178 protein-coding genes and 1 tRNA gene (2 of these 179 running past the window's edge) are annotated in these 230,686 nt (G+C 41.6%); 99 read left to right on the forward strand and 80 right to left on the reverse strand.

Annotation, left to right across the window (positions count from 1 at the left end; all coding sequences use genetic code 11):
* The 3 genes from E0E36_RS17405 to xerD form a co-directional block, all read right to left on the reverse strand.
* Positions 1–128: the 5' end (the start) of a hypothetical protein gene (locus E0E36_RS17405; protein ID WP_130857053.1), read on the reverse strand. The gene continues 454 nt to the left of window position 1, outside the view; the window shows 128 of its 582 coding nt (coding positions 1–128); its start codon is at positions 126–128; its stop codon lies beyond the left edge, outside the window.
* 25 nt (positions 129–153) lie between these two features.
* Positions 154–2,472: a TonB-dependent receptor gene (locus E0E36_RS17410; protein WP_130857055.1), complete on the reverse strand. Its 2,319-nt coding sequence runs from the start codon at positions 2,470–2,472 to the stop codon at positions 154–156.
* 543 nt (positions 2,473–3,015) lie between these two features.
* On the reverse strand, positions 3,016–3,912 hold the full coding sequence (gene xerD / locus E0E36_RS17415; RefSeq protein WP_130857057.1) for a site-specific tyrosine recombinase XerD: 897 nt from the start codon (positions 3,910–3,912) through the stop codon (positions 3,016–3,018).
* A gap of 121 nt (positions 3,913–4,033) precedes the next feature.
* Here xerD and E0E36_RS17420 point away from each other — a divergent pair.
* The 5 genes from E0E36_RS17420 to E0E36_RS17440 all read left to right on the forward strand — a co-directional run bounded on the left by E0E36_RS17420 (position 4,034) and on the right by E0E36_RS17440 (position 10,261).
* Positions 4,034–4,109: transfer RNA gene (locus E0E36_RS17420), tRNA-His, on the forward strand.
* A gap of 381 nt (positions 4,110–4,490) precedes the next feature.
* Complete coding sequence (locus E0E36_RS17425) at positions 4,491–5,687, forward strand: acyltransferase family protein (RefSeq protein WP_130857059.1); 1,197 nt, start codon at positions 4,491–4,493, stop codon at positions 5,685–5,687.
* 266 nt (positions 5,688–5,953) lie between these two features.
* Positions 5,954–8,347 carry a TonB-dependent receptor gene (locus tag E0E36_RS17430; protein ID WP_130857061.1) on the forward strand — a complete coding sequence of 798 codons (2,394 nt, stop codon included), beginning with the start codon at positions 5,954–5,956 and terminating at the stop codon, positions 8,345–8,347.
* On the forward strand, positions 8,347–9,531 hold the full coding sequence (locus E0E36_RS17435) for a PepSY-associated TM helix domain-containing protein (RefSeq protein ID WP_130857062.1): 1,185 nt from the start codon (positions 8,347–8,349) through the stop codon (positions 9,529–9,531). The genes E0E36_RS17430 and E0E36_RS17435 overlap by 1 nt, the downstream gene beginning before the upstream one ends.
* A gap of 97 nt (positions 9,532–9,628) precedes the next feature.
* On the forward strand, positions 9,629–10,261 hold the full coding sequence (locus tag E0E36_RS17440; RefSeq protein WP_130857064.1) for a hypothetical protein: 633 nt from the start codon (positions 9,629–9,631) through the stop codon (positions 10,259–10,261).
* 313 nt (positions 10,262–10,574) lie between these two features.
* On the opposite strand, the gene E0E36_RS17445 is transcribed toward E0E36_RS17440, so the two are convergent.
* Positions 10,575–11,378 carry an AraC family ligand binding domain-containing protein gene (locus E0E36_RS17445; RefSeq protein ID WP_165447023.1) on the reverse strand — a complete coding sequence of 268 codons (804 nt, stop codon included), beginning with the start codon at positions 11,376–11,378 and terminating at the stop codon, positions 10,575–10,577.
* An 84-nt stretch (positions 11,379–11,462) separates the two neighbouring features.
* On the opposite strand from E0E36_RS17445, the gene E0E36_RS17450 reads away from it, so the two are divergent.
* The 11 genes from E0E36_RS17450 to E0E36_RS17500 all read left to right on the forward strand — a co-directional run bounded on the left by E0E36_RS17450 (position 11,463) and on the right by E0E36_RS17500 (position 21,720).
* The gene (locus E0E36_RS17450; RefSeq protein WP_130857068.1) at positions 11,463–12,533 is read left to right on the forward strand and encodes an SDR family oxidoreductase; all 1,071 of its coding nucleotides are present in this window, start codon (positions 11,463–11,465) and stop codon (positions 12,531–12,533) included.
* A 99-nt stretch (positions 12,534–12,632) separates the two neighbouring features.
* Positions 12,633–13,898, forward strand: a complete 1,266-nt coding sequence (locus tag E0E36_RS17455) for a hypothetical protein (protein WP_130857070.1) — start codon at positions 12,633–12,635, stop codon at positions 13,896–13,898.
* Between the two features lie 397 nt (positions 13,899–14,295).
* A complete protein-coding gene (locus E0E36_RS17460; protein WP_130857072.1) occupies positions 14,296–15,249 on the forward strand; it encodes a metallophosphoesterase family protein in 954 nt (317 codons plus the stop codon).
* A 245-nt stretch (positions 15,250–15,494) separates the two neighbouring features.
* Complete coding sequence (locus tag E0E36_RS17465; RefSeq protein WP_013665829.1) at positions 15,495–16,382, forward strand: dienelactone hydrolase family protein; 888 nt, start codon at positions 15,495–15,497, stop codon at positions 16,380–16,382.
* A gap of 158 nt (positions 16,383–16,540) precedes the next feature.
* Complete coding sequence (locus tag E0E36_RS17470; protein WP_130857074.1) at positions 16,541–17,218, forward strand: response regulator transcription factor; 678 nt, start codon at positions 16,541–16,543, stop codon at positions 17,216–17,218.
* Entirely contained in the window at positions 17,215–18,495 is a 1,281-nt protein-coding gene (locus E0E36_RS17475) for a sensor histidine kinase (protein ID WP_130857076.1), read from the forward strand. Before E0E36_RS17470 ends, E0E36_RS17475 begins: the two co-directional genes overlap by 4 nt.
* A 305-nt stretch (positions 18,496–18,800) precedes the next feature.
* Positions 18,801–19,250: a PepSY-like domain-containing protein gene (locus tag E0E36_RS17480; protein WP_013665832.1), complete on the forward strand. Its 450-nt coding sequence runs from the start codon at positions 18,801–18,803 to the stop codon at positions 19,248–19,250.
* Between the two features lies 1 nt (position 19,251).
* Positions 19,252–20,055, forward strand: a complete 804-nt coding sequence (locus E0E36_RS17485; protein ID WP_013665833.1) for a porin family protein — start codon at positions 19,252–19,254, stop codon at positions 20,053–20,055.
* A 207-nt stretch (positions 20,056–20,262) separates the two neighbouring features.
* Entirely contained in the window at positions 20,263–20,511 is a 249-nt protein-coding gene (locus E0E36_RS17490) for a hypothetical protein (RefSeq protein WP_130857078.1), read from the forward strand.
* Positions 20,512–20,696: 185 nt separating this feature from the next.
* Entirely contained in the window at positions 20,697–20,945 is a 249-nt protein-coding gene (locus E0E36_RS17495; RefSeq protein WP_242627290.1) for a TFIIB-type zinc ribbon-containing protein, read from the forward strand.
* A 13-nt stretch (positions 20,946–20,958) separates the two neighbouring features.
* Positions 20,959–21,720 (forward strand): TerC family protein, encoded by a 762-nt coding sequence (locus tag E0E36_RS17500; RefSeq protein WP_013665836.1) that lies wholly within the window; start codon positions 20,959–20,961, stop codon positions 21,718–21,720.
* Between the two features lie 87 nt (positions 21,721–21,807).
* Here E0E36_RS17500 and E0E36_RS17505 read toward each other — a convergent pair whose 3' ends face one another.
* Genes E0E36_RS17505 through E0E36_RS17525 form a run of 5 tightly spaced genes read right to left on the reverse strand, consistent with a single transcriptional unit; the run spans position 21,808 to position 27,896 of the window.
* Positions 21,808–22,803, reverse strand: a complete 996-nt coding sequence (locus tag E0E36_RS17505; RefSeq protein ID WP_013665837.1) for an L-histidine N(alpha)-methyltransferase — start codon at positions 22,801–22,803, stop codon at positions 21,808–21,810.
* Between the two features lie 12 nt (positions 22,804–22,815).
* Positions 22,816–23,967, reverse strand: coding sequence for an ergothioneine biosynthesis protein EgtB (gene egtB / locus E0E36_RS17510; RefSeq protein ID WP_130857080.1), 1,152 nt, complete (start codon positions 23,965–23,967; stop codon positions 22,816–22,818).
* A 4-nt stretch (positions 23,968–23,971) separates the two neighbouring features.
* Positions 23,972–25,543, reverse strand: a complete 1,572-nt coding sequence (locus tag E0E36_RS17515; protein WP_130857082.1) for an ABC transporter permease/substrate-binding protein — start codon at positions 25,541–25,543, stop codon at positions 23,972–23,974.
* Entirely contained in the window at positions 25,540–26,499 is a 960-nt protein-coding gene (locus E0E36_RS17520) for an ABC transporter ATP-binding protein (RefSeq protein WP_130857083.1), read from the reverse strand. Before E0E36_RS17520 ends, E0E36_RS17515 begins: the two co-directional genes overlap by 4 nt.
* A 5-nt stretch (positions 26,500–26,504) precedes the next feature.
* A complete protein-coding gene (locus E0E36_RS17525) occupies positions 26,505–27,896 on the reverse strand; it encodes a mercuric reductase (RefSeq protein ID WP_130857085.1) in 1,392 nt (463 codons plus the stop codon).
* A gap of 269 nt (positions 27,897–28,165) precedes the next feature.
* Between E0E36_RS17525 and E0E36_RS17530 the strand changes: the two genes are divergently transcribed.
* Positions 28,166–29,233: an NADH:flavin oxidoreductase/NADH oxidase gene (locus tag E0E36_RS17530; protein WP_130857087.1), complete on the forward strand. Its 1,068-nt coding sequence runs from the start codon at positions 28,166–28,168 to the stop codon at positions 29,231–29,233.
* 224 nt (positions 29,234–29,457) lie between these two features.
* On the opposite strand, the gene E0E36_RS17535 is transcribed toward E0E36_RS17530, so the two are convergent.
* From E0E36_RS17535 to E0E36_RS17545, 3 genes are all read right to left on the reverse strand, one after another.
* Positions 29,458–30,564 carry a PepSY-associated TM helix domain-containing protein gene (locus E0E36_RS17535; RefSeq protein ID WP_130857089.1) on the reverse strand — a complete coding sequence of 369 codons (1,107 nt, stop codon included), beginning with the start codon at positions 30,562–30,564 and terminating at the stop codon, positions 29,458–29,460.
* Positions 30,565–30,566: 2 nt separating this feature from the next.
* Entirely contained in the window at positions 30,567–32,705 is a 2,139-nt protein-coding gene (locus tag E0E36_RS17540) for a TonB-dependent siderophore receptor (protein WP_242627292.1), read from the reverse strand.
* An 86-nt stretch (positions 32,706–32,791) separates the two neighbouring features.
* Positions 32,792–32,995 carry a hypothetical protein gene (locus E0E36_RS17545; RefSeq protein ID WP_130857091.1) on the reverse strand — a complete coding sequence of 68 codons (204 nt, stop codon included), beginning with the start codon at positions 32,993–32,995 and terminating at the stop codon, positions 32,792–32,794.
* A 419-nt stretch (positions 32,996–33,414) separates the two neighbouring features.
* Between E0E36_RS17545 and E0E36_RS17550 the strand changes: the two genes are divergently transcribed.
* The gene (locus tag E0E36_RS17550) at positions 33,415–35,040 is read left to right on the forward strand and encodes a polysaccharide lyase (protein ID WP_130857240.1); all 1,626 of its coding nucleotides are present in this window, start codon (positions 33,415–33,417) and stop codon (positions 35,038–35,040) included.
* Positions 35,041–35,148: 108 nt separating this feature from the next.
* Here E0E36_RS17550 and E0E36_RS17555 read toward each other — a convergent pair whose 3' ends face one another.
* Both E0E36_RS17555 and E0E36_RS17560 read right to left on the reverse strand, forming a co-directional pair.
* Positions 35,149–36,732: a Na+/H+ antiporter gene (locus E0E36_RS17555; RefSeq protein ID WP_013665847.1), complete on the reverse strand. Its 1,584-nt coding sequence runs from the start codon at positions 36,730–36,732 to the stop codon at positions 35,149–35,151.
* A gap of 105 nt (positions 36,733–36,837) precedes the next feature.
* Complete coding sequence (locus E0E36_RS17560) at positions 36,838–37,500, reverse strand: LysE family translocator (RefSeq protein WP_242627294.1); 663 nt, start codon at positions 37,498–37,500, stop codon at positions 36,838–36,840.
* 248 nt (positions 37,501–37,748) lie between these two features.
* Between E0E36_RS17560 and E0E36_RS17565 the strand changes: the two genes are divergently transcribed.
* A complete protein-coding gene (locus E0E36_RS17565; protein ID WP_013665849.1) occupies positions 37,749–38,231 on the forward strand; it encodes a YdeI/OmpD-associated family protein in 483 nt (160 codons plus the stop codon).
* Positions 38,232–38,471: 240 nt separating this feature from the next.
* On the opposite strand, the gene ligD is transcribed toward E0E36_RS17565, so the two are convergent.
* Entirely contained in the window at positions 38,472–41,189 is a 2,718-nt protein-coding gene (gene ligD / locus E0E36_RS17570) for a DNA ligase D (RefSeq protein ID WP_130857093.1), read from the reverse strand.
* A gap of 277 nt (positions 41,190–41,466) precedes the next feature.
* Complete coding sequence (locus E0E36_RS17575; protein WP_130857095.1) at positions 41,467–42,132, reverse strand: 3-keto-alpha-glucoside-1,2-lyase-like domain-containing protein; 666 nt, start codon at positions 42,130–42,132, stop codon at positions 41,467–41,469.
* Positions 42,133–42,489: 357 nt separating this feature from the next.
* On the opposite strand from E0E36_RS17575, the gene E0E36_RS17580 reads away from it, so the two are divergent.
* Positions 42,490–43,008, forward strand: a complete 519-nt coding sequence (locus E0E36_RS17580) for a hypothetical protein (protein WP_130857096.1) — start codon at positions 42,490–42,492, stop codon at positions 43,006–43,008.
* Between the two features lie 70 nt (positions 43,009–43,078).
* Here the strand turns inward: E0E36_RS17580 and E0E36_RS17585 are convergent, their stop codons facing one another.
* Positions 43,079–44,011: an SRPBCC family protein gene (locus E0E36_RS17585; RefSeq protein WP_130857098.1), complete on the reverse strand. Its 933-nt coding sequence runs from the start codon at positions 44,009–44,011 to the stop codon at positions 43,079–43,081.
* 152 nt (positions 44,012–44,163) lie between these two features.
* On the opposite strand from E0E36_RS17585, the gene E0E36_RS17590 reads away from it, so the two are divergent.
* Positions 44,164–45,165, forward strand: a complete 1,002-nt coding sequence (locus E0E36_RS17590) for a GlxA family transcriptional regulator (protein WP_130857242.1) — start codon at positions 44,164–44,166, stop codon at positions 45,163–45,165.
* 66 nt (positions 45,166–45,231) lie between these two features.
* Here E0E36_RS17590 and E0E36_RS17595 read toward each other — a convergent pair whose 3' ends face one another.
* Positions 45,232–46,746: an FAD-dependent oxidoreductase gene (locus E0E36_RS17595; protein ID WP_130857099.1), complete on the reverse strand. Its 1,515-nt coding sequence runs from the start codon at positions 46,744–46,746 to the stop codon at positions 45,232–45,234.
* Between the two features lie 165 nt (positions 46,747–46,911).
* Between E0E36_RS17595 and E0E36_RS17600 the strand changes: the two genes are divergently transcribed.
* On the forward strand, positions 46,912–47,316 hold the full coding sequence (locus E0E36_RS17600) for a DUF1801 domain-containing protein (protein WP_013665857.1): 405 nt from the start codon (positions 46,912–46,914) through the stop codon (positions 47,314–47,316).
* Between the two features lie 65 nt (positions 47,317–47,381).
* Here E0E36_RS17600 and E0E36_RS17605 read toward each other — a convergent pair whose 3' ends face one another.
* The 3 genes from E0E36_RS17605 to E0E36_RS17615 all read right to left on the reverse strand — a co-directional run bounded on the left by E0E36_RS17605 (position 47,382) and on the right by E0E36_RS17615 (position 50,022).
* Positions 47,382–48,275 (reverse strand): bestrophin family protein, encoded by an 894-nt coding sequence (locus E0E36_RS17605; RefSeq protein WP_130857101.1) that lies wholly within the window; start codon positions 48,273–48,275, stop codon positions 47,382–47,384.
* 290 nt (positions 48,276–48,565) lie between these two features.
* Entirely contained in the window at positions 48,566–49,765 is a 1,200-nt protein-coding gene (locus tag E0E36_RS17610; RefSeq protein WP_013665858.1) for a GTP-binding protein, read from the reverse strand.
* 53 nt (positions 49,766–49,818) lie between these two features.
* Positions 49,819–50,022 (reverse strand): hypothetical protein, encoded by a 204-nt coding sequence (locus tag E0E36_RS17615; protein ID WP_041387347.1) that lies wholly within the window; start codon positions 50,020–50,022, stop codon positions 49,819–49,821.
* Positions 50,023–50,108: 86 nt separating this feature from the next.
* Here E0E36_RS17615 and E0E36_RS17620 point away from each other — a divergent pair, with 86 nt between their 5' ends.
* Genes E0E36_RS17620 through E0E36_RS17635 form a run of 4 tightly spaced genes read left to right on the forward strand, consistent with a single transcriptional unit; the run spans position 50,109 to position 52,852 of the window.
* Positions 50,109–50,525: a MerC domain-containing protein gene (locus E0E36_RS17620; protein WP_013665860.1), complete on the forward strand. Its 417-nt coding sequence runs from the start codon at positions 50,109–50,111 to the stop codon at positions 50,523–50,525.
* The gene (locus tag E0E36_RS17625) at positions 50,522–51,157 is read left to right on the forward strand and encodes an ABC transporter ATP-binding protein (protein WP_130857102.1); all 636 of its coding nucleotides are present in this window, start codon (positions 50,522–50,524) and stop codon (positions 51,155–51,157) included. The genes E0E36_RS17620 and E0E36_RS17625 overlap by 4 nt, the downstream gene beginning before the upstream one ends.
* Before the next feature lie 3 nt (positions 51,158–51,160).
* Positions 51,161–52,387 (forward strand): ABC transporter permease, encoded by a 1,227-nt coding sequence (locus tag E0E36_RS17630; RefSeq protein WP_130857104.1) that lies wholly within the window; start codon positions 51,161–51,163, stop codon positions 52,385–52,387.
* Between the two features lie 3 nt (positions 52,388–52,390).
* Entirely contained in the window at positions 52,391–52,852 is a 462-nt protein-coding gene (locus E0E36_RS17635; RefSeq protein ID WP_130857106.1) for a hypothetical protein, read from the forward strand.
* A 255-nt stretch (positions 52,853–53,107) separates the two neighbouring features.
* On the opposite strand, the gene E0E36_RS17640 is transcribed toward E0E36_RS17635, so the two are convergent.
* The 4 genes from E0E36_RS17640 to E0E36_RS17655 all read right to left on the reverse strand — a co-directional run bounded on the left by E0E36_RS17640 (position 53,108) and on the right by E0E36_RS17655 (position 58,943).
* Positions 53,108–53,800, reverse strand: coding sequence for an alpha/beta fold hydrolase (locus tag E0E36_RS17640; RefSeq protein ID WP_207303778.1), 693 nt, complete (start codon positions 53,798–53,800; stop codon positions 53,108–53,110).
* Between the two features lie 509 nt (positions 53,801–54,309).
* The gene (gene katG / locus E0E36_RS17645; RefSeq protein ID WP_130857108.1) at positions 54,310–56,583 is read right to left on the reverse strand and encodes a catalase/peroxidase HPI; all 2,274 of its coding nucleotides are present in this window, start codon (positions 56,581–56,583) and stop codon (positions 54,310–54,312) included.
* A gap of 525 nt (positions 56,584–57,108) precedes the next feature.
* Positions 57,109–58,035, reverse strand: a complete 927-nt coding sequence (locus E0E36_RS17650; protein ID WP_242627296.1) for a bifunctional helix-turn-helix transcriptional regulator/GNAT family N-acetyltransferase — start codon at positions 58,033–58,035, stop codon at positions 57,109–57,111.
* A gap of 113 nt (positions 58,036–58,148) precedes the next feature.
* A complete protein-coding gene (locus E0E36_RS17655; RefSeq protein WP_130857111.1) occupies positions 58,149–58,943 on the reverse strand; it encodes a nuclear transport factor 2 family protein in 795 nt (264 codons plus the stop codon).
* 218 nt (positions 58,944–59,161) lie between these two features.
* Between E0E36_RS17655 and E0E36_RS17660 the strand changes: the two genes are divergently transcribed.
* The 4 genes from E0E36_RS17660 to E0E36_RS17675 all read left to right on the forward strand — a co-directional run bounded on the left by E0E36_RS17660 (position 59,162) and on the right by E0E36_RS17675 (position 65,423).
* Positions 59,162–60,307 (forward strand): efflux RND transporter periplasmic adaptor subunit, encoded by a 1,146-nt coding sequence (locus E0E36_RS17660; protein ID WP_130857113.1) that lies wholly within the window; start codon positions 59,162–59,164, stop codon positions 60,305–60,307.
* Positions 60,308–60,383: 76 nt separating this feature from the next.
* Positions 60,384–63,563, forward strand: a complete 3,180-nt coding sequence (locus E0E36_RS17665; protein ID WP_130857115.1) for an efflux RND transporter permease subunit — start codon at positions 60,384–60,386, stop codon at positions 63,561–63,563.
* A 27-nt stretch (positions 63,564–63,590) separates the two neighbouring features.
* On the forward strand, positions 63,591–65,021 hold the full coding sequence (locus E0E36_RS17670) for an efflux transporter outer membrane subunit (protein WP_130857117.1): 1,431 nt from the start codon (positions 63,591–63,593) through the stop codon (positions 65,019–65,021).
* 9 nt (positions 65,022–65,030) lie between these two features.
* Entirely contained in the window at positions 65,031–65,423 is a 393-nt protein-coding gene (locus E0E36_RS17675; RefSeq protein WP_130857118.1) for a barstar family protein, read from the forward strand.
* A gap of 53 nt (positions 65,424–65,476) precedes the next feature.
* On the opposite strand, the gene ggpS is transcribed toward E0E36_RS17675, so the two are convergent.
* The 3 genes from ggpS to E0E36_RS17690 all read right to left on the reverse strand — a co-directional run bounded on the left by ggpS (position 65,477) and on the right by E0E36_RS17690 (position 70,696).
* Complete coding sequence (gene ggpS / locus E0E36_RS17680) at positions 65,477–67,711, reverse strand: glucosylglycerol-phosphate synthase (protein ID WP_130857120.1); 2,235 nt, start codon at positions 67,709–67,711, stop codon at positions 65,477–65,479.
* Between the two features lies 1 nt (position 67,712).
* The gene (locus tag E0E36_RS17685; RefSeq protein ID WP_130857122.1) at positions 67,713–68,699 is read right to left on the reverse strand and encodes an NAD(P)H-dependent glycerol-3-phosphate dehydrogenase; all 987 of its coding nucleotides are present in this window, start codon (positions 68,697–68,699) and stop codon (positions 67,713–67,715) included.
* A gap of 146 nt (positions 68,700–68,845) precedes the next feature.
* Positions 68,846–70,696 (reverse strand): helix-turn-helix transcriptional regulator, encoded by a 1,851-nt coding sequence (locus E0E36_RS17690; RefSeq protein ID WP_130857124.1) that lies wholly within the window; start codon positions 70,694–70,696, stop codon positions 68,846–68,848.
* 203 nt (positions 70,697–70,899) lie between these two features.
* Here E0E36_RS17690 and E0E36_RS17695 point away from each other — a divergent pair, with 203 nt between their 5' ends.
* Genes E0E36_RS17695 through E0E36_RS17710 form a run of 4 tightly spaced genes read left to right on the forward strand, consistent with a single transcriptional unit; the run spans position 70,900 to position 73,405 of the window.
* A complete protein-coding gene (locus E0E36_RS17695; protein WP_130857125.1) occupies positions 70,900–71,226 on the forward strand; it encodes a DUF4870 domain-containing protein in 327 nt (108 codons plus the stop codon).
* A gap of 55 nt (positions 71,227–71,281) precedes the next feature.
* A complete protein-coding gene (tssD, locus tag E0E36_RS17700; RefSeq protein WP_130857126.1) occupies positions 71,282–71,776 on the forward strand; it encodes a type VI secretion system tube protein TssD in 495 nt (164 codons plus the stop codon).
* Positions 71,777–71,793: 17 nt separating this feature from the next.
* Complete coding sequence (locus E0E36_RS17705) at positions 71,794–72,396, forward strand: hypothetical protein (protein WP_130857127.1); 603 nt, start codon at positions 71,794–71,796, stop codon at positions 72,394–72,396.
* Between the two features lie 28 nt (positions 72,397–72,424).
* On the forward strand, positions 72,425–73,405 hold the full coding sequence (locus E0E36_RS17710) for a YwqG family protein (protein ID WP_130857128.1): 981 nt from the start codon (positions 72,425–72,427) through the stop codon (positions 73,403–73,405).
* 94 nt (positions 73,406–73,499) lie between these two features.
* On the opposite strand, the gene E0E36_RS17715 is transcribed toward E0E36_RS17710, so the two are convergent.
* A complete protein-coding gene (locus E0E36_RS17715) occupies positions 73,500–73,748 on the reverse strand; it encodes a hypothetical protein (protein ID WP_013665879.1) in 249 nt (82 codons plus the stop codon).
* 408 nt (positions 73,749–74,156) lie between these two features.
* On the opposite strand from E0E36_RS17715, the gene E0E36_RS17720 reads away from it, so the two are divergent.
* Positions 74,157–76,409, forward strand: coding sequence for an ABC transporter permease (locus E0E36_RS17720; protein ID WP_423213033.1), 2,253 nt, complete (start codon positions 74,157–74,159; stop codon positions 76,407–76,409).
* A gap of 17 nt (positions 76,410–76,426) precedes the next feature.
* Here the strand turns inward: E0E36_RS17720 and E0E36_RS17725 are convergent, their stop codons facing one another.
* The 3 genes from E0E36_RS17725 to E0E36_RS17735 form a co-directional block, all read right to left on the reverse strand.
* Entirely contained in the window at positions 76,427–76,726 is a 300-nt protein-coding gene (locus E0E36_RS17725; protein ID WP_130857130.1) for a GNAT family N-acetyltransferase, read from the reverse strand.
* 158 nt (positions 76,727–76,884) lie between these two features.
* Complete coding sequence (locus tag E0E36_RS17730) at positions 76,885–77,754, reverse strand: pirin family protein (RefSeq protein WP_013665882.1); 870 nt, start codon at positions 77,752–77,754, stop codon at positions 76,885–76,887.
* Positions 77,755–77,832: 78 nt separating this feature from the next.
* Positions 77,833–78,420, reverse strand: a complete 588-nt coding sequence (locus E0E36_RS17735) for a Crp/Fnr family transcriptional regulator (RefSeq protein WP_013665883.1) — start codon at positions 78,418–78,420, stop codon at positions 77,833–77,835.
* Between the two features lie 39 nt (positions 78,421–78,459).
* Here E0E36_RS17735 and E0E36_RS17740 point away from each other — a divergent pair, with 39 nt between their 5' ends.
* From E0E36_RS17740 to E0E36_RS17790, 11 genes are all read left to right on the forward strand, one after another.
* Complete coding sequence (locus E0E36_RS17740) at positions 78,460–79,020, forward strand: NADPH-dependent FMN reductase (RefSeq protein WP_013665884.1); 561 nt, start codon at positions 78,460–78,462, stop codon at positions 79,018–79,020.
* A 264-nt stretch (positions 79,021–79,284) separates the two neighbouring features.
* Positions 79,285–80,058, forward strand: coding sequence for a DeoR/GlpR family DNA-binding transcription regulator (locus E0E36_RS17745; RefSeq protein ID WP_013665885.1), 774 nt, complete (start codon positions 79,285–79,287; stop codon positions 80,056–80,058).
* Between the two features lie 33 nt (positions 80,059–80,091).
* Positions 80,092–81,510 (forward strand): L-fucose/L-arabinose isomerase family protein, encoded by a 1,419-nt coding sequence (locus tag E0E36_RS17750; RefSeq protein ID WP_130857131.1) that lies wholly within the window; start codon positions 80,092–80,094, stop codon positions 81,508–81,510.
* An 11-nt stretch (positions 81,511–81,521) separates the two neighbouring features.
* Entirely contained in the window at positions 81,522–82,331 is an 810-nt protein-coding gene (locus E0E36_RS17755; protein ID WP_130857132.1) for a transketolase, read from the forward strand.
* A gap of 5 nt (positions 82,332–82,336) precedes the next feature.
* Positions 82,337–83,311 carry a transketolase family protein gene (locus tag E0E36_RS17760; protein WP_013665888.1) on the forward strand — a complete coding sequence of 325 codons (975 nt, stop codon included), beginning with the start codon at positions 82,337–82,339 and terminating at the stop codon, positions 83,309–83,311.
* Between the two features lie 46 nt (positions 83,312–83,357).
* Positions 83,358–84,299, forward strand: a complete 942-nt coding sequence (locus tag E0E36_RS17765) for a D-ribose ABC transporter substrate-binding protein (RefSeq protein WP_130857133.1) — start codon at positions 83,358–83,360, stop codon at positions 84,297–84,299.
* Positions 84,280–84,954: a DUF2291 family protein gene (locus E0E36_RS17770; RefSeq protein ID WP_130857134.1), complete on the forward strand. Its 675-nt coding sequence runs from the start codon at positions 84,280–84,282 to the stop codon at positions 84,952–84,954. The genes E0E36_RS17765 and E0E36_RS17770 overlap by 20 nt, the downstream gene beginning before the upstream one ends.
* Positions 84,938–86,443, forward strand: coding sequence for a sugar ABC transporter ATP-binding protein (locus E0E36_RS17775; RefSeq protein WP_130857135.1), 1,506 nt, complete (start codon positions 84,938–84,940; stop codon positions 86,441–86,443). Before E0E36_RS17770 ends, E0E36_RS17775 begins: the two co-directional genes overlap by 17 nt.
* A 15-nt stretch (positions 86,444–86,458) precedes the next feature.
* Positions 86,459–87,427, forward strand: coding sequence for an ABC transporter permease (locus E0E36_RS17780; RefSeq protein ID WP_013665892.1), 969 nt, complete (start codon positions 86,459–86,461; stop codon positions 87,425–87,427).
* A gap of 1 nt (position 87,428) precedes the next feature.
* Complete coding sequence (locus E0E36_RS17785) at positions 87,429–88,922, forward strand: FGGY family carbohydrate kinase (protein ID WP_130857136.1); 1,494 nt, start codon at positions 87,429–87,431, stop codon at positions 88,920–88,922.
* A gap of 100 nt (positions 88,923–89,022) precedes the next feature.
* Positions 89,023–89,808, forward strand: coding sequence for a DUF1223 domain-containing protein (locus E0E36_RS17790; RefSeq protein WP_130857137.1), 786 nt, complete (start codon positions 89,023–89,025; stop codon positions 89,806–89,808).
* A 103-nt stretch (positions 89,809–89,911) separates the two neighbouring features.
* On the opposite strand, the gene E0E36_RS17795 is transcribed toward E0E36_RS17790, so the two are convergent.
* Positions 89,912–90,508 (reverse strand): FMN-dependent NADH-azoreductase, encoded by a 597-nt coding sequence (locus E0E36_RS17795; RefSeq protein ID WP_130857138.1) that lies wholly within the window; start codon positions 90,506–90,508, stop codon positions 89,912–89,914.
* Positions 90,509–90,554: 46 nt separating this feature from the next.
* Between E0E36_RS17795 and E0E36_RS17800 the strand changes: the two genes are divergently transcribed.
* Positions 90,555–90,995: a winged helix-turn-helix transcriptional regulator gene (locus E0E36_RS17800; protein ID WP_130857139.1), complete on the forward strand. Its 441-nt coding sequence runs from the start codon at positions 90,555–90,557 to the stop codon at positions 90,993–90,995.
* Here the strand turns inward: E0E36_RS17800 and E0E36_RS17805 are convergent.
* The 10 genes from E0E36_RS17805 to E0E36_RS17850 all read right to left on the reverse strand — a co-directional run bounded on the left by E0E36_RS17805 (position 90,992) and on the right by E0E36_RS17850 (position 103,484).
* Positions 90,992–92,221, reverse strand: coding sequence for an MFS transporter (locus E0E36_RS17805; RefSeq protein WP_130857140.1), 1,230 nt, complete (start codon positions 92,219–92,221; stop codon positions 90,992–90,994). The genes E0E36_RS17800 and E0E36_RS17805 overlap by 4 nt on opposite strands.
* A 5-nt stretch (positions 92,222–92,226) precedes the next feature.
* Positions 92,227–92,466 (reverse strand): hypothetical protein, encoded by a 240-nt coding sequence (locus tag E0E36_RS17810; protein WP_130857141.1) that lies wholly within the window; start codon positions 92,464–92,466, stop codon positions 92,227–92,229.
* An 11-nt stretch (positions 92,467–92,477) separates the two neighbouring features.
* Positions 92,478–93,068 (reverse strand): TetR/AcrR family transcriptional regulator, encoded by a 591-nt coding sequence (locus tag E0E36_RS17815; protein WP_130857142.1) that lies wholly within the window; start codon positions 93,066–93,068, stop codon positions 92,478–92,480.
* Between the two features lie 152 nt (positions 93,069–93,220).
* Positions 93,221–94,897, reverse strand: coding sequence for a RagB/SusD family nutrient uptake outer membrane protein (locus E0E36_RS17820; protein ID WP_130857143.1), 1,677 nt, complete (start codon positions 94,895–94,897; stop codon positions 93,221–93,223).
* A gap of 4 nt (positions 94,898–94,901) precedes the next feature.
* A complete protein-coding gene (locus E0E36_RS17825; protein ID WP_130857144.1) occupies positions 94,902–98,000 on the reverse strand; it encodes a SusC/RagA family TonB-linked outer membrane protein in 3,099 nt (1,032 codons plus the stop codon).
* A 542-nt stretch (positions 98,001–98,542) separates the two neighbouring features.
* Complete coding sequence (locus E0E36_RS17830) at positions 98,543–99,316, reverse strand: DUF6620 family protein (protein ID WP_130857145.1); 774 nt, start codon at positions 99,314–99,316, stop codon at positions 98,543–98,545.
* Positions 99,317–99,360: 44 nt separating this feature from the next.
* Entirely contained in the window at positions 99,361–100,170 is an 810-nt protein-coding gene (locus E0E36_RS17835; protein WP_130857146.1) for a hypothetical protein, read from the reverse strand.
* A gap of 11 nt (positions 100,171–100,181) precedes the next feature.
* Entirely contained in the window at positions 100,182–100,412 is a 231-nt protein-coding gene (locus tag E0E36_RS17840; protein WP_130857147.1) for a hypothetical protein, read from the reverse strand.
* A gap of 13 nt (positions 100,413–100,425) precedes the next feature.
* A complete protein-coding gene (locus tag E0E36_RS17845; RefSeq protein WP_013665905.1) occupies positions 100,426–101,436 on the reverse strand; it encodes an SPFH domain-containing protein in 1,011 nt (336 codons plus the stop codon).
* A 230-nt stretch (positions 101,437–101,666) separates the two neighbouring features.
* On the reverse strand, positions 101,667–103,484 hold the full coding sequence (locus E0E36_RS17850; protein ID WP_130857148.1) for a helix-turn-helix transcriptional regulator: 1,818 nt from the start codon (positions 103,482–103,484) through the stop codon (positions 101,667–101,669).
* A gap of 352 nt (positions 103,485–103,836) precedes the next feature.
* Here E0E36_RS17850 and E0E36_RS17855 point away from each other — a divergent pair, with 352 nt between their 5' ends.
* From E0E36_RS17855 to E0E36_RS17890, 8 genes are all read left to right on the forward strand, one after another.
* Positions 103,837–104,739 (forward strand): alpha/beta hydrolase family protein, encoded by a 903-nt coding sequence (locus tag E0E36_RS17855; protein WP_130857149.1) that lies wholly within the window; start codon positions 103,837–103,839, stop codon positions 104,737–104,739.
* Positions 104,740–105,129: 390 nt separating this feature from the next.
* Positions 105,130–106,236: a bile acid:sodium symporter family protein gene (locus tag E0E36_RS17860; protein WP_130857150.1), complete on the forward strand. Its 1,107-nt coding sequence runs from the start codon at positions 105,130–105,132 to the stop codon at positions 106,234–106,236.
* 23 nt (positions 106,237–106,259) lie between these two features.
* Positions 106,260–107,213: an RraA family protein gene (locus tag E0E36_RS17865; protein WP_130857151.1), complete on the forward strand. Its 954-nt coding sequence runs from the start codon at positions 106,260–106,262 to the stop codon at positions 107,211–107,213.
* Positions 107,214–107,243: 30 nt separating this feature from the next.
* Positions 107,244–108,524: a mandelate racemase/muconate lactonizing enzyme family protein gene (locus E0E36_RS17870; RefSeq protein WP_041387356.1), complete on the forward strand. Its 1,281-nt coding sequence runs from the start codon at positions 107,244–107,246 to the stop codon at positions 108,522–108,524.
* A gap of 21 nt (positions 108,525–108,545) precedes the next feature.
* Positions 108,546–110,057: an aldehyde dehydrogenase (NADP(+)) gene (locus tag E0E36_RS17875; protein ID WP_130857152.1), complete on the forward strand. Its 1,512-nt coding sequence runs from the start codon at positions 108,546–108,548 to the stop codon at positions 110,055–110,057.
* A 129-nt stretch (positions 110,058–110,186) separates the two neighbouring features.
* The gene (locus E0E36_RS17880; protein ID WP_130857153.1) at positions 110,187–111,041 is read left to right on the forward strand and encodes a fumarylacetoacetate hydrolase family protein; all 855 of its coding nucleotides are present in this window, start codon (positions 110,187–110,189) and stop codon (positions 111,039–111,041) included.
* A 196-nt stretch (positions 111,042–111,237) separates the two neighbouring features.
* Positions 111,238–114,438 carry a SusC/RagA family TonB-linked outer membrane protein gene (locus tag E0E36_RS17885; RefSeq protein ID WP_013665913.1) on the forward strand — a complete coding sequence of 1,067 codons (3,201 nt, stop codon included), beginning with the start codon at positions 111,238–111,240 and terminating at the stop codon, positions 114,436–114,438.
* Positions 114,439–114,443: 5 nt separating this feature from the next.
* Positions 114,444–115,982, forward strand: coding sequence for a SusD/RagB family nutrient-binding outer membrane lipoprotein (locus E0E36_RS17890; protein ID WP_013665914.1), 1,539 nt, complete (start codon positions 114,444–114,446; stop codon positions 115,980–115,982).
* Positions 115,983–116,036: 54 nt separating this feature from the next.
* Here the strand turns inward: E0E36_RS17890 and E0E36_RS17895 are convergent, their stop codons facing one another.
* Positions 116,037–120,086, reverse strand: coding sequence for a hybrid sensor histidine kinase/response regulator transcription factor (locus E0E36_RS17895; RefSeq protein ID WP_130857154.1), 4,050 nt, complete (start codon positions 120,084–120,086; stop codon positions 116,037–116,039).
* Positions 120,087–120,582: 496 nt separating this feature from the next.
* On the opposite strand from E0E36_RS17895, the gene E0E36_RS28205 reads away from it, so the two are divergent.
* Both E0E36_RS28205 and E0E36_RS17900 read left to right on the forward strand, forming a co-directional pair.
* A complete protein-coding gene (locus E0E36_RS28205; protein WP_256377660.1) occupies positions 120,583–120,714 on the forward strand; it encodes a hypothetical protein in 132 nt (43 codons plus the stop codon).
* 34 nt (positions 120,715–120,748) lie between these two features.
* The gene (locus tag E0E36_RS17900) at positions 120,749–122,839 is read left to right on the forward strand and encodes a beta-galactosidase (RefSeq protein WP_130857155.1); all 2,091 of its coding nucleotides are present in this window, start codon (positions 120,749–120,751) and stop codon (positions 122,837–122,839) included.
* Here E0E36_RS17900 and E0E36_RS28390 read toward each other — a convergent pair.
* Positions 122,752–122,994 (reverse strand): hypothetical protein, encoded by a 243-nt coding sequence (locus tag E0E36_RS28390; protein WP_130857156.1) that lies wholly within the window; start codon positions 122,992–122,994, stop codon positions 122,752–122,754. The genes E0E36_RS17900 and E0E36_RS28390 overlap by 88 nt on opposite strands.
* Positions 122,995–123,325: 331 nt before the next feature.
* Here E0E36_RS28390 and E0E36_RS17910 point away from each other — a divergent pair, with 331 nt between their 5' ends.
* Entirely contained in the window at positions 123,326–124,921 is a 1,596-nt protein-coding gene (locus E0E36_RS17910; RefSeq protein WP_130857157.1) for a glycoside hydrolase family 43 protein, read from the forward strand.
* Positions 124,922–125,197: 276 nt separating this feature from the next.
* Complete coding sequence (locus E0E36_RS17915; RefSeq protein ID WP_207303779.1) at positions 125,198–127,288, forward strand: beta-galactosidase; 2,091 nt, start codon at positions 125,198–125,200, stop codon at positions 127,286–127,288.
* A gap of 200 nt (positions 127,289–127,488) precedes the next feature.
* Here E0E36_RS17915 and E0E36_RS17920 read toward each other — a convergent pair whose 3' ends face one another.
* The 5 genes from E0E36_RS17920 to E0E36_RS17940 form a co-directional block, all read right to left on the reverse strand.
* Positions 127,489–129,426, reverse strand: a complete 1,938-nt coding sequence (locus tag E0E36_RS17920) for a sialate O-acetylesterase (protein ID WP_130857158.1) — start codon at positions 129,424–129,426, stop codon at positions 127,489–127,491.
* Positions 129,427–129,683: 257 nt separating this feature from the next.
* Positions 129,684–131,135: a glycan-binding surface protein gene (locus E0E36_RS17925; RefSeq protein ID WP_130857159.1), complete on the reverse strand. Its 1,452-nt coding sequence runs from the start codon at positions 131,133–131,135 to the stop codon at positions 129,684–129,686.
* Between the two features lie 11 nt (positions 131,136–131,146).
* On the reverse strand, positions 131,147–132,736 hold the full coding sequence (locus E0E36_RS17930) for a RagB/SusD family nutrient uptake outer membrane protein (RefSeq protein ID WP_130857160.1): 1,590 nt from the start codon (positions 132,734–132,736) through the stop codon (positions 131,147–131,149).
* An 89-nt stretch (positions 132,737–132,825) separates the two neighbouring features.
* Positions 132,826–136,014, reverse strand: coding sequence for a SusC/RagA family TonB-linked outer membrane protein (locus E0E36_RS17935; RefSeq protein WP_130857161.1), 3,189 nt, complete (start codon positions 136,012–136,014; stop codon positions 132,826–132,828).
* Between the two features lie 284 nt (positions 136,015–136,298).
* On the reverse strand, positions 136,299–137,528 hold the full coding sequence (locus tag E0E36_RS17940; protein WP_130857162.1) for a glycoside hydrolase family 5 protein: 1,230 nt from the start codon (positions 137,526–137,528) through the stop codon (positions 136,299–136,301).
* A gap of 267 nt (positions 137,529–137,795) precedes the next feature.
* Between E0E36_RS17940 and E0E36_RS17945 the strand changes: the two genes are divergently transcribed.
* Entirely contained in the window at positions 137,796–141,920 is a 4,125-nt protein-coding gene (locus tag E0E36_RS17945) for a hybrid sensor histidine kinase/response regulator transcription factor (protein ID WP_130857163.1), read from the forward strand.
* Between the two features lie 102 nt (positions 141,921–142,022).
* Here the strand turns inward: E0E36_RS17945 and E0E36_RS17950 are convergent, their stop codons facing one another.
* On the reverse strand, positions 142,023–142,895 hold the full coding sequence (locus E0E36_RS17950) for a helix-turn-helix transcriptional regulator (protein ID WP_165447025.1): 873 nt from the start codon (positions 142,893–142,895) through the stop codon (positions 142,023–142,025).
* Between the two features lie 266 nt (positions 142,896–143,161).
* On the opposite strand from E0E36_RS17950, the gene E0E36_RS17955 reads away from it, so the two are divergent.
* The 9 genes from E0E36_RS17955 (at position 143,162) to E0E36_RS17995 (ending at position 163,481) form a co-directional block, all read left to right on the forward strand.
* The gene (locus E0E36_RS17955; protein ID WP_165447026.1) at positions 143,162–144,811 is read left to right on the forward strand and encodes an alpha-L-fucosidase; all 1,650 of its coding nucleotides are present in this window, start codon (positions 143,162–143,164) and stop codon (positions 144,809–144,811) included.
* 468 nt (positions 144,812–145,279) lie between these two features.
* Positions 145,280–148,381 carry a SusC/RagA family TonB-linked outer membrane protein gene (locus E0E36_RS17960; protein WP_130857165.1) on the forward strand — a complete coding sequence of 1,034 codons (3,102 nt, stop codon included), beginning with the start codon at positions 145,280–145,282 and terminating at the stop codon, positions 148,379–148,381.
* Positions 148,382–148,414: 33 nt separating this feature from the next.
* The gene (locus E0E36_RS17965) at positions 148,415–150,367 is read left to right on the forward strand and encodes a RagB/SusD family nutrient uptake outer membrane protein (protein WP_013665920.1); all 1,953 of its coding nucleotides are present in this window, start codon (positions 148,415–148,417) and stop codon (positions 150,365–150,367) included.
* Between the two features lie 51 nt (positions 150,368–150,418).
* A complete protein-coding gene (locus E0E36_RS17970) occupies positions 150,419–151,984 on the forward strand; it encodes a glycoside hydrolase family 43 protein (RefSeq protein ID WP_130857166.1) in 1,566 nt (521 codons plus the stop codon).
* A gap of 14 nt (positions 151,985–151,998) precedes the next feature.
* Positions 151,999–154,530, forward strand: coding sequence for a glycosyl hydrolase 115 family protein (locus tag E0E36_RS17975; RefSeq protein ID WP_130857167.1), 2,532 nt, complete (start codon positions 151,999–152,001; stop codon positions 154,528–154,530).
* Between the two features lie 66 nt (positions 154,531–154,596).
* The gene (locus E0E36_RS17980; RefSeq protein WP_130857168.1) at positions 154,597–156,363 is read left to right on the forward strand and encodes a glycoside hydrolase family 43 protein; all 1,767 of its coding nucleotides are present in this window, start codon (positions 154,597–154,599) and stop codon (positions 156,361–156,363) included.
* Positions 156,364–156,425: 62 nt separating this feature from the next.
* Positions 156,426–157,262 (forward strand): alpha/beta hydrolase, encoded by an 837-nt coding sequence (locus E0E36_RS17985; protein WP_013665924.1) that lies wholly within the window; start codon positions 156,426–156,428, stop codon positions 157,260–157,262.
* Between the two features lie 761 nt (positions 157,263–158,023).
* On the forward strand, positions 158,024–162,187 hold the full coding sequence (locus tag E0E36_RS17990; RefSeq protein ID WP_130857169.1) for a hybrid sensor histidine kinase/response regulator transcription factor: 4,164 nt from the start codon (positions 158,024–158,026) through the stop codon (positions 162,185–162,187).
* Between the two features lie 175 nt (positions 162,188–162,362).
* Positions 162,363–163,481, forward strand: coding sequence for an endo-1,4-beta-xylanase (locus E0E36_RS17995; RefSeq protein ID WP_130857170.1), 1,119 nt, complete (start codon positions 162,363–162,365; stop codon positions 163,479–163,481).
* Positions 163,482–163,590: 109 nt separating this feature from the next.
* On the opposite strand, the gene E0E36_RS18000 is transcribed toward E0E36_RS17995, so the two are convergent.
* From E0E36_RS18000 to E0E36_RS18060, 13 genes are all read right to left on the reverse strand, one after another.
* The gene (locus tag E0E36_RS18000; protein WP_207303780.1) at positions 163,591–165,567 is read right to left on the reverse strand and encodes a sialate O-acetylesterase; all 1,977 of its coding nucleotides are present in this window, start codon (positions 165,565–165,567) and stop codon (positions 163,591–163,593) included.
* A 9-nt stretch (positions 165,568–165,576) separates the two neighbouring features.
* Positions 165,577–166,686 carry a glycoside hydrolase family 43 protein gene (locus E0E36_RS18005; protein ID WP_242627298.1) on the reverse strand — a complete coding sequence of 370 codons (1,110 nt, stop codon included), beginning with the start codon at positions 166,684–166,686 and terminating at the stop codon, positions 165,577–165,579.
* Between the two features lie 34 nt (positions 166,687–166,720).
* Positions 166,721–168,277: a RagB/SusD family nutrient uptake outer membrane protein gene (locus E0E36_RS18010; protein ID WP_130857171.1), complete on the reverse strand. Its 1,557-nt coding sequence runs from the start codon at positions 168,275–168,277 to the stop codon at positions 166,721–166,723.
* A gap of 10 nt (positions 168,278–168,287) precedes the next feature.
* Positions 168,288–171,467, reverse strand: coding sequence for a SusC/RagA family TonB-linked outer membrane protein (locus tag E0E36_RS18015; RefSeq protein WP_130857172.1), 3,180 nt, complete (start codon positions 171,465–171,467; stop codon positions 168,288–168,290).
* 496 nt (positions 171,468–171,963) lie between these two features.
* A complete protein-coding gene (locus tag E0E36_RS18020) occupies positions 171,964–172,611 on the reverse strand; it encodes an O-methyltransferase (protein ID WP_130857173.1) in 648 nt (215 codons plus the stop codon).
* A gap of 62 nt (positions 172,612–172,673) precedes the next feature.
* Positions 172,674–173,189 carry a PPC domain-containing DNA-binding protein gene (locus E0E36_RS18025; RefSeq protein ID WP_130857174.1) on the reverse strand — a complete coding sequence of 172 codons (516 nt, stop codon included), beginning with the start codon at positions 173,187–173,189 and terminating at the stop codon, positions 172,674–172,676.
* A gap of 51 nt (positions 173,190–173,240) precedes the next feature.
* Entirely contained in the window at positions 173,241–174,224 is a 984-nt protein-coding gene (locus tag E0E36_RS18030) for an aldo/keto reductase (RefSeq protein WP_130857175.1), read from the reverse strand.
* 2 nt (positions 174,225–174,226) lie between these two features.
* Complete coding sequence (locus tag E0E36_RS18035; RefSeq protein WP_130857176.1) at positions 174,227–174,514, reverse strand: putative quinol monooxygenase; 288 nt, start codon at positions 174,512–174,514, stop codon at positions 174,227–174,229.
* 41 nt (positions 174,515–174,555) lie between these two features.
* Entirely contained in the window at positions 174,556–175,170 is a 615-nt protein-coding gene (locus tag E0E36_RS18040) for an NAD(P)H-dependent oxidoreductase (protein WP_130857177.1), read from the reverse strand.
* Between the two features lie 156 nt (positions 175,171–175,326).
* On the reverse strand, positions 175,327–176,769 hold the full coding sequence (locus tag E0E36_RS18045; protein ID WP_130857178.1) for a TolC family protein: 1,443 nt from the start codon (positions 176,767–176,769) through the stop codon (positions 175,327–175,329).
* 6 nt (positions 176,770–176,775) lie between these two features.
* Positions 176,776–178,131: an HlyD family secretion protein gene (locus E0E36_RS18050; RefSeq protein ID WP_130857179.1), complete on the reverse strand. Its 1,356-nt coding sequence runs from the start codon at positions 178,129–178,131 to the stop codon at positions 176,776–176,778.
* Positions 178,121–179,128 carry an ABC transporter transmembrane domain-containing protein gene (locus E0E36_RS18055; RefSeq protein WP_130857180.1) on the reverse strand — a complete coding sequence of 336 codons (1,008 nt, stop codon included), beginning with the start codon at positions 179,126–179,128 and terminating at the stop codon, positions 178,121–178,123. Before E0E36_RS18055 ends, E0E36_RS18050 begins: the two co-directional genes overlap by 11 nt.
* A gap of 50 nt (positions 179,129–179,178) precedes the next feature.
* Positions 179,179–179,445, reverse strand: a complete 267-nt coding sequence (locus tag E0E36_RS18060; protein ID WP_130857181.1) for a hypothetical protein — start codon at positions 179,443–179,445, stop codon at positions 179,179–179,181.
* Between the two features lie 235 nt (positions 179,446–179,680).
* Here E0E36_RS18060 and E0E36_RS18065 point away from each other — a divergent pair, with 235 nt between their 5' ends.
* The 6 genes from E0E36_RS18065 (at position 179,681) to E0E36_RS18090 (ending at position 186,580) form a co-directional block, all read left to right on the forward strand.
* A complete protein-coding gene (locus E0E36_RS18065) occupies positions 179,681–180,271 on the forward strand; it encodes a TlpA family protein disulfide reductase (RefSeq protein ID WP_207303781.1) in 591 nt (196 codons plus the stop codon).
* A gap of 24 nt (positions 180,272–180,295) precedes the next feature.
* Positions 180,296–182,497 carry a transferrin receptor-like dimerization domain-containing protein gene (locus E0E36_RS18070; RefSeq protein ID WP_130857182.1) on the forward strand — a complete coding sequence of 734 codons (2,202 nt, stop codon included), beginning with the start codon at positions 180,296–180,298 and terminating at the stop codon, positions 182,495–182,497.
* A 371-nt stretch (positions 182,498–182,868) separates the two neighbouring features.
* The gene (locus tag E0E36_RS18075; protein ID WP_013665941.1) at positions 182,869–183,786 is read left to right on the forward strand and encodes a helix-turn-helix domain-containing protein; all 918 of its coding nucleotides are present in this window, start codon (positions 182,869–182,871) and stop codon (positions 183,784–183,786) included.
* 81 nt (positions 183,787–183,867) lie between these two features.
* Positions 183,868–185,064 carry an MFS transporter gene (locus tag E0E36_RS18080; protein ID WP_130857183.1) on the forward strand — a complete coding sequence of 399 codons (1,197 nt, stop codon included), beginning with the start codon at positions 183,868–183,870 and terminating at the stop codon, positions 185,062–185,064.
* Between the two features lie 111 nt (positions 185,065–185,175).
* The gene (locus E0E36_RS18085) at positions 185,176–186,306 is read left to right on the forward strand and encodes an MBL fold metallo-hydrolase (RefSeq protein ID WP_130857184.1); all 1,131 of its coding nucleotides are present in this window, start codon (positions 185,176–185,178) and stop codon (positions 186,304–186,306) included.
* Between the two features lie 76 nt (positions 186,307–186,382).
* On the forward strand, positions 186,383–186,580 hold the full coding sequence (locus E0E36_RS18090; RefSeq protein ID WP_013665944.1) for a hypothetical protein: 198 nt from the start codon (positions 186,383–186,385) through the stop codon (positions 186,578–186,580).
* A 48-nt stretch (positions 186,581–186,628) separates the two neighbouring features.
* Here the strand turns inward: E0E36_RS18090 and E0E36_RS18095 are convergent, their stop codons facing one another.
* From E0E36_RS18095 to E0E36_RS18110, 4 genes are all read right to left on the reverse strand, one after another.
* Entirely contained in the window at positions 186,629–188,974 is a 2,346-nt protein-coding gene (locus E0E36_RS18095) for a TonB-dependent receptor (protein WP_130857185.1), read from the reverse strand.
* 107 nt (positions 188,975–189,081) lie between these two features.
* The gene (locus E0E36_RS18100) at positions 189,082–191,529 is read right to left on the reverse strand and encodes a TonB-dependent receptor (protein ID WP_130857186.1); all 2,448 of its coding nucleotides are present in this window, start codon (positions 191,527–191,529) and stop codon (positions 189,082–189,084) included.
* A 64-nt stretch (positions 191,530–191,593) separates the two neighbouring features.
* Entirely contained in the window at positions 191,594–192,412 is an 819-nt protein-coding gene (locus E0E36_RS18105) for a helix-turn-helix domain-containing protein (RefSeq protein ID WP_130857187.1), read from the reverse strand.
* A 428-nt stretch (positions 192,413–192,840) separates the two neighbouring features.
* A complete protein-coding gene (locus E0E36_RS18110; RefSeq protein ID WP_130857188.1) occupies positions 192,841–193,482 on the reverse strand; it encodes an FKBP-type peptidyl-prolyl cis-trans isomerase in 642 nt (213 codons plus the stop codon).
* Positions 193,483–193,725: 243 nt separating this feature from the next.
* Here E0E36_RS18110 and E0E36_RS18115 point away from each other — a divergent pair, with 243 nt between their 5' ends.
* Both E0E36_RS18115 and E0E36_RS18120 read left to right on the forward strand, forming a co-directional pair.
* On the forward strand, positions 193,726–194,157 hold the full coding sequence (locus E0E36_RS18115) for a hypothetical protein (protein WP_130857189.1): 432 nt from the start codon (positions 193,726–193,728) through the stop codon (positions 194,155–194,157).
* A 114-nt stretch (positions 194,158–194,271) separates the two neighbouring features.
* Entirely contained in the window at positions 194,272–196,725 is a 2,454-nt protein-coding gene (locus tag E0E36_RS18120; protein ID WP_130857190.1) for a TonB-dependent receptor, read from the forward strand.
* Between the two features lie 384 nt (positions 196,726–197,109).
* On the opposite strand, the gene E0E36_RS18125 is transcribed toward E0E36_RS18120, so the two are convergent.
* Positions 197,110–198,336, reverse strand: coding sequence for an MFS transporter (locus E0E36_RS18125; RefSeq protein WP_013665954.1), 1,227 nt, complete (start codon positions 198,334–198,336; stop codon positions 197,110–197,112).
* Between the two features lie 112 nt (positions 198,337–198,448).
* On the opposite strand from E0E36_RS18125, the gene mobA reads away from it, so the two are divergent.
* From mobA to E0E36_RS18185, 12 genes are all read left to right on the forward strand, one after another.
* The gene (gene mobA / locus E0E36_RS18130; RefSeq protein WP_130857191.1) at positions 198,449–199,069 is read left to right on the forward strand and encodes a molybdenum cofactor guanylyltransferase; all 621 of its coding nucleotides are present in this window, start codon (positions 198,449–198,451) and stop codon (positions 199,067–199,069) included.
* A gap of 295 nt (positions 199,070–199,364) precedes the next feature.
* The gene (locus tag E0E36_RS18135) at positions 199,365–200,069 is read left to right on the forward strand and encodes a nucleotidyltransferase family protein (protein WP_130857192.1); all 705 of its coding nucleotides are present in this window, start codon (positions 199,365–199,367) and stop codon (positions 200,067–200,069) included.
* Between the two features lie 21 nt (positions 200,070–200,090).
* Positions 200,091–200,987 (forward strand): RNA methyltransferase, encoded by an 897-nt coding sequence (locus E0E36_RS18140; RefSeq protein WP_013665957.1) that lies wholly within the window; start codon positions 200,091–200,093, stop codon positions 200,985–200,987.
* Positions 200,962–201,906: a CDP-alcohol phosphatidyltransferase family protein gene (locus E0E36_RS18145; protein ID WP_130857193.1), complete on the forward strand. Its 945-nt coding sequence runs from the start codon at positions 200,962–200,964 to the stop codon at positions 201,904–201,906. Before E0E36_RS18140 ends, E0E36_RS18145 begins: the two co-directional genes overlap by 26 nt.
* The gene (locus tag E0E36_RS18150; RefSeq protein ID WP_013665959.1) at positions 201,907–202,947 is read left to right on the forward strand and encodes a lysylphosphatidylglycerol synthase transmembrane domain-containing protein; all 1,041 of its coding nucleotides are present in this window, start codon (positions 201,907–201,909) and stop codon (positions 202,945–202,947) included. It abuts the gene before it with no gap.
* A gap of 2 nt (positions 202,948–202,949) precedes the next feature.
* The gene (locus E0E36_RS18155) at positions 202,950–203,669 is read left to right on the forward strand and encodes an HAD family hydrolase (protein ID WP_130857194.1); all 720 of its coding nucleotides are present in this window, start codon (positions 202,950–202,952) and stop codon (positions 203,667–203,669) included.
* 197 nt (positions 203,670–203,866) lie between these two features.
* Positions 203,867–204,928 carry a tellurite resistance/C4-dicarboxylate transporter family protein gene (locus E0E36_RS18160; RefSeq protein ID WP_130857195.1) on the forward strand — a complete coding sequence of 354 codons (1,062 nt, stop codon included), beginning with the start codon at positions 203,867–203,869 and terminating at the stop codon, positions 204,926–204,928.
* 100 nt (positions 204,929–205,028) lie between these two features.
* Entirely contained in the window at positions 205,029–206,084 is a 1,056-nt protein-coding gene (locus E0E36_RS18165) for an MFS transporter (RefSeq protein WP_130857196.1), read from the forward strand.
* 16 nt (positions 206,085–206,100) lie between these two features.
* Complete coding sequence (locus E0E36_RS18170; RefSeq protein WP_130857197.1) at positions 206,101–208,320, forward strand: molybdopterin oxidoreductase family protein; 2,220 nt, start codon at positions 206,101–206,103, stop codon at positions 208,318–208,320.
* 111 nt (positions 208,321–208,431) lie between these two features.
* A complete protein-coding gene (locus E0E36_RS18175; RefSeq protein WP_242627302.1) occupies positions 208,432–208,923 on the forward strand; it encodes a 4Fe-4S dicluster domain-containing protein in 492 nt (163 codons plus the stop codon).
* Between the two features lie 10 nt (positions 208,924–208,933).
* Complete coding sequence (locus tag E0E36_RS18180) at positions 208,934–209,452, forward strand: QcrA and Rieske domain-containing protein (RefSeq protein WP_130857199.1); 519 nt, start codon at positions 208,934–208,936, stop codon at positions 209,450–209,452.
* A gap of 10 nt (positions 209,453–209,462) precedes the next feature.
* On the forward strand, positions 209,463–209,732 hold the full coding sequence (locus tag E0E36_RS18185) for a hypothetical protein (RefSeq protein WP_130857200.1): 270 nt from the start codon (positions 209,463–209,465) through the stop codon (positions 209,730–209,732).
* A gap of 7 nt (positions 209,733–209,739) precedes the next feature.
* Here the strand turns inward: E0E36_RS18185 and E0E36_RS18190 are convergent, their stop codons facing one another.
* On the reverse strand, positions 209,740–210,051 hold the full coding sequence (locus tag E0E36_RS18190) for a GNAT family N-acetyltransferase (protein ID WP_013665967.1): 312 nt from the start codon (positions 210,049–210,051) through the stop codon (positions 209,740–209,742).
* A 300-nt stretch (positions 210,052–210,351) separates the two neighbouring features.
* Between E0E36_RS18190 and E0E36_RS18195 the strand changes: the two genes are divergently transcribed.
* The 4 genes from E0E36_RS18195 to E0E36_RS18210 all read left to right on the forward strand — a co-directional run bounded on the left by E0E36_RS18195 (position 210,352) and on the right by E0E36_RS18210 (position 214,309).
* The gene (locus E0E36_RS18195; RefSeq protein ID WP_130857201.1) at positions 210,352–211,440 is read left to right on the forward strand and encodes a glycoside hydrolase family 18 protein; all 1,089 of its coding nucleotides are present in this window, start codon (positions 210,352–210,354) and stop codon (positions 211,438–211,440) included.
* The gene (locus tag E0E36_RS18200) at positions 211,437–212,228 is read left to right on the forward strand and encodes a HipA family kinase (RefSeq protein WP_013665969.1); all 792 of its coding nucleotides are present in this window, start codon (positions 211,437–211,439) and stop codon (positions 212,226–212,228) included. Before E0E36_RS18195 ends, E0E36_RS18200 begins: the two co-directional genes overlap by 4 nt.
* Positions 212,194–212,589: a DUF3037 domain-containing protein gene (locus tag E0E36_RS18205; RefSeq protein ID WP_130857202.1), complete on the forward strand. Its 396-nt coding sequence runs from the start codon at positions 212,194–212,196 to the stop codon at positions 212,587–212,589. Before E0E36_RS18200 ends, E0E36_RS18205 begins: the two co-directional genes overlap by 35 nt.
* 187 nt (positions 212,590–212,776) lie before the next feature.
* Positions 212,777–214,309, forward strand: a complete 1,533-nt coding sequence (locus E0E36_RS18210) for a SulP family inorganic anion transporter (protein WP_130857203.1) — start codon at positions 212,777–212,779, stop codon at positions 214,307–214,309.
* Positions 214,310–214,413: 104 nt separating this feature from the next.
* Here E0E36_RS18210 and E0E36_RS18215 read toward each other — a convergent pair whose 3' ends face one another.
* A complete protein-coding gene (locus E0E36_RS18215; protein ID WP_130857204.1) occupies positions 214,414–215,199 on the reverse strand; it encodes an SDR family oxidoreductase in 786 nt (261 codons plus the stop codon).
* A gap of 11 nt (positions 215,200–215,210) precedes the next feature.
* Positions 215,211–216,026 carry a universal stress protein gene (locus tag E0E36_RS18220; RefSeq protein ID WP_130857205.1) on the reverse strand — a complete coding sequence of 272 codons (816 nt, stop codon included), beginning with the start codon at positions 216,024–216,026 and terminating at the stop codon, positions 215,211–215,213.
* Positions 216,027–216,243: 217 nt separating this feature from the next.
* On the opposite strand from E0E36_RS18220, the gene E0E36_RS18225 reads away from it, so the two are divergent.
* The 3 genes from E0E36_RS18225 to E0E36_RS18235 all read left to right on the forward strand — a co-directional run bounded on the left by E0E36_RS18225 (position 216,244) and on the right by E0E36_RS18235 (position 221,897).
* Positions 216,244–217,122: an AraC family transcriptional regulator gene (locus E0E36_RS18225; protein ID WP_130857206.1), complete on the forward strand. Its 879-nt coding sequence runs from the start codon at positions 216,244–216,246 to the stop codon at positions 217,120–217,122.
* Positions 217,123–217,277: 155 nt separating this feature from the next.
* A complete protein-coding gene (locus E0E36_RS18230) occupies positions 217,278–220,418 on the forward strand; it encodes a SusC/RagA family TonB-linked outer membrane protein (RefSeq protein ID WP_130857207.1) in 3,141 nt (1,046 codons plus the stop codon).
* Between the two features lie 12 nt (positions 220,419–220,430).
* On the forward strand, positions 220,431–221,897 hold the full coding sequence (locus E0E36_RS18235; RefSeq protein ID WP_130857208.1) for a RagB/SusD family nutrient uptake outer membrane protein: 1,467 nt from the start codon (positions 220,431–220,433) through the stop codon (positions 221,895–221,897).
* A gap of 67 nt (positions 221,898–221,964) precedes the next feature.
* On the opposite strand, the gene E0E36_RS18240 is transcribed toward E0E36_RS18235, so the two are convergent.
* On the reverse strand, positions 221,965–223,086 hold the full coding sequence (locus E0E36_RS18240; RefSeq protein ID WP_130857209.1) for a glycoside hydrolase family 88/105 protein: 1,122 nt from the start codon (positions 223,084–223,086) through the stop codon (positions 221,965–221,967).
* A 229-nt stretch (positions 223,087–223,315) separates the two neighbouring features.
* Between E0E36_RS18240 and E0E36_RS18245 the strand changes: the two genes are divergently transcribed.
* Positions 223,316–223,855, forward strand: a complete 540-nt coding sequence (locus tag E0E36_RS18245) for an SRPBCC family protein (protein WP_130857210.1) — start codon at positions 223,316–223,318, stop codon at positions 223,853–223,855.
* A gap of 2 nt (positions 223,856–223,857) precedes the next feature.
* On the opposite strand, the gene E0E36_RS18250 is transcribed toward E0E36_RS18245, so the two are convergent.
* From E0E36_RS18250 to pxpB, 7 genes are all read right to left on the reverse strand, one after another.
* Complete coding sequence (locus tag E0E36_RS18250; RefSeq protein WP_130857211.1) at positions 223,858–224,274, reverse strand: putative signal transducing protein; 417 nt, start codon at positions 224,272–224,274, stop codon at positions 223,858–223,860.
* Between the two features lie 154 nt (positions 224,275–224,428).
* Positions 224,429–224,911, reverse strand: coding sequence for a DUF551 domain-containing protein (locus tag E0E36_RS18255; RefSeq protein ID WP_130857212.1), 483 nt, complete (start codon positions 224,909–224,911; stop codon positions 224,429–224,431).
* 17 nt (positions 224,912–224,928) lie between these two features.
* Positions 224,929–225,423 carry a hypothetical protein gene (locus E0E36_RS18260; RefSeq protein WP_130857213.1) on the reverse strand — a complete coding sequence of 165 codons (495 nt, stop codon included), beginning with the start codon at positions 225,421–225,423 and terminating at the stop codon, positions 224,929–224,931.
* Positions 225,424–225,815: 392 nt separating this feature from the next.
* Positions 225,816–226,304 (reverse strand): hypothetical protein, encoded by a 489-nt coding sequence (locus tag E0E36_RS18265; RefSeq protein WP_130857214.1) that lies wholly within the window; start codon positions 226,302–226,304, stop codon positions 225,816–225,818.
* A gap of 200 nt (positions 226,305–226,504) precedes the next feature.
* Positions 226,505–227,260, reverse strand: coding sequence for a LamB/YcsF family protein (locus tag E0E36_RS18270; protein WP_130857215.1), 756 nt, complete (start codon positions 227,258–227,260; stop codon positions 226,505–226,507).
* Between the two features lie 78 nt (positions 227,261–227,338).
* Positions 227,339–228,328 (reverse strand): 5-oxoprolinase subunit C family protein, encoded by a 990-nt coding sequence (locus E0E36_RS18275; protein ID WP_130857216.1) that lies wholly within the window; start codon positions 228,326–228,328, stop codon positions 227,339–227,341.
* The gene (gene pxpB / locus E0E36_RS18280) at positions 228,318–229,076 is read right to left on the reverse strand and encodes a 5-oxoprolinase subunit PxpB (RefSeq protein WP_130857217.1); all 759 of its coding nucleotides are present in this window, start codon (positions 229,074–229,076) and stop codon (positions 228,318–228,320) included. Before pxpB ends, E0E36_RS18275 begins: the two co-directional genes overlap by 11 nt.
* Positions 229,077–229,218: 142 nt before the next feature.
* Here pxpB and ppk2 point away from each other — a divergent pair, with 142 nt between their 5' ends.
* Both ppk2 and E0E36_RS18290 read left to right on the forward strand, forming a co-directional pair.
* The gene (gene ppk2 / locus E0E36_RS18285) at positions 229,219–230,040 is read left to right on the forward strand and encodes a polyphosphate kinase 2 (RefSeq protein ID WP_130857218.1); all 822 of its coding nucleotides are present in this window, start codon (positions 229,219–229,221) and stop codon (positions 230,038–230,040) included.
* Between the two features lie 39 nt (positions 230,041–230,079).
* A protein-coding gene (locus E0E36_RS18290; protein ID WP_130857219.1) for an FAD-dependent monooxygenase crosses the window boundary here: on the forward strand, positions 230,080–230,686 show its 5' portion. It continues 539 nt past the right edge of the window; the window shows 607 of its 1,146 coding nt (coding positions 1–607); it begins with the start codon at positions 230,080–230,082; its stop codon lies off the right edge, out of view.

Raw genomic sequence — 230,686 nt, forward strand, 5'->3', positions numbered from 1 at the left:
GTTAAGATCGTGCCATCATATTCTTCCTGGTCTATTTCCGGAACAGGATCGTCTTTCGAACAGGAACTGAAAGAAACCGCTGCTAAACTTACAGCAGCAATCATAAAATAGTTACGTAAAATGTACATGTTTGTAGAGATTAAAAATTAAAAATTAAAAAATGTAGTTTAGCTTCAAGGTGACATTCCGTCCCATATCATGTGCGTAGTACCGAAATCGGTTCATGTATTCTTTGTATTCCTTATTGAGCAAATTGTTTATACCTAGTTGAAAATTCAAATCCTGTTGGTTGAAGCGAAAGCCAAGGCCTCCCATTACATTCAATAAACCATAAGCAGGAGGTGGCGGTGCAAAATCAGTATTTGGTTCGTACCGACTTTGCCGAGTCACAAATTGATGTTGCACTTGTATAAATGTATTATTGAGATGTCGCTTTTGGCGGGATTTCGTCCATCGCAGGGCATTTTCTACTCGGTCAGAAGGTATCCAGGGTAAATAGTTCTTCCGACGAGTGTCTTTTGCTCTGACAAGCGAGCCCTTGATTGTATAGCGGAAGTTTTCGGTCAACTGATAGCTGCCAGTTAAATCAAGCCCCCAAAAGAGGGCATTCGTTTGTTTGTAGTGAAAAACAGGGAAAGCCCCTCTTAAGCTCTCCCAAAATTCGCCGGTAGACTGTAAGTAGATGTAATTTTTTATATAATGGGCATAAGCGTCTAATTCAAGATCAAAGTCTGGTAATTGAAATTTTACGGCATTCATCCATTTTAAACCCTGTTCACTCTTGAATTGATCGTTGCCAATTTCAACCGCTGCAGTTCCATGATGTAATCCATAGCTAAACAGTTCACTTACCGATGGTGGCCGCCAGGCTAGGCCGATATTGGATTGTACATCTAAGCTCTTATGAACATGCCAGGTAGCTCCCAGTGAGCCTGAAAAATTATGGAAGGTTCGCGTACCGGCGTAGTAGATTGAGTCTAGACGATAACCCGCCGCATCGAAATATTTGTAATCATAGCGTATGCCCGCTTCTATTTCGTACGTTGGCTTTACCCACCTTTCTATTATAAATAGCCCTGCATTATAACTATCATAATTCGGAATCAAGGGGGTAGCGAAAGTGCCCGGGATGTTGTTATTTACTTGCATCGCCAGATTAACACCGATAATACTTCGTAAGCCGTTTTCTTTTAGGTGGTCGTAGGTGATATCCAAATTCTGAGAAGTAAGTTCCAGATCGAGCGACGGAATGCCCGTGCGTCCGCCTCGCCGAATGTCGTACTCTTTACGCAAGTTCCTTTGCAATCCATATTGGATGTCCATTTGGGCACCGTTTGTGAAATCCCGGTGGGCTTTTAGCTTCAGTAGGTCGTGCTTAATCTCTTGCCGCGGAGCCTCTATGGTGTGCGAGAAAGGATAGGTAATGAACGGTTTGCCATTTTCAATACGCGATTGCAGATCTTCCACGCTTCCTATATGTGAACCGTTGAAAATACCTAATTCTGTCTCGAAATGACTATAATAAGCCTCGAACTGTGTCGAACTTGTCTTATATCCTAGAGACGCTGAATAGTTAATTTCTTTAACACCGGTATTATTAAGATAATAATCAGCCGATTTGATGTCACCAAGTCTCTTAAAACTACCCTGTGCGCGCCAGCTAAAGCCCGGTATTTTTTTTAGACCACCATTTAACATAGCCGATGTGATGCCACCGCGACCGTTACTTTGTCCTACCACATCAATTTCTCCATGAATTTCCGGGTTTATCGGTAAGGTCGGAGGCTCAACAATGATAACGCCTCCAATAGCCTCTGCACCATAACGAACTGATTCGGCTCCCTTGATAACGCGGATATTCTTGGCAACGAAAGGATCTATTTCGGGTGCATGCTCATTTCCCCATTGCTGTCCCTCTTGCCTGATGCCGTTATTAAGCATCAGGATGCGGTTGCTGTGCATCCCATGGATAACGGGTTTCGCTATCGTAGCTCCGGTTTGCAACATAGTCACACCTGGGATCTCCTTGAGCACTTCCGCAAGCACACCGCCTTTGCTTTCCCTTAACTGCTGCTGAGTAAGCGAATTTACGACGGATGTAGTTTTCAGATTGTTTTGGTGCCCAACAACCTCGACGTCGTGGAGTACTATGTCACCATGCTTTAAGGCGATATGAAGGGTTTCATTCTTTGTTATGTTCAGCGTCCTACTTGTCTTTTCAAAGCCTAAGCTTTCGAAGCTAAGTGTATAGGTGCCTTCACAAAGCGAAGAAAGCCTATAAAAGCCATGGCCATCGGTCTTTACAGTTCTATTGGCCGGCATGATGCGAATCGTAGCGCCAGCAAGTGGTAATTGTGTGTCCGAATCGATGAGACGTCCGTTAATCATAAAATTGCAATCATTGTTTTGCGCGTAGCCTATATGACTACATAAAAGCAAAAGCAACCAGGTAAACTGCTTTTTAATAAACATGAATATGAAAGGTTTTAGCTTGTTTTGATGTGATCAAAAGCAAGAGACAAAGAATTGCTCCAATACATTTAGCTTATACAAACACATTTGCTTCTTTTTACAGGAAAAATCAGCATTATAATGGCTTTGCTTTTGCTAAGAGAAGAGCTGATTAGGCCAATGGTGGCCCTTTATTGAAATAGCTGGATAGGGGAATCTCAAATGGTATAGCTAGATCCAAACGTTGAATCAGTATAGGTTTGCTCCTATATACTTCACTTAACGTGAAAAGCTGACCTGGCAACTGTTGGCCTTGTTTGACATGTAGGTAATCACATATCTTACAATTGATTTCCTTTTTAACTTGAAAGGAGGTATGGCTTGTTTGCTTTGTATTGTCATTATGATGGTAAGCATGTATTAATTGCACGCCTTGTATGTAACCTATTGTTACAAGCAAGCAAAGCGCAATTAGCCTATAGATGCTTTTTAATGACAATCCTTCTACCATTTACTGCAAAAGTAGCATAAATGCAGCTATATTGCAAGTTCGAATAACATTATCTAGGCACGAGGGTGAAATTCGATCATTACCGAGCGAAGGTAGTCCCGATCTAAATGGGTGTAAATTTCCGTAGTACTGATGCTTTCATGTCCAAGCATATCCTGTACAGCACGTAAATCAGCTCCACCCTCTATGAGATGTGTTGCGAAAGAATGACGGAAGGTATGTGGGCTGATGGTTTTTTTCAAGCCAACTTTTATCGCCAATTCTTTGATAATAAGGAACACCATTACACGGGAAAGGGGAGAGCCTCTTCTGTTCAAAAACACATAATCTTCCATTCCTGGTTTTTGCGGCCCCTTTTTCCTTGTATGTTGCAGATAAATCTGTAAATGTTTGATAGCTGAATGTCCAATGGGGATGAGCCGTTCTTTGTTGCCTTTTCCGGTTACGCGAATAAACTCAATCTCCAAGAACAGATTAGAAATCTTTAAATTGACAAGCTCGCTAACCCGTAATCCGCAGCTGTAGAGCACCTCTAACATCGCCTTATTGCGTAGCCCTTCCGGTGTCGAAAGGTCGATAGCACCTATAAGCGCATCAATTTCCACAATACTCAACGTATCGGGCAGTTTCCTGCCCAAGCGTGGTGCTTCTATTAAGGCTGCGGGGTTGTGCTCCATAGCTCCTTCCAACGTTAAATAATGATAAAAGGTTTTGATGCCGGATAAGACCCGTGCCTGCGAGTGTGCAGACATTCCAAGCGAATAAATCCATTCCAGGAAATCACGAATATCTTGCGTGAGGATCGCATTGGGATCCTTTTTATGACTATAAAGTGCGTGCTGGCGTAACTTCTCTACATCATGCAAATAAGCTTCTATCGAATTTTTTGCGAGTGAACGCTCTAACCTTAGATATTGCTTAAAATCCTTAATTGCTGATTCCCAATCCATTTTGTTTTTCCTCTATTCAATAGAACGATTTCGGGCTAAGTTAAGAAAAACAAAAGCACAAAAAATGATAAAAATATTTGCGCTGTGTTGGTTTATTATATATCTTTGCCTCACTAAAAACGGTGGTTTTAGCTCAGTTGGTTAGAGCGCCTGATTGTGGTTCAGGAGGTCGTGGGTTCGAGCCCCATATTCCACCCTTCACAGGGCAAAAGATTTTTTGAAATCTTTTGCCCATTTTTTTTTGCTTTCCACACACTGATTTTATTTCTTTGAAGTCCCTACCGTCGATATCTCCCATTAGGAGTAATTCTCTCGCTCTCACCAATTTGTTGCTTTCTTCAGTCAGTTCTTTGGCTAAAACCGTTTTTCGTTCCTTGTTTTCTGCGGTATCAGTGGCGTAAGTATCCAAAATTACCATCCTGAACAATTCGGTTATCTTGTGATTCGGAACCAGCAGTTTCAGTTCAAATCTCAGCATTTTGGCATCAATGTGGACCTGATGCAACCTTTCACCTTTGCTGTTCGTCATATACTCACAAACTATTACTAATAGATTAAAAACATTATAACTTGAACCTATGCTTGTCACTACGTCCCTAAGCCCAACGCCTGAAAGAAGCTATTGGATTGACTACCTTCGGTCAACACTTACGTTACTGGTAGTAGCACACCATTCCGCCATAGCCTACGCTACATTCGGGTGGTTTAGTAGGGAAAGGTACATTGAGTCCACAAGCCCCATTGTTGATCTGCATAACAATATCGGCTTAGATATTTTCATAAATTTCAATGATATCTTCTTTATGTCACTGATGTTCCTCATTGGTGGTTTATTCCTGCCCGGGAGTCTGAAAAGAAAAAGCAGGGGTAAATTCATCAGCGATAGAACGCTCCGGCTTTTTTTGCCGTTTATATCCTTCGGCACATTGCTGATGTTGATTGCCTATTTCCCTTCCTATTATCTAGCCACCGGTGACACAGATCCCGCTAAATATATCAAAGATTTCTTTACCCATCAGGGTTGGCCGGCTGGTCCGACGTGGTTTATCTGGATGCTCTTTGCGTTTAACATTATTTTCCTATTTGTCTTCCCATGGTTCAAACGATGCAGGTTTCTTGCCGGTGAATATTTAGAAAGGATGGGCGGCAAACCCTTTTTGGTTTTTCTGATCCTCTTAGGTATTTCCTGGCTACTCTACGTTCCGATAGCATATTCTGTCGGTGCAGGTACTTGGAAGGGGTTGGGTCCGTTCGACTTTCAGTACTGCAGACCGTTGCTATACCTAGGATATTTCCTGATGGGAGTCGCACTGGGTTCGGGTAATTTTGAAAGGACCATATTGGCAAAAGACTCGATATTGGTAAAAAGGTGGCGGCTTTGGACCATAGCCTGCGTAGTTTCATTTGTTGTATTAACGCTCGTATCACCCTGCCTGACATCATTGGTCCGCAACGGATCTATTCGGGAATTGCCCGCCTGGATGATCTATTTTACGCTGTATCTCTGCTCCTGCACCGCCAGTATTCTGGCATTTGTGACCGTATTTCGCCGTTTTGCAACAAAGCATAACAGTGCCATGTCTTTCCTGTCCAAATACGCGTTCCTGGTCTATCTTACCCATTATGTTTTCGTAAACTGGATCCAGTTCCTACTATTGGAAATTGAGCTGAATGTATGGATCAAGTTTATATTGGTGTTTATGGGCTCGGTGTGTTGCAGTGTGGGAGCAAGCTATTTACTGAAAAGAGTCCCCCTTATTGCGAGATACTGGTAAAATACATTACGCGTTTCGATTGGGCCTATCCGTGAATCTCTTGATAGTTTTCCGTTAAGCTCGTTTTTTAAGTGTTGATTAATTTTATTTGTATTAATTCTAAATAGTATTACTTTTGTGCGGATCAATCCGCTTAATACAAAATTATGGGCTTCAGGAAAACTTAACTTGCTGCATGCTATAAAGAGAACCCGGCAGTCTATCGCCAAATTTTCCGCCGGGTTGAATTAATCAACAATTGTCTTATTAATTAACTTAACAAATGTATGGAAACGGGATCAACCTGCCTCAAAAATCTACAAAAATTTTGTGCCGCTCTATTTTTACCGTTAACGGCAGCCGTTTTATTTTTAAGTCCTTTTGGTGTAATACCCGCCCTGGGGCAGACATCCGATAACGACTATCCGTCGAAGCAGCCGATGGGCACCATAAAAGGGACCGTTGTAACCAGAGACGGACTGCCCGCAATAGCGGTAACCATCAGTGTTAGTGGTGGACACAGCACCAGATCGGATCGTGACGGGAATTTTACCATGGAAGGGGTGAAGGCGGGAAGACAAACGGTTATTGCCACTTTTGTGGGCCTTCGACCGAAGCAGCAGGAAGTTCTGGTTCCGATCGACGGCACCGTGGAGCTGCAGATAATTTTATCGGAGGACGCGCAGACCTTGCAGGAAGTTATCGTTACCGGCGCGGGCGAAGAAAAAATATTGGACAAAAGTACCGATTACGTGGCGCGGATGCCACTAAGCAACCTGGAAAACCCACAGGTGTACAGCGTGGTATCAAAAGAACTGATGAAAGAACAGGTTGCGGTGGATATCGGAGAGGTTGTGCGCAATGCGCCGGGCAGCGTGCCGCAGGTGTATGCTTCGGGCGGCTTCGGCATGATGATCCGTGGTTTCAGTACCGGAGTGAATGCCCGAAACGGCATGGAGACCGTGAGTGGGCGTTCGTCGCTCGATATCGCTAATATAGAGCGTATAGAGGTATTGAAGGGACCCTCGGGAACGTTGTTCGGTTCGGCTGTCTCGTCTTTCGGTGGTGTGGTGAACCTGGTCACCAAAAAACCTTTTGAAACAGCCCATACGGAGGTTTCCTATACAGGGGGCAGTTACAATCTGAACCGCCTGACAGTGGATCTGAACCGGCCATTGACGGAAGATAAAACTGCTTTATTCCGTTTGAATGCGGCCGTTAACAGACAGAAAAGCTTCCTGAATTATGGGTTTAACAATACATTTCTGATCGCGCCAAGCTTATCATTCCGGGTGAATGAACGCCTGACTTTTCTGCTGGACGCAGAATACTTTCATACCAACAATACACGGATGGTATACAATCGTTTTGATCGGGCTTCGGGTATTACAAGTGCGGAACAGATTCCATTGGCTTATAACCGTGTACTGTTTAAAGATGACGGGGATGCAAAAACGACAGTTACAAAGTTTTTCACGGAAGCGAAATATAAAATTTCGAAAAACTGGACTTCTTCTACCCTGTTCTCATTTGTGGGTGAAGAGGTGGATCACAGTTATCAATTTTATCAGACCTGGACAGCTCCCGACAGTGTAATACGTTCGGTGTTGGTATATGGTCCCATTTACAATAATTACTTAAATGTGCAGGAAAACGTCAATGGCCAATTTTATACAGGATTCCTAAAACATAATTTATTGATAGGCGTGAACTACCGCTATACCAAAGGTGGGTTTAATAACGCAAACACAGGTAACATAGACACAGTAGGTGTTTACGGTCCGGTTACGGACGTAAGCAAAAGAATGGTGGATGCACGGCTTGTTGAAACCATTTTCCCGCAGGCAAGTCAACAGACCATAAGCGCTTATGCTACCGATGTAATAAATTTCACAGATCGTTTCTCGGCTATGTTAAGTTTGCGCGTGGACCGTTTCGAGCGAAAAGAGATTGCTACGACACCGGGGTATAAGCAAACCGCGCTAGCTCCTAAATTGGGCTTGATTTATCAGGTGTGGAAAGATCGCCTTTCGGCCTTTGCGAATTACATGAGCGGTTTTCAGAATCTGGCTCCATCCAATCAACCGGACGGAACACTATTAGTTCTTGATCCCGTTAACGCCAATCAGTCGGAAGCAGGGGTGAAGCTGGAAACAGCGGCGAAAAAGGTGAGCTTAACTTTGAGCTATTATCGTATTGTGATTGATAATGCGACGAGGATAAATACAGATGGTTTTACCGTTCAGGATGGAAAGCAGGTGAGCAAAGGGGCGGAATTTGAGCTTCTCGCGAACCCAGTGCCCGGAATGCACCTGCTGGCGGGTTATGTATATAATGATAACCGTATTGTCCGTGCTTCCGACCCGACGATCGAAGGGAATAAAGCGATCAATGCACCGGAGAATGTGGCGAATTTATGGGTTTCGTATACCTTTCAGCACGCATTGAAAGGCCTTGGGTTGGGCTTTGGCGGTAACTATGTGGATAAGAGCTTCGGCTTTGCCGATAATGTGTTTTCCGTACCCTCTTATACGGTATTGAATGCAACGGCCTTTTATGACCAGCCGAAATGGCGATTGGGCTTTAAGTTGAATAACATCGGTAACGAGCGTTACTGGGATGCTTGGACAGCTCCACAGGCCCCCCGGAATTTCGCTGTAAACTTAACGCTTCGTTTCTGATGGGTCCAAAGAAAGCCAAATCACTTTTCAGGCGAATAAACGAGTGGCTGCATTTATGGTTGGGCTTGGCCTCGGGCCTAGTGGTCTTTATCGTTTGTCTAACGGCAGCAGTCTGGGTATTCCGTGATGAAATCACCGGTTTCACGGAAACAGAAGGCCGGGTGGCGGTACGTACAGGGGGGGCTTTCCTGGCCCCTTCTATCTTGCGGGAACAGGCAGACCGCTATCTTCTTTCAAATCGGGATTCCGCACTCAGCCTTTTATCGGTTGTTTATGAGAAGCCGGGAAAAGCCGCGGTATTGACCTATGGCAATCTGACAGATAAGGTTTATAAAAACATCTTTCTGGATCCTTATAATGCAAAGGTATTGCATGATGATGGAGGCGAGATGAGCGGAACCCAGAAATTCATGATCTTTCTACGGGCGGGACACCGTTTTCTATGGCTCAATCCGAAGATAGGGAGTCCGATCGTAGGTGCCTCATGCATTATCTTCGGTATCACATTGATTACCGGACTGATTTGGTGGTACCCGAATAAATGGAATAAATCCACGCGGGCGAAAAGCTTTAAAATCAAGTGGAACGCAAAATGGAAACGGCTCAATATAGATCTGCACAACGTGCTGGGCTTTTATGCTTTTTTAGTGGCTCTCATTCTTACCATTACGGGGATTTACTACACCTTCGACTGGTTTGAACGAGGCTATCATTGGCTTTTGACGGGAGGAAAACCCCGATTGGAAAGATTTCAACCTGGACATTCGCTACCGAGAAAGGATTTAAAACCCATGGCGCACGCAGACGACAGCCTGTGGCAGCGATATGTGAATAAGGGATACGAGCGGGTAACGATCTTGTATCCGAAGAATGCGCAGGATACCTATACTGTCTTTAAACAGCTGCGAGCCGGGGTGTGGTATAACGGCGGACGATACAGCTATGACCAGTATACCTTGGCCAAGGTCAAACAAACTCCCGACTTTGAGCGGCTTTCTCCCGGTGAAAAGATTTATCAAATGAATTTTGAACTGCATGTAGGCAATATCGGCGGCCTGATCACCAAAATAATGGCCTCGCTTGCTTCCCTGATCGGGGCTTCATTACCCGTTACAGGTTTTATCATCTGGTATAACCGCAAGTGGGGAAGGAAGAGCAAACGCGTGATAGGCAAGCCTGTGTAATCTTTCCCTCGATATGATTGAATTGGTCTGAATGGTGCAACTTTTGTATATTTCTTGCCGGTACTACTTATATTTGGGGATCGGAACGAGTTTAAAAATGACAAAAAAGCACGATATAGATACCTATTCCAAGCTTGAACTTGGTGCCACCTTCTTTCTTCAGGAGTCTTTTCGTTATATCCATACGGCCTTATCGTATCAATTGGCTTCGATCCTATTTGCAGAAAAACTGGAGAAGATCGAACCATCCAAAGCCGACAGGGAAATAGTGGAGGCGATGGATCTGCCCGATAATGCTGTTGGAATTTTACAGTCCACTATTCCTGACGCATTGACCGATGAGACTTTACGGTCAATGTCGATTGCCTGGAAACTATCTCAGATCGAAGCCAGTACACATAGCTACAAATTCGGGCTGAACCATCGGATCGATTCGATAGAAATACTGGGACATTTGAACAATTTCGGATTCTTTATTGAAACGTTGATTAACAGACATCTTCTGTTCTTAAGGCATACCGACGTGATAGATGAATTCAGTTATTCAAGGATATCCATAGCGAAAGTGATGGAACGCACTATTTATGTTTTCAAAGACGATCTGAATAATGGAAAAATTCATGTAAATGAAATAGTCAATTTATTTAGTTTAAGAAACAAAACGGTTCATTTTACGCCTAATAACGCAAGGATTCTTAAACCAAAGATTTCGGAATTAATCCAAATCTGAAACCAGAGTGTTAAGCTGGTGACCAGATTAGAAGATTGTGAAAAGTTCAACGAAGAGAAATTCTCTCTTAGACTATCTGATCATATCAAAAAAGTAAAGGAAAGGTGGAATTAAGGTCAACTAAAAACGATGCCTTTGAAAAGTGAAGCCCTTCAAAGTTACGTTACACCGATATGGGGACCTTTGCAAGGTCATCAATTTCAATCAATTCTTCAATAACTTGGTTCGAAATCAGTCCATTCATTGACCCGAATTAAAAAGCCTTAGATTACTAAGGCTTTTTTTGTTGATAGAATTTGCCTCAATCCTAAGCTTAAACCAGTCCCTCGTTTTCACTTCGTAAAAGCTTTAAAACATGACTTTCATCCACCAGCCCAAATTCTGCTGCAATTTCCTTTAGTCGATAACTGCCGCTCTCGATTCGTTTCTTAATCAGCTGATTCCGGTATTGCCGTATATAATCTCGCAAGGTAATTCCTACATGACGCTTAAAATACGGGCCAATATAATCGGGTGTCCTGTTAAAATGGTGGGCTATTTCGACTGCCTGGAGTTTAGCGGGACAATATATATGTTTATGGATATAACAGAAAAGAGCTTGCATATCCTGACTTCTGTTTGCCGTTACGCGCAACTCGGGCATATTACGTTGTAAAATGACGGCAATGGAAAACAGCTGTAACCTAATGACTTCTTCGTATAACATTACTTGATGCTGAATTAAAGAGAAGGTGTTGAAAACGTTTTGGATGAGCAGCTGTTCTTCTTCGCGAAGTAAAAAAACAGATAAATGGGTTTCTCTACTTTTAATTAAATACTCCAGTTTTTGCAGATACAAATGATCAGCCTGAACTCCTCGATATAAGTGGAGATCTGTGAACTTTACGTAAATAAATCGAGTAGCATTACGGATATCGAAATAGTGATCATCCTCCGGACCTAATAGAAATAGACTTCCACGGCAATACAGGGTACTCTTGTTTTGTATAAAGTGCAAGCCGTCGCCCTGTTTAATATAAATTAATTCATAATGATTGTGCTTGTGCAGAGCATGCTTCCAAGTATTCGCTTCAAATTCTTCGATAACAAAGGGTTGATACTGTACATAACGCTTCATATCGGAAAGGTACAATAAAATCGTAGAAATATACCAATAATAGTGAATCGATCTCTTGAACTTTGTGGAATCAAAGAATTTCATATGGAAACAAAATTGAAAGGTACGGCTTTGGTCGTAGGCGCCAGTGGCGTAATAGGAAAAAAGCTTATCGAATTTTTATTGGATAATGGCGCATGGAACGTGATTGGTCTTTCCCGTAAAGGTGGAGAAGGTGGTGGTCGATTAAAAAACTTGGCGATCGATTTGCTGGATCGTGAAGATACGGAAGAAAAACTGCGAAATTGCAATTTGGTTACTCATATTTTTTATGCGGCATATCAAGACAGACCAAGCTGGGAAGCGCTTGTACAACCGAATCTGGATATGCTTATTAATCTCATGGATGCGGTTGAGCCAGTGGCGACCAATTTACAGCATGTTAGTTTGATGCAGGGTTATAAGGTATACGGAGCTCATTTGGGGCCTTTTAAAACGCCTGCCAAAGAGGAAGACGCCGGGTTTATGCCACCTGAATTTAATCTGAGCCAACAGTACTTTCTTGAAGAAAGGCAGCGGGGCAAAAATTGGACCTGGTCCGCAATCCGTCCATCAGTGGTTGGAGGTGCAAGTTTAGGTAACCCAATGAACTTAGCCTTGCTCATTGCCATCTATGCATCTATTTCAAAGGAATTAAAACTGCCTCTTCGATTTCCCGGTAAGCCGGGAGCTTATCATTCCTTGATGGAAATGACCGATGCGGGATTGCTGGCAAAGGCAACTGTTTGGGCCGCAACGGAGCCCGCTAATGCAAATCAAGCCTTTAACATTGCTAATGGTGATCTTTTCCGATGGAAGGATTTATGGCCTAAAATAGCGCAATACTTTGAAATGCCGGTAGGAAGTCCGTTACATCTTCCGCTGCAGACGGTTATGCGTGATAAAGGAAGTCTTTGGGAAAAGATGCAAAGTAACTATAATTTGCCTCGACTCAAGTATGATCAATTGTCAAACTGGGCTTTCGGAGACTTTGTTTTTTCCTGGGATTATGATTTTTTTGCGGATAGTAGCAAATCAAGGAGATCTGGCTTCCATGAATATGTAGATACTGAAAAGATGTTTCTCAAACTTTTCGATGAATTTAGAGCCCAAGGGATTATACCGACTTATTCGTAGTGACAACTAAAAGATACCTGAAAAACGCTATTTGAATTCAATGATCTAATATTGATCTTTCCAAGCTCAAAGAGTTTTTTATTAATAAAGCAGCAATCGATGAAAACGCAATTTATCTTGTTTACTTTATCCGGCATTATGCGTTTCCGGAAAATAATCTTTCTTTTTTTTACCGTCACCCCGGGGTTTGTTTATGGACAGCTTGTTTCTACTGAACCTTACGCCTTGCAAGATAAAACGGTATCTTTTATGCATCGATTAGAGAAGGAGTTGATAACTTTCGTTGAGCAAGCCGATAGTGTTTCTAATGCTAGCATGGAGGAAAGAAATACATTATTGCAAAAGAGTGTTTTTTTTCGCGAGATAAGTAAATATTTGGATGAAAATCGGTTTGCTTATGAGAGCGTTCGTAGACAGAGCTTTGAAAAGTTAACGCCTCCGCCTATAGATTTGGAAAAAGCCTTACGCCTTACTCCAATAGTAGACTCATCACTTACTATTCTTTGGAAGGAGGCCGATTACGCCCGATTATTAACTTTTCAATCTTTTACTGCTGAGGCAATTATGGGATTAATCGCGAATACGATGCTACCGGTCATTGTAGAAACTTCGTCTAACATTTATGATGATTTGATGCTCGATTCACAAATTGGGCCTTTAATATACGGGCTACCGGTTTTGCGGGATAAATGGCAGCTTTTTATGATCACTCGCCATTATTGCATTGCCGTTGATTTTAATCTCACCACACAAGACGTAGATAATGTGCGATTTGCTACACTTTCAGATAGCAGTCCTGATTTATCCAATTTGGCTATATCGGGAAACCCGAAAACAACAGTCGATTCGCTAAGTCAAGGTCTTCAGAAAATAGGTTGGAGTATATTGGCTGATACAGCGTACCTTCGCGCATCTCATACCGAGATACTGCAGACCTTGGCGGTAAAAAAACAACAGTTCTTTTTGGAACACCTTGATCAGTATACACAAGTGAGAAAAACGCTATTGTCTAGATTTCCGGCAACAGGCGTGTTACCAACTGAATACAGGCTTAAAATATCGGGAGAAGAGCTTGGTGACACTTTTTTACAAAGTATTTCTTTCCTGAATCCAACTGTCTTTTCCGTCGAAACCATTACAACTCAGCTTGCTAATTCAATCGCAGGGCAATTAAGTTGGGGTGGACGCCCTGATTATAAAGCGCTTTCATTGAAGGCTATGATGGGGTATTTACACCGGGTAAGGCCCACAGCAAACCATTATATTTGGCAGGTACAGGCCTGCGGTTATCAAACGTTGATTGAATACCAATGGGATATAAGTACCGGAAAAATTACTGATCTAAAATACTACGAAAGAATATAAATCTGTTATGTCGCATCGTATTTAATATTTCATGATCGATATCCTATTAGGGGAAAAATGCTCGGCCGAATATGATGAAATCAACATACTAAGTTATGCACCACCACTATATGAAATTCGGCAGGCTAGCGCAGGGATTGGAAATTCCATAGACCTAAATCGGTTGGCTAAAACACATGTTCTTGTCGCGTTTTCGCTAATCATTTCGTTATATAGTCAGTTGGATTAAAAATAGCAAGGGCGTCGTATACTCAAATGCGGGGCCCTTACATCTTTTTAGCGTACTGTTTGTCCGGAATTTATACAATACAGATGATTATACAGTGCGTTAAAGACAACCATTTCTTAACACTAAGCTAATATTGTCGGTTTTACTTTTGCTGATAAAAAAACAACAATGAACCGTAGATCATTATTAAAGAGTTTGGGAATTGGCACGCTGTCCAGTTTAGTCTTGGGCAAATCTGTTTTTGCCGAAACACCAAGTACCCATTTGAGTAATGGAAAAATAGCCAAGCGTTCTTTGCGTTTTGCACATTTAACAGATGTTCACATGCAACCCGAATTAGATGCGCCTAAAGGTCTGGCTAGCTGTTTACACCACGTGCAGTCGCAAGCAGATAAGCCTACTTTAATCGTTAATACGGGCGATTGTATTATGGACGCCCTAAAGCAGCCGAAAGATCGGGTTGTTACACAGTGGAATCTTTGGCACCAGATAATGAAAGATGAAAACAGTTTACCTATCGCATACTGTATTGGGAACCACGACTGCTGGGGGGCCGCTGAAAAAAACGATCCACTTTATGGTAAGAATTATGCTTTAGAAATGATGCATCTAGAAAGGCCCTATCGTAGTTTCGATCAAGCTGGATGGCATTTTGTCGTATTGGATAGTATACAAGTTAGGGCAACGGACGGGCAATGGTATGCTTGCCAGCTAGATGATGAGCAGTTTGAATGGCTAGGGCGAGACCTCGAGGCGAATAAAGATAAACATACGGTGATCTTATCGCACGCACCTATCTTATCAGCAGCGCCTTTGGTTGTTGGTCATTTAGGCAAAGTGGATACCGGTTATCAGTTGGGTGGTGGTGCTATTTTAAATGATGCAGAGCGCGTTGTCACTTTGTTCACCAAGCATCCACAGGTTAAATTAGCTTTAAGTGGACATATTCACCTTAATGATGAAGTAAAGTACCAAGGTGTTACCTATATTAGTAATGGCGCGGTAAGTGGTAATTGGTGGAAAGGTGATCGCTACGCTACAAAAAACGGATATGCCATAGTCGATTTATACGAAGATGGTACTTTTGATAATGTGTACGTTCCTTACGGCTGGAAGGTATAAATTGGCGTCCCTAAACGTATTTCGTGTTGATGTTTTTATTTGACAAAACAAAATATTAAGAATGCTGTTAACTAGATAAGGTTTAGGTTGATTATAATATGCAAAGGCCATTGCTTCCCAGGCAAGGCCTTTGTCATTTCTTCTAAACATTAGCCAGCCGACGGCTATCGATAGTCATTTAAATTTTACATGACTAATCCGTGTATTTGTTCCGTTCATTCTTAATTTTATAAAAATTCATAATTATGAAAAGCCTAAAAAAAGAAGATGTAAAACAGGAAGTTTTTGATCTATATGATGATTATGCGCACAATCGTATCACTCGGCGCGATTTTATGCAAAAGCTTTCGGTTTATGCGGTTGGTGGAGTTACCGTTACGTCGCTAATGAGTTTTCTAATGCCTGATTATCAGGATGCTATTCAGGTGCGAGCCGATGATCCAAGAATCACTTCAAGCTACATCGATTACCCATCACCCAAGGGTGGCGGTACTATAAAAGCGCTTTTAAGCATGCCTAAAAACAATGCAGAAAAATTGGGCGGTATCGTTGTAGTGCATGAGAACAGAGGGCTTAACCCACACATAGAAGATGTTGCGAGACGTGCTGCATTAGCAGGCTTTGTAAGTTTGGCTCCTGATGCCCTAAGTCCGCTCGGTGGTTATCCAGGTAATGATGATGAAGGCCGCGAATTGCAGAGTAAACGGGATAGAAATGAAATGCTCGAAGATTTTATCGCAGCCTTTAATTATCTAGAAAAGGACAAGTTCTGCAACGGTAAGGTCGGGGTAGTTGGTTTTTGTTTTGGGGGCTGGATTGCCAACATGATGGCAGTCCGAATTCCAAACTTGGCTGCGGTGGTTCCTTTTTATGGTGGCCAAGCTCCTTTGGATGAAGTGCCGCAAATAAAAGCGCCTTTGCTGTTGCATTATGCAGCACTCGATACCCGCGTAAATGAAGGATGGCCAGCTTATGAAAAAGCATTAAAGGAAAATCATAAAGATTATAAGGCTTTTATATACGAGAATGCCAATCACGGGTTTCACAATGATACCACGCCCCGGTACGACAAAGAAGCTGCGCAGTTGGCATGGAAACGTACCATCGACTTCTTTTCTCAAAAGTTAAAGTAAGGTAAAAGTTTGTAAAAGGATACCTATAAATAAAAGCGGGTATTCCAACTTCTTTCCAGAATTTAACCCTATACTTGCCGTAATGAAAAATTACGTATAGGTGGGTAAGGACAGCTTTTCAGTGGTCCTGAAGTTGATGACGAACAAATGATAACTAGATGAAAATCTTGATTGTTGAGGACGAGGAAGATCTATTGGACGCTATTACTTCTTCGTTGCTTAAAGAATACTTTTTAATTGAGTCAGCTAGCGACTATCATACGGCCATGGACAAGATCCAGATGTATGACTATGATTGTATTCTGCTGGACATTATGCTGCCCGGTGGTAGCGGACTTCAATTGTTGGAACAGCTGAAACAATCCGAAAAGTCAGAGAACGTTATCATTATTTCGGCAAAAAATTCGTTGGATGATAAACTAAAAGGACTTGAACTGGGAGCGGACGATTATTTAACTAAACCTTTTCATATTGCGGAACTCAATGCACGTATCAAAGCAGTTTTAAGAAGAAAGAAGCTGGACGGCAAACATACGATCGAAACACGAAATGTTGTGTTAGACTTAAATGAGCGACAACTTTTAGTGAATGGGGAAGCGGTTGCACTCAATCGAAAGGAGTTTGACATACTCAATTATTTTTTACTAAATACCAATCGTCTGGTTACCAAATCGGCTTTGGCTGAACATGTTTGGGGTGATAACATTGATCAGGCAGATAACCTCGACTTCATTTACTATCAAATTAAAAACCTTCGAAAAAAATTACAGCAAGCTAATGCAGCGATTGAAATCGAATCGGTTTATGGGGTCGGTTATAAAATGGTAGAGAAATGAAGCTGCTCAATAAATCACTGAAATATCTTTCCGTTTCGATTTTACTCATTGTAACCATCTGGTCAATCATTTTTTACATCAATATGCTCGATGAAATTCATGATAGCATTGACGATGGCTTGGAAAATTATAAAGTGCTGATTCTTCAAAAAGCAGATACAGACTCTGCCATATTGAAGAAAAACTATTTTGATGAAAGTAACTATGCCATTCGGGAAGTGGGGGAAAAACTTGCGATTAAAATGAAAGATCGGTATTCGGACACGCTTATGTATATGCTGGATGAAGACGATTTAGAGCCCGTGCGCATGCTTACAACTGCATTCGAACACCAAGGACATTTTTATGAGCTGAGAGTCATCAATTCAATGGTAGAAGAAGATGATTTAATTGAAGATCTTTTTTGGTCGGTGTTCTGGCTCTATGTCATTTTGGTCGTGAGTATTATTCTTATCAACAACATTGTTTTACGAAAATTATGGCAGCCTTTCTATAACTTCTTAAACCAGGTTACTAGATTCAGGTTAGGACGTAGTAGGGAGCTACCTGATATAAATACCGATGTGAAAGAATTCAGTATGCTGAAGGATGCCGTTAATACGTTGCTGCAGCATAGTATGGAAACTTACCAACAGCAAAAACAATTCATTGAAAACGCTTCGCATGAGTTACAAACACCCTTAGCGATAGCTACGAGTAAATTGGAATTACTGCTTGAGAAGGGAAATATAGAAAATGAGCAAGCGGAAAATATTGCGCAAGTACTGCAAATAATCGAACGCTTAGTTCGTCTGAACAAATCCCTATTACTTTTAACAAAAATCGAAAACAAGCAATTTTTTGATCAGCAAAATATATCCTTGAATGAAGTGATAAAACAAACCTTACTAGATTTAGAGGAGTTTGCAACATTTAAAAATATAGCAATAGAAGTATATGAAGAGGCGGATTTAACCGTGGAAATGGACCCCGCATTGGCTAATATTATTGTTTCTAACCTCATTAGGAATGCGATTTTTCATAACATGCCACACGGGCAGGTTCGTGTTGAAATAAAGACTGATGCGCTAACCGTAAGCAATACAGCGAAAAGCGGGCCACTCGAAGCTGATAAAATATTTAATCGTTTTTATAAATCGACCGACAAAAAATCGGAAGGAACCGGCCTGGGCTTAGCCATTATGAAAGCTATCTGTAATCTGTATGATTTTAATGTTTCGTATTATTTTTTTGACAGCAAACATTGCTTCGAGATTCGATTTAATAATGTAAAGTGAAAATGCCGTCTATTCTGAGACAAGAACTAGTCTCAGGATCACACCAAACAAACGCTTATACTTGCAATACCTTTTCCTTACTGTTTCTATACCCTTCGTTTACCTTTTCTTTACCTCTGACTAAACCTTTTGTTTACCCTTTCTTTACCCCCTGTTTAGGGAAAGGGTAGAACTTTAGTATGATAAACGGATGAAGAAACTAATGCATAATAGGCGAATATTACATTTATGCCTTTGCGTTTTGTATTCCAGATTTTTTCCAGAATTGACCCATTTCTTTGTATTAAATCAATAATTAAAAGAACATGGAAAAGAGTATGTTAACCGGTTTTTTCGCATTGCTGATCAATGCCGGTGTTTCGCTTGGACAGGATATCCAACCAAGCCAGGTTCCGTCCGTCGTGGTAAACAGTTTCAATAAAGCATTTCCAAAAGCTTCGGACGTAGAATGGGAGATGCAGGGCGATCTATACAAGGTTGAGTTTGAGACAGGTCTCTTGTCTGTAGATCATGATGTATGGTACGATAAAGGAGGGAAGTTGATCGAACATAAAGAAGAAATTTCCAAAAAGGATTTGCCTTCAACGGTGTTAGCAACGATCAAAAAAGACTTTAGTAAATATCGTATAGAAGATGTGAAGAAGATTACGAAAGCGCAACAAGTTGTCTATACACTTGAACTGAAAAGTGCTGCCGAAGAACTAAAGGTGGCTTTTGATACGAATGGGAAGGTGTTGAGCAGCGCGTTGGATTAACATGAAAAAGCTCCTTTTGCTTCTTTGCTTTACCGCTTTTTGTTTATCAAGCGCAACTTATGCTCAGATTAGTCCCCCTGGCTTAGGGGAAGCAAACACCGCCGGTTGGTTTGCGTTTGGATTAAGGCAAGATTTAGGTGTCTCAAAAAAATGGCAATCGATGTCTTATATCGGTTTAGGGCGTAAAAGTAATCCGGACAATTACGCCCTATTTTTTAAGCCTGCTATTCTGGTGATAAATCAGGAATTTTATCATCGGTTTCACCCGCATTGGCAATACTCAATCGCTTTGAGTTATCGGAAGCAAGAGGAGTATAACGATTTTGCTCCTTATAGACGAACAGTTGCGGGTTTTGAACGGGAGTGGAGATTGTACGGACGAATGGCCTATACAATTAAAAATGAAAGGCTAAAATTCACCACTACTTTTCGGCAAGAGCTTCGAACTTTTGCTCAACCTTTTGAAGAAGCATCTTCGGAAGATCTTCAACTTCGGTCACGTTTAAAATTACAACTTGCAATCAATTTAGATAAACACAAAATTCATAAGCTTATTGGTGGATACGAATCCTTATTTTCAACAAGCAGAAGTGCCTTGTCTGAAAGGTGGTCGAGCTTCAAATATCGGGAAAGCAGATTCACTTTTTATTATTCGATATCACCACAGGAGTTACCGTTCACCATTGATCTTGGCTATATGAACAATTTGGTGGGATCCCAGTCGCCTTTTTCTGCACACTACTTAGCACTGGATGTAATCTATAATAATCCCTTTGGTTTGCTAAGACATAAGCAGGGGAACTAAATGAGTCAATACCTTTTCGTTTTTTGTAACTTTTCGCTGATATTGTCTGTTATAGTATCTAATGAAAGTCTATAATGTTTATTTTTGAATAAAAAGTAATAGTTTGTGTCTTCCCTCTTACGCGACAACATAATAATCAGAAAGCGTTTTTCTCTACTACTACTGTGGTTGAGCATACTCTTTCCTTTTTTTCTGCTTTATCAAAACTTGCTTTTAAATACAGGAAAGGAAGTGCAGAGCGTACTCGTCCAAGAGACGCTGTTGGACGATTTGGAAATTGGGCCGGGAAAATACATCCATGCTGAAAAAGAAAAGAAGGGACTCGAAAAGTACAAGCGAATTGATGCAGAGTCGGTAGTATCGGTTAATCAAAGCATTACGACCTTTTTCCTTATCCATGGGTGCTGGCTAAAGCCTTCCTATTATACTTTTTTACACATCTATACCTTGTTCTGACGGACCATATTTCATATAACTTCTAATTGTAGGTTCCCCGACAAGCGGGGGACGAATGAACATGGAAAAGCGAGTGTAGGTTTGCTATGTCGTTAAACCTGTTCAATTTTAATTAATAGATACTGAGTTGAATCCTAAAAAAAAGTAGTAAAATGAAATGTCCGAATTGTAATGAAACTTTACTGATGTCCGAAAGATACCAGGTGGAAATAGATTATTGTCCAAAATGTCGGGGGATTTGGCTCGACAAAGGAGAGCTTGACAAAATTATCAATTACGTTGATAATGGGCAAAACGATGAGCCTTCTGAATCATATAACAGCTCAAATCAGTGGAACGACTATAAAGACAAATCCGACTATCGTGATAAGCGTTATCAACAACGACCACATAAAAAGAAATCGTTTTTAGGTGATTTATTTGACTTCGATTAATCCCTGACGCCCTATGGAATTTGAAATCCCTAATTTTGCCGATCCCGGAGTTTGGATCAGCCTGATTACTTTATGCTTTCTTGAGATTGTATTAGGTATCGATAATATCATTTTCATCTCCATTGTTGCAGGAAAGTTGCCGGAGAAATTACAGCGCAAAGCACGTAATCTTGGCTTGACCTTGGCGATGGTTTTCCGAATTGCCTTATTGCTTTGCATAAACTGGATTATCGGACTGAAGGACCCGGTTATGACCTTAAGTTTATTTGGTAAGGAGGATATCCCGCTTAGCTACAAGGATCTCATTCTGATAGCTGGTGGACTCTTTCTGATTGTGAAAAGCACCTTAGAAATCCATCATAAATTGCAAGAACAGGATGAAGACCTACACCAGAAAAAAAGTCCGGTTGGCTTCGGTGCGGTCTTAGTACAAATAGTTTTGGTTGATGCTGTTTTTTCCTTCGATTCAATTTTAACCGCAGTAGGCTTAGTTGATTACGTACTGATCATGATTATAGCGGTTATTATATCCATCGGTGTAATGATGGCTTTTGCCGGCCCTGTATTACGGATTATTAACAAACAGCCTACCTTGCAGATGCTTGCTTTAACGTTTCTGGTTGTCATAGGCGTAGTGTTAATTGCCGGAGGTTTCCATCAGGAGGTAAGTAAAAGCATTATTTATTCTTGTTTGGGTTTTTCGTTGATTGTCGAATTATTGAATATCCGACTTCGAAAAAAACGAACCATTAAACTAAACGATACGCAGTTATAAAACGGGAAAATTGATCAAAATCCCGTGAGCCTGAAATGCCGCGGGATTTTGCTTTCCTATTTTTATGACGGGAGAAAATACCAAATATCATTCAGCTGACCAAATAACGTCAGTGAACCATTTTTTACTGTCAAACAGTTGATCAATAAATTTAAACCCGGATTTATCGGCTAAGTCTTGAATCTGCTCGAAGCTGAATTTTTGTGAGATCTCCATAAAAATCGGCTCATTCTCAGCGAAGTGAAAAACCTCTTCACCTATTTGTACGGTCTGATTGTCAAGGCTGATAAGATAACTTTTGCAAGCCCCGCTTTCCGGATCATAGGTAGCGTAATGGTCAAAACGGCTTATAATAAAATTGCTATTGAGCTCGCGATTAATTCGCTCAAGTAGGTTCAGGTTAAAACGTTTTGTGATACCGCTTTTATCATTATAAGCCGCCAAGATCGTCTTGGGATTTTTCTTTATATCCATCCCCATAAGTAGGCGGTCGCCCTTTGATAAATGCTTGCGGAGTTTTTTGCAAAATTCGGTCACCCTGTCTACAGGCATATTGCCGATATTTGATCCTAAGAATAAAACAACTTTAGGCCTATTTGATAACGAGGTCGCTTTTTCCAGCATCTCAAAATACTCACCGTTCAGACCCGTCAGTTTAAGTCGAGGTAGTACTTTAGGTAAACTTTCGTTAAGATTCTCAATTACATTTGCCGATATATCAATGGGGATGTAGCGAAAATCCATCTGCTGCCCTAACAATTCTTTTAGAAGGTAGGTCGATTTTGTTGCATCACCGGCACCTAATTCAATCAGATCAAAACTATCCCGGTCACGGCTAAGTGCCGCTGCAAGCTCGACAGTCTTCTCCGAAAAAATTTCGAGTTCGGCCCGGGTAAGATAATATTCAGGGCAGTTCATGATTTCGCGGAATAGCTTGTCGCCCGCCGCATCGTAGAAATATTTAGAATCCAAGTGCTTCGGGTTCTCCCGAAGGCCTTTTATAACATCGTTATAAAAAAGTGCTGTTTTTGTATTAGCGGCTTCGAATAGGTCATCCATTAAATCTGAAATATTTTTGTTCATGCTCTTTGTCAATTATTTTGCTAACCGAATGCCCGTAAACTGCCAGCGTAGATTGGTCTGGAAAAAATTTCGATACGTGAGACGACTGTGCCCGGGCGAGGTAACCACAGAAGCTCCACGTAATACCTTTTGGTTAACCATAAATTTACCATTGTATTCACCGATCGCGCCAGGGGCCTTTTTAAATCCAGGGTAAGGTAAGTAGGCACTTTCTGTCCATTCCCAGTTTTCTCCCCAGGTAAAACTTGGCGCAGCCACCTCCCATTCAAATTCAGTAGGCAATCTTAAACCCTTCCAAGCCGCATAAGCATAAGCCTCGAAGTAACTTACATGTCGTACAGAAGCTTCTAAATCAATAGGTTCCAGACCCCGAAACGTATAATGATACCAACTATTGTCAATGAAATGCCAATAGAGGGGTGCCGTTATTTTTTCGTTTCTGACCCAGTCCCAGCCCTCGGCATGCCAATGGCGAAAATCGCTGTAACCACCATCATTTATAAATTCAAGATATTCGGCATTACTTACTAAACGGTTACTTATTTCAAATTCGTTAAGATAAGCCTTATGTCTACCAAGTTCGTTATCAAAGCAAAAGCCATCCCCTTTAAACCCAATTTCGTAAAGTCCTTCCTTAATGCGAATAAAATCATTAGTTGATGTTGATTTCAAAGTAGGTGGTTGATACGTGACATCATAGGCTGGAAATAAGGGATTGTGGCCCAATATATACTTAATGTCCGTATATAAAAGTTCCTGATGTTGTTCCTCGTGATGAATGCCCAATACAATTAGATTGCTTACTTCCGGCTCAAGAGGAGCCGAAAGTATTTTTAATATGGCTTCATCTACATGTTGGCGGTAGCGATAGATATCATCAACGGTTGGTCTGCTAAGATTACCTCTATCTGTACGGATGACCCGATTGCCGATGGTTTCGTAGTAGCTGTTAAAAACGTAATTGTAATCCGGATTAAATGGCTGATATCCCTGAACATGAGGGGTTAAAATAAAGGTCTCAAAAAACCAGGTGGTATGTCCAAGATGCCATTTAGGTGGACTCACGTCTACGATCGGTTGGACGACATAATCTTCAATCGCTAGCGGACGGCAAATATCTTCTGTTCGTTGACGAAGACTTTTATAACGAGTGTATATATCCATATGACTATTGATTTTTTAAATACTCTTTGAGATTTGATATGGTTTCAATATGAAAGGTTTCTGCCTGCTGTTTCCGCATCATGAGTGCATAGGCGTTATTAAAGCCGATAGGCTTCAGCCAGCTAATTCCGTATTTTTTTTCGAATTGGTCCTTGACATAGGCGAAGGTTTTATCTTTATCGCCACCTAATGAATCAATCGTTTGTTGAGGTGGCTTCAGAATGGCTAGGAGGCCTGTTCCTGTATATTCCGGGTAAAGATCGATCTGATCATTCACCAACGCATCGAAACAAATTTTGGTGCCGCCTAGGCCGGTTTTGGCAACTACATCATAATCCGTGAAACCTTTTATTAACTGACTGTACAGGCTGGCCAAGATGTATTGTTCACCAAAGATTTTAGAACCCAAGCGTACTGTTCCCTTCTTTTTTCCGCCTCTTTCTCTCCACAGGCCGTGTGCTTTCAGAAAGTCATGTGCCACGCGCTCAGGTGATTGATGGAGATGATCAACGCGGTAATTTAGATCGGTCATCACGCTATCGTTTATTTTTCCGACCAGCAGATTCAATGTTTTTTCGAGCGAAGGGAATTTTTCCAGCGCTTGATTTCGAACAATGGGCGCTGCATAGTAAGGTGGGAAAATACCCTTATCATCCTTTAAAACAACCAGGTCATATGCTTTTAAACGACCATCTGTCGAATAGCCGCTAATGACGTCCAATTGCTTTTCATAGGCGGCTTTATACATGACCGCATCATTGATGACCACCGTATGAATTTTTAAGCCATAGATTCTTTCAAGCCCCACATTCCCATCCTGTCGTCCCATAAATTCCGGCGTAAAGCCGGCAACGAGCTTTGTTCCGTAGGCCGTGGGAACAAAATAAAGCAGACTTAATAAAATAAGTAATACCGGCATAGCAAGGGTAGTTCGGTTAAGCGTTTTAATATTCAATTTTTGTAAACGGGAAAGTAAAAAATCAAAGAGCAAAGCGAGTAATGCGGCCGGTATAGCGCCGCCAAGTATCATGTTTGTATTGTTTAAAGAAATTCCGCCGAAGATGAACTCGCCTAAGCCGCCGGCGGCAATATAAGAAGCCAAAGTAGCCACTCCGACGTTAATGACGGTAGCCGTGCGTATACCCGCTAATATTACGGGCATTGCGAGTGGTAATTCAACCTGTAGAAGTAGTTGTTGTTTGTTAAGACCAAGCGCAATAGCGGCTTCCTTGACAGTTGGGTTAATGCCCGTAATACCCGTATAGGTATTGCGGATGATCGGAAGAAGAGCATAGAGAAATAAGGCTACAATAGCTGGTTTAGCACCTATACCAAGTACGGGAATTAGAAATCCTAGTAGGGCGATGCTTGGTATAGTTTGCAAGATACCAACAGTACCTAAAACAATTCCGGATAAATTTCGATTTCGTGCAATTAAAATACCCAGCGGTAGTCCCAACAATACCGCTATCAACAAGGAAATGAAGGTCAGGCCTATATGCTGTAAGGTTTGGACCAACAGCTTATCTGCCTGTTGCCACATAAAGTGCCAGAGCGTTTGCTGTTGTTCGTTCATGTAACGATGGTTTTTTTATAGCGGTAAATAGCTGACATTAACTGCTCAAATCCTGCTGTTTTTGCTTCTTTTTTATGGTCGACGATTTGAAGTGTTTCGGTTTTATTCTGCTGAAGGCGTTCCAGTGCATCCCATAGTGTGGATTGGGACGAAAGAGTGATATGATCATTTGTTTGGTCCGCTGTGGGTAGCCAAGGCCATAACGCTGCCAATAGAATTGTCTTGAACTCGAGTTGTAAACGTTGCTCCTGTAGAAAGCTTGTTACCAGCGAATGGGACGGTTTAAATAATAGATCCCAAGGCTTGCCTATTTGGACAACTGCTCCCTTATCCATTAAGCAGATTTGGTTACCCAGTGTAAACGCTTCTTGGACATCATGCGTAACCATAACGATGGTCTTTCTTTTTAATTCATCTAAAGCTTTAAATTCTTCCTGTATTTTTGTCCGAGTAACGTTATCCAAGGCCCCAAAAGGTTCATCCATGAGCAAAATCGGAGGATGAGCTGCCAATGCTCTGGCAATTCCTACGCGTTGTTGTTGCCCACCGCTTAATTCGTGCGGATACCGGCTTCGATAGGAGTTGGGGAGGTGTAGTTTTTCCAATAGCTCATCTACCCTCGTTTCTATCCGTTTTTTATCCCATTTCAATAAGTGTGGAACGATAGCAATGTTTTGAGCGACTGAATAGTGGGGGAACAGGCCATTATTTTGTAAAACATAACCGATATTCCGTCGCAGGTCGATCGGAGACTGGTCCTGAATGTTCTTGCCATTAATGAAAATTTGTCCTTGATCTGGTTTAATCAGGCAGTTAATCATTTTAAGCGTTGTCGTTTTACCGCAACCACTCGCACCGAGAAGGATCAAATTTTCTTCTTCCTTTATTTCCAAAGACAGCTCATTCACTGCTTTAAGGCTATTGTACGATTTACTTACCCCTTGTACTTTGATCATAAATTTTAATCTTCCAATGTCATAAAAAGATTATTTAATGATTCGGCATAAAGCGGATGTGCAAACACGCCATAGCGAATGCGGTCGTAAGTGATTTTACCTTCCATAGCCATTTGTAAGATGGTCATGATTTCGCCGCCTTGCGCTGCAAGAATAGAAGCCCCTAGTATTCGTTTACTTTTGGCATCTACAATGGCTTTCATAAAACCACGGGTATCGCCTGTTTCAACTGCGCGGGCCACACCGGTCATCGGCAGCTTCGCTACCTTTATAGTTAAGCCCTGTTTTTTCGCTTCTGTCTCACTCAGGCCGATGCGTCCGAGCTGCGGGTCGGTAAATACACAATAGGGTATCGATCGGTTAGGTGTTGTATAATTCGTGTTTTCCAAAAGATTACGATAAACAATTGTATAATCATTATATGAAATATGGGTAAATGCAGGTCCGCCCTTCACATCACCTAAGGCATAAATGCCTTTTACATTGGTTTCGAGTTTGCTGTTTACCTTTATGTATCCTTTATTGTCGAGTTTTACACCGGTGTTGTTTAGCTTAAGCGGTCCAGTCTGTGGAACACGGCCTGTAGCGACCAACACGTGACTACAACTAATTTTTTGCTTTTTTCCGTTGGTATGGATGGTCGCTACAACTTTTTCAGGTCCCTGCTTGTCGAAAAAGGTGGTTTCCGCATTGAGCAGGATGTCGATTCCTTCCGGTTTCAGTAATTTGCGCATTTCTTCGGATACATCCGGATCCTCGCGAGCCATAATTCTTGGCGATTTTTCCACAATCGTGACTTTGCTGCCAAAGCGACGGAACATTTGGCCGTACTCCAGGCCAATATAATTGCCGCCTATAATTAGCAAATGCTCAGGCACTTGATCCAATTCGAGTATGCTGGTCGAAGTAAGGAAATTAATGGCGTTGAGGCCCTCAATTTCCGGGATAAATGGGACAGCACCTGTATTCAAGAAAAATAAATCTGCCTTCAGTATCTGTTGAGACCCGGTATCGGAAGTCACACTGATCGTTTTGAAATCCGTAAAAGCGGCTTCACCAAAGATGACATCTAAGTTTTTAGTACTCTCCAATGCTTTTTGATTTCCGCTCCGTGCATTTTCGACGATTTTGTCCTTACGCTTTTTTATAATGGTCATGTCAATTTTAGCGTCTTCTACAAAAACGCCGAGCTCAGTACTTTTGTGGACATCATAAGCTGCTTTTGCAGAAGCTATCCATGTTTTAGTAGGCGTGCAACCGTCGTTCACGCAAGTTCCGCCAATCCATCGCTTCTCAATGATGGCTACTTTTTTTCCATGGTTCGCAAGTTTTTTCGCTAAGGGAACGCCCGCCTGTCCGGAGCCAATAACAATGGCATCATATTGTCTAATCTTCATATATATTGGTTTCTAGGTGTTCGAAGGTCCGCAAGCACCTTAATTCCTAACAAGAAAGCACTTAAATGGTTTGTGAATGGAGTTCACTTTTAATTTTCTCTGACACCTATCTAACACAATTTCCCTACATTTGATGTAAAGGAGGTTTCTAAAAGGTGATGATCACCTAAAAAAACGCAGATTGCTTCGTCATTCTTCCTCGCAATGACAACGATGATGGGCATTTTAGATTCTTTCCTTAAACTTGTGTTTTAATTTATTTCTTTACTATGTCGAAGCTTTTCAGTCCACTCCCGTTGAATGGAATTACCTTAAAAAATAGAATAATAGTTTCTCCGATGTGTCAATATTCCGCCGTAGACGGATTTGCCAATGATTGGCATTTAGTGCATTTGGGAAGTAGGGCTATTGGGGGTGCTTCGCTAATCATCGCTGAAGCTACCGCTGTATCGCCCGACGGCAGAATCTCACCTGACGACTTAGGTATTTGGAATGATGCCCATATTGAGAAGCTATTGCAGATTACCCAATTTATTAAAAATCAACAATCCGTGCCTGGGATTCAGTTATCCCATGCGGGGCGTAAGGCCAGCACGGCTGCGCCTTGGAAGGGTAAAGGGAAAGTTAGTGTTGAAGATGGTGGCTGGGTGCCGGTGGCCCCTTCTCCAATTGCTTTCTCCGATAATTATGCCGTACCTGTCGAATTGAATATAGAGAGGATTCGTGCCATCGTAAGTAATTTTAAGTCAGCGGCCGAGCGTGCATTGCGTGCCGGATTCGAGCTTATCGAAATACATGCGGCACATGGGTACTTGTTGCACCAATTTCTATCGCCTTTGAGTAATCACAGGCAAGATGAATATGGAGGCAGTTTCGAGAATCGCATCCGGTTGTTACTGGAAGTTATTGATGCGGTGCGAAGCGTGGCACCGAAAGAATTGCCTTTATTTGTAAGAATTTCAGCTAGTGATTGGGCGGAAGGTGGATGGGATTTGGATCAATCAATCCAGTTAGCGTCCATTCTCAAAACCAGAGGTGTCGATCTACTGGATGTATCTAGTGGCGGACTTGTTCCTTATCAAAAAATCCCTGTAGGTCCTGCTTACCAATTGCCTTTTTCTTCAAAAATAAAGAAAGAAGCGGGTATTCTCACAGCAACCGTTGGGCTGATAACCAATGCTACGCAAGCCGAAACCATTCTTGTTAATGGCGATGCCGACTTAATTGCCATGGCGCGTGAACTTTTGCGCAATCCTTATTTTCCGCTACAGGCTGCTGATGAGTTGCGGGATTCGATTGAATGGCCGATTCAGTATGAAAGGGCCAAACCGAATTAATCGCTTGTATAGTAGGGATCCCATACACAGGGCTATATTTAAAGGCTAAAGCTAATACGTTCGGTTAAAAGTATGAACCGTTGGCTTTCGGAAATGTCGCCTAGGAAATTTGCTGTTTGCATGTTGATGCATACCATTATAGCAAGATTCCGGCGACGGGCTTTTTTGAATACTTTTTTTGCGGGAAAAAGTATTTGGCGGTGTAGTTGGATTTTTGTTGCTTACTAGCTTTTACGTTGTTTATTCGTTCTTTTTAGATATAATAAAAAACCGGTGATGCTTAATAAACCAGGCGTTAAACCAATGAATACATATAATATCCGAACGGGCAGACCACCAAAACTACCGGCATGAAGGGGTAGAACCAGTGTGCGCAGTTTTTCGGAGAAATCAAGTTTATCGGATTCTTTTATAGCTTCGACCGCTCCGCTTTTGACGTCTAACGTAACGCTACTTGCCTGTCCAAAAAATGGATTATCACCCGGTAAGCTACCGCGAATGGCGAAGCCGCGACCAGGTTGAGTGGGCATATATACGGAATGGACTTTAAGCTGCGGCAATGCATGGGAAGCTTTCTTATAAAGGCTGTCAATTGAGAGGACATCTGCTCGATTGGGCGGATTTACTTGCATTTTACTGTGCCATGCACTCGAGTCAAAGGCAAAAAGATTCAGCCAAAAGCCAGTGAAAAAGATAACCGCATTAAACAACAAAGACCAAATACCGACGATACGATGCAGATCGGAACTTAGCATCCTTCTATTGTGCCATCGAATCGGTTTTTTAAAGCACAAAACTTTCCATACCTGTTTTCGATAAATCAGCACGCCGGTAAGAATAGAAATAAGCATAGTTATTCCGAGTACAGCGGTTAATAAGGTACCCGGCATACCAAAATGAAAGGAGAAATGAAATTGAAATAACCACTGCATAAAGCCGGATTGCCATTGATCATAACGTCCTTCGCGTATAATACGACCCGTATAGGGATCAATGGTCAATACAGCTAGATCGTAGGTATGGATTTTACCATCATTTAGGTATAAACGATAATTGTAAGCTTCGGTGGGAGCTGCTTGCGGATTTAACCAGGCGATGCCGCTAAGCCGAGGATATTGAGCGGTAATGCGATGATAGATCGTATCAAGCGACATTTTGGCCGCGGTTTCTTTTACTTGAAAAAGGTGCTTATTGGTATAATGGTCCAACTCTTCCATAAAAACCAATGCTGATCCGCTCAATCCCAGTAAGATTAGAAAAATACCTGTTATCAGCCCTGTTACGCCGTGCATTCTAAATACCCAGCGTAGTAATCTGTTCTTTATTGACATCACTATCGAATCAGGTAATTAATGCCTATTCTAAAATTAAAAGGATTACCCAACGAGGCCGTAACCGTACGCGAATTGCCGCCTAAAAAATAGCGTTCATTCGTAATATTGTATACATTGAATTGAATGTTATAGCGGTTACGTTCATAATTAAGCATAGCGTCAAGTACAGTGGAAGCTGGTATCAAAAAATTTTGTGCACTTACAAAACCTACCTGGTTGCTGGTGTATCTGCCACCGATACCGATACCAAGCCCCTTTGCAAAACCAGTTGATAAATTGTATTTGATCCAGGCATTGGCCATATGCTTGGGAGCATTTGCAAAGCGACTACCTTTAGCTCCTAAGGTATTATCGGATAATAGTACATGATCGTTGTACGCATATCCAAGTATCAGATTGAAATGATGAATGTTCCCTTGGGTAGTGGCCTCAAAACCTTTGCTACGTGTTCCATCGATGGCGATTTGTCTATTTGGGTTTTCATCTGTTGGCGCGGCTGCCAGAATATTGGCGTAATCGATCTGATAAGCCGCCAATGTCAATGAAAATTGATTCTCGAACCAAGACGATTTGCTGCCTATTTCAACCTGCTTGGCTGTTCTTGGCGGGAATGGCCCTCCGTTTCGTACTGAATTGGAAGTTTGTGGATTGAAGGATGTGGTGTAGCTGCCGTAAAAGGAAAGCGCATCAATAGGCGAATAGACTAATCCTACTCGCGGAATCCAGGCCGAAGCATCCGATTCGTTTCCTTGCTCATTATCACGCGCTGATAAAGGGACGCGTCTCAAGCTGTAATCATCATAGCGCAAGGATAGCAACAAAATTAAATCTTTATATTTTATCTGATCCTGCACATAAGTGCCAATTAAATGAATACGCTCTTTATTGTCGTCGTAATAATCGACTTCCGGGTTGGGGGCTGGAGGGTCAAGGCTATAATCGGGATTAAAAATGCTAATGCGTTGCGCCGGTGAATTTCGGTAGTCATTTTTATGCCAACCATAATTATTATAATCGATACCGGTTAAGATATTATGAGTTAATGGCCCTGTTTTTAAAACATAGTTGAGAAAGGCCGTTGTTTGCCAGTTAAATTGGTCGTATAGCCAGTCTTGATACGATCTACTGATCGAGTCATGCTGAATCAAACCGGTTACAATATGGTCGGTATAATCGAAACGACTTCGCACATAACGTTGCACCAAGGTAAGTCGGAGCTTATTGCCCAATTGTTGATCGTAACGCAGATTGACGGATGTGTTATGCGTTTTTCCATAGTCACTCGGGCTCTGTGCCGTTAGGTTATTCGGATAATAATCAAAATCAAAGGTACCATCAGGGCGAGTGAAAACATAAGAACCTCGGTCATATTGCTGCACGGCTTTCTCGTAGGCGTAGTTTACCTCCAGCAGCAGTTTGCCGGTGCAATTAAATTCATAAGAAAGGGAAGGAGCAATTAACAAGTTACGAACATCCTGATAGTCGCGAAAACTATTTCCTTGGTCGTACCCGACAATACTACGATAAAGCAGTTTTTTATTCTTAGTTAAGGGGCCCGTAGCATCCAAAGAAAATCGTTTAGCATTCCAGCTGCCATAAAATGCACTTAGTTCCAGCTGCGGCAGCGATAATGGCTTTTTAGTGGTAAAATTTATGGTGCCCCCCGGTGCATTATTACTGAAAAGAACCGAAGAAGGTCCCCTTAATACTTCAACCTGTTCTATATTGTAAAGTAGCGGTTGTTGACTCCATAAATATAAATTTCCCCGTATGCCGTTGAAGGTGATGATGCCTGCGTCAAAAGGATTGTAAAAAGTAAAGCCTCTTAGGCTGTAATATCCCATACCGTTATTGGCCTTTACACCTGTTAAGGTATTCGTTAAATCGTTTAGCGTAAATGCCTGCTTGTCGCGAATGACCTGTTGGCTAATCACTTGTATGGATTGCGGTGTTTGCTGCAACGAACTGGGTGTGCGCGTAACATTGGTTACACTATCAACCTGATAGCGCTTTTGTCGTGCACTGATCAATACCTCGTCGAGTTTACGCGTGGTGTTCGTATCGAAAGAAATGGTTTGTCCTTGCGTTACTGCTATAGAAAGAAGCAATAACACAAAGAGACTACTTATGAATCTCATTGTTAAAGCATAATTTAAAATCAAAAAAGAATGCATACCGAATCTTGCTAAAACGGTTGATGCCTATGTCTAAAAAAGATTTTAAATTACACCTTGGGTGGTTTCAATAAAGAAGTATGGTAATTAGTTGGCCTTCCTTGGGTATAGGCAATCAGAAAAGATTGCTTAATGTTGTAAGTAGGAATTGTATTAAGTTGAGCAAGTTGGGGCGTTTGTAAATAGATGATTTCAGCCAGCTGCTTTATCATTTCCTGCTGCTGTTCATGTTCTCTTTTTTCGAGCTCTTTCATTTTTTTCATCAAAACACATTGCCCGTTACATTGTAATTCGGGCCGATCTCGATTAATACAGAGCTCCGTCGCTATATACTGCTGATTTAATTTAAAAGATACGAATAACCAAAATCTGCCGAAAGGCTGCATTAATACAACCAGTATCAAGAAGCAAACAGTAAGTTTTGATTTCATCGTACACATGGGTGCTGCAAAGCTAAAAAAAAGTGTAATGCAAAAGAAATTCTTCTTGTTTTTCTCTATAGATAAATTAGCCTTCCTAATTTTTTACAAGGATAGCTAAGATGTTATAGAAAGAAGATAATAAAGGTCAAAAAAAATGATGCGATTGCGTAGATATTTGTTTAACTAACCAATATTAGATGGGACAAGAGCGTAATACCTCTACATTAATTGCGAATCAATTTTAATTTATGATGAAAGCATCAATCACAGCAATCACACTGGGTATGTTGGCATGCTCAATAGGTGTCACAAAGGCGCAATATCCGGTTATACCGAAAGCAATAGAAGATTCCGCAAATGCGGAGATGGCCAAATTTCAAGCCCATGAGGAGGCAGCTTGGGCTAAAGCACTTCCGGTTATCGAGAAAGAAGCGAAAAATGGGAAGCCCTATATCCCTTGGGCAAGTAAACCCGAAGATCTTCCACAGGCAAAAATACCTGCCTTTCCCGGCGCTGAAGGTGGTGGTGCGTTTTCTTTTGGGGGGCGTGGTGGTAAAGTATATGTGGTTACGAGTTTAGCAGACAACGGCCCGGGGACCTTTCGCGAAGCCTGTGAACAAGGGGGGGCACGTATTGTCGTATTTAATGTAGCTGGTATTATTCATCTGAAAAGCCCCGTTAGTATCCGAGCGCCCTATATTACCATTGCCGGGCAAACTGCCCCTGGCGACGGTATTTGTATTGCGGGTGAATCGGTATGGATTGATACGCATGATGTCGTGATTCGCTACATGCGTTTCAGACGGGGAAGTACCGATGTTAACAGACGAGACGATGCCTTGGGAGGAAATGGTATCGGGAATATTATTATTGATCATGTATCAGCGAGCTGGGGCCTCGATGAGAATATGTCAATGTATCGTCACGTATATAATAGGGGAGATAGCACGAAACAGGAAAAACTGCCAACAGTCAATGTAACTATACAGAATTCAATCTTTTCAGAAGCCTTAGACCGTTATAACCACGCTTTTGGAAGTACCATTGGCGGACTCAACAGCACGTTTATGCGAAACCTTTGGGCGTCTAACATTAGTCGGAATCCTTCTATAGGTATGTACGGTGATTTTGGCTTTGTTAATAATGTTATCTTCAATTGGTGGAATCGAAGCGCTGATGGGGGCGATCATCGTTCGCTTTTCAATTTTATTAATAACTATTACAAACCGGGGCCGATCACGCCGATTGATAAACCTATTGGGCATCGTATACTGAAGCCGGAAGGAAATAGAGATCGCGGGCATGAAAATGAATATGGAAAAGCTTATGTCTCCGGTAATATCGTGGAAGGAAATGCAACAGTAACAGCGGATAATTGGGCCGGGGGTGTACAGATTGGAAACAAGCCCAATGCGGAGCCTTACACCGCACAGATTCGTGTCGACAAACCATTCCCGATGGCTAAAGTTACCTTGATGTCCGCAAAAGAAGCTTATGACCATGTATTAAAGAACGTCGGAGCAAACTTGCCGAAACGCGATGCAGTAGATGAACGGGTCATTAAACAGGTCGCAACGGGTAAGATTATTTATAACAAAAACAGTAAAGCTGACGTAAGCAGCCCTTATGTTAAACGCCGTCTACCCGCAGACTCCTATAAAATGGGCATAATCGCTGATCCGGAACAGGTTGGTGGCTACCCTACCTACAAGGGAACTCCTTATCAGGATGCAGATCAAGACGGTATGCCGGACGAGTGGGAAACTGCACATGGTTTGAATCCAAAAGATGCAGGCGATGCGAGCTTGGATCGGGACGGTGATGGATATACCAATATTGAAGAATTTATAAATAGTGTGGTTCCTAAAATATTATAAGAAACGATAATAGAAGGTTTGAACATGATGTAGAGCTCTACCTCCCGTTCCTTAAATTAACTAGGGACGGGAGGTGGTACGATGCATGTTTAACGACCGGGAGATCGATTAACCCTTCAGCAAGGCTAAACGTTCCTCCTCTAGGTCAAGGTAATAGAGATGTTTCCGCACAATCTCCTCGTCAAGATTTTGTTCTTTATTACTATGTATTAGCAGCCAGGTCCGTTGTTCTTGTATAATCGCTAAATAAATCTCTTTATGTCGGCCGCTTATATTTTCTTCCGGAGCATCTGTACGGGTCTTATGTTCCCATTTGTAAACGAGTTGCTTTAACATTCCATCACTTTCCAAATGATCTTTATAGGAGGTTTGTAGATGTCGCAGAGCCTGCGTTGCCAATTGCCGTTTAATCCATTTGTCGGCTTCCTCCTCCGGTAAGGTGTCGCCAAAGTTAGGAAAGCCTATCTTCTTAATTAAATAGGGAAGGGTTAATCCTTGCACCAGCAAGGTTACGAGAATGACTACAAACGTAATAAATAAGATAAGATTGCGTTGCGGAAATATTGTTCCATTATCAAGCTGCACCGGAATCGATAAGGCAGCAGCAAGTGATACTACACCCCGCATACCCGACCAACCGAGTAAAAAAGGCGTTCTTGCTCCAGGGTTTCTTTTGTCGGCTACGGTGATAAAGTTTCGGGCGATTAACGTAACGAGCACGGCTCCATAAGCTGCAAGTATCCGGCCGATAATAAGCACAGCACTTATTAGTAAGCCATAGCCTATAGCGGATGATAAGCTCATACCACCTAGCTCGGCAGTGATTTCGGGCAATTCCAAACCAATTAGCATAAATACCAGGCCATTTAGCACAAACACCAAGCTTTGCCATACGTTGAAACCTCTTAGTCGCGATTGGCTACTTAAAAAATTATGGCGCTTATTGGCTAATAACAGACCACCGCAAACTACCGCCAACACGCCTGAACAATGGGCTTCCTCTGCTGCAATATACATCACGTAGGGTGTTACAATGGTCAGTACAATATCGATCTGTGGATCGGTGGGTAGTAACTTATGAGCCTTCATAAAAATCCACCCAATGGCCAGGCCTATTCCTACGCCGCCAGTAACCATCCATCCAAAACTGAGCGCCGCTTCATGCCACACAAATTGCCCGGTAGCAACCGCAACGAGAGCAAATCGGAAGATGATCAACGAAGAGGCGTCGTTCATTAAACTTTCGCCCTCCAGAATGGAAACCATTCTACGTGGTACTTTTACAAATTTTAGGATTGCAGTGGCGCTAACTGCATCCGGTGGCGAAACAATACCACCTAGGACAAAACCTAGCGCCAGCGAGAATCCGGGTATAAAATGATTGGCTACCAAGGCTACCGAGAGGGCTGTTAGAAATACTACGACAAAAGCAAAGCTTACGATAATGCGCCGCCACCGCCAAAGTTCTTTCCAGGAAGTTGCCCATGCGGCTTCGTACAACAAAGGGGGAAGGAAAATCACAAAGATAAGCTCGGGCTCTATATGGACACGAGGTAGACCCGGAATAAAACTGATAAGCAGGCCGGCAATAACTAGTACAATTGGATAAGCAATACGCAATTTTTTTGCAAGCATGATCAGAAGCAAGATCACAATCAGTAAGCCTATGTAGAAAGGAAAGTGGTCGAACATCTTAAGGTTTTTTGGAGTACAAATATAGGATCAAATTTAATGCTAAATTAGCCGTACGGAGCATGCTCACCTGCTATTTATTTGGATACCGGATGGACGTGATCGTTATCTTTTTGTAAGGGCCATTTTAATGCCCATTAAAAGATACACACAGCCCGTTATTTTGTTGAGCCAGCTACTCAGTTTCAAATTTTTCTTTAATTTGGCAGAGAACAGTGAAGAACAATAAGCAATAAGTGAAAGCCAAATACTACCCAATAGCGCGAAACTTGCGCCAAGGGCTATAAAAGGACTAGGATCATCCATATACGCTTTGTTAATAAATTGGGGAAAAAAGGAAAGGAAGAACAATGCTACTTTTGGGTTGAGAATATTGGTAATAAAACCGGCATAAAAGTTCTGAAAGCCACTTTTACCTTTGGTTATTTCTATATCAAATTGCAATTCCTTTTTTGAGCGAAGTGAGGAAAGCCCAAGAAAGATTAAATACAGTGCACCTACGTATTTAACAACAGAGAACGCCATGGCCGACTGTGCAATAATCATGGAAAGGCCAAGCGAGGCAAACAAAGTGTGTGCTAATATTCCACAAGTAATACCTAACATCGAATGCACACCCGCCGCTCTTCCCTCCGCAATGGATTTGTTTAACACAAACACGGTGTCAATCCCGGGTGTCATAACAAAGATTATTGTGGTTGCTAAAAACAGGATATAATTTTCAATTCCAGCCATAAAAAGAATAATGATTACGAATATAACATTCATTTTTTAAAACGTACGCGATAAGTATTCTGTCGCTGATACTCGGTAGATTTCTTCTTGTAAACAAAAAAATAAAGCTAGCAAAACAAAAAAGCAAAATATGCGTTTATATTATAAGGTTTAGGTTGATTATAACATACAGAGGCCCATGCTACCCAAAGCAGGGCTTTTGTTGTTTTTGGCTATTTAAAAGAAAACCTATATTTTTAAGTAGATGGTTAAAAAATTAAGATGCCAAGCTGGAAAAGACGATGCATAAATTTGTTGCTGAAATAAATATCATTGGTATTAATCCTTTTGTATTTGTGCCTGAAAAAATCTTACAAGATATTTTTAAAGAAGCAGGAAAGGAAAAGGGAAAAATTCCGATTCGAGGATCGATAAATGGGAATCCTTATAAACAAACATTAGTGAAGTATCAGGGGGACTGGCGTCTGTACGTTAACACATTGATGCTTAAAAACTCTCCGAAAAGAATAGGAGAGGTCGTTGAATTGACGCTTGAATTCGACCCCGGTGATCGAACGATTAAACCCCACCAAAAGTTAGTGGCCGCACTTGGCGAAAACCAAGATGCCAAAGATGTCTTTGATAAACTAAGTCCGTCGCTACAGAATGAAATTATTCGATACATTGCCAATTTAAAAACGGAAACAAGCATCGATAAAAATGTAATAAGAGCGATCGACTTTTTGCTGGGAAAAAGTCGGTTTATCGGACGAGATAAGCCCTGAATTAGGGTCCGTTATGAATAGGTTAACTGCCATCGTCAGCTCAGTTGCATATTTCAATGCGCATTTTTGAGCCGGTTTGACTTTGATTGGTGTTCATATCTCAATATCTATTGTTATTTGTTCGCGCCAGACAATTAAGACGAAGTGGTCGTGTGTCAAAGGTACCTAATTGAATTAGAAGCAAGGCAAATTTGACACTTTCCTTGAGGATACCATCTAACAAAAGAATGGAATAAACGATTACAAATCGTTCTGCGCCTTTTTTATGATTTTATTAAGTTCTATTCCCTTTCCAAGTACTCCTTTGAAGAGATCACCAGTCTCTTTCAACCGATCATAAGCATTGTGAATAGTAAAGTCGCTCATTTTTAAACCACGTTTCACTTCGTCCCAGGCAAGTGGCATCGAGACGGTTGCTCCCGGCTTTGGTCGTAGGGAGTAGGGGCCAGCTATAGTAGCTCCGGGCCGGTTTTGCAAGAAGTCTAGATACATCTTTCCTTTTCGATCACTTACTTTTCGTTTTAAGGATGTGAAATCGGGTAGTTGCTCGTGTACCAGACTGACGATGACCTTTGCAAAAAGCTGCGATTGCTCATAAGAGTATTTCGCTCCCAATGGGATGTAAATATGAATACCGGTGGACCCTGATGTTTTAGGATAGCTCGGTACGCCTAAAGCGTCCAATACCTTCCTCACTTCCTGAGCGGCTTCGATGACCTGCTCGAAGGTGTTTTTATCAGGATCCAGATCGATCACGCAATAATCCGGATTATCGGGCGACTGCACTCTGCTAAACCAAGGATTCATCTCAATACAGCCTAATGACGCCATCCATAGCAAGGTTGCTTCATCGTCGCCAACCAGGTATTCTTTATGTTCACCCTCGCTGGTGGTGTATGGGTAAGTTTTGCTTACCCATTCCGGCACTTTTCCCTTCACATCTTTTTGATAAAAGCTTGGACCTTTAATGCCATTTGGGAAGCGGTTCAGAGACATCGGACGATCTTTCAAGTAGGGTAAGATAAATTCGGCTATTCTATAATAATAGTTGAACATGTCTCGTTTGGTAATGCCGTCATCCGGCCAATAGACCTTGCTGAGATGCGTAAATTTCAATTCTTTACCATTAACTTTACGTGTTTGCGTCTCTTCACGTGGGTTCAAGAGGGTACGCCTTTCGGTTTTAGCGGGCTTGATCGCATGTTTAGTCCCCTTGTCTTCTTCTTCCACCTCGGCCACGGTGGATTCTGTGTCAGCCGCTTTCTCCAATACGACATCATCGGCTTCTTTGTCCTCCCGCATACCTTTGAAAGATGCCTGCCGGAAAATTCCTTCGCTGGTAACTTCGGCGTAGTTCACTTCGCATACTAGTTCCGGTTTCAGCCATGTAGGTTTTGCGCCGAGTCGTTGTGGACGAAAACGGGATGGCTTGTCCACGTCAGGTTCTACATCGAAGGGACTTCTGTCGGTAATCAGCGGTTTGAATAGCTTCATCATTTCCTTCTGCTTGCTGTCCGAAAAACCGGTGCCCACTTTACCCGCATATCGAAGTTTCTTTCCGTCATACACCCCCATGACGAGGGCACTGAACGCTTTGGACGTTCCCTCATTACGCGTAAACCCAGCGATCACTACTTCTTGTCGCCGTTGCACTTTGATCTTAAGCCACTCTTTCGATCGAAGGTCAGAGGTGTACTTACTATCAGCTTTTTTTGCTATAATACCTTCAAGCCCGACCTGCTCTGCCGCGTCAAAAAAGTCGATCCCCCTTGCGGCGAAAACCTTACTTTGGCGGATACGGTCATCATCAGTAGGTAATATGTCCTGAAGGATTGCCTGCCGTTCTACCAATGGCAATCCCATCAGGTTTTTGCCCTCATACCATAAAATGTCAAAAACGTAATAAACCAAGTTGCCATCGGCTTCGCTTCGCCAATTCTGTAAGGCCCCAAAGTCGGACAGCCCTTTTTCATCTAGCACAACAATTTCTCCATCAATTACGGCATTGATACGCCATCCTTTCAAAAGGTCGACAAGCGGATAGTATTTATCGAAAGGAATATTATTCCGAGAAATTAGTTTAACATCTGTCTTACTGACCTTGGCAATGGCACGATAACCATCCCATTTTACTTCGTATAGCCAATCCGGATCATCAAAAGGTTCGTCAATAAGGGTAGCCTTCATCGGTTTGATTGATTTCGGAATAGTGGATTCCGGTGCTTTTTTTAGCAAGCTGGGTACATCCATCTTCTGCGGCTCTCCGGCTTCATTTACATCATCCGCCAAGTGTTCATCAGCATTTTTGCTTTTTTTTGCTTGTGTGGTCTTTCTAGACTTTTCAACGGTTTTCTCACGGCCGTTTTGCCATACCTTATTGCTGCTTTTTTCAATCTCTTCCAATGCTTTGTCAGAAAGCACCGACTTGTCTTTTTTAGTGATATCAGATTTACTGGCAAATTCGTCTTTATGTTTGATAAGGAGCCAGCCGTTTTCACCCATCCCTGGTGTTTTTACCAGCGCATATTCGCCTTTTAGTTTATGTCCATGTAGCCGGATTTTGAGTGACCCTTTATGAAGCTGCTCCAATAAATGTTTTTCTTGTGCCTTCTTACTCTTCAGTCCTTCTATTGGTTCATAGGTGCCTTCGTCCCAAACAATTACCGTACCGCCGCCATATTGTCCTTTAGGGATAATCCCCTCAAACTGCCGATAGTCCATGGGATGATCTTCCACCATCATCGCCAAACGCTTGTTCTGCGGATCAGTGGATGGGCCTTTAGGCACAGCCCAGCTTTTCAGCACCCCATCCATTTCTAAGCGAAAGTCGTAATGTAATCGCGATGCTTTGTGTTTTTGCACCACAAAAGTGAGTTGTTTCCGGTTCGGACTCTTACCTGACTTCGGTTCACTGGTCTTTTTAAAATCTCGTTTGTTACGGTATTGATCAAGCGGCATAGCTAACCTAGCCCTAAAGGGCCCTCCATTTTTACTGAAAAATATTGATTCTTCGTCCTTTCAACATGTTTTTGATTCCTTCTATCACTCGTTTCATTGCCTGGCCAGCCTCTGTAGCGCCATCGCATCCCTTGCATGTTTTTTATTAACAAAAGAAACATCGATCAGTTTTATATCCTGTATTTAATCCGCAAGAACACTGGCATAACAACCAAGTTTACATTGACAAGGCTAGGTCGATTCGCTATTTTAGCAATGTACTGCGAATTTCGGCTTCCTAGTTGTTTATTGACCTCAATTTTATATTCCTGAACCATCCATCAGAAGAATTTCCGGTCCAAAAGCCCACCCATCCGGTATCAGTTTTACTAAGTCTATCCACAGATAGTGTTGGCACGTTACTGTCATTAATATAAACATCAACCGTTGATTCTTTAACGTGTATCCGAACATGGAACCAGTCATCTGGTTTGATATCCATATTCAACGCTGCTTCATATTTTCCGGGACTGTCACTGCGGAGCTTATTCCATGTATAGGTAGGATGAGCAATGTATTGGACACTGTGCGATTTCCGTTCCTGATTTTCGAAATTAAAAGGACGAAAATAGACTGCCTCAAAGGTTTGATCATTACTTCCATGGAAGGCGATACCTACAAAGCTTCGCTGCGGGGTATTACTTCCTTTTATGTCAGCTTCTATGATCCCTTGCCGAAAGTTTACACCATTTATCCTTAAATAACCATCACCCTCTTTTGCTGTCAGATAAATATCGTTCCTTTCAAAAGTAACCGTTCGATTTATCGCCACTGACCGGGTTTGTATTACTTTAGCATCCAGCGTGATCGAATCCTGTGCATAGGCTATGGATAAGCCGAAAATGCTCATAAAAAGCGCGATAAGCTTGGTTACCTCCTTTTTGTTTTCTAAAATTGTTTTCATGCGATTTAAATGATTAGAGACGTATAACTGGGTTAACTTATTGAACAAATGAAAAAAATTCAGTCGGATCTAACAAATTCAATGCAGTTCAAAATCGTTCAATTGCGTTCCAAGCCCAGCCAATTTTTCGGATTTTCTCTCGGGTTGTAAATCAACCTTCATCGTCTTTAATCAACTTTTAGGATGTTTTCTAGGAAATTTCATACATTGAATGTGCTTATTCGAATAGTTTAGTCATTCATTAGCAGGCACTTTGTAGAAATTGGGCGGAATCGTCTAAGCTATTAGTCGATTTCTGAAACCATTTGATGAAGCGAACTGTTCTATCAGCAGATATCATTTTATGAATAGAAACCCATGAAAAAAGGCCTTGTCAGGAAATTTCCAATAATCATCATCCCATTCATGGCAATGAACATCATCGCATTTTTGTCCTGTAGTAATCAGCAAAAACGAATGAGTAGCGAAGACATGGTGAATGCCCATACCACAAATAGTGATGAGCTAGAAGTTCCTTATGTATTAGCTGAAAACTATTTTGTCCGAAACGATTTTGATGAAACCAGTTTATCAACACCTAAAATATCAAGTCGTGAAGAGTTTGATAAAATTTTTGGAATGGCCACAGTTATGGGGGATCAGGGGAAACCGACCCCGATTGATTTTACAAAGCAATTTGCTATTGCCGTTATTTCACCTGCAGATGAACTGGCCGTGAAGATGAAGGCGGTCTCCCTGCAAAAAAAGGAAGGTCATCTCCTCCTGCGTTATAAACAAGATATTGGTGCTAAACTAAGCATGAAGATACAGCCATTTTTATTATTGGTCGTTGATAAAAAGTTTGACGGGCAAGTCGCGGTAGAAGAGGAAAAGTGATCATTGCATTTTTATATATTCCCTAATCCCAAGAGCGTCCTCGGGACTAGGGAATACGTATTTTTACCACTTATTTATTGTAATCCGGATAGGGGGCGCCCTTACCGGTTTCGCAAAGGCGCTTCAGACTTCTGAAGAAAAGCGCCCAATCATAACTGCAAGAGGCAAACTCGGGCGTGTAGTCTTTCCATCCATCGTGATGGAAGAACAGTATACATCCTTTTTTATGCGGTTCGAGCTCAAAAGTAAGCCTTGTGCCTATCCATTCTTCATAAGCGCTAACACAAAGCCATTTTATCTTACTGTAGGGTTTAAGCTGCTCTACTTTCATTTCTTTGAAATAGTCAGGACCGAAAGAAAAGCGTAAGATACTTCCAATGGTTGGTTTTGCCAGGGTATCCGGCGTCCACCACCCCGCTAAACCTTCTTGGGTAGTTAGGGCCTCAAAAACTTTTTCAACAGGTGCTTCAATAAGCAATCGATGACGAATGCTTTTGTTTCTTGTTGTGTCGCTGTTATCCGGCGACTCTTTCTCCAAATCTTCGGTTTCATCATCTTTGGGTGTCGCACTCCCTTTTCCGGTTAAGATTAAATCCTTTAAGCTGTTCTGGATGTAATGTGTCCATGCGTCGTGGCAAATTTGGAAGCACTCATAGGCCGGAACCAAGCCCTGATGTGTAAATCTCAAAGTTGTTTTACCGTCTTTTTCGGATAACTCAAAAATCACATAGGTATCTTTCCATTCCGTTTTTTCTTGCGCGAACTTGAAATAATTATCAAGCACATGCCAAACTACTTTTTCATTCGGCACCATTTCAGTGATTTTCATTTTCGCCCGGTGCACATCTTGATAATGGTAAGAAAATTCACTATGGAGCTTGTCTGTATCGCCGTCAATATTTTCTGACCACCAACCACGAACGTTGTTAACCGCCTTAAAAACTTCCTGTGGTTTCGCGTTGACCACCAGCGTGGTGCTAAAACTCTTATTTTCACTTTTCATTTTATTTTGATTTTATTCTTTTTCGTACTGTCTTAAGTCAAAGTTAGCGATCCAAGTACATCAACCGGGGGTGTCAAATAGACTTTATGGCGGGTTGATTTGGACATATGAATTGGTTAACTTTGCATATAACCGTCGTAAATCCGAAGCAGATGAAACACCTTACCATATTAGTACCCAATATACAAACGGCCAACAGTACCATCGCTTGCATTGTTGGCGCGTACCAAATTTTTACCGGTGCCAACAGCTATTGGGAGAAAAAAGGGAATAAACCATTATTTAAAATCGAGACGGCGGGCGTAGCAGAAGAATCTGCATTTATCAATGGACTGCTGACTATAAAGCCACAGATCAATATATCGGCGTTAAAGAAGACCGATCTTGTGTTAATTCCTTCTTTAAACCCTGAATTCAAACAAGCAATGGAAGATAATATGGTGTTGATAAACTGGTTTCGCGAGCAATATAAAAATGGCGCAGAAGTGGCTAGTATGTGCACGGGTGCGTTTATGTTAGCCTCCTCGGGATTACTGGATAAAAGGAGTTGTTCTATTCATTGGAATTCAGCAGACAATTTTAGGTCCTTATTTCCGGAAGTACAGTTAAAAACCGAAAAATTAATTACGGATGAAAACGGTATTTACACTAATGGGGGTGGTTACTCATTTCTGAATCTACTTTTGTATTTGGTTGAGAAGTATTTTGATCGGGAAACGGCCATTTATTGTTCCAAAATCTTTCAAGTAGAGATTGACCGTCAAACGCAATCTGCTTTCACGATATTCACCGGACAAAAGTCGCATGGCGATGAAGTTATAATAAAAGCGCAGCAATATATAGAAGATAATTTCAATGAGAAAATTTCCGTAGAAGATCTTTCGAGAAAACTTGCTATAGGTAGGCGAAATTTTGACCGGCGATTTATAAAAGCGACCGGTAATACGCCTATTGAATATTTGCAGCGGGTAAAGATCGAATCGGCCAAAAAAGCGTTTGAAACAACGCGTAAGACCATCAATGAAGTGATGTACGAAGTAGGTTATTCAGATGTAAAAGCTTTCCGTGAAGTTTTTAGAAAGATAACGGGACTATCGCCTTTAGACTATAAAAATAAGTACAATAAAGATGCCGACAGCATGTTGTCGGATTAAATACTTGGTTCACGTCTTTAATAAAGATACGTTTATTATGTATCTTGCGCATACAAAAAGACAGTATTACGATTTAGACGGTTCATGATGAATGGGGGCTAAAGCGCTTATTGCAGGTCCCTCAATCACCTCCCCATCTGTCGTAAAGCGACTGCCATGGCAGGGGCAATCCCAAGACTGTTCACCACTATTCCAATGGACAATACAGCCCATATGGGGGCAGACCGCTGAGACAATGAATAGGTCTCCTGTTCGATTTCGGGATACGGCACATTTTTGCCCATTAATCTCCATAATCTTACCTTCCGTTGGCTTTATTTCGGAGAAGTGGTCCACATTTTCTTTAAATAAATAATCTTTAATTAACTCATAGGTAACAGAAGCGTTGGCTTTTATATAATTGGCGGCCGACGCAATGGGCGTAATGCGCGAAGCATCATACAGCTTATTCCATGGGTTAGGATTGCCGATGATTTCAGCACTGATAATGATAGCAGCGAGGGTCCCATAAACTAAGCCATCGGCCGAGAAGCCCGTAGCGATATAGGTTTTCTTACTACCGGAGCTCTTGCCAATGTACGGGATACCATCCGCCGGCTTATATTGTTGAGCGGCCCAACTGTAAACAACGGAATTAACATTAAAACGTTCGCGGAGGAAATTCTCTAGATTCCGGAAGCGCGACTCGTTGTGTTCCTCTGTACCAACCTTATGCTTCTCTCCCAATACCATCAGCACTTTGCCATGGGCCGTATCGTAGGTTCGTATAGAATAATGCTGTTTCGATATCATATCCCAATAAGTTCCATTAGGAGGGTAGTTGTCATTTAGTGTGGCTGCAACGGCATACTCCCTGTAAGGCTCCATAGAAGAATGGACGAAATAGAGGCCTTTGGGTGTGTGTGTTGCCATAATTACTTCTGTTGCCGTTATCTTACCTCGATCAGTTATGACGATACAGGGTTCACCTTCTTCATAACTCATCATTTTGGTGTGTTCAAAGATTAAACAAGAATCTGACTGAATATGTTGAGCTAGTGCAACCGTATATTGCAAAGGGTTAAATTGAGCTTGATTGGCGATGCTGAAACCGACACTTGGCTTTATATCAAATGGAATAAAATCCGATGTTGTTAGTCCAGCTCTTTCCACTGCTTCTCTTTCTTTTTGGATGTAAGAGGCACTTTCCCCTTGTTCGGAGAATAAACACCAAGGGACATGTACAAAGCCGCAATTGATATTGAACTCCTGTATAAGCGCTTCGATAAAATCAACGGCAGCTGCCCGCGACTCAACAATTTGCTTCGCATGCTCCTTCCCCCATTTTTTTTCAATGGTATGCAGTCCTTCACTACCCGGTATGGCATAAAGATTCCCGGTAGAAAATCCTGTGGAGCCTTCGCCAATAGCACGGGCTTCTAGTACGGTTACTTTTTTTCCTTGCTTTGCCAATAAATAGGCAGCGGTAATACCCGTAATTCCGCCGCCAATGATTGCAACGTCTACGGTAAGGTCCTGATCGAGAATAGGAAAGGAGCCTTGCTTCGAGTTATCTTTCCATACAGAAGTTATGTTTACCATAATCAGCAGATTTATCTTTTAAAAGCAACACAAGGCCCCCTTCATTTGTTTCAAAAGAAAGTGGGAAGGATCATACACTTAAAAATGCTTTGTACCTCGTAAGGAAAAAACGGATAGAAAAAAATGAAGTAAGAAAAATGTTTTATTTTTAAAGAAATTAAAAGAATGAAGAATATTATTGCTAAAGAAATTCTCGACTACAACAGTTTTCTTAAAGGTGAAGACCAAGCTATCTGTGAATTACTTGCCAAAGAAATCAGTAGCAACTTACCTGAAGCGGAGAATAAGATATGGCACCGTCATCCCGTTTGGTTTTTGGAAGGCAATCCTATTGCCGGCTATAATAAACTCAAAGCCGGTGTGCGACTCATGTTTTGGAGCGGGGCCGATTTCGGAGAAGAGGGGTTAAATCAACGAGGAGGTAAATTCAGAGACGCCTCTATCTTCTATCATTCAGTTGATGAAATTGATACAGACGATTTGCAACGCTGGCTCGCAAAATCAAGAGCCATTCAATGGGATTATAAAAATATTGTAAAACGTAAAGGCAAACTGGAAAGGCTAAAATGAAACATACAATACTTCATAGCTTCTTGCCGCAGCCTGTCCTAGTGTAATTCTTTTGAACCCGGAGGTTAGAGAATGTAAAAAGATTCCGGATTCAGCGGCGCCGGTGTTTTACTTTCTTTCAGTAAATTACAGGTATTAATATGGATGGTTCGTGCAACGGCAGTAACCGGTGTATCCGTTGGACGATTATCAAAAGGATCCTGGAGATGAGTGGCTGTTCTTTCGAGCAGTAGAAAACATCCGGATATGACCACCAGTAGCGGTATTTCATATATACTATCAATTTCACCCAGCGAAATGGATAAAGTAACTACAAAAACGTAAATCATAAAATGCAGAAACAAGCGATAAGTAACCGGGAAGACCGTGTTTTTTATACGCTCTGCCATGCCCATCGCATCCGAGAACTTAACTAAAGTTGTGTTTAATTGAACATGATAGAATTCGGTTAAATGTCCATCTTTCTTTAAACTCGCAATTTGTAACGCATTCATTTGCAACAGCGCTAGCGGTTTGTTACTATGGTTATCCATTTCTCGCATATCCTCTGTATTGATTAGATCCTCTATGTTTTTTTTCGGATCCAAACCCCGTAAATTCTGCCCTAAACTATAGCACCATGCAACATGCCGAAGCGCTATCTGCCGGATAATGGCTTGCTTTTCTTCGCTTACGAAGGATTGTAATTGAAGAACCAAACTTCGACTGTCGTTAACAATCGCGCCCCAAATTTTCCGGGCTTCCCACCAGCGGTCGTACGATTGGTTTAGATTAAAAGATAGTAGAACCGAAATCGCGGTGCCTATAAAGGCCGGTATAGCTATCGGCATTTGAGGAATGAAATCAATGAAATAAATAGCAATAGATTTCACAATCAGGCCGATGATAATAACATATACTATTTGTACGCGAATTTTTCTAAATATATATGCAATTGGAATCTTGGTATTCGTCAGCATTTTTCCGTTCTTATTATTTTGCCATAATCTGTTGCATAATAGGTGTTTTTCATTAAAATGGCATTAGAAAGGGACGGTTTCTGCAACACAATCTTCGGTTCAAAAGGTCTGTATGTAGGGGCCTCTTTCGGGGTATATTCGCCACATATCCACGGTATATCCACGGTATATTCGCCTTTAGGGTAGCAAACGTGAGCTTTTAGCGGTAAAGTAGCGAGTAGGTAGCGGTTAAAGAGAGGGTGAAGCAAAGAGCGCCGAACCGTAGCCCGGCACTCAAACCAAACACCATATTATATCGATTGTGGAAATACATCTTCCCATGATGTGTCTTGCCAATTTTGCGCTTCGGCATCTGTGAGCAGGCAACCTTCGATTTCTTTCAAACATTTTTCCTTATTAAGGTACTGGCCAATAAATACCAGCTCGTTCTGACGATCTCCCCACCTTATATTCCATCTCTTCTCAATTTCTCCTTTGTATTCATGATAGGCTGCGTATCGAATTCTTTCTTCATAGGGCATGCTGCACCACCAGTGGCCCGCACTTTCTATGCGAAGGCTGCCGCCGGCCTGACTGAAGTTAATCGCTTTGTCAGGTCTGGAAGCCAGCCAAAACAGTCCTTTAGCCCGGATGATCGAATTGGGGTAGTCTTGATTAAGATAGTTATACCATCTCATCGGATGAAAAGGCTTCGGCGATCTGAACACGAAGGAAGAAATGCCATATTCTTCCGTTTCCGGTATGTGTTCATCTTCCAGTTCTTTCTTCCAGCCAGCCGCATTTGAAGCTTCTTCAAAATTAAAGAGACCGGTATTTATAATAGTCGCCGGATCGACCCTGCCAAAAGCGGATCGAATGATGCGTGCATCGGGATTTAGTTGTTTGATTGCCGCTTCCAATGTACCTATTGTATTTTCTGAGACAAGATCCGTCTTGTTGAGGATGATGACGTTTGCGAATTCTAATTGATCTGTAAGTAGATTAACAATGGCACGGCTGTCATATACGTCGTCAGTGAGCGAGCGGTCAAGCAGTGTTTCCTGTGTGCTAAAATCCTGAAAGAAATTAAAACAGTCTACTACGGTTACCATGGTATCAATGTAACTGAACGAGCTGAGGTCGATACCTTGCTGTTGATCTACATAGCTCCAGGTTTGCGCTACGGGTATCGGCTCCGAAATACCTGTACTCTCGATAAGTAAATAATCGAATCGATTCTCTCTGGCAAGCTTTTCCACTTCGACAACCAAATCTTCCCGCAGTGTACAACAGATACAGCCGTTGCTCATCTCCACGAGTTTTTCCTCCGTTCGTGATAGTACATTTTCGCGACTTACCATTTGAGCATCGATATTGACTTCGCTCATATCGTTCACAATCACAGCAACTTTTAGGTTCTCCTTGTTGTGCAATACATGATTTAACAGGGTCGTTTTTCCGGCACCTAGGAAGCCGCTTAATACCGTTACAGGAAGTTTTTTTATTGCCATATCTAATTGTTCTTTACGTGTCCCAATTTGGGGTATACGCTTTGTTTAAAGGGTTACCGTTGTTTTTCGACTATTTCGAGCCAGGATACAATTTTTCGATAATGATCAAGACCATATAACCGGATAAATTCAATGGTTTCGGGATGCTTGTCTTGTTTGTAAATAGCCAACCGTCTTTTGGCAAAATCGGCGCAAAGAGGTATGCCGCACATTTTAGTGATACAGTAATGCCAGGCTTCGAAATCTTGTGGTATCATTTTGATGCAATTAAGTTGCAAATGTAAATACTGTTTTGTTATTTTGCAACTTAATTGCATTTGTTAATTATTAAATAATGAAAGTCATGAAAGTAACGTTACTGGGAAAAATGGACAGGGTTGGTATGACGGCTTCCGCTTTATGTGCTATCCACTGTGCATTGATGCCATTTGTAATAACCTTGCTGCCTCTAGTTGGGCTCGAATTTCTGTCCAATCCCTGGGTGGAAGTTGCTGTAATTGCTTTATCGGTGCTTGTCGGTATGGCTTCGTTGATTCCTTCTTATCTCAAGTATCACCGTAAGATGTTACCGCTTTTGATGTTAACCATAGGCTTTATACTGATTTTTGGAGCCCACTTACTTGGTTTTCACGAAATGGAACCGGTCCTTGTGCCCTTAGGAGGGTTCACCATCGCGGGTGCCCATTTTTTAAATTGGAAATTCAACAAGCCTTATCATTGCGCTGCTTGCATCGCCGAAAATAAAAATGAATCTAGATGAGTGTGCTTATATCTTATAGCGATCTCGAGGTGCGGTATAAGAATGGCATTGGTTTATCATTTCCGGGATTTGAAGTCGACAAAGGGACGCATTGCTTGATTCTTGGAGATTCGGGCACTGGAAAAACCACCTTGCTGCATGTCTTATGTGGTCTTATGAAGCCGTCGTCGGGCATTGTAACCGTAGCAGGTGTCGATATTTATGGATTATCTCCGAAGCGAATGGACCAATTCCGCGGACAGCATGTTGGGCTGATTTTTCAACAGGCCCATCTTATCAAAAGCCTAACGGTCCTTGAAAATCTCAAAATGGCGCGTTGGCTGTCCGGATTAGCAGAAAACACGAGTGAGTTATCTGCGATATTGGAGAGATTAAATATGGGCGACAAAATTAAAAGTTATCCCCATGAGCTAAGTCAGGGACAACTACAGCGTGCTGCTATTGCTAGGGCTCTCGTGAACCGACCTCGGCTGCTGATAGCCGACGAACCCACTTCTGCGCTGGACGACCATAATGCGGAGGCCGTGATTGCACTTTTATTAGAGCAGGCACAAAGTTACGGTGCAACTTTGCTGATTGCCACGCATGATAAAAGACTAAAGGACAAATTTTCTAGCACCTATATATTGTAAAGAATGAAGCTATTCCGCATTGTCTGGAAGACTATTATTTATAATTTTTCCTCGTCGGCACTTTGCATACTTCTGTCTGCATTGGGAACGGCGATTTTGTGTCTGGTTTTGCTGCTGTCGTCGCAGATCAATCGGCAGATCAGCTTGAATGGCAGCCACGTTGATCTGGTAGTTGGTGCTAAGGGAAGTCCTTTGCAGTTGATTTTAAGCAGTATTTTTCACGTCGATTATCCTACGGGAAATATTCTGCTAGATGATGCGCGCAAAATAGCGGCTCATCCATTGGTTAAGTTGGCCGTGCCACTATCTATAGGAGATAATTACCAAGGATTCCGGATTGTCGGGACTGACAGCCGCTTTCTCGATCTGTATGGTCTTCATTTAGTTTCGGGTAAATGGGGAACGAGCGACTTTGAAGCGGTGATAGGTCATGAAGTAGCCAAATCAGAAGGACTTAAATGTGGGGATAAAATTGTCGGAGCGCATGGTCTGGCCGATAGTGGAGATCTTCACGGTGATCATCCTTATACTATCGTAGGGATCTTGGAGGAGAGTCGTAGTATAGCGGATCGCTTGGTACTGACGAATTTGTCAAGCGTTTGGCATATGCATGAACATGAGCATCAGCATCAGGAACATCAGCGTCAACATCAAGAAAAGGAAGAGGTGCATGACTTGTTGAATATGAATGTACAAGGAAGAGAGATTACAAGTATGTTGATTCGTTATAAGAATCCTACGGCCGTCGCTATGTTCCCACGACTGGTTAATCAGACTACCAACATGCAGGCCGCTTCACCGGCAATAGAGAGTGCTCGCTTGTTTTCAATGATGGGAGTCGGTTTGGATGCGGCGAGCGTTTTAGCTGTGGTACTTATGCTAATGGCTGCTATAAGTGTCTTTGCCAGTCTTTATAACTCGTTTAAAAACAGGAAATATGAGCTGGCGATCATGCGGTCTATGGGTGCCGCTAAACGCGTCTTATTTAAGCTGATGCTACTAGAGGGGATGCTGATTACAGCAATGGGCGCTATATCCGGTGTTCTATTGGCTCACATTGCCGCCCTTGCCATCGCTGTAGAGGAAGGTGGACATTTTGTCGATGCCTATGGTTTCGGGATTGAAGAAATTTCCGTTGTGCTGGCGGCTTTATTGCTGGGATTCAGCGCGGCGTTGATACCTGCAGCAAAGGCCTATTCTACTCCAATTTCGGAAACCTTAGCTAAATAATATATGTTATTTCGACGACTGTTTGCATCGATTCTTTTGTTCACCTTTACAGCACAGGCTCAAACGCCCGATCATCAGCCGATGATGAATAAGGTTTGGGAGGCCTTTGATCAGTTGATGTACAAAGTTACAACAGAAGATGACGGTACTACCGTTTATACGCCTCACTTTCCCAAGGTATTGAAAGATTTGGATCATACGACGGTAACATTACCCGGTTATATGGTGCCTTTTGAATTGGGACGGGATCATCATATGTTTATGCTATCGGTTCTTCCCGTGATGCAGTGCATGTTTTGCGGTCAGAATGGGATCCCGCCACTGGTGCAGGTGACCATGAAAAGTGGAAAGGCAAGGTTTTCCAACAATCCGTTCAAAATAAGGGGAAAGGTGTATTTAAATACCAACCTCGAGAAAGGTGCGGAAATACAGATTTTGGATGCCGAAGTTGTTGAACAGGACTAAGCTTGAGGAACAATAACCAATCATTCGGAAGCCATTCAGCCGCTACTATTGTCATCCAAATGTCGAATCGACTTAATTGTTGGCAAAAATATTTTGAAGTGTGTACTTTTTACACTATCTTTGTGTCATCATAATTTAGGTTTATAATTGGTTAGTTAAAAGTCTTCAATCTCCCCGGTTGAAGACTTTTTTTATTTCATGTTTAGCAATATAGCGATACGTTAGCAAGTACAAATCAAGCTTCGATATTACCGACTATTCCATAAATACACCGGGTTCTTTTTTATTGTCTAAAAACTCTTCAGCCATAGGGATCCACCAGCTGGACCTTGCCATCATACCGATATGTGTAGTACCTGGTAAGATAGCCATGCGAGAAGTAGACATTTCGCCGAAGTCGCCCATTTTAGCACCACCCTTCATGCGCATCAGCTCATTGGCATGTTCATAGCGAATACCGTCCGCATCACCTAATAACATGAGGATAGGAATATCCATTTTACGAACGTCTTCTGTCCAATCGTAAGGTTTTAAATCAATGCTCATTGTCTTGGTGAAAAACTCATTAAATTTCTCTGGATGAGGAGAAAGGGCTTTATAAGCATCTTCTAATGGCGAGCCTTTAAACATATCTGCAGTCATCGTTGCGAACGTTTTTTCCGTTTCGGGCCACCAACCATCGTGTTTATACGCACCAGATACAATCACTAGTTTTTTCACTTGTTCCGGATGGCGGATACCCATTTGGAAAGCAACTCCGCCACCCATGCTATAACCGAGTATGTCAGCGCTATCGATGTGAAGGTGTTTAAGTAACTCGCTAATATCATCCGCCATATTTTCGTAACTGAGCGCACGGGGAATGTCAGCTGTACGGCCGTGCCCCTGCATCTCTGCTACCACAATTTTTCTGTTTTTGAAAAGAGGAATAATTTGTTCCCAGTTCATCGGAATGGTCATAAACGAACGTGAATCAGTACAAGCGGTGCTCCCTCGCCGTGCACTTCATAATACATCTTTAAACCATTTATTGGCGCATAACCCGTTTTGTTCTGAGATGGCTGGGCATAAAGTTTTACTTGGAATCCTTGTGAGACGACAATTAGTGCAAGGATGATACATGTTCTTAACGATTTCATATTCTTTGTTTTAGATAATAGTTGCAAATAGAAAAATAACTTGTTGTGTTTTATATAGCGCTTTATAAAACAAAGGTACGGGCCATTGCCTTATGAGATGAGGGGTAAAATTGGCAATGTGAAGGGGGGATTACGACAATGTGATGGTTGGGTCAACGAGTCAATTCATCGGTAGTTAGGTTATCAAGTTAAATGGTAGGTTTTAAGGAGAGAAACAGTGAATTTGCCGATGCGGTCATTCACTGGCCACGGTTGTTAGTTCGTGAAGCTGCAAAACAAAGCGATGAAACATCCATCGCTTTGTTTAAACTATAGTTATTACTTGAGATCAAAACGATCTGCATTCATCACTTTGGTCCAGGCGGCAACGAAATCTTTCACAAACTTGTCTTTTCCATCCGAACTTCCATAGACTTCGGCAATGGCTCTCAGTTCCGCGTTTGAACCAAATACCAGGTCGGCGCGCGTGGCAGTCCATTTGGGCTGCCGCGTTGTGCGGTCGTAGCCTTCATACAGTTCCTGGTCCGGTGATGACGCTTTCCATGCTGTACGCATATCGAGCAAATTTATAAAGAAATCGTTCGTTAATACACCGGGTGTTCTTGTAAAAACGCCGTGTGCGGATCCGTCGAAGTTTGTGTTCAGTACACGCATACCGCCCATCAGTACCGTTAGCTCCGGAGCCGTAAGTCCTAACAATTGTGCTTTATCGATTAGCAGCGCTTCGGTAGGTATGGAGGATTTATTCTTGCGATAATTACGGAATCCATCAGCGGCAGGTTCTAAAAAGGCAATGGATTCGACATCAGTTTGCTCTTGCGAAGCATCCATTCGCCCCGGGTTAAATGGAACCGTGATGGCATGCCCCCCATCCTTCGCTGCCTTTTCGATGGCGGCGCATCCTGCCAACACAATCAGGTCAGCGAGTGATACTCTTCTTCCTCCCGGTTGCACGTTGTTGAATTCCCTTTGAATATTTTCCAAAGCGTGTAATACCTTTGTGAGCTGAGGAGGATTATTTACCGGCCAATCTTTTTGTGGTGCTAGACGAATGCGAGCGCCGTTGGCACCCCCGCGTTTATCTGAATTGCGGAAAGTAGCGGCGGAAGCCCACGCAGTGGAAACTAACTCCGATACACTTAAGCCGTTATCAAGAATTTTTGCTTTTAACATAACGATATCATTGGCGTCTACCAACGGATGGTCAACAGCGGGGATCGGATCCTGCCAGATTAATTCTTCTTTAGGTACATCCGGGCCAAGGTAACGACTACGGGGTCCCATATCACGATGAGTCAATTTAAACCAGGCACGAGCGAAGGCATCTGCAAAAGCATCCGGATTTTCCAGAAAACGTCTTGATATCTTTTCAAAACCGGGATCAAGCCGTAGTGCAAGATCTGTGGTAAGCATGGTGGGCTTCCGCTTTTTTGTTGGATCAAAGGGGTCAGGAATAATGTCGCCCGCATCTTTCGCTACCCATTGATGCGCACCGGCCGGGCTTTTCGTTAATTCCCATTCAAAGGCAAAAAGATTTTCGAAAAAATTATTGCTCCACTGCGTTGGTGTGGTTGTCCATATCACTTCCAATCCACTGGTAATGGTGTCTGGCCCTTTACCGCTACCATAGCTGTTGTGCCAACCTAAACCTTGCGATTCCAATCCTGCAGCTTCGGGTTCTTTTCCTACATGGGTTGCAGGTGCTGCCCCGTGCGTTTTTCCAAAGCTGTGGCCTCCGGCAATCAGCGCAACAGTTTCTTCGTCATCCATGGCCATACGGCTAAAAGTGTCTCGTATGTCTTTTGCGGCGGCAATAGGATCCGGATTGCCATCTGGACCTTCAGGATTTACATAGATCAGTCCCATCTGTACCGCTGCCAGCGGTTTTTCTAAGTCACGCGAGTGGATGTCACCATCCGCATCATCATCTGAAACCAGTACGCCATGACCTTCCACGACACCTTCTGACCCGTGTGTATAACGTACGTCACCACCCAGCCACGTCGTTTCCGCTCCCCAATATACATCTTCTTCGGCTTCCCACATATCTTCGCGCCCACCCGCAAATCCAAAAGTTTTAAAACCCATTGATTCCAAGGCAATATTTCCGGCAAGGATCAATAAATCGGCCCATGAAATGTTACGACCATATTTTTGTTTAATTGGCCAAAGCAATCGACGGGCTTTATCCAAGCTCACATTATCAGGCCAACTATTCAGTGGCGCGAAGCGCTGTTGTCCACCCCCCGCGCCACCGCGGCCATCACCCACACGGTAAGTGCCGGCGCTGTGCCAAGCCATGCGAATAAATAAGGGCCCATAGTGGCCAAAATCAGCTGGCCACCAGTCCTGTGAGTCGGTCATGAGAGCATGTAAATCCTGCTTTACCGCTTCGAGGTCCAGACTTTTAAATGCTTCGGCATAATTGAAATCGGGATCCATCGGATCGGATAGGGAAGAGTGTTGACGTAGAATGTTTAGTTTTAATTGATTAGGCCACCAATCTTGATTTCTGGTGCCACCGCCACCAACTGCTTGTTTTAATAATTTTTCGCCGTGAAATGGACATTTACTGATGTCTTTTGATTCCATGTTAGAGATTTTGCGTTGAGAAAATAATTATTTATCACTTAAGTACTCGTACAAACGGACTACAGCTACTGGTTTCTTGTGGCTTGTTTATGTAATTGGCTAATAAAGTACGTGTCGTTTTCGCTGTAGACGCTAACAAAATTTTTAATTAAGTTGCGAATAAATATTTAAAGTAGCAAGTGTGTCTTTGGTTTTTTGAGTTGTTGAAACGTTGTGTGGTGACTAGTAGCCTCTGGTTTCTCAAATCACTTGTTGAGATGGAGATACGAATAGCCACATGCTGAAATCCAACTGCTAGTAGCAGCCAATATTGTCATGAAAATGTCGAATCGATTGCCGGGTCTAAAGTTTCGGTGAAAATAGTTTGTAATGTGTACTTTTTACACTATCTTTGTATCATCATAATTTAGGTTTATAATTGGTTAGTTAAAAGTCTTCAATCTCCCCGGTTGAAGACTTTTTTTGTAGTATCAATTTGCCCGAGTCACTATCGAAATAAGAATAATCTAGATAAAGTCCGACTAGCTAGGCACATATTAAGGACATCTGAATATTACAGCGCTTATAGGGTGAGACGTGACCGGTAATTTTTTGGAAACCTAACTTATAATATAGATTAATAGCAGGCTTAAGGATCGTATTGCTTTCTAAATAAAGAGCTTTTGCGCCTATTTTACGCGCTTCGTTTATTGCCGATTGGCCGAGTAGATAGCCAATGTTCTTCCCTTGGGCTTTGGGAGATACCGCCATTTTTGCGAGTTCATAATCATAGTCTGGATCGTTCATTTTAATCAGTGCGCAAACACCCACCGGCTCGCCACGATATAAAGCTACGAAAATCTTACCTCCCGGGTTCAGGATGTATTGATCCGGATTTTCCAGCGCTTGGCGATCCGCTTCTTCAAGTTCAAAATAAGTGGAAATCCACTCTTCATTGAGTGTTTTGAAGGCAGTATGATAAACGGCATTATATTTTACAATCGTTACATCTTTGCTTTCACGGATTTTTTTTTGCTCTATCACCCGTTTGTAGAGTGGCTGCTGATCTAGCAGAAATTCCCACTCTTCCATGGCTTCCCATAAATTATGCTGTGCAGTTGAAATCAGCGCGTCAATAGCAGCATTGACATCCGCATACTGATCTTTTATTTTGACGCCTAGCATTCTTCCTTTTTTTGTCAGCGCGACTACATTTCTTCTTTTGTCGTCTGTTTTACGGTTTTCCAATATCAAACCTGCAGCTGTCATCTCGCGGATAATTTTGCTGACCGATGGTTGAGAGTGGCCGATTTTGTTAGCGATCTCACTAATGGTATTTTCACCTTCTTCTGCTAAGATGAAAAATACCGGAAACCACTTCGGTGCCAAATCGACGTCATATAACTTATAAATGCGAGCGGCATCTTCAGTAACTTTTGCTGTTAATAATCGCAGACGGCTTCCTAGTGCCATCTTTCCCGTTTTTTCGAATAAATCCATTTTGAATAACTAATTACATAACCAGTTATGCAAATATAAAGAAAGATTTTTTAAAATTAATAATAGGCATGCTTTCCGATCTGAAACTACTGCTGAAAATGTGCTGCTTCTTCTACAATATCTCCGAATTCGCAAATGACGACTTTCTTACCAAGCTTATCATCGTTAATGAAACGAAATGTTAAGTCTCTTTCCTTCATAAAAAATACACCTTCAGTTTCTGGATAGATTTCGAAACTTTTCGAACCGATTGTTAAGCTCAAATGCTTGTCTTTCACACTAACTTTTATCTCGCCACTTTGCGGTCCTTTGTAAGTGCCTTCGTATGATTGAAGCATTTTGCGTGTTAATGTGATTTCTTTTCTCCTATTGATATATTTCGCTGGCCCGTGGTCATAACTTAAAACTCGACTCATAAGCCACTTCCCATTGCGTAATAACCATAAATTGGCAAAAAGGGCACGTCCGTCTAGGCGCTCATTTTTGTTTTCTTCTTTTAGATAAAAGATATGTTCTCCCGTAATCAACGCACCATATATCGAATCGACAGAACGTAACAGATGGATTTGTACGGTTCCGTCAATCGGCTCGCGCCGCAATCTAAAAGTTGAACTACAGAGGTTATTCTTTATGCTTGCGATCATGGCTGCTTTTCCCAGCGTAACGCCACCTTTATCATGATAAAACTCGATATCATCACTGATCAGTTGGCTTTGAAGTTTAATGTCACAGGTATTATATCCATGCCAGAAAAGACTATCTTGTTTAAGTATCTGTATTTCGATGTCTTTTGCCTGATTCTGAGCAATTGCTTCTTGAAACAAAAGGACAAGTAAAATAGGAAAAGATACAAGCGTGATGTTGTGTTTTAGGTATTCCATATTCTTGACTGAAGTATTGCTTATAGACTCCTGTATTATTGATTTGTTTCAATACCAGTACAGTTAGTAATCGGTTTTTATTTATATGTCATTAATTGCAATGGAGACTATCTAAAATGATTTTCATTTTACATAATAAACAAAGTATTTACTTTGTTTATTATTCTTTTGTCTATACCTTTGAGGTCATATTGAATAAGGGAAAAAAATGAAATAACATGGAGTACACTTACCATATTGGCATGGCTGGAATAGTGCTTGCCTTGCTAAGTGGCTGCGGGCAGGGCAGCCAATCTACTACCCCTGCCACATTACAGGAATTTGATGTGATGACCGTTGCACCGCGTGATGCTGAGTTGTATTTTGACCACCCGGCTACGGTGCGAGGCCAGCAAAATGTGGAGATTCGTCCTAAAATAGATGGTTATATTGCGGAGATACTGGTAGATGAGGGTGCGCAAGTAAAGAAAGGCCAGCTATTATTCCGTATTAGCAACCCGCAATATGAGCAGGAAGTGCTTACTGCCCAGGCCGCTGTTAAACGAGCCGACGCTGCCGTTAATACCGCGAAGATGCAGATTGCAAAAACGGAGCCTTTAGTGAAAAAGGAGATAATCAGCGAATACGAGCTGCAATCAGCTCACTTAGAATTGGAAGCGAGGCAGGCAGAATTGGCCCAAGCAAAAGCAGCGCTGCAAAATGCACAAACCAACCTCGGTTATACAATTATCCGCAGCCCTGCTGATGGTGTTATCGGCACACTTCCGTACAAAATCGGAAGTTTGGTAAGCAGTACCAGTGAAGAAGCGTTGACGGTACTGTCAGATATTTCCAATATTCATGTTTACTTTTCCTTCTCCGAAAAACAGTTTCTTGAACTAATCGATAATCCTAAAGATCAACCTATTATTCACGATGTGTTAAAACGAATACCTCCTGCGCAATTAATATTAGCAAACGGACGCGTTTACACAGAAAGGGGTAGTATAGAGACCACCGGCGGTTTGATCAATACGGGCACAGGTGCCATTGCCATGCGTGCACTTTTTCCCAATAAGGCCGGAATGATCCGCAGCGGGAGCAGCGCTACGCTTCGTATTGCCCGCCCAATAGAGGATGCACTTATTGTACCGGCAAAGGCCACCTTTGAGGTACAGGGGAAAAAGTTTGTAATGACCGTTGATAGCGCCAATACGGCACACTCGGTTGAAATCACCGTGAATGTACTGCCTGTTGGTGATGCTTTTGTTGTAAACAGTGGTTTGCATAGTGGAGACCGCATCGTAATGAAAGATGTAGGGGCAATTAAAGACGGTGATAAAATAAAACCTAGAAATCAAGTAGCTATTACAACCAAGCGATAAAAAATGTCGCTTTTTTGGGTAACGGCATCCTTAACAGCATGCCCTAGCCACTGCTTTACCTTTAAATTTTGAAATCATGTTAAAGAAATTTGTGGACAATCCGGTGCTATCGACCGTTATATCCATTATCATAGTTATACTCGGACTGTTGGGATTAACTACGCTTCCAATTTCACAATATCCTGAGATTGCGCCGCCAACGGTGCAGGTAACGGCTTCTTATCAGGGCGCCAATGCCGACGTGGTTATGAAAAGTGTTATCATTCCTTTGGAAGAACAGATCAATGGCGTAGAACATATGACCTATATGACTTCCAAAGCGAGTAACGATGGAACGGCCGTTATTACCGTTAATTTTGAACAGGGCACGGATCCCGACCTAGCGGCTGTGAATGTGCAGAATCGGGTGGCAAAGGCAACGGGTGTAATGCCGGCGGAGGTGATCAAAACGGGAATTACGACCACCAAAAAACTGAATGCGGAGATCTTCGGTTTCTTGATTTACAGCGAAAACAACTCGTACGATGTCAATTTTCTTGATAACTATATGCGTATCAATATTGTACCGGAGCTGAAACGTATACCGGGCGTCGCCGATGTGCAAGTATGGAGCGATCAAACTTACTCGATGCGTATTTGGTTAAAGCCGGATGTCATGGCTTCTTACGGATTGGTACCGGATGATGTATTAGCAGCCCTCGCTGAACAGAACCTAGAGGCAGCTCCCGGAAAGTTAGGTGAAAACAGTAGTAAAACCTTTGAATATGTACTCAAATATACCGGGCGATTGGAAAAACCGGAACAATTTGAAGATATTGTACTGCGAGCAACTCGGGATGGACAGCTGCTTCGCCTGAAAGATGTTGCTACCGTCGAGCTCGGTGCCTTTAGTTATAATACCGATCTTACTGCCCACGGTTTCCCTTCGTCAGGTGGAGCTATTAGCCAGTCTGCAGGTGCGAATGCGCACGAGATCAATGAGCGGATTGTTGAGATGCTCAAAAAAGCGGAAGCTGATTTCCCTTCGGGGGTTAAGTGGACGACTTTTATTAATGTGAACAGTTTTCTGGATGCCTCGATTGCTAAGTTGGTTCAAACACTCGTAGAAGCCTTTATCTTGGTGTTTATTATTGTTTTTATTTTTCTACAGGATTTTCGTTCAACATTGATCCCCGCAATTGCCGTGCCTGTAGCGATTATAGGAACGTTCTTTTTCTTAAAAATATTTGGCTTCACCCTGAACTTGCTTACTTTATTCGCATTGGTGTTAGCCATTGGTATTGTCGTGGATGATGCGATAGTTGTTGTGGAGGCGGTTCATGCCAAGATTAGTCAGGGAGCAAAGTCGGCACGAAAGGCCACCTTACATGCGATGAACGAAATTAGCTCGGCCATTATCTCCATTACACTGATTATGGCAGCCGTTTTTGTCCCGGTTACTTTCATTCAAGGATCTGCGGGCGTATTTTATAAACAATTTGGAATTACCTTGGCTGTCGCCATCATCATTTCCGCAGTGAATGCACTGACTTTAAGTCCGGCACTTTGTGCCTTGTTTCTAAAATCTCATGAAGTAACAGATGAAGCGCATACAAAAAAAAATTGGTTGCGGCGTTTCTTTATCATGTTCAATACTGCTTTTGCGGCGTTAAGCGATCGATATATTCGTTCTGTAAAGCTGCTTATCAAGCATAAGTGGCTTGCCATAGGCGGTATCGTGTTATTCTCTACGCTGCTCATCTTTTTTTTGAAAACCACGCCAACAGGATTTGTTCCTAACGAAGATTCGGGTGCAATCTACGGCGATATTATCTTACCGCCTGCATCGACACTGGAGCAGACAACTAGGATAGCCAACGAGGTCGATAGCATCGCACGAAGTATGCCCGAAGTGGAACTTAGCTCCCGTTTGGTAGGCATGAACCTAATAAGTGGGACTGGAGGCTCTTATGGTGCAATGTTTATCGCACTTAAACCTTGGAAAGAACGGACCGGTGAAGGCCAAGACATCAACAGCTTGGTAGAAAAGTTATTCGCTAAGACAAGGCATATTCGTGGAGCAAATATCATTTTCTTTGCGGCTCCCACCCTACAGGGTTTCGGTAATAATAGCGGTTTTGAAATTCAGTTACTGGATAAAACCGGCGGTACCTACGAACATTTTGGAGCTGCTGCTGGTAAATTTATGGCAGGCCTGAGCAAGCGCCCGGAGATTATGTATGCTGCCACACCCTTTAATACCAATTTACCGCAATATCAGGTGAAGGTTAATGTTCCTTTGGCTAAGGAGGCAGGGGTAGATGTTGGCGGTTTATTAAGGACTTTGCAGGGATATTTGGGCGGAATCTATGCATCCGATTTTAATCGTTTTGGTAAACAATACAAAGTACTCGTTCAATCCAACCCCAGTTACCGTGCAGAGGAAGCAGATCTGGAAAAAATCTACGTGCGAAATGATAACGGAGAAATGGCGCCTATTTCCACGTTTGTAACGCTAGAACGTACCAGTGGCCCGGAGTTCATTAATCGTTTCAACTTATACACTTCGGCTACCGTAAATGGAGCTCCCAATCCCGGTTATAGTTCAGGTGACGCTATTCGCGCCATACAAGAGGTCGCTCAGGAAACACTGCCGAGGGGGACTGATTTTGATTATAGTGCCTTGACGAGGGAAGAGATTAATAGTGGTAATCAGACACTGATGATATTTGGGCTTTGTCTCATTTTTGTCTACTTTCTGCTCAGCGCCCAGTACAAAAGCTATATCCTTCCATTTGCTGTACTGTTATCCCTACCAATAGGTCTGGCAGGAGCCTTTTTGTTTGCACGCCTAGGAGGGCTTGATAATAATATTTTTCTTCAGATCAGTCTAATTATGCTTATTGGATTGTTGGCTAAGAATGCCATTTTGATCGTGGAGTTTTCCGTCCAGCGTCGTAACAGTGGTTTAAGTTTAGTGCGTGCAGCGATATCGGGTGCTTCGGCTAGGCTACGGCCTATTCTGATGACGTCTTTTGCCTTTGTTTTTGGATTATTGCCTTTAATGCTGGCTTCGGGGGTGGGGGCTTTAAGCAATCGATCCATTGGCACTGCCGCGGTGGGAGGTATGTTGATAGGTACCGTGTTCGGTATTTTCGTGATCCCGGCACTGTTTGTTATGTTCCAGGCGTTGCATGAGCGCCTTAGCGGACGAACGATCAGGGAACAAAAAGAAGACAATTGGGAGAAAAAAGTGATGGAAGCGCCATCGTTATAAGTTTAGGGAATTGATAATAGGAAAATCATGAAATACAGAAATAAAGGGCTAATTGTTGTGATTTTGTCAATAGTAGCGTCTTGTAAGGTGACTCAAAAATATGATGCACCCGATGCGAAGATAATATCGAGCTACCGAAGCCAAACGCAAGCTGATAGCAATACGGTTGCTTCGAAAAATTGGTCGGATTTTTTTACAGATACTGCTCTTCGAAAAATAATAGCCGATGGGTTGGAAGAGAACTTAGACCTTAAAATGGGAATACAACGCATTGTTGCCGCTGAGGCAGCCTTTAGTCAAAGTCGACAAGCCTTTTTTCCCGAGATAAATGGTGCGGTGTCTATTAAACGGTCGAGATTGGCTTTTCCGCAGGGTTATGGTTTAATCAATAATGCTACCCAATATGACGCGGGCCTTACCATGGCATGGGAAGCAGATATCTGGGGACGTCTCAAGAGTAGTAAAAAAGCTGCACTAGCCAATCTGTTGGCCACGGAGGCAGCACAGCGGGCAATACGAAGTAAGTTGGTAGCTGACATTGCAGCTAATTATTATGCACTTCTTGCGTTAGACCAGAAACTGAAGGTGTTGGAATTGACTCTTGAAAACCGCAAGAAGGACGTCCTGACGATGCGGGAACTTAAAGCTTCGGCGGTGGTTAACGGCGCAGCAGTAGTGCAAAGCGAAGCGAATCAATATGCAGTAGAAGTGCTCATCCCAGATATTAAACGACAAATTAGGGAAACTGAAAATGTTCTATGTCTGCTCCTTGGTCGACCTTCCGGAGCTATTGAGCGAACGACTCTTTCAAATCAAAAGCTACCGCTTGACCTATCGGCCGGTATTCCCGTTCAATTATTACGTTTTCGTCCGGATGTTGCCGAGGCGGAGTTGGTATTCAGAACGGCCTTTGAACAGGTCAATGTTGCGAAAACCGCTTTTTATCCCGGTTTTAATATCACTGCCGCCGGAGGGTTTACCAGTTTTGACATTTCTGAATGGTTTACTAAAGCAGGTCTGTTTGCTAATATTATGGGCGGCTTAACACAGCCTGTCTTTAATCGTGGTGTAAATAAGGCCCGTCTAAAGACGGCCGAGGCTCAGCAGCAGGAGGCTTTTTACAACTTTAATAAAACATTGTTGACGGCGGGGAAGGAAGTTTCGGATGCCTTGTTTTCTTTGGAAAGCGCTTCGTTAAAAGAAACGAGCAGACGTAACGAATTAAGATCGCTCGAAAAAGCAGTTGATTTTACCAAAGAGTTGCTTCGGTATAGTTCTGCAACGAATTATACAGATGTGCTATTATCTGAACAGAACCTTTTGAATGCACAGATGGACAGAATTGATGATCAATTGCAACAATGGCAAGCAGTTATAGCACTTTATCGTGCAGTGGGGGGAGCTTCGCAGGAATATGATGATACCGAGCGCTTGGTAAATAATCAAAAAAATCATTAATTTACTTTGATGATCAAGGAAATAGCTATTGACGGTTTGCATATTCATGACATTGCTTCGTTTTATGAGGAAATCAATCGGGTCTTTATGTCGGATGAAGATTGGAAGATAGGGAACAGCCTTGATGCGTTTAACGATCTGTTATATGGTGGCTTTGGGGCTATGAAAGATTGCGGAAAAGTAAGGTTTGTGTGGAAAAACGTTGAACGAATGCAAGAAGCTTTAGGTTATAAGGCGACTAAGGCCTACTATGAAGATAAGCTTCAACAAGGTGCTCTCTTTAATAAAGAATATTTTAGGGAGAAATTAATAGCGCTTGAAAACGGCATCGGGGAAACCTATTTTGAGATGCTCAAATCCATTGTAGCTGCGCACAAAAATATTGATTTGGTACTTGTTTAAAATCCCCGCAACGTGCTTTGCGGGGATCTGTTGATTTATATAAACACTGTCTGTTACGACTTCTCGAGTTCTTGTACAAAATCCTTACCCCAGTATTCCACGTCGAAATGAGAAACCGCTTCAAAGGAGCGTTGAATACGGATCGCTTGTTCCTGTTCATCCATCATCAGTGCTTTTAGCAGCGATTCAATCATACTTTTCCGATCGTAAGGATTCGTTAAAATAGCATAAGGTAGCTCCACAGAAGCTCCTGCGAATTCAGATAACACCAATGCTCCACTGAAGTCGTTTAATAGTCCTTTCGTTGCAATATATTCTTTCGCAACTAGATTTAACCCATCTCGGAGCGGTGTAATCCAAGCTATATCACTTATACCATAATAAGTAACTACTTCATCAAAAGGTAGTGAACGGTAGAAATATTGGATTGGAAGCCAATCCATGGTAGCATATTTACCGTTAATCTCACCAATGGCTTGATTCAGTTCATCTCGAACTTGATCGTAAATCTTCATTCCCTGCGAAGGGGGCGTGCAGATATTGATCAACGCTACCTTTTCCCGGTATTCCGGGTAATCTTCCAGGAACTCACCAAAAGCTTTTATCTTTTCCAAGGGCCCTTTTACATAATCCAAACGCTCTATCGAAAGAATCGTTTTGATATCTTTCTTATGCTTCGCTACTTGCATGCGTTGAATATGCTGTTTTACTTTTGGAAAGGTTAGTGCGCGCTTGATGCTTGCCATGTTTACCCCAACCGGTTGGGCTCCTAAGCGAATTTTGCGACCTTCCACCTCGATAATTTTTGTCATGCTTTCCACACCCAAGGCACAGCTATAAGTAAGAAATTGTTTGGCAGCATTGATTGTTTTAACCACCCGAAACGGCACGTGACTTCGGAGTACGTCAACAAAATTTTCTACATAACGCGGGATATGAAAACTAATGAAATCGCACAACAGCAGCGAACCGATGATTTCCCTCCTCCAGGGAAGGATATTAAAAACATCAGCACCTGGGAAGGAGGTGTGATGAAAAAAGCCAATTTTCAAGTCAGGTCGTAAAGGCTTCAAATAGGCAGGTACCATCCAGAGATTGTATTCGTGAATCCAAACAAAAGCACCGTGATCGGCTTCTTTTGCTACACGATCGGCAAAAATTTTATTGATACGAAGGTAATGGTTCCAATCTTCGTGATTGAATCTTGCTTTATCTACAAAGGAAAAAATAGTTGGCCAAAAGGCCTCCTTGGAAAACACCCGATAAAACTGATCAATATCTTTTTTGGATAAAGAAATGGTAGAACTCCATAGCTTTGGATATTTCTGCGCGTCGATCAATTGATTACCTACTTCTTTTCCGTCTTTTTGTTGCGCTTCTTCGCCTATCCAGATACCGGCACGACCATTTTCAAAAAGTCCGAGCAAAGAGGGAATAATACCGTTGGGGCTTTTTGGTGCGTGACGTACGCTTTGGCCCTTGATCATTGATTTTTCATAAGGGAGTCGGTGATAGACAATAACCAATTGATTTTTAGTGGCTTTTCGCTTTACTTTTGCGGTCTTGTTTGCCGGGAATAGCTTACGAAAAGAGTCGAGTCGCTGCATGGCTTCCAAGATGCCTCCGGCCCCTGGCTGTTTGGCGTGGTAAACATCTTGGTTTTTAGCAGTGGTATCGAATAAAGCAGCCTCTGATGCTCCGACGACAACACCTTTACAACCAATTTGAAACATGGCGAGATCGTTCATTGTGTCGCCTGCCACGAGCACTCTTTCATCTGCTACACCTAACATATTAATAAGTTTGCGAAGTGTAGAACCTTTATTTACGCCTTTAGGAAGCAAATCCAAATATTTATCGACGGATGTAATGACGTCCAGATTTTTCTTTTCGGCTATATCCATCACTTTCGTTAGATCAACTCCGTTTGAATAATAAAAAGAGCTCCGTCGCTGCTGTGGTACTTCTTGCGGCTCAATGCCTTCAATTGTTGCAAGTGCTTGCCGTAAATCAAAGACTTCCGTCCAGTTACGTTCTATTTCCGATTGGATCGGTTCAATCTTATCCAACGTGTGTCCATTGACGATGGTAGCTCCTACATCGGCGATGATATAATCGGGTGTAGGAATTAGCGGGTCGTTTAATAGGGGAATGACTGTTTCGAGGCCTCGGCCTGTGACGAAAACCAGCGTAAAGTCTTTCACCTCTTTAATAAGGCGATAGAGCTCCATTCGCTGGTTCATTTCACCGCCTAAGAAAGTTCCGTCTAAGTCTGTTGCTAGTATCATGCTATGTTAATTTTTGTTCCAAAAGTTTAAACTCAGTTAATACAGGCATATACTTAAATAATACGCGATAAGCCGTTTGTAAGATCGGTAGCTTCAAGGGAAAATTCCGGGTAGTCTGATAGAGCCCGCGTGTTGCTCCATAACCTTCAGCTACCATGTTCATGGCATCTTTTGCTTTATCGACGCTATAGCCGCGGCCGATCATCTCACCAAAAAGACGGTTACGACTGTGAGTCGAATACGCGGTCACTAAAAGATCGCCTGCATAAGAAGAACTGAGGATTTCGGCATTACTGCCCATATGCCGGAGAACTTCTCTCAATTCCGCCAAAGCGTTGGCCACTAAAACAGCAATAAAATTATCACCGTAACGTAACCCCTTAGCCATTCCGGATACCAGACCAACTACATTCTTGTAGATCGCGGCCCATTCGATTCCCGTAATATCTGCATTTATACGAACGTCAAGATAATCTGCTGAAAAGCAGGTTTGTAACATTTGCTGCCAATGGGGATCAACCGCGCCGATTGTCAAGTAAGTTTTTTTTCTATGGCCGATTTCTTCAGCATGACAGGGGCCTGCCAAAATACCTTGAAGGTTATTCGGTATAATTAATTGCCTCGATATATAGGCGCTTGGTAGCTCGTGCTCTTCACCGACAGTTCCTTTGACGGCGCTCAATACAGCTTTGTTATGGATCCATTTTCTATCAAAACCAATCAATAAATCAGAGAGACCATCACTGGGAACGGCGAATAGAATAATAGTACTCTTTTGTGCTACAAACTGCTTCTGAGAGCTGCACTGTAAATATTCCGTATTTAAAGTAACAAAGTTTAGGTAATCAGGATTACTGCCTGCATTTTGTATTGCCTCTGCTTGCTCTGTCCGTCTTAAATACCAATTAACTATTAGTTTATTGTCTGTTAAAATTTTTACTAGAGCAGTAGCCCAGCTGCCACCGCCAAAAACACCAAATTCAATCAAAACAATTGATTTTTAGATTACAGAAAAAGTGGCTAAGTAGTCGTATAGCCAAATCGGAGCACAAACGTACAAATTTTTGGAAAAATAAACAACTATTGGTTAAGTTTTACTTTTGTTTTGGTTATAAGGTATTAAAATTAAGCTTCTTATGTTAGGCGTCCTACCTGTTGTATAAACTGGTCCAGCTGATCATTCTTGTCAAGGCCAAGTTTTTGTTTAAGGCGGTATCTTGCCATGCGGATGCTCTTTGGTTCGATACTTAAACGGGTCGATATTTCCTTATTCGAGAGCCCCATTAAAATATAAGAACAATATTTGAGGTCTAATCGGGTAAGGGTATGATTCGCTTTTTCCTGTAACTTCTCAAAGAACTGCGATTCGCTTTCAAAAAAATCGGTCTTATGACCTTCAAATTCCTTATCCATTCTTTTCTGCTGCTGGACGATTCGCTTAATCTGTTCATCAACAGAAAGATGACCTTTTTCCGCGATTTTATCAGATAGCATTTCCAGTAAACCATTTTTTTCTTCAATCTGCAGCGTTCCTGCAAGAATCTCTTTCTGTAAGCGCTCCTCGCGTTCTTTTAACAGCACTTGTTCGGCATGCAGTCTATTGGCCTCTGCCTCCTTTAATTGCGCTTTTAACTGAGCTTCTTCTTTTTCCCGATCAATAAGGGCTTGCTTTCTTGTTGAAGCTTTTAGTTTGTAATTATAAGAACTAAGTAGAAACAATAGTGTAAGGATACAGGATAGACCAATGATCAAGTATAGAAAGTTCCGCTTCTTTAGATAACTTATTTCCTGTTCTTTTTTGGCCATACTGTACCGGGCTTCCATTTTCTGGATATTGGTTATTTTTTCTTCGTCAAAAGCCTCTTGATTGTATGCAATATGCTGTTTTAGGTAGCTTAAGGCAGTCTTCTCTGAACCTTTTTTTTCGGCGATTCGGGACAAAGCAAGAAATATGCGTGCTTTCGTTACCGGCATTTTAAGGACATTACCTTCAAGTGCAGCTAAACCGTTAAGCAGCGTCTTCTCTGCTTCGTCGTACCTTCCCCCGCGCAGCGCGTACTCACTACGAATACCATAGCAATTCATAAGCACTTCATGTAAGTTTGTCCGCTTTGCGATTTCAATAGCGAAATCGATGTACTTGTCTGCACTGTCTTTATAAGTATTGGGAAAATGTTTGAAATAGCTATTTGCAATGTTCAACGCCGCTGCCGCGGTATTACTTTGTGCGATTAGACGTCCGCGTTGAATGGTAGACAGTCGAATAGACCGCTTGTTATAAATCAAGGCAGAGTCGAGCAGATCATGCTTGGTTGTATCCAGTTTAAAGCGGTCATAGAAACTATGTCCTACCGTGAAGTAAGCTGTGTTTAAGGCGTCCACTTGTCCACTTTTTTTAGCACTTTCAAAGCTAAGACGCGCATAGGCCAATTGTTTATTGACATCGTTGCCATACCCATAGATACTGGCGAGATAGTGATAAATAGTGGCTTCGTATTCATAAAAATTCACTGTTTTGAATAAATCGAGCGCCTTCAATAACTTAGTGATGGATTTGTCACTTTCCCCGTTCACTAAGTCAAGCCACCCATTTCTGAATTCAACAAAGCCTTTTGCGACCGGGTCACTCGTTCGTGAGGCATAATACAAAGCGCTATCGAGGCTCTCATAGGCTTGTTTTATATCGTTGGCTTGTATATAGAGATAAATGAGCGTCGCAAAACCAATGGCGGGCCCTTCATAAGTGTTTAGCTTATGTCCGATATGAATCGCTTCCCGCGCTTGTTTAAACGATTTTTTTAGATCCTTTTCGGTATTGGCTTTCGCCAGCTTACATAAAAGGAGCGGTTTTTCCTGCAGCGTCGTGCTTGGTTGCGCTAAAAGATGCGCTAATGAGTCGATATAAATTTCCTGCCCTTTTGAGTGATAAAGGATGGTAAAAAGCGAAATGCAGATAAGAAGTAGGGACTTGTTTAACCAATGCATGTTCAAAAATAGAAAAAAGATGGGGTTCAAAAAATGGGAATAATTGGCTAAAATATTGACAGGCAGTTTCTTTTGAGGTTTTTGTAGACGCTTTGTAGTCGAATGTTTTTTTCTTGTAGACGGTGTATAGGTCTCTGATTTCAGGCATTATTGTCAATTCAAGCTAGTTTTGCCCTGTTCATTTTTAAACAATTATTATTATCATGACGAACAAAAATATGTCAATTATAGCCTATCTGACAATCATCGGATGGGTTATTGCTTACCTGAATTATCAAAAATCGGAAGAAAAAAGCAGTTTGGTGGGCTATCATCTAAGTCAAGCGCTCGGTATATTTATTTTTCATATTATATTGAGCATACTCACCACAGCGGTGTTAACTCTCTTACCTAGCTTAGCTACCTTATGCTACCTGATCCTTTTGATTCCATTGATTTTATTACTGTTAGGTATCATTACGGCTTTTAATGAAGTAAAGAAGCCTGTGCCATTCATAGGAAAGCTGTTTGAAGGAAAATTTAATTTTTAAACAACGAAGATTATCCATCCTATGAATAGGATGTCGCTTTATAAAAAACAGAAAAATGAAACAAATTTTTTTTAATACTTTTTTTTGCCTTGTCTTAGTGCTTTCCGCATTTGGACAACAGGGAGATCGTACAATTCGACTGAAATTAACGGATTCGAAAAGCAAGAAATCTCAGAGTTATTTATTGAATAGTTTTGCTTACTCGTGTACGAAACCTAGGGGCGACGGCCCCTCAATGGGATATTCTGCTTATGATGCTTATATCGTGAGTATTGATTTTCAACAAAATACCGATGAATTTCTATTAAAATGGATCGGTGGACAAATGGATAAAGCGGATGGTGTGATCACTGTGGAGGCGACCGGGGAAAAGAAAACTTTAAGAACTATTGCTTTTAAAGATGCCTCGGTAGGAGCAACCTCGGAAAGTTTCGCATCTGGTGACGGCTATGGCTATGCCAGTACACAGGTTTCTGTATATATTGATAATCTAACAATCGATAATGTTCCGATACGTTATACGGCGACTAAAACAAATGGAAGTCGGTAGAAACTAATTTTTATGATATGATCATTTTTGGAACAGGGAAAAGATTAATACGGGCCGGTAAGCCTAAGTTCGATTGCACCTATTGCGGTTCTGAACAATCAGTAGGACTCCATTTTTATGTACGCTATTTTCATATTTTTTGGATACCGATGTTTAGTTATCGAACAGAGTCGCTTAGTCATTGCACACACTGCCGTCAAACCTTGAGCCGAAAGGAGATGCCGTTAAGTTTAGCACAATCTATCCCAGGCGAGAAGCCGAGTATACCCTGGAAATATTTTAGTGGACTTTTACTCGGTGTAATCCTGATATTGTTCATATCTATTGCCATTGTGAACGAAGATAGGCAGACAGCCAACTATTTGCAGCGACCACAAGTTGGTGATGTATACGGTATTAAACAATCAAATGGATTCTATACCTTGTATCTGCTTAGCCAATTTAAAGGAGACTCCCTTGGGTTTCGCGTCAATGATTATGAAGTGCCTGGTGCATCTAAATTGAGTGTCATTCGCCGACATCATGCGAAGGACTATGGCAAAAGTATCGTTTTCCTATCAAAAACAGACTTAAACGAATTAATGAAAAACAACCATATCATTAATATCCGTAGAGATTAATAATGATTTTTCAACCGATTAATAGGCTATGCAAACAATTAGGACAAGTTTATTTGAAATGACAGTGCCGGATATTTTCGAGAACCCTGGAGTTGTGCTGGAAAGTATTCGTGCAACGTATAACAAGGGTGATGAATGGGTGACGATCGGCGTGAGTCCGATTGAAAATTTTTCTGGCCTTTATGATACCGAGTTAGAAAAGCAGTTGAGCTACGCGCTCGTGGAGGAATATTGGGAGCCTTATAGGGAGGGGATCAGATCATTAGCCTTTGCATCTGTGGCATTAGAAACCACAGATCCGGATGATTATTCCGATCGAGGGAATACGAGATTTGGAGGATTGCCTGATTTGCCATGTGGCATTACCTATCCCGTTTTTACAACCTATGATAATCGTGTAATGGGATATCAGTTCATTGCACAAATAAATTGTGAAGAACTTGCCTCATATCAAAATTACCTTCCTCGGCAAGGGTTACTCTATTTCTTCATCACGGATCAGGAAGATTTTAACGCCAAAGTGATTTATGCTCAGGAAACGGATGTATTAATTTCGGCTGCCGAATTAGAGATAGAAGATGATTTTATTTATGATGACCACGGTGTTTTTGCTCCCTATCGTGTAAAGGTAGGTAAATATGTAAGTGTGCCTCATTTTTATAATGATGACAGTCTGTATAAAGGGAAAGCCGCCAGCTTATCGGCCCTGGAAGAAGAGTACGAACAAACAGAGAATTTGAGAAGACAATTGGAGGAGCACACCTTATCTGTAAAACCGGTACATAGCATGAATAGTTATGTATTCAAACAACATGATTCTCCGCAAATTGAGGCAGCCAATCAGCTACGAGGAAATGCTAACGACTTTACGGTGTTACTCAAGGTCAGCTCAGATAGATTACCTGGATTTTGTTTCTGGGATGCGGGTGAGATTTATTTCGTTATTCACAAAAGTGATTTAGCTAAAGCAGATTTTTCTAATGTTTATTGTGGCTTGGAGAGCAGTTAGGTAGTTGAATAGTTGAAACGTTGAGTAGGAAAGTGGTTAAGTTGTAAAATAGTGGCAGTTGCGATGATACTGTGTAACAAGCTCTCCACTGGTATTAAGCCCCTAAGTAAAAAGGCAATTGCTGTCGCAGTTCATCCTGACTGATTAATTCCGGATCCTGAAATTGCTTTCGAAGTAAATACATAGGAAATCTCAGCTGTAAATAACTAGTCTCAACAACAGCGTCTTCTGTTGAGAAGTAATGGCTTTTGTATTCGCCAACTAAAGGGTCGATTTCTTGCAGACGGATGATGAGCTCATGAATGACAAAAACCGGTATTTGTATATTGCTTATTTTCTTCATATTATTTAACAAAATAATGCTGTTAAATTAATACAAGTTTAACCATTTAATTTGGCTTTTCGAAATAAAATACCGGTCTGGATGTCACGATAGCGTCTTGTCATTATTTTATTATTACGAACTGAAGAGCGGACTAGCGAGTTTCCCTTCGACTATCGTCCGAATTGATCGTCCATTATCGGACAGGGTACTGTTCGATTCCGAACAGTACCCTTATTCCTATCGTATTATAATTACCCCTTTAACGCATCTGCTAACTTGGCAGATTTGTTGTTTGCCTAATTGTAAATCAATCTGAAGATGATTAAAAATTATATCAAAACAGCGTGGCGTAACTTGCTTCGGAGTAAAGGGTTTGCGTTCACCAATATGCTTGGACTGACCATTGGCATTACCTGTACGATTTTTATCTTACTTTGGGTACGGGATGAACTTAATTATGATAAGTTTCAAGTAAACTACGACAATACCTATGTAGTGATCGCTAACCGCGACTTTAATAACCGCATCTTTACTGATTATAATATGGTGTTGCCGCTTGCTTCCGCCTTGGAAAAGACAAGTCCGCAAATTAAGCATGCGGTAGTCACTACCCAAGGGTATGACTTGACCATGCGTCATGGCGACCGTATCTTACAGAAGAATGGTATGACCGTAAGTGAACATTTCTTTGATATGTTTTCCTGGAGATTTCTGCAAGGGAGCGCAGTCACGGCCATTCAAGACCCTTCTGCCATTGTGTTAACACAATCGGCCGCAACGGCTATTTTTGGAAAGCAAAACCCGATTAACCAAAGCCTCCGGATTGTAGAAGAAAATCGTGACTTAAAGGTTACAGCGGTAGTGGCTGACCCGCCGGGAAATTCCAGTTTTCAGTTCGATTTCATACGACCCTTTAATTATAATGACGAATATACGAAGCGGATGATGAATAACTGGAGTGGTTCTAGTTGGCGTGTTTATGTTCAGACGGTAGTCGGAGCAGACATAAAGCAGGTTGATAAAACGATTAACACCTTGAAAAAAACGCATGATCCAGGCGATCAAATCAGTACTTATTTCAGTTTTCCAATGAGCAAATGGCGTTTATACAGTGAATTTAAGGACGGAAAAAATGTTGGTGGCATGATTGAGTATGTAAAACTTTTTTCAATTATAGCAGTCATTATTTTGTTGATTGCCTGCGTAAACTTCATGAATCTTTCGACGGCCAGATCGGAGAAACGCTCCAAAGAAGTAGGTATACGTAAAACTTTGGGAAGTGGAAAGATGCAATTGGTTTTACAGTTTTTCAGCGAATCGACCATCTTGGTGCTCCTTGCTTTTTTATTGTCTATCGGTTTTGTCTTTCTCCTCTTGCCGGCATTTAATACCTTGGTAGCAAAAGAGCTATCACTTGAAATGAACCAGCCTTATTTTTGGCTTGGCTCTTTGGTTATCATACTTTTTACCGGCTTGCTTGCCGGAAGTTATCCCGCGTTGTACCTTTCTGCTTTTAATCCGATAAAAGTGTTGAAGGGTGTGTTTTTGCCGGGCAAAGCGGCTGCATTGCCTAGACATATACTGGTTGTCGGGCAATTTGTAATCTCTATTTTGCTGATTTCGGCAACTATTATTGTTTATCAGCAGATTCAATATGTGAAAAACCGAAATATGGGATATAAAGCGAATAATCTCCTTATGGTTACGGGTACAGAGGATACGGAAAAAAATTTCCGTGTTATTAAAGATGAGTTATTGGCTAGCCGATTGGTAGAATCAGTAACACGTTCCAGCTCACCCATTACGCAGGTATGGTGGAAATCGGGCGCCCCTGATTGGAACGGGAAACCGGCAAACTTGAATCTAGTTGTGTCGGGTATCCGCACGGATGTGGATTTTGCTAAAACTATGGGTATCAATTTACTGCAGGGGCACGATTTCTTGGGTATGCCTGCCGACTCGGCCTCTGTTCTACTAAATCGCGCCGCCGTGGAAGCAATGGGGCTAAAAGATCCTATTGGAATGGAAATGCGTTTTGGTGATGAAAAATATAATGTGATAGGTGTAACTGAAAATGTGGTGATGGAATCACCTTATCAGCCCGTTGATCCTATGCTTACTTTTTACAATCCGACCGCAACGGGCGTTATATCACTGCGATTGCGCGATGGCATATCGCCGCAAAAGGCGCTGCCTTTTATTGAAACGGTATTTAAGAAATACAACCCAGCCTTCCCCTTTACCTATCAATTTGCTGATGAGGAATTTGGTAGAAAGTTTATAAACGAAGAGCTGATCAGTAAAATCACGAATATCTTTGCCGGCTTAGCTATTTTTATATGCTGTATTGGTTTGGCCGGACTGGCTTCCTTTACAGTAGAAAAGCGTTTTCGGGAAATTGGAATCCGAAAGGTATTAGGGGCCACTATAAAACAGGTACTCTTTTTGATATCGAAACAGTTCTTAAAGCTGGTTACGATCTCTTTCTGTTTGGCCGTACCAATTACCTGGTGGTTAATGCATCAGTGGTTGGAAAAATATAGCTATCGAATTAATATCAGCGCCTGGACCTTTGTTGCGGTAGGTTGCTTAGTTTTTCTGTTAGCATTAGTAGTGGTGTGTTTAAATGCATTACGCGCGGCAATTACTAATCCGATAAAGAGTTTGCGGACAGAATAGTGCATGAGCAAGAGGCGTTAATCGTTTTTCTGTGTATACCAAATGTCTTGATAAAGCTCAGGATAACGTTTAAATTGGCCGTGCACATAGGGGCACAGAGGCACAATTTTTAAATTGTTCTCACGGGCGTACTCGACTAGCTTGCTTAACAGCAATTTTGCATAACCCTTGCCTTCATATGCGGGATTAACCTCCGTGTGATAGACCGTCAGTTGTCCGTTATGAACGGAAATTTCCATTTCACCTACCTGTTGGTCATCGACGAGGAGCTGGATTTGGCCCCGATTGTTTGCTAGTGCTACTTTTAACTGTTCCATAAGTTGCCTTTATTAGTTTAAGTACTTTCTATTGTATTTTTTGTTTATTTAGTCGCAAAATTACGGCGTATTTCCACTAGGGCTGTTAATCTAGACTAAGAAAAGTGACTGAAAGTGTGCTCTTGTCTGTAGCCAAATGCGGTGCATTGCGAAAAACCTTACTCAAGATAACCGAATTTACCCATATTAAAGTCCGTAATTGCCTGCCTGATTTCTGCGTCTGTATTCATAACAAAGGGGCCATAGCTGGCAATCGGTTCGTGGATGGGCTCACCGCTTAATAAAAGCGCGATGCTCTTTTCCGGCGCATGTATACTTATTTCTTCACCCTCATTTTTAAATAATACAAAGCCGTGTTCAGCCACTTTTTGACCATTTACTTCGATCTCCCCATTTATGGATAAGACAGCTGTGTTGTGTGAACTGGGCGTTGAGGTGTGAAAGGTTCCTCCACTGTTCAACCGTATGTCAAAAAGATTGAGCGGTGTGTAGGTCGACGCCGGCCCATGCACGCCCTGTGCGCTACCTGCAATGACGTTGACAATGCCCTGATTGTTTTCGAGCACGAGTTTACCCATATTTTCGGCAAGAAGAGCTTGGTAATGAGGTGTTGCGGATTTGTCTTTTTGGGGAAGGTTCACCCACAATTGTACCATTTCAAATAATCCTCCTTTTTTCGAAAATGCTTCTTCATGGAATTCTTTATGCAATATCCCGTCTCCGGCAGTCATCCACTGCACATCGCCCGGGTTAATAACGCCACTATTACCGGCACTATCATAATGGGCTACGCTACCTTTGTAAGCAATGGTAACCGTCTCAAATCCTTTGTGAGGATGTACGTCAACACCGCGCACATGATCGGAAGGGCCAAAATCATAAGCGGCATTAAAATCTAACATCAAAAAAGGACTCATTCGCCTTTGCGTAATAACACCCTTCGGAAAATAATTAAACACCCTAAAACCATCGCCCACCATTCCGGGTCTAGTTGGCTTAGACACAATGTTCTCAATTAGCTTTTTCATGATTTCTTTTCCTTTCTACAAAGGTACAGGTGTCTTGAGGCGAAAAAATTGACCTATGGTAAGAAAGATCGCTTTGGTTTAAACACGACTATTACGCCTGGCCAACTCTTTGCGTACCCGGCTTAATGATTCGGGTGTGATGCCAAGGTAGGAGGCAATCATGATTTGCGATATGCGCAAAGTCAATTTGGGATAGAGCCGTATAAAGTCCAGGTATCTTTCTTCGGCGGTTGCAGCTAAAAGCTGGTTGATGCGACGTTGCATATAACGAATGCTATTGTGCAGAAGATAAATATGATATTTTCCGAATTCGGGACAAATTTCAGTAGCATGCTCCATGAAATTTTTGGTAACAATCACTACCTGTGTCTCTTCCAACACATCAATGTTGAATGCTGCCGGCTCATGAAAATAAAAACTATTGCGATCACCAAGCCACCAATCTTCAGGAGCAAATTGGATCGTATGTTCCTTGCCCTGGCTGTCGAGCGTGTAGGCCCGAAGCAATCCACTGCATACAAAATAGCCAAGGCCTGTTGATTCCCCTTCCCTTAAAAGAATTTTTCCTTTTTGATAGGTTTTTTCTTTTAATTCCTGCTTCAAAACGCTAATTTGTTCTCCTGTTAGAGGCGTATGGCGTTTGAGATAATTTTCGAAAGCTTGCATGTGCCAATTTAGTAATTTTATACATCATCGAAAAAAGCCATGGCAAAAATTGTTCTCCTCTCAGCCAGTATCAGACAAGGTCGAAATAGTCACCGGGTTGCCCTCTATTTTAAAAATTATATCGAAAGCAATCAGTTGGCAGATGTAGAGATGGTCGATCTTGATATTTATGATTTTCCGCTGTTTGAAGAGCGTTTACGCTTCTTAAAGAATCCGTCCGAAAAGATTTTGGATTTTGCAGCAAAAATAAGGGAAGCAGAGGGCGTTTTGCTGGTTACTCCGGAGTATAATGGAGGATATCCGGCTAGTCTAAAGAACGTAATCGATCTGCTATATGATGAATGGCGTAAAAAACCTATTGCGCTAGCTACGGCATCGGCCGGTAATTTCGGCGGTGCACAGGTCATGACATCCCTGGTGTTCAGTCTATGGAAGATCGGCTCCATACTTGTACCAGCTATGTTTCCGGTTGCCAAAGTGCAGGAAGCTTTTAATGAACAGGGTGAACCGTTGGACAAAGCGCAAACAGATAAAAGAGCGCATACTTTCGTGAGCGAATTGCTGTGGTTTATCGAAGCAAAAAAAAGAATGCATAACTAAGGAAGCGGAAAACATAAATCGCTTATTACAAGGTAAGATAAACTTTGCTTGCTACAAGCAGGCAAGGTTTTATTGTTATTAATGAAGTGTAGTTGTCCAATTGCTGCACTAGTATTGGCCATGACCTATAACCTATAACTGAAAGCCTACAACTCAAGCAATCTTTCGTTTTCGAAAATAAAAGCCTTTCAATTTTTATTATGATTTTTTATAATCTTTGTTTATTTTTGATTTCGAAAATAAAACAAAAATAAACGAAAGCATATGTCAGAAACGGTAATGCCTAACCAACGAAGGGAAAAGATAATCGAGTTGCTTAAGGAAGACGGTTTTGCCAAAGTGATTAATCTGGCAAAAATCTTCAAAGTAACCGAAGTTACGATTCGGCAGGATTTGGAGAAGCTTGAAAAAGAGGGCGCTCTGGTTCGGGAACATGGAGGGGCTTATTTGAAAAATATAGAAGATAAAGTAAGAACCTTATCACTTAGTAACCAAGACAACCTAGATAAAAAGGAAAAGATAGCGAGTAAATGTATTGAATATATTGAGAGTGGTGACAGCATTATTCTTGATTCCGGTTCAACCACAACGGAAATTGCCAAGAAGTTGAAGGGTTTTAAGAACCTTACCGTTATTACCAATGCCCTGAACATAGCCATGATGCTCGGGACCGAACCGGGTATTGACTTAATTGTTACAGGAGGTGAATTTAAACCACCTACCTTGTCGCTTACCGGACAAAAGGCGGCTGATTTTTTTCAGGGTATTTATGTGCAGAAACTTTTTCTTGCTACAGCCGGACTCTCGTTGAAGGCTGGTTTGACCTATCCCAGTATCAGCGATATTGTAGTGAAAAAAGCAATGATTGATGCCGCGGAAATAACGTATTTGGTGGCAGATTCAACAAAAATCGGAAAAAGCTCTTTTGCCAGCCTTGGTGCATTATCCTTAGTGGATTATGTCATTACAGACTCTGATATCAATGAGCGTGACAAGAAGGTGTTTGAAGAAAATGATATCGAAATTCTACTTGCTTAAAGCATAAACTAAACTAACATATAAACATTCGATATGAATAATAAGGGGACTTTAGGCGTTATTATCGGAAACCGCGATTTTTTTCCGGATAAATTGGTTTCGGAAGCACGCCTTGAGATTATGGAACAGCTCGAAAGGTTGCACATAAATTACGTCGTGCTGGACGAATTTCAGACAAAATTAGGAGGCGTGGAAACTTTTAAAGATGCCCAACGATGCGCCGAACTGTTTAGGAGACATGCTTCGGAAATAGTGGGCATATTAATGGTATTGCCTAATTTTGGTGATGAACGTGGTGTGGCCGAAACCCTAAAATTGGCTGGTTTGGATGTCCCTGTTTTAGTACAGGCCTATCCGGATGAATTGAACAAATTGGACCTTGCCAGGCGACGTGATTCATGGTGTGGGAAGATTTCGGTATGCAATAATCTATATCAATATGGAATAAAATACACCCTTACGAATCAACATGTGTTGCATCCAAAGGATCCCGCTTTTGCTCAGGAAGTGCTTGATTTTTTAGCCGTCTGTCGTGTGGTAGGTGGATTGAAACGTTTAAGGATTGGTGCTGTGGGAGCTAGGCCTGGCGGGTTCAATACGGTTCGGTATAGCGAAAAGCTTTTACAGCGCCATGGTATTTCAGTCATTACCGTCGACTTATCCGAGATCTTAGGTAGAGCCAATCGTTTGACTAAAGAGGATGCATCGGTAAAAGAGCATCTCGACAGAATTAACGCTTACGCTTCACAAGGGAAAACCCCTGATGAAGCAATGATACAGATTGCCAAGCTGGATGTGGTATTAAATCAGTTTATGGTAGAACATGATTTGGACGCTACAGCAATCCAGTGTTGGACGTCGCTTCAAACAAACTATGGCTGTAATGTATGTACCAGCATGAGCATCATGAGTGAAAACATGCTACCAAGTGCCTGTGAGGTGGACGTGACGGGAACATTAAGCATGTATGCGATGCAGTTGGCTTCGAGCTCGCCGAGTGCTTTGGTCGACTGGAATAATAACTATGCCGATGATGCCAATAAATGTGTGCTTTTCCATTGTGGTAATTGGGCAAAGTCATTCCTGCCTGACGTTGAAATTAGCAATGCCCCCATTTTAGGTACTTCCGTTGGTGTCGAAAATACGTATGGAGCGCTCGACGGTCGCACGCCGGCTTCTCCTTTGACGTATGGACGTATTAGTACGGATGATCCTAAAGGCATCATCAAAGCATATATTGGAGAAGGAACGCTTACAGACGACCCTTTGAATACTTTTGGAAATCGTGCGGTAGCACAGATTCCGGACTTACAGCGTTTGATGCAATACGTGTGTCGTAACGGTTTTGAGCATCATGTGGTTATGAATGCCTCCAACACGGCGGGCATCTTGAAAGAAGCCTTGGGGAATTATATGGGCTGGGAAGTTTATCAACACTGTCCCGAAAATTAAATCGTAAAGTTATGATAGTAAGTGAATTAATTGCGAAGTCAAAGGAGTATCGTCAAAAGATTTTAAAATATATAGTGGGCGCAAATGCCGGTCATACGGGAGGGAGCCTATCATGCATTGATATTCTAAATGTACTGTATAACGTGGTGTTAAATGTTAGTCCGGACAACTTTGAATCGCCTGATCGAGATCGCTATATTCAGAGTAAAGGGCATTGTGTAGAAGCCCTATTTGTAGTATTGGCCGATAAAGGTTTTTTTTCGGAAGGCGATTTAAATACACTATGCCGTTACCAATCACACTATATAGGACATCCTACCCGTAAGGTAAATGGCGTAGAACAAAATACGGGGGCACTTGGACACGGTTTGCCGATTAGTGTCGGCACTGCATTGGCAGCAAAAATGGATGAAAAAAATTACCGGGTATTTACCTTATTGGGTGATGGCGAATTGCCTGAGGGATCCAATTGGGAAGCAGCCCTGACGGCAGCACACTATAAGCTTGATAATCTATGTGCCATTCTAGATAAGAATAATTTACAAATTACCGGATCGACAGCGGACGTTTGTAACACCGATCCCGTGGATCTGAAATTCGAAAGCTTCGGTTGGGCGGTTAAACATGTGGATGGCCACGATTTAGCGGCAATAAAAGATGCATTGGAAAGTGTACCTTTTGAGGTAGGAAAGCCTAGTATGCTTATCGCTCATACGGTGAAAGGCAAAGGTGTGAGTTTCATGGAGCATAATATTAGCTGGCATCATGGTGTTCCGAATGAGGAGCAATATGCGCAAGCAGTAGCGGAACTAAGTGCATAAACATTATGGGAAATGTATTAACAGACGATTTGCAGGTTACCAAACCGAATTTGGAAGTGTTTTCTGCGACTTTGCAGCATTTGGCAACGGGCGACCGCAATGTCGTAGTGATTACCAGCGATTCCAGGGGGTCAGGTAAGCTTGTGCCTTTCGGTAAAAAATATCCGACCCAAATGGTAGAGGTCGGCATTGCTGAACAGAATTTGGTTGGGGTAGCTGCAGGTTTGGCTTCTACGGGTAAAAAGGCTTTTGCGGTGTCTCCCGCTTGCTTTCTAACGGCAAGAGCCTTGGAACAGATTAAAAATGATGTCGCATATTCGGATAATCCGGTGCGCCTCATCGGTATCAGTGCGGGTGTCAGTTATGGAGCTTTGGGCTCCACTCACCACAGCTTACACGATTTTGCAGCACTTAGAGCCATTAACAACTTGAAAATTGTGGCACCGGCTGATAATTATGAAACGGAACAAGCTATTTTGCAAGCTTATCACCTGGATCAGCCCATCTATCTGCGTTTTGGAAAGAAACCTATGCCTTTGCTGACAGAGGATTCAACTGACAGCTTCACTTTAGGAAAGGGTAGGGTTGTTAGAAGGGGACAAGATTTGGCTTTTATCGCTACGGGGGAAACTGTTTATCCGGCTTTAATGGCCGCGCAAAAACTGAAGAGCGAGCGGAACTTGGATATTGCCGTGGTAAGTATGCATACCATAAAGCCATTAGATACCGAATTGCTGCAATACTTTGCAGCAAATGCAAAGGCGATTGTGACGGTAGAAGAGCATAGTATAAACGGAGGACTTGGGGAAGCCTGCGCATCTTTTCTTCTACAACACGATTATCGAAAACCTTTTAAAATTGTTGGGATACCGGATGAATATACCGTCACCGGATCACAAATTGAGATTTTTAATCATTACGGTATTTCGGAAGTAGGTTTAGCGGATGCCGCTTTAACCCTACTGAACACGATGACATAAGAAACACCTTATACATCGGCATTTATAAACTAACACAAACCATTTTATGAACCATCTAAAAGTATGGGCCTTATTGCTGCTGCTATGTTTTGGTTGCGGTGGTAGGAATAAAGATAACCAAAAGAAGCAAATCGCGATCGTAGTTTCTACGCTCAATAATCCATGGTTTGTCTTTTTGGCAGAATCTGCCGCGGAAAAAGCACAAGCTTTGGGTTATACCGCTAAGATTTTCGATTCTCAAAATAATACAGCTTTAGAAACGGATCATTTTGAAAATGCAATAGCCGCCGGCTTTGATGCTATTTTGTTTAATCCCACGGATGCGGAAGGCTCTGTCGTAAATGCAACAAAGGCAATGGAAGCCAGCATCCCGGTTTTTTGCATGGACCGGGAGATTAACTCGCGATCTGCAGCCACTTCACAGATCCTATCGGATAGCTATGCGGCCTGTGTACAATTGGGTGAATTATTTGCCAACGATTTGGAGCGACGGGGGAATTATGCGGAAATATTGGGTATTGTTTCGGATAACAATACCTGGAATCGCTCCAAAGGTTTCCATAGCGTAGTGGATAATTTCCCCAATTTGAAAATGGTAGCTCAACAGAGCGCTGATTTTGACCGCAATAAAGCCATGGAAGTAATGGAATCTATTTTACAGGGACATCCGGATATTAAGGGTGTTTTTTGTGGAAATGATGCCATGGCAATGGGCGCTTATCAAGCAACGGTCGCAGCGGGAAAGCAAGATCAGATAAAAATATATGGCTTCGACGGTGCCGAAGATGCCGTACATGCAGTTGCAGATGGCCGTATACAGGCTACCGCCATGCAATTTCCTAAAGTAATCGCTGAGAAAGCGGCTAAGTTTGCAGATGCTTACTTCAAAGGAGAGCGGACATTTCGTAAGAAGCTACCGATTGCAGTGGATGTTGTGACGCAGGAAAATATCAACCAATATATTGCTTATGGCAAAAAAACTAAGTAATATGATGAAGCGCGGACTTAAATATGTATTCATGGCCCTTATAGGTGCCACTTTGATTTACCATTCTGTTTACTTCAAAAGCCTTCAGAGGGTTAAGGCAAGTGTCAAGGATCTTAATATTGATAGTTATGCTAAGAATTACTTGTTTAAGCTTATTCCTAACGCCAAGTCTGAATTTGTGGATATTACTCTGCTTCGTAGGGCGCTGGTGGAAAATGCTTCGCAAGCCTTTGCAAGCTATTCTCATGCAGTAAGCGATGGAGACCTTCGCTATTTTATGGTGACAGGCGCCGGTGTGGTTGTGCAAACGGACTCCGATTATATATGGAGCCGAAGTGACACAAAGCCAGCCATTAAGCTAGCGACAAAATACATATACGGAACGGCAGCAAGAGACGCAGCTGGCTTGATAGCGGTAGACTCTTTTGATAATACGATGGTGTTCAATGAGCTCTCTGAAAAGATTAATGAGTTAGTTCGTAAGGAGATAGTGCCTATCTCGGAGAACTTCAAGCCCGGCGATAGCCTTCGATTTACAGGTGCCCTTGGTTTAAGCACAAAAGCTCCGCAACTAACAGAAGCAACTATTATTCCTCTACAGCTGGAACGATTGGAAACTAACGATAAAAAGGATCAAGATGTTAGAGACCGTTAATATTACCAAGAGATTTGCAGGAGTAACTGCGCTTAATAATGTTAACCTTCAGTTGATGCCGGGGAAAGTTACTGCACTTATCGGTGAAAATGGAGCTGGGAAGTCGACGCTTATGAAAATACTGTCAGGTGTATATACCTCCTACGAGGGGCAGGTTGTATACAAGGGGCGTGAAATGCATTTTGCAAATCCAAAGGAAGCGCAGAATAGCGGCATCGCTATCATTCATCAAGAACTTAATTTGATTCCGGACCTTTCGATTTTCGAAAATATTTATTTGGGAAGAGAGCTTATCGACACTTGGGGGTTTGTTGATCGGAAGACCATGCGTAAGCAAACCCAAAGTCTACTGCAAAGATTGAAACTTGATCTTAGTGTGGATTGCCTCATACGCGATTTGAAGGTTGGACAACAACAAGTGGTAGAAATTGCCAAAGCTTTACTGACAGATGCCGATGTCTTGATTATGGATGAACCAACCTCGGCTATCAGTGAACAGGAAGTGGACGTGCTTTTTGATATTATTGAAAGACTTCGAAGTGAAGGTAAAACGATTGTCTATATCTCTCATAAATTGGATGAATTGTTCAAAATAGCAGATGCTTACATCGTGTTACGTGACGGTTGTGTGGTTGAAAGTGGCGATATATGTAACGTGAATCATGATGTATTGATCAGTAAAATGGTGGGTAGGGATATTCAATTATTGAAAGTAGGAACCAGGGCCCTGGCTGAAGAGGTAGTGTTAAAAGTTGATAATCTGTGTTTGTATGATGTCCATTCGAAACAACGCCTCGTCGTCGATCATGCTTCTTTTCAAGTTCATCGGGGTGAAATATTAGGTCTGTTCGGTTTAATGGGAGCAGGTAGAACGGAACTGCTGGAAACTATCATCGGTATGCATGACACCCGTAAAAGCGGCGAGATTCTGATGGACGGGCAGACGCTTCGTTTAAAATCTCCTCAGCAAGCCATACAGGCAGGGATCGTTTTAGTACCCGAAGATCGGAAGAAAAATGGTTTGGTTTTAGGTCTTGACATTAAAACAAATGTCAGTCTCAGTCGACTGCAGGAAGTGAGCGAGTTCGGCTTTATCAATAAGAGAAAGGACTTAAGTCTGGCACAGCACTATGTCGATTCCTTAAAGATCAAGTGTTCTTCGCCCACCCAACAAACAAAAAATCTCAGCGGAGGGAATCAACAAAAAGTGGTGCTAGCCCGATGCCTTGTAACTAAACCCCGTGTATTGTTATTAGATGAGCCCACACGAGGTATTGACCCCCACGCTAAAAACGAAATATATAAACTGATCTTAAGTTTAGCCGAACAAGGGATGGCCATTGTGGTTGTCTCCTCTGAACTACCGGAAATTCTGTGTCTATCAGATCGAGTGATGGTAATGAGCGAAGGCCGATTAACTGCCACTTTTCAAGCCGCGGAAGCTAATGAAGATAATATATTAAAGGCAGCCATTCCGAAAACTATCTAATTTAAAAAGAGAAAAATGATTCACCAGCGTATCAAAATCGCCAAATTTCAATCGCTTATTGCACTGGTACTAATGTGTGTAATATTGTCTTTCCTCTCCGATAAATTTCTTACACCTGCCAATGGATGGAATGTGCTGCGACAAATTTCAGTTAATATTTGTATTTCTGTAGGAATGACCCTGATAATTTTAACAGCCGGTATTGATCTATCCGTGGGTTCAATTTTAGCTTTTAGCGGCGCAGTTGTAGCCGGTCTGTTGAAGTTTGGAATAGAAATGCCTTCTTATGATCTCTATGTGGGATTTACACTTTTAGGTGGCGTATTATCCGGGTTGTTGGTGGGAGCTGCCTTAGGGGCTTTTAACGGCTTGGTAATTACGAAATTCAAAGTACCACCTTTTGTAGCGACCTTGGCTATGTTAACTATTGCAAGGGGCTTTACCATGCTTTGGACCAAGGGGTATCCAATTTCTTCTTTGGGTAAGGAATTTGCCTATATCGGTACCGGTTGGTTTTTAGGTGTGCCCGTTCTTGTTTGGATTGCAGCACTGATTGTGATTGGAGCGATCATATTGACGAACCGAACGGCCTTTGGTAAATACATTTATGCCATTGGCGGTAATGAGAATGCTGCGAGGTTATCGGGAATTAATATCAACAGGGTGAAAATTTGGGTGTACACCTTGGCTGGAATTTTAGCAGCGATAGGAGGTATTATGGTGACGTCGCGTTTAAATTCGGCCCAACCGAATGCCGGCTTAAGTTATGAGCTGGATTCCATTGCAGCTGTAGTCATTGGTGGTACTTCGCTCGCCGGAGGAAGGGGCACGATCGCAGGGACGGTACTGGGAGCGATGATAATCGGTATATTGAATAATGGCTTGGTACTGATGGATGTTTCGCCCTTTTGGCAACAAGTCGTAAAAGGCGCAGTTATCCTCTTAGCAGTTATGATTGACAAAGCAAATCATAAAGAAGAATAACATGACAGCAAGTTCTTGTATTTTAGCGATCGATCAAGGCACTAGCGGTACGAAGTCGCTTGTTTTTGACAGTAAAGGGAACATTTGTGCAGAAGCAACAATCCCCTTAAAAACAAGTTATTTTGGCGAGGGCTTTGTAGAGCAGCATCCGGAAGATATTTATAAAAATGTTTTACAGTCTGTTCGTGCTTGTTTGCAGCAGTATCAATCTACCGGTGCCTCTTTGTCGGCGATCGTTTCCTGTGGCATTTCCAATCAACGCGAAACCTTTCTTCTTTGGGACGAATTTGGTTCACCTTTGTGCAACGCGGTGGTATGGCAATGTAAGCGATCGGTTGATGTTTGTTATGAGATGCAAAGTCTGGATTTAGGTAATGTTATACATGATAAAACGGGTTTATTCATTGATCCTTATTTTTCAGGCACTAAACTGATTTGGTTATACCGCAATAATCCCGAAATCCAAAAGGCTATTAAGGCGGGTAAAGCTTATTTTGGGACGGTTGATACATGGTTGCTCTATCGTTTAACTAAAGGAGAGGCTTATCTTACCGATTATACCAATGCTTCGCGTACCTTGTTATTTAACTTAAATACACTGAGCTGGGATCGGGAATTAATCGCTCTTTTTGGCTTGGAGGGCATCCGATTGCCAGAGGTTAAACCTTCGTCCTATGCATTCGGATCGAGTCATTTTGAAGGATTGTTCAAACGAGCACTTCCTGTCCAGGCAATGATTGGTGATTCGCATGCCGCCGCTTTTGGAGAGGCATGCATCTATCCGGGTACCGCCAAAGCCACTTTAGGTACAGGTTGTTCGATTCTATTCAACGTAGGAACCGAGCGCCGAAATTCTAATTCCGGAATGGTTTCAACCATCTGCTGGAGTACGGAGGATCGGGTGGACTATGCGTTGGAGGGTATTATCGTATCCTGCGCCTCACCTTTGGCATGGTTAAAAACGGAACTTGGGTTGCTTACTGATTTCGCGGAGGCGGAAAACATGGCAACATCGGTAACTGACAACAATGGCGTTTACCTAATACCCGCTTTTAGCGGTTTAGGCGCTCCTTTCTGGGATATGAACAGAAAAGCCTCTTTGGAAGGTTTAACGTTTTCGAGCAATAAGAACCATATCGTGCGTGCAGCGTTGGAGTCCATTGCCTACCAAATACAAGATGTGTTATCTGCCATGAAACAAGACACGGGTATTCCTATTCAAGAACTTATGGTGAACGGAGGTGCAAGTAGCAATAACTTCGTTGTGCAGTTTTTAAGTGATTTACTGGAGGCAAAAGTCATCAGGAACGAAAATAAAAATGTATCCGCTTTCGGTGCCGGTTTTCTGGCAGGCCTCAAGGCGAACATTTTTCCTGACCTGGATAGCGTTCAATCTCTTTATCATCGGCATCCTATTGCGAAGACTACGCAAGTAGCAAAGGTAGCCGAAGCTTATCGTGGATGGCAACGATTTATACATGCGACAAAGTCCTGATTTTGTCTAGTTCATCGTTGACTTTGTCCAATTCACGAGATTCGTTCTTATCTCAGTTGCTAACATTATCTACTTTTAACCTATATCAAAAATATAGGTTATGAACACATTAAAAATAATTGCTTCTGCCGCGGGCTTGGCAGTTTTATTGGTGACAACTGCCGCATTTATCGACTTCAGGTATGAAAAGGAAATAAAAAAAATACAATCGCCCAAAAATGAAGGAGGTTTTGCCGTTGTTGAGCTATTTACTTCTGAAGGTTGTTCAAGTTGCCCTCCCGCCGATGAATTGATGGAAAAAATCCAAGCGGAAAATGAAAACAAACAGCTATACATTTTAGCTTTTCATGTGGATTATTGGGATCATCAAGGTTGGAAAGACCGATTTAGCGATCATGAATTTTCACTTAGGCAAAAGCAATATGCCAATTGGATGAAGCTCCAAACTATTTATACCCCACAGGTGATTGTGAATGGCTCAGAGGAAATGATCGGCTCGGAAGCAGGTGCCGTATTCAATGCAATCAAACGGCAATTAGCACAAAAGGCTTCATCGTCCCTTCGTTTAAGTTGCAAAATACAAAATAAAAAGGCGGTAATACATTATCAAGGTGTCGCTGACCAAGAAGAGGCCGAATTGGTACTTACACTTGTTCAACAATCAACAGCCAGTAGTGTAAAAGCTGGCGAGAATGCAGGTCGAAACCTGACACATGTACAGGTAGTAAGGAAATTAGCACGTAAAAGCTTAAATGGAAAAAAAGAGATTGTATTTTATTTACCTGACGATTTCAATGAAAAAGGATGGGAACTGGTTGGATTTGTGCAAAACCTCCGGAACGGTCATATTTCACAAGCAGCGCGTTTTGATTTAGATGAGAAATGAAAAAATTGTCACACCATTAAAATAATGACAAAGTAAAGCCGGCCATTTCTTTGATGAAACAGCTGGCTTTGTTTTTTGGGTTTTTGAACCTCGAAAAAATAACTCAGATTGCTAATGTATCTACGGCCTTTTCAAAAGCATTTTCTTGTATACCAGGAATAGCAACACCCTCAACACGATAAGTGGTGATGTCATCTAGGCCAATAAAATTGAGCGCCTTCGTGAGGTAGGGCTCGGTAAAATCAAAAGACCGCATCGGTCCTTCAGCATATATGCCACCGGAAGAAATGGCTAAATAGACTTTTTTACCTATTAGCAATCCTTCAGGCCCTTCAGCTCCGTATTTGAAGGTAACACCTGCGCGCATAACATGGTCGAGCCAAGCTTTTAAAGTGGAATGTATACCAAAATTATACATAGGAGCGCCTATAACGATGATGTCGGCTTTTTGCAGCTCGGCAATGGCCTCATCCGAATGTTTGATTGCAGTGGCCTGTGCTTCGGTCCTTTTGGACGGCTCGGTCATGAAGGCATGGAGATGCGCCTCTTCTAAATGTGGAAAGTGCGTCTCTGTTAAGTTATGTACTTTTACATTGCTGCCCGGATACTTAGCAGAAAGCCTTGTCACAATTTCATTTCCAAGTTTGATACTGAAAGAGTCCTTGCCTCTAGGACTAGAGATAATATGTAATATATTCATCGTTTTAAATTTTTTCAAAAGTAAGCAGTGGTACTTTCAAAAAGATATGACTATACCAAAGGATAGTGCTATCCTTTGGTATAGTCGCAATTGCTATCTTTGTTTTATGGAAGATCACGTATACACTAAACAAACGTGCACTGAAAATATTCAGGCAGTTAGAGATGCTTTATATGTACTGAATGGAAAGTGGAAATTGTTGGTGATTATTGCGCTGACGGAGGGGGCTACACGCTTTACAGAAATCGAAAAGTCAATCGGTGAAATTACGCCAAAGGTACTTTCGAAAGAATTAAGAGAGCTGGAACTGAATGAGTTTATAGAAAGAAAGGTGCTGAATACCGTACCTGTGCAAATCCACTACGAGTTGACATCACACAGTGATTCATTGAAAGAAGTAATTAACTCCCTAGCTATTTGGGGTAAACAGCACAGGGAATACATACAAAATAAAAGAAAGCTCATGCAATCGAATAAGAGCGTCTAGCTGCTTTTACGCATCACGATGCGTTTAACTAGATAAAGCAATAGCAACGATATGCAACTAACACAGGCAACGACGATTCCTACATAATTGTATCCTGCCAATACACTATCTTTACCTGCCTGGCTTACCAACATGCCTGCGATGGTGGCGCCAACGCCACCTGCGATCTGCTGCAAGGAAGAGTTTATGCTCATAAAGGCACCGCGATCTTTCTGCTCAGGTACGGCACTAACAAGTGCGGTAGAGGGTACCATACGGCCTATTACGGTAGTAGTGATGAGCACGTTGAAGACAAGCACCACCCAAAATGGTGTGGGGCCAAGTTGCGTATAAAAGATACTCATGAACATCAGACCAATACTGGCGATCGCAAATAACTTGTATTTATCAATCCGGTCACTTAATTTTCCTAAAGCAGGCATCATCACCAGCGAAAAGCAGCCCGAAACCATGAAAAGGACAGGAAGTTGTTCGTGCGAAATACCTAGATTATTAACTGCAAAAACAGTGGCGTAGGGCATCAGCATAAAGCCACCTATCGACAGCAGTGCCGTAGCTGCCATGCCAATACGATAATCTCCATTGGCAATTGTTCGGTAAAGGTGCACGAGTGAGTTTTCCTTGCTCTGCAAGGCAAGGTGTTCAGTAACCGGCCGCAGCCAGCAGGCAATGGCAATAACGATAAGTATGGCCAATACGGAGATCATAAAGAAAGGCATTTCCCAGCCCCACCTATTTGCTATGAACAGGCCGATGGGAATACCCAACACTTGACTGGCACCGAAACCCATTTGTACAACTCCCATGACACGACCACGTTTCTCCAAGGTAAAAAGGTCCGTAATAATAGCCATGGAAATGGCACCAATAACACCGCCAAATAAACCGGTAATAACACGCGCGGCTACTAAGGTGAAGAGTGTATTGGCTAAACCACAAAGGAGTGTTCCGATGACAAAACCAATGTAGAAAAACAGCAGTAGCTTTTTACGATCGTATTTATCAGCAAATCCTGCCGTGAGAAGGCCTGATGCGCCTGCGCTAAAAGCATAGGCCGAGACAGCCAGTGCAAAGGAATTGGCTCTAATGTCCATGGCTTTGATCAACATATCGCCTAGAGGCGACATGACCATAAAATCGAGTATAATGGTGAACTGTGTAAAAGCCAGTATTAAGATTACCAATCGTTCGTAGGGTGTAAAGGGTGCTTTTTTTTCCGTTTGCATTTGTGCTAGCTTAGTATTTCGCATTCAAAACCACATCCATGTACCAACTCCATAATATCGTCGGAGGAAAGGGTAGGACTCACTACCCGTAAGACATAATCTTCGTCGCTTAAATCAACCGACCAAGTTTCTATGGTTCCTAGCTGATCAAGCACTCGAGCAACTTTATGCTTGCAGTTGCTATCTTCAATGCTTGTTTTGAATATAAGTACGTGTTCAAATTTTTGCATAATGATATCACTCATATTTGGGAAGTCTATTTTTTAAATGCCTTCACTACCAATTCAAAAGCTTGCCAGAGCATTTCCTCTTTTAAAGTAAAGGGACGACCGTTTAAACTTACACCATCATTATGGAATTTCACGAGCCCATATAAAGGACCAAAGGCGACCGACCAATAGACTTCCAGCGGAAGATTTGGAATGTCTCCTCGATCGACAGCATGCTGAACGAAGGCGCCCAAAATAGGCTCGGCTTTCTCTGTGAAAGCTCCCATGAAACGGTTATAATACAAAGTACTTCTAATTTGTTCGAAAAATAAGCTAAGGGTCTGATTATTGAGCATTTGCCAATAGCGATTCGCCCATTGTGTCCTCAAGCCTTGCTCAAAAGGAGCGTCCGGATCCAAGCCCCGTACAAGATCGTCGGCCATTGTCTCGCCCTGTTCCGCCGCTAGTCTGCTGATCAGATCATCTTTATCCTTATAGTAGATGTAAATAGTAGCGACAGAAATCTTACACTCCTTCGCCAGCTTATTTATACTAAAGTAATCCAATCCGCCCTTTCCGATCAGTTCTATTGCTTTTTGCTTTACCAGTTGCTCTTTTTCTATATCCCTATTTCTCATGTGGTATACATAATGGCTGCAAATATAAGTGAATATTCATTTATTTATAAATTTTATTTTGGTTGTTTTGAGATTAGGATAATGAAAGCAATAGACGGGATTGATGTAAAAAAGGGCAATACAGACCCATAAGGTCCGTATTGCCCTTTTTTTTAATTATAGCCGGGGTTTTGAGGAAAACTGGATGATCCACCTTCTGTTCGATCTATCTGATCTTGTGGAATGGGGCGTAAAACATGATAGTCCTTGATGTTTTTTCCGCCGTCGGGGTTGTAAGCTTGTACCCGTGTTACCAATTGATGCGTTCTTACCAAATCATACCAGCGAAGTTGCTCACCCAGCAATTCTCTGCCACGTTCTTCCAGTATGAAATCAATATTCAGGTCGGCGGCGGTAATTAGCATTGCTTGACGATGGGTTGCATCCTCGGCTTCATCCGTGCTATTGTACGCGGCCCTTGCTCGGACCATATTCATGTAAGTAACCGCCTTATCCATGTCTCCACTGTACATAAAAGCTTCCGCCGCGATCAAGCAGGTTTCAGCAAGCCGAAATGCTAGAAAGTCGCGAGAGCCGAACTCATAATTAATATCCGGGCGTTGTGGATCTAAAAATTTAGTTAATGTCGGGTATAGTTTCTTGGTATACGACTGTGGCTCGATAACCATGAAGTTTTTCGAGGCCTTTACCACAGGATCCAGCTGGTAGCCTGGTAGCCAGATAGCGGTATCTCCCAAGGCGTAAGTTACTTGTTTCCCGTTTACATTATAGGTGCCTGGTTTACTGCAATAGAATACATCCTTAAAGCTTTTTTTATAGCGTGTGTCATTCACGCGATCGGCAAACAAAACATCAAGTGTGTAATTAGTTGGCATAAAGCGTTTCCAAGGTTGCCCATCCTGTATATTCCTGTTCATTCCCGGTAAAACGTCATATTCCATGAGGAAATACCGGTGTGCGGAATTTCCTGTTCCGTCGGCGTCCGCATCTGCACCATTCGTGATGGCATTTTTAGTATATTGAACCGCCCATATGACTTCCTCATTTCGCTCGCCGGCTCCTTGCTCAAAAACAGCAGCAAAATCTTCCAGTAAGTGAAAATTATAGCCAGTAATTACTTGTTCAGCCAGGACGGCCGCATCTCGGTAATCACTGTCTTTTGCTGCTTCAGAGCTTGCTCGGGTAAGTAATACCCGAGCAAGCAAATGTTCGGCAGCGGGTTTTGTAGCTCGACCATAATCGGTTTGTTCGGCCGGCAGATTTTGAATAGCAGCTCTTAGATCATCTTCTATCAATTGATAAATATCAGTGAGCGGAGCACGTGATGCCGTTGTTGTTGCTTCTTTCGTTTCGCTGGTTGTAAGATGGACGGAACCGTACTGTTGCACCAATGTGAAATAATAGTAGGCCCTGAGAAATTGTGCTTCACTCCTGCGGATATTACGTTGTTCTTCCGGCATATCCGCAACATCGGGGGCGCGATCAATTACGGCATTACAGGTATTGATACCGACATATAAATTGTTCCATAAGTCGCGCACGTAGGTCGTACGGGGGTCAAATTGGGATGTATACTCATTGATGAATTTGTAAGAGCCGTCAGAACCCATCGTATAGGTATCCGTTCCGAAAACAGTCATTGTCATGCCCAGCTCATTAGCGTGGAAAGTCCGAAGGGTAGAATAAGCCGCTTTAACGCCGTCTTCAAGCCCTTCGGGTGTTGAAAGGTATTCATCGCTAACTTGCGAACGGATTTCCTCATCCAGCATGCGCTTGCAAGAGGTACATAGGGCAAGCGTCAATATAGATAGCATTAATATTGTTCTCATGTTGTTAAAATTTAACGTTTAAACCAAAAAGCCAAGTACGAGTAGGGGGGGTGTCAACAGGCAACTCTTCTTCATCTGAATTAAAATCGATTCCTTCCGGATCAACCCCTTGATGTTTATTGATATAAGAAGAGAAAATCAAAGGTTGCTGAGCACTTACATAAAGGCGAAGTGATTCGGCACCAATTTTAGACGCCCAGCTTTTTGGAAAGTTATAACCAAGATTGATATTCCTTATTTTAAGGAATGAACCACTAAAGTAGGCCATACTAGTATTATAAACGGGCCGCTCTTGGTTTTGGTTGGGCCTTGGATAAGCATTTGTCGGATTATTGGGCGTCCAATAATCTACGTTTAAGTTGTTATACCTGCCAAACAACGTGTTATGTACTTCATGAAAGGTACTATAGATCATATTACCTAAATTAAAATAAAGGAAGACGGATAGATCAAAACCGTGGTAGGCGAAACGATTGGTCAAACCGCCTGTAAGCGTGGGTCTATTATTCCCTAAGATAATACGGTCTGAATCATTGATCACGCCATCCCCATTTTGATCCTTGACTTTAATCTCTCCCGGTACCCTTCCGTATTGGGCGGCCTCATCCACTTCATTGCTTTGCCAAATGCCAATTTTTTCAAAATCATAATAAACTTGTATAGGATGGCCAATAAACCAACGGTTTCCAACATCATCTTGCTTCCCCCCGTACAGTTCGGTGATACTTTCTTTATTCGTAGCGAAGTTCAGGTCGGTGTTCCAGCTAAAACCTTTCTCATCCTTGGGTTTGATGTTCACGGAAGATATACTAAATTCGAAACCGGTGTTTTTTGTTGACCCGACATTTTCCATAATGGATCCATAGCCGGATGTAAAGGGAAGCTGTCTTTCCATCAATAGATCACGCGTCTGCTGCGTATAGAATTCAGCTGCTCCGGTGATACGGCCACCCAGCACGGCATAATCTAAACCAATATTGAACTGACGGGTGGTCTCCCATTTCAAGTTGTCATTTCTCAATTGGTTTGGTCTGAAACCAAAACCGGCCGTCTCATCAAAAGCGTAAGTCGTCCGTTGCAAGAGCCCTTGTGTTCCATACGGATCTATACCTGTATTACCTGTTTCGCCATAGGAAGTCCTAAGTTTTAGTAAATCGAAAACGTTATTACCTTCCATGAAGGACTCATTGCTTATTGTCCAACCCAAAGCGACAGAAGGGAAGAAACCGTAACGGTGATTTCTTCCGAAACGAGACGACCCATCTATACGAGCGGTTACAGTGGCCAAAAATCGATCATCGAATATATAATTGACGCGTCCCATGTAGGATACAATGTCCCAGCGTTGGAAATCACTTCCCGTACCCAAGATTTCTTCCGCTGCACCGAAATTAAAATATTGCATTTCCTCCACCGGAATACCTCTTACACTGATATCGGTTGCTTCGAATTGCCGATGTTGCAAGCCAAATAAGCCTGTAAGTTCCAGTGCGTGTTTTTCGGCAAATGTTTTATTGTATTTCAAAATGTTCTCCAGCGTATAGTTGAAAACCAGGTCCTCATTTCCTTGTGCGGCAGCAGTACCTCCCAGACGGGCATTCGTATACCTTCCTTGAAAATCGCCAACCCGATTTTGAATAAGATCCGGGCCAAAGTTCAAACGGAAAGTAAGTCCTTCAGCTAAGGTTGCTTCTCCGTAAATGCTGCTAAAAAGACGCATGCGTTTGTTTTTGTTGAGTAGGGCCCCCGGTACCAATTCACTCAAAGGATTACTCCGTAATCCATCTGTTGTTGGCCGAAAGATCAGGTTGCCTTGATCATCATAGGGAACACCTAAGGGGTTTTCCAGTAACGCATCGTCATACGGATTTAAATCTTGTCCGTTGGTAATACTGTAGTTACCGAGCATCGAAGTACCAATACGTATCCTATCACTGATCTGGTGATCTAAGTTCACCCGCATCGCATAGCGGTTAAAATCTTGTATAGGTATAATTCCCTTGTCTTTCATGTAATTGAAGCTGACATTGAAGCGCGTCTTCTCCGAGCCTCCTAGAATACTTAAGGAATGATTCATGCTATGGCCTGTCTGCAACATGAGATCTTGATAATCGGTGCTCCGTCCCTGTGCAATAGACGCCAGCTCCACGGCGTCGAATAAACCGGGCGTATTTTGATCGGCGTTTGGATCACTGTCATCGTAGTTACCTGTTGCCCGTCGTGATTCTCTTTTAAATTCAGCAAACTGTTCGCCGTTCATCATGTCGATCTGCTTATACGCACTGGAAAAGCCAAACCAATTATCGTAGCTTACTGTCGTTTTTCCCACTGTTCCCCGCTTTGTGGTTATAATTACCACACCATTGGCTCCCCGGGAACCGTAGATAGCAGTAGCAGAGGCATCCTTTAGCACTTCCATCGAAGCGATATCCTGGGGTGGAATATCCTCCAAACCTCCGGTAATGGGAATTCCATCGATGACATATAGCGGATCGTTACCGGCAGAAAATGAACGGTTTCCGCGGATACGAACCGTAGCAGCACCCCCAGGCTTATTGTTTGTATTGGTTACAAAAACACCTGCAGCCCTTCCTTGCAAAGCCTGTGACGGTTGTGTTACGGGCACTTCGGCAATGGACTGTGCACTGACTGAAGACACCGCTCCGGTTACGTCCTGTTTTCGTTGGCTACCATATCCAACTACGACCACTTCGTCCAAGGCTGTGTCGTCATCTGGCTTGAGTGTAATTATAATTTGTTCTGCTTGTCCCTCCCGAAGCATTTGTTCTGTCGGTTCATAACCTATAAAGGAGACCACCAATACATCAGACGCTGCACTGGATTGGATAACAAATGCACCGTTTTCATTCGTAGAGACTTTTTTGGTACTTCCTTTGATGGCAACAGTAGCGCCTGGAAGCGGTTTCTTGTTTTCATCGAGCACACGGCCCTTAATTTCCCGTTCTTGGAAGTCTTTCGAAAGGGCGAGTATTTCCGATGTTTTGGCTACTGTGATCGAACTTGGCAGTAACCACGGGGAATACAGCAGAGACATGAGTAAAACTCCCCGCCTCAGTTGTGTTTTAGCTAAACTGTTTTTCATTGAATCATTTGTTTTTGTTTATAATCGTTTGGCTTCTTCAGTTGCCTGACAGGCATAGCAATACAGCCAGGTGATCGAATAACCTTTACATGTGCACTATTTAGAGAATAAACTCCTCGGAAAGAAACTTAACTCTTCTGTGATCGGTTCTATAACAGGTAAGACCTGTTAGCGTGGTTCTTTGGAGTGATATCGAACAATACAGAGCAAGATACATCTTCAATAATCGATTCAACGACTTTACGGCTCATAATTAATCTATTTAAGTTACATTTAAGATTGGTAGTAATCAGTTATAATCCGAGCGAAGCCTGGCTTCATCAGAACTACTTATTGATAATCAACGGCAAAATACGGTGAATATGTTTTGAATGAAGGGCAAAACGGCCTGTTTTTTTACGATAACGTTATCGTAAAAAATAAGCAGATAAAAAGTAGCGGTTTAAATGAATGCCCTGGCAAGAAGTAAAAAACCAGGTAGGTTGAAGGCTATAATTTATCTTCCGGATCTAACAAAAAGTTAGATCCGGAAGATAGAAGTTCTAGAACTTAATGTCGTCTACAATGCCGTTTGCGCCTGATTCACTCGAAAATCGTTCACTGTATTCCTTCTTTTTTTGGTCTTGATAATCTATCATTTGAGCCATAATATTAAAATCGTTCATCCATTGTGTACCTGCACTGTTAACTTGTGATACCGTTAGACCGAGTTCATCAATGAGCCATTGGGCACCGTCTATTCCATTGTCGTAGGCTGCCTGCATAGCCCCTTGAATTTCAAAAAAATAATACTTGTCCGTTTCCAGACGTTGAAGATTAGCCTTCGCAGTTTCTGATTCCACTTGTGTAGCGGGCGCGTTATCAGGCTGAAGTACGCCAAGTTTCTCATGTTCTTTTACCATACCAAAATATTTGGAATAAACACTAACTACGTTAAAGGATTTGTCATCTCGCATCCGATTATTCCAAGTGACTTGTGCCTCATCCCACATGGGTCTTTCTATGCCAAGGGCACGACAAATCTGTTCTTCGGTACAACCCTCTCCGAGCTTTGCGGCACCTACGGCATAGTCGAATATCGTAACGCCATGCACGGGTTGTAGTTGCGGATCATTCGGGTCTTCTGTTGCGGTGTTCATGGTTGAATAACCCGCCGAAGCCGCGCCTGTGTCAAAAGCTTTCTGATAATTGCCTTGCATATACGCATCAAACAAGTCTTTGTTATTATTGGTGTTTGAATTTTGCTGTTCTGTCACCGCTTTCTTCGCCATATCTTCCAGATTGTCGGTGAGTCCTTTGAAAAGTTTCTTAAACATGGTTATTGAATTTTGATAATTAAAAATTGTTTGATTATCTACTGTTATCTAAATTGCTCGAAGCGCTCATAATCGCTTAATAGGCGATCATAAAAATTCTGATGTTGAGCAGTTAGGCCGGGTAGTATACGATTCATTTCATCTATAAGCGCCTGAAGATATAGTTGATACTTCTCTTTGGCGCTGTCTGTACCAAATGCACGACGATGCTCTTGATAACGCTCATAGAGCTCATTGCAACGCAGCTCAGCTAATGGGCGCGCTAAATGTTCCACCAAACGAACTTGGGTGCCTGGATCAAAGGTGTTTTGTGTTCGACAATAGGGGCAAGCGATATAGGTTGCTGTAAAATAGAATGTTGAAATTTCCAATTTACCTCCGCATTGTTTGCAATGAAAATGATCTTTATAATGTGTATATGTTTTCATGATATCAGCATACTCTTTTTCCAGATCGCGTTCGCTTATCTGGTCAAAGGCGGAAGTCATCATGTTCAGAACGCCAACGTGCCAGTCGTTAAAAATCTGGGAGATTTTGACCAATTCCATAGTTGACACTTTGGGTATAACCTCCTCTTGATAGGTATTAGACCCTTTTTGTATAATGGCGGTGAATTGGGCTATCATACCCGCCTTAAATTGTAAAAAGCTTCTTTTAAAAGGATCTTTGTCTGCATCAGCAATGCGTTGTCCGGATACCTGTATTTCCGAATGCATTTCTTCTGCTCTTTGGTATAGTTTACCCAAAAATGTTTGTAACCTTTGAACTAAGGATGTGTCGGCGTCAACGTCATTTGCGGTATTTGTGTTGGTAGTACTACTTTTGTTCTTTTTATAAAGATTGAAAAAGTTCATCACAGTCTTGTTTATTTTGAATTGTCGTGATCCTTTAGATGAATCCCATTACTTAGTTTTTGCGTTAAAAATTCAAATCCACAGTAGGCACATCGGGTAAGACCATCCTCTTTGGCCCTTCCGCTTCCACAATTCGGGCAGATAATAATTGTTACGCCTGCCTCTTTTTCAGTAAATTTTTCCCGTTTCTGTTGAAGGGCAAGTTGTTCCATGCGTTCAACAATTGATAGCGGTTTCTCCATATAGAATTGTTGTTTACAACTTGGATAGTATTTCTGCTTTTTTTGCTTTATACTCGTCTTCGTCAATTAAGCCACTTTCGAAAAGAGTTTTAATCTTTTTCAATTTCACGACCGATTCATCTTGCGTTTCGGAAGAGTTTACGGTGTTGTCTTGTGAGTTTATTTTCGAATTTGTTTGATTTTGCTGCGTTGCCTGCATTTGTCCCATTAATATGCCCATTGCAATTCCCTGTTGTGCCCCTTGCTGAGCAGGGCTGCTTTCTTGGCTAATAGCAATCGCGGTATTGAATTTTTGGAATCGATCTACGTCACCGCTTACCATATTCATACCCGTTACTTTATCATAATATTGGGTAACTTCATCGGGCAAGGTAGCGGACGTAACGGTAAATTGAGTGATTTCTATACCAAAAGTTTCAAAATATGGCTGAATCAGTGGGGCGATTTTTTTATTGAGTAAGGAAATATTGCCAGCAATGTCTAATACAGAAATATTAGAAAGTGCTAAAGCTTCACCAAACTGGGGAGCAATAAAATCACGGAGTTGTCGCTCAAACTCAAAGACCGTAAGCTGGTGATAAGTACCTGCATATTCTTTAAAGAATCTTGTAATGTCTGTAATACGTACATTATATGTGCCAAAGGCGCGAATTCGTACCTGCCCGAACTGCGCATCGCGTAGCATGATAGGCGCTGGAGTACCCCATTTTAGATTCACAAATTGTTTGACAGAGAAATAATAAACATCCGCTTTGAAGGGGCTCTCGAATCCATATTTCCACCCTTTAAGGCGTGATAACACAGGAACGTTTTGCGTATGGAGTGTATAAGTGCCCGGCATAAAAACATCAGCAATAGTTCCCTCGTTTATGAATAAAACTGACTGACTTTCGCGTACAAGTAGCTTAGCGCCATTTTTTATTTCTTTGTCTCCATCAGCAATCTTCCACATCATCATATTGGGATCCTGTTCGGCCCATTCAACGATTTCTAAGAAGGGTAATTTCGACGTTGGATTGCTCATTTTCTGTTTTATTTAAAAGGTCTATTGGTTTTCACCATTTTAATCCAGTGTTTTTTAACGGGGCGATACCAAAGCTACCGCTGACAACCCTATTTCAAAAGTTAAGAACGTTGCAAAGTAACTACATGTTGCAAAAGTAGCGACTACAAAGTGACTACAAGGTTAATTGTCTTTGCGTTAAATGATTGGTAATAAGGATGATGTGTTTGTTTCTTGCCAAACAATAGCACCTAGCTCAATTCTTGTAAGAAGCGATCTAGATCGGTGTCTTTGTCCAATCCGATTTTTTGTTTGATGCGGTATTTGCTCACGCGTACGCTTTTAGGTTCAATATAAAAAGCCGCGGCAATTTCTTTCGTGTTTATTTGGAGCCGTAAGTATGCGCAATGTTTCAGTTCAAGAGGGGTGAGCTTATCATTGGACATTTCTTTTAGTTTACTAAAAAACGCAGGGTTGATGCTTTCAAACTCTTTGGCAGATCGCTCAACAGTTTCCTCCAAGCGCATCTCTTCCTTGATGATTTTTTCTACATAACCCCTGTTTTGTTCCGTTTCCAGTTTTTGTAGCTTATCTTTCATTTGAAGGAGGAGGCGGTTTTTGCGCTCAATTTGCAATGCATCAGCCATGGCTTCTTTCTGCATCTGGTCTTTTTGTAATAATAAGAGTTGCTGTTCGGCTTGTAAACGCGCTTGCTCTTCTGCCTGCATTTTCAATCCGAGCTCGGCATTACGCTCGGCCTCCTGTTTTTCTTGTTGTAGACGTCGAGATTTTTCTTCCTGTAGTTTTGTTTTGCTTTTAAAGGAGTTTACCAATAAGCAGATACTAATCACTAAAAGAAGACAAATACCAGTTAATAAAAGGTTTTGTGTCCTCTGACTGTCCGCCTTCTGAGCGGCTATTTTTATATCCTCTGATAGTTTACTGTTCTCATACTGCGCCTCCAGTTTTTTTGCTTGGAGCATCTTTCGCTCATCAAAGATTTTGTTAGTAAAAACTTCTTTTTTCTTTTGATAGAATAAGGCTTTTTTGAAATCTCCTCTTTTAGCGTATAAATCACTGAGTCCTTGTGCTACATTGGAAAACGTATAATACGAAGGAGTTGCCGCTTTTGTGAGCTGGGTATAAGAATCCATTAAATAAGTCTCAGCGAGTCGGCTTTTACCTTGTAAACTGGCTATTTCTGCCAAAAGACCGTTTACATTGCCGGTAATCGTGTAGTTTTTATCAGAAGCTTTTGCAAGCTTTTTGGCAATATCTGCATAAAAAAGAATACTGTCCTGAGTAGATTGCTTATGGAGCGGCTGGTATTCAAAGAAATAATTAGCCAGATTAATATTAGCTATCGAATAAGTACGGACACCTACCTGCTCCGGCGATTTTTTATAAACGCTTGCCGATTTATGAAGATACAACTTCATGCTATCCAAATATTGGCGCTTCTTTGTCTTTTCATAATGAAATTGCATCGCTGTAGCATAGGCAGTATATGCATTGGCAAGCATCTCATTGTCGGCATTTTCCCTTGCCGTAAGAATGGTAAGTTGTGCATACTTTTTACTCAATACCTCATCATCCCAACTGGAATAAACACCATATAAGATGTAATAAGCTCGGGATTTTAGCGAGTAATCCCAATTTTTAGCTAGTTTTAGGGCTATTTGGGCATTACTTACGGCCAAGTCCCCGATGTCGAGGTAATTATAATAGGTTGCAATTGCAAGATACCCGTAAGCTTCTACCGTTCTATTCTTGATGCGTTGGCCGAGCTGTAAGCATTTATTTGCATACTCCTTAGCCTTACTATAGTCGGCATTCACAAGATATTGCTTGCTAAGTTCTGTATTAAGTTTAGCTAACAGAACCGGATCCTGTGGATGTCCTTTCAGTTGTTCGGCTTCTTTTAAGGTGCTAAGATTCAGATCGTAATTGGCCTTTAAACGAGCTGTATACGCTTTTTTTAAATACTCGGCGAGCGAATTTTCCTGCGCGGATAGACTAAGTAAAAAGCTGCAAAGCAATGTCCACAAAAAAATGCATCGTTTTATCATTTAGGGCTATCTTCTCTATTAGAATAACTGAGTTTTTGAAACAAATTGGCATTGCCATTAATTGAAATCGAGCTCTGCCGCGTTTAAATATAAACAAACTTAGATAAATTGCTCAAATATGCAATATAGCCTTGCATATTAAAGCGATTTGACAATTCGTTAAAAAAGACCGCTTATTGATCTTAAATTAAACATTTTTGCTAAAGGTTTAAACAATACTCGCCAAAGTGCTCAATCACCATTGTTATCTTTAGCTAGCTAATACGTGACCTTGATAAAGAGGCCTTTGTATAGGATGAAATTTTAAGTTGAGCAAGCAACAATTACCATTATAATATAAATAAACTAAAGTATGAAACAATTAAAAAAAATGTGGACAATGATCGTGGTGTTAGCCATCTTTAGCACGGCGAAAACATCTTTTTGTCAAGTAATCAATATAAGAACTGTCGAACAGGGGGGGACAGGAAGGTATAGCGCAGTGATGATTACAGAAGCGTCGTTGCCAACGCATACCATCTTTAGACCGAAAGATATGCGTATATTTAATGAAAGGAATAAATTGCCGATCATTGTTTGGGGTAACGGTGCCTGTTACGATTCTCCTTGGGAACATATAAACTTTTTAAATGAAATCGCTTCCCATGGCTTTTTAGTTATTGCCATTGGTACCATGCCCAAAGAAACAGGGGAACAGGTAAAGCGTAGTTCACAATCATCAAAACTATTGGATGCGATTGACTGGGCCATTACGCAAAACGATAAGGAGAAGAGCCCTTATTATAATAAATTGGATACAACCGAAATAGCTGTAAGTGGTATGTCGTGTGGAGGTCTGCAAGCATTAGAGGTTGCTGACGATCAGCGTGTTACTACACTAGTTGTCTGCAATAGCGGTATTTTTGACGATCCGAAGGAAGGGATGCCCGTGCTTCCGGTGTTAAGTAAAGATCAGCTTAAGAAAATACATACGCCCACTCTCTACTTGTTAGGTGGTGAATCAGACATCGCTTATCAGAACGGAATGGATGATTTTAAGCAAATCAATCATGTACCTGTTTTTGTTGCAAACATGGACGTCGGACATGGCGGAACGTATAGCCGACCTCATGGCGGCGAATTCGCATGGGTGGCAACCAATTGGTTCAAATGGCAGTTAAAAGACGACCGTGAAGCAGCCAGGTTATTTACGGGCAATCCATCAGGGCTTTCTAAATCACCTGCCTGGACAATAGACAAGAAGAATATGCCTTAATTGTTAAGGAATAATTTTGTTTCCTTCTTTTACAACAAAACAATTTCTTGCGATTTGAATACAATGGTTTTAATCGTGCCTTTTAAGCCTGTTTAAGCGATTCTTTTATTTTAATTGTTTGATTTACAATTATTTGATTTTTATGTAACATTTAAAGGCCTTTTTGTAACATAAATTTTCAGCCTTTTCTTTTTTCTTAAGTACAATTGCCTAACAATTATAGCTGAATGCCATAAATTACAGCAAGGGTATTCTTTTCCTAATTATAAACCAATATCAAGGAGGTACTATGGGACCATAAGTAACGCTTTCATTTAAGAAGGTGCACCGATATGAATAATGCTCGTGTGCCTTAACTAGCTATTTATCATGACAATCAATTAAAATCACATGACAAAAAAAGGCATACCCATCGTGTTCTTTATTATAGGATGTCTCTTCCTATCAGCATTTCTTATTGCAACCCTGAAAGGGTCTCATAGCTTCGGCGGCTGGCTGCTGATGGGTTTTTTTCTCTCAGTCGCTTTTGGACTGCGTTATTATTCCTTGTTAAAAGGCTATTCTTTTACCGTAATGATATTTGCTGCAGTGAGCGTATCGATGTATTATCCGCAATTTTTTATCCGTGTAGGAGATTTTCGTCTTTCAGCGCTTATCGTGCCGCTCATGCAGATTATTATGTTTGGAATGGGGACAGGGTTGAGTGTAAAAGACTTTGTCGGTGTTGTTAAAATGCCTAAAGGTGTAATTGTAGGAGTACTATGTCATTACATGGTAATGCCCCCGGTAGCTTTTGCCATTACCCGTATCTTCAATTTCCCCGCAGAAATAGCGGCCGGAATCATTTTGATTGGCAGCTGTCCAAACGGATTAGCTTCTAATGTGATGACCTATTTAGCGCGCGCAAACCTCGCGCTTTCCGTGACGCTCACCGCTGTCTCGACGCTGTTGGCGCCCCTAATGACACCCTTATTTATGCAGTTGCTTGCGGGGCAGTATGTATCGATTGATTTTTGGGATATGGCTTGGGATATTACCAAAATTGTCATCATACCTGTATTGGCTGGATTGTTATTTAATCGATTTCTACACGGGAAAGCGAAGTGGTTAGATGATATTATGCCTGTATTATCCATGGCTGGTATTGCACTGATCATCATTGTGATTACCGCTGCTGGCCAAAAGGACCTGTTGATTGTCGGGCCTGCCTTGGTGTTGGCGATGCTCTTGCATAACACGAGCGGGTATGTGCTTGGTTATTGGCTTGCGCGTTTGTTGCGGATGGATGAAAAGGACTGTCGCACAATTGCAATCGAAGTTGGTTTGCAAAATGCGGGCTTAGGGTCGAGTTTAGCCTTGGCAATGGGTAAGTTATCTACGGTTGGCTTAGCATCTGCCGTATTCTCACCAATTATGAATATTACGGGCTCGTCACTTGCCTTATGGTGGCGTTCACGCCCCCTGAAGAATCGGCGTACCGAAATTGACAATCAATAACAAACCTTTAAACAAAACAGTTTATGAAGCACTTTAGCATATTAATACTGACAGTTTGTGTGAGCATCTTTCAGGGACATTCCATCTTTGGACAGCAAATCAGCAAAGGGGAACTAATCTTTTTAACACCGGAATGGCAAGGCGAGCGTTTTGAGGACGGACGTCCAAAAGTTTCCGACGAACTTTTAGATCGCATGAAATTGGTTACCCTAGAAGAAGCTTGGGCTGTATTACGCAATGAAAACTATAACTACCAGTACGAGGACGGTTGGTTGAGCATCAATCCGGATAGCGTGTTGGTTGGTAGAGCGGTGACTGCCGTTTTTGTTCCGGGACGACCGGATATCCATCGTGCGATTGATGAACGTGGACATAATCAGGATGGTCGGATAAAATCGCAAAACTCCTGGACAATAGACCTACTTACTAAGCGAGATGTGTATGTGGTTGATCAATTTGGTGCCCATATTGATGGCCCAACAGTAGGAGACAACTTAGGTAACTCCATTTATGCAAAAACCGGAAATGGTGTAGTGTATGATGGCGCGCTACGTGATATCGGAGGTTTAAAAGAGATCGGTGCTTTTACCTCATTCTACCGATCATATCACCCTTCTCATCACCTTAATGATCCAAAGGGGCGATTAAATACCACCTTAGTGGGAATAAACATACCTACTCGGATTGGTAAAGCAACCGTTATGCCTGGAGATGTGGTGCTGGGTAGGGATGGAGGAGTTATATTTATTCCACCCCACTTGGCCGAGAAGGTTGTCCGTACTTCTGAAGTGGTTCGTTTACGTGATATGTTTGGTCATCAACGCTTACGCGAGCAGAAATATACCCCTGGTGAGATTGATACGCGTTGGTCGGACGAAATAGAAAAGGATTTTTGGCAGTGGCTTGATGCGAATGCTGATAAACTTCCCGTACCTAAAGAACAGATAAATGAACTACTCAAACAGCGCACTTGGTAGGCGCCTTATTCACCTTAATTTTAAATAACGATGTCAAATAAAACAAGAAGAGCTTTTTTTAAAAAAGCCATGGTAATGGGAGCTGCCTTAAGCCCTTTATCGGATACTTTCGGAAGTGCACTCCTGCAATCGGCGGAACGATCGTCAAGAGAATCGGCGCCCTCCTCCCTTAAAATTACCGGAGTAGCATGCGCCTTTATAAGGTATGGTTCCGGGCTTTTTGTCAAAATAAAGACGGATCAAGGTATTTATGGTTGCGGAGAAGGGGTTGATGCGGTGCCAGGGACCTATCATTTCGTAAAATTGCTCGAGCGCAGACTCGTTGGGAAAAACCCACTTAATGTACACAGGATTTTTGAGGATCTGCGGAAATCAGGCATCTTTCAGGGTGCTCAGGCAGGGATGTACATCGCTGTTTTATCTGCCATTGAAACGGCACTCTGGGACATTACTGGAAAGGCGCTCGGCGTGCCGGTATATCAATTGCTTGGTGGCAAATTCCGAGATAAAATACGTGTGTATTGCGATACGGCGCTTTACCAGCAAAATTTACCAACACCGCAAGATTTTGCGAACGCAGCTTCCAAAGCTAAAGAAATGGGTTTCACAGCGATTAAATTTGATCTTGATCAAGGAAATGATCCCAATAAATACGATCAGTATAACTGGACAGCTAGTCCTAAAGAGTTACAACGTATGGTCGATCAGGTGACCGCGGCTCGTGAAGCTGTTGGTCCGGATATTGATATCTGCTGTGATATGCATGGACGTTACGATTTGGTTACCGGGCAGCAAGTGGCAAAACGTTTGGAACATTTAAATCTCATGTGGCTGGAAGAGCCTATACCTGCCGAAAATGCGGAGGCTTATAAGCTTATTGCCGATAGTACATCGACTCCTATCTGTGCGGGTGAAAATCTCTATCTGGCTTATGGTTTTAGGCGCTTACTTGAGCTGGGTGCAGCGGATATCATTATGCCGGACCTTCAAAAAGCAGGGGGGCTTGGAGAAGGTCAACGAATTGCTAACTTGGCCAATCTTTATTACGTTCCATTTGCTCCGCATATGGTGGCGTCTTTCTTGGGGGCAATGGCCTCATGCCATGTCTGCGCATCGGTACCGAATTTTATGATTTTGGAATGGCAGAGCTACTTTCATACCGACCCAATGTTTAAGGATATTGTCACTTTTGACGGATCGATGGTAGAAGATGGCTTTATCAAACTTCGGGAGGTTCCCGGTATCGGTGTAGATATCAACGAGGAAGGGATGAAAAAATATGCCACGCCCGATTATCCCTTTTTTACTTAGTATAAAAAAACCGATTGTATTATGGATACATTAGATGCTGTTAATCATTACAGACCAAAGGACTGGGCAGCAGTAGAACAGGATATCGAAAAAGCGGCTTCCGCATTTGAGGTTTACCGATGTTTGTCAAATCAGTCGAGAGAGGGTTTCCTTCGACAGATCGCCATAGAACTTGCTAATGACCGCGAGAAGTTAATAGAAACCTGTAGTCGGGAATCTCATCTTCCTGAGGTTAGGCTCCACGGTGAATTGGATCGGACCTTATTTCAAATTCAGCTGTTTGCAGATCTGCTAAAAGAAGGATCTTGGGTCAATGCTATTATCGATACGGCTATTCCCGATAGGACGCCTGTTGCAAAACCGGATATTCGACAGATGCAGGTTCCGCTAGGACCGGTTTGCGTTTACGGGGCAAGTAATTTTCCTTTCGCATTCTCAGTAGCAGGTGGCGACACGATCTCGTCACTGGCTGCCGGTTGCCCGGTGCTCTATAAAGTTCATCCAAATCAACCGCAAACCGCGCAGCTAACCGCTGCATGTATCGCAAAAGCAGCACATAAGACAGGAATGCCTGACGGTGTTTTTGCCTCTTTATGGCTTACATCGCAAGCTATTGGAATAAAGATCGTGAGCCATCCTTCAGTCAAAGCAGTCGGTTTCACGGGTTCTTATACAGGTGGTATGGCTTTATACGAAGCTGCTACGCGCCGCGCTGCTCCGATCCCTGTTTACGCAGAAATGAGTAGTATTAATCCTGTGTTTCTATTACCGGGTCGATTAGCTGAACAGGGTGAAAAAACAGCGGCGATGCTGGCCGCATCCAATCTGCTTGGAGCTGGGCAATTTTGTACGAATCCCGGATTGCTCGTGTTGATTGATTCGGAAGATACGGCGAAATTTTTGAAATTTTATGCTGAGGAGCTTCAAGGACAATCGTTGCATCGTATGTTGAGTGCTGGCATTTATCAAGCTTATTGCGAGGGTATAGCACAGTTGAAAGCTGCAAAAGGAGCTTTTGTACTTGCTGGTGGAAACGCAGAAGTAACGGATACCGAACAACCGGTGCCAACTGCGGTCCAAGTCAGTGGTAGCAATTTCCTTTCGCAGGCTTTATTCAGCAAGGAGTACTTTGGCCCGGCATCCATATTGGTAATTGCAGCAAACGAAGAAGAATTTCTACAAATTGCCGCTTCGTTAAGCGGACAGCTAACAGTTAGCGTATGGTGCACGGAGGAGGATACCAAAAACTTTAATAGACTTTTTCAGGTGTTGGAACAAAAGGCTGGCCGACTGATTATCAATGGTGCTCCAACGGGTGTGGAAGTGTGCCATGCTATGGTACACGGGGGGCCATTTCCAGCCACCACGGACGGCCGGAGTACCTCGGTTGGCACACAGGCAATTTACCGGTTTACACGGCCTGTTTCCTATCAAAATTATCCGCAATCTTTGTTGCCGACAGCGTTGCAAAACAAAAACCTGGAGTCTATTTGGCGCCATGTAAACGGACAGCTAACGAAAGCCGACATTTAATGTTGATAACACGTATTGCTTATGAAATATCCATGTGGCACAGCTTACTCGAATACCGGCGAAAATAAAGTGGATATTCCACCTGCCTGCCGGTAGGCAGGTATGGCCTTTAAAGATAAATATTTACATATGAACCTCTATAAAACGAAAACAGAAAACATATTGAAGGTAGACAATAGTTATCATGTCATACCTGGCAACTGGGATCAGTTGATCAATAGACAGAATCTCTATGGCTATTTGAAATCACAGCTTAACACCGCACCCGCAATAGCAGAAGGAAAGGCTAAAAACTTATTGGAGGAAGGTGTTTTGCCGCCAATAGGTTCGCAGGAAGTCTGGGCAGCGGGTGTCACTTATTTAAGAAGTATGGAAGCAAGGATGGAAGAAGCGAAGGATTCCGGTGGGGCCGACCTGTATGATCGGGTATATCATGCCGAACGACCTGAGCTGTTTTTTAAAGCCTTCCCACACAAAGTCTCCGGACATAAGGGAGCTGTCAGTATCAGGAAGGACTCCGTATGGAACGTTCCCGAACCCGAACTGACCTTGTTCATTAATTCATATGGAACTATAGAAGGTTACACTGTTGGGAATGATATGAGCTCGCGTAGCATTGAGGGAGAAAATGCTCTGTACCTGCCACAGGCAAAGGTTTATGACCGAAGTGCTGCACTGGGGCCTTGTCTGTATATTCCTGCTTCACCGTTAGACCCTGGTACATTAATCGAAATGGATATCTTAAGGGAAGGAAAACTGATGTTCCGCGATTCGGTGGCAATAAGCCGAATAAAACGCCCCTTGACAGAGCTCGTGTCCTATCTTTACAGGGAATCTACATTCAAGGACGGCAGTTTTCTCATGACAGGTACCTGTTTAGTGCCCCCAAGTGATTTTACACTACTTCCGGAAGACGAAATTCTTATTACAATTGAACCGATTGGAACGTTGCGTAATACGGTTGCGTATAACCCATCCGTTTAGCACATAGTATCTTATTATTTTACTTAGGCAATTCGTGGTTTCTGATTTTATAAGTGTCAAAACGATACTTAATAAAACGACCACCTGCCTCCGTAATTAGCAAAGCATAAACCTCATTGAATCAATCTTAAAGGATCTCCTCTTTTTGTTTGTCCTTCTAGGTTAAACCTCCACAATATTATAAACCAATTTAAAAATGATGAATAACAGTAACATTAAACAAAGAAACCGACTTCCTATAGGGGATAGGGTGTCGGTTTTTCTCAAGGTGCTCACCATGGTGGGCATGATGGGAATTATTCCTGCCTTTTTGCAGGGACAAGAAAAACCGGTACGCGGTCAGGTAAGGGATTCTGAAAGTACACCCTTGGAAGGAGTTACCGTACAGGTTAAGGGCACCCGAACCGCAACGGCGACCAATGCAAATGGCAATTTCAGTATCAACGCATCCAATGGCGATATTTTGGTGTTTTCATTGATCGGATACCAGCCACGGGAATTAACGCTGCAGAACCAAATGGTAGTTAACATACAATTAACCGCCGAATCAAGGAGCATGGAGGAGGTTGTCGTTACAGCGCTTGGGATTAAGAAAGAATCAAAGAAACTAGGTTATTCGGCGGAGACGGTTAAACGCCAGGATTTGCTACAGAACAGAACAGTCAATGTAATGGAGTCTTTGGAAGGCAAGGTTGCTGGATTGGATATATCTCCGCCAGCTGCCGGTGCCGGATCCAGTACTAAAATACGCTTACGGGGGCAATCAGCGTTTGCGGGTGCTGCAAACTCTCCTCTCATTGTGATCAATGGACTACCGATGGATCAGGGAGCCCGTAGTTCGAACGGATGGCAACCAGCTTACGATCTCGGCGATAACATGCAGCAGATTAACCCGGACGATATTGAAAGTATGACTGTCTTGAAAGGTGCTACGGCTGCAGCGATATACGGCTCTCGAGCTGCTAACGGTGCAATTATTATTACCACGAAAAATGGTCAACGTGATCAAGGGATAGGTATCGAATATACGTCAAATTTCACGGTTAATAGCGTGTTGGACTTTACTGATTTTCAACAGGAATTCGGCCAGGGACAGGGTGGACAGCGACCTACGGATGTGGGTAGCGCTATTTCAACAGGTATGTTAGGCTGGGGGAGTAGGATGGACGGAGAGCCAATTGTCAATTTTGATGGGGTTATGCGTCCGTACGCACCAAACCCAAATCGCATCAAGGAGTTCTACAGGGATGGTACAGTGTTCACTAATACCGTTGCGTTGTCAGGGGGGAGTGATAAAGGTAATTTCAGAGCATCTTTTTCCAATTCAGGCGCAAAAGGCATTACCCCCGCACCCGATAATCGGTATACGAAACGCATCTTCAATTTGGGTCTAAATCACGATCTAACTAAAAAGCTGCATTTCTCCTTCAACGCGAATTACACAAAAGAGAATAATGAGAATCCACCACAAGTCGGGGCACAGGGGCCGGGAGCACCCAACTTTCTCACCCGAATGTCTACATCTATCCCGCTTGCAGCCTTTCGGGAGAGCGCAGTTGCCGAAAATGGAACCGAGCGACAGACGTCCGGATTTCAAGGCACCTTATTGAACCCCTATTTTGCCAAAGGCAGGGAGTTTATCCTAAACGATCGGGATCGCTTTCTCGGAACAGCAACCTTGCGATATGATGTTATGGATTGGTTATATGTGCAAGGAAGATATAATTACGATTATTCCGTTTCTAAGCTTGAATTTAATACGCCTACCGGAAGAGGAACTTCTACACCATTTAACAATAACGGGCAAGGACCAGGTTTTAATGGGATGTATCATATTGAGCAGGCGAAAGGTACCGAAATAAATACAGACTTTCTTGTAGGTGCAAGTAAGGAATTCGGCGATTTTTCAATTGATTTAAGCGTCGGGGGAAATATTTTTAAACGCGATGTCGGAACTTTTATTGATGAAGTAGAGGATTTTACGGTTAGGGACCTCTATTCTATTCAAAACGGCATTAATAAAACGATTAATAACTATACCATCTTTCGTGATCAAACCAATTCGCTCTACGCATTTGCAGAATTCGGGTATAAAGGCATGCTATACGTTAATTTGACAGGTCGGCAGGATTGGTTTTCCGTGTTGAACCCAGAGGCGAACAGCGAGTTTTATCCATCGGTATCCGGTAGTTTCATTTTTTCTGAACTAATGAAGGAGCAGTCGTGGCTTTCTTATGGTAAGCTAAGAGGATCATGGGCCCAAGTAGGTAGTGCTAATGGAATCCCTCCTTTTTCCAACCATCTTTTTTATGATATATTACCTAATCAGTTACATGGAAGGACATTGGGTACCATATTAGGTACGCGCTCGCCGAATGCGTTATTGAGACCTTTCAGTGTCGAAGAACGAGAACTTGGTCTTGAGTTGAGGTTCTTTGATAGCCGGTTAAGTTTTGATATCGCTGCTTATGAAAAAGTGACAACCGATCAGATTTTACCCGTACAAATTTCGAATGCCTCAGGTTATACAGATACGCAGCAAAATGTCGGTTCGCTGCAAAATCGGGGTATGGAGTTTATGTTAGAAGTAATCCCTGTGAAGCGGGATAATTTCCGATGGACAAGTTCCTTCAACGCATCATTAAATACTACGAAGGTGCTGTCTATCGCTCCCGGTACTGACCGATTTGTAGCTCAACGTTTCGAAGGAAATGAATTTATTGGAGCCTTGGTGTATGAGGTAGGATTACCCTTGAATCAGCTGTCAGCCAATACCTATCTAAGAAACGAAAATGGGGAAATACTTTTGAATGATAACGGACGTCTGCTTCAGGGACCGGTTGTAAATTTTGGAAGCGCCCTTCCAAAATGGGTTGGTGGTTGGACCAACACCTTTACCTATAAGAACCTGAGTCTTTCCATGCACTTCGATTTCAAAGCGGGAGGAAAGGTTTTGTCCTCAAGCGCCTTGAACGGCTTGCGACAAGGGCACACCAAGGCATCACTGATTGGTCGCCGCGAAGGCGAAAATGGTGTTGTATTTGATGGTGTGTACCGGAATGGCGAAAAAAATACAATTGCAGTTAACCCTCAAGACTTTTATACGGATTATCGCAACCTACAGATTGCAGATCCTTTTATTTTCAAATCTGACTTTATTAAGTTCAGAAACATTGCGCTAACCTATAACTTAAGTGACTATGTGAAAAATAAATTCGGTTTCATCAAAGGTCTTACGTTGACGGCTTCGTGTCGAAATGTCGCACTTTTATATAAGGACTTACCAGACTATGATCCCGAGGCGTTCGCCTCTTCGGGCGACAATCGAGTGGGGTATGAGCAAGCAACCGTGCCCACGACACGAAATTATGCTTTCAACTTAAACATTATATTCTAACCATCATGAAAAAGATAAAATATTTAACCCTTTTAGGAACGATATGTTGGGCGTTAAGCGGGTGCGATAAGAATTTTGAAACAGTAAATACCAACGAATATGGAGTAACCAATATCGATCCGGCCCTGTTGTTTTCCAATGCCGAAAGGTTAACTCATGTTGGCGCTTGGGAAGGCGAGCAAACCATTGTTCAACAGTTTGTGAATGCATATAACCTGGGCGCCACAGCAGGTTTCAATTTCAATGAAGACAATAACAATTTCAATATCCCAAAGTGGAATAGTTGTTATGAGAATGCGGTTAAATTGTTAGTTGAAGCCATTCAAATAGCGCAAGAGATGCCAGCGCGAGTCAATTTGATGAGCATGATGCGCATATGGAAAGCTTATGTATTTATGACCTTGGTGGATACTTATGGGGATGTACCATATAGCGAGGCCGGAAAAGCCTATCAGCAGATTATTTTTTACCCAATTTACGATGACGACAGGGCAATCTATGAAGACCTTTATAATGAATTGAAATCCGCTATTGCGAGTATGGACCCGGCAGCTGATTACGTTACTGAAGATTTTTTCTATGGAGCCACGGGCTCAGCTGCAGCACAAGTTGCAAAATGGCAACGTTTGGGAAACTCGTTATTGTTGCGACTTGGAATGCGCTATACAAAAGTTGATCCGGAAAAAGCCCGCTCAATCGTGCAAGAGGCGGTTGATGGTGGTGTGATGCAATCGAATGAGGATGATGCCTATATGGTCTTTACAAATGCCTACAACAGTACACTTAACGATGGGCCGGTTGTGAATGCCTACTATTATTACTTGGCGGAACCCTTCGTCAATCAATTAAAGTCCACCGAAGATCCCCGCGCTAAGTATATTGCGGGTAAATATGCGGACCCGAATGCCGTACTTAGTTCGGTACCCGACGTAACGCTTGCTAACCAGTTCGGATTTCCTGTCGGTTATGATCAAAATAACGTGGCTCAACATCCAAATTTCCGTGGTCGGGCAGGTACAGGCTTTAATTATTCACAGCTTAATTATGCTATTATCGGCAATCCATTCGCGCCTCTTTTTTATATCACGCATTCGCAAACAAAATTGTTGATGGCCGAAGCGGCCCATCGTAATTGGATAAATGGTTCGGCACAAGCCTATTATGAAGAAGGGATTCGTGCCAGCATGGATCAGTGGTCGCTCTATCCAAACACACCTGATAACGCGATTAGCGAGCAGGAAAAGGAGAGCTATATTAATCATCCGCAAGTTGTATTTAACACAGCTAATGCATTGGAACTTATCAATACGCAATATTGGATCTCCAATATAGGAAATGGAACCGAATCCTTTGCAAACTTTCGAAGGAGTGGTTTTCCAGCATTGACACCTAATCGATATAATAATAACCTTAACGGTGGTTTTGTAAGGCGCATGGCTTATCCAGACGATGAAATGTCAGAGAATCCAACGAATTATCAAGCTGCGGTTGCTGCCATGGGAGGCGATAATTTATCGGTTCGCGTATTCTGGGACATCGAATAAAAATATACGTCATCAGACTTGCAGCGTTTATGCGAAGTCTGATGACGTTACATATTACGTATTTTTCTGCATGGCAAACTCCTTGGGTACGAGGCCATAAAGCGTCTTAAAGGCAAGCGAGAAACTATTAACATCGTTGTATCCAACGGCATAGGCTACTTCAGATACCGTTAGTTTTTTAGAGCTTAGTAAAGCGGCTGCCTGTTTCAGACGGATGCTTTTTATCAGGTCTTTGGTTGTTAAATGTGTAAGTTCTTTCAATTTTCGATGTAGGTGCACTCGGCTAATGCCAATTTCAGATGCAATCATTTCCACACTTAAAGAAGGATTAGCGATGTGCTCTTCAATTAGTTGGTGCACTTTCTCTAATAATTTCTCATCCGAGCTCTTCAGATTGACTTTTGAAATATAGGTGCCTTGCAAATGTGCCTCACGTTCATTAACACGAACAATCTCCCGGTTTCTAAGTAAACTCTTAATGTTTTCAGTCAGAACATCCATATTAAATGGTTTAACGATATAGAGGTCTGCCCCCAGTCCCAAACCCTGTAATTGGTGATTGTCTTCGCCTTTTGCTGTCAGAAGTACAATCGGTACATGATGCGTCAGCGGATTTTCACGTATTTTTTTGCAAAGGATCATTCCATCCATAATAGGCATCATAACATCGCTGATTACCAAGTCAGGAACCGCATTTAACATACTTTTATAAGCGTCTTCGCCATTGGCATAGGTGTTAACCAAATAAGCCGGAGAAAGCTCTCGTCTCAAAAACTCACGGATATCAATATCATCATCTACAACAAGGATCCGTTTAGCAGTTTTAGCTATCTTTCTTCTTTTTCCGAAGGGCGAAGTTAATACAAATGGTTGTGGGCGATTGCCAGGCGTATGTTCTTTAATATGTACGGTACTTTCTTGATCCGAATCGAGTGGGATTTCAATGACAAAGGCATAACCCCAATCCGCGATGTTTTCTACACGGATACTCCCTTTATGCATTTCCACCAGCTGCCGTGTTAAGTGCAATCCGATGCCCGTACTATATCCCTGATAAGTTTTTGAATTTTCCGCTTGATAGAAGCAGTTGAAGATACGTTCAAATTCATCATCGTTTAATAGCTGACCTGAGTCAGCGATCTCAATGCGAAGCATTGATGGTATATCCGGCACAGCGCTATGTTTTTTTGTTATAGTCATTCGGATTTTGCCATCATTCGGTGTAAATTTACAAGCATTTGATAGGAGGTTAATCAACACTTTATCAAAATTGCGCGTGTCAACTTGCGCATATATCTTATTAGACTGATTGAATACTTGAAATTTTATCCCTTTAATTGTAAATTCCTCATTGAATAAGGAAGATACAGATTTAACAAAACCGACCATTTCCACACGGGTAATGTTTAAATTCATTTGACCGTTTTCAATTTTTCGAATATCCATTAGTTGGTTGACCAGGTCCAACATCCTTTGAATATTATGGTCGATAATCCGATACAGACCATCATGATTGCTCACCTCTGTTCGGGCTAAAAGTTTCTTTAGCGGGTTTATAACTAATGTTAAAGGAGTTCTGATTTCGTGTGCAATATGTATGAAAAACTGAAGTTTTGCCTCATTGATTTCTTCGGCATGACGATGGGCCAACATTTGTTTTTTAAACCGTTGCCGATTTTGCAACGTTTTAAAAATCCACAAGGCACTAAGTATGGTGAACAATGCGTACAGGATTTTAGCAGGAAAAGATAGAAACCACACTGGATTTATTATAATTTGAGCTTGCTGTATAGGTGAATAAGTTTCATTAACTTTTGCTCGATAGCGCAAGAGATGTTTACCTGTTTCTAAGTGGTCAAAAGTAACACGATTCAAGCCTGGTCTCAGTGTGATCCAATCATTATCATTTATCTGATATTCAAATTGTACGCGTTCGGACTGGCTGAAATCCATGGTTGAAAACTCAACGGTGAAAGAGTTGTCGTTATGTGCTAAATTAAATACCGTAGCCTTTGTAATCACTGTATCAATTATTTGGTATCTACCCGATTTCATCCCTTTTTTTACTGCTTTGTCATGGATGTAAAAATCTACAATATTGACAGACAGTGATTTTGGGCGCACCTCAATTTCCAACGGATTGAAATAAGATATACCGTTTATTCCACCAAAATATAACTCTCCAGCTGTAGAACGTAAGGAGGCCCCTCTTGTAAATTCATTGCCTTGCAGCCCGTCATCTGAATAGAAATTGATGAAACGGTTATCGTGGATGTCCATTTTGGCTAATCCACGATTTGTGCTTAACCAGAGATTACCTTGTGAGTCTATTTCAATCGCATAAACGGTATTACTAGGGAGTCCATGGTCAATCTGATAGTGGCGAGTTTTTCCGGTCTCCATATCTAAACGCATTAGGCCCTTTGAAGTTCCGACCCATAAATTACCTCGTTGATCATCCAACAATGAATATACGACACTACCGGCAAAGAGCTTGTCGGTGCCGAAAGTGGAAATAAAGCTTTCATCACTGAGATCTAAACAGGCCAATCCGTCATAGGTACCAATATATAACTTGTCTGATGGCGCAATAAGTAAGCAATTGATCCAGTTGTTGGGCAGATAACCTTTTCCTAGATAGGGAGTTTTAGACTTGACGAAGCAGAGGTTTTTTATAGCACCGGATTTTTTTTCCAGGCAAAACAATCCTGCACCCATACTTCCGATCCACAATCGGCGCCGTTTATCTTCACAAATGCTGTGAATCAGCTCCACATGATCCCCATTTTTATCCGTTAATCCGGGTATCGCTCGGCAAATACCGGTTCGGCGATTTAAATTGATAAGCCCTTCCTTACTTCCACCTAACCAAAAATCGCCGTCGCTGTCTTCAAATATCGCCATAATAGACGAAGGAGGTTGGCACTGGCTGATGGCTTTATACCGTGTACTTTTCGTACGGTTGCGGTCTAATAGATATAAACCATCGCGATCGGTTCCTACCCATAATCGTCCTGATCGTTCCTCAAGCATGGATGTGACCGCATGATCGCCAATGAAATCTTGTTTGCTGGAACGGCTTCCTATGTAGCTGAATCGGTTTTTATATCTATGTAAAAAAAACACACCTTTCTGAGAGACGCCTATCCATAGATTGCCTGCTTGGTCTTCCAAGATAGCATTCGTCTTAGTAGTAGAAAGACTAAACGTTGTGAACGCCGGATTTAGATCAATCAAGGTATTTGTTTCCGGATGATAGATTTTCATTCCATAGCCCTCTGTTCCTACATAGATGTGATTATCTGCTCCCACATAAAGATCTAAAACGGTCGAGTTTGATAGGTCGGATGAAGGAATCTGATCAAATGTATTGGTTGACTCATTGTAGCGGTGTAGACCACCATTTAATTTACCCACCAATAGTGTACCGTATTTATCCTCACAAATGCTCATAACTACATTTTTTTGACCTTTTTTGTTGGCGAAATAACATTGTCTTTCGTGACCGGAAAATTTGAATAGTCCACGATTTTCCGTTGCAATCCAAAGCTCTTGTCGGTTGTTTTCAAAAAGACGGACAATGAAATTGCTGGGTTCAAAATTTATCAATCGTAAACCATAGGGTTGACCGTTTTTACTACGATGTATTTCAAAGATTCCGTAACCAGAGGTACCAACCAATAATTGTCCGTTTTTCCGTTGCAAAATACATGTTACATGAGGCTCCGAAAGTTTCCCTTTATCGGTCCAAAGTGGTACAGTAAAGAAAGAATCACTTGCTTCATGATAGTACTGCAGTCCGTTCAAGTATCCCACATACATAACACCCGTTGCGTCTGCTCCTAATGTCGTTACCATATCACTTAAGACCGAACCGGGTACGTTTTTGTCGACCCTGTACAACGTGTTCTTAGCACCATCGAAACGATTTAATCCATCCTCTGTAGCTACCCACACAAATCCATTACGGGATTGATGGATGTCAGTTACCATGCTGCTGGATAAACCGGATTCAACTGTAAATAATTTGCCCGATTGCGCTCCAACATTGTTTATCGCTGTAATCAGTATATATATAAGCAGAATTAAATTTTTGATTTTCATCACAATAAAGGGTTATTAGCACTTCCCGGAAAGCTGTCGCCAACGGTCAGCAAGGTGTGATCCGAAAATTTATATAATTGGTTATTTATTCGCTAGTTTGTGGGAAGGTAGTTTCTCCGGTTTGTTTTCTATTCTTCCTATTATCGTACTAACAAAGCTAATAAAGATAGATTTAAAGGGCGAGTAAATTTGTTTAAAATGATAGTAAGTATGTTGAATAGGAATGGTGATCTATTATAGGGGGTGTTGCATATACGTACTAGCCTTTGGAATATTTGTGCAGCATAACCCATGTTAAGTAAAATAAATTCCGTTTAATCCTTCTTTCATTCAGATAGTTTCCTTTTTAAGTAAACGGCCAAGGAAATGTCGATAAAGTGCAATTTTTTATCGAAAATGAACACACATTGCCTACTATCCAATGAGTACATTTGTTTTCACGTAAGTTAAACCATCTAATAAACCATGGAAATACAGAGAAATCGGCAAAACAGGTATGAAAGCATCTAACCTAAGTTATGGTGCGTCTTCTTTAGGGAGGCATTCTTTAAAAGAAAAAAAGGAGATCAATTCAGTAATATTGCCCATCACGGGTTATAAAATTGAATGGTGCGGCCGCGTGGTTTAATAATAAGGATTTCAAAACAAAAAACAAACTTACTATGGTAAAGAAGACTATAGCACTAGTCATATTAACAATATTTGTATCGACATTAAATGTAAAATCGCAGGTAGTCAATCGTTTTTTTCCTGAAAAGGATTTGATCACCACTGGAATATACTACTATCCCGAACACTGGAAGGAAAGCCAATGGGAACGAGATATCAAGAAGATTGCTGATATGGGGTATGAGTTTGTTCATCTGGCTGAATTTGCCTGGTTTAAGATGGAGCCAGAAGAAGGGAAATTTGATTTTGCCTGGCTTGACAAGGTGGTGGCTCTTTGCGTTAAACACAAACTTAAAGTGCTTATGTGCACACCTTCGGCAACTACACCTGCCTGGATGCGGGTAAATTATTCCGAGACCTTTATAATGGATGGGCATTATATCCGTGCCGAACACGGAACACGGGGGCTCGGTTCAATCGTTAATTCCAAATATCGCCTGTTCGTTGAAAAGATTGTAACCGAAATGGCCAGGCGCTATGGGCAAAATAAAAATGTGATTGGATGGCAGCTAGATAATGAGCCCGATGCTAAACCCGATTATAGTCCATCCTCTCAAGATGCCTTCAGGCAATGGCTAAAAAACAAATACAAAACGGTTGAAGCGTTAAATGAGGCCTGGGGTACTGCTTTCTGGAGCCAATGGTATAACGATTTCAACCAGATTACGATCCATAACACCAATCTGGTAGGTTGGTGGGGAAATAATCCACATGCTTTGCTTGATTTTAAACGCTATTGTGCAGATGCGCAGGCAGAATTCCTTGACTTTCAGGCCGGCATTTTGCGGAGTCATATTTCAAAGGATCAATATATCACCACGAATTATACAGCTGTTTCTCCCGGGGCTGACCCGCAGCGAACCCAAAAACTCGATTTTGCGGCTTATACGGCCTATCCTAATGGCGGTAGCGATAATATTGGCGAACTTGGATTCAGGTTGGGCGATAGCAGAGTAATCCTTTTTGCGTCAGCATATTTTAAACATTTGGGAGGCGTATCTGGCGTAATGGAAATTCAGCCAGGACCTGTAAACTGGGGCAGCTACAACCCACTTCTATTACCAGGAACAGTGCGCATGTGGTTGTACCATACATTTGCTGCGGGCGGAAAATTGGCCTGTTCTTATCGGTTCAGGCAAATTATATATAGCTCAGAACAGTACCATGCGGGCATTATACAAACAGATGGAATAACACCTTCGCCCGGTGGTGAAGACTATACGCAGTTCATGAAAGAAATAAAGGAGCTGCGGAAGCAGTATAAACAGGGCGTTAAGATGCCGGAAAAATTGGCGGCGCGTTCAACGGCCATTCTCTGGAACCTCGAAAATTACTGGACGATAGACAGGCAAAAGCAGACCGCCCAATGGGAAACATGGAATTACCCGGTTAAGTTCATGGAGACGGCCAAGTCTTTAGGAGCCCCGGTTGATGTGATACCGGAGACCAGCGATTTGTCGAAATATAAGGTGGTCATTATTCCTGCATACGAAATGGTGGATTCGGCTTTAGTAAAGAAATGGAATAATTATGTAACCAATGGCGGACAGTTGATTATTACCTGCCGTACAGCAACTAAAAATCGAATGGGACACTTCTGGGAGGGTAAGTTGGCAGCGCCTATTTCGGGTCTTATAGGAGCGCAGGTTACGGCAACAGACATGCTTTCGGCTTATGGCAAAGGAGACGTTCAAATGGGATCCACCCACTATGCTTGGAATAACTGGGCGGATCTGCTAAAGCCCTATCAAAATACGGAAGTGCTTGCAAGCTATGAAAACCAGTTTTATAAGGGAGCAGCGGCTGTTGTAAAACAGAAAATTGGTAAAGGATCTGTTACTTACATAGGTGTAGCTACGGACGATTTTAAGCTCGAAAAGGATTTGTTGCGTAACATTTATACGCAGGCAGGAGCAACTACTGAAGATTATCCTCCCGGTGTGTATGTCTATTGGAGAGATGGTTTTTATTTGGCTGTAAATTATTCTTCTACCGATTATACCATGCCTATTCCGGAAACCTCTACCGTTTTTGTTGGCGAGAAAACATTGAAACCTGCAGAGGTATTGGTTTGGAATGAGTAAAGGGCTTTTCTAGCTGAATCGGATTTTATGTTCATGTAAAATACAGCTTTCTGAGAGACCCCTATCCATAGATTGCCGGCCTGGTCTTCCAAGATAGCGGTTGTTTTTGTAGTAGAAAGACTAAACGTCGTGAACGCCGGATTTAGATCAATCAAGGTGTTTGTTTCCGGCTGATGATTTTTATTCCATAGCCTTCCGTTCCCGCATAGATGTGATTATCTGCTCTTACATAAAGGCCTAAGACGGTTAAATTGGTAGGTCAGGAGAGGGAATCAGTTCATGTCGAATGTATTAAACAACAGCTTATTGCCATATAGCCATCTTTCGAACACTATTTGTAATAGTTAACAAAATAGGCCTAAAATATTAACAAAAGCGTTCCCTGCTTATAGAGGCTTTCTGCTAGCTTTGTGTCACTTGCTACTTTATAAATCACCCGTTACAACATGTAATTTATTTTCAACGTAAATAATAGACCAAATCACTATGACCCGAAAATTCAGTTTCTATTTTGTCTGCACACTTCTTTTCGTTTTGCCCAAAGCCCTTATTGCCCAGTTCGGTTATAAAAACCCGATATTACGTGGCTTTAATCCAGATCCAAGCATTTGCCGGGTTAATGATGATTTCTATTTGGTTACGTCATCATTCGAATATTTTCCCGGATTACCGATCTATCACAGCAAGGATTTAATAAACTGGCAGCAGATAGGACACTGTCTAACACGCGAATCTCAGCTTCCCTTACATAAGGCATTTTCTTCCGGTGGGCTTTTCGCTCCATCTTTAAGGTACCATAATGGCAAATTTTATGTAATCTGCACCAATGTATCAGGTGGTGGCAATTTTTATTGCACAGCTGATAATCCTGCCGGTCCTTGGAGCGACCCGATATGGGTGGATATAAAGAGTATTGATCCGGATATTTTTTGGGATGATGATGGCAAAACATACTTTGTGACGCAGGGTAATGAGGGAATACGGATTACGGAAATCGATATTCAGACCGGGAAAACGCTTTCACCCGAACACTTAGTTTGGGGTGGTACAGGGGGACGTTTCCCTGAGGCCCCCCACGTCTATAAAAAAGATGGTTATTATTACCTGTTACTTGGCGAGGGTGGGACAGAGTACGCTCACAGCGCAACCATAGGGCGCAGTAAATATCTCTTTGGTCCTTACGAAAACTGCCCGTTAAATCCTATCTTATCGCATAGCAATCGACTGGGACAAGGTAACCAAATACAAGGAGTAGGGCATGCTGATCTTATTCAGGCAGCCGACAGTTCATGGTGGGCAGTTTTTTTGGGCTTTAGGGTTACGCAACCTTATTCATATTATCATATATTGGGTAGAGAAACATTTCTTGCTCCGGTAGACTGGCCTAAAAACGGATGGCCACAGGTTAATGGAAACGGCACCATAAATATTGATATGCAAGTGCCAACTTTGCCGCTCCAACCGTTTGAAGAACCGGTAAGTCGAACCGAATTTGACGAACCTAAATTAGGCTACGAATGGCAATACCTTAGAAACCCTGTTTCAGCAAATTATTCACTCACCGAACGAAAAGGATTTTTACGGATAAATGCTTCGCCTTTTAAGCTTAATGAGCTGGAGTCGGTTAGTTTTATTGGCCGACGACAAACTGAACACGATTTTACGGCAGAAACTAGTTTGGAAATAGTGTCCACCAAAGAAGAAGAGGAGGCCGGTTTAACCCTTATACAAAACAATACGCATCATTACGATCTTCTGCTTAAACGTAAAGGAAAAAGATTTGCTGTACAGCTTCGCGTTGTAGTTGGCTCGCTTTCCTATCTCGCCGCAGAAGAGTTGATCGATGAACCGACGGTTCGTCTTCAAGTAGTAGGAAAACCTTTGAATTATACCTTTAGCTACTTCAATACAAAGGCCGGTAAGTTTGTGGAATTAAAAAAATTGGATACGAGGTATTTAAGTACGGAAGTGGCAGGTGGCTTTACGGGTGTTATGATCGGACTTTACGCGTCCGCTAATGGACAGAAAACTTCATCAAAGGCTTATTTTGATTATTTTGATTACCGTGTTTCAAAACCGTGAAATGATCAAAAAATCAGTTATTAGATAATCCTTTGCTCGCAATTTATGATTAAATTAACCATTCCATAAACACGGTTATGAACCGTCCATGTTTAAAATTCATTTTTATCACACAGGGAAATGTAAATTTATTCACGGATTTTAAATATTCAATTGTGTTCATAAGCCCGTCGGGGTTTTAACATGATAAGCTCCATCTGACCGATGGATAAAAAAAACCGCTTTGCGGTTCATGAGTACCTTAAATGTAAAACACAAACGAGTAATTATTTACAGATGAAACAAAAATTAGTAAACTACCGTACTGTAGTATTTAATCTCAGCAAATGCGGTCTACCGGCAATACTGATCTGTCTGCTCATTTTTCAGGCGAAAGCACAATATCGTTTTGATAATGTACTTTATGGTGCCGCTTATTATCACGAATATATGCCGTTTGCCCGTTTGGATGAAGACATACGCTTGATGAAGGAAGCCGATTTAACAGTCGTGCGGGTAGGTGAATCGACTTGGTCGTTGTTTGAACCGCAGGAAGGTATTTTTGAGTTCGCCTGGATGGATACCATCCTCAATAAAATGCATGCTGCCGGTATCAAGGTTATTCTAGGCACACCCACTTATTCCATTCCGGCGTGGATGGCCCATAAATACCCCGAGGTGTTAGCAGCACATACCGGGGGAAGAAAGGCCTATTACGGTATCCGCCAAAACATGGATATTACCAATCCCATATATCGCAAATTATCTGAAAGAGTGATCCGTAAAATGATGGAACATTTTGCCAAACATCCGGCTGTTATCGGCTTTCAGGTAGACAATGAAGTAGAAGCAAGAGGAATTAACAACCCCGGGTATTTTCAGGGTTTTGTTGATTATATAAAAAAGAAATTCAACGGAGACCTTAAATTGCTGAACAAGGAATGGGGATTGAATTACTGGGGAATGAACATCAATACCTGGGACGAATTTTACCCACGTGATGGGGCGACCAACCCGTCGTATAAAAACGAATGGGAACGATACAATCGGTATCGCGTTGCGGAGTTTCTGAACTGGCAGGTTGATATCGTAAACGAGTATAAAAGAAAAGATCAATTTGTTACCCATTGTTTTATGCCGTCTTTCCAAAACATAGATCAACCGGAGAGCTTCAGGCAAATGCAATATCCAGCAATCAATGTTTACCACGACGTACAAGATGGACAAAATGGGCAATTCATTGCCTATTCAGGCGATTACATGCGTACGGTTGCGAAAGGGAATTATCTAATAACTGAAACCAATGCACAGGCTACGGGATGGGATGCCAAAAACCAAAAACCTCCATATGACGGACAACTAAGGCAAAACGTATTTGCCCATCTGGCCTCAGGTGCCAACATGGTTGAATACTGGCATTGGCATACCCTGCATTATGGACAGGAAACTTATTGGCGCGGAATATTAGGGCAAGACCTACAGCCTAATCGAATTTATAAGGAGTTCGCTGCTACGGCCAAAGAACTCAAGCATATTGGTAAAGACCTGGTCAATCTGAAAAAGGAAAACAAGGTAGCCATTCTGTTCAGTCATGATTCTTATCACGCGTTGAGTTTTATGCCCTACACCGATAAGGACCATTATCCGTCAGGATTCGTTCATCGTGCATTATACAATCAGAATATTGAATCGGATATTGTTCCCTGTGATGAGCAGGCGGATTTTAGCAAATACAAAATGCTGGTTATTCCTCCATTGTATGTAGCGAGCGATCGTTTATTGGAGAAAATCGATGAATTTGTAAAAAATGGCGGCTATGTGGTTATGCTCTATAAAAGCGGATACACCAACACGCACTCCGCAGTTCGGGCCACTTTAGCACCTGGACCATTGCGAAAAGCCGCAGGCTTCTATTACCAAGAATATGCTAATATTCCTGCATTACCTTTAAAAGATCACGCTTTCGGATTAAGTGGAAAGGAGATAAGCGAATGGTATGAGTTTTTAATACCCGAAACAGCAAAACCCTTGGCCTATGCCGATCATCCTTTCTATGGCAAATGGCCTGTTATTACCGAAAACAATTACGGAAAAGGAAAATTGGTATATATCGGCACCTATCCTTCACAGGAACTGCTGGAAAAAATTGTCTTACAAACGGCAAAGGATGCAGGCGTCACCACGGTCGCAAATAATTACCGCTTTCCCATTATTGTCCGTTCCGGGAAAAATCAATCAGGCAAAACGATTCATTATCTATTCAATTACAGCAATAAAAGTCAAATGGTCAATAATCCTTATCCCGGTGGAAGCGAGCTCCTTTCTGGCCATCAAACCGGTAAGGAAATTGCACTCGATGCATGGGATGTGAAAGTTATCAGTGAGTAAACGGAACATTATACGAAAAAAATAGTTCGTTACAAGCTTCCGGCGATAAACTATTGGATAGGGTTAACCCGTTACCCTATCCATAGTTCTTCTCAGATATTCCTGCGCACCTCCTGAGTTTGTCTCAACGGCTCATATTAAGAGGATCATTACCATTTAAGGGAGCGCTTCATTTTTACTGATATGATTGTTTAAAGTCATTATTTTTCTGTGATCCATTTCCAATCATCTGTTTTGAAGGGCACCGCAGGAAGCCCCTCTTTATTAAATAGGTTTACATCCGGGTTATCGCTCCAAGAATAACGAACCGCTGTAGGATTTGACACTTTATCGGAGTAAACAACTATTGTATTCCCATCCACATAAGCTTTAGCCCATTCAAATTGCTTATCCGCCCCGGCAATGGTAAATCCTTCAACATATCCGTATTTATTATGCAATAATAAGCCGTTCGCTGCATTTTTATAATAGATAATCGCCTTATTCCCTTCAATTTGCATTGATTTGAACACTGGGCCGGTGTATACGATTTCTTTCTTTCCATAATCTTTATTCAACGTTATTAAGGCCAGCCGCATTCCTACATCTTGTTTATTTCGCGGATGGATGTCGTCCGCATCGCCTATATCCGTAATTACTGCTTGTCCGGTTTTTGGTAGGGCTAAGGTTCTGCTTTGTGCCTCTCGGAGTTCCGCCCATGTACTTTCTTGTGGTTTTTCGTCTTTTGCCATAAAGTTTGCCAGTTGTACCCAATAAAAAGGGAATTCGTAACCCCATTTAGCACGCCAGTCGTTAATCATAGTTGGAAATAAGGTGCAATAGTCATAGGCCCGTATGGCATTGTTTTCACCTTGGTACCATATTACGCCTTTAATTGGAAATGGTATAATTGGATTTATCATCGCATTAAAGAGTAATGATGGCTGAACATTCGGGGAGATGTAGGTAAAACCAAACTGTTTGTTTGTTACTGACTCCTTGTAATACCATTCTCCATTTAAGGGATACGCATTACCATCAATTTCTAAATACATATTATCGGCGTTGCCGTAAAATCCTCCACCTCCATAGTTATCAGTTATCCTTACCGTGACTGTATTTATGCCTTCTTTTAATGTGTTTTCAGGAATAACGTAATCTCTGTTAATTGCATGTCCATTGGTAGCGCCGATTTGAACACCATTTAACCAGGTAATGTCAGCATCGTCGATTGTACCAAGATGAATGCTTGCCTGTTTCTTGATCACTTCTTTAGAGAGTTTGATATTATATTTGAACCAGATCACCCCATCAACTTCTCCTAGAACCTCTTCCCATAACTGCGGAACCCGCATCATTTTCCAGGAAGATAAATCGACAGGCAGGGTTTCCCATTTTTCTATTGTTCCTGTTTCTTTGTTCAATGCTTGATAATAGGCGGTTTTCTTTTTTTCATTCTCCTTTGTGAATTCTTCCAGGTTACGGGTTCTAAAATCTCCATAGCGTTCTTTAAAATGTTCAGGTAATACGTTGAAAGCACTCGAACTGGTCCAGGTTTCTATATCCGTTCCTCCCCATGAGGAATTGATAATGCCGACAGGAATATCAAGTTCAACATATAATTTACGGGCAAAAAAATAAGCGACGGCTGAAAAATTGCCAACTGTGGCAGGAGAACAGCTCTGCCACATACCATTCAAGTCTGATTTCGGTTCCGGACTTAGGGCCTTTTCAACATTGAAAGCACGTATTTGTGGATAATCGGCTTTACGTATTTCCGTTGGTGCATCTTTAACATCTTTTACCGTCCATTCCATGTTAGATTGCCCTGATGCAAGCCATACCTCTCCAATAAGTATATTCTTGAGGGTGATATTACTATCTCGCCCTTTGATATGCATTAAGTACGGGCCACCATAAGACATGGGGTCAAGTTGAAGAGACCATTCGCCTCTTTTATTGGCTTTCACCTTTTTAACCTGATTGATAAAATGAACTTCTATCTCCTCGTTATTGTCGGTCCATCCCCAAATTTTTATAGGAACATCTCTTTGCAACACCATATTTTCTGAAAATATGGCCGGTAGTCTGATTTCTGCTTTAAGAACGGATAATAAAAAAAATAAGTAACAAAAAATGAGGCTGTGTTTCTTAGACATGTGTTTTTACTTTTAGTTTGTTTTACTTTTAACTCGATGGTGTAATCAATCCGTCAAACTTTGACTTCGTTTAATTTTTTCGATTCGAAGACGTATTTCGTGGTTTCTGTCGTTATCCATTTCGGATAACGACATTTTTGAGGGAACTTCCTGACTACAGGCATATAAAGTGCACAATATAAATACGTCTATTAGCGGTTGTTTCATAATTTCTTCTTGAGTCTAAAGTGTTTTATCTAAGGTTATCAACTAATTTTTTATTTGGTGATATCAACAATTCTAAAATTATCAAAGTACACATCAACATTTACATCGGCATTGTCCGACTTATTTTTGGTGAAAATGCCTAGGCCGGTATTAGTAATTGCTGCAAAACCCGCATAGTCTGTTGCTGCTGTGAATTTTGATAAAGCGATATCACAGGTTATCCATTTACCCGTTACTGCTTTGTTTGAATTTTTATCTCTGGGTAGGTAATCCACTACCATCTGATCCCCGTTGCCTTTCAATTGAATTTCGAATGAGGCGGGAGCTAAAGGTTCACTCATATAACATTCAAAACGAAGGACAAGATTCTCTATGGGTGTGTTGGCAGGTATTATATTGGTTGTTGGATATACGGCATCATTGGAAAGGTTGCCCCACCAATATTGCCAAGCGCCGGGCTTACCGAATATCCGGTAGCAGGTCCCGGTTGAAACGTAGGGGATCTTAGACCCGTCGGCAACTACCGCTTCATTATTGTCGCCCCAGCTATACGCACCTATATTGTCCCAGTTGAGCACCACATTTTCAACGGGATAAAATGCTTTGGGTGAATTCGAATTTCCTCCAGCAGCTGTTATCGTAACGACACCTCCTTTGCTAGGTGCTTTAGGTAATCGGAAATATAGTGTATCATTACTATTTGAAACTAGGAGATCAGATGCCGGTATTGTAAATTCACCATTGATATTGAGACTTGTTACTTCAATGAAGTAATCCCCTGTAATATAAGCGAGATCGCCTATGATGGGCATATCGCTACTAAATGTTTTAATCGTCGGGGGAGCAACATTGGTTGAAAACGGAATACTCACCGAGTCGGTATAGCAATATACCACTAAGCGGCCGTCCTGCACCCCTGGCGGTATGGTCAAATCAATGATATTATAATCGTTGCTAACGGTGTAATCCAATACCCCAACACTGGTTCCCGTTGTACTTTCGAAAACTACTTTCTGTATTTCATAAAAATTAGCTCCGAAAATTTTTAAATTTTCGCCAGGTGTTGCCGGATATTTCAACGTTATGCGATGAATTTCGGGTGCCGGTGAATATATATGAAACGCATACTTAGCTACACCCCGATTGGTTTCGATACGGATTTCATTGGAAAGTTCCGGATTGGTGCCTGTCAATATTAAATCGCCAGGAATGGTAAAGATTGCACTGGTAGCGGTACAATAGTTAGTATTGAAACTAACTTCTTGGTCATTAATATATATCTTTTGTATACCTCCCAAGTTGTTTCCGATAACGGCGATCATTTTTCCCGGGAAAGCGCCCGTAAATGTGCTGTCTGCTTTTGTTGGATCAGTAAGCCTTACGCTATAAATTTCAGGCGTTCCACCTGGGGCGTCTTTTTTACTGCAAGCTATAAATGCCGCTATCCCAATCAAAGCGATCCATAGTAATATATGTTGATGGAAAAAATTGAACGTTTTCATCTTTTAGCATTTTATTCGTTAAAGGTATAAGGTTGAGGTTCTTCTTTTAATCGTGGGTTCTGTATCAGATCATTCTCCGGGTAGGGAAAGAAAATATTATCTTTGGTAACGACTACCGGAGTAGCAGGGGGTGTTGGTTCTTCAAAAACAAGGTTCCCGTCTTCATCCTTTGTTATAGAAGTCGTGGTCCACCCTCGTTGCTGATTGTTAAAATATTTCAGCATTTTTTCCGGTTTGTAACAATACCAGCTCACCATGTCGTACCAATTGTTATATTCCATCGCGAATTCAATGCGTCTTTCGGTTATGATATCGTCCAACGTAATAGCAGTCTTTCGTCCGATTTTAGCGCGCTCGCGTACTTTGTTGAAGTATGTTAAACCCTCCCCGCCGTCCAGGCTATTATTATTGCCGAGACTTGCCTCGGCAAACGTTAAGTATACATCTGCTAAGCGCAGTATATACGTGTTAAGAGGGGAGTTCATCGATTGAACATATCCATCATTATCGTCATTAGGACCTCCCACGACACCTTTCTTAATAGACGATCCTGTTCCCGTGTAGGTGTAGCCCCCCTTGTCGATACTTATGTATGGATAATGAGCGTACTGTGTGAAATAGGTGGCATTTCTCCGCAAAGAATCAGAACGTTCGTATAATTTCAACATATCAACGGTTCCATTTAATCCCCCTCCCCAAACATTTACGCCCCCGGTTACATCTGATGAAAAGGCTAAATCGGCCAAGAGCGTATTACATACGCCCCAGTCTCCTAATGGTACCCATTGCATAGCAATTAATGATTCGGGATTGTTATTGTGTTTGTATTTAAACAAATCTTCATATTTCGGATACAAGACCAACCCGCTATTCATGCATACATCACCTGCGTATTCGCGTGCCTTTGCCAGATCTGCTTCGTCTCGTGTTCCTCCTTTTTTCCAACCGGAACGGGCTAAGTATACTTTTGCTAACATTCCTTTAGCTCCCCAGCTGTTCGCACGCCCTTTATCCCATGTCGGTGGCAGGTTCTCCACGGCATATGAGAGGTCATTAATGATAAATTGGAAGACATCCTCTTCACGATGGCGGGGCAATAAGGGGTTCTTGATCACTTCTTCATTGCTTTCAATCAGAATAACCGGCCCCCAAGTACGAAGTAAATAGAAATAAGAGATACCTCTCATCAGACGAGCTTCTGCTATTGCTAGATTTTTTTGAGCGTCCGTGACATTCTTGGCCTTATTGTTAATGGCTTCGATGGTTGCATTGGCCATCGTAATGACTCCGTAGAAAGATTTCCACGAGTCGGACAGCCCATCATCTAAGGATGTTACAGTAAACAACGTATAGGAAGGATTCATCCAAGGGTTATAAGCATCGTTTGCCCGTAGGCTGCCAATAGCAACGGCAGGCCGTTTATTATAATCAAACCAGGCCCGATTGTATAAAGGGGCGGTTGCAGCTTTGAGGGCTTCAGGCGATGTGTAAAAAGTTGCGTCAACGTAAGAACCTTCCGGTTCCCGATCAAGAAAGCTTTTACTGCATGAGACAATTAACAGCGCTGACATAAACGTTGTAAGTACATATAATCTTTTCATCTCTTTATTTTTTTATGACTGAGGAGTATTCGGTATAAATAATTATCCTATTATTACGTCGCTCGATTTTGTGATACTAAGTGTATTTGCTAGAAGGTTAGGTTCAATCCAAATGTGTAAATTCTTTGAGCGGGGTAACGTGCATAATCAATACCACTGAGTAATACACTTTGGTTATACGATCCGATTTCCGGATCATATCCTTTATACTTGGTAAAAGTGTATAGGTTTTGGATATTCATGTATACTCTTAGATTTTCAACCTGTAACTTAGATAGTAGTTTATTCGGTATTGTATAACCCAAAGAGACATTTCTAATTCGTAGATAGGAACCATCCTCAACAAAACGATCACTCATGCGACTGTTGTCATTTGCGTCACTCACTGTTATGCGTTGTATCGTAGCATCTGGATTTGCAATTCTGACATTTGCGATATCCTGATCAGATCCGTCCGGATTTATTCGTTCAATAATCGCTATGCCCGTCGTTTCTTTCAGCATGCCCGAATTATTCATTGGATTGGTGAAATCTTTACGAAGTTGATTGTATATTTTATTTCCAAATACACCGTTAATAAAGATGTTTAGATCAAACCCTTTATAAGAGAAGTAATTATTGACGCCGAATAAAAATTTAGGCTGGGGGTTTCCAATAAAATCGCGGTCTTGCTCATCAATCTTCCCATCTCCGTTCAGGTCTTCGAAGATGAAGTCGCCTACCCAAATACCGTTTACATCGATGTTTTTGTCTTTAGGGAGTGCGATAGGTATTCTGTTGCCACTTTCATCTAACACAAAATTGTTGTATTGATCTTTCTTATAAAAATCGCTTTCGTCCTGAAACATGCCGATTACCTTGTAGCCATAAAACTGACCAACAGGGCCACCCACCTTGGTATAGGTAAAAGTTTCAGCACCAATCTTTCCCAATATGGTCGCAGTTTCCGTATATAAATCGGTTACTTTATTTCTATTCAGTGAGAAGTTAAGTCCCGATTTCCAGAAGAAGCCTTTTTTATTGATATTGATGGTATTCAACGTAAATTCCAACCCCTTGTTGGTCATTGATCCTGCATTCACCCAAGGGGCAGCAATCAGCCCGCTGATGTAATCGGGAAGGACTGCTTGCATAAGTAAGTTATCGATCTTCTTCAAATAACCATCGGCAATGAATTCGATCCTGTTTTTGAAAAGATTAAGATCTAAACCGATGTTATAAGCGTTAGTTTTTTCCCATTTTAAGTCAGGATTAGCAAAGTTTCCCGGATAAAAACCCGTTCCCCATATAGACGCCGCAGTCGCCATCGTTACACCATAGGCATAGGCGCTTGCCGCTTGATTTCCCACTAAACCCCAACCGAGCCTTAATTTTAAGTTATCAACCGCATTGGCATTCTTTAAAAATGATTCATTTTTCATTTTCCAAGCAGCGGCTAGAGAAGGAAAAGTCCCCCATCGGTTGTTCCGGCCAAATTTATCGGATCCGTCTCTACGGACGGTAGCGGTTACTAAGTAACGATCGCGGAATCCGTAGTTTAACCTTCCAAAATAGGATTCAATGGCTCCAGACGATCGCGAACTGCTATTTCTAGCCGTTTTTGCATCCCCCGCGTCTAACTCATGCACAGAGTTTAGAAAGTAATTGACGCGGCTCCCGGATAGCGACTCCCATCTGTTCTCTTGTGTTTCATGCCCCGCCATTATTGAAAGGTTATGCCAGTCATTGAAATTTTTCGAGTAGGTTAAATAGGTTTTGAGGTTGGTAAAGGACGAGTTACTAGCAGACCGGGAACCTGAAGATTGCTGCTTAAAAGTCCCATAGTCATACGAAGGTGTAAATTGATAGGAATTATTGTAATTGAAGCTAGTATTTCCTTCTATTCTAAGAACTAAATCTTTCAATGGGGTAATATCAGCAAAAGCGCTTATATTGGTCTGTGTACCCTTCGTGTAGTTTTCTCGTGTAAGGGCTTCTTCTACCGGATTTGCAAAATAAGTTCCATACATGTTCTCTTGTTGCGAACCCCAACTCCCGTCCGGATTTCTGGCAGGTACTTCAGGTAGTTGTCTAATAGCCAATGATATAATTCCCCAGTTGTCAATCGTATTTACATTTTCAAGTCGAGCAGTATAGGCACTCACGCCGGTGCTCAACCATTTGTTTATCTTGGAGTCGAAGTTCATCCTTAGCGAATAGCGTGTGAAATTTGATCCTAATGCAATACCTTCTTGATTGAAGTATCCTCCGGTAATAGCAAAGCGATTATTTTCTGTGCCACCGCTAGTGCTTAATTGATGGTTGTGCATCAGTGAAGTACGGAAAATTTCTTTTTGCCAATTCGTCCCTTCTCCCAAAAGAGAGGGATCCATGAACTCTTCCCTTTCGCCAAATCCGATGACGCTGCTGCGCAAATTCTGATAGGTGGCGTATTCCCTTAAGTTTAATACGTCTAAGGTCTTTGGTAATTGTTGTAATCCCAGGTATCCTTCATAAGCAACTTTTGTTTTTCCTGCTTGCCCGCGTTTGGTCGTTATCATCACAACACCGTTTGCAGCCCTTGTTCCATAAATGGCTGTAGCTGAAGCGTCTTTGAGAATTTCCATTGACATGATATCTGCGGGGTTAATTGAAGATAATGCGCTGGAATTGTCGCGCGTGTTACCATCAATAAGCACACCATCAATGACGTATAAGGGTTCATTGCCACTAAATGAGTTTGTTCCGCGAATGCTTACCGATATACCTCCGCCCGGAGCACCCGAATTTTGTGTAACGGCAACTCCGGCAACTCTTCCCTGCAAGGCCTGGTCTAAGGAAGTATTGACGGATTTGCTTATATCGTCGGCAGTAACGGTAATCACAGATCCAGTGAGATCGCTACGTTTCATCGTTCCGTATCCGACAACAACAACCTCACTTAATGCTTGTGTGTTCTCTTCTAAAGACACATCAAGAACAGGGTTCGTTACCACTAATTCTTGTGTAACATAACCTAAATAAGAAAATACCATTGTTTTACCTTGAGTGATTTCAATAGCATATTTGCCATTTTCATCGGAACGTGCACTATTAGTAGTACCCTTAACAAGCACGGATACACCAGCAAGTTTCGCTCCATTGCTTCGATTGGTTACAATTCCTGTGACACGCAGGTTGTTTGTATTTTGCGCTAACAGGGGCGTTAGGCTCAAATAAAAAAACAGATACAGGATCGTCTGTTTCCAATGCCTGATTACAGGCAAAAGACCTTTTTCAGGTAATTTGTTTAAGTTCATGGTTAATTAAGTTTATAACAGTTTTGGTTTTATTGTTACCCAAGTTGGGTCGGTAAAGTTAAATACAGGATCAAATACAGAAGGGTATAGAATGTTATAGATATGATGCGGAAATGTTAATTTTAAATTTTATCAGCTCTTGCATACACTGGTTGGATGCCAAATTTTCAAATCGGGTTCAGTACAATAAGCGTGTACTATTAATCAATTTTCTAAAGTCCTTTAAGCGCATAACGCCCAAGGTTTTTCCTTGGGCGCTGATAAATTTTAACATTTAATGGATGTTAAAATGGATATTTACCCATATTGGCACCCCACATCAAACCATAGAAGATATACGGATCAATTACCGCCATATTGTTGCGACGATCTAAAACTCCCCCTACATCCCACAAGAACGGTGTAAATCCGGCATTTTTCGCCTCTTGAGCCACGCACGCATGAAAACGGTTTCTGGATTCATCGTGCGCTTTCTGGATAGTCGGATCGCTAAAGGTCCTTCTAACAGAACAAAATTCGCCAACAATTCCCGGGATGCCCTGATCGGTAAATCTGCGCTTCATTTTACTGAATTGTTCGCGTACATAATCTTCTCCGCCCCAGTTTGCCCAACGGCCCTCATACTCACCCACCGCGTAATTTTTAAATTCCTCGCCCCAGAAATAGAACATTTTACCCCAATCTTCATCCTTCGGCATCAGACAGAAATTATAAGGAGCATAATAATGTACTTCCATGATCATTCTACCTGCTCCTGTTGGATCATGTGGCAAAGTCATCAGTTCGTCCGATAAATCAATGTTTGTGGCAGGGCCTTGGACAATTAAATTTCTATAGGTATTTCGGCCTCCGCTATTGCGTACCGCGTCAACAAATGTTTGATAATAGGAATGAAGGACGGCCATCTCTTGACTGTTTTTTACATCGGGCTCGTTACTGCTTGCAAATAGTAAATGCTCATCATAATCACGGAAATAAACGGCAATCTGCTCCCATAAGGCTTTTTGTTTTTTATTGACCGATTCTTGCATTTCGGGCGTACAATTTTTTTCTAACCATCCCTCATCCCAATGGATGTTTAATATGGCATACATATCGTTGTTTACACAATAATCGACTACCTCCTTTACACGCGCTAACCAACTTTCTTTTATTTTATAAGTTGTTTGATCCTCTAAGTATTGATTCCAGGAACAGGGAAGGCGGACAGCGTTAATTCCCGCACTTTTAACGGCCCTAATCATGGCTTCCGTAGTGAGTGGATTTCCCCAATAGGTTTCTCCGCCAATCGCTTCCAATGTATTACCGAGATTCCATCCCACATGCATCTTGGAAACTAGTTGAAAGGCATTACTACTCATTCCGCTCATATCTGGCGGTATTTGCTGCTGACGCGTTGACGCAAGTTTAGATCCTATCGCCGCTTTATTGCTTGGAGAAGCGGTTTCATGAATTTTGGCGCAAGAAAGCATTAAGAATACCGGAATAATTCCGCATAGAATTTTTCTCTTCATAAGTTAAGAAATTAGATTAAAGAATGTTTATAATTGGGAGCTTCACGATACTGTGTATAGCAATCGCTTTAAAACCATCAAGGCTCCTTTGAAACAAAAATAGTGGGAGATAACCACGAGCAGATGATGAAATGTATGCAATAGGGGATCAGTATTTCTCTGCAAGGGGATCATATGTTTCTAATTACAGGATAAAATGATTAGCTGCCGATTTACTTGATACTATTTGTTTATTTTGCGTACGCTATTTACCGAATCAGCTAACCGATGAGGAAACCGACATTTTTTTTAATAATATTTTTATTTGGATTTGTACTCACCTATGCTCAACCTTATGAGTTCGCTCACTTTGATAACAGAAATGGGCTGTCTGGTAACGAAGTGCTTAGTATATTTAAAGATAGTAGAGGCTTCGTTTGGTTCGGCACAAGTACCGGTTTAAATCGCTTTGACGGTATCGCATTTAAGACGTTTAATAGTGATGTAAACGGCACTAATAGCTATCTATATGAGAATCTGAGAAAGATTGTCGAAGACGCGAATGGCAATTTATGGCTACAGGGCAACACTTTCCTATTCTATAATTGGCGTACGGAATCATTTACGAGCAATATCGATTCTGTTTTAAACAAGATGGGATTACCTCCATATCCTATTTCCGTACAAGTGGATAAAGACAAAAATTTTTATGTAGCCTACTTCGGAAAAGGAATTTACAAATATGACGTAGGAGCAAAGAAGATATCGCTTTTTAAACAATCACCCTATGCAAAAGATCTTGTTCCATCTCCCATTACTGATATGAAAATTCAAGATTATTTTATGTGGGTATTGCACAGGGATGGTGTCTTAGAGCGGGTCAACACAAAGACGGCGGCAGTTGAGATCCGAAATACCTATATAAAAGAAAAGTTAAAAAGTTCTATCATACCCAAAAATATTTTCATAGACGCAGATAAAGACATTTGGGTATACCCTGGAATTAATGATAAAGGAGCCCTATTCTTCAATTTGAAACAAAATAATTGGACATTATTAGGCGTGGACACCAACCCTGCACTCTCTCATAGCTTCACAAGATGTATTATACAAGACTCGAAGGGTATGATTTGGATAGGCACTGATCATGGGGGGATAAATATTTATGATAAAAAACGTAAGACAATCCGTATCGTTGAAAATAATGTTTATAATAAATATTCGCTGAGTCAAAATTCGATTATCAGTCTTTATTGTGATAATGACGGTATCGTATGGGCAGGCACCTACAAAAATGGTGTGTCTTACTATCATCCCAGCATGTTTAAATTTTGGAAATCGCCTTTATATTACCTATTTATTCGAAATGCGGAAGTTTTTGATTGTAGCAGCCTTTATAAAGATCAGCAAGACAATTTATGGGTTGGTACCAATGGTAAAGGCTTGATAAAATATAACGAACAATCCGGAAGTATGCAACGTTTTCGTGCCAACTCGAACGATGAACAAAGTATATCGTCTGACATTATCACCTCGATTTTCGAGGACAGTCAAAGAACAATTTGGATTGGTACATTTTTAGGCGGCTTAAACGCATATAAGAATCGAGGTTTTAAACAATACCGATTTGATAAAAACAATCCCAATTCTTTATCCAACCAAAGTGTGTATGGTATAGCGGAAGACCATGATCATAATTTATGGATAGCTACACTTGGCGGGGGAATCAATCGTTTGAATCCTGAGCGAAAGGTGTTCACACATTATAATAGGGAGAATAGCCCACTACGTTCAGATTTCATCCTGTCAACTTTTACCGACGCTTCTAAAAAGATTTACTTCTGTTCAGACATAGGCATCTATCGGATTTACAAGAAAAATGAAATTGTTCCTTTTTTTGCCGATTCTAAGCTTCAAGACTCGGTTTCGAGAACGCCTGTACCTCAATTAATGACTGATTCCGAGGGGTTGATATGGACGGCAACTAAAAATGGAATTAACATTTATGATCCCAAGGTAAAGACGTTTCATCGCATAACCACTAACAATGGTTTGTCAAGCAACGATGTGCGATCCTTGGTGGAAGATGGTGATGGAAATATTTGGGCCGGAACAAGTAATGGACTGAATCGTATCTATTTCAACCGTAAAATGCCGGAGCTTAAACCAGCTATTATTTCTTTTGACATCAATGATGGGTTGCCAAGCTCTAGTTTTAATCCCAGTGCTGTCTTTAAAGATAAGAAGGGCATAATTTACATGGGTACTACCCAGGGCTATATAGCATTTAACCCACAAGATATCCCGGTAAACAATTTTGTTCCTACACCTAGATTCACGGATCTTTTAATAGCCGGTCAAGTGATCAAGCCCCATGTGAATTATAACGGGCGCATCATTATTAATAAATCAATAGTCGATCTAGATGAGATCATTCTTAAACATGATGAAACCAATTTCACTGTTCAGTTCTCCGGCCTCAGCTTTATCCATCCTGAAAAAAATAAATATAAATACATGTTGGAGGGCTTAGAAAAGCAATGGAGAGAGATAACGAATGGTGTTGGCGTAGCGTCATACTCCAATCTCAATGCAGGTACCTATAAGCTTAAAGTATACGCAGGTAACGAAGACAATATTTGGTCAGAAAAACCAATAATCCTAAAGATCATTGTTAGACCGCCCTTTTGGTTTTCCTGGTGGGCGTGGACTATTTATGTCGCTACCGCCGGCCTTTTAATTACATTATTCATAAAACATAAGCTGAACAAGCAAAAAGAAAAATTCGAGCACGCACAAAGGCTGTTGGAAGCAGAAAAATTACATGAGGTCGATCAACTGAAACTTAAATTTTTTACAAACATTAGCCATGAGTTTAAAACACCGCTTTCATTAATAATCAGCCCGTTGGAAAAGCTCCTAACGTCTCCTATAAGTCCAGATGAAAAGTCGACATTAAACATGATGTATAAGAATGCGCGAAGGCTTTTAGATATGGTAAATGAAATACTTGATTTTAGAAAGCTTGATCAAAATCAATTGGCCTTGAATTTATCTAAAGGAAATATTATAGAATTTGCTAAAGATATTTGCGCGTCTTTTTCTCCACTGGCTGCCGAAAAATCTATTAAACTCACCTTTACAACTTTTCAGAAAGATTTGTCGATGCAGTTTGATAGGGAAAAAATGTATATGATCATTGTAAACCTAATTTCCAATGCGTTTAAATATACACGTGAAGGACATATCGATGTCAGCATTTTTCTTTCCGAAAAAGTTAGTAATAAAGCGATAGAAAAGCAGCTCTGCTTTCAGGTGTCAGATACTGGGACGGGCATCAAACCGGAATATCTCGGTAAAATTTTTGAGCGTTTTTTTCGTATCGAGAGTGCTGAGGTACATGGTATTCCGGGTACGGGAGTAGGATTGCATCTCGTTAGCGAATTCGTAAAGCTTCATGACGGTGAAATATATGTTGAAAGCGTTGTAGGAAAAGGGTCCGTATTTACGGTATTAATTCCTATGACAAATACCACATTGGACATCTTGAAAAACCAAGATGTCATCTATCCCGGAAGCGTAAAAAATGAAATATCCTTGGATGCTATGGCTGATTTGAATAAATTGCCACAAAATAACGGCTTGCCATTACTTTTGATTATTGACGATAATCAGGATTTCTGTAGCTTCTTAACCGGTCTGTTTTGTAACGATTATCGTATTGTTACAGCTAACGATGGGGAAGAAGGCTATGGTATAGTGCTTGATCAATGGCCTGAAATGATTCTATGTGACCTAATGATGCCGAAAATGGACGGATATGAGTTTTGCAAAAAAATAAAAGAGGATATGCGTACTTCACACATCCCCGTTATATTGCTTACCGCAAAATCATCCGACGAAAACAGATATTCCGGCATTGAAGCGGGGGCAGACGACTATATTTCTAAACCATTCAACATTGAGATTCTTAAACTGAAGATCGTAAAGATTATTGAGAAGCAAAAACTATTGCAAAGCAGGTTCAAAGCAAAGGTTGATATATCCCCCGGCAAAATCGAAATTGTCTCAATGGATGAGAAATTCGTAAAGAAGGCTGTATCTATAGCGGAAGAGAATATAGGAAATCCCAACTTTTTAGTGGAGGATTTATGCAAAGAAATGGGAATGAGTAGGGTTAATTTCTATAAAAAGATAGTGGCATTGACCGATAAGACCCCATCCGAATTTATTCGATTTATTCGCTTAAAACGAGCCGCAGATTTACTCGCAAAAAGCCAGCTATATGTAAGCGAAATTTCCCTTTTGGTAGGATTTAATGAAGCCAAATATTTTAGAAAATATTTTAAGGATGAATTTGGTGTTACACCCAATGAGTATAAAAAGAATGTCTCGAAGTTGCATGGCGATTGACCATAACGGAAATACAAAATAGAGGTTTTGATACCGCTCCGTACCGTTAGATTACTAGATTATAGCCTACAATTATCTTTTCAATAGCACACCATTTAACGCTTATTTTAACCGTAAGGGGGATCTATTATGTTGCATTTTTCCCGGGTTTTCACCCGCTATTTTTTTGAAGAGGCGGTTAAAATAGGATATGTTTTCAAAGCCCAGTTGATAAGCAAGTTCTTTAATGCTAATGTGCTTCACCAGCAGCATCAGTTGTGCTTGTTCTATTTTTTTTTGATTAATATATTTTCTAGGAGTACAATGCATTTGTTTTCTGAAAAGGCGAATAAAGTGATCTGTCGTTAAACAGGAGGCCTGTGCAAGCTCCTCGATTTTTATTGGTTTATCCATGTTACTATGAATGTAGTGAATAGCTTTCAAAATGCGTTCGTCCAGATCTAAGTTCCTATCGGCGGCCCCTGTTAAAAAGCGTGATAGGATTTGTTTTAAGATGCCTTCGGTTTCCATCTCTAAGGCAGGGGGTGTATGCGTTTGTTGGCTAATATTCTTTATCAACATTGGCGAATTATCATAATCTTTCGGATCATAAGCTTGTAGTTCAAGCTTGGGATTGATAGCTGCTAAACGTTTGATAAGGAAAATAATTAACTCATCAGCTTTGATTTCGACAGGAAAATCGAGGATGTCGAAAATACTCAGCTGTTTACCTAAAGTTTCATAGATGTGAATGTAATAAAGTGACAGCTTACCGGTGCAGCTATAACTATGTTTGGTATGAGGTGGTGTTAGGTACAAATGTCCTTCTTTTAGTGTATATGAATGATCTTCACGTACGATTTTGGCTGACCCGCTTTCGATGAAATGAATACGGGTAAAAGGACTATGTATATTTTTCCAGTTCCAATCCGCATGATGGACGGCCCGCCCGACATTCAATAAGATAAATTCTCGTTTAATCTTCTTTTCATCCATACGATCCTTATGTTTTCTAAATATAATAAGAAAAGTCGATAAAGTACAGCTTCCAATATGAATAAAGGATAAAATATGGGAACTAGGGCAAAGCTTAACGTAAAGCAAAAATCGATAAAGTGAAATAATTTGTCGATAATAGACATTGTGGATAGCCTCGATATCCTTAACTTTGAAAAGCATTGTGACACCATATTGTAAAACCATCGAAACAAATTTTTAACATTCACCTTCATACCAATAAAAATACTTAAGACAAGAAATTAATGGAAAGAAGAACCGTAATAAAAGCCCTTGGAATGGCCATTCCCTCGCTTTGGTTGAGTAAATCAATTGCTAGGTCGACCTTTAACACCTTGCATCCCCATGCACCGATTGCGAAAGTCGATTTTAAACCGGAATGGAAGTCGTTGGAACAGTATCAGGTTCCCGATTGGTTCCGTGACGCGAAATTCGGTATTTGGGCACATTGGGGCCCTCAATGTCAACCCGAAAGAGGCGACTGGTATGCAAGAGGTATGTATCAGGAAGGGAGTGATCAATATAACTACCATGTGGAGAAGTACGGTCATCCTTCTAAGTTCGGCTTTAAAGATGTAATAAACGAATGGAAAGCGGATAAATGGGATCCTGAAATGTTATTGGACCTATATAAACGTGCCGGAGCACAATATTTTGTGGCGCTAGCTAATCACCATGATAATATGGACCTTTATGATAGCAGCCATCAGCCGTGGAATTCTACCAAAATTGGTCCAAAAAAAGATTTGGTTGCGGGTTGGGCTAAGGCTGCCAAAAAACGTGGATTGCGCTTCGGCGTAAGTGTGCATGCCGCGCATGCCTGGACCTGGTATGAAACTTCCCAAAGAGCCGATAAAAATGGCCCGCTCAAAGACATCCCTTATGATGGAAAACTCACGAAGTCTGACGGAAACGGAAAATGGTGGGATGGTCTTGATCCGCAAGAGCTGTATGCGCAGAACCACCCTTTGAGCGAAAACAGCGAAGACCACAACATGATCCACCGCCAATGGAGCTGGGACGTGAGCTCGGGAGTGAGTGTTCCTTCCAAAGCTTATTGTGAAAACTTTCATGATCGGACGGTTGAGCTAATCGATAATTATGACCCTGATCTGGTTTATTTTGATGATACGGTACTTCCGCTCTGGCCAATTGATGATGCCGGACTGCGTATTGCAGCTCATTACTACAATGTCGATCAGCAAAAAAATAAAGGAAAGCTGGAGGCGGTTATCAATGGTAAAATCTTGAATGAACAGCAACGGAAATGTATGGTATGGGATATTGAGCGAGGACAAAGCGACAAAATCGAAAAAGAGCCCTGGCAAACCTGCACCTGTATAGGTGCTTGGCATTATGATAGACGAATCTATGATAATAAAAGCTATAAAAGTGCCAAAACGGTAATCCATATGCTGGCAGATGTCGTTAGTAAGAACGGTAATCTCTTGCTGAGTGTGCCGCTTCGTGGTGATGGTTCCATCGATTCGGAGGCACGGAACACAGTGGAAGGAATTGCTTCCTGGATGGGCGTTAACAGTGAGGCTATCATTGGGACAAGGCCTTGGAAGGTTTTCGGGGAAGGCCCGGCCATGGAAGGCGTTGCTCCACTGTCCGGCCCTGGTTTCAATGAGGATAAGAACAAACCGTTAACCGCCGCCGATATCCGCTTCACAACGAAGAACGGGGTAATATATGCCATTTTAATGGGATGGTCTGAAACCGGCAACGTTTTGATTAACAATTTGAGGGCAGATAGCCATAAGGTAAAGAAAGTAACCCTTCTAGGTAGAAGCAATGAACTAAAATTCGAACAAACCATAGCTGGGCTAGCAGTGACATTGCCTGAGATCGCCGAAAAGGACGAACCGGCTTATGTACTTAAGATCACTTAATATATCGTAAAAAGTTCTATATAAATTATTGGTTATTGGTGAAAGTGTGCCCCGTAAGGGGCATCTTTTGTTTTAAGATAATCAAAATCGATGCCTGTATTATAAAGCGCTCTCGTTTGTTCTGTGTGAAAAGGAGTCCGTCAAATGATCAGACCTATTCCCGTCAAGAAAACGCATTAATGCTAACGTTGGCGTTAAATAATGCCTGAATCGACTGCTTTTGTTGAAAAATGATGTTTTTTGACATCTGATTAAACATTTTTGCTAGGAATGTCAACATTTTTATAGGTTGTTCCTGAGCCTGTATAAATATTTTTGTCTTGCTGTGATCATCAAATTTAGTATAAGTCAGCCTAATAAGTCGTCGATTTTTTTGCAGAATATTTTTACCGATCGTTGAATTTTATTAGTCGGGCTTTAAAAACGCTGTTCACAATTTAACCTATGTTATAAGCTAACAATTATTTTATGGAACATCCAATTTTACAAACTTATGTTATGGGGCAATGGCGCGGACTGAAGCATTACGGTCTTGCTTTTATAGTCGCCCTTTGTATGCTACCAATCATGAATGCACAAGCGCAGCATGCGATAAAAGGAAGGGTAGTTGATGAATCCGGAAAAGGCTTTCCCGGTGCTAGTATTCAAGTAAAAGGCACTTCTATCGGAACTAAAACCAACGAAGATGGGTATTATTCCCTGAATGTACCCGATATAAATGCCGTTTTGGTTTTCTCTTATATCGGTTATGTGTCGAAAGAAGTAAAAGCAGCTGGACAAAGCTCACTAAACGTAGACCTTGCTCCAAATGCCGAAGCGCTTTCTGAAGTCGTAGTGGTAGGCTATGGTACGCAACGAAAAGAGTCAGTGACAGGTTCCGTGGCATCAATTAGCGGAAGCGATCTAAACCAGGTACCTACGCCGAATATTTCACAAGCCTTGCAAGGCCGTTTGCCAGGCGTCCAATTAGCACAAACATCCACCCGGCCAGGGGCAACAATGCAGATCCGTATCCGCGGTACCCGTTCTTTGACAGCAGATAATAATCCACTGGTTGTTTTGGATGGTATCCCGTTTCCGGGCTCACTTGGAGATATTAATCCAAATGATATTAAAAGTATAGACGTGTTAAAAGATGCCTCTGCGACGGCTATATATGGTTCGCGAGGTGCAAATGGGGTGATTTTGGTTACCACCAATAAAGGGCAGCAAGGTGAGCAGGCAAAGTTTAGCTATAACGCTTACTATGGCGCGCAAACCTTATTTGCCAGATACCCCATGATGAATGGGGAAGAATTTGTAGCCTTACGTAAAGCTGCCGGTATCTTTTCAAATGGTGTAGATGAGGCCGATAACGTGAACACCGATTGGCAGGATCTGAATTACCGGACCGGAGCAGTAAATAGCCACGATATCGGAATTTCCGGTGGTACGGAAAAGGGGAGCTATAATGTTGGGGCTGCATTTTATCAGAACCAAGGCTTGATTCCTACGCAACAATATAAAAGATATTCGTTACGTAGCTCAATTGACCAAGGGATTGGTAAACATTTTCGCGTGGGATTCACAACGAATAGCAATTATAACATCAGCGCTGGTAATCAACTTGGCTTATTTGGTGTATTGGCTGCCTCGCCGATCCTCAACCCTTATAATGAAGATGGCACGCTAAAAAGAACCGTGAACGCCTCTTTAGGTGATAATTATGTGTTGACCAGAAAGGTGGTAGAGGGGCTACATGACGACGGAATGTGGATCAACGAAACCAGAGGCTTTGCAACCTATAATTCGATGTATGGTGAGGTGAATATCCCTTGGGTGGAGGGATTGAAATACCGTGTTAACCTTGGTCTGGATTTTATTCAAAGTAATAATGGTAATTACACGGGGGAAGGAGTCAATAACGTAAATCCGCAAACAATATCTACTGCGGGAATCAGTAACGCGCATACTTATCATTGGACCGTGGAAAACCTGATTACTTACGATAAAACAATAGCAGAAAAACATCATTTGAATTTCACCGGACTTTATTCTGCGGAACGGCAAAAGTATAATTCTTCGGCAATGTCCGCGAGGGATATTCCTTCTGAAGCTTTCCAGTTTTATAATTTGGGGCACGCCACCGGAGAAATTACCATCAATCCGGATCAACAGAATTATACCTTATGGGGCTTGATGTCCTGGATGGGAAGAGTCATGTATGACTATGATAATCGCTATATGCTATCAGCTACCCTGCGCTCGGATGCTTCTTCAAGGTTAGCCCCCGAACATCGCTGGCATACATATCCGGCGGTATCTGCTGGATGGAATGTTGCCAATGAATCGTTTATGAAAGGGATTGATTGGATAAATATGTTGAAGTTACGGGTGGGCTATGGACAAACATCCAACCAAGCCATTGCTCCTTATGCTACATTGGGGCGTCTAAGTACGCGGCCTTACAATTTCGGTGAGGAAAATTATGCCGTTGGATATTATGTGACTCAATTGCCGAATAGCAACTTGGGCTGGGAATTTTCGGAAACGTGGAACTACGGACTTGATTTTTCGCTGCTGAGTAACCGTTTATCAGGAACAATTGAATATTATACAACGCATACGAAAGACTTACTGCTTGGTGTCGGTTTACCGCCAACATCCGGCGTGCAGAGTTATACGGCTAACATCGGACAGACACAGAATAAAGGGATCGAGTTGACATTGAATGGGACTATCTTAGCCGGCGGACGAGATGGTTTAACTTGGGATCTTGGGGTCAACCTTTATGCGAACCGAAATAAATTGACCGCGCTTGCATCAGGTGCCACACAGGATGTGGGCAACTCCTGGTTTGTTGGCTATAACATCAATGCAATCTATGATTATGAAAAAATAGGTCTGTGGCAAGAGGGCGATCCTCACTTGGATATTTTGGAACCGGGTGGTAAGGTCGGGATGATTAAGGTGAAGTATACCGGCGGCTACAATGATGATGGTACGCCTGTCAGGCCTATTAATGCGGACGATCGACAAGTGATGAATGTTGATCCGGATTTTGAAGGGGGTTTTAATACACGATTGGCGTACAAAGGATTCGATTTAAGTGTGGTGGGCTTTTTCAAAAGCGGCGGACTACTGGTGAGTACTTTATATGGGTCAGGAGGGTATTTGAATACACTTACTACGCGTAATAATAATGTGAAAGTCGACTATTGGACTCCGGAGAATACGGATGCGAAATATCCTAATCCAGCTGGACCGCTTAGCGGCGATAATCCGAAGTATGGTAGCACATTGGGTTATTTTGACGCTTCATTTTTGAAGCTACGTACTATTTCTTTGGGGTACGACTTTAATCGAAGTTTAATTAAAAGCCCGAACATGCGCTTACGTGGATACTTTACCGTTCAAAATCCCTTTGTTATGTTTTCACCTTATCATCGTGAATCAGGCATGGATCCGGAAACGAACTCATTCGGTGACGAAAATTCAGCTGTATCGTCTTATCCGAACCGGATTTTGACAATTGGAACGAATGCACCTGCAACCCGCAATTATGTGGTAGGGCTCAATCTTGTTTTTTAATGCCTTGACGGTTAACCATTAAAGAAATAAAAAATGAAAGCGATTATAAATATAAAAAGTTTTCTCGGTACTGCCTTGGCGGTATTATTAATGACTGGTTGCTCAAAAATTTTAGACGAGCAGCCGCGCAGTATTTTTACTCCCGATTACTTTTCTACCGAAAAAGGTGTTTTGGGTGGCATAACGTCTATGTATGCACATTTACGCTATTTATATGGCGAGGCCTACTATTATAACTCTTGTATTACCGGTACGGATGAAGCGACCTATGCGCAGAGTGCAGATGGGAACTTTAGAGATATGGACCTGTCGGGTGTCGGTCAGATTAGTGCCACAAGCCATCCTACGAGTTTTGTTTGGAATGTAAGCTTTCCAAATATAAACACGGCAAGTGGAATTATTGAAAATGCAGCTAATGTAGGGGTGGCTGAATCAATTGTGGCAGAGGCTCGGTTCTTTCGTGCATTTGATTATTTCTTGCTGGTGCAAACCTATGGGGGAGTGCCGTTAGACTTAGGAGCCGGTGAATTGAAATTTAATACCAATCCCGTTCGTTTTTCGGTTCGTAATACCGTGCCGGAAGTGTATACGAAAGCGATTTTTCCCGATTTACTCTTAGCGGTGGAAAATCTACCGAATGCCGGACGGGTAACGGGTGGTGTAACGAAAACGCTTGCTCGACTTTATTTAGCGAAAGCCTACCTTACCTATGCGTGGTGGCTCGAAAACCCAAATAATATCCCTACATATCCCGAAGTTGGTAGGACAGACCCCGATGGACACGACGCTCAATGGTATTTTCAGCAGGCTTATAATATAGCCGTAGAAGCAATTGACAACCCGGGACCCTTTAGTTTACAACCAAGCTATTATGACATACATATCGGATCAAACGATCGCAATAGTGAAATTTTATTGTATGCGGATCATACGGAGAAGAGTGCATTTTACAATGGAGGAAGCTTAGAATATGGAAGCGGCGGTGCACCTGATAATTTCGCTGTTTGGATGTTTACCTGGAATTATACCCTCCTTAGAAGTGGTAGCGATGCTTCGTGGTCGAATGCCGTGAGCTCCGTGCAACGCGAGGCCGTGCAGTCGTTGGGCCGCCCATGGACGCGGATGGCGCCAACCATTGACGTCATAAAAAATACCTTTGCGGATAAAACCAATGATTCGCGGTATGATGGTACTTTCGTGACCGTTTATCGTGGGAACTGGCCAAAGGCCGGTGTTTCCCAAGCGGTGTTATACAATGCAAATAACTTGCCTGTTAATCCGGGGGATCCGATATTGACTTTTTTGACGGAAGAACCTGAAACGCCAATTGATTATGCTAACTGGGCCTCAAAAAGTAATGTAGGAGCCGGTGCATTACCGGGACGGGCAGATTTCGTTATTTCTCCCGAAGGGGTCAGTAGGCTAAGGTATCCGGGCCTTTGGAAGTTAGGAACCTACCGCACAGATAACGGCGACGGTTTAGGTCAACCTAATGCGGGAAGTACTCGGCCTTTTAATATCGCTAAATTTTCTGAACTTTACTTTATTGCTGCTGAGGCAGCTGTTAAGGGGGCTGCCGTACAGGGTGGTAAATCGGCCAGAGAACTGATTAACGTAATACGGGCGCGTGCAGGAAAATGGACATTCGATAATGCGGGAAATATGGAAAAGATAGCCGATTACAGTGCGCAGATGACTGCAGCTACGCCTACTACGATTGATATTAACTATATTTTGGCCGAACGTTCCCGGGAGTACTATGGAGAAGGTTACCGTTGGTACGATTTGGTGCGGACTCAGAAATGGGCTGAATTGTCGGCTAACTATCGTATAGGAGGCAATGGTATTGGCGATCATACGCCGATGACCGTGACACGGAGCATCCAGCCTTTCCATTATTTGCGTCCTATACCGCAAGGTCAATTAGATGGTATGCAAATGACGGAAGCGGAAAAAGCTGCGTATCAAAATCCGGGATATAACTAGGAGTAGAATAATGAGAGACAGCTCATGGTGGGCTGTCAATTAAAATAGACCATGAAAAGATTGTTCCTTTTAAGTGGGGCGGTATTGATGATATTGATGCCTTTAAGTAGCATAGCCCAAAATGCAAAAGCTCGAAATCCTGTTATTTTTTCGGATGTGCCGGATATGTCAATGATTCGTGTTGAAGATACTTATTATATGAGTAGTACTACCATGCACATGAATCCCGGGCTACCTTTGATGAAATCCAAAGACCTCATCAATTGGGAGCTGATTGGCTATGCTCATAAGGCTTTGGCCGATATGGATGAACTCAATCTGAATCATGGTAAAAATACTTATGGTAGAGGTTCTTGGGCCAGTAGTCTTCGATACCACAAGGGGGTTTATTATGTAAGTACATTCGCGCAGACTACCGGTAAAACCTATATCTATATGACTAAAGATATAGAAAAAGGTCCTTGGGAGGTAAAAGAGTTCAAGCCGATGATGCACGATCATACCCTCTTTTTTGAAGATGATAAGGCTTATATGATTTGGGGCAGTGGCCAACTGCATATTGTTGAGTTATTGCCGGATTTTTCCGGCATAAAGCCTGAAACCCAACATGTGTTGATCGACAATGCAACGTTGCCAAGTACACCGAATGGAACGCGGGGCGGATTGCCGGCAGAAGGTTCTCAGCTATTTAAGGTAAACGGGAAATACTATCTTTTTAATATATCCTGGCCTCCGGGAGGCATGCGTACGGTCATTGTTCATCGCGCTGATCAGTTGATGGGACCTTATGAAGGGCGGGTGATGTTGCAAGATAAAGGCGTAGCACAAGGGGGCTTGATTGAGAGCACTCATGGCGAATGGTACGCTTATCTGTTTCAAGATCATGGTGCGGTTGGTCGTATTCCGTTTTTAGTACCCGTTCAATGGAAAGATGATTGGCCAATATTGGGCATTGATGGTAAGGTACCCCAAGAGCTAAATTTACCTGCAAGTAAAGGCTTGGTTCCAGGCATCGTTAATTCGGACAATTTCAGTCGCAAAAAAGGAGAAATAAAATTACCTCTAGTATGGCAGTGGAATCATAACCCGGTGGATACGCTTTGGTCCGTGACCGAGCGTGAGGGATACCTCCGGTTGAAAACCGGTCGCATTGATACCAACTTCTTACAAGCAAGAAATACATTAACACAGCGGACAATAGGTCCTGCTTGTAGTGCGAGCATTGCCATAGAAGTGGCCAAAATGAAAGATGGCGATTTTGCCGGCTTATCTCTTTTACAAAAAAATTATGGAATAGTTGGCGTCCAATCAGTGGGTAATCAAAAATATTTGGTCATGGTTAATGCTTCGACCGGTAGTCTTAAGGAGTTTGCAAAAATTCCCTTGGATCAACAACGCGTATATCTGAAAGCTGCATGCGATTTCAGGGATAAGAGGGACGTTGCCAATTTCTTTTTTAGTCTAGACGGGGAAAAATGGATATCGATTGGAACACCTTTGAAAATGTCTTATACCTTGCCCCACTTTATGGGTTATCGGTTTGGATTGTTCAATTACGCAACTAAAAATACCGGAGGATATGTAGACATTGATTTTTTTGACTATAAGGATAAATGATAAAGACAAATAACATGATAGCGATTCGGTCTATTTTTAGAGCTTTGTTACTTACGATTTTAGCACTGCAGATAAGTTTTTCGTTGATTGCTGCAAGCGTTGATATACCTGCATATATTGACTTCACTGAACAACCGGGCTACTTGCCTCTGGTAAAAGGCGGCAACGCAATTCCCATTATAGGGGGAGGAAACGAAGACGACGCGGTTGTCCGGGCAATAGATCAGTTGCGGCAAGATTTTGAAAAGGTAACCGGTGTTGAACCCATAGTTACACCCGATCACGTGTCGGCAGGGAGTAAAACGCTGCTTTTAATAGGTACCTTGGGCCGGAATCCATTGATCGATCAATTAGTAAAACAGAAGAAGCTTGATGTATCTGCAATCCGTGGGCAGTGGGAAGCATCGCTGACACAAACGATAGACAATCCATTACCTGGTGTAGAAAAAGCATTACTTATTGTGGGAAGTGATCGGCGTGGAACGATCTATGGCATTTATGAGTTATCTAAACAGATGGGCGTATCGCCTTGGTATTGGTGGGCGGATGTTCCTATTCAGCGGCATTCCGCGGTGTATGCCCGCTCGATAAAGACAATCAGCCAACCGAAGGTTAAGTACCGTGGTATTTTTTTAAATGACGAAGCTCCTGCATTATCCGGTTGGGCTAAAGAAAAGTTTGGTGGCTTTAACCATGAATTTTATGAGCATGTTTTTGAGCTTATTCTGCGTCTAAAAGGCAATTACCTCTGGCCGGCTATGTGGGGAAGCGCTTTCTATGATGATGACCCCGAAAATGCAATTTGGGCCGACAGAATGGGAATAGTTATGGGAACATCGCATCATGAACCACTGACCCGAGCTCATGATGAATGGCGCCGTTATGGTAAAGGACCTTGGGATTATCAGCAGAATGCCGAGAACCTTCGGGATTTCTGGCGAAGTGGCATTCGTAGGATGGGAGCTAGAGAAAGTGTTGTCACCATCGGTATGCGTGGCGACGGTGATGAGCCGATGAGCGAGGAGAGTAACATCCAGCTGCTGGAGCAAATTGTGAACGACCAGCGCAAAATTATTGCCGATGAGACCGGCAAAGCTGCGAAAGAAACACCTCAACTTTGGGCCTTATATAAGGAGGTGCAGGATTATTATGATAAAGGAATGCGCGTACCCGATGATGTAACCCTATTGCTTTGCGACGACAACTGGGGAAATATACGGAAGCTACCGGATCCGGCTGCAAAAAAAAGGAGCGGCGGTTATGGGATTTACTATCATTTCGATTACGTGGGCGGTCCCCGCAATTCCAAGTGGATTAATGTCAGTCAGGTGCAACGCGTTTGGGAACAGATGAACCTGGCTTATCAATATGGAGTGGACCAGATATGGATTGTGAATGTAGGTGATTTAAAACCGATGGAATACCCGATTTCATTTTTCCTGGACATGGCATGGAACCCAAATCAGTTTAACGCATCCAATTTGCTACAGCATACTGAAAGCTGGTGTGCACAACAATTCGGTGAAAAGTATGCAAAAGAATCGGCCCGTTTGATCAATACTTATACAAAATATAATCATCGGATTACACCTGAATTGTTGGACGAAAACACCTACAGTTTGGAAAACTATGGTGAGTTTGAACGCGTGGTTGAAGACTATCGTAATTTATTGATCGATGCCATGCGACTTTACTACATATTGCCTCAACAGTATCGGTACGCTTTTGACGAATTGGTCCTGTTTCCTATCAATGCATGTTCTAATTTATACGAAATGTATTATGCAGTAGCCAAAAACCGATTTTTCGCGAACAAAAATAATGAGCGAGCTAATTATTGGGCCGATCAGGTTAAGCGCTGTTTCGAACGCGATTCAATATTAACCGTACATTATAATAAAGATATAGCGAATGGCAAGTGGTCGCATATGATGGATCAGATTCGGATTGGCTATAAGATTTGGCAAGAGCCTCACAAAAGCACGATGCCTGATGTAAGTTATTTGCCTATGACGAAGCCGAAACATAAAATTTTTATAGAGGCCGACGGTTATGTATCGATGGAGGCTGAAAATTACCATATCGCTAGTGGGAGCGACAAGGTTGCATGGACGATCATACCGGATCTAGGAAAAACGCTTTCCGGTGTAACAACCGCTCCGGTGACCAATACCCCCAATGAACAGGTATACCTTGAGTATAAGATAGATCTCCGGGCGACAGGAAAAGCAAAATTGATTGTTTTAACTTCGCCAACTTTAAATTTCAATGCGAATAAAGGTTTACGTTATGCCGTGTCTATGGACGGAGGGGCTGAGCAGGAGGTGAATATCAATGGGCATTATCGGGGAGAGCTCGGTGAATGGCAGGCGAAACGGATCATAGAAACCGCTACTACACACCTTATCGAAAAGGCGGGGCTTCATACGATTCGCATCCGTCCGTTGGAACCAGGTATTGTGTTTCAGAAGATTATTTTGGATGTAGGGGGATTAAAACCATCATATTTAGGTCCCCCACAAAGTGAGTACAAAAGAGATGATTAACGCTTAGCACCTGAAGATGAGAACAAACGATCATACAGACAGAAGACGAAACAATAATAGAATTATATGATGAAGAAAATTAAAGGCACACCGTTACGCTTTCCGATCAGTCCTATTTTTTTAATAGTATTTTTTGCGCTTTTACCTTGGCCTTCACAAGCACAGGTAACCGATAGTTCAGCGGATCCGTTCGATTCCGCTCCGCTTTTCACCTATTTTAAGTATGAGGGAAAGGATGAAGTTTATCAAAAAAATCCGCTGAAGGCAAATGAATTCTATACACCAATATTACAGGGGTGTTATCCAGATCCGAGCATTACGCGTAAAGGTGATGATTATTACTTAGTGAATTCGTCTTTCGCATTTTTTCCGGGTGTTCCTATTTTTCATTCCAAGGATTTGGTTAACTGGAAACAAATTGGGTACGTTCTTGATCGGCCTTCGCAGCTGAAGGTAACAAATGCGGGTATGAGCGAGGGAATATATGCGCCGGATATTAGCTACAATCCTCATAACGAGACCTTTTATATGATAACAACTCAGTTTGCGGGAGGGATAGGAAACATGGTGGTAAAAACGAAAGATCCTCTGAAAGGGTGGAGCGATCCTATTAAACTCAACTTTGATGGTATTGATCCGGCACTTTTTTTTGACGACAACGGAAAAGCTTATGTTGTGCATAACGATGCACCCGAGAAGGGTAAGGAGCAATATAATGGTCATCGGGTTATAAAAATATGGGATTATGATCTGGAACGTGATCAGATCATACCGGGTTCAGATAAGGTGATTGTTGACGGAGGTGTAGATATCAGTAAGAAGCCGATCTGGATAGAAGGCCCGCATCTCTATAAAAGAAATGGGCGGTATTATTTGATGTGTGCAGAAGGTGGTACCGGTGATCAACACAGTGAAGTTGTTTTTGTTAGCGATAACCCTAAAGGACCTTTCGAACCAGCACCTAAAAATCCGATTCTGAGTCAACGGCATCTGCCAAAGGATAGGAAAAATAAGGTCGACTGGGCTGGACATGCCGATTTGGTGGAGGGTCCTGATGGGAAATATTACGGCGTTTTTTTGGGTGTTAGGCCTAATGAGGCAAACCGTGTGAATACGGGACGTGAGACTTTTATATTGCCGGTAGATTGGTCAGGTGTGTTCCCGGTGTTTGAAGGGGGGCTCGAACCGATGCCTGTGAAATTGAAAATGCCATCAGGTGTGGTCAACAAGACCGGAAAAAATGGCTTTCTACCTAATGGGAATTTCGCGTTCATTGATGATTTTAAGGGAAAGACCTTGGATATGCGATGGATCGGCGTAAGAGGCCCTCGGGAAAACTTCGTCCAAACGGGTAAGGAAGGACTACGAATAACGCCTTTGGAAACCAACATTAATGAAATAAAGCCCACATCGGCCTTGTTTTATAGACAACAACATAAGGATTTTTCGGCAACAGTTCGTATGACCTATCAACCGATGTCCGAAAAGCATTTGGCAGGGATTACTTGTTTACAAAAGGAAACGTTTCATTATGTTTTTGGTATTACGAAAAAAGGACAACAACATTACCTGGTTTTACAGCGTACAAGGAATGGCCAGTCCGAGCTTATCGCGCAAGAACGAATTGACATAAGTAAACCAATTGAACTGCAAGTTTCGGCGCAAGGAGATCGCTACCAATTCAGCTATGCTTTTGATGGAAAGAATTTTAAAAATTTGGGTGGAGCTGTTTCGGGGGATATCCTGTCAACAGATGTAGCCGGTGGTTTTACCGGTGCACTCATCGGACTATATGCGACGAAGGCAAATGATATAAGCCCTAAGAGCGATTGACCGCTGAAGGCGGCATGATGCTTATAAAAGCAAGCAAAAAATGAATAAAAGAAAATAATTGGATGAAAACAACAAGTTGTACTCTTTTAATTGGGCTAATTGCATTGACATGCAGTTGTTTAGCACAGGATAAGCTTGGAGCTGCCCCAGTGGACTTCGATAAACCGCAGACCAATATTCCACATGGTAAAATTGATACCTTATCTTATCCGTCTGCCGTGGTTGGTAAAGATCGCAAAGCACTCGTATATACGCCCCCCGGCTTTTCAGCTAACAAAAAGTATCCGGTTTTATATCTTTTGCATGGCATTGGTGGTGATGAAAAAGAATGGTTTGTTAATGGGCAACCGCATATCATCTTGGATAATCTATACGCAGAGGGGAAAATAGAGCCAATGTTGGTTGTACTTCCGAACGGTAGAGCTATGGAAGATGATCGTGCTATTGGCAACGTTTTCGATAGTGTAAAGGTACAGGCATTTGCTCGATTTGAACAAGACTTGCTCCAGGATTTGATTCCTTTTATCGAGCAGAATTATCCGGTGTATACCGATCGGGAGCATCGTGCATTAGCAGGGCTTTCAATGGGAGGCGGGCAGTCTTTAAATTTCGGCCTTGGCAATCTCGAAAGCTTTGCTTGGATAGGTGGTTTTTCGTCGGCTCCTAATACTAAAACACCTGAAGAGCTGGTTCCTGATGCCGCTTACGCTAAAAGCAAACTGAAACTTTTGTGGATTTCCTGTGGAGATGAAGATCGCTTAATCACCTTTAGTCGCCGACTGCACGATTACTTAAAAAAACACCAAGTGCCCCATCTTTATTATGTTGAATCCGGTGGGCACGATTTTAACGTATGGAAGAACGATCTCTATTGGTTCAGTCAAAAAATATTTAAATGACCATTGTGTCTCGCAGAAAGTTGTTGAGTTTAAATAAAAATGATTATCGGAAAGCTATCGGGGATATAGCTTTTAAAAAGAAACATTTTCTTTAGTCACTTTTTTCCGCAAAAAGTGACGCAAAAACTCGTCGCTTTAAAATTTACAGGAACGACAGTGCCTCCCAGTACTACTTGTAAATTTTAGAGGCGACATATTGCAGAACGGTGGGTTTTTACTTTTAACCGAACGTATTATCTTTAGTCTTAAATACAGTCCCGCGCTAGGAAAAACGGCCTTGGAGGATATCGACGCAACGAGCAGTAAAGCATTTGCACCCTCGCTCATATTGCAATCCCCAAGCGGATTGAGGAAGTGAAACGGCTCCAATACGCGCCAGTGATGCTTTGCCATCGGTTGCAAGGTAGCCTACACATGCCTTGACTTTTTTGGTTCTTTTTGTGTTAAGACAAAAAGAACACGATAGATTTGATTAAGAAAACCTTCTTTTAATATAAACACCTTCTTCTGTATATTGAAGCGAAACCCTTGTTTAAGTGCAAAAAGCCGATGGTCACATATATAAATTATAATACTTATCTCTTGTGAATACCTGTTAAAATTGCCAACGTTGGTTATTTTTGTAATCTATTAGTAATGAAACAGTTATTTTTAGTGTCGCTAAAACGTTTATCGCATATTTTTATGTGAAAATCCAATTCTATTTGCTTACTTTAGCATCAACTAACTAATTAATTCAGTTTTTCTGAAAGGAGCCTGTTATGATGCGAAGTATTACTGGTCATTACGTTATACTGGTCTTTTTTTGCCTATGTTGTTTTTGTGTTGTAGGCGGTCATGAACTACCTACAGGGTTTAAAAGCTACTCCACCAAAGACGGTCTTTCATCTAATACGGTATATGGTATTTGGAAGGATAGTTTTGGTTTGTTATGGCTGGCTACCGAAGATGGTCTCAATCGCTTTGATGGAACAAATTTCAAAGTATATCGACATAACCCACAGGAAGAAGAAAGCCTTCGAGCAAACCACATTACGGCTTTATACGAAGCTTCGAATGGATGTCTTTGGATTGGAACCAATGGCGGGGCATTAAGCTTTTACGATCGTAGCAAAGACGCCATCATTAACTATAGGGGACAACCGCTCCGTAAAAAATTCAGTACAGCTATTACGAGTATCGGAGACGATAGTCGAGGGAATATTTGGGTTGCTTCGTATGGGGCTTTATATATCTTTAATCCCCATACGAAACACCTCGTTGATCATGACGACTATGCTAAATTGATGGACACTTTTTCGGGAAAGAATACATTGGTGATTTTTAGAGATAAAAAGCAACAAATGTGGATTGGCACCGATAGTGGTCTGTACGTTTATAACCATAAACTCGAATTATTAGCGACTTTTAAACATCGGGAATCCGACAAGGGAAGCCTGGCAGACGATTATGTAACTGCCATAACAGAGGATGGGATGGGACAACTCTGGGTTGGAACAATGGGAGGGCTCGGTATGCTAGAGAAAGGAAAATGGACGTTCAGAAATTATTATTCAACCTCGGCTCCATTGAAAATCAGTAGCGATAAAGTATACGCTTTAGCGCCTGACGGCGTAAATGGTCTTTGGGTAGGTACGGATGAAGGTTTAGATGTATTAGATGTGGCGTCTTTAAAAATCCGGAGCTTTAGACCGGATAAACGGAATATGCAGAGTTTAAGCAGCCGATCAATCCGTTCCATCCTTATTGATAAAGCAGGAATATATTGGGTGGGCACTTATCAAGGCGGACTCAATAAATATGACAAAAACCTGAGTCAATTTAATTTAAAGGAGTGCAATATCTTCGACCCTTATGGATTACGTTCGCCGATTGTAACGGCTTTTGCTGAATATGGCCAAAATGTATTTGTAGGCACCGATGGAGGTGGTCTGCATCTATATGACCGTTCCTCGAATTTGTTGCAACATATAGAAATACCCAAGCCAAAACGTGATTGTGCGCACGATCTGAGTGTCCTGGCCATGGAAATGGGACATAACAATCGTTTGTGGTTGGGAACCTATATGGATGGCTTATTTTCATACGACCCCGAGAGTAAACGCAGCAAGCAATACATAAAGGGCAAGGGAGCGAAGCATTTAAACCATGCCGATATTTTTTGTTTAAAGGAAGACAGAAAAGGCAATCTCTGGATTGGAACAAATGGAGGAGGGCTTAATTTGCTACATGTCGACGAGGAGCGTATTGAGAAATTCGTCCACACAGCTATACGCGAAGATGACCCGACACAGCCTGCCAGTAATTACATTCGATCCATTGAAGAGGATCGAGGTGGTCGCATTTGGATCGGTACCTTTGGCTCCGGCATCTCCATCTTTAATCCTGAAAATAAGAGGTTTTCATTTTATAATAAAGCCAATAGTGGGTTGCCGAGTAATTACGTGTTAACCATTAAGGAGGATCGAGAAGGAAATATTTGGGTTGGTACAGCGGGCAACGGGATCGGATATCTAAAGAAAGGAACCGGGAAATTTATCACCTTGTCAGAAAATGATGGCTTGATCAATGGCGTGGTTCAGAAAATTCTTGAGGACCACTCGGGTAAATTGTGGTTCAGTACCAACAAAGGATTAAGTTCATACGATATAAAAGAAAATAGTTTCAAAAATTATTCTTATCATGCTGGTTTACAGACGGGATCTTTTGTATTGGGCTCCGGTTTGTGTCTTAGTGATGGTGAAATTTTCTTTGGCGGACAAAAAGGATTCAACCACTTTAATCCTTCCCAACTAAAGATAAATAAGAATGTGCCACCGGTAATTTTAACAGACTTAAAGATCGATAACCAGCGCATTTCACCTTCAAAGGAGGGCCCCATTCGCAGTTCCTTATTAATGGCGAAAGAAATTCAATTAAAATACAAACAGAACTTTTTGATCTCCTTTGAAGCATTGAATTTTACAGTAGCAGAAGAGAATCGATATCGATACAAACTGGAAGGATTTGACAAAAATTGGATTATTGCGGGTAGGGAACATAGTGCTTACTATACAAATTTGGATCCGGGAGCGTATACATTTCATGTGCAAGCAAGTAATAACGATGGGGTTTGGAATAAAGAAGGTAGGTCCATACGCGTGACTGTCGCACCACCTTTCTGGCGTACTATATATGCTTATATGGTGTATATGATAGTGATTGGAGGTGTTTTATTGTATATACGTCATCGGGGCATTAAAAAACTGGAGGCAAAATTTGCCTTGGAGCAGGAGCGTCTGCAGGCTAAACAGCTATTAGAACAAGAGCGTAAGGAAGCTGAGCATCTACATCAATTGGATCGGATGAAGATTAAATTTTTGACCAATCTGAGCCACGAATTTCGCACGCCAATTTCGCTCATCATGGGGCCCGTTGATAATTTGATAGCACAGACACAGGAACCAGGGCAATCTAGCCAGTTGAATTTGATTAAGCGAAATGCTCGTCGATTACTGAATCTGGTGAATCAACTGCTTGATTTCAGAAAAATGGAAGAGAAGGAATTACGGCTGCAATGTACACCGGGCAATTTCGTTTCTTTTATAGAGGAGATTAGTGATTCTTTTAACGATCTGGCCAGTCGAAAAAAAATCGATTACGCATTTTATACCTCCTTATCGTCGGTTTCCGCTTGGTTCGACCATGATAAGATTGAGCGGATCTTATTCAATTTACTATCCAATGCTTTCAAGTTTACACCAGAGGGAGGGGCCATATCTTTAAATTTAGAAAAAATTGAAAGTGGTGCGAACAATGAATTCGTATCATTACATGTTGCCGTGAAAGATTCCGGCATTGGTATTCCCAAAGAAGCTCAGCAACGGATATTTGATAGTTTTTTTCAATATGATTCAGGTGCAATGATACTGAATCAAGGTACCGGTATTGGCTTATCTATCGCGCGGACTTTTGTAGATATGCATGGTGGTAAATTGCAAGTAATAAGCGAGCCTGGTAAGGGAAGCATTTTTTCTTTTGATGTAAACCTTAAACGCGTAACGTCAGATTTAGACGAAACAGTGTCGGCAGCATATGAAACAAAGCCAACCACACCTTATGACAAGACGCCCATGGAAAGTGAGCTGCTTACGTCGCATGCTTCCGTTTTGATTATAGAGGATGACGATGATTTCCGCTTTTATATTAAAGATAACTTAAAATCCTACTATAGAGTGTTTGAAGCCGCAGATGGAAAGGAAGGATGGCAACGGGCTCTTTTTCACCACCCGGATATTATCGTTTGTGACATTCAAATGCCGGTGATGAATGGGCTGGATTTAGTTCGGAAATTGAAGTCAGATAAGCGAACGAAACATATTCCGGTTGTTTTGCTAACGGCATCAAATGAAGAAAAAGGATTGTTGCTTGGTTTGGAATCCGGAGCGACCGATTACATGACTAAACCTTTTGACTTTGCTGTCTTGCAGACTAAGATAGCTAATTTGTTGTCTTTAAACCAGGCATTTAAAGATGCCTATTCTAAACAAATCAGTATAACGGTTCCTGAAGACGAAGTGGTATCCGAAAGAGAAAAATTCTTGCAGAAAGTGGTTGCCTATATCCACGAAAATATGGGCAATAGCCAATTATCAGTCGAAAGTGTGAGCGCACACCTTTTTATTAGCCGAGCATCTCTATACAATCGATTATTGGAGTTTACCGGTATGACCCCTGTAGAATTTATACGTGCCGCAAAACTAGAAAGAGCAGCCTATTTACTGGAGAAAAGCGATATGAACGTTGCTGAAGTTGCTTATGAAACGGGCTTTGCCAATCCCAATTATTTTACCAAAGTTTTTAAAGCAAAGTATCAGTTGACACCTTCAGAATTTATTCAGGCAGTTTCAAAGGGCAGGAATGTGATGATGCAGGAGGAGAAATAAAGGAAGGGGACGCTCCCTATTTTCGTCTTTTCAAGGAGGGACGACGAAGCGATCGCTGGATTTAAACATTTTTATCCCTTTTTTCTCGATTAGCATCGGCGTAATCATTCGGTTAACGGATATTTTTGATAAATACTTCTTGTCAATAGATCCATAACTGAAATATTATAGCCATATGTTATATCGGAAAAAAAAAACAAACGCAATCAATTCATCTCCTACAAACGCCATTTGTTTATTCTTATTCGTGCTTTTATGTGTGCAGTCGCTGATGGCACAAGATAATACAAAAGGATTGAAAGACTATTATCAAGAATTTTTTCCTATAGGCGTAGCGGTCAATGGGCGGTCGCTTGCAGGACAAGAGGCCCATTTATTACTACAGGAGTTTAATAGTATTACGCCGGAGAATGCCATGAAAATGGAAGTGATACACCCCCGAAAACTGGAATATAATTGGGCTCTTGCTGATAGTATCGTTGCCTTTGCGCAGAAAAATCGATTGCGTGTTAGAGGACATACACTGCTTTGGCATGAGCAGGTCCCTGATTGGTTTTTCCTTGATGATCAAGGAGCTCCTGTGACAAAAGATACTTTATTAAAAAGGCTGAAAGATCATATTACTACGGTGGTTGGGCGTTACAAAGGGAAAGTTTATGCTTGGGATGTGCTGAATGAAGTTATCGATGACAATCCGAAGCAGTTTCTGCGTCAGTCTAAGTGGTTGGAGATTGCCGGTGAAGAGATACTGGCGAAGGCGTTTGAGTATGCGCATGAAGTTGATCCGGATGCGCTCTTATTTTATAACGATTATAACAGCGAACGTCCGGAGAAGAGAGAGCGGATATATCGTTTGGTGAAAAAACTAGTGGATGACGGTGTCCCTATTCATGGGATCGGGTTACAGGGGCATTGGTCAATTTTCGAGCCTTCTACTTCTGATCTGGAACAAGCCATTGAACGTTACGCTTCACTTGGTTTGCAGCTGCATTTTACCGAACTGGATGTGTCCGTGTATCCTTGGGAAAAAGAAAGAAGAAGGAAGCGCCCGGGTGAGATCGATGCTTTAACCCCAGCGCTTGAAGAAAAGCAAATAGCACAGTATGAAATGATCTTTTCCGTTTTCAGAAAATATAAAAGTCATATTACCAGTGTGACCTTCTGGAATTTATCGGACCGTTATTCGTGGTTAGATCATTATCCTGTACAGGGTAGGAAGAATTATCCCTTGCTATTTGATCGCAATCTTGAACGTAAAAAAGCTTACTATAAAGTAGTTGATTTCAAAAACTAGTTTGTAAATCGATATTTATCATACGCATTTAAACCATATGCGAAGCTATCGTCAAGGATCAATTGTATTCATTGTATACCTTCATTGTGATAGAAATGGCTAAACCCTGTCAAGGAGCTTGTTTACTTAAATCGATCTCAAATGGCGAAGCAGGTAAACCAGCAGTATTGTAAAGTCCCGCGATGGGATTGTCTGCCCAAGCATATCGAACTTTTGCTGGTTGTTGTATCGCTGGAGCGGAAAGAATGATTGTGTTGCCACGAACTTCCGTTTTAGCCCAAACAAATTTGCCATCCGTACCGGCTAATGTAAAACCTAATAGATTGTTTTCAGGTCGCAAATCCAAGGCAGCTCCTTGGTCATCAAAGTTAAGTTCGACTCGATTGCCCTTTACTTTCCATGATTTTAGTATAGGGCCTGAAGCCACCATTCCTTTCTGATGATATACATTTTTCAAGGCTAATAAGGCCAGCCGCTTCCCTATATTTTTCTTGTCCAGAGGATGTATGTCATTCCATTCTCCCAAATCAATGGCCACAGCCATGTTGGTATGAGCAGTTTTTAAGCCAAGTCGTTGCGCTTCGCGTAAATTTGCCCAAGCGCTCTCGGTAGGTTGTTGCTGTTTGGGATTATAGTTTGGTAGTTGCACATATAGAAAAGGCAAGTTCTGATCGTTCCATTTTTTTCTCCACTCATTGATTAAATCCCTAAGCAAAGCAGTATAACTTTGATAAGTTGCGATATTCGATTCACCCTGGTACCATAATATGCCTTTGATGCTATACGGAAAAAGAGGGGCTGCCATTGCATTAGATAGCCCGGTTGGTTGGTATTGAAAGGTGACAAGATCTGTTGGGAAGGCTTGTGTAAGGGCACCGACTTGAAAGCTCCAATCTCCTTTTAGGCTGATGGTGTCAGAATAGGTTGTTAGCGCATAATCTTTATCCGGTATAAATTCACCATGCTTGCTTTGAGTTACTACACGAACCACCAAGGTGTTTTTTCCCGGCTTTAAAAGCCCGGGCGGGATCTTATAGCGCCGTGGTGGGTATTGATATCCGGTAGAGCCAACTAAAACACCATTGATATAAGCTTGGTCGCTATCTACAATTCTTCCTAAGTGGAGCATTGCTTCTTTCGTAAGAAGAGAAGATGGCACGCTAAAATCTTTTTTCAACCAAACGCTTCCACACTCATCCCATTTCCCTGGTATTTGAATAACCTGATCTGTTTGAAACGTATAGGAACTTTCATACCATTTTGGAACTCCCGTTAATCCTTTATCTTTTGCATCCAAAGTCGCATGCCAAATTTCGGTTTTTCGTTTATCGATTTTTTTTATACTATCGACTAATAAGCTGTCTTGATATCGTTGTGTTTTGGCCAATAAATCAGGATATTTCTGTATAGCCTCTTCCGATAACCAAGCCTCAATCGGAGAGCCTCCCACAGCACAGTGAATGATGCCAATGGGAACTCGTAGTTTTTCTTGCAAATGTTTAGCAAAGAAGTAGCCAACAGCTGAGAAGTTGAGTACTTCATCCGGCGTAACTGATTTCCAGTTCCCTGACGCAACGTCAGTTGCGGTAATATTAAAATCATAACGTAAAGGCACTTTGAACTGGCGAATAGTAAATGACTCGGCCGTATCGATTTCCCGCTGATATTTTGGCGCTACCCTTGAAATCGGTAGTTCCATATTCGACTGGCCAGAGCAGAACCATACGTCGCCCAATAAGATGTTTTTCAATCGGATGGTATTCTTGCCCTGAATAACCATGTCATAAGGTCCACCTGCCGGCATTGCGGGTAGGTAGACCTGCCAATCACCCATTGAGTTGGCTTTTGTTGTGCGTTGATGACCTCGGAAGTTTATTTCTATCAATTCTCCAGGATCCGCCCATCCCCAAAGATGAATGGGATGATCGCGCTGAAGCACCATGCTATTACCAATGAGCCTCGGTAGTTTAATTGCCGCCTCTGATGTTAAGGATATGAACGTCAAGAAGCTAAATAAGCTAAAAAGGAGCTGGTATTTGCCTGATATACGGCGGTTGTGCGCTTCATGTACTAAGATGTGATTCACGATATGTTTTTATTGATTCAGGGCTGTATTGGCTTTAAATGGATCGATCATTCCCAATGTTCCGTCTGGATTGTGCTTAAGCTCCGTTACTTTTATATTCCGTAAATGTGTTTTTCCCGACAACTCCGTGTCATGATAAAATATATACCATTTTCCTTTGAATTCTATAATGGAGTGGTGCGTCGTCCAACCTTGAACAGGCTTCATAAAATGACCGGCATAAGTAAAAGGGCCCATAGGAGAATCGCCTATCGCATAGGCTAAAAAATGGGTGTCGCCGGTAGAATAAGTGAAGTAATATCGACCTTTATATTTATGCATCCAGGCACCTTCGAAGAAACGTCGATCATGATCGCCTCCTAAAATAGGCTTCCCGGCACTGTCGATAAGCATTGCTTTCCCAACGGGGCCGTCAAATTCTGTCATATTTGATTTCAGTTTTGCTACGCGGCAGCTAATAGCGGGTGCATCATCCTGCTTTAAGTCGGTCAATGAGCCGTTTGCTTGGTAGGTGCCGGTTTCCCAACGCTGCAGTTGTCCTCCCCAAATACCGCCAAAGTACATATAGGCGGTGCCGTCATCGTCTACAAATACGGCTGGATCGATACTACAACTTCCTGCTATCGGTTCTTTGAAAGCTTTGAAAGGGCCCGTCGGCTTGATGGCTGTTGCTACACCGATCCGGAAAATATCTTCTTTATCCTTTGCGGGGAAATATAGGTAATAGGTGCCGTCTTTATAAGCGGCATCCGGAGCCCACAGCTGTCGCTTTGCCCAGGGAATATCTTCAACCGATAGGGCAACACCATGATCGGTTACCGATCCATTGATACTATCCATCGATAAGATATGATAATCACGCATGGCAAAGTGGTCTCCATTATCATTTTCAGTCGTTCCCGCATCAATATCATGTGAAGGATAAATATAAATTTTACCATCAAAAACATGGGCAGATGGATCGGCCGTGTAAATAGAATGAATCAACGGTGGGGATAAGAAGCTTTGCTTCTTCTGTTCTGCTTCGTCGCTTTGTTGTGATTGCTGTTGTTGATGATTTCCGGAGCAAGCATAGATAAATGGAACGGCTAGTAGCCAAACGGACATCTTTTTTCTCATATTTATTGATTTCTTATTTTTGTTTAAACGGATATTAGTAACCTGGGTTTTGATTTCCACTGATTTGTGGGTTGTTGTCAAGCTCGGCTTGAGGGATGGGCAATAACTCATCTCTGCCTGGACGGAAATAAGTGATGGGCTCGACACTAAAGTATCCCTTTGGCCGCCAACGTAAGATATCGATATTGCGTAACGATTCGTTTGATACTTCAACGGACTTTTCGTGTATAATGGCTTTGATTACATCCTCCTTGGTAGCGACCGGGAATTGAGCGGTAGGGTAGGGAGGCATTGCAACACTTGCTCTGGCGCGCACTTGATTTAAATAGCTCACTGCTGCAGTCAAGTTGCCCAGTTCTGCTTCGCATTCTGCTAAATTGATCAATACTTCGGCGTAGCGAATAATTCGCTGGTTATTGCCGCCCGGATGATAACTAGCTCTGCTTTTACTTTCCTTGTAGATAATCATGAACTTTCGAAAGCTAACCTTTTTCCGGACGCCGTTTACAATGGACGAATTGTTGTTTTGATCGGCATCGGTAAGTATATCGGCTCCGTTATTATATCGATCACCTGTTTGATAGAAGCTGTAAGAGAATCGCGGATCCGTTTTTTCGGCACCAGTTTCCGCATTTTCAAATTCATTTAACAGCTTGTTCGAAGGAATTAAGTTGCGCCACGCAACGGGGTTATACTCTTGATTCCGTATGGTTGATTGAGCCGCATTTGGTGTGTCATCAGTACTCCAATTAAAATCATTGTCGCCTTTATCGACATAAACAATTTCGAAAATCGATTCACTGTTAAATTCCGTTTCCTCTTCAAAATTATCTAGATAACGATCGGTTAAACGATAACCATCTGCACCGGCAGTTGGAATTTTGAGAAGAGCTTCTTTAGCACCGGTATAGTCGCCCTGTTGCATCAGCACGCGTCCGAGTAAGGCATTGGCTGCTGCATGGGTTATTCTGCCGTTTTCTGTACCGGATTTACCTGGTAATATATTCGCAGCCTCTTGTAGGTCCTGCACGATAAATTGATACACGGCGCCAACTTCCGCTCGTGGTTGATAATCCGAAGGCAACTTAACGGTTTCGGTGTACATAGGCACAGCCCCCCACTTCGATACTAGTTCAAAATAGGCCCAGGCGCGTAAAAATTTAGCTTCTGCTAAACAGCGATCGCGCATTGCCGGATCATCGCTTACATTAGGTCCGTTTTCAATAACGGTATTGGCTCGATGAATAACGGTATAAAGTCCATTCCAAACAGCATTCATCACACTATTGGTGGGGTCGACGTTTCCGTTTAGTATCTGCGCTCTGGGAACTTCAAGTTGACTGCCGCCGGCAGCAACGTCATCACTACGTAGATCATGAAGAAAATACCATTCGCGGGCAACCAAATTGATACCTCTTACGGTGGCATAGATCGCATTGGTGCCTGCTTGCAACTCGCCGGCTGTTTTAAAGTATTGATCGGTTGATACCACATTTTCATTGTTAGTGTTCAATGCGTCTTTTTTACACGCATATAAACTGAACCCTATTGAAATTGCAAGGAATTGTATGATTCGTTTTTTCGTCTTCATCGGATTATAATTAAAATGATGCCTGAATGCCTAATTGAAATGAGCGCGGACTTGGATATTGTCCATAGTCGACACCGTTGGTCAGCGTGCCGTTTTTGGAACCGATTTCCGGATCCAAGCCGGTATAGTCTGTTATCGTGAACAGGTTTTGGGCGGATACGTAAAAACGAAGTTGGCTGATGCTTGTCCAACCGAGTCCTTTTATCCATTGTTCAGGTGCAGTGTAACCAAGCATAATATTCTTTAATCGCAAATAAGATCCATCTTCAATCCAGCGGGTAGAAGGCCGTACGTTTTGATTAGGATCTCCGTTTACGGCACGCGGAATGGAAGTGTTGGTGTTTTGCGGAGTCCAAGCGTTCAAGACCGATTGATCTGCGTTGAAAAGTCGCGGCATACCTTCACGAATAATGCGGGCGGCATTAAAAATGTCGTTGCCTTGTACACCTTGAAAAAATAAGGCAAGATCAAATTGTTTATAGTTGGCCGAAAAATTCAATGAATAACTGAATTTAGGCATAAAGCTGCCAATAAAGGTTCGGTCTCCATCATTGATAACGCCATTGCCGTCTAAATCTCTGAACTTCAGGTCGCCAGGTGCCGCCCCATTCTGCCTGGCATGTGCTTCAATTTCTGCTTCGTTTTGAAAGATACCGTCTACAATATATCCGTAAAATGATTGGACAGGCTGGCCAACAACGGTATTGGTAAGCGGACCACCCCCTCCAAAGTCGGCATCCCCACCTGCTGTGATCGACGCATTTTCGCTATTTAGCCGTAGAACTTTATTACGGATGATGCTCATTAAGCCGGTTATATTCCAGGTGAAATCACCGCTGGTTTTATGGTATCCCAATTGAAATTCAAATCCTTGATTTTGCATGGCCGCTACATTTGCTAAGGTGCCTGTACCGTTAAAACCAAAGCTAGTGGGGGTGGGCACGGTCAGAATCAGGTTGTCCGTTTTCCGTTTAAAATACTCGGCTACTAAGGTGATTTTGTTGTCTAAGAAACCTAAATCTAAGCCAATATTGGTTTGTTTTGTTTTTTCCCAAGCTAAATCCGGATTACTCAAACCGTTATAGAATGATCCATTGCCATTTACAATGGTTCCATTGAACGGATAAGTAGCCTGATTGCGTTGAATAGGTTGTAAGTAAGGGTAATTGCCGAGTAAGACGCCGTTGATGCCGGTGATACCATAACCTCCGCGCACTTTAAATTCGGAAATCCAAGGTGTGTTCTCCATGAAGGATTCGCGATCTACCTTCCAGCCGGCGGAAACGGCCGGGAAGTTTTCATATTTGTTGCCGGGAGCGAAAACAGATAGTCCATCCCGTCGGATGGAAGCGGTGAATAGGTATCTTCCATCATAGTCGTAAGTTACGCGGGCCAACATAGAGCGGATCAAATTGGTTTCGTATAAACTATTTGCCGTAACATTGGTAGCTCCGTTAAGTGTTTTGACGAGATTGGTGCTTTGGTTGCCGCTGGCCGTTTCGTTGCGATAACGTTGTCCTTGGCTTTCGTAAACAAGAGTAGCACCTAGGTTATGGTTATTGAAAGATTTGTCGAAACTCAGCTGTTGAGTGAAGAGATGCGTAGTATATAATTGTCGTTGATTTTCAATCGTAGCGATATTGACAATGGAGGTACCTCCGTCGTTATGTATAGGGGTGTAATTTTGTATAGCAATGTTAGAATGATCCACGCCATAAGTAGACGTAAATTTCAACCAAGGTGTGAGCGTCAATCTTATATAAGCCGTTCCCAGGATACGAGTGGTATTGTTGATGTTTTCAACCAGATTGGCTATTTCTACGGGATTGATCGGATCGGATGCATCGAAGCTGTTTTGGGGGCCCATGAAACCGCCGAGATTGTGGGGATTATACACCGGTAGGTACGGTTGCATACGGATCATATTCACGATGGGTGTACGATTGCCGGCAGGTACATCAAAACGTTGCTTGGATTGACTCACATAGAAGTTCTCACCAAAAGAGAAAAACTTGCTGATCACATGTTCGGAATTAAGCCGATAATTAAGCCGTTTATAATAGAGGCCTTCCGCAATACCCTGTTGATCGAAATAACCCGCACCTGTGTAGAAATGCGACTGCTCATTCCCACCATTCAGTGAAAGGTTATACTGCTGAAGCGGTTGATTGTTGCGGAAATAAGCATCCTGCCAATCCGTATTTGTTTGCGCAAAAGTTTGTGTAGCGCCATCATAGATTGGTTGATTAAAATTTTCGGGTTCCAAACGGGGGGGAAGTGGTGCATCGGCTCCGTTCAACGCCCGTTCATATTGTAAATACTGTGCGGTATTTAATAAGTTGAATTTTTTATTGGGACTTTGTATACCGAAATACGAGTCGAAGTTTACCTGTAATCGATCGCGTGCTGCGCCTTTTTTGGTTGTAATCATCACCACACCATTGGTTGCACGAGAACCATATATTGCAGCGGAACTAGCGTCCTTAAGGACGTCAACTGATTCGATATCCCGGGCGTCGATGTTGGAGATAGCAGTGGGAAAACCATCCACTACGTAAAGTGGATCGGAAGCAAAACTAATTGAACTAATACCTCTTATCGCAACAATAGGAGAGGTTCCGGGCGAACCATTATTGGTGACCGTTAAACCGGCAACCCGTCCTTGTAAAGCCTGGTCTGTGCTGGCTACCGGTAACTCGGTGAGTGTTTTGGCACTTACAGAAGATACCGCACCGGTAATGCTTGATCGCCGTTGGGTACCGTAACCAACCACGACAACTTCACTTAAGGCCTGTGAGTCACTCGTTAGTACAACCTCTAGACTTGTTTTTCCTGCTATCTGCACCTCCTGAGTTAAAAAACCTACATAGCTAAATATCAAAACGGCCTGATCATTGGATGCGCTGATACTGAAAGATCCATTTTGATCGGTGCTTGTACTGTTGTTAGTTCCTTTCAGTGTAACACTAACACCGGCAAGCGCTTGTCCGTTTTCATCACTTACCTTTCCTGTGATTGTTTTTTGGACGGATTGCGCTACGGTCGCAGCTGAGGATAAAAATTGACTCGACGTCGAGCTAACGGTCATTGCTTCCCCTGTTATCGAGGCAATTGTTTTTACCGGCAACCCAATACCAAGCGCATAAACTGCGACGGTATAATGCACTATTTGTACAATGTGTTTCTTCATCTGCGTGAATTTTAGTTTATTATATGGTTTTTGTGGTTTTGATTTGCTTAAGGACGGTTGGGATCGTTTCGATAAATCATTCACCCGATATAAAGTCACTTATGTCAAAGCTAAGTCTGGAATGATTTATAGGGGTAGTAAGAATGTTGAAAATGTTAGCAATAATGTCTATAGGCAACACGACTTATGATGTGGCGGTCGGTTTAAACATATTTGTTGTTTTTTTTGCGATTATGACATCATAACGTTTGATGTACTACGGTAAATTTGTGCTCATTCACTTGAAGGAAATTGATGAAAGCGCATAATATGGCATTCCGTCTAGAGAGTTTAGATCGATATTGTTATTCTTGGATTGTTGCTGATTCTGATAAAGGTTACTTCCATATCGTAGTACATGTGAGTTGTCCTAGCTTCATTTAGTACGCGAGGTTGGTTGTTGGTTTATATTGGTTATACTCCCGGTTTGGTCTCCGGGAGTTTTTTTATGGACTGTTTATTGTTTTTTGCGACTGACAGCAATACCCGAGCTGCTCGTTTTGTCGATAGTTGTTTCATAACCGGGTTGCTTTTCGAGAAAATCTAAGTATTCACTGATACCGGACATATCTTGAAGTACATTATGGGCCGTAAAGGTTCCTCCTTTTTTAAGTTTAGGATCTATATCCTTAAAATACTGAATGTACCAATCTTTGTCGGCATCGGAGAAAACAAAGTCAAAGGGGCCTTTCAACTCCTTGACAAGTTGATGGGCATTACCAAGTTTAAAATCAACGATATGAGATAGGCCTACTGTCTTTAGGTTTTCGATGGCTTCCTTTTGGCGTTCCTTATTTAGCTCGATCGTTGTCAGTTTACCGCCGGTTTTGCTAAGCGCCCATGCAATCCAAATAGTAGAATGCCCTGTGGACGTACCGATTTCCAAGGCAGACTGATAATTGTTTTTTATAATGAGATCATGCAATATTTGGCCGTCTTCATACGGTACGTTTAGATTATGCCATTGCTGCTGTTTCTTTTTTAGAAATTGCTGTACTTGCTTATCTAGTTCTTCTTGCTTTGTGGTTTGTGCATTCGCTTTCGTGAACAAACTGAATAACAAGATATAAAGCAGCATCGTTTTAAATAGGACGATCGTTTTCATAATATGGGTATTAGTCCTATGATAAACAGCTGAAAGTACTATTTGTTATAATATAAGTCTGTTCAGCGTTTTAAATGAAGCACATTTGCTCCTAAATCTTTCTCAAATACCCGTTCCAATACTTTATCGTGTGGAATGATCATGATTTCTAAGGACCCTGTACCCACGGTACCATCAAGGATGTGTCCGCCATAAGCCACAAAATCTTTCCCGGCTACTACACCATGTAAGTGTATGCTAGGTTTATCATCTTGCCAAGCTATGCTTCCATGCATGCTGGCCAATTCGACATCTTTAAAGTGCTTCGGATTAAACTTCTTTTTGGCTGAATCGAAAAAACCAAAAGTCACATTGACGAAGCCCATACCGGTAAAATTGGCGGAAGGAATTTGTTCAGCAAGCGCAAAATGCTCAAGCTGGGGGATGATCTCGTCTCCTTGGCGTAATACCATTAAATAACCATTGGATACCCTGGTGTACCTTATAGTGGAATCTTTTTCTTGTGCCGGTAATCGATTGCTGATAATGGTTAAGCAGCCAATCAGCGGAAGTATGATGAGTAATTTAATGGTATTCATAGCTAAAAATTTTAATCAGCTGTCTGACTTTGGAGCAGCTGATTATTATTGCTACAATTTTTCCAGCGCTTTGTTTATCGTTTCTAAATCTTCTGCAGATAAACTGACTTGTGCAGATTGCGCATTTTCCTTTGCTTGTTGTGCATTGCGAGCACCGGCCAATACTGCGGTAATACCTGGTTGCAAACTAGTCCACCGTAAAACCAGCTGAGATAGGGTCACTTGTTTATCAATTGCAATAGGCTCAAGTGTTTGAATTAAATCCTGAACCTTGTCTAAATTGAATTGCGTAAAGTAACCCTGTCGATGATCATTTTCTTTTAGCTTACCACCACGAAAATACTTGCCACTTAGTAATCCTCGTTCCATCGGACTGTAAGCGATGATGCCGATGTTGTTTGCAAGCGTATAGGGAACTAATTCTTCTTCAATTTCGCGATTCAGCATACTATACGAAACCTGGTTACTGGCAGGTAATAAGGTTTCTGACGCTTCCTTTAATTGCGCAGTGTTGTAGTTACTTACGCCAGCTGCACGGATTTTGCCTTGTTTTATCAATATTTCCAAGGTTTCCATTGTTTCTTCGATGGGCGTCGTTTGATCTGGCCAATGTAGCTGGAGAAGGTCAATGTAATCGGTAGCCAACCTTTTTAAACTTTCTTCAACTTCTTTAATAATATTCTCTTTTCCAGCGTATCTGTAAACCGGAATTTTTTTCCCGCTTTCCTCTGCATCGAAAAAGAAGACACCTTTTCCCTTATTGCTACCATCCCATACCAAACCAAATTTGCTTAACAGTTGAATGCTTGTACGGTCTCGTCCCTTGATCGCTTCTCCTACTAATTCTTCGCTCAAACCAAAGCCGTAAAAAGGGGCGGTATCAATAGCGCTTACACCATGATCAAGTGATGCTAAAATCGAACTGATTGAGTCTTGCTTATCATTCCCACCCCACATATTTCCACCAATAGCGAAGGCACCATGTGTTATAACGGGTAATTTTAAATCGGTATTTCCTAATTTACGATATTCCATTCTTATATTAATTTTGTTTTATAAATGAGTGGTGTCTCTTGAAGCGCTTTTTCTGCCAGCAGTTGAAAGTCCTGAATATAAGGCTGCTCGTTGTGCAAATCCAAGCCGCTTTCATCTTGCCAGATTTCATAAAAAATAAACTGCGATGGATCTTCAAGATCTTGATGTAAATCATATTGAAGGCAAGCTTTTTCCTCACGTGTACGGACAACCATGGTTTGCAATTGTTTTTTTACCTCATCTATATGTGCAGGCTTGCTTCTGATAATAGCTATTAAATGAATTTTCATTGGGATAAATAGTTTTTTAATGATCTGTCAAATTAATAAAATTAGGAAGCCTTTAACTCGCACGTAGCTGATCCAAACACGTCCTGAAGATGAGAGCGATAGCGCGCCATGTCGCGATCAATTTGTGCATTCTTTTCCACGTCATGAAAATGAAAACTTTTTAGAGGCTCCATACCGGTGAAAGCATTCATACGATGAAAACCAAAGAGTGGGCCATCGTCGACACTATGTTGTTTAAAGAATTCGTTAGGAAGTGTAAACGCCGTTTCCGGTGCATTCCAGCTGGTAGTTAGCATGTACTTTCTGCCATGAAGCGTTCCACCTGTACCATAATTGATTTGGGGATTGTCTGCCTTACGACCATCACTGCGGTAGATTCCACGCTGATGCCCTTGAGTGAAGACTTCATCTATATATCTCTTAAATCCGAAAGGTACCTGGAACCACCAAATCGGCGTGTGATAAACAACAAGATCTGCCCATACATATTTATCCACTTCTTCTTGAAGATTATAGCCATCTGCGATGTTGGTAAGTTGTACCTCTGCGCCACGATTACGGAAAAATTCGACGGTTTCTGACGCAAGGGTGTTATTAAAACGTCCACCGGAGTGGCCAAAATGTTGTGCTGCATTAATGATGAATATTTTTTTCATGTTCGCTTTCTTTATTAACAGCACAAAAGTAGGGTTCAATTATTCATTATAAAAATAATATAAGTTTTGTTTACCTATAATAAAAATGATGATATTCGATGGTTTTATTGTAAGCGATCTTTATTAGCGATCACGTTTAAGTAGTAACGAATAAACTTAATTGGCTAAAAGCCTCGCACCTGCTTTATAATACAATTCAGCCAATGCCTTATTATAGGTTGTAATCAGATCCTCTTTTTTTATTTTCATGTCAATCAGTTTACTCTCCCGACTATTAATAATGAACAGCGTGCTTTCGCCCAGATCGAATTTTTGTAATTCCCCGGATAAGAGCACTTCCTGATTGTCAATACTCGCTACTTGTAACTTAAGTTGAGCGCTATAGGCAGTAAGATCGTTGTACTTAGTAGTAATGTCGTTTTTAATATTACGACCGGTTATGAGCAAATCATATTGTAGCTGTTCTTGTTTCAACTTCACTTCCTTCAGTCTCCCTCGTTCCGCGCGAAGGAAGAGGGGAAAGGCAAATTCAAGTCCGAACTTGTAGTTGCTCCAATTGAAGTCATAATAGTGCGGGATATATTCATTGAAGTTTCTGCGACTGGATATCAACGTACCTGAAATGTTTAATTTCGGTTTCAACATTTCTTTTCGATAGCGTTCCTCGATGCGTAGTTGCTGCTCTTTGCTCCAAAGTTTCGATAGTTCAGGATGTATATCACTCGCTTGCTCTAATAGATTTCCGAGCATCGTTGGGGATGGTGACAGCTTTACGCTGTCTATAGTCGTAGGTACTGCATTATCGGGTAATTCCATTGGCTGCTCATATTCATTCCATAAGTGGTTAGACAAAATCAACCGACTGTTTTTTAAGGCGATTTCATATTTGGCCAATTGCATTTTTCTTTCCTGGACAGTAATGGCCGCTTCCACAGAATCAATGGGCGGCTTGTCGCCCAGACGCGTTTGCATACTAATCGCTTTAAATCGCTCTTCAGCAAGTTGGACACCCTCTTTCAGTAGTGTATACTGCCGAAAGGCATAATACCAATCCCAATAATCTTTTACGGCCGTGAACCAGATAGCATTTATTTGTTTCAACTGTTCAGCTTCCGCGTAGGCAACCATTACCTTGGCTTGTTGTAGTGTACTGCGTCTGTTATCAATGATGAGGCCTTGACCAAGGGGAATGCTGATGCCTAGCCCCGACAAACCCGCTGTAGACGTGGTAGTTTCCGGATTCGTATAGGTTCCGACGTTCCGATCATAAGCTAGTTTTAAATCAGCTCCTGCTAACCATAAGGGTATTTTCAGCTCGCTGTTCCAGTGATTATAATAATCGGTATTACCGAAATATTTGTTATTGAAAGCCGCTTTCAAGGCCGGGTCAAATTTTCCGCGCGCCTGTGCAACCTGGGCTTTTGCTGTTTCACTTAAGAGTTTGGCTTGTTTCACTACCGGATGATGAGCCATTAAAAGGTCTTCTAAGTCCTCCAATGTAAATTCCTTCAGTTCAGAACCACTCCTGTTCTCCTGTGCTCGGCTTATTGACAATCCGAAGCAGATGGCCAGTAAAACGAATATCTTTTTACTTGTCATAAATCACTACTTTCCTTCGGTTTTTGGTTCTTTTTCTAAACTCGGCGGGAAACCGTTAAGTTGGCGCCATATTTCATACCAGAGTGGTACCGCATTTAAAATAACACGTCCGAATGCTCCTGAGCCTAAACGCAATTGTTCCGGCCATGGTTCGTCCTTATCAGGAACGGGTGTAGTGGGTTTTATGAGTAAGCGGTATTTGCCATCGGCACTGCTAACCTTGTCGATGACCGCTACCTTACCGGCAAAGGTACCAACAGCTACCGAAGGCCATCCCGAGAACTGTACAGACGGCCAGCCTTCAAATTGCAGACGTGTATCGCTTTCACTAAGAATCAAAGGTACATCCATGGCATCTACATACAATTCAACAGCCATCACCGTTACCTTGGGCTGTAACGTAGCGATCGATTCGCCCTCTTTAATATTCTCACCTATGCCGGCCTTCAGTGTCTTTACGATATATCCACTTTGGGGAGCCCTGACAACGTAGTGATCTCGACGTACCTCAATATTGGCAATTTCATTTCTTAACTTGGCGATGTCCCCCTGTGCCGAGGCTTTGCTGGAAAGCGCTGAACCTAGATCGGACTGTGCTTTGGCTAACGATTCATTGTACTTAGCTTGGATATTGTCGAGATCAATAGTTGCATTGATCAATGTTTGCCGTGCGTTAGTCAATTTATTTTGAGCACTTACTACCTTTGCCTCGTCATTTTGCAGATTTAAGCGGCGAGTTTCAATATCAGTAAGCGAAAAAAGTCCGTTTTTGTATCCCTGCTCGTAACGCAGCAATCGTGCCTTGCTGGTTTCGTAGAAGCTTTGCATCGCAACCAGATCGGCACTGTCTATTTTTACTACGTTTCTAGCTTGTACAACCTTATTGCGTGCGGCCTCCAGCTGATAACGTAAACCGGCAGTCAGCGCGTCAATTTGGGCTTTTGTTGCAAGCATTTTCTGATCGGCAGCCTGCTCGCTACTCTTTTTTGCAGTTAATTGCTCGTTTAACCGTTGGGGCAATTCGGGATCAAAGTAGGAGGGGGCTGTTTCGGAAATCACCAAAATAGTGTCGCCTGCCTGAACTTCATCGCCATCTTGTACTGCCCAGTGTTCAATACGGCCACCTATTTGATTTTGAATGGTTTGTGGGCGTTCTTCCGGTTTTAAGGCAGTGACGGTTCCGCGGCCGGGGATAGTTTGCCGCCAAGGTAAAAATAAAATTACAATAAATAGGATGGCAGCAAAAAGCAATATCCTACCTAGGGCCATCACACCTCGCTTTTTTAACAATTGATCACGACCTGCGACGGAAAGGTCTTCCCATTTGATCGTTGACAACAAACTATGTGCTTTATTTCCCATAATCAATGGCCTCCTCCTCCAATTCAAGGTCTGTTACACTGGCTAACTTAACACTACCCGTTAACATATCGAAAATGGTATCCAGATTTGTCAGTAACTTTTCTACAGCATAGCCAATCTGGACAATTACAACCTCTGCTGCTACGAACTGACCGAAAGTCATCTCCCGTTCAACTACAAAATAAGAGCCGAGTAATAGCATGGCACCGAAAAGAATTGTTCGGATTAATACAGAGCCTGCAAAAAAGCGTTTTAACACTTTGAAATGCTCATTCCGGGAAGCAAGGTATTTGCTTGTAATGTAATCTGTGTCAGCAATTACTTTTTTCATCATTTCCCGATTGCCTCGGTATTCATCGATATGATTCGCCACATCTTCCAAATAGGCGACGGTTTCATATTTGTGAGCAGATTCTTCAATACTCGTGTTAAGTCCACGTTTGTAGTAGATAGCGAGAACAACCGCTACCGCCACTATTACCACGAGACCGAAACTTAAGAAGACCGGATGGTAGAACGATAAAAGTATAACACTAAAGAAAATGGTAACAACAGCTGCCATAATATCGATCAGTAATTTTATAATACCTTTTTGAATAATGATGACATCAAAAAAGCGATTTACAAGTTCAGGCAGATTCTCGCCATCCAGTTCCGAGCGCTTGATTCGTGGAAGACGGTATGCAAACTCGAGTGACGACTTTAGAAAGATTTTCTGTTCAAGGTATTCTACCAAGCTCAATTGGCCTATGAGTAAAGTGCCTCCAAGTACAACGCCTGCAATAACTGCGGTAATAAGAATATAGGTAGAGCTGTACATGGCTCCATTACTGAGCAAATTGAAAATGGCTGTAATGCCTATCGGAATACTAAGACTAAAGATTCCGATGATAATAGCGTATAAAAATATGTAGTTTATGGTTTTACGTTCCGGATGCAGCATGCCGACAAGCCGCTGCAAGGGCGTTGGCGCCGAACCTGCGTGTTTTTTTTTCATAAGAAGTAATTAAAATAAAATGTTAGGGTGATTTTCTCTGTGAAATGGCATTAATAGATGCGGTCCGGAGGGGGGGATGGAACCGTACCGAAATGCGGAATACAGTAAGCAAAGCGGTGAGCACCTTCTGCATTTCCGTCTCTCTTTTTTAAGATTCGGGAATCGCACTCATCGTTCTTCGCAAAGAATTCAACGTTTTTTTTCTGCTGTTTTTCAGGATCTTTCTTTTCTTCTTTTTCCGACTTCTCTGAATCGTTGCAAATCTTAAAGTTTGAAAGATGTTTATCTTTTACAATCGCAGTGACGGTCCCAGCCATTTTTAGCGTAAATAAGCTAATTAAGAAGAATCCGATAGTATAACGTAAAAAGGCACTTCTAAGGTGTTGCAACATGTTACAAAATTAGCGGCACTATTATACGAAGATGTCAGCAAATTGTTAACCTTTCGCAACTAACGTGATGTAATTTTAATGGTATTCTAATGAATAAAGCGATTTTCTTTAGGTTTTGTGTGTAATCTATAAAAATGGTAGATTTTATATATATTTGCCTATGATTGATTTAGTAAAAGAAAATAACTGGATGAAAACAATACGATTGACGTTAATTGGGTTTTTAATAGGCTTCACATTTAACGTGGCTGCCAGGAGCGAACAAGATACATCTCAAACTAAAGATGCTGATCGCGGCTATATTGTTCAGGTAGGAGATCAGGCACCGGATAATTTTGAGTTGGTGTTGCATGACGGCAGTAAGACTTCTTTAAAAGAATTACGGGGAAAAATTGTTCTTTTGCAATTTACGGCCTCCTGGTGTGTTGTTTGCCGAAAAGAAATGCCTTATCTCGAACGCGATATTTGGCAAGCTTATAAGGATAAAGATGTGGTATTGATTGGCGTGGATCGCGACGAGCCCTTAGAAACGGTGCTAAAGTTTCATCGGGATATGAACATTACCTATCCTTTAGCACTAGATCCTGGAGCTGGTATTTTTCAACAATTTGCTGATAAAAAGGCAGGCGTGACCCGTAACGTTCTTATTGATCGTACCGGAAAAATACGGTTTTTAACACGTTTATACGATGAGGCCGAGTTTGCTCAACTGGTTCAGGCAGTGGATAATTTAACAAAAGAACAACATTAATCAGAAACCGTTACCGAGTCAGCTATGCAAGTACACTTCAACAAAGTATTGCCTATTCTCATCCTTTCTCTTACTTTCGGATTTACCATACTTAAAGCGCAACAGGAAGAACTACTGGAAAATCGCTTTGACGCTCTTTTGCAGAAAGAGAGTATTGGACGGAATATCAAGAATTTGTCGGCGTATCCCCATCATCTTGGTTCCCCAAGAGGGAAAGAGGTTGCCAACGAAATTTTAAATTGGTTTAAACAATATGGATGGGATGCTCAACTGGAAGTTTATCACGTATTATTTCCTACGCCGATTGAGCGACAGCTTGAACTATTGGCGCCAAGCCATTATCAAGCCATATTAAAAGAAATGCCGGTAGAAGGTGATCCAGTAGCGCATCAAGAGGGGCAGCTGCCAACCTATAATGCGTGGGGTGCGGATGGAGATGTGACCGCACCGCTGGTTTTTGTCAACTATGGCTTACCAGCCGATTATGAACAACTGGAACGATTAGGGGTGGATGTAAAAGGAAAAATCGTGATAGCAAAATATGGTAATAGCTGGCGTGGAATAAAACCCAAGATTGCTTATGAGCACGGTGCTGTTGGTTGCATTATTTACTCCGACCCGAAAGAGGACGGCTATTTTCAAGGCGCGGTTTATCCTGAAGGGCCTTTCAAGAACGAGTATATGGTGCAACGGGGTTCGGTAATGGATATGGTGGTTTATCCAGGGGATCCTTTAACTCCCTGGATTGGTGCAACGAAGGATGCAAAGCGCTTGACGAAAGAAGAAGCTGCTACCATTTTAAAGATACCGGTGTTACCGATCAGTTATCACGATGCGAAGCCTTTATTGGAAGTCCTCGACGGTCCGGTAGCTCCAAACGCTTGGCGAGGTGCACTTCCTATAACTTATCGGATCGGCGGTGGGAATCAGAGCAAAGTGCATTTAAAAATTAAGCAAAACTGGGATATTGTGCCTGCTTATAATGTAATCGCCAAGATCAAAGGCAATGAATTTCCTGACGAGTGGATTATTCGAGGAAATCATCATGATGCTTGGGTCAATGGAGCCGATGATCCGGTAGCGGGACTATCCGTTTTATTAGAGGAGGCAAAAGCAATTGGAACCATGGTTAAAAACGGCTTCAAACCGAAACGAACCTTGGTTTACTGTGCTTGGGATGGAGAAGAACAGTCGCTGCTCGGCTCAACCGAATGGGTAGAACATCATGCAAAAGAATTGAAACAAAAGGCGGTAACCTATATTAATACGGATGGAAACGGGCGGGGTTTTTTGAGTGCCGGCGGATCACACGCATTAAAGGATTTGGTAACCGACATAGCAGGTGATGTACAGGATCCATTAACAGGTAAGTCGATACTCGATCGAAAATTGGCCAACACCGTTATATCGGCGACCTCTCCGCAGCAGAAGCAAAAGTTGCTCGCAAAAAAAGAGTTTGCTTTACAAGCGTTGGGAACAGGTTCTGATTATTCGGCCTTCTTACAGCATTTAGGAATACCTAGTCTTAATTTTTCTTTTGGAGGAGAAAGTGAAGGGGGGGATTATCATAGTATTTATGATTCGTATAATCATTATGTCCGATTCAAAGACCCCGATTTCAGTTATGGGCTTGCGCTGGCACAAGTTGCCGGTAGAGCTGTTTTACGATTATCCGAGGCTGAGATTTTACCTTTTAGCTTTGATGGCCTGCAAGAAGCAATCAATACGTACGCAAATGAGGTGCAAAAGCTTGGTGAGGATCTTCGTCTGTTCCATGCTGTTGAAAACCAACTGATAAAAGATTCTTTATATGCCTTGGCAGCCGATCCGAAAGAGCCCTATGTACAACCGATACCAAAAAAATCAGTACCCAATTTTTCATTTGCGGGATTGCAAGAAGGTGTTGATAGCTTAAGCAAATCCATTCAAGCGCTTAAAGAGCGGCGGCAAACATTTAAGGGAAACAAAAAAGCTTTAGCATTGGTAAACAAGCAGCTTTTTCAAGCGGAGAAATCGTTGTTACTGGAAAAGGGATTACCTAGGCGTCCATGGTATAAGCATAGTATTTATGCACCGGGATTTTATACCGGTTATGGAGTCAAAACATTGCCCGGCATCCGAGAAGCCCTGGAAGAAGGGCATTATCAAGAGTTTGAAGAGCAGCTACAATTACTGATCGGTACGATCCGAAAACTTAAAACCGCGCTTGATCGTATTTTCATATAATGAAACTATTGATATTAAAGAGGGATGTCTAGTCAATTTTTATTACACTTGTAAACTACTTTTGTAAGACTTCATTGTTTTTTAATTTTACCATTACCCGCATAACATCATCTTTGGACCAGATTCGTAGCATCTTTGCTGTGTAAGCATTCAACAAGTAGGTTGTCTCCAGGGTGAGTCCAGGTTTTTCCTTAAAAACCTGGACTCACCCTGGACTCACCTCGAAGAAAGACCCTGTCAAAACGCTACTTTGTCTTATCCACCTATCCAGTCGTACCTTCCTTTTTCGAATACGTTTGTTCCATTGTCGAGCAAAATGATTAAATCGAAATTCATAATTTTGTATCTTTGAATTAATTAACTTATATGCAATGGAGAAAGCGGAGACTTTACAGGAATACTATAGAAGAACGTGTAGAAAAATGCCGCCGGATTTGATAGAAGGTGGTGGTAATAATGCCCACTTCAATGTCTTAAAACGAAACAATTGTTATGCAAGCTTACATTTTTCCCGCAAGGATTATTACAAAATCTGTTTAACGCTGGGAAGCGCCATATTGCATACTGATAAAGGCACAATTTCCATTGATAAACCGGCGATTTTCTTTTCTAATACCAATGTGAGATTTGGTTGGGAAAACACATCCCCGGCTCAGAAAGGCTATGTTTGCTTGTTTAACGATTTGTTTATTGGTAATGAATTGCGGAAGGCCCTGTCTAATCTATTTAACCTGTTTCGAAATGACGTATACTCCTTTATCTTTCTGAGTGAAGAGCAATACGATTTACTATCTCAATATTTTGAATGGATGCTTAAGGAGTATAATAGTGAATTTGTTTACAAAAAGCAGATCATTGAAGACTTTTTACGATTGATTACTTATACGACAGTTAAATTACGGATGGAACGGGGTGCGTCAGAGAAGCGAATTCCGGATAGCGACCTAGTAAATCGATTTTGTGATCTACTGGAAAAGCAATTCCCTATCGAGTCTCCCGATAATGCGCTGGTTCTTAAAAGCCCGGCTGATTATGCACTACAGCTGCAGGTTCACGTGAATCACTTAAACTACAGTTTGCGTTCCTATTTTGGTAAAACTACCAGCGATCTTATTCAAGAACGAATCTTACAAGAAGCGCTCGATTTGTTACAATACAGTCATTGGCGTATTACCGAAATCGCATTCAGCCTAGGTTTTGAGTATCCTCAGCATTTTAATAATTTCTTTAAACGGAAAACCGGTAAAAGTCCAAGAGAATATCGGAGTCTGCTGTTAAGTGATATTTGATTTCATTAACTAATATTTGATTTGCTTATTTTTCGATAGCGAATAGTCCGCTAGTTTTGTAATGCTAAAAAACAGGGTATTATGAAGCTATACAATAGCAAATTTGAGAAGATCAGTACGATTTCTACCTTTATTTTAATTCCTCTATCAGGACTTGTAACCGATGTTTATATTCCATCTTTCCCAGAGATGCAATCGGTTTTTCAAACAAGCGCGGCAGGTATTCAGTTGACGCTTTCTTGCTTTTTGATCAGTTACGGGATTACCATGTTTGTGGCCGGGAGTGTAGTTGATAGTTTTGGAAGATATCGAATTATATTAGGCGCCTTATTGTTATTTGCATTGAGTAATTTTTCGATTGCTTATGTGCATAATCTTTACTTCCTTTATGCTATACGCGTTTTACAGGGAATATTGACCGCGCTGATCGTGGTGGCCAAGCGTGCCTTTTTAGTTGATATCTATACCGGCGAAAAGCTCAAACATTATATGGGGTTGCTGTCGGTGGTCTGGTCGCTCGGCCCCATTACAGCTCCCTTCTTGGGTGGGTACCTGCAATCTTATTGGGGTTGGACATCTAATTTTATTTTCCTAGGTGTTTATGCTTTGTTTTCTTTTACCTTGGAATATATATTCTGTGGGGAAGCAATGCGTCAGGCCCAGGCCTTCCGTATGCCTACTATTATTGCAAGTTATCGCAAGGTGTTGGGAACGAAGGAGTTTTCACTAGGGCTCTTCGTGTTGGCAGCAAGTTATTCGATGGTCCTGATTTTTGGTATGACGGCTCCTTTTATTATCGAAGAACAATTCCATTTATCATCGGTGGTAACCGGTTATTGTGCGCTCATTTCCGGTTTAGGCCTTTTTGTAGGAGGTATGTTGGCTAAGCAATTAACCAGTCGTCCGCTGCTAATGAAGTTACGAATCGCTAATTTTTCTGAATGCATGATTGCGCTATTGATGTTTTTCGTTGGTACGTTGTTTACGAACCTATACGTATTAATGTTATTTGTATTCAGTATGCATGTTTGTGCGGGCTTTATGTACAACGTCTATTTCACTTTTTGTTTAACACGTTTTCCGCAAAACGCGGGTATATCCAGTGGTATTACCAGCGGAGGTTCTTATCTCATAACCTCGGTGCTAAGCTATAGCACGATTAGTCTGGTAAAAGTGAGTAGCCAAAGTACGCTTGCCATCTGTTATTTTGCAATGGCCGTTGTGACATTTTCACTATTGCAAGTATTGAAAAAGATTCGGATGAGTGGGGTAGACTAAGCATTCAAAGAGATTAATTGCTATCTTGCCATGCTTTTTATCCGCCCATCTAGATGAAGTAGTGTCGGAAAAATGCAGCGTACTCTCCGGTTGCAAGTAGAAAATCATGCAATGAAGAAGCTATTAAGGATATTAAAATATATGATGGTCGTTATTCTCAGTGTAGCCGTTTTGTTAGCGATTACGGTTTTTTTTTATATTCGACAAGATAAATTTGGTCAAGCACCTTCGGGTAAGCGACTAGAGCGGATAAAGCAATCACCCAACTACCGAGATGGACAGTTTCAGAATCTACATTTTACACCAACGATCACCGAAGGATACTCTTTTATCGGTGTACTTTATAAGTTCTTTTTCGGTAAGGATCCGAGAAACCGACCGACTGATCCACTTCCTACTGTTAAAACAAACTTACAGCAACTGGACCCGAATGCTAATCTTCTGGTTTGGTTTGGGCATTCTTCCTATTTATTACAGCTAGACGGCGTACGCTATTTGGTGGATCCGGTATTTTGTGGGAATGCATCACCCGTTCCGGGATCGAATAGAAGTTTTAAAGGAACCGATATCTATACCGCAGCGGATATGCCATCGGTTGACTATCTCTTGATTACACACGATCACTATGATCATCTTGACTATGAAACGATTGTGGCGTTGAAGGATAAGGTGACTCGGATAATTTGTGGTTTAGGGGTAGGTGCCCATTTTGAACATTGGGGATATGAAGCCGATAACATTATTGAAAAAGATTGGAATGAAAAGGTTGTCGTTAATACCCAAACAACCTTGCATACCTTGCCTACCCGCCATTTCGCAGGTAGAAGTTTCAGCAGAAACAATACACTTTGGCTCTCATTTTTGTTGGAAACCCCAACCAAAAAAATCTATTTGGGCGGTGATAGCGGTTATGATACCCATTTTGCGACGATAGGCAAGCAATTTGGTCCGATTGATTTGGCGATTCTTGACAATGGACAATACAACCCCGCCTGGCAAGCGATTCATATGCTTCCGGAAGAAGTTATAAACGCTTCGAAAGACTTAGGAACCAAACGTCTTTTTCCGGTACACTCATCAAAATTTGCGCTTTCTCTGCATGCCTGGGACGAACCCTTAAAAAGAATAAGCATACTCGCTGCATCGGAGAAGTTGCCTTTTATTACGCCCATGATAGGGGAGGTAGTCCGCCTCGATGATCCTGCCCAGACCTTTACAGCATGGTGGAAAGGTGTAAAATAACCATATTTTATTTTCGCTGAAACATTTCAGTAGGCGGTTTGTTAAAAGGTAGTTACATTAGTAAAATCACTGAAAAATGGGATTATTTAGAACAATACTACTAGGCGCAGCCGCTTATGGTGCCTATAAATATGCGACGAAGAAAGATGCAAATGGCCGATCGATGGTGGATGATATTAAAGAGAAGGCACCGGCATGGAAAGAGAAAATAATGCGTTTCAAAGACGATATGGAACGGGAACTTAAACATCGAACATCCGGTGAGTATAAGTAACCTTCGTTTAAAAACCGAAGATTACTTATACTGAAAGACAAGCTGCTTTTAAAAGTTGTAAGAGAGATTCATCGTTAGGGTGGCCCCGTTTCCACGAACGTATTCGGCATCAATTGCGCGATATTGGCTAACCACTGGATAGTAGGAGCTGTTTAACAGATTCTCTACGCCCATCCCTAGGGAAAACTTGTTGTTGATTCGGTATAAAGCAGAGAGATTAAGCAAGCTGACAGCGTCTACCGGTCCTTCACTGTTAGCATATAACCCGTTTGAGCGTGGCTCAAAGCGATTTCTATCGCCCGTATATACCCAATTTAGCTTAAGATCGAACTCAGAGGAAGGACAGAAAGCAATATAAGCCGTCGCTTTAGGCGGGGCGATGCGAATACCATTCATATATACTTTTGTACCGTCTTCCTGCTCTGATTTGCCTTCTACAAAGGAGTAACTTGCTCCAACCGTCCATTGCGGACTAAGAAAAGCGTCAGCTGTTACTTCATAACCATATACGCGTTCCGGCTCACGCTGCGGTACCAGGTATCCGCCAACATCAACTAAGTTCGCGCCAAACTTGGAAGTGCTAATATAGTAAGCAGCCGTAAGGTGAAAAATATCGAAACGACTGCTGATACCCAGCTCATAATTGTTCGTAATAATCGGATCCGTCTCGATACTTTCAAGCGTACTTTGCGTAGCCCTACGTAGAATACGTCCCAACTCATTGATGGCGAAGCCCTGCGAAAAGCTAATGAATGGATTTAAGAAATCGTATTTGTTATAGCGCAAACCAACATTGAACATGGTGGCGTGATACGGGATTTTACCCCCCGATACGGCTATGCTTCCCTCACCATTAGGACCTGTCGCGATGGTATTGAAATCCTTTACTTTTACATTGGCATTCTCGTAACGCACACCTCCTTTCAGCACCAAATGATTCCATAGGTCTAACTTAAGCTGTGCATAAGGTGCCAGATTAACCATGTCCATATCCGGGATGTAAACACGGCCATCGGTTAGAATTTGATTTGTTCGGTCGTTTAGCAGATCGAGCCCATAGGTAAGCTCTGCTTGGAGGTCGTCATGTATAGCCCAAGGTGTATTGAGGTTTAAACGCAAACCCTTTTTAAAAGATTGAATTTTTGTTTGTCCGGGCCCGTACCACGCGGTTCCTTGTTCAACATAACGATTCATGGAAACGAAGCGATTATAATAAGCCGTTATATCGAGTGATGTACGGTATGGCAATGCATCGTGGTGATAAGAAAGGAAAACGTTATGGTTATAAGGTGTACCCGCCGGTTCACCTGGATCATCTCCTTTGACCCCAATGGAAGGCCTCTCACGGTATTTTCCAACAACATTGACATAATCACTGTGCTGAACACTTCTAAACAGATTGTAGGATGCTGTAAGGGCGCTATGCTCATTCGGCTTATAAGCAAGCTTAATAAAGGTGTTGTAGAGATTATTTTCCCCAAGACCGTCAGCCTGTGCGTTCACTTCGCCTTTAGCATCTTTTAATACACCGGTGTAATTGTATGTTCCACTTACAACATAAGAGAATTTATCAATCGAGCCTTCGAAGAGCTGTGAAATCCGATAGCCAATCGTATTGGATGGGTGCACTAGATTTCCGCTCGTTCCGATACTGGTCGTTCCTCCAAAACGTTTTCCCACTGCCGGTGTTTTGGTAATGAAGTTAATGATACCTCCCCCGGAGCCATTGCCGTAAATTGAAGTTGCTCCCTTGATCACTTCCACACGTTCGATGACAGCTGGGTCAAGCGTACGTATATCCCGGGCCCCATTCATCAAGGGTGTCGATTGTGGAATCCCATCGATAAGCACCAATACCTGCCGACCACGTAGGGTTTGTCCGCTATTGGTGGCCTTGTTTGTTCCTGTACCTAGTCCCGGAATCGTATTTCCTAAAATAGTAGCTATAGAGGGGTTGACGTTGGTTTGTTCTTTAACCTCTTGAGCATTGAGAATACTAATAGATGAGGGTACTTCGTCGATACTCTCCGGCTTGCGGCCAGCGGTAATAACCACCTCATTAAGGGCGATATCCTGACTGAGTATAAACTCAATCTGTGTCGCGGTGTTCGTTGTGAGCTGGACTTCTTTGGTTGTTTCTTTATAGCCTATGTAGCTGGCTATCAGCTTGTAATTTCCTTCTGGTAGCGTATTTGTAACAAACTGGCCCCGTTGATCCGTTTTTAAGATGGTTTTTCGAACACCAATGCTGTCAAGGACCTTAATGGTTACATCTTGTAGCGGCGCACCTTTATCATCAATAATTAATCCTTTTAATATGACCTTTTGCGATTGTGCAAAAGAGAGGGATAGAGTAAGTAGGCATAAGCTTGCGAAAAGTAGAAGTTGCTTCATTGACGTCTTTTGTAAGATGGCTGAATTTAATCGGCACAAATGTATAGTTATTTAGACCTATTAAAAATAGCAAATTACGGGATGACAATAATATGACAGAATCGGGGCTAAAATTCTTTGTTCCCAAATTCGCTCTCCGGAAGTTTGAGTTTATTCTTCAATTTATTTAGCTGAAAACTGAGGTTTAAGAGTAGGATATCTTTTTCGTAAATATAGTTTGTAGTGGTATAGAAATCGGAACCAAAGGTTGTAATCCGTTGCTCATTAGCCTGGATGAATCCCAGATCGATATTTTGCCACTGTAGTTGCGCACTGAACCGGCCGTTCATGAAAGTTTTTTTCAGTGCGAGGTTAGGTGATATAAAACGAGAATCTCTTCCTTGAGCTGTTGGACGAGCCGACAAATAGTTAAGATTTCCTTGAACGTTAAGTGTGGAATTTATTTTATAGTCTGTGTTAAAATTTATGGCATAGACCCAATCGCTATTGGCTACATCGATCTGTTCATCGAATAACGTCCCTTTTATATGGTACTTATATAGATTGGCGCCTAAATAAATTTGCCATTGCTTGGTTATCTGTGTATTGATACCCGTTTCCAGACCATAGCTATAGGCCTTGCCCGCATTCGTATAGATACGATTTAAAATCGTATCCGTATATACGCTATTTACCCGTTGAATGGGGTTTTTAATATCTTGATAGTATAAGGTGGAGAAAAATGACCCCTTTTTGAAAGTTTTGATAAGCCCTAGCTCTGCCAGGTATATAAACTCGGGTAATAAATCAGCATCTCCCTGCTCCAAGGTTTCTGAATGTTCACGCTCAGGTATAGGGTTCAATTCAAAATTATTGGTTCGCTGCACTCTTCTACTGACGCCGGCTTTTGTTTGCCACCCGCTGCTAAGTGTATAAAGTATATTGGCTGAAGGGAATAAATTGTCCAAAGTAAGTACATGAGGTGCCTCTTCCCCTCGCAAGTTTACATTACGATTTGCATGTTCGTAGCGTAAGCCTCCCGTATATTCGAACTTTTTATGCTTACCGGCGTATTGGCTATAAAGCGAATGAATGGAATTCCGAGCGTCTATTAGACCAGAAAATTCCGGATCAACGACGAAAGTATCTCCCTGTTTTGTTGAGTAAATAAAATCTCCGTTTTGCTTGTCTTCCCTGAATTGATAGCCACTTTCCCAGCTTCCTTCGCCAATTTTTACCGAATAATCCAATTTAGCTCGTAATCCTTTGAGCGGGTTTTTATAAGTGTTAAGAGTATGTTGAACGGTCGTATTCCCTTCTATATTTTTATTATCTGTAGAACCGTATAAGTCGGCATATTCGTAGAGTAGCGAAAGAGACAGGTTGGATCGATCATTAAATTGATGGGTATAACCAAAATTTCCGAGTACAAAGTTACCTTGTTTTGTTTGGAGATTAGCATTAAAATAGGAAGTCCTTCCTATAACTTGCTGATTTTCCAAATCTATTTTGGTATTGTTATAGTAAATATCAGCCACACGATCCTGAAATTTGTGTCCTGCAAAAAATCCGATTGAGAACGTGTTCTTCTCATCTGCTTTAAATTCGATATTAAAGCGTCCGCCGTAATTGTACTTATCAAAGCTGCGCTCACCATTCGACGGAAAGGTAGTTTTAATTTGATTGATAATCGTATAAACGTCGCCCTCTCTGAACCCGGCGTTATCATTGCGAAGGTAGTTAGCACTTGCCGTTAAATCCCATCGGTTATTTTTATAGTTGAAGGAAATATCAGTGCCATAACGTTTTTGACTTTCTTTATTATTGTAATCGTTAAAACTGGGAAAGCCAGTTTGTAGGTTTATCGCAAGAAAAGAACCGTTATCCACTCCTGTTTTTGTAGTGATATTGATAATACCACCTTTACCATCCGGATCGTATTTTGCTGATGGGGCGGTAATCAGTTCAATATTTTCCACGACATTAGCGGGAAGTTGACTTAATATCGTCTGCACATCCGTTTGTACTGCTTTACCGTTTATCAATACCAAAAAGCCACTAGACCCTCGTAATGTAATTTCTCCCTGCCCATTGATCGCTATTGATGGCATATTTTTGATAATATCGATAGCAGTTCCACCCTTTGCCGTCTCAAACTGGTTTGCTTTGTACACTTGCTTATCTATCTTATGATAATTTAGATTGGGTTGAGCTGAAACAACCACCTCGTTTAAAAAGGTAGCGGATGGTTTCAATTCTATTGCTTTTATAGCTAAATGTTCGCCTGCATGGAGCGGTGTCAGTTTGATTACCTGCGTTTCATAACCTAAAAATCGTATTTTAAGCAGGTATTGTCCTGCTTTTAATTTTGCGAGTGAGAAAGCGCCGCTTTCATTTGTCATAACGCCATCTACAAAAGCTGAATCATGATTGTTTTGATGTATGCTTACACTTGCGTAGCTTATTGGGCTATGGCTTAACGAATCATATACTTGGCCGGAAACTTGAGCTTCTTGAGCCAAAGCGGAAGATGAAAGAAAAAATAATAAAAAAGAAAGTACGTACAGATTTTTCATACTTGCGCTAAGCTAGGATAGTTATCGCGATAAAAATGGTGAAAATCGATCTATCTTTGGTAATTTATGATAAAGCACGAAACTGATGCGGTGTTATGTTCGTGTGCTTTTTGAAAAACTTTACAAAATAGGACGGATCGTTGAATTGCAGTCGGAAAGCAATTTCGCTAATGGTAAGGTTGCTGAACTGTAAATAACGTTTGGCTTCAGAAAGGGTAAAGGCTTCGACAATCTTCTTTGCTGATGTTCCAGCCACCTTATAACAAATGTCATTAAGCACTTTCGACGGAATGTTTAGCTTTTCAGCATAAAAGCTTAGATTTCTATTGGTTCCCTCGGTTGTCGAAATCAGATCAATAAATAATGCATATAGGTCTAGGTATCTATTGTCAATATCCTGCTTGAGCCCCTCTTGTAGTAGGGTGCCTAAAATACTCTTCAATAATCCCTCGATAATTAAATCCTGAAAATGCTGCTCTTGCGAATATACATGGTAGAGGCTTTCGAAAAGGTTTCGAATCGGTTGAATATCGTGCTGGAGGGGCAGATGTTCAATTCTCCAGAACAAATGAAACAGGGCTTTTAGTTCGGTGTCTTTACTATGGTTTATAAATTCATCCTTTATAATCAGAACAAAGCCTTCGGGTTCGCTGACGATATCCCAAGCGTGGATTTGGTTCTTTTTTAGGATGAAGATAGCGGGTGCAGCGATAGGATAGGCGGTACTATCTATCAGATGCACACCGTCACCCTTCCATAGAAAGATGACTTCGAAATAGTTTTTATGCTTGTGGGGTTCGGTATTCCGTATATGCTTTCGAAAAGGTGCTATTTTAAATGTTTTGTCTAAACCTATTTTCTCTTTTATCTTAAATGCCTGCATTCTTCATCGCTATATGATTCGTCTATAAAAATAAGAAGGGTCCACTTAATTTCTGCAATTATTCTCTATAAAAATAGTAGATTATTTAGTGCCAATTTTAAGTGACAGACGAGAAATGATGAGATATAGTTTTGCACGACAGATAAAAGATAGATAAAGCACCTATGTTCGTACAAGCTTCGTACGTTGTTCGCGTAGATAAGGATCTATTGGGAATCAACAGCGAATCACCTAGGAGTTTAAAGGGTTCGCGGTCGGATAGAAGTCCCATCTGATTCGCTGTTGATACGGTTTGAGCCCCAGATGGATGGGGCTAAACACCTACAAATTAAAATACGATTGCGAGGCAGAAAGGCTTAGTAATGACAGGGCCTGAAATTTATGTTCTAAATTCCAGGCCCTGCGAATTGTTGTTGTGTGACGAAATGCTATAGATTGTCGTTAATGTCAACAACTTCTATTTCAAATACTAGTGGAGAGTTGGCGGGTATTTTTTCATTAGCTTTATCATCGTAGCCCCAAGGTGATGGGGTTACAAAACGGATCTTAGATCCTTTTTTCAATCCTGAGCTTGTCAATCCAAAGGTCGGCATGTTCTGACCATTATAAGTAAATGAGCTTGGTATGAAAGCATATACCCAGGCAGGGATAATGTTAGAACCTAAATTGGTTTTAAACGTTTTTTTGTTGGCTAAAGAATCACTTGTTTGATCAAATACAGTTCCATTCAGTAACTGCCCTTTGTACTTTACTTCAATAGTAGGCGCTACAATTTGACCTATTGAATTCAATTTGTAGGTATAAGAATCAGATTGACCTGGCTCCAATACCTCGTACCAAATACCCGTACTATCACTACGCCTTGGATTGGTCCATCCATTGTCAGGGTCTTGAACATAGGCTCTCAAGATCGGTTCTTGTTCGGCAAGTACTTTCCGTATGCGTGCTTGTCGGATGGAATCCTGTCTTTCCTGTTCCCTTCTTATTTCATCGAAATCAGTTTTATTACAGGCTGAAAAAGCAATTAGCACCCCAAAAAGTAGAAATAGAATTTTGTTTGTGTGTTTCATTTGTATATACGTTAATTTTTTCCTTGGTATTGTTCAGGTTGATTGATAACATCTGAATAATCCTTGTCGACCTTTTAACGTTTATATACTGACTTTCGCTACAATAAATTGTTTTAGCGGAAAATTGATATTGATAGCGTCGGATAAATCTAACCTGCCTGATTAAAAATTAATGGTTTTCTGCGATTGAAAAACAACGGATAAGATTTTAGCTTAGCGAAAACTCTATCAATAATAAAACATATGAAATTAATATTAAGCAGTTTGTGTTTTCTGCTCATTGCGGGATTCTTATTTGCACAAGGAAATGAAGTGCAGGAACAAAAAGAAAACATGTTCATTGAAGTAAATTCCAAAAATGAGCAAGTTCTAAAAACAGCCGACGAATTGTCGGAGCGATTGAAAGAATGGAATTACTGGCATCTGGTCTCTGCACCGGAACAGTCGGATTTGCAGATGCGCGTTCATATAGAAGCTTCTAAGGGAATCACAGCAACTTCATGGGGAGGTACATCATACGCATTGAGTGCAAAAATAATTGACCAAAAAGGAGAGGTACTTTGGGAATCCACTACCTATAAAGCCAGTCCTAATGGAATGAATGGCTTCAATGCAGGAAAGGCTGTGGTGAAGAAACTGATGCGTGATTTGAAAAAGAAATATCCGCAAAAATGACCCGACTGTTCTGACCTTCGGCGGAAATCCCAAAGATTTATTTTTATTGATTCTAAATAAGAGGAAGATATTTTTATATTTGCCTCTCTTTAGAATTAGTTTAAATAATATCAAATGAAATATCAACTTTTCCTTTTATTCAGTTTCCTTTCTTTGTCCCTTAGCACTAGGGCCCAATCCAATCATACGCAAAACAAACTTCAAGGTGTTGTAAAAGATCCCAATGGTAATTCATTGGCGGGTGTGACCGTTTGGCTAAACGATAAGATGACGTTAACTAAAACGGATAGTGAAGGATACTTTCAATTCATGGCAAGACCTGGCGAATATATATTGCACCTAAGTTTTGTTGGCTACAAACATTATCAAGCAAAAGTGTCTGTTAAAGAGGGGGAAGGCCTTTCATTGGATATAGTACTTGAATCAAGTCAAGAAGCATTGCAATCGGTAGAGGTGATAGGGCGCAAAGAAAGCGGGTACAAAAACACCAATAGTTTTAGCGGAACGAAAACAGCGACTCCCATTAAGGAGACTCCGCAATCCATCAGTTATGTAACCAAAGAAACCTTGGACGATCAGCTGGCCTTTAAAACCAGTGATGCTATCAAGAATGTGAGCGGTGTGAACCAGTATTCGTATAATAATAATGATTTTGTATTGAGGGGCTTCCGTGCAAGTAACACCCTAATAAACGGCCTGCGTATTTCAACCCGTGGTTGGGCCCAGAACCTGCTACCTTATGTCGAGCGCATTGAAGTAATTAAAGGACCTGCTTCTGCACTTTTTGCCAATACCGATCCGGGAGGTACTATTAACACGGTCACTAAAAAACCCTTAGATGAGGCGCGTAAATCAATCAATTTTACAACCGGGAGTTATAACACTTATCGAACCACGATGGATTTTACAGGTCCGATGAACGATAGTAAAACGCTATTGTATCGGCTTAACTTGGCTTATCAGAATGCGGAATCCTTTCGTATACTGCAAGATGGTTCAGCACTGGTATTGGCCCCTTCTTTTTCGTTTATACCAAACGATCGAACACGTGTTAACTTCGATTTGGTATATCAATATAATAAAGGTCGACTCGATCGAGGGCAACCGATTTTTGGGGCCTCTTCCGGTACGGATCTGTATTCGACACCGATATCCTTTGCCATTGGACGGAAAAATGATTACCAAAATGAGTTGAATCTATTTTCAACCATTTCGTTACAACATCGGTTTTCTGACCATATCACTTTTAACGCATCTTATCTTAAATCTTTTTATGATGAAGACTTATTGGAACATCGTACATCGAATCAATATGCAGTAGATTCATTGGGAAATCAAATCCCTACATTAATGGGCATGCAAACGATACGACGTCTGCGGAAAAATTATATTGATAATCTGAGCACTTATTTTAATTTTGATTTCAACACCGGGCCTTTTGAACATAAACTCCTGATCGGTTATGATCATATCGAGGAAACCTTTCCAAAAGGTAACTCTACCTATAATGCCAGTGGCTTTTTAAGCAGCGATGGAACGCGAACCTATAGTACTTATGATCCGCAGCATCCGGAACGATATCAGTTTGCAAATGGGATTCCGGTGCCTAATGTGCCTTATTTCGATTTAGCAGATCCGGATTATTCTATTTCAGAGATTTCGCAATATATGAATGTACCGCGAGAGGAAACGCCGACTAAGTATTTCGTAAACGGGGTATATGTACAAGAACAATTGAAATGGAATAGGTTGCAAATTTTATTGGGCTTTAGACAGGAATTCTATACAGATATACTCAATTATACAAAGGCTGATGAAAGGCATGTGCAACAGAAGGCCTTCATTCCAAGGCTTGGCATCGTGTATACACCAATCGAACCTGTGAGCTTTTATGCAACCTATACGGAGGGTTATCAACCCCAAACAGCCAGTACTATAGGCGATCCGGAGACTTACGGTGGTCCGTTTGACCCACTGATCAGTAATATGGTAGAAGCTGGTGCAAAAATGGAATTCTTTCATAAAGGTCTATCAGTTACTACGGCGGTCTATCGCATTGAACAAAACAATATCTTAGTTAATGCAGGAGCGGAGGGAAATCCGGACCTACTTCGGCAAATAGGGCAACAGCAAGCCAAGGGGGTGGAGGTGGAAGCGTATGGAAGCATAACGTCTAACTTTAGTATAACCGGTAATTTCTCCTATAACATAGCAAAGATAACCGAGAGTGATGATGTGAGTGAGATTGGTGAAATGATGCCGAATGCGCCGAAGAGCCAGGGAAATATTTGGATGAAGTATAATTTTATGAGGGGTGCGCTCAATGGAATCGGTGTAGCTCTTGGCGCAAATTATGCGACGCGTAGAAATACAAACAGTGATATCTTGCAGTTACCCTCTTACTGGGTTGTTAACGCTGCGTTGTACTACCGTATTGATAAATTCAAAATACAAGCGAATTTTAATAATCTTCTCGATAAAACGTATTGGGTGGGTGGTTTCGACTTCAATCGACTTTTTCCTGGAGCACCTCGGAATCATTTGGTGTCAATTGGTTATACCTTCTGATTGTAAAAGCAATTAGTGCAATAAATGGTTTTAGAAGAGCGGGTCAACTCGCTCTTCATTGTGTAATAGTGAGCAAATGCGACAAAAGCGTATCATTCGCGTTCCAATGGATTTTTCAGTCCAATAATTTGGTAATTTAGTTTGTCAGATTAAAAAACCTATTATGCACAGTAGAAGGATAAACCATAATCAACGAAACAGTAAACGAAGACCTAGGCATGGAATTACATTCATTGAAAAACAAAGTACACTTGATTTTTCAAGCATTTTACTGTTTTCTTTCATTATTGTACTATTGGTCGCAATTTTTTCAGTTGATGATACGGATATTGTAACCTGGCTGAACGCCTTTACCAAACGATGAGCATCAGTGTTTACCGGTGTTCATCGCTTGTCTTTAATCTTTTGATCTTTAAAAAGGAAAAGAAATAAAACGAATACGAGCGAAGCAATGATTGCGGGAGAAATCCATAATTGCTTCCAAAAATTAACCACTTGTTGTTCTTTCAAATATTCGGTAATATATCCTGCAACCCAAAAACCGATTAGCATACCCACACCGTACATAGCGATGGTAACCAGCCCTTGGGCAGATGATTTAAAGCGATCACCGGCAATGGTATCGGTATAAATTTGTCCAACAACAAATAAAAAATCATAACAGACTCCATGCAATAAAATAGCCGTTATCAACATGAAGGATAAATTATCAGCGTTTCCATAAGCGAAGAGGAGGTAGCGTATAATCCATGCCGCAATACCTATAAGGATTGTTTTTTTATAACCTAATCTGGAAAAAAAGAAAGGGATAAATAATAAGCAAATAGCTTCTGAAAATTGTCCTAAAGCCATTTTGGCGGTTGGATTCGGTAGACCGATAGCGGTTAAAAAGGGATTAGCATTCTGGTAGTAAAAAGCTAGCGGTATACAAATGAGGATGGCTGAAGTAAAGAAAATTAAAAAATCTTTCTGTTTTAGCAACTGTAGCGCATCTAAACCTAAAAGTGATGCCATGCTCTTGTTTTTTTCAGTCTTAACAGGCGGCGTAGCCGGTAAGGTAAAACTAAATAAGCCCAGGAGTAGGGATGAGAAACAGCCTAAAAGAAAGGTGTATTTAAGGGCGCCTGAGGCAATAGCCTCACTTTTATCCCAATGGAAAATATAACTGATGGTTATCCCCGCAATAATCCACCCAATAGTTCCCCATACGCGGATTGAAGGAAATTGTTGGCGTGGATTGGGTAAATGCCTAAAGGAAATGGCATTGCTGAGTGCTAGCGAAGACATATAAGCAATAAAATAAGCCAAAACATAAGGATAAAAATCACTTGCTTGAGTGGCTTGGTACATTAAAAATAACAAAAAGGCCCCAAAAAAGTGCAATATACCGAGCAGTCGCTCCGCTCGAAAATACTTATCGGCAATCAGTCCGATAAAGAAGGGGGCAATAACGGCACCTAACGAGTGTGTGGAAAATATATTGGCCATTTCAAACCCGGTGGCTTTTAAGTTGCTTGTTAGGTAAGTGCCTAATGTGACAAACCAAGCGCCTTTGATGAAATACTCTAAAAACATCATAAAGGACAGTTGGATGCGGAGCGAAAAATTCATGCAAGTTTCAGTGGTTTTTTTCCTAAATTAGTGAAAGTTTTAGAATTTGTTGAAGAATTTTTTAAAGAACTACCATATAGATCCTAATATATTTGACCCTCGAGCATGACAAATGACTTCTAATTTACCTAAACATGTTACCATAGATGCTTTCGTATTAGCGGGCGGGCAGAGCTCCAGAATGGGAGAAGATAAGGGGTTGATACCGCTGAATGGCAAAGCTATGGTGTCCTATATTATCCAAACGCTGCAAAAAGCAAGGCTATCGGTAAAGTTAATCGCTAATCATGCTGCTTATCGAAATTTCAGCCTTCCTGTATATGGTGACGTGGTCATTAATAAGGGGCCGATGGGTGGTTTGCTAACCGCTTTGGAGAATACCTCGGCAGATTTGGTACTTTTAGTAGGGTGCGATATGCCGCTTATATCAGTTGAAGCAATAGCATACTTAATCTCATCCATTGATCGTGAGCATTTAATTGTTTCCATGATTAATAATAAACCCAATCCCTTATTTTCATTATATCCGAGTAGTTTAAAAACTGCGGTCAGAGAACATGTTATGGCGGATCAATTGAAGATGACCGATTTCATCCTAAATAATAAAACAACCCTATGTAAAACTTTTCCTGGACACATGAGTGGGTGTTTTCAAAATATAAACGATAAAGCAGCGCTGCTTGCGTTAGAAACAAATTGGGAGAAAGCAAAACTTGATATCCTGAAATTTTGATAAGCGTAGGCGCTACAGTTCTTTGTTTTTTTTATGTAAAAAAATAAGGAATTTGACTGCTTGACTTTTATTGTGAAAAATAAAAAAGAGTCGACATAAACGTAGTTGAGCTGTTATTATTTAGGTGAATGTGTAGTGCTGAATGCTTTGCGGCAAGTTTTGCGATTCGGTTTATGGTGATGATCATGTTTTTTGTGCTTAATCGGAAAAATAAATCTTAAAACGGATGCGTGGCTAAGTTTTCAATTAAACGAAAGTTTATCTAAGTTTGTGCGCTAAAAAATAATAAGAACATATGGATTTTGCAATAATTGCTGCAGGTGAGGGCTCTCGTTTAGCGAAAAGCGGTTATCCTTATCCAAAGCCTTTGGCTAGGTTAAATGGCATACCCTTGATAGAGCGCTTGATCACTACTTTTGTAGCTCATGGCGCCGATACAATCCATATCATCGTTAACGAAGAATCAACGGAGCTGGCTGAATCGTTGCATTCAAATCGCGAGAATACGCAAATACGGGTTGTGCAGAAAAGCACGCCAAGCTCGCTGCACAGCTTTTACGAATTACTAAAGGAAGTACCGAATATAGAAGAGTTATGCGCAACTACGGTAGATACGATCTTTAAAGAGGAAGAATTTGGCGCTTATTTAGAGGAATTTAGGCGCAATACCTCATTGGATGCTTTAATGGCAGTTACCCCATTTGTAGAGGATGAGAGTCCTTTATATGTGAGAACGAATGCAAGTGGTGATGTAATGGCCTTTACTGACAAAAACGAGGACAGCACGAAGATACTTGTATCTGGCGGGATTTATGCCTTGCGGCGAAAGGCTTTAGCTTGTGTGCCTAAGGCAATTGACAATAATATTGAACGTATGCGCAATTTTCAGCGCCTACTATTAGAAGAGCACTTAAACGTGAAGGCATTTACCTTTGATAAAATAATAGATATTGATCATTTAGCGGATTTACAATTGGCTGAAACATGGTTAAATGATTAAAAATATCTCAATAAATAAGAAGTGAAAAATATTAAAATATTAGGCGTTCGACGAGGAAGGACCTTTTCTCCAAACCACATAGGAAATGACGAAGCTATTTTTTTGTTAAGTGTAGAGGCATTAAAAAAAGAAGGATACGATGTTCATATCTACACCGAGGAAGAGTTTCTTCAGGATGAGACGATTGCTGCTGATACATATATCGTTTCGATGGCTCGTGAGAAAGCTGTTGTAAAGAAGCTACAAGATTTAGAAGAGAAAGGAGCTTGTGTAGTCAATTCAGCTTTTGGAGTGGAGCATTGTTTTCGGACGAATATGACTAACCTACTGTTAGAAAATAAGATTCCCTACCCGAAGAGTATTATTGTGTCGACTGATTGTCGCGATGAGCGCTTATTTAACGAGTTCCCACAACCGGGGGTCTGGATCAAACGTGGCGATTTTCATGCCATCCATAAAGAAGATGTTACTTTTGTTTCCTCAAGGGAAGAAGGTTTGGAAATTTTGAGGGAATATGCATTAAGAGGAATTCCCGATGCTGTTATCTCGAAACATTTGGCCGGTGATTTAGTGAAATTTTATGGCGTTAGAGGAACCGACTTTTTCTTTTGGTTTTACCCCTATGAACATAATCACCATAAATACGCGCATTACGAACAGATAAATAGTAAACTGGTATATAACCCCTTTGATGAGAATAAGTTGAAACAAATAGCGCTGGATGCAGCGGCCGTTCTTAATGTACACATCTTTGGTGGAGATGCAATCATTGATCCACAGGGAAATATCATAGTCATCGATTTAAATGATTGGCCCAGTTTTGCTCCTTGCCGGGAACAGGCTGCGTCTGCTATAGCCCAACTTTTAACAAATATCTTCCAGAAACAGTTAGATGGAATCATTGCAAGTGAAAAATAAAAAGCAAGAGAATAAAGACATTTTTGAGAGTTCATTAAAATCTAATGATACCGAAGAAAAAATAGATATCTATTTTTATCGGCCTATAGGACTTCAAATCGCTTTTTTCTGCCAAAAAGTAGGTTTAACACCAAATGCTGTAACTATTATCAGTATCTTTTTTGGGGTAGCGGCGGGTATCCTTTTCTATTATCCTTCGCTAACTATTAATGTGGTTGGCATGTTACTTTTAATGTTCGCAAACTCACTGGATAGCGCCGACGGACAGTTGGCGCGTCTCACGAACAATAAGAGTAGATTTGGCAGGATTCTTGACGGTTTCGCAGGCGATTTCTGGTTTGCTTCTATCCATATCGCGATATGCCTCCGGGCTATGAATGAAGGTTGGTCTGCTGCTGTTTGGATTTTCGGTATCCTCGCGGGTGTATCTCACTTGGTTCAATCGGCCATGGCAGATTATTATAGAAATGTGCATCTTTTTTTTATAAAAGGGACTAACGGAAGTGAATTAGATAACAGCAAAGATTTGCAGGAAGAGTATGATCAGATGAGCTGGTCTAAACAGGCATGGACTAAGTTTGTTTCCAGAGGGTATTTGAACTATACCAAAATGCAGGAACGTTTCTCTCCCAACTTACAAAAGCTGTTAGGTATTATCCGTAGCGACTTTAAAGAGGGCTTACCTGCAAAACTAATTCATGATTTTCGGCAAATGAATAAGCCACTGATGAAGTACACGAACATTGTACAATTCAATACCCGTGTTATTTTTCTTTTCTTGTGGCTCTTTATTGATTATGCTTGGATTTACTTCTTTTTCGATTTGTTTGTCCTGAATCCTATTTTGATCTATATGTGCAACCGGCAGGAAAAAGTAAGTGCACATTTTTATGAGCGCATTAATGAATATAAAGCGTAAATGGCTAGCAAAGTTTACAAGATACTTTTCTTTGTTATAGGTATTGCAACCCTATGCTACATGGTATACGCACTGGGGGTGGATGTCATTTGGGATAATATAAAAAAGACAGGCTGGTGGTTTTTACCCGTCATCGGTAGTTGGCTTCTTATATACATATTGAATGCCATCGCTTTTAAAGCGATTATTCAAGAACCCCGAATCCCGGCAAGTAATCTTTCCTTTGCATCAGTACTAAAGCTGACAATTAGTGGCTATGCCATTAACTATATTACACCTTTTGTTGCGTTGGGTGGTGAACCTTATCGTATTATGGAATTGAAACCGCGACTGGGAATTCAAAAAGCGAGCTCGTCTGTTTTGTTATATAGTTTAATGCACATGTTCTCTCATGTGTTGTTCTGGCTGGCGTCCATTATATTAATCCTGATTTATGTTCCTATCAATGCCATTATGGTAATCGGATGTTCCGTCATGTTCATCACGGGCGTTGTTTTGTGTTATTGGTTCGGACGGGTTTATAAAAAAGGATTTACCTTAAGTACTTTTAAGGTATTAGCCAAAGTCCCTGGCTTGAAGCGTAAGGTGGGCGACTTTGTTGCCGAAAAACACGATAGCCTTAAAGAAATTGATAACCAGATTACAGAATTATACGCACAGAGAAGAGAACGTTTTTTCAAATCATTAGCCTTTGAATTTATCGCCAGAGTAGTCGGTTGTCTCGAGATTTTTTGTACAGCGAAAGCGATAGGCTTGAATATGAGTATAGTGCAGTCCCTTATTATTAGTTCAGGTTCATCTTTATTTGCCAACCTTATCTTCTTCTTTCCGATGCAATTGGGTACTAGAGAGGGAGGGCTGGCCTTAGCACTGAAAAGTGTGGGGATGCCTGCATCGGCCGGGATTTTCATTGGTATTATTATGCGTATCCGCGAAGTCGTTTGGATTATTATCGGATTGGCACTCATGCGTATATCTAAAACCAACACCGAAGCGAACGAAACATTGGAAGAGATTAACAATAACATCAATATTCAGTAAATATGATTAAAGGCTTATTATTTGATTACGGTGGAACAATCGATACGAACGGTCGGCATTGGGCAAATGTGATTTGGGGGGCGTATCAGGCCGCGGGTGTTGAAACAAGCTTTGAACAATTTATGGAGGCTTATACCTTTGGCGAAAAATCGTTGGCTATTCATCCGATTATTAAGCCGCACCATATTTTCAGTGAGGTGTTACATTTAAAAACTCAGCAACAATTTTCTTACCTTAAATTGGCAGAGGGTGAGTACTCAAAAATAGAAAAAATCGTTAGCCACTGCATGAAGTTAGTTCTTACGACGGTAACAGAGGCTAAGAGAACACTCGACTTATTAGCTGAAACATATCCGATGGTGTTGGTGTCTAACTTTTATGGAAACATCCAGTCGGTATTGGCCGATTTTGGGTTAGCTGACTATTTTAGTGACATTGTGGAATCAGCTATAGTTGGGGTACGCAAACCTAATCCGGCGATTTATCAGCTCGGAGTGGACCGAATCGGTTTAAATTCAGCAGAATGTGTTGTTATAGGCGATTCTTTCAAAAAGGATATTATTCCTGCTAAGGAAGTTGGCTGTAAAACCATTTGGCTTAATGTCGACGGCATTCAAGAGGACCTCTCGGTTGTTGGAAATGAGTTTGCTGATGTGCAAATTACCGATTTTGCTCAGCTTCCCGAGGCTCTTCAAAACATAAATACACAATTTGTTATATAAATAGCTTAACCTCTGTGTTCTCCCACGGAGAGAGCCGTAACATTGCCTTTATCATATATACGGTAAAGTAACTAAAACATTTATTTATTAAATTTGATAGCTGGAATAGGTTTGCCGCATAAAAATGGTAAATTGCTATCTAATTATGAATAAATAGATTGTGATATATAAGTTACGATCTAAACCACATACCGATTATGATAGAAAGCTTGATTAAGCAAAAGATTAGAAATTTATTGCCAGGCTATTTTGCAATGGTTATGGCGACGGGTATCATTTCAATTGCTTCGCTTTTAGTTGGTTTCGGCGTCTTAGCTTGGTTACTATTCTATTTCAACATTTGTTTTTTTTTCGCTTTATTTTGGTTATTCATTTATCGGATTCTATATTATCGTGCTGAAGTGTGGCAAGACTTTAAGAGCTATCAAAGAGGCCCCGGCTTTTTTACTATCATAGCAGCCTTGTGTATTATGGGAAATCAGCTTATCTTGTTTTATCAAGCTTTTACGCTCGCTGGCATAGTACTTTTATTGGCCTTACTCATTTGGCTATTGATAGGTTATGGGTTCTTTTTCCATATAACAGTAACGGAAGAGAAAAAGCCGCTAAAAGAAGGAATTAATGGTACATGGCTCGTATTCATTGTGGCTATACAAGCCTTATCCGTACTTATTTCTTTTATTGCCAAGGAATTAGGAGAACTAAGCTATGTTGGTTTGTTTATAGCTTTATGTTTCTTTTTGTTGGGATGTGTCTTTTATCTCTACATCATGTCTCTCATTATATATCGTCTGTCTTTCTTTTCTTTACATGCCACTGAATTTGGTGCTCCATACTGGATCAACATGGGGGCAACAGCCATTTCGACGCTGGCAGGATCCATGCTTATTCTGCACGCAGGTGATTTTGCCTTTCTGTCTCAGATTCTTCCCTTTTTAAAAGGCTTTACGTTATTCTATTGGGCTGCAGGTACTTGGTGGATACCCTTATTATTGTTATTGGGTTTTTGGCGACATGCGATCAAGCGCGTGCCCGTTCCGACCAGTGCAAAGGGTTATGATCCTACCTATTGGGCTATGGTTTTTCCATTGGGTATGTATACGGTTTGTACGTATCGATTAAGTGAGGCCTTATCTATTACATTTCTTAAATTCATTCCAGCTGCCTTTATATATGTAGCATTATTTGCTTGGGTTGCCGTCGCATTAGGATTTATCAGGTATCTATTGTCTCTTGTTCAAAAAGAAACACAAACATAAAGTGGTTTAAATCAGTCACAAAGCAAACAATTACCGGAAAGGATTGTTAAACGGGAGGTGACGTTTGAGTGAAGCGAATCATTTCATATTTACTTAAATTATGTATAAACTCTTCCAAACCTTAAATCGTCGTGCTTTTGTTAAAGCGTTATTAATGACGATTTTAGTGATCGTTTTCGTTTGGGTCGGGTCGCGCAAGCTTCAAAATTTTGATCCGGCACTAATAGCTTATTTAACGGGTACCATCTTTGCTGTTTTTGGAACGACCTATCGGTATGCGGTCTGGACTCAGCGGCCACCTACAAAACTTTATTGGCGTAGAAGTGTTGGATTTCTCTTCAGCGTACATTTTTTTCCTTACTTATGGAACTCCATCCGATTGTTTTTTCGAAATATTCTTTTTCAACGATTTATAGCTTATCGGAGTAAAACTAGATGGTTTGGTCATTTTCTACTGTCGAGTGGCTGTTTGATGGCCTTTGCCATTACAATACCACTTACCTTTGGGTGGATACATTTTGAACTAAAGCCAGGCGATGACACGACCTATCATGCGATGCTGTTCGGTTTTGAGGCAGGAACGTTCAGCCTGGGATCTCCTTTAGCTTTTATCGCCTTTCACTGTTTGGTGTGGTGCTCTGTCTTGGTTACTATTGGTGCAGTGATTATGATGAAGCGCCGATTTACAAATGGTGGATTAATTGCTACGCAAACTTTTGATGATGATTTATTGCCGTTGATTTTGTTGATCGCCATTTCGGTTACGGGATTAGGAATTTCTTATGATTATACGTTTTTAGAGGGTAAAACATACCAGTTTATGGCCGTTACACATGCGATAACGGTCATATTATTTTTGCTGTGGCTACCTTTTGGAAAATTCTTTCACATTTATCAGCGTTTCGCGCAATTGGGCGCTAACTTATATAAAATTGAAGGGAGGCGGCGAGGAATGGCTGTATGCCCACATACTAAAAAAGAATTCGCATCGAAAACACATATCGAAGATTTGAAAAAGGTAACACAAGAGCTCGGATTTGACTTCAGCAAGCCCGATGGTTCAAGTCATCTTGATTTGAGTCCTGAAGGTAAACGCGCCGCTTTAGCAAGAGCGCATTTTCAAGTGAGAAAGGAATCAGGAAGCTTCTTTGGTTAATTAAGAGATAAGGTAAATGGCAACACTCCCTACAACAATTGATGAGATAATCGCCCAATTCGGCCCGCACAAAGCATATGCTCCCCAAGCCGGTTTTTACGGCTCTCACGAGCCTGACAGCCTGGTGAAGACCCATTGCTGTTATTGCGGCATGCAATGTGGTATTCAATTAAAAGTGAAAGAAAATAAAGTAGTTGGATTTGAACCTTGGATGGAGTTCCCGTTTAACGAAGGACGTTTGTGTCCAAAAGGGGTAGAGCGTTATCTTCAGAATAACCATCCGGATAGATTACTAGCCCCTTTAAAACGAGTGGAGGGAAAGGGCTTTCAACAGGTGTCTTGGGACTATGCGATGGATAAAACCGTGGGAGAAATCAAACGCATACAGGAAGCCTATGGTAACAACGCATTCGCTATGTTAAGCGGTGTTTCGCTGACAAACGAAAAAAGCTATATGATTGGCAAATTTGCCCGGGTAGCTCTAAAAACTGCTAATTTGGATTATAACGGTAGGCTTTGTATGGTGAGCGCGGGAGCCGGCAATAAGAAAGCGTTCGGATTGGATCGAAGCTCCAATAGCTGGGCTGACCTAGCACATGCGGAAGTTATCATTGTGGCGGGGGCCAATATCAGCGAAACCTTTCCTACATTGACCCATTATATTTGGCGTGCGCGGGGTAATGGTGCCAAATTGATCGTTGTAGATCCGCGTATTATACCCTTGGCACGTACGGCCGATTTACATTTAAATGTAATACCAGGAGGAGACTCTGCTCTTTTTGGAGCAATGCTTAAGATATTGGTTGACAATGATTGGCTCGATCACGAATTTATTGCCAATTATACAAGCGGTTTTCAGGAAGCAATAAATGCCGTAAGGGATTATGACTTGGACTGGGCGGAAAAGTATACGGGCGTAGCTAAAGAGAAAATCTTTGAAGCGGCACGCCTTTGGGGGAAGGCGAAGACTAGCTTTTTGCTTCATGCTCGCGGAATTGAACATCACACAAAGGGGGTAGATAATGTATTGAGTTGTATTAACCTGGTATTGGCAACGGGACGTATAGGTAAGCCTTATTGCGGTTATGGCACGATTACTGGCCAGGGTAACGGTCAAGGTGGACGGGAACACGGACACAAATGTGATCAGCTGCCAGGCAACCGTGATATTACCAACCCGGAACATCGTCAATACATCGCTGACGTGTGGGGAATCAGCGAACAGGAGTTGCCTGGTAAGGGGTTAACCGCCTATGAGCAAATAGAAGCTATTCATCGTGGCGAAATTAAGGGACTGATTTCTATTTGTTTTAATCCATTGGTGTCGTTGCCTAATAATAATTACGTGCGAGAAGCTTTGGAGAAACTGGAGTTCTATATGTGTATCGATAGTTTTCTGAGTGAAACAGCCCGATATGCCGATATTATTATGGCGGGGTCTCTGCATGAAGAAGAAGAAGGAACCGTTACAACTGCGGAAGGACGGGTGGTAAAGATTAATGCAGCGGTGACTCCTCCAAAAAATGCTAGAAAAGATGGCGAGATTTTAATGGAATTAGCGGGGAGACTGAATGAAGGAGATAAATTTAGTTTTGACTCCAGTGAGGCAATTTTTAATGAATTAAGATTGGCTTCAAAGGGAGGGACTGCTGACTATTTTGGCATTACTTACGAGAAAGTAGTGAATAACATGGGGGTATTTTGGCCATGCCCTTCATTAGACCATCCGGGAACACCAAGATTATGGGAAGATAGGAAATTTAAAACACCGGACGGAAAGGCCCATTTCAATGCAGTTAGTTTTAAACCGCCATCAGAAGTGATCGATACGGATTACCCGGTGGTGTTGACAACCGGTCGGGTGGTGTCGCAATACTTAAGCGGTACCTCTACTCGACGGATCGGGAAGTTGGTAGATCAATATCCCGAGCCACTTTTGGAAATACATCCCGAACTGGCGCGCCGCTATAATATTAGGAGTGGAGATATTATTCGCGTAAAAACACGAAGGGGTGAGGCCGAATTTCCGGCTCAAGTGGTAGAGACGATTCGGAAAGATACTGTATTTATTCCCTACCATTGGGGAGGCAAGCACGCTGCAAATCAGCTAACGATTGGAAATCTTGACCCCATTTCGAAGATACCGGAGTTTAAGGTTTGTGCCTGTCAGCTTATTCCAACCGGTGAGGTAGCATCTGAAAAAGTAAAAGAAACGGCTTATCAGAGTCATTTATGATGTTAACAATTAAAGGTCAATAAACTGAATATTATGCCGGAAACAAATTACAATATGGATATGGCGTTCTTTGTAGATATGCAACGCTGTATTGGCTGCCATGCTTGCGAAATGGCTTGTGCAGAATGTGAAACCAACGGACAGGAGAGTATGATTCATGTCAATTACGTCGATCGAGCAGTAAGTGTACAGACCACGGTGCAGGTTTGCATGCACTGTGAAAATCCAGCCTGCGCTAATGTTTGTCCAGCGGATGCCATTCATCAAGATGACTTTGGCGTTGTTCATTCGGCAAATACCCCAAGGTGTATCGGATGCTCGAATTGTGTACTGGCCTGTCCCTTCGGTGTTCCCAAAAAGATGGAGGAGGCTGAGTTAATGATGAAATGTAACATGTGTTATGATCGAACCAGTGCAGGTAAAAAGCCGATGTGTGCAACAGTTTGTCCTAGTCAAGCACTTTTCTATGGCACACGAGAAGAGATTGAACGGATGAGACCTAATAGTGTACCGGTGAACTCCTTTAAATTTGGAAATCAAGAAGTAACCACAAAGGTGTTCGTGATGATGCCGAAAGGAACCACTCAATTGGTAGTTAGTTGATCAAATAACTATGACGCAAAAAAACACACTTCATGACTCCGGAAATATGCCCAATTGGAAAAGGGATTTTCCAATTCAACAAAAAAAGGCGACACATGTAAGTCGTCGGGAATTCGCGAAATTTTTAGCCTTATTTTCGGGCACACTTGCTTTGGCTAATGGCATCATTGTTATACGATCTTTGCTTTTTCCGTCCAAACCCCTGGAAGGTGAGCATTTAGTTTGCCGGGAAGAAGATGTACCATTGGGGAAAATGTTTCAGTTTGAAATTGAAGGGAGCCGTGTCGTTCCCTATATACTGATTCACTTGGCAGAGGGTGAGTGGAGAGCTTTTGAGCAGAAATGCACCCATCTTACTTGTGCAGTGCGTTATAGAGACGACTTACAGAAGATCGAATGCCCCTGCCATCATGGCTTTTTCAGTGGTGATACCGGAGAAGTACTGCAAGGGCCGCCACCAAGGCCACTTCCCCAGTTAGAAGTGTTAGTGCGAGACGGAAAGGTGTATGTGAAACAAGATGCTAGTTAATTTAATAAATATGAGTGATTTTAGAACTTCACAGAACGAGGCGCATCCTAATAAAACGAACACCTTAATGCTAGGGATCATCTTACTATTGGTTCTTTTTGTAAGCATACAGATTTGGTTTCTATTCGGTGCGCTTAATAATGCGCTTCAAGATAATATCTACTTTGCCATTACCACCTTCGTTGGTTCGCTTTTGCTGGCCATAGCATCTTTCCTGCTATTGCGTTATTTACCGGATCCGTTGAAGCCGACCGATAGAAAGAAAAATAATAATTCGTAAGGAGCCGTTAAACGATGTCGCTTTGTTCCAGATCAAGTAAACGTTTCCATTCCGGGTGCCTTCTTATGAATGCAACTACTGCGGGGCATAGAGCCACTAATTTATAACCATATTGCTCTATGTAAGTGAGCGTTTTTTCTATAAGCGCTGAAGAAACGCCCTTTCCTTCCAACGCTGAAGGCACTTCAGTATGTATTAAGTAGATTTTTTTATTACGCTCCTTGTAGTCAATGAAAGCTGTTTGATTTTCTACAAGAAGTTCAAAGCGACTATTTGCTGTGTTTTTGGCCAGTTTAAGGGGGCTGAATTCTTCTTTCATTCGTTTGGGTATTACGTCGTGGACTGATTTTTGGCAAAATAACCTTTTTCCTTTCAGCCCTTGTTTTGCCTACAAATGGGCTTAGCTTCACTTAACACCACACCTTTCAACTTCCTAAACAAATCTACAATTTTGGCAATTGTTTTTATAATTATTTTCGCTCTATGGCGATAAATATTACAATCGACTGGCTTACATTCTGTAGTAAGCTATGCTACGTTCTGTCCCGCAGAAAGCGATTGTTTTGGAATGCGGCGCATTTTACCTAAGTTTGTTTGATTGACTCTTAAAACCATTTGCATGTACAAAGGATTACTCATTGCGTTGGTATCTCTTATATCACTTACCAACTTATCTGCTCAACAGCGTAGAGATTTCTCGGTTATCGCTTATTATACGGGGAATGATAAACAAATAGATCAGTTTGAGATCAACAAACTAAGTCATATTATTTTCAGCTTTTGTCATCTTAAAGACGGAGAATTGCATGTGGATAATGCAAAGGACTCTACCACGATTCAGTATCTCGTTTCTTTAAAGAAAAATCACCCTAAACTGAAAATAATGTTGTCTTTAGGGGGGTGGGGCGGCTGTGAACCGTGCTCGGAAGCTTTTTCCACGTCAAATGGGCGAACGAAATTTGCTCGTTCCGTAAAGAAAGTGAATGACTACTTTGATACAGACGGTATTGATCTTGATTGGGAGTATCCAACCATTGAAGGGCATCCCGGCCATTTATATCAAGCACAGGACAAACAAAATTTTACCGCTTTGATTCAAGAACTGCGGCAAGTATTGGGTAGCGCCAACGAATTAAGTTTTGCTGCAGGAGGTTTTCAAAAATACTTAGATGAGTCGGTAGAATGGGAAAAAATTATGCCACTGGTTGATCGGGTGAATATTATGAGCTACGATTTAGTAAATGGTTATGCAACTGTTACAGGACATCATACACCTATCTTTAGCACGCACGACAAGGAAGAATCAACCGATAGGGCCGTACAATTCTTATTGAAGAAAGGTATTCCAGCTAATAAATTGGTAATCGGAGCGGCTTTCTATACGCGTGTTTGGGAGCATGTTAATGATGTAAACAATGGACTATACCAAGCTGGAAAACATAGGAGTGGTTATGATTTTAAATCGTACGCCACGAATTTAACTACTCAGAATGGATGGGCCTATTTTTGGGATGAGAAAGCACAGGCTCCTTATTGGTATAATAAAAAACAAAAGCTATTTGCCACCGGTGATAACCTTACTTCTGTAAAAGCTAAAACCAAATACGCTTTGGACAATAAATTGGGAGGAATCATGTTTTGGGAGCTTACTTTGGATACCTTTAACGACGGCATGTTAAATGCAATCGATCAGGTCGTAAAACAATGAAGAAACTGCAATTGAGAAATGTCGATGTGGTTCGCTATGTAACGCCCTTAAGAGAGGGGGGCTCTATGCCTGCAATTGTAGAAGCGGATGACGATTTTTTATATGTATTGAAATTTAGGGGTGCCGGTCAAGGGACAAGAGCTTTAATAGCAGAACTGATTGGAAGCGAAATAGCCCGCGTACTTGGTTTGAAAGTTCCGGAATTGGTATTTGCCCATTTGGAAGCTGATTTTGGCCGCCTGGAACCAGATGAAGAAATTCAGGATTTGTTGAAATTTAGTGTAGGATTAAACCTCGGTGTGCATTATTTGTCCGGTGCTATTACCTTTGATCCGGTGATTAATACAGTAGATCCCTTGTTAGCTTCAAAAATTGTTTGGCTGGATGCTTTGTTGATGAATGTTGACCGGACTGCTAAAAATACGAATATGCTCATGTGGCATAAAGAACTATGGCTGATTGATCAGGGGGCTTCTTTATATTTCCATCATAGTTGGCATAACTGGAAGGAGCAAGCGCTAAAACCTTTCGTTCAGATTAAAGATCATGTATTGTTAAGACAGGCGACGCAGTTAAATGATGTTGATCGTTTTGCGAAGGAATTGTTGAATGAGGATTTTATACAAGAAATCGTATCGCTGATTCCAGACGACTGGTTAGGAAATGAGCCGAATTTCCAATCAACTGCAGAGCATCGTCAAGCTTATGCTTACTTTTTGAATGCACGGATAGCAAATTCTGAAATTTTTATCAATGAAGCTAATGAAGCAAGAGCGGCACGTGTTTGAGTATGCGGTGATACGCTTGGTGCCACGCGTAGAGCGCGAGGAGTTTCTGAATATTGGTGTAGTTCTCTATTGTGCTAAACATAAATTCTTGGAAATGCGGTATCATGTGGAAATTGAAAAGTGGTACATGATGGATAAACAGGTGGAAGTTGATGAGGTTATTGCTCATCTAAAATCTTTTAAGGAAATATGTATGGGTGGGCAAGCCGGAGGTACGATCGGTCGATTGGATCGACCCGATCGATTCAGATGGTTGACAGCCACTCGAAGTACCATTTTACAAACCTCAAAGGTTCACTTAGGTTTATGTGAAGATCCCGAAGCCACGTTGAGCCAGCTATTTGAGCAATTAGTACTTTAAATGCAACTGCATCTTTTTATAAGAGTTGCTAAAAATGTACCTTTGTCATCATGATCAGAATCACAAACAGCCTTATTACACCACCTTGATTCACTTCTTTAGGCTTCTAAAGGTATATGGTGCTTTCTTTTAAGAAAGCATAAGCTTCAATTCATATAATTTGTGATTTTTTCTTTTTAATTTCCTTATGTTCTTACGCTTATTCGATTTTAACCAAAAGGTTAACTATAAAAATGAAATATTGGCAGGTTTAACCGTTGCCATGACGATGATTCCCGAGTCGCTTTCTTTCGCTATTCTAGCTGGTTTTTCGCCATTAACGGGATTGTACGCGGCTTTTATTATGGGGTTTGTGACTGCTATTTTTGGGGGGAGACCCGGAATGGTATCGGGAGGAGCCGGTGCGACCGTGGTTGTATTAATCGCCCTGATGCAATCGCATGGTATGGAATATGTCTTTGCTGCGGTCGCGTTGGCAGGCGTACTGCAATTATTAGTGGGTGTTTTTAGGTTAGGGAAGTTTATACGTCTGGTGCCGCAACCGGTTATGTATGGATTTGTAAATGGCTTGGCCGTTATCATTTTTTTGGCACAGCTGGAGCAATTCAAAATAGGTGCGGGTGAAGAAAGTGCTTGGCTCGGTGGAACCGAGTTATATATTATGCTTGGATTGGTGCTACTTACCATTGCCATTGTTTGGCTCTTGCCTAAATTAACAAAGGCTGTTCCTGCATCCTTGGTTGCGATTATCGTCGTATATCTGTTGGTGTTAGGTCTTCAGATAGATACGAAAACAGTGAAGGATATCGCTTCTATCAGCGGCGGATTCCCTCCATTTCATATCCCTGCCGTGCCCATAAATTTGGAGACATTAAAAATAATCTTTCCCTACTCGTTGGTGATGGCAGGTGTTGGACTTATCGAGACCTTGCTTACTTTGAATGTGGTTGATGAAATTGTCGGAAACAGAGGGAAAGGGAATAAGGAAAGCGTCGCACAAGGTACTGCCAATGTTCTGAATGGGTTCTTCTCGGGTATGGGTGGCTGTGCAATGATTGCCCAAACCTTCGTTAATCTTTCTGCGGGTTCCCGAGCTCGCCTGTCGGGTATTATTGCATCACTTACTATTCTTGTAGTCGTCCTTTTTGGTGCCCCTGTTATCGAACGTGTACCCATGGCTGCTCTTGTGGGCGTGATGATGATGGTAGCCATCGGAACCTTTGAATGGGTAAGCCTGCGAATAGTGAATAAAATGCCGAAATCGGATATCCTGATAGGCGTATTAGTGGCTATAATTACCGTGGTACTTCACAATTTGGCTTTGGCGGTTTTAGTGGGCGTTATTATAGCTGCGTTGGTATTTGCTTGGGAAAGTGCTAAACGTATTCGGGCAAGAAAATATGTAGACGAGCAGGGGGTGAAACACTATGAATTGTATGGTCCCTTATTCTTCGGTTCTACCATGGCCTTTATGGAGAAATTCGATATAAGTAACGACCCTAAAGAAGTGATCATTGATTTTCGGGAAAGTCGCGTAGCAGATATGTCGGGTATTAATGCGCTTAATAAATTGACAGAAAAGTATAAGCTGGCAGGAAAGACGCTGCATCTTAAGCATTTGAGCGAAGATTGCAGAATGCTTTTAAAAAACGCAGCCGATGTAATTGAAGTCAATATTCTGGAAGATCCTACATACCGCGTGCCCTCTGATCAATTTTAGCTATACGAAAGTAAAACAAGAGCCGATAAAGAAACCAAAAGCGAACAGCACTGGTGGTGGTTTGCCAGCCTGTTCGTTAGCTATTTTGTAACCGATAGTTCGTGTTATAATGAAGGTGTTCGGCCTCCATCGACGGGTATATTAATTCCGGTTATATAGGAGGCTGCCGGAGAAGCAAGGAAAGCAATCGCGTGGGCAACCTCTTCGGCCACACCAAACCTCTTCATCGGAATATTTTTTAGCATCTCTTCTTCTACCTCTAAGGCAGTCTTTTGTTCTACCTTCGCACTTTCTTTTATAAGACTTGATAATCTCGCGGTTCTAGTGGCTCCCGGCAGCACGTTGTTTACCGTGATATTAAACATACCCAATTCATTCGACAAAGTTTTTGCCCAAGAAGCAACGGCTGCGCGAATGGTATTGGAAACACCTAAATTAGCAAGCGGTGCTTTAACTGAAGTGGAAATAATATTGATAATACGCCCATATTCTGTGCGCTTCATGCCTGGAACCACAGCTTGTGTTATGAGCTGGTTACAGAGGACATGCCTGTTGAATGCATCGCGAAAGTTCATTGAAGACGCCTTCAGAAGTGGGCCGGGGGGTGGCCCGCCACTATTATTAACTAGGATATTTATGTTAACTTCTTCTGTGAGACGGTCGACGGCAATTTCCACTTCTTCCAATTTGTTGAAGTCAGCCACGGCATAGCGATGTTGTTGACCGGGCTCGATTTGAAGACTCGTTAATGCGGTCTTTAATTTGACTTCATTTCTTGCAAAGAGAATGCAGCTGGCTCCCAAGCGGGCCAGAACCTGCGCTGTAGATAGGCCTATACCGTCACTACTGCCACAAATTAAAGCAGTTTTACCTTTCAACGAAATATCCATAATATCATTAGCTAAATTGGGATTGATAGCAGGGGAACATCCAATCCGGCTGCCATCATCCTTGTTTTACTCCTATGTACAATCGATGACCAAAAACCATACCGATTGGGTACCATAATTAATAAGTCGGGCTGATAATTTACGACCTCATTTCTTATTTCTTTAATGATCGTATTGGAAGCGACGTTTTTATAAAAGTATTGAATCCCGGTCATTTCATCTTTTAAGGGGTCCTTTGTGAAAGACGGATCTTCTTGTAGTTCCTCTATTTTCTCCTGTACATTAAATACTTCTATTTCCGCATTCCAAGACCGAGCGATATCCTTGATACGTTCCAATATTGTTTTATGTATGCCACGAACAACATCGCAAGCATATAAAATTCGTTTTACCGGTTTAAAGGTCACACCCTCAGGTACTGCCAGCACAGGAAATTTAAGCTTTTGAATAACATTAGTTGTCGTATTTCCTAACAGATCCTGCTCAAGCGACCGTTTGGCCATGCCCATGATAACCATTTCGGCATCATATTGCTTCATTAGGCGTTCTACCTCGTCCTCAACATTCAATAAGCTGGAGTCGACCGCTACTTCAATATCGTATCGTTTGATTAAATCGTTAGCCCTCGTTTCTAACTTAAGCTTGTTTTTATCGATCATACTTTGCACATTTTCCACAGAAAGGATGGTATTCGAAGCATGCAACGGTAATTTGAAAGCATTGAATAATACAATCTTGGCATCTATGATACTTGCCCCCGTAGCCGCATATTCAACAGCATTTTCTGCTATGTCTGAAAAGTCAGTAGCAACAATAATTGTTCTCATATATTACATTGTTTGAATGCTAAATTTACAGTTTAAACCGGTTGATGATAAGAATCTGGATGGTATTGTGTATAATATTACTTAGCCATAACAATGTTCTAACATCTAATAGATTTCTTGTGATCAAAAGTCAATTTTTACCCTTAAAATAACCGGTTATTACCCGTTTTGATCTATCCTTTCTGCTGAACTTTATTCCTGACCAATTAAAAAAAACATGAAACCACAACTTCTTAAGCTCATGAAGGGCCCTGCTCAGTCATTTAGCGTAAGACGCGATATGGAGCCTCGTAATACCAAATGGCATTATCATTCGGAGTTAGAGCTGCTACATTTCTGCAGGGGCGAGGGGACGAGCTTCATTGGCGACAGTATCCAGCGGTTTAAGTCGGGCGATATGGTGCTTGTCGGATCCGGGTTGCCGCACTATGTAAAATTCGATAATGCTTTCGAAAGTAAGATAGCTGTAGAAGGTATAGATGTGCGGGTTGCTCATTTTGAAAAGGAAATTTGGGGGAATGGATTTTTAGATCTTCCCGAAAATAAGATGCTAAAATCCATTATGGAAAAAGCAGGACGAGGGGTGACGATTCTCGGTAAACATAAAGACTATGTTGCCGAACTACTGGAAGAGATGTTGGGTGCCGATGGATCAGAAAGGATCATTATCCTGATGCAGATCTTGGTTCAAATCGCAAAATACTGCAAACTCGAACCGCTTTCATCCATTGGTTTCAATGGTATTGCCTACGAAGAGTTTAAGAACGACAGAATAAAGAAAATATACGACTATTCTTGCGCTAATTTTAAAGATAAAATTCAATTGGATGAAATTGCTGAAGTGGCTAAGATAAGCCCACATTCTTTTTGCAGGTACTTTAAAACACAAACAAGAAAAACATATTCTCAATTTTTGACTGAAATAAGAATCGGCCATGCCTGTAAACTATTAATAGAAGACAAGTTAGATATAAAGCAAGTCTGTGACGACAGCGGGTTTAATAATTTTACAAGTTTCTTTAAATGCTTCCGTAAAGTAACAGGGAAAAGTCCCTTAACCTATAAGCGTACATTTATTTCAATGCAGACTAGTTGATGCGTGCCATGTAAATGAGGCTTAATATTAAGCCAATTTCGTTCACAAAAAGGTGCTATTTTCTTCCTTTCTTGCAAAGCCAATTTTATCCTAACCAATGTAAGCCAGGATATAATCGTGTGTAATGTTTTGATTAAAAAACCTAAGGACGAAAAATGAGAATCTTTTATCTAAAAACAACTTGTTTAGTAATGATCATTGGTGCCTTGCTAAGTGCCAATGTATTGGCACGAGAAAGTACGGTTGCCAAAAAAACGGATAGACAGGAGGAGAGTGTGCGAAAAGGGAGGGTATCGGATAGTGATGGACCACTAGGGGGTGTGAGTATTAAAATAGTCGGCACAAAGAGAGGCGTTGTTACAGATGCAAACGGTATGTTTACCATTAAAGCAGCCGCCAATCAAACTTTAATGGTGTCTTATTTGGGTTATGTAACGCAAGAAATCCCGGTTCACAATGAGACCTTGTTTGAGATTACATTGGTACCGGATGCAGCTGCATTGGATGAAGTTGTCGTCGTAGGATATGGGACACAAAAAAAGGTTAATTTAACCGGCGCGGTAGCAGCAATCTCATCGGAAGAACTGACAACCCGGCAGGCACCCAATACCACCTCATTACTTCAAGGTAGGGCACCGGGAGTGCAGATAACACAGAATTCCGGACAACCAGGCGCAGAGAACGCTAATATTCAGATTCGTGGAATGGGCACGTTTAGTGGGGCTGGTAATAATCCGCTGATTCTTATCGATGGCGTAGAAGGGAACCTCAATAATTTAAATCCCAATGTAATCGAAAATATATCGGTTCTAAAAGATGCTGCGTCCGCTTCCATTTACGGATCAAGAGCGGCCAATGGAGTTATACTGGTAACCACTAAAAGTGGCAGGGCAGGCAGGTTAAATATCGATTATAGTTATAACTACAGTCGACAAAAAGCAACTTCCATGTATGATCGCGTTACGAATTCAGTTCAATTTATGGAATTGTTAAACAAGGCCATTAATCATACAGGTACAAGTAGCAATCAGCTCTATTCGGACGAGCAGATAGAGGCCTATCGACAAGGTTCGTCAATCGATCCGGACCGATATCCCAATTATGATTGGATGGATGCGGTTTTCAGAACAGCACCCATGCAACAACATTTTTTAAGTGTCAATGGAGGACAGGATGGGACAACCTATAATTTTGGATTGGGCTATCTCAGTCAGGAAGGAATGTTGATAGCAACGGGTTATAAGCGATATGATGCACAACTGAACTTTAAAACAAATTTGGGTGGTCGAGTTACCTTTGGTACCAATATTTCGCTTTCCAAAGGCGGTCGATATGAAACTGCACTCAATGGTAATTTTGATGGTAATACCACGGAAGACCAAATTTTGAGCGCATTGGCAGCAAACCCGACCTTTAAGCCTAAATTGCCGGATGGGAGTGGGCGCTATGCCTCGAAGGCTTATATCTTTGAATCGGGTAATAAAAATCCGATTGCTATTGCAGAAAACGGTGGAAAGACCACTGACAATTATTATGCTTTAGCCTCCTCTTATATTAATGTGGATATCCTCCCTGGGCTAAAGGGGGAGTTAAAGGGAGCCGTGAGGTATCAAGATGGACAATCAAAAGTGCATGTTGTTGGAATACCCGCCTATTTATATCAACCCGATGAAAATGGGGAGTACATTTATAACACCCAATATAACGGCACAGTAGGGGAGAACAACTTAACCGTTCGGGGCGAAAGAGAATTGCAGCTAACTTACTACTTGAATTTTAATTATACCAAAAGCTTTGATAACGTTCATAATATAAGTGCATTGCTCGGCTATAATCAAGAAACCTTTAAATATGATCGTTTACAGGGATTTAGAAGAAACGCGCCTACTGATAATTTGACGGAGCTGGATGCCTATTCGTCGGCTGGACAGATCGCAGAAGGGCAGGCTTATGAGTGGGCTATCAAGTCGCTGTATGGTCGATTGAATTACAATTATAAAGAGCGATACCTCTTTGAAGCAAATTTCAGATACGACGGTACCTCTAGGTTACCGACTGGACGAAGATGGGGATTTTTTCCGTCTGCATCAATCGGGTGGCGGTTGTCAGAGGAAAGCTTTTTAAAGGGTTCCGAATGGGTCAATAATCTAAAGATACGTTTTTCATGGGGACAACTCGGCAATCAAAATATCGGAAATTATCCCTATCAGGCAATTCTAAGCCCAGTTGAATATAATATAGGTGGCGCACTACAGCAGGGGATGAGCTTGGAGGATCTTAACAATACGAATCTAAAATGGGAGACCACGACGGCAACGAATATTGGGCTGGATTTTGACTTATTTAAATCAAGTGTATTTGGTTCAGTAGACTGGTATACCAAACGTACGACGGATATACTACGTACGCTACAAGTTCCAGATTTTATAGGATTGAATGGGCCAACGGTAAATCGCGGTGAAATGAAGAACAGCGGTTTGGAAGTCTTACTGGGATATCAGAACAGGCTAAATGCACTTAATTACAAAATTCAGGCAAACTTCGAAACGTATAAAAATGAATTGGTAAAATTTGGTGCACGTGAAATAGATAATGGAAGTGGATTAATACGACAAGAGGGATTGCCGTATAATTCTTACTTTATGTATGTTTTTGACGGTATCTATCAGACACAGGAAGAAATAGCGAATGGCCCAACCCCTATCAGCGCCTTGACCAAACCAGGCGATATGCGTTACAAGGATATCAGTGGTCCGGGTGGCGTACCCGACGGTAAAATTGATGCCAACGACCGCACAGTAGTAGATGGAGCTTTTCCTGACTTTAATTATGGTCTTACTTTTAGCGCCGATTATAAGAATTTCGACTTTAGTTTTTTCGTACAGGGGGTGGAAGGACGAAAAATCTATGTGAGGGAATGGGGAATCGCCCCTTTTAGGCAGTCCAGTCCGCCACCAAAATTTTGGTTGAATGCTTGGGATGGACCGGGAACATCAAACACGATCCCTCATATATTTAATGAAAATTACGCACCCAATACGCAAGTTTCTACCTGGTGGTTGCAAGACGCGTCTTACTTAAGAATAAAGAATATACAGGTAGGATACACCTTGCCCAACCAGTTGGTAAACAAAATTGGTTTCCAACGGCTACGCATCTATCTTTCGGGGGATAATCTGTTTACGTTTACGAAATTTTTTGATGGAGGCGATCCCGAACGGTTGGCGGCCAATTCGCGGATGGCTATTTACCCGCAGGCAAAGATTTATACCATGGGAATTAAGGCTATTTTATAAAAAATATCGAAGATGAAAGCTAACAAAACAATATATGGGTTATTGGTACTCACGAATATACTGATATCGTGCTCCAGTGTATTAGACAAAGATCCACTCACCAACCCAAGTACTACTAATTATTGGAATACGGCGATAGAAGCACAAAAAGCATTGATCGCCTGTTATGCAAAGCTTAAGGAACCGCTGTATTCCGGTGGCCCGAATCAGAGCGGAAATAGTTTATACTGGGAAGCCCTTTCAGATAATGCGCTGAATACGTCCGGATGGGAAGGTTTTGACGTTATTATGCGGGGCGACTTTGATCCCAGCACAACAGCAGGTGTAGTAACCAAGACGTGGCAGTTTGCTTTTCAGGGAATTGCGAACTGTAATTACTTTTTGGCGAATGTAGACAGAGTAAGCGCTTTGTCCGAGGCTGAAAATAAGCGCATGAAAGGCGAGGCATCGTTTTTAAGGGCCTACTATTACAATGATCTTGTTCAACTGTTCGGAGACGTGCCGCTAAATCTAAAACCGGAGGCATTAGATGGAGATTTTCAACGCCGGCCACGTACGACGAAGGCAACGGTAGTAGCGCAAATATTGCAGGATCTGGATTTTGCAATTGCTAATCTGCCTCAGATGGCCTATAGTGACGGCCGGGCCGTTAAAGGTTCTGCAATTGGATTGAAGACGCGTGTTTTACTCAATAACAAAAGATATCGGGAAGCAGCGGAGACCGCTTGGAGCTTAATAGGCGATGCAAGCAACCCGTTTAGTTTGCATCCAAACTATGCCGGGATTTTCTTTGGTGAACAAAATAATAATAAAGAGATCATGTTTTCGGTTTTATTTGCGGCACCTACCGATTATCATTCCATGGATCAGGTAATTGGCGGACGGATGTCTGTATTTCCTACAACAGATTTGAAAGACGCTTATGAATCCAATGATCCGCGAAGAAAAATGACCATCTTTGAGGAAGGGGACCCTTGGGCGTATAATCCAAAAGGATTTATGCAAGCGGGAAGTACGGCTGAAGGGCAGATTCCATTTAATAGTATGGCTTTTAAAAAATATGTGGATACCGCTGTAAATAATGCTTCCGGAGCAACCTTGAGTGATCAGCATTTTGTTAAAATTCGCTATGCCGACCTCTTGCTGATGTATGCAGAAGCTATGTTTGAAAGTGGACAAGGTACTGACCCACGAGCATTAAAAGCGTTAAATGATGTTAGGACTAGACCCGGTGTTAACATGGCGCCTCAAACAATGTTAACGCAAGCAGTTATCAGAAATGAGAGAAGGGTAGAACTGGCTTTCGAAGGCTTGCGATACAACGATTTAATTAGATGGGGAATAGCGCATGAAGTAATTCCGCAGATTACCTACGATAAACAGGGAAATAAGCGTCGTTTTAAGGCTTACCTCTTTCCAATTCCGCTTGCGGAAATGGATAGAATGAACGGCGTTTGGCAACAAAACGAAGGTTATTAATTTATCTTTATACGAATGGAGTGTAATGGCTTACCATGAAATCGGTACGCCATTACACTATTAGCAGCTAATCCCTCAAAAAAGCAGCTGCACACCATAATATAGGTGCTTGTCCGTGCATATCTCCTGTAATTCGCTTTCTATCTAAGTAGTATTGACGATTATTTTTCTTGTTTGTACCTTCGCAAACGTTCTGAATGTCATCGTTGTCATCGATGTAACTGATAAGTGCTAACCATGCTTTACGCGCCGCAGGGCCATAGATGGTTTTATCCAACCAGCCGTTTTTTACACCCGTTATCATCGCATAAGCAAACATACCTGTTGAAGAAGTTTCCGGCCAGGATGCGTCATCGTTAATTAATTGTCGCCAGGTACCTTCTTCACTTTGATGTTTTAGTAAAGAACTCATCATCAATTGATAACCTTCCATGATTCTCTTATAGTAAGGGTTCTTTTTCGGTAAGGAGCGTAGCAGTTCAGCCATCCCTGCGGCCATCCAACCATTTCCCCGACCCCAAAAAAAGGGCACGTCAGGAGCGTGATAGAAGAGTCCGTTCGGTTTTTGAAGCTCATCTAAATAAAAAACCATTTCTTTCGCCGCTCGATTAATGTACGTTTCGTTTGCTGTAACGCGGTAAGCCTGTGCCTGGAGGGCTGTAATCATGTACATATCATCAATCCACAGCCGGGTTTGCCAGGTTAATCCCATCTCATAAAATTTATGCGATTCCGGTGTAACCCTCGGTCCTTCAGGGGGCCCCCATTGCTTATCGGCAATCCGGATACCTAAATCGTAATAACGTTGTTGGTCTGTAAGACGATAAAGCTCTAACGGAACGGAGCCGAATACCGCATAGTCTACATGATCAGGAACAGGAATCATAGACGTTTTAGAAGAGAAAAGCGGTTCGAACCTTTCTGCTAAGGCTTTTATCAGTTTCTCATCACCGCTTTCCCCTGCAAACATTAATGCCCCGTACCAAGTACAGCTTTCCGGGTAGGTAATTACTTTTGGGGGCGTATCTTTTCCAAAGTTTGGATGAGGTGTCTCGATAAAATGCCAAGCAATCTTGCGACCTATTTCTTCCGGTGATTTCTTCAAAGGCCATTGGTCTAAATCTGTCTGGGCATAAGCGACGTTTAAATAGGTCGTAGTTACAAGAATTAGTGCAGTTATTTTCTTCATATGGATTGTTTTTGGTTAACATCTTTTGAATGGACTATAAAGCCCCTCTCATTTTGGATGATAACTGCAAGAAAGTAAATTTAAGCTGATGATTTGTATACAAAATTGGCCAAGCTATCAACTATTTTGGCGCAGCAAAAAGCACGTGGTTTTATGTTTTATTGTAACATAATTGTTGTATTTTTAATCAGAATTTCAAAGATATTATTTACCAATTATAAATATCGTTATGAAAGTTATCAAGGGTTTATTACTTATTGTACTGGTGCTCATAGGTATTGCACTCATTACAGCTTTGTTTGTTAAAAAGGAATATTCAGTAGAAAGGGAAGTAGTCATTAACAAACCGAAACAAGAAGTTTTCGAATATATAAAGTATTTGAAAAATCAGGACAATTATAGTAAATGGAATCAACTGGATCCGGGGATGAAGAAAAGTTATCACGGAACAGACGGTACACCTGGGTTTATCTATAGTTGGGAAAGCGAACAAGACAATGTCGGTAGGGGGGAGCAGGAAATCAAAAACATAGTAAAAGGTGAACGAATTGATTTTGAAGTGCGGTTTAAAGAACCATTCGAATCAACTTCACCTGTTTATATGACTACGGAACAGGTAAGCGATGGACAAACGAAAGTCAAGTGGGGTATGAAAGGAAAGATGCCCTATCCAATGAATCTTATGTGTCTGTTCATGGATATGGAAACAATAATTGGGAATGATTTGGAAACAGGACTAAGCAACTTAAAACAGGTACTTGAGCAGTAGTTTTACATGTCTGCTTTAAATTCGTTTTCGCAAGCCTTGCACTTATAAACATTTCTGTAGTATATTGGAAAGACGCCCATTAGGAAAGATAATATGGCGGACAGAAACCCTTTGGCTCCCTTCATGGATTTATAATTGGCGTATAATTCAACTGAGCCACACTGTGGGCAAACAAGCTGCCTGTTGTTTTCGGTTAATAAAGGCCTGTTGTCAATTTCCTTGATAATTGAAGAAGCTGCCTCTGCGTCGGAAGCATGGATAACGAGCTTTATTCCTCCAACAGCATAGTTATATAAGGGGTTGAGCGAAACAATATGCTCATCCTGAAGGAAACAAGGAATGCCCTCACTTTCAAGCTTTGTTTTGAGTAAATGAGCTTCTACAGGATTGTCGAAAACTTTCACTGTTACAAAATCCATCTTTAAAGATACGAAAAAGCGAATTGATTTTAGGAATTTGTTATGTTGTTTGAGCAATTTATTGTGGGTGATGCATTTAACTGAAGTGGAAGCTCACCGCCTTTATAGAATTCTGTAAAGGAATACGACGAATAGCATGACGTTTATGAAAGCCCTAAAATCCAGGAATTGGCATCCAATGAGTGGGCTTAAAAAGATGGGTGGCTTTAGCATGCAATGGACGAAATAGGCCGTTCTTAACATGTACCCCGTGTAAGATGGGGGAGGACACGGACGTGCGTTCCGTGTTTTCGAATTTGGTGAATAGACATTCCTGCATTTCGTCGGGAATCTGTTTGCTAAGGGATATCCATGGCTTTGCTATTTCTTTAGATGCTGCATCTCGTTTGTCAAGAAAAATGTACCGGGTTCTATACGGTAAAGAAGGGGGGAGGAAGGGGTTGAATGCGTCGACATTTACCCATTCAGTATTTAATTCCGCTTGAAGGACTTTTATAACCTGATCTGAAGCCACTATATCACCCTCATCTAGCGTTAAGTTACCGATATATAGGTGATGTTGATCAACGAGATCGGCCCGACGGAGATAGGTCCCCTCCGTTTTCTTTACAACGATATAAGTAAGATTTTCATTCACAATGTGATATAAATATGCTAATTATTTCTTACATAGGTAACGATTGAAGTGAAATATTTGTTGTGACTAAATTCATCTAAATCCGGTAATGCTAAGGGGCCGGAAATGATGGTTAAGACATCATTTCCCTTAAATTCCAAGGTCATTTCCGCTTCTTTGTCAATATTTTCTATTTTCGTTATAAGTTTGTTGTCTACTATCTGATACTGGCCTTTTTGATCTTCAAGTCTTACCACGGTGATAGAATCAGCGTCTGTTGTTGCATATTTGCCGGACGACTTAAAACTTCCATCGGCATGGAATTCCATCATGCTACCATTATATTCGTCGGAGGCATGTATATATGATTCTTTCATATCTCCATCTTCATACAACTGGGTAATCGTATTGGTACTTCTCCAAGAACCAAGTATTTTCTGTTGCACCGTATTATCCTTCTTTCTACAAGAGGTGATAAGAATGATAATAAGTACTAAAGTATAGAATGTTTTATATGATATTGCTTTATGCATTTCAAATTGCATATTAATAGGTTGTAGGCCAAGAATAAATCGCTTGTTCTGAAGAGAACAGTAAAAATCGGAGAGTCGACTACAATCGTTTATTATAAAACGGTTTTTGAAATGCCTTCGGGCGGAACTGTGTAAATATCTCTTGAAGCATGAAAAAAGTGCAATTAATTGCGATAAAGATACACAAAGTTGTTAATTGAAAATCTAATTTTTTTGCAAATTTTTATAAAAATGTGAAGCGCTCTTTTCCTTTTCACTGACTGGTTTCAGCAAGCTCCCATTTACCCTTGCGTCACTTTACCCCTACATTGAATGGAGTCTTTCAACGAGAAAAGGTACGTTTGCCGGTATTGCTCGAATTGCGTGGCAATTCGGAACATGGTGATGTGTAGCTAACGGCTATGCAACCGTAAGGTTTCTCGCAAAGGATACTCTTTAAGGGTACCTAAATGACCATCTAAAAGGGTTATCGAACGGATAGCGATTATTGTGTCTTTGTCATATATAGTAATACAATCAGCTTCCAATTTGCGATTGATCTCAACATGATGGTATCGGTAAACTTCATTGTTATTTTTGATGTGTGAAAAAAACAAGGGGATCGGTATATTGAAATTACCGGTGTTTACCTTGATCACCAATAAACCATTTAATTGCGGCAAGTGCTCATTGTTCGATTGTCGTATCACCTGTTCTGTACTAAGGTCATACAATAAGACAGACTGTATATCATTTTTGGAAGTGAAAATGAAGCCGGTATGGATTACCATGGAACTTATTTTTTGTTCGAAATGCTTGGCTTCCAGTGAATGGTTTATAATGTGTCGAATCTCGTTACGATTTTTGCTATACAAGGCTTCGGCAACCTCCTGATATTTCATGAGTATAGTTATTAACTATGTTGATTTAGACTTTCCGTTGATTTATTTACACCGTATTTTAAGTGTAGCAAATCTCGATAATAAAAAGGATGTAATCTAAACTTCAGCCATCTTGTAACTAAAAGATGTAATTCGAGAAAGAATGTGTTCGCACCAACTTGCAAAAACTAGTTAAGATAACTGTTACGGGTTGCTTCATGTTAGGGCGCTTTGATCTTAACACCTTGTTGAATCAGTTGATTGTAAATAGTTTTTGCCAGCAGCAGGGCTTTCTCATGATCACCGTGTATACATAAAGTATCTGCTTTGATAGCGATAGATCTTTGATTTGTTGATAATACTTGTTGTTGGGTGATCATAACTAAAGCGCGCTTCACTGCCTGTATTGTATCGGCAATAATGGCATCATCTTGACTTCGGGGTGTGAGTTTACCATCATCTTGATAGCTTCGATCAGCAAAGACTTCAGATGCAACGGGAAGGCCTATTTTGTGCGCTGACAAAATTAGTTTGCTACCAGCCAGTCCATATAAATAGAGTCGCTTATCAAAATCATAAACTGCCTGTACAATCGCTGTTGCCAAATTTTCATCTCGAGCCGCCATATTATACAAAGCGCCATGTGGTTTAACATGATGTAATTTTCCCCCAGCGGTTTTTACAAATCCATAAAGAGCGCCAATCTGATAAAGCACCATATTGTATATTTCCTTCGGACTCATGTGAATTTCTCGTCTTCCAAAGCCCTGTACATCGTTGAAGCCAGGATGTGCCCCTATTGCTACACGTTTTTCGACTGCTCTTGCTACCGTACGCTGCATTACATCTGGATCACCGGCATGAAACCCACAGGCAATGTTCGCCGAGCTGATATAATCGAATAGCATATCCTGTTCCGGGAGTGTATAAGCACCAAAACTCTCTCCAACATCACAATTGATATCAATATAATACATATATAGTTTCCTTCACGTGTTAAATATTGTAGATCTCGGCAATTTACGAAATAGACATATTGATTTTAGTTTGTGTTTCTAAATGATCATATTTAGCGCAACAGCAAGCTTTTTAAGTTCGTTTTCTCTATTCATGTATAGCTTTTCAGCTTCTATACGACTAATGGCCGAAAACTGAATAGAATCTCCGGGCTTTAATTGTCCGCAAAGTGGTAAATCAACTTGTGCTATCTGTGCAATACGCGGGTAGCCACCCGTTGTTTGCCCGTCTGACATTAATAGAACGAGGGAGCCGTCGTGTGTTACCTGTACAGTGCCTGGTGCAACCGCTGTGGAAAGTAGTTCAATTTGGCTGGAACGCTGCAATAAAGGCCCTTCAAAGCGATATCCCATGCGGTTGCAATCACGACTCAAGGTATAACTAGCGGACAAAAAATTTAGCAAAGAATCGGCTCGAAACCAAGTAAACTCTTTGCCCGGAACAATCCTGATCATTCTTTTGTCAAGCGGCATAAAGTGCTCTTTATCAATGCTCCAGTTAGGAAAACTGATTTTCGTACTTTTTAAGTGCGATAATAGGCGCAAAGTCGATGTAGTTAAGTTGTTTGCGTTTTTAAGCGAATCTTGCTTTTTTAAAGCACGTCCCATCAAGCCTCCGAATCTGCCGGTTATATAAGTGCTTTTGCTTCCCAAAACAATCGGAACATCCCAACCTCCCGCGATGGCTAAGTAGGTCCTTGAACCCGAACTGTGATGTCGAAATGCTAAATTTTGTCCGGCTGGGACAAAAAGAGGGCGATTATCAGGTAAAACTTGATCCGAAGCATAAAGAATGGCCCCCCCGCCGGAATATGCGATTAAAAGATCGGTTTCGGCTTCTAACAATACATCCGCGTACGTTATTTCTATCACAGCCGCGTCAATCGCATTAGCTAAGCTAAGATTTGCTAGCCGCATAGAAAGTGAGTCCATCGCTCCGGCAGAGGGAATTCCTTGGGCACGATAAAAGTTTCTCCCCAAATCTTGTACAGTGCTGAGTATGCCGGGTTTTAAAATCTTAACTTTCATTGCTTCTCCTCAGGCGTTTAAATTCGCGTAAATCAATTGTATCGAAAATAACCTCGTCGCCGGCTCGCAATAGGCTCGGGGAAGATCGGTTAATATCGAAGAGACGCAGGGGGGTGCAACCAATGATTTGCCAACCTCCGGAAATTTCCAGAGGATAGATGCCCGTCTGCTTCCCTGCTATGCCGACTGAGCCTGCCGGTACTTGCTTGCGCGGAATCTTCTTTCTTGGTGTTTCCAATAGTGAGGGGGTGCCGCCTAAATAAGCGAAGCCGGGAACAAAGCCGATCATATAAACCTTATAAGTTGTACTACTATGTAACTTGATAAGCTCCTGAGTCGATATATTGTGATACGAAGCTACATATGCTAAGTCCGGTCCAAGTTCTTCCTCATAACATATGGGTAAATGAATAGGTTCCTTTTTTATTTCATTTATCGGAATTGCCTGTTGCTGCAACTCAATTAAGTAATTGGAAATTCGTTCGAAACTATTCAGGCCGTAAAGCTGTTTTGCTTGGACAACCTGTATGGTATCATAGAAAATAGCTAATGAAGTATAGGCGGGGACGGTGGCAATAAAACCTTCGAATGGTAAACGATTTACTAGCTCATCGAATTGGTGAACTCGGTTAAAGGTCATTTCATCAATTTCTTGCCCAAACTCAATGGTAACGGCACTTTCTGATAAAAAATGAATATTGAAAGAAGGTGTAGATGAATGGCCGGGCCTGCCAAATGGTACTCTCATGTGTAAGTTTTTAATTCATCGCTCAAGCGAAGGTACTAAACCAAATTTATAAAGAAGAAAATGTATATTAGCAAGAATCGTTTTGTTAAAACTTATTGATAACAGAACGAATAACAGCTAACATAAACTACCGCAATAAATTATGGCCGAATTTGATCTTAGTGATTTAGAAAGAATCAATAAAAGCGAGGAAATACTGGATTTTCTAGTCGCAAACGATATCATCAAGGAGAAGAAGTTCAGGAAGCAACTCGCCTACGAAAAAGAACTTTCTGCTTTACAGTTTGAGTTGCTTCGCTTGCAGCAATATGTTATCGAAAATAAAAAACGATTACTGCTAATTTTTGAAGGACGAGATGCGGCAGGAAAAGGAGGAACAATCAGCAGAATGATCGCTAAACTGAATCCGAAAAAAATACGTGTAGTTGCACTTCCAAAACCGACAGAAGAGGAGAAAGGTCAATGGTATTTCCAACGATACATAAAACAGTTGCCAACCAGCGGAGAAATCGTGTTTTTTGATCGTAGCTGGTATAATCGAGCTGTTGTGGAACCTGTATTTGGTTTTTGCTCTGACTTACAATACACCTCGTTTATGGAACAAGTAAATTCGTTGGAACACCTACTCATCGATGATGGAATCATTATGATGAAAATTTTTCTTACGATTTCAAAGAACGAGCAACTGGAGCGACTGGAAGATAGACAAAAGGATCCGATGAAACAATGGAAGGTTGGGGATCTGGATGAAAAGGCACAAGAAAAGTGGGATGATTATACCCATTATATAAATAAAATGTTGAAACGATCCGGTAGCAAGAAATCCCCTTGGGTCGAAGTAGTTACGGATGATAAAAAGCAGGCCCGATTGGAGGTTATTAAATACGTCCTTTCAAATGTGACAGGTTTTACGAGTAAACAAGACTTAAAGGTAGACGAGAAACTAATAAAGATTCATGGTTAGGCAATTTTTATTCTAGTCATTCAGTACCTTTGGTGTATAATGAGGGTTGCTATTGTAGGAGCAGGAATTGGCGGCTTATGCACAGCCGTGGCACTGCAAAACCTAGGCTTGGATGTTAGTATTTATGAAGCTGCGCCAGTGATTAAGCCTGTTGGAGCTGGTATAGGACTTGCAGCCAATGCCATATTGGGATTGAAAAGATTGGGAATAGAACAGGCTGTTTTTGAGAAAGGACATCAGGTCACTTCCCTTCGTATGCTTGATGCTGACGGGAAAATTATAAGTAATCAGGATACGGAATTATTAGGACCCGATTTTGCAAATGCAAACTTGGTGATTCACCGTTCGGAGTTGCATGAAGTGCTTTTAAGTAGATTGTTGCCCAACTCATTACATTTAAATAGAGAATTGCTTTCGTTCAGGAGGAAAAAGGAAAACCTCATTCTTTGTTTCTCGGACGGTTCTAGCTCGGTTACCAACCTGTTGATCGCAGCAGATGGTATCCGCTCAGTCGTAAGGCAACAGCTTATACCTGATAGTAAGCCGAGATATGCAGGTTATACCTGTTGGCGTGCGGTTATTGAAAATCCGAACATCCCCTTAAATGAAATGGCATCTGTGGAAACCTGGACGGCTGCGGGAAGAG

Origin of the sequence: Olivibacter jilunii (genome assembly GCF_900607235.1) — a bacterium.
GTDB classification, from domain to species: Bacteria; Bacteroidota; Bacteroidia; order Sphingobacteriales; family Sphingobacteriaceae; genus Olivibacter; species Olivibacter oleidegradans.

Excerpts from the sequence above, each read along its gene's own strand:
- E0E36_RS17630 (WP_130857104.1), top strand. The coding sequence starts at position 51,161 with ATGAAGCTATTCCGCATTGTCTGGAAGACTATTATTTATAATTTTTCC.
- E0E36_RS18110 (WP_130857188.1), bottom strand. The coding sequence starts at position 193,482 with ATGAAACACACAAACAAAATTCTATTTCTACTTTTTGGGGTGCTAATT.
- E0E36_RS17735 (WP_013665883.1), bottom strand. The coding sequence starts at position 78,420 with ATGCAAGCTTTCGAAAATTATCTCAAACGCCATACGCCTCTAACAGGA.
- E0E36_RS18150 (WP_013665959.1), top strand. The coding sequence starts at position 201,907 with ATGGCTAGCAAAGTTTACAAGATACTTTTCTTTGTTATAGGTATTGCA.
- E0E36_RS17635 (WP_130857106.1), top strand. The coding sequence starts at position 52,391 with ATGTTATTTCGACGACTGTTTGCATCGATTCTTTTGTTCACCTTTACA.
- E0E36_RS17970 (WP_130857166.1), top strand. The coding sequence starts at position 150,419 with ATGAAAAGATTGTTCCTTTTAAGTGGGGCGGTATTGATGATATTGATG.
- E0E36_RS18240 (WP_130857209.1), bottom strand. The coding sequence starts at position 223,086 with ATGAAGAAAATAACTGCACTAATTCTTGTAACTACGACCTATTTAAAC.
- E0E36_RS17485 (WP_013665833.1), top strand. The coding sequence starts at position 19,252 with ATGAAAAAGCTCCTTTTGCTTCTTTGCTTTACCGCTTTTTGTTTATCA.
- E0E36_RS17810 (WP_130857141.1), bottom strand. The coding sequence starts at position 92,466 with ATGAGTGATATCATTATGCAAAAATTTGAACACGTACTTATATTCAAA.
- ggpS (WP_130857120.1), bottom strand. The coding sequence starts at position 67,711 with ATGATACTAGCAACAGACTTAGACGGAACTTTCTTAGGCGGTGAAATG.
- E0E36_RS17450 (WP_130857068.1), top strand. The coding sequence starts at position 11,463 with ATGGAAACAAAATTGAAAGGTACGGCTTTGGTCGTAGGCGCCAGTGGC.
- E0E36_RS18185 (WP_130857200.1), top strand. The coding sequence starts at position 209,463 with ATGAGTGATTTTAGAACTTCACAGAACGAGGCGCATCCTAATAAAACG.
- E0E36_RS18010 (WP_130857171.1), bottom strand. The coding sequence starts at position 168,277 with ATGAAGACGAAAAAACGAATCATACAATTCCTTGCAATTTCAATAGGG.
- E0E36_RS17530 (WP_130857087.1), top strand. The coding sequence starts at position 28,166 with ATGTCGAAGCTTTTCAGTCCACTCCCGTTGAATGGAATTACCTTAAAA.
- E0E36_RS18060 (WP_130857181.1), bottom strand. The coding sequence starts at position 179,445 with ATGGCTGGGACCGTCACTGCGATTGTAAAAGATAAACATCTTTCAAAC.
- E0E36_RS18180 (WP_130857199.1), top strand. The coding sequence starts at position 208,934 with ATGACGCAAAAAAACACACTTCATGACTCCGGAAATATGCCCAATTGG.
- E0E36_RS18225 (WP_130857206.1), top strand. The coding sequence starts at position 216,244 with ATGAAACCACAACTTCTTAAGCTCATGAAGGGCCCTGCTCAGTCATTT.
- E0E36_RS17820 (WP_130857143.1), bottom strand. The coding sequence starts at position 94,897 with ATGAGAACAATATTAATGCTATCTATATTGACGCTTGCCCTATGTACC.
- E0E36_RS17745 (WP_013665885.1), top strand. The coding sequence starts at position 79,285 with ATGTCAGAAACGGTAATGCCTAACCAACGAAGGGAAAAGATAATCGAG.
- E0E36_RS18275 (WP_130857216.1), bottom strand. The coding sequence starts at position 228,328 with ATGAAAGTTAAGATTTTAAAACCCGGCATACTCAGCACTGTACAAGAT.
- E0E36_RS18015 (WP_130857172.1), bottom strand. The coding sequence starts at position 171,467 with ATGAAGAAACACATTGTACAAATAGTGCATTATACCGTCGCAGTTTAT.
- E0E36_RS17625 (WP_130857102.1), top strand. The coding sequence starts at position 50,522 with ATGAGTGTGCTTATATCTTATAGCGATCTCGAGGTGCGGTATAAGAAT.
- E0E36_RS17410 (WP_130857055.1), bottom strand. The coding sequence starts at position 2,472 with ATGTTTATTAAAAAGCAGTTTACCTGGTTGCTTTTGCTTTTATGTAGT.
- E0E36_RS17765 (WP_130857133.1), top strand. The coding sequence starts at position 83,358 with ATGAACCATCTAAAAGTATGGGCCTTATTGCTGCTGCTATGTTTTGGT.
- E0E36_RS17935 (WP_130857161.1), bottom strand. The coding sequence starts at position 136,014 with ATGAACTTAAACAAATTACCTGAAAAAGGTCTTTTGCCTGTAATCAGG.
- E0E36_RS17585 (WP_130857098.1), bottom strand. The coding sequence starts at position 44,011 with ATGAAAAGTGAAAATAAGAGTTTTAGCACCACGCTGGTGGTCAACGCG.
- tssD (WP_130857126.1), top strand. The coding sequence starts at position 71,282 with ATGAAACAAATTTTTTTTAATACTTTTTTTTGCCTTGTCTTAGTGCTT.
- katG (WP_130857108.1), bottom strand. The coding sequence starts at position 56,583 with ATGGAATCAAAAGACATCAGTAAATGTCCATTTCACGGCGAAAAATTA.
- E0E36_RS18160 (WP_130857195.1), top strand. The coding sequence starts at position 203,867 with ATGATAGAAAGCTTGATTAAGCAAAAGATTAGAAATTTATTGCCAGGC.
- E0E36_RS17815 (WP_130857142.1), bottom strand. The coding sequence starts at position 93,068 with ATGAGAAATAGGGATATAGAAAAAGAGCAACTGGTAAAGCAAAAAGCA.
- E0E36_RS17675 (WP_130857118.1), top strand. The coding sequence starts at position 65,031 with ATGATCAAGGAAATAGCTATTGACGGTTTGCATATTCATGACATTGCT.
- E0E36_RS17995 (WP_130857170.1), top strand. The coding sequence starts at position 162,363 with ATGTTATATCGGAAAAAAAAAACAAACGCAATCAATTCATCTCCTACA.
- E0E36_RS17640 (WP_207303778.1), bottom strand. The coding sequence starts at position 53,800 with ATGAACTGGGAACAAATTATTCCTCTTTTCAAAAACAGAAAAATTGTG.
- E0E36_RS18065 (WP_207303781.1), top strand. The coding sequence starts at position 179,681 with ATGATTGATTTAGTAAAAGAAAATAACTGGATGAAAACAATACGATTG.
- E0E36_RS18105 (WP_130857187.1), bottom strand. The coding sequence starts at position 192,412 with ATGCAGGCATTTAAGATAAAAGAGAAAATAGGTTTAGACAAAACATTT.
- E0E36_RS18170 (WP_130857197.1), top strand. The coding sequence starts at position 206,101 with ATGGCAACACTCCCTACAACAATTGATGAGATAATCGCCCAATTCGGC.
- E0E36_RS18245 (WP_130857210.1), top strand. The coding sequence starts at position 223,316 with ATGAAAGTTATCAAGGGTTTATTACTTATTGTACTGGTGCTCATAGGT.
- E0E36_RS18205 (WP_130857202.1), top strand. The coding sequence starts at position 212,194 with ATGAAGCTAATGAAGCAAGAGCGGCACGTGTTTGAGTATGCGGTGATA.
- E0E36_RS18040 (WP_130857177.1), bottom strand. The coding sequence starts at position 175,170 with ATGAAAAAAATATTCATCATTAATGCAGCACAACATTTTGGCCACTCC.
- E0E36_RS18050 (WP_130857179.1), bottom strand. The coding sequence starts at position 178,131 with ATGGGAAATAAAGCACATAGTTTGTTGTCAACGATCAAATGGGAAGAC.
- xerD (WP_130857057.1), bottom strand. The coding sequence starts at position 3,912 with ATGGATTGGGAATCAGCAATTAAGGATTTTAAGCAATATCTAAGGTTA.
- E0E36_RS18270 (WP_130857215.1), bottom strand. The coding sequence starts at position 227,260 with ATGTATTATATTGATATCAATTGTGATGTTGGAGAGAGTTTTGGTGCT.
- E0E36_RS17500 (WP_013665836.1), top strand. The coding sequence starts at position 20,959 with ATGGAATTTGAAATCCCTAATTTTGCCGATCCCGGAGTTTGGATCAGC.
- E0E36_RS18045 (WP_130857178.1), bottom strand. The coding sequence starts at position 176,769 with ATGACAAGTAAAAAGATATTCGTTTTACTGGCCATCTGCTTCGGATTG.
- E0E36_RS17730 (WP_013665882.1), bottom strand. The coding sequence starts at position 77,754 with ATGAAAAAGCTAATTGAGAACATTGTGTCTAAGCCAACTAGACCCGGA.
- E0E36_RS17870 (WP_041387356.1), top strand. The coding sequence starts at position 107,244 with ATGTCAAATAAAACAAGAAGAGCTTTTTTTAAAAAAGCCATGGTAATG.
- E0E36_RS17495 (WP_242627290.1), top strand. The coding sequence starts at position 20,697 with ATGTCCGAAAGATACCAGGTGGAAATAGATTATTGTCCAAAATGTCGG.
- E0E36_RS17725 (WP_130857130.1), bottom strand. The coding sequence starts at position 76,726 with ATGGAACAGTTAAAAGTAGCACTAGCAAACAATCGGGGCCAAATCCAG.
- E0E36_RS17915 (WP_207303779.1), top strand. The coding sequence starts at position 125,198 with ATGAAACAAAAATTAGTAAACTACCGTACTGTAGTATTTAATCTCAGC.
- E0E36_RS17505 (WP_013665837.1), bottom strand. The coding sequence starts at position 22,803 with ATGAACAAAAATATTTCAGATTTAATGGATGACCTATTCGAAGCCGCT.
- E0E36_RS18075 (WP_013665941.1), top strand. The coding sequence starts at position 182,869 with ATGGAGAAAGCGGAGACTTTACAGGAATACTATAGAAGAACGTGTAGA.
- E0E36_RS17440 (WP_130857064.1), top strand. The coding sequence starts at position 9,629 with ATGACAAAAAAGCACGATATAGATACCTATTCCAAGCTTGAACTTGGT.
- E0E36_RS18055 (WP_130857180.1), bottom strand. The coding sequence starts at position 179,128 with ATGAAAAAAAAACACGCAGGTTCGGCGCCAACGCCCTTGCAGCGGCTT.
- E0E36_RS17590 (WP_130857242.1), top strand. The coding sequence starts at position 44,164 with ATGAAACACCTTACCATATTAGTACCCAATATACAAACGGCCAACAGT.
- E0E36_RS17575 (WP_130857095.1), bottom strand. The coding sequence starts at position 42,132 with ATGAAAACAATTTTAGAAAACAAAAAGGAGGTAACCAAGCTTATCGCG.
- E0E36_RS17475 (WP_130857076.1), top strand. The coding sequence starts at position 17,215 with ATGAAGCTGCTCAATAAATCACTGAAATATCTTTCCGTTTCGATTTTA.
- ligD (WP_130857093.1), bottom strand. The coding sequence starts at position 41,189 with ATGCCGCTTGATCAATACCGTAACAAACGAGATTTTAAAAAGACCAGT.
- E0E36_RS18030 (WP_130857175.1), bottom strand. The coding sequence starts at position 174,224 with ATGGAATATCGTAAATTAGGAAATACCGATTTAAAATTACCCGTTATA.
- E0E36_RS17655 (WP_130857111.1), bottom strand. The coding sequence starts at position 58,943 with ATGGAATACCTAAAACACAACATCACGCTTGTATCTTTTCCTATTTTA.
- E0E36_RS18005 (WP_242627298.1), bottom strand. The coding sequence starts at position 166,686 with ATGAGAAAAAAGATGTCCGTTTGGCTACTAGCCGTTCCATTTATCTAT.
- E0E36_RS17540 (WP_242627292.1), bottom strand. The coding sequence starts at position 32,705 with ATGAGATTCATAAGTAGTCTCTTTGTGTTATTGCTTCTTTCTATAGCA.
- E0E36_RS18025 (WP_130857174.1), bottom strand. The coding sequence starts at position 173,189 with ATGAATACCATTAAATTACTCATCATACTTCCGCTGATTGGCTGCTTA.
- E0E36_RS18070 (WP_130857182.1), top strand. The coding sequence starts at position 180,296 with ATGCAAGTACACTTCAACAAAGTATTGCCTATTCTCATCCTTTCTCTT.
- E0E36_RS17650 (WP_242627296.1), bottom strand. The coding sequence starts at position 58,035 with ATGGCACTAGGAAGCCGTCTGCGATTATTAACAGCAAAAGTTACTGAA.
- E0E36_RS17885 (WP_013665913.1), top strand. The coding sequence starts at position 111,238 with ATGATGAATAACAGTAACATTAAACAAAGAAACCGACTTCCTATAGGG.
- mobA (WP_130857191.1), top strand. The coding sequence starts at position 198,449 with ATGACTTCTAATTTACCTAAACATGTTACCATAGATGCTTTCGTATTA.
- E0E36_RS17580 (WP_130857096.1), top strand. The coding sequence starts at position 42,490 with ATGAAAAAAGGCCTTGTCAGGAAATTTCCAATAATCATCATCCCATTC.
- E0E36_RS17775 (WP_130857135.1), top strand. The coding sequence starts at position 84,938 with ATGTTAGAGACCGTTAATATTACCAAGAGATTTGCAGGAGTAACTGCG.
- E0E36_RS17800 (WP_130857139.1), top strand. The coding sequence starts at position 90,555 with ATGACTATACCAAAGGATAGTGCTATCCTTTGGTATAGTCGCAATTGC.
- E0E36_RS17875 (WP_130857152.1), top strand. The coding sequence starts at position 108,546 with ATGGATACATTAGATGCTGTTAATCATTACAGACCAAAGGACTGGGCA.
- E0E36_RS17790 (WP_130857137.1), top strand. The coding sequence starts at position 89,023 with ATGAACACATTAAAAATAATTGCTTCTGCCGCGGGCTTGGCAGTTTTA.
- E0E36_RS18195 (WP_130857201.1), top strand. The coding sequence starts at position 210,352 with ATGTACAAAGGATTACTCATTGCGTTGGTATCTCTTATATCACTTACC.
- E0E36_RS17705 (WP_130857127.1), top strand. The coding sequence starts at position 71,794 with ATGATCATTTTTGGAACAGGGAAAAGATTAATACGGGCCGGTAAGCCT.
- E0E36_RS17980 (WP_130857168.1), top strand. The coding sequence starts at position 154,597 with ATGATGAAGAAAATTAAAGGCACACCGTTACGCTTTCCGATCAGTCCT.
- E0E36_RS17435 (WP_130857062.1), top strand. The coding sequence starts at position 8,347 with ATGGGTCCAAAGAAAGCCAAATCACTTTTCAGGCGAATAAACGAGTGG.
- E0E36_RS17785 (WP_130857136.1), top strand. The coding sequence starts at position 87,429 with ATGACAGCAAGTTCTTGTATTTTAGCGATCGATCAAGGCACTAGCGGT.
- E0E36_RS17520 (WP_130857083.1), bottom strand. The coding sequence starts at position 26,499 with ATGATCAAAGTACAAGGGGTAAGTAAATCGTACAATAGCCTTAAAGCA.
- E0E36_RS18250 (WP_130857211.1), bottom strand. The coding sequence starts at position 224,274 with ATGGATTTTGTAACAGTGAAAGTTTTCGACAATCCTGTAGAAGCTCAT.
- E0E36_RS17920 (WP_130857158.1), bottom strand. The coding sequence starts at position 129,426 with ATGTCTAAGAAACACAGCCTCATTTTTTGTTACTTATTTTTTTTATTA.
- E0E36_RS17895 (WP_130857154.1), bottom strand. The coding sequence starts at position 120,086 with ATGAAAATCAAAAATTTAATTCTGCTTATATATATACTGATTACAGCG.
- E0E36_RS18210 (WP_130857203.1), top strand. The coding sequence starts at position 212,777 with ATGTTCTTACGCTTATTCGATTTTAACCAAAAGGTTAACTATAAAAAT.
- E0E36_RS18265 (WP_130857214.1), bottom strand. The coding sequence starts at position 226,304 with ATGAAATATCAGGAGGTTGCCGAAGCCTTGTATAGCAAAAATCGTAAC.
- E0E36_RS17990 (WP_130857169.1), top strand. The coding sequence starts at position 158,024 with ATGATGCGAAGTATTACTGGTCATTACGTTATACTGGTCTTTTTTTGC.
- E0E36_RS17465 (WP_013665829.1), top strand. The coding sequence starts at position 15,495 with ATGAAAAGCCTAAAAAAAGAAGATGTAAAACAGGAAGTTTTTGATCTA.
- E0E36_RS17845 (WP_013665905.1), bottom strand. The coding sequence starts at position 101,436 with ATGAGCAATCCAACGTCGAAATTACCCTTCTTAGAAATCGTTGAATGG.
- E0E36_RS17620 (WP_013665860.1), top strand. The coding sequence starts at position 50,109 with ATGAAAGTAACGTTACTGGGAAAAATGGACAGGGTTGGTATGACGGCT.
- E0E36_RS17740 (WP_013665884.1), top strand. The coding sequence starts at position 78,460 with ATGGCAAAAATTGTTCTCCTCTCAGCCAGTATCAGACAAGGTCGAAAT.
- E0E36_RS17460 (WP_130857072.1), top strand. The coding sequence starts at position 14,296 with ATGAACCGTAGATCATTATTAAAGAGTTTGGGAATTGGCACGCTGTCC.
- E0E36_RS17835 (WP_130857146.1), bottom strand. The coding sequence starts at position 100,170 with ATGAACTTTTTCAATCTTTATAAAAAGAACAAAAGTAGTACTACCAAC.
- E0E36_RS18145 (WP_130857193.1), top strand. The coding sequence starts at position 200,962 with ATGGAATCATTGCAAGTGAAAAATAAAAAGCAAGAGAATAAAGACATT.
- E0E36_RS18260 (WP_130857213.1), bottom strand. The coding sequence starts at position 225,423 with ATGCATAAAGCAATATCATATAAAACATTCTATACTTTAGTACTTATT.
- E0E36_RS18165 (WP_130857196.1), top strand. The coding sequence starts at position 205,029 with ATGTATAAACTCTTCCAAACCTTAAATCGTCGTGCTTTTGTTAAAGCG.
- E0E36_RS18120 (WP_130857190.1), top strand. The coding sequence starts at position 194,272 with ATGAAATATCAACTTTTCCTTTTATTCAGTTTCCTTTCTTTGTCCCTT.
- E0E36_RS17865 (WP_130857151.1), top strand. The coding sequence starts at position 106,260 with ATGAAGCACTTTAGCATATTAATACTGACAGTTTGTGTGAGCATCTTT.
- E0E36_RS17425 (WP_130857059.1), top strand. The coding sequence starts at position 4,491 with ATGCTTGTCACTACGTCCCTAAGCCCAACGCCTGAAAGAAGCTATTGG.
- E0E36_RS28205 (WP_256377660.1), top strand. The coding sequence starts at position 120,583 with ATGAAAGCATCTAACCTAAGTTATGGTGCGTCTTCTTTAGGGAGGCAT.
- E0E36_RS18085 (WP_130857184.1), top strand. The coding sequence starts at position 185,176 with ATGAAGAAGCTATTAAGGATATTAAAATATATGATGGTCGTTATTCTC.
- E0E36_RS17535 (WP_130857089.1), bottom strand. The coding sequence starts at position 30,564 with ATGTCAATAAAGAACAGATTACTACGCTGGGTATTTAGAATGCACGGC.
- E0E36_RS18215 (WP_130857204.1), bottom strand. The coding sequence starts at position 215,199 with ATGGATATTTCGTTGAAAGGTAAAACTGCTTTAATTTGTGGCAGTAGT.
- E0E36_RS17615 (WP_041387347.1), bottom strand. The coding sequence starts at position 50,022 with ATGATACCACAAGATTTCGAAGCCTGGCATTACTGTATCACTAAAATG.
- E0E36_RS17860 (WP_130857150.1), top strand. The coding sequence starts at position 105,130 with ATGACAAAAAAAGGCATACCCATCGTGTTCTTTATTATAGGATGTCTC.
- E0E36_RS17710 (WP_130857128.1), top strand. The coding sequence starts at position 72,425 with ATGCAAACAATTAGGACAAGTTTATTTGAAATGACAGTGCCGGATATT.
- E0E36_RS17525 (WP_130857085.1), bottom strand. The coding sequence starts at position 27,896 with ATGAAGATTAGACAATATGATGCCATTGTTATTGGCTCCGGACAGGCG.
- E0E36_RS17605 (WP_130857101.1), bottom strand. The coding sequence starts at position 48,275 with ATGCTGACGAATACCAAGATTCCAATTGCATATATATTTAGAAAAATT.
- E0E36_RS17610 (WP_013665858.1), bottom strand. The coding sequence starts at position 49,765 with ATGGCAATAAAAAAACTTCCTGTAACGGTATTAAGCGGCTTCCTAGGT.
- E0E36_RS17880 (WP_130857153.1), top strand. The coding sequence starts at position 110,187 with ATGAACCTCTATAAAACGAAAACAGAAAACATATTGAAGGTAGACAAT.
- E0E36_RS18080 (WP_130857183.1), top strand. The coding sequence starts at position 183,868 with ATGAAGCTATACAATAGCAAATTTGAGAAGATCAGTACGATTTCTACC.
- E0E36_RS18125 (WP_013665954.1), bottom strand. The coding sequence starts at position 198,336 with ATGAATTTTTCGCTCCGCATCCAACTGTCCTTTATGATGTTTTTAGAG.
- E0E36_RS17945 (WP_130857163.1), top strand. The coding sequence starts at position 137,796 with ATGAGGAAACCGACATTTTTTTTAATAATATTTTTATTTGGATTTGTA.
- E0E36_RS17830 (WP_130857145.1), bottom strand. The coding sequence starts at position 99,316 with ATGTTTAAGAAACTTTTCAAAGGACTCACCGACAATCTGGAAGATATG.
- E0E36_RS17950 (WP_165447025.1), bottom strand. The coding sequence starts at position 142,895 with ATGGATGAAAAGAAGATTAAACGAGAATTTATCTTATTGAATGTCGGG.
- E0E36_RS17795 (WP_130857138.1), bottom strand. The coding sequence starts at position 90,508 with ATGAATATATTACATATTATCTCTAGTCCTAGAGGCAAGGACTCTTTC.
- E0E36_RS17455 (WP_130857070.1), top strand. The coding sequence starts at position 12,633 with ATGAAAACGCAATTTATCTTGTTTACTTTATCCGGCATTATGCGTTTC.
- E0E36_RS17965 (WP_013665920.1), top strand. The coding sequence starts at position 148,415 with ATGAAAGCGATTATAAATATAAAAAGTTTTCTCGGTACTGCCTTGGCG.
- E0E36_RS17660 (WP_130857113.1), top strand. The coding sequence starts at position 59,162 with ATGGAGTACACTTACCATATTGGCATGGCTGGAATAGTGCTTGCCTTG.
- E0E36_RS17805 (WP_130857140.1), bottom strand. The coding sequence starts at position 92,221 with ATGCAAACGGAAAAAAAAGCACCCTTTACACCCTACGAACGATTGGTA.
- E0E36_RS17985 (WP_013665924.1), top strand. The coding sequence starts at position 156,426 with ATGAAAACAACAAGTTGTACTCTTTTAATTGGGCTAATTGCATTGACA.
- E0E36_RS17940 (WP_130857162.1), bottom strand. The coding sequence starts at position 137,528 with ATGAAGAGAAAAATTCTATGCGGAATTATTCCGGTATTCTTAATGCTT.
- E0E36_RS17825 (WP_130857144.1), bottom strand. The coding sequence starts at position 98,000 with ATGAAAAACAGTTTAGCTAAAACACAACTGAGGCGGGGAGTTTTACTC.
- E0E36_RS17850 (WP_130857148.1), bottom strand. The coding sequence starts at position 103,484 with ATGATAAAACGATGCATTTTTTTGTGGACATTGCTTTGCAGCTTTTTA.
- E0E36_RS17760 (WP_013665888.1), top strand. The coding sequence starts at position 82,337 with ATGGGAAATGTATTAACAGACGATTTGCAGGTTACCAAACCGAATTTG.
- E0E36_RS18020 (WP_130857173.1), bottom strand. The coding sequence starts at position 172,611 with ATGAAAACGATCGTCCTATTTAAAACGATGCTGCTTTATATCTTGTTA.
- egtB (WP_130857080.1), bottom strand. The coding sequence starts at position 23,967 with ATGGATATATACACTCGTTATAAAAGTCTTCGTCAACGAACAGAAGAT.
- E0E36_RS17670 (WP_130857117.1), top strand. The coding sequence starts at position 63,591 with ATGAAATACAGAAATAAAGGGCTAATTGTTGTGATTTTGTCAATAGTA.
- E0E36_RS17555 (WP_013665847.1), bottom strand. The coding sequence starts at position 36,732 with ATGTTCGACCACTTTCCTTTCTACATAGGCTTACTGATTGTGATCTTG.
- E0E36_RS17855 (WP_130857149.1), top strand. The coding sequence starts at position 103,837 with ATGAAACAATTAAAAAAAATGTGGACAATGATCGTGGTGTTAGCCATC.
- pxpB (WP_130857217.1), bottom strand. The coding sequence starts at position 229,076 with ATGAGAGTACCATTTGGCAGGCCCGGCCATTCATCTACACCTTCTTTC.
- E0E36_RS17595 (WP_130857099.1), bottom strand. The coding sequence starts at position 46,746 with ATGGTAAACATAACTTCTGTATGGAAAGATAACTCGAAGCAAGGCTCC.
- E0E36_RS17480 (WP_013665832.1), top strand. The coding sequence starts at position 18,801 with ATGGAAAAGAGTATGTTAACCGGTTTTTTCGCATTGCTGATCAATGCC.
- E0E36_RS17695 (WP_130857125.1), top strand. The coding sequence starts at position 70,900 with ATGACGAACAAAAATATGTCAATTATAGCCTATCTGACAATCATCGGA.
- E0E36_RS17690 (WP_130857124.1), bottom strand. The coding sequence starts at position 70,696 with ATGCATTGGTTAAACAAGTCCCTACTTCTTATCTGCATTTCGCTTTTT.
- E0E36_RS17565 (WP_013665849.1), top strand. The coding sequence starts at position 37,749 with ATGCATAAATTTGTTGCTGAAATAAATATCATTGGTATTAATCCTTTT.
- E0E36_RS17960 (WP_130857165.1), top strand. The coding sequence starts at position 145,280 with ATGGAACATCCAATTTTACAAACTTATGTTATGGGGCAATGGCGCGGA.
- E0E36_RS18135 (WP_130857192.1), top strand. The coding sequence starts at position 199,365 with ATGGATTTTGCAATAATTGCTGCAGGTGAGGGCTCTCGTTTAGCGAAA.
- E0E36_RS17890 (WP_013665914.1), top strand. The coding sequence starts at position 114,444 with ATGAAAAAGATAAAATATTTAACCCTTTTAGGAACGATATGTTGGGCG.
- E0E36_RS18235 (WP_130857208.1), top strand. The coding sequence starts at position 220,431 with ATGAAAGCTAACAAAACAATATATGGGTTATTGGTACTCACGAATATA.
- E0E36_RS18155 (WP_130857194.1), top strand. The coding sequence starts at position 202,950 with ATGATTAAAGGCTTATTATTTGATTACGGTGGAACAATCGATACGAAC.
- E0E36_RS18115 (WP_130857189.1), top strand. The coding sequence starts at position 193,726 with ATGAAATTAATATTAAGCAGTTTGTGTTTTCTGCTCATTGCGGGATTC.
- ppk2 (WP_130857218.1), top strand. The coding sequence starts at position 229,219 with ATGGCCGAATTTGATCTTAGTGATTTAGAAAGAATCAATAAAAGCGAG.
- E0E36_RS18100 (WP_130857186.1), bottom strand. The coding sequence starts at position 191,529 with ATGAAAAATCTGTACGTACTTTCTTTTTTATTATTTTTTCTTTCATCT.
- E0E36_RS18190 (WP_013665967.1), bottom strand. The coding sequence starts at position 210,051 with ATGAAAGAAGAATTCAGCCCCCTTAAACTGGCCAAAAACACAGCAAAT.
- E0E36_RS17925 (WP_130857159.1), bottom strand. The coding sequence starts at position 131,135 with ATGAAAACGTTCAATTTTTTCCATCAACATATATTACTATGGATCGCT.
- E0E36_RS18175 (WP_242627302.1), top strand. The coding sequence starts at position 208,432 with ATGGCTTGTGCAGAATGTGAAACCAACGGACAGGAGAGTATGATTCAT.
- E0E36_RS17955 (WP_165447026.1), top strand. The coding sequence starts at position 143,162 with ATGGAAAGAAGAACCGTAATAAAAGCCCTTGGAATGGCCATTCCCTCG.
- E0E36_RS17665 (WP_130857115.1), top strand. The coding sequence starts at position 60,384 with ATGTTAAAGAAATTTGTGGACAATCCGGTGCTATCGACCGTTATATCC.
- E0E36_RS17900 (WP_130857155.1), top strand. The coding sequence starts at position 120,749 with ATGGTAAAGAAGACTATAGCACTAGTCATATTAACAATATTTGTATCG.
- E0E36_RS17715 (WP_013665879.1), bottom strand. The coding sequence starts at position 73,748 with ATGAAGAAAATAAGCAATATACAAATACCGGTTTTTGTCATTCATGAG.
- E0E36_RS18230 (WP_130857207.1), top strand. The coding sequence starts at position 217,278 with ATGAGAATCTTTTATCTAAAAACAACTTGTTTAGTAATGATCATTGGT.
- E0E36_RS17750 (WP_130857131.1), top strand. The coding sequence starts at position 80,092 with ATGAATAATAAGGGGACTTTAGGCGTTATTATCGGAAACCGCGATTTT.
- E0E36_RS17470 (WP_130857074.1), top strand. The coding sequence starts at position 16,541 with ATGAAAATCTTGATTGTTGAGGACGAGGAAGATCTATTGGACGCTATT.
- E0E36_RS18090 (WP_013665944.1), top strand. The coding sequence starts at position 186,383 with ATGGGATTATTTAGAACAATACTACTAGGCGCAGCCGCTTATGGTGCC.
- E0E36_RS17755 (WP_130857132.1), top strand. The coding sequence starts at position 81,522 with ATGATAGTAAGTGAATTAATTGCGAAGTCAAAGGAGTATCGTCAAAAG.
- E0E36_RS17600 (WP_013665857.1), top strand. The coding sequence starts at position 46,912 with ATGAAGAATATTATTGCTAAAGAAATTCTCGACTACAACAGTTTTCTT.
- E0E36_RS18220 (WP_130857205.1), bottom strand. The coding sequence starts at position 216,026 with ATGAGAACAATTATTGTTGCTACTGACTTTTCAGACATAGCAGAAAAT.
- E0E36_RS18200 (WP_013665969.1), top strand. The coding sequence starts at position 211,437 with ATGAAGAAACTGCAATTGAGAAATGTCGATGTGGTTCGCTATGTAACG.
- E0E36_RS17445 (WP_165447023.1), bottom strand. The coding sequence starts at position 11,378 with ATGAAGCGTTATGTACAGTATCAACCCTTTGTTATCGAAGAATTTGAA.
- E0E36_RS17770 (WP_130857134.1), top strand. The coding sequence starts at position 84,280 with ATGGCAAAAAAACTAAGTAATATGATGAAGCGCGGACTTAAATATGTA.
- E0E36_RS17780 (WP_013665892.1), top strand. The coding sequence starts at position 86,459 with ATGATTCACCAGCGTATCAAAATCGCCAAATTTCAATCGCTTATTGCA.
- E0E36_RS18095 (WP_130857185.1), bottom strand. The coding sequence starts at position 188,974 with ATGAAGCAACTTCTACTTTTCGCAAGCTTATGCCTACTTACTCTATCC.
- E0E36_RS18035 (WP_130857176.1), bottom strand. The coding sequence starts at position 174,514 with ATGAAAATTCATTTAATAGCTATTATCAGAAGCAAGCCTGCACATATA.
- E0E36_RS17840 (WP_130857147.1), bottom strand. The coding sequence starts at position 100,412 with ATGGAGAAACCGCTATCAATTGTTGAACGCATGGAACAACTTGCCCTT.
- E0E36_RS17975 (WP_130857167.1), top strand. The coding sequence starts at position 151,999 with ATGATAGCGATTCGGTCTATTTTTAGAGCTTTGTTACTTACGATTTTA.
- E0E36_RS17430 (WP_130857061.1), top strand. The coding sequence starts at position 5,954 with ATGGAAACGGGATCAACCTGCCTCAAAAATCTACAAAAATTTTGTGCC.
- E0E36_RS17930 (WP_130857160.1), bottom strand. The coding sequence starts at position 132,736 with ATGAAAAGATTATATGTACTTACAACGTTTATGTCAGCGCTGTTAATT.
- E0E36_RS17910 (WP_130857157.1), top strand. The coding sequence starts at position 123,326 with ATGACCCGAAAATTCAGTTTCTATTTTGTCTGCACACTTCTTTTCGTT.
- E0E36_RS17515 (WP_130857082.1), bottom strand. The coding sequence starts at position 25,543 with ATGAACGAACAACAGCAAACGCTCTGGCACTTTATGTGGCAACAGGCA.
- E0E36_RS17545 (WP_130857091.1), bottom strand. The coding sequence starts at position 32,995 with ATGAAAGAGCTCGAAAAAAGAGAACATGAACAGCAGCAGGAAATGATA.
- E0E36_RS17550 (WP_130857240.1), top strand. The coding sequence starts at position 33,415 with ATGAAAGCATCAATCACAGCAATCACACTGGGTATGTTGGCATGCTCA.
- E0E36_RS17560 (WP_242627294.1), bottom strand. The coding sequence starts at position 37,500 with ATGAATGTTATATTCGTAATCATTATTCTTTTTATGGCTGGAATTGAA.